The 230,686-nt window shown below is 60.2% G+C and carries 202 protein-coding genes, 1 tRNA gene, 9 pseudogenes and 1 other annotated feature (2 of these 213 only partly in view); of the genes and pseudogenes, 77 read left to right on the plus strand and 135 right to left on the minus strand.

The window, feature by feature from the left end:
- Both D3879_RS10105 and D3879_RS10110 read right to left on the minus strand, forming a co-directional pair.
- Positions 1-237 carry the beginning of a hypothetical protein gene (locus D3879_RS10105; protein ID WP_119954117.1) on the minus strand. Its footprint begins 1,485 nt before the window's first position, so only the first 237 of its 1,722 coding nucleotides appear in the window; its start codon is at positions 235-237; its stop codon lies off the left edge, out of view.
- 190 nt (positions 238-427) lie between these two features.
- A complete protein-coding gene (locus D3879_RS10110; protein ID WP_119954118.1) occupies positions 428-1,330 on the minus strand; it encodes a LysR family transcriptional regulator in 903 nt (300 codons plus the stop codon).
- Positions 1,331-1,423: 93 nt separating this feature from the next.
- Between D3879_RS10110 and D3879_RS10115 the strand changes: the two are divergent.
- The 5 genes and pseudogenes from D3879_RS10115 (at position 1,424) to D3879_RS10135 (ending at position 7,221) form a co-directional block, all read left to right on the plus strand.
- Positions 1,424-2,865: pseudogene (locus D3879_RS10115) on the plus strand (aldehyde dehydrogenase family protein).
- A 13-nt stretch (positions 2,866-2,878) separates the two neighbouring features.
- Positions 2,879-3,865 carry a dipeptidase gene (locus tag D3879_RS10120; protein WP_119954119.1) on the plus strand — a complete coding sequence of 329 codons (987 nt, stop codon included), beginning with the start codon at positions 2,879-2,881 and terminating at the stop codon, positions 3,863-3,865.
- Between the two features lie 259 nt (positions 3,866-4,124).
- Positions 4,125-5,675, plus strand: a complete 1,551-nt coding sequence (locus D3879_RS10125) for a BCCT family transporter (protein WP_119954120.1) — start codon at positions 4,125-4,127, stop codon at positions 5,673-5,675.
- Between the two features lie 61 nt (positions 5,676-5,736).
- Positions 5,737-6,108, plus strand: a complete 372-nt coding sequence (locus D3879_RS10130) for a RidA family protein (RefSeq protein ID WP_119954121.1) — start codon at positions 5,737-5,739, stop codon at positions 6,106-6,108.
- A gap of 414 nt (positions 6,109-6,522) precedes the next feature.
- Complete coding sequence (locus tag D3879_RS10135) at positions 6,523-7,221, plus strand: glutathione S-transferase family protein (RefSeq protein WP_119954122.1); 699 nt, start codon at positions 6,523-6,525, stop codon at positions 7,219-7,221.
- Between the two features lie 27 nt (positions 7,222-7,248).
- On the opposite strand, the pseudogene D3879_RS26975 reads toward D3879_RS10135, so the two are convergent.
- From D3879_RS26975 to D3879_RS10160, 4 genes and pseudogenes are all read right to left on the minus strand, one after another.
- Positions 7,249-7,661: pseudogene (locus tag D3879_RS26975) on the minus strand (catalase family protein); the annotation flags it as partial.
- A 214-nt stretch (positions 7,662-7,875) separates the two neighbouring features.
- The gene (locus tag D3879_RS10145; RefSeq protein WP_119954123.1) at positions 7,876-8,238 is read right to left on the minus strand and encodes a histone-like nucleoid-structuring protein, MvaT/MvaU family; all 363 of its coding nucleotides are present in this window, start codon (positions 8,236-8,238) and stop codon (positions 7,876-7,878) included.
- Positions 8,239-8,370: 132 nt separating this feature from the next.
- On the minus strand, positions 8,371-8,706 hold the full coding sequence (locus D3879_RS10150; RefSeq protein WP_119954124.1) for a transcriptional regulator: 336 nt from the start codon (positions 8,704-8,706) through the stop codon (positions 8,371-8,373).
- 682 nt (positions 8,707-9,388) lie between these two features.
- Positions 9,389-10,873 (minus strand): aldehyde dehydrogenase family protein, encoded by a 1,485-nt coding sequence (locus D3879_RS10160; protein WP_119954125.1) that lies wholly within the window; start codon positions 10,871-10,873, stop codon positions 9,389-9,391.
- Positions 10,874-11,125: 252 nt separating this feature from the next.
- On the opposite strand from D3879_RS10160, the gene D3879_RS10165 reads away from it, so the two are divergent.
- Positions 11,126-11,893, plus strand: coding sequence for a class II aldolase and adducin N-terminal domain-containing protein (locus tag D3879_RS10165; RefSeq protein WP_119954942.1), 768 nt, complete (start codon positions 11,126-11,128; stop codon positions 11,891-11,893).
- A 46-nt stretch (positions 11,894-11,939) separates the two neighbouring features.
- Here the strand turns inward: D3879_RS10165 and D3879_RS10170 are convergent, their stop codons facing one another.
- From D3879_RS10170 to D3879_RS10185, 4 genes are all read right to left on the minus strand, one after another.
- The gene (locus tag D3879_RS10170; protein WP_119954126.1) at positions 11,940-13,016 is read right to left on the minus strand and encodes a GlxA family transcriptional regulator; all 1,077 of its coding nucleotides are present in this window, start codon (positions 13,014-13,016) and stop codon (positions 11,940-11,942) included.
- 44 nt (positions 13,017-13,060) lie between these two features.
- Complete coding sequence (locus tag D3879_RS10175; protein WP_119954127.1) at positions 13,061-14,722, minus strand: choline dehydrogenase; 1,662 nt, start codon at positions 14,720-14,722, stop codon at positions 13,061-13,063.
- A 63-nt stretch (positions 14,723-14,785) separates the two neighbouring features.
- Positions 14,786-15,955, minus strand: a complete 1,170-nt coding sequence (locus tag D3879_RS10180) for an aromatic ring-hydroxylating oxygenase subunit alpha (RefSeq protein WP_119954128.1) — start codon at positions 15,953-15,955, stop codon at positions 14,786-14,788.
- A gap of 245 nt (positions 15,956-16,200) precedes the next feature.
- Positions 16,201-17,643: an aminotransferase-like domain-containing protein gene (locus D3879_RS10185; protein WP_119954129.1), complete on the minus strand. Its 1,443-nt coding sequence runs from the start codon at positions 17,641-17,643 to the stop codon at positions 16,201-16,203.
- 176 nt (positions 17,644-17,819) lie between these two features.
- Here D3879_RS10185 and D3879_RS10190 point away from each other — a divergent pair, with 176 nt between their 5' ends.
- On the plus strand, positions 17,820-18,593 hold the full coding sequence (locus tag D3879_RS10190) for a class II aldolase/adducin family protein (RefSeq protein ID WP_119954130.1): 774 nt from the start codon (positions 17,820-17,822) through the stop codon (positions 18,591-18,593).
- 176 nt (positions 18,594-18,769) lie between these two features.
- The gene (locus tag D3879_RS10195; protein WP_119954131.1) at positions 18,770-19,798 is read left to right on the plus strand and encodes an ABC transporter substrate-binding protein; all 1,029 of its coding nucleotides are present in this window, start codon (positions 18,770-18,772) and stop codon (positions 19,796-19,798) included.
- A gap of 684 nt (positions 19,799-20,482) precedes the next feature.
- Here the strand turns inward: D3879_RS10195 and D3879_RS10200 are convergent.
- Both D3879_RS10200 and D3879_RS10205 read right to left on the minus strand, forming a co-directional pair.
- Complete coding sequence (locus D3879_RS10200) at positions 20,483-21,844, minus strand: purine-cytosine permease family protein (protein ID WP_119954132.1); 1,362 nt, start codon at positions 21,842-21,844, stop codon at positions 20,483-20,485.
- 31 nt (positions 21,845-21,875) lie between these two features.
- Positions 21,876-22,544: a cysteine hydrolase family protein gene (locus D3879_RS10205; protein WP_119954133.1), complete on the minus strand. Its 669-nt coding sequence runs from the start codon at positions 22,542-22,544 to the stop codon at positions 21,876-21,878.
- Positions 22,545-22,920: 376 nt separating this feature from the next.
- Here D3879_RS10205 and D3879_RS10210 point away from each other — a divergent pair, with 376 nt between their 5' ends.
- From D3879_RS10210 to D3879_RS10245, 8 genes are all read left to right on the plus strand, one after another.
- Complete coding sequence (locus D3879_RS10210) at positions 22,921-23,511, plus strand: amino acid synthesis family protein (RefSeq protein ID WP_119954134.1); 591 nt, start codon at positions 22,921-22,923, stop codon at positions 23,509-23,511.
- Positions 23,512-23,537: 26 nt separating this feature from the next.
- A complete protein-coding gene (locus D3879_RS10215) occupies positions 23,538-24,371 on the plus strand; it encodes an alpha/beta fold hydrolase (RefSeq protein WP_119954135.1) in 834 nt (277 codons plus the stop codon).
- Positions 24,368-25,849, plus strand: coding sequence for an aldehyde dehydrogenase (locus D3879_RS10220; RefSeq protein WP_119954136.1), 1,482 nt, complete (start codon positions 24,368-24,370; stop codon positions 25,847-25,849). The genes D3879_RS10215 and D3879_RS10220 overlap by 4 nt, the downstream gene beginning before the upstream one ends.
- Positions 25,850-25,883: 34 nt before the next feature.
- Complete coding sequence (locus D3879_RS10225) at positions 25,884-26,369, plus strand: flavin reductase family protein (protein WP_119954137.1); 486 nt, start codon at positions 25,884-25,886, stop codon at positions 26,367-26,369.
- Between the two features lie 62 nt (positions 26,370-26,431).
- Positions 26,432-27,883 carry an NAD-dependent succinate-semialdehyde dehydrogenase gene (locus tag D3879_RS10230; protein ID WP_119954138.1) on the plus strand — a complete coding sequence of 484 codons (1,452 nt, stop codon included), beginning with the start codon at positions 26,432-26,434 and terminating at the stop codon, positions 27,881-27,883.
- A 63-nt stretch (positions 27,884-27,946) separates the two neighbouring features.
- The gene (locus D3879_RS10235; RefSeq protein WP_119954139.1) at positions 27,947-28,336 is read left to right on the plus strand and encodes a carboxymuconolactone decarboxylase family protein; all 390 of its coding nucleotides are present in this window, start codon (positions 27,947-27,949) and stop codon (positions 28,334-28,336) included.
- Positions 28,337-28,432: 96 nt separating this feature from the next.
- Positions 28,433-29,185 (plus strand): GntR family transcriptional regulator, encoded by a 753-nt coding sequence (locus D3879_RS10240; protein ID WP_119954140.1) that lies wholly within the window; start codon positions 28,433-28,435, stop codon positions 29,183-29,185.
- A gap of 4 nt (positions 29,186-29,189) precedes the next feature.
- A complete protein-coding gene (locus D3879_RS10245) occupies positions 29,190-29,753 on the plus strand; it encodes an NUDIX hydrolase (RefSeq protein WP_119954141.1) in 564 nt (187 codons plus the stop codon).
- A 13-nt stretch (positions 29,754-29,766) separates the two neighbouring features.
- Here the strand turns inward: D3879_RS10245 and D3879_RS10250 are convergent, their stop codons facing one another.
- Positions 29,767-30,066: a DUF1330 domain-containing protein gene (locus D3879_RS10250; RefSeq protein ID WP_119954142.1), complete on the minus strand. Its 300-nt coding sequence runs from the start codon at positions 30,064-30,066 to the stop codon at positions 29,767-29,769.
- A 92-nt stretch (positions 30,067-30,158) separates the two neighbouring features.
- Between D3879_RS10250 and ribBA the strand changes: the two genes are divergently transcribed.
- The 5 genes from ribBA to D3879_RS10275 all read left to right on the plus strand — a co-directional run bounded on the left by ribBA (position 30,159) and on the right by D3879_RS10275 (position 35,731).
- On the plus strand, positions 30,159-31,268 hold the full coding sequence (ribBA, locus tag D3879_RS10255; protein ID WP_119954143.1) for a bifunctional 3,4-dihydroxy-2-butanone-4-phosphate synthase/GTP cyclohydrolase II: 1,110 nt from the start codon (positions 30,159-30,161) through the stop codon (positions 31,266-31,268).
- A 498-nt stretch (positions 31,269-31,766) separates the two neighbouring features.
- Positions 31,767-32,792: a polyamine ABC transporter substrate-binding protein gene (locus tag D3879_RS10260; RefSeq protein ID WP_119954144.1), complete on the plus strand. Its 1,026-nt coding sequence runs from the start codon at positions 31,767-31,769 to the stop codon at positions 32,790-32,792.
- Entirely contained in the window at positions 32,777-33,739 is a 963-nt protein-coding gene (locus tag D3879_RS10265) for an ABC transporter permease (RefSeq protein ID WP_119954145.1), read from the plus strand. The genes D3879_RS10260 and D3879_RS10265 overlap by 16 nt, the downstream gene beginning before the upstream one ends.
- Before the next feature lie 5 nt (positions 33,740-33,744).
- Positions 33,745-34,554: an ABC transporter permease gene (locus D3879_RS10270; protein WP_119954146.1), complete on the plus strand. Its 810-nt coding sequence runs from the start codon at positions 33,745-33,747 to the stop codon at positions 34,552-34,554.
- 19 nt (positions 34,555-34,573) lie between these two features.
- Positions 34,574-35,731 carry an ABC transporter ATP-binding protein gene (locus D3879_RS10275; protein ID WP_119954147.1) on the plus strand — a complete coding sequence of 386 codons (1,158 nt, stop codon included), beginning with the start codon at positions 34,574-34,576 and terminating at the stop codon, positions 35,729-35,731.
- A 128-nt stretch (positions 35,732-35,859) separates the two neighbouring features.
- On the opposite strand, the pseudogene D3879_RS26520 reads toward D3879_RS10275, so the two are convergent.
- Together D3879_RS26520 and D3879_RS10285 are read right to left on the minus strand one after the other, a co-directional pair.
- A pseudogene (locus D3879_RS26520) lies at positions 35,860-36,480 on the minus strand (methyl-accepting chemotaxis protein); the annotation flags it as partial.
- Between the two features lie 250 nt (positions 36,481-36,730).
- Complete coding sequence (locus D3879_RS10285; RefSeq protein WP_119954149.1) at positions 36,731-37,768, minus strand: LLM class flavin-dependent oxidoreductase; 1,038 nt, start codon at positions 37,766-37,768, stop codon at positions 36,731-36,733.
- A gap of 235 nt (positions 37,769-38,003) precedes the next feature.
- Here D3879_RS10285 and D3879_RS10290 point away from each other — a divergent pair.
- Positions 38,004-38,855 (plus strand): annotated as a pseudogene (locus D3879_RS10290) (LysR family transcriptional regulator).
- Positions 38,856-38,868: 13 nt separating this feature from the next.
- On the opposite strand, the gene D3879_RS10295 reads toward D3879_RS10290, so the two are convergent.
- The 13 genes and pseudogenes from D3879_RS10295 to D3879_RS10350 form a co-directional block, all read right to left on the minus strand.
- Complete coding sequence (locus D3879_RS10295) at positions 38,869-39,048, minus strand: CBS domain-containing protein (protein WP_420800908.1); 180 nt, start codon at positions 39,046-39,048, stop codon at positions 38,869-38,871.
- Positions 39,049-39,323: 275 nt separating this feature from the next.
- Positions 39,324-40,412, minus strand: a pseudogene (locus tag D3879_RS10300) (methyl-accepting chemotaxis protein); the annotation flags it as partial.
- Positions 40,340-41,071 (minus strand): TorF family putative porin, encoded by a 732-nt coding sequence (locus D3879_RS10305; protein WP_119954152.1) that lies wholly within the window; start codon positions 41,069-41,071, stop codon positions 40,340-40,342. The gene D3879_RS10305 and the pseudogene D3879_RS10300, both read right to left, overlap by 73 nt.
- 224 nt (positions 41,072-41,295) lie before the next feature.
- Complete coding sequence (locus D3879_RS10310; protein WP_119954153.1) at positions 41,296-42,192, minus strand: cation diffusion facilitator family transporter; 897 nt, start codon at positions 42,190-42,192, stop codon at positions 41,296-41,298.
- Between the two features lie 46 nt (positions 42,193-42,238).
- Entirely contained in the window at positions 42,239-43,201 is a 963-nt protein-coding gene (locus D3879_RS10315; protein ID WP_119954154.1) for a PDR/VanB family oxidoreductase, read from the minus strand.
- The gene (locus D3879_RS10320; RefSeq protein WP_119954155.1) at positions 43,198-44,229 is read right to left on the minus strand and encodes a Rieske 2Fe-2S domain-containing protein; all 1,032 of its coding nucleotides are present in this window, start codon (positions 44,227-44,229) and stop codon (positions 43,198-43,200) included. Before D3879_RS10320 ends, D3879_RS10315 begins: the two co-directional genes overlap by 4 nt.
- A 29-nt stretch (positions 44,230-44,258) precedes the next feature.
- Positions 44,259-45,071: an SDR family NAD(P)-dependent oxidoreductase gene (locus D3879_RS10325; RefSeq protein WP_119954156.1), complete on the minus strand. Its 813-nt coding sequence runs from the start codon at positions 45,069-45,071 to the stop codon at positions 44,259-44,261.
- A 15-nt stretch (positions 45,072-45,086) separates the two neighbouring features.
- Positions 45,087-45,503 (minus strand): VOC family protein, encoded by a 417-nt coding sequence (locus tag D3879_RS26830; protein WP_218567820.1) that lies wholly within the window; start codon positions 45,501-45,503, stop codon positions 45,087-45,089.
- A 30-nt stretch (positions 45,504-45,533) separates the two neighbouring features.
- Entirely contained in the window at positions 45,534-46,586 is a 1,053-nt protein-coding gene (locus tag D3879_RS10330; protein WP_218567821.1) for a C45 family autoproteolytic acyltransferase/hydrolase, read from the minus strand.
- Positions 46,583-47,422, minus strand: coding sequence for a polysaccharide deacetylase family protein (locus D3879_RS10335; protein ID WP_119954157.1), 840 nt, complete (start codon positions 47,420-47,422; stop codon positions 46,583-46,585). The genes D3879_RS10330 and D3879_RS10335 overlap by 4 nt, the downstream gene beginning before the upstream one ends.
- A 32-nt stretch (positions 47,423-47,454) precedes the next feature.
- Positions 47,455-48,888, minus strand: coding sequence for an APC family permease (locus D3879_RS10340; protein WP_119954158.1), 1,434 nt, complete (start codon positions 48,886-48,888; stop codon positions 47,455-47,457).
- 399 nt (positions 48,889-49,287) lie between these two features.
- Positions 49,288-49,755, minus strand: a complete 468-nt coding sequence (locus D3879_RS10345; RefSeq protein ID WP_119954943.1) for an Lrp/AsnC family transcriptional regulator — start codon at positions 49,753-49,755, stop codon at positions 49,288-49,290.
- A 270-nt stretch (positions 49,756-50,025) separates the two neighbouring features.
- Positions 50,026-50,454 carry a YybH family protein gene (locus D3879_RS10350; RefSeq protein WP_119954159.1) on the minus strand — a complete coding sequence of 143 codons (429 nt, stop codon included), beginning with the start codon at positions 50,452-50,454 and terminating at the stop codon, positions 50,026-50,028.
- 256 nt (positions 50,455-50,710) lie between these two features.
- Here D3879_RS10350 and D3879_RS10355 point away from each other — a divergent pair, with 256 nt between their 5' ends.
- Positions 50,711-51,172, plus strand: coding sequence for an IclR family transcriptional regulator domain-containing protein (locus D3879_RS10355; protein ID WP_119954160.1), 462 nt, complete (start codon positions 50,711-50,713; stop codon positions 51,170-51,172).
- 10 nt (positions 51,173-51,182) lie between these two features.
- Positions 51,183-51,389 (plus strand): BPSL0761 family protein, encoded by a 207-nt coding sequence (locus D3879_RS27605; RefSeq protein WP_338014879.1) that lies wholly within the window; start codon positions 51,183-51,185, stop codon positions 51,387-51,389.
- 234 nt (positions 51,390-51,623) lie between these two features.
- Here the strand turns inward: D3879_RS27605 and D3879_RS10365 are convergent, their stop codons facing one another.
- Together D3879_RS10365 and D3879_RS10370 are read right to left on the minus strand one after the other, a co-directional pair.
- Positions 51,624-52,241 (minus strand): site-specific integrase, encoded by a 618-nt coding sequence (locus tag D3879_RS10365; RefSeq protein ID WP_119954162.1) that lies wholly within the window; start codon positions 52,239-52,241, stop codon positions 51,624-51,626.
- A gap of 382 nt (positions 52,242-52,623) precedes the next feature.
- Positions 52,624-52,860 carry a hypothetical protein gene (locus D3879_RS10370; protein ID WP_119954163.1) on the minus strand — a complete coding sequence of 79 codons (237 nt, stop codon included), beginning with the start codon at positions 52,858-52,860 and terminating at the stop codon, positions 52,624-52,626.
- Positions 52,861-52,902: 42 nt separating this feature from the next.
- Here D3879_RS10370 and D3879_RS10375 point away from each other — a divergent pair, with 42 nt between their 5' ends.
- Positions 52,903-53,181 (plus strand): DUF2790 domain-containing protein, encoded by a 279-nt coding sequence (locus tag D3879_RS10375; RefSeq protein WP_119954164.1) that lies wholly within the window; start codon positions 52,903-52,905, stop codon positions 53,179-53,181.
- Here D3879_RS10375 and D3879_RS26990 read toward each other — a convergent pair.
- A pseudogene (locus D3879_RS26990) lies at positions 53,182-53,430 on the minus strand (peptidogalycan biosysnthesis protein); the annotation flags it as partial.
- Positions 53,431-53,794: 364 nt separating this feature from the next.
- Between D3879_RS26990 and D3879_RS26995 the strand changes: the two are divergent.
- Positions 53,795-53,981: pseudogene (locus D3879_RS26995) on the plus strand (IS4 family transposase); the annotation flags it as partial.
- 282 nt (positions 53,982-54,263) lie between these two features.
- Here the strand turns inward: D3879_RS26995 and D3879_RS27465 are convergent.
- From D3879_RS27465 to D3879_RS10420, 7 genes are all read right to left on the minus strand, one after another.
- Positions 54,264-54,707, minus strand: coding sequence for an extracellular solute-binding protein (locus tag D3879_RS27465; protein ID WP_119954166.1), 444 nt, complete (start codon positions 54,705-54,707; stop codon positions 54,264-54,266).
- The gene (locus D3879_RS27470; protein WP_119954167.1) at positions 54,704-55,339 is read right to left on the minus strand and encodes an extracellular solute-binding protein; all 636 of its coding nucleotides are present in this window, start codon (positions 55,337-55,339) and stop codon (positions 54,704-54,706) included. Before D3879_RS27470 ends, D3879_RS27465 begins: the two co-directional genes overlap by 4 nt.
- A gap of 105 nt (positions 55,340-55,444) precedes the next feature.
- The gene (locus D3879_RS10400; protein ID WP_158592076.1) at positions 55,445-56,617 is read right to left on the minus strand and encodes a GGDEF domain-containing protein; all 1,173 of its coding nucleotides are present in this window, start codon (positions 56,615-56,617) and stop codon (positions 55,445-55,447) included.
- Between the two features lie 221 nt (positions 56,618-56,838).
- A complete protein-coding gene (locus D3879_RS10405; protein WP_119954169.1) occupies positions 56,839-57,222 on the minus strand; it encodes a VOC family protein in 384 nt (127 codons plus the stop codon).
- 93 nt (positions 57,223-57,315) lie between these two features.
- Complete coding sequence (locus D3879_RS10410; protein WP_119954170.1) at positions 57,316-58,434, minus strand: S-(hydroxymethyl)glutathione dehydrogenase/class III alcohol dehydrogenase; 1,119 nt, start codon at positions 58,432-58,434, stop codon at positions 57,316-57,318.
- A 127-nt stretch (positions 58,435-58,561) separates the two neighbouring features.
- Positions 58,562-59,887 carry a zinc-binding metallopeptidase family protein gene (locus D3879_RS10415; protein WP_119954171.1) on the minus strand — a complete coding sequence of 442 codons (1,326 nt, stop codon included), beginning with the start codon at positions 59,885-59,887 and terminating at the stop codon, positions 58,562-58,564.
- Between the two features lie 10 nt (positions 59,888-59,897).
- Positions 59,898-60,926, minus strand: a complete 1,029-nt coding sequence (locus D3879_RS10420; RefSeq protein WP_119954172.1) for a ring-hydroxylating dioxygenase ferredoxin reductase family protein — start codon at positions 60,924-60,926, stop codon at positions 59,898-59,900.
- Between the two features lie 703 nt (positions 60,927-61,629).
- On the opposite strand from D3879_RS10420, the gene D3879_RS10425 reads away from it, so the two are divergent.
- From D3879_RS10425 to D3879_RS10455, 7 genes are all read left to right on the plus strand, one after another.
- Positions 61,630-61,821, plus strand: a complete 192-nt coding sequence (locus D3879_RS10425) for a hypothetical protein (RefSeq protein WP_119954173.1) — start codon at positions 61,630-61,632, stop codon at positions 61,819-61,821.
- A gap of 42 nt (positions 61,822-61,863) precedes the next feature.
- Positions 61,864-62,967, plus strand: coding sequence for an aromatic ring-hydroxylating dioxygenase subunit alpha (locus tag D3879_RS10430; protein ID WP_119954174.1), 1,104 nt, complete (start codon positions 61,864-61,866; stop codon positions 62,965-62,967).
- 2 nt (positions 62,968-62,969) lie between these two features.
- Entirely contained in the window at positions 62,970-63,365 is a 396-nt protein-coding gene (locus D3879_RS10435) for a hypothetical protein (RefSeq protein ID WP_119954175.1), read from the plus strand.
- Between the two features lie 238 nt (positions 63,366-63,603).
- Positions 63,604-64,554 (plus strand): PDR/VanB family oxidoreductase, encoded by a 951-nt coding sequence (locus D3879_RS10440; RefSeq protein WP_119954176.1) that lies wholly within the window; start codon positions 63,604-63,606, stop codon positions 64,552-64,554.
- Positions 64,555-64,717: 163 nt separating this feature from the next.
- Positions 64,718-65,191, plus strand: coding sequence for a (2Fe-2S)-binding protein (locus D3879_RS10445; protein WP_119954177.1), 474 nt, complete (start codon positions 64,718-64,720; stop codon positions 65,189-65,191).
- Positions 65,188-67,365 carry a xanthine dehydrogenase family protein molybdopterin-binding subunit gene (locus D3879_RS10450; protein ID WP_119954178.1) on the plus strand — a complete coding sequence of 726 codons (2,178 nt, stop codon included), beginning with the start codon at positions 65,188-65,190 and terminating at the stop codon, positions 67,363-67,365. The genes D3879_RS10445 and D3879_RS10450 overlap by 4 nt, the downstream gene beginning before the upstream one ends.
- Before the next feature lie 528 nt (positions 67,366-67,893).
- Positions 67,894-69,116, plus strand: a protein-coding gene (locus D3879_RS10455; protein ID WP_119953679.1) for an IS3 family transposase whose coding sequence is annotated in 2 segments (ribosomal slippage) — positions 67,894-68,179 and positions 68,179-69,116 — 1,224 coding nt in all. Because the reading frame shifts where the segments join, the coding sequence is not laid out codon by codon here.
- Positions 68,172-68,288, plus strand: a sequence feature (AL1L pseudoknot). (Overlaps the previous gene by 117 nt.)
- Positions 69,117-69,260: 144 nt before the next feature.
- Here D3879_RS10455 and D3879_RS10460 read toward each other — a convergent pair.
- The 22 genes and pseudogenes from D3879_RS10460 to mhpB all read right to left on the minus strand — a co-directional run bounded on the left by D3879_RS10460 (position 69,261) and on the right by mhpB (position 94,655).
- On the minus strand, positions 69,261-69,836 hold the full coding sequence (locus D3879_RS10460) for a nucleotidyltransferase family protein (RefSeq protein ID WP_119954179.1): 576 nt from the start codon (positions 69,834-69,836) through the stop codon (positions 69,261-69,263).
- Positions 69,837-69,867: 31 nt separating this feature from the next.
- Positions 69,868-70,839 carry an XdhC family protein gene (locus D3879_RS10465; protein ID WP_119954180.1) on the minus strand — a complete coding sequence of 324 codons (972 nt, stop codon included), beginning with the start codon at positions 70,837-70,839 and terminating at the stop codon, positions 69,868-69,870.
- A gap of 96 nt (positions 70,840-70,935) precedes the next feature.
- Positions 70,936-72,027, minus strand: a complete 1,092-nt coding sequence (locus D3879_RS10470; protein ID WP_158592077.1) for an alginate export family protein — start codon at positions 72,025-72,027, stop codon at positions 70,936-70,938.
- A 540-nt stretch (positions 72,028-72,567) separates the two neighbouring features.
- A complete protein-coding gene (locus D3879_RS10475; RefSeq protein WP_218567822.1) occupies positions 72,568-72,951 on the minus strand; it encodes a c-type cytochrome in 384 nt (127 codons plus the stop codon).
- Between the two features lie 403 nt (positions 72,952-73,354).
- Positions 73,355-74,752, minus strand: a complete 1,398-nt coding sequence (locus tag D3879_RS10480; RefSeq protein WP_119954182.1) for an amidase — start codon at positions 74,750-74,752, stop codon at positions 73,355-73,357.
- A complete protein-coding gene (locus D3879_RS10485; RefSeq protein WP_119954183.1) occupies positions 74,749-75,612 on the minus strand; it encodes an alpha/beta fold hydrolase in 864 nt (287 codons plus the stop codon). Before D3879_RS10485 ends, D3879_RS10480 begins: the two co-directional genes overlap by 4 nt.
- Positions 75,613-75,667: 55 nt before the next feature.
- Positions 75,668-77,005, minus strand: a complete 1,338-nt coding sequence (locus D3879_RS10490; RefSeq protein WP_119954184.1) for an aromatic ring-hydroxylating dioxygenase subunit alpha — start codon at positions 77,003-77,005, stop codon at positions 75,668-75,670.
- A gap of 157 nt (positions 77,006-77,162) precedes the next feature.
- Positions 77,163-78,122 carry an AraC family transcriptional regulator gene (locus tag D3879_RS10495; RefSeq protein ID WP_238474221.1) on the minus strand — a complete coding sequence of 320 codons (960 nt, stop codon included), beginning with the start codon at positions 78,120-78,122 and terminating at the stop codon, positions 77,163-77,165.
- A gap of 449 nt (positions 78,123-78,571) precedes the next feature.
- The gene (locus D3879_RS10500; RefSeq protein WP_119954186.1) at positions 78,572-79,123 is read right to left on the minus strand and encodes a cupin domain-containing protein; all 552 of its coding nucleotides are present in this window, start codon (positions 79,121-79,123) and stop codon (positions 78,572-78,574) included.
- Positions 79,124-79,194: 71 nt separating this feature from the next.
- Positions 79,195-80,301 (minus strand): alcohol dehydrogenase catalytic domain-containing protein, encoded by a 1,107-nt coding sequence (locus D3879_RS10505; protein WP_119954187.1) that lies wholly within the window; start codon positions 80,299-80,301, stop codon positions 79,195-79,197.
- 111 nt (positions 80,302-80,412) lie between these two features.
- Positions 80,413-81,681: a DUF1329 domain-containing protein gene (locus D3879_RS10510; RefSeq protein ID WP_119954188.1), complete on the minus strand. Its 1,269-nt coding sequence runs from the start codon at positions 81,679-81,681 to the stop codon at positions 80,413-80,415.
- A 20-nt stretch (positions 81,682-81,701) separates the two neighbouring features.
- Complete coding sequence (locus tag D3879_RS10515) at positions 81,702-83,309, minus strand: DUF1302 family protein (RefSeq protein WP_119954189.1); 1,608 nt, start codon at positions 83,307-83,309, stop codon at positions 81,702-81,704.
- 61 nt (positions 83,310-83,370) lie between these two features.
- The gene (locus D3879_RS10520; RefSeq protein ID WP_119954945.1) at positions 83,371-85,743 is read right to left on the minus strand and encodes an efflux RND transporter permease subunit; all 2,373 of its coding nucleotides are present in this window, start codon (positions 85,741-85,743) and stop codon (positions 83,371-83,373) included.
- Between the two features lie 35 nt (positions 85,744-85,778).
- Complete coding sequence (locus D3879_RS10525) at positions 85,779-86,828, minus strand: YCF48-related protein (RefSeq protein ID WP_119954190.1); 1,050 nt, start codon at positions 86,826-86,828, stop codon at positions 85,779-85,781.
- A gap of 256 nt (positions 86,829-87,084) precedes the next feature.
- The gene (locus tag D3879_RS27825) at positions 87,085-87,936 is read right to left on the minus strand and encodes a methyl-accepting chemotaxis protein (RefSeq protein WP_420800925.1); all 852 of its coding nucleotides are present in this window, start codon (positions 87,934-87,936) and stop codon (positions 87,085-87,087) included.
- A gap of 12 nt (positions 87,937-87,948) precedes the next feature.
- A pseudogene (locus D3879_RS27830) lies at positions 87,949-89,064 on the minus strand (HAMP domain-containing protein); the annotation flags it as partial.
- A gap of 214 nt (positions 89,065-89,278) precedes the next feature.
- Positions 89,279-89,887, minus strand: coding sequence for an FMN-dependent NADH-azoreductase (locus tag D3879_RS10535; RefSeq protein ID WP_119954192.1), 609 nt, complete (start codon positions 89,885-89,887; stop codon positions 89,279-89,281).
- A gap of 100 nt (positions 89,888-89,987) precedes the next feature.
- Entirely contained in the window at positions 89,988-91,025 is a 1,038-nt protein-coding gene (gene dmpG, locus D3879_RS10540; protein WP_119954193.1) for a 4-hydroxy-2-oxovalerate aldolase, read from the minus strand.
- 10 nt (positions 91,026-91,035) lie between these two features.
- A complete protein-coding gene (locus D3879_RS10545) occupies positions 91,036-91,974 on the minus strand; it encodes an acetaldehyde dehydrogenase (acetylating) (RefSeq protein WP_119954194.1) in 939 nt (312 codons plus the stop codon).
- A 17-nt stretch (positions 91,975-91,991) separates the two neighbouring features.
- On the minus strand, positions 91,992-92,786 hold the full coding sequence (mhpD, locus tag D3879_RS10550) for a 2-keto-4-pentenoate hydratase (protein ID WP_119954195.1): 795 nt from the start codon (positions 92,784-92,786) through the stop codon (positions 91,992-91,994).
- 45 nt (positions 92,787-92,831) lie between these two features.
- Positions 92,832-93,692 (minus strand): alpha/beta fold hydrolase, encoded by an 861-nt coding sequence (locus D3879_RS10555; protein WP_119954196.1) that lies wholly within the window; start codon positions 93,690-93,692, stop codon positions 92,832-92,834.
- A 12-nt stretch (positions 93,693-93,704) separates the two neighbouring features.
- A complete protein-coding gene (gene mhpB / locus D3879_RS10560) occupies positions 93,705-94,655 on the minus strand; it encodes a 3-carboxyethylcatechol 2,3-dioxygenase (protein WP_119954197.1) in 951 nt (316 codons plus the stop codon).
- Positions 94,656-95,264: 609 nt separating this feature from the next.
- Here mhpB and D3879_RS26530 point away from each other — a divergent pair.
- Positions 95,265-95,420 carry a hypothetical protein gene (locus D3879_RS26530; RefSeq protein WP_158592078.1) on the plus strand — a complete coding sequence of 52 codons (156 nt, stop codon included), beginning with the start codon at positions 95,265-95,267 and terminating at the stop codon, positions 95,418-95,420.
- Between the two features lie 24 nt (positions 95,421-95,444).
- Here the strand turns inward: D3879_RS26530 and D3879_RS10570 are convergent, their stop codons facing one another.
- Positions 95,445-97,313 carry a putative bifunctional diguanylate cyclase/phosphodiesterase gene (locus tag D3879_RS10570; RefSeq protein WP_119954199.1) on the minus strand — a complete coding sequence of 623 codons (1,869 nt, stop codon included), beginning with the start codon at positions 97,311-97,313 and terminating at the stop codon, positions 95,445-95,447.
- Positions 97,314-97,447: 134 nt separating this feature from the next.
- Here D3879_RS10570 and D3879_RS10575 point away from each other — a divergent pair, with 134 nt between their 5' ends.
- Positions 97,448-97,756, plus strand: a complete 309-nt coding sequence (locus D3879_RS10575; RefSeq protein ID WP_119954200.1) for a hypothetical protein — start codon at positions 97,448-97,450, stop codon at positions 97,754-97,756.
- A 107-nt stretch (positions 97,757-97,863) separates the two neighbouring features.
- Here the strand turns inward: D3879_RS10575 and moaA are convergent, their stop codons facing one another.
- Positions 97,864-98,856, minus strand: a complete 993-nt coding sequence (moaA, locus tag D3879_RS10580; protein ID WP_119954201.1) for a GTP 3',8-cyclase MoaA — start codon at positions 98,854-98,856, stop codon at positions 97,864-97,866.
- A gap of 401 nt (positions 98,857-99,257) precedes the next feature.
- On the opposite strand from moaA, the gene D3879_RS27010 reads away from it, so the two are divergent.
- Positions 99,258-99,482: a HipA domain-containing protein gene (locus D3879_RS27010; RefSeq protein ID WP_420800926.1), complete on the plus strand. Its 225-nt coding sequence runs from the start codon at positions 99,258-99,260 to the stop codon at positions 99,480-99,482.
- Between the two features lie 120 nt (positions 99,483-99,602).
- Here D3879_RS27010 and D3879_RS10590 read toward each other — a convergent pair whose 3' ends face one another.
- The 9 genes and pseudogenes from D3879_RS10590 to D3879_RS10630 form a co-directional block, all read right to left on the minus strand.
- Positions 99,603-99,773: an FMN-binding negative transcriptional regulator gene (locus D3879_RS10590; protein WP_119954203.1), complete on the minus strand. Its 171-nt coding sequence runs from the start codon at positions 99,771-99,773 to the stop codon at positions 99,603-99,605.
- Entirely contained in the window at positions 99,758-99,979 is a 222-nt protein-coding gene (locus D3879_RS10595) for a DinB/UmuC family translesion DNA polymerase (protein ID WP_119954204.1), read from the minus strand. The genes D3879_RS10590 and D3879_RS10595 overlap by 16 nt, the downstream gene beginning before the upstream one ends.
- Entirely contained in the window at positions 99,976-100,092 is a 117-nt protein-coding gene (locus D3879_RS27835) for a hypothetical protein (protein ID WP_158592079.1), read from the minus strand. The genes D3879_RS10595 and D3879_RS27835 overlap by 4 nt, the downstream gene beginning before the upstream one ends.
- A 185-nt stretch (positions 100,093-100,277) precedes the next feature.
- On the minus strand, positions 100,278-100,910 hold the full coding sequence (gmtX, locus tag D3879_RS10605; RefSeq protein WP_119954206.1) for a gamma-mobile-trio protein GmtX: 633 nt from the start codon (positions 100,908-100,910) through the stop codon (positions 100,278-100,280).
- On the minus strand, positions 100,903-104,724 hold the full coding sequence (locus D3879_RS10610; protein ID WP_119954207.1) for a VPA1269 family protein: 3,822 nt from the start codon (positions 104,722-104,724) through the stop codon (positions 100,903-100,905). Before D3879_RS10610 ends, gmtX begins: the two co-directional genes overlap by 8 nt.
- 35 nt (positions 104,725-104,759) lie before the next feature.
- Positions 104,760-106,094 carry a gamma-mobile-trio recombinase GmtY gene (gene gmtY, locus D3879_RS10615; protein WP_119954208.1) on the minus strand — a complete coding sequence of 445 codons (1,335 nt, stop codon included), beginning with the start codon at positions 106,092-106,094 and terminating at the stop codon, positions 104,760-104,762.
- A 155-nt stretch (positions 106,095-106,249) separates the two neighbouring features.
- Positions 106,250-106,372: pseudogene (locus D3879_RS10620) on the minus strand (radical SAM protein); the annotation flags it as partial.
- An 84-nt stretch (positions 106,373-106,456) separates the two neighbouring features.
- A complete protein-coding gene (locus D3879_RS10625) occupies positions 106,457-107,425 on the minus strand; it encodes a GTP 3',8-cyclase MoaA (RefSeq protein WP_119954209.1) in 969 nt (322 codons plus the stop codon).
- A 91-nt stretch (positions 107,426-107,516) separates the two neighbouring features.
- Positions 107,517-108,155: a TetR/AcrR family transcriptional regulator gene (locus D3879_RS10630; RefSeq protein WP_119954210.1), complete on the minus strand. Its 639-nt coding sequence runs from the start codon at positions 108,153-108,155 to the stop codon at positions 107,517-107,519.
- Positions 108,156-108,230: 75 nt separating this feature from the next.
- On the opposite strand from D3879_RS10630, the gene D3879_RS10635 reads away from it, so the two are divergent.
- Entirely contained in the window at positions 108,231-109,364 is a 1,134-nt protein-coding gene (locus D3879_RS10635; RefSeq protein WP_119954211.1) for an aminotransferase class V-fold PLP-dependent enzyme, read from the plus strand.
- A gap of 374 nt (positions 109,365-109,738) precedes the next feature.
- Here the strand turns inward: D3879_RS10635 and D3879_RS10640 are convergent, their stop codons facing one another.
- The 13 genes from D3879_RS10640 to D3879_RS10700 all read right to left on the minus strand — a co-directional run bounded on the left by D3879_RS10640 (position 109,739) and on the right by D3879_RS10700 (position 119,747).
- Positions 109,739-110,518 (minus strand): TatD family hydrolase, encoded by a 780-nt coding sequence (locus D3879_RS10640; RefSeq protein WP_119954212.1) that lies wholly within the window; start codon positions 110,516-110,518, stop codon positions 109,739-109,741.
- 13 nt (positions 110,519-110,531) lie between these two features.
- Positions 110,532-110,888: a PilZ domain-containing protein gene (locus D3879_RS10645; protein WP_119954213.1), complete on the minus strand. Its 357-nt coding sequence runs from the start codon at positions 110,886-110,888 to the stop codon at positions 110,532-110,534.
- Between the two features lie 35 nt (positions 110,889-110,923).
- A complete protein-coding gene (locus D3879_RS10650) occupies positions 110,924-111,910 on the minus strand; it encodes a DNA polymerase III subunit delta' (RefSeq protein ID WP_119954214.1) in 987 nt (328 codons plus the stop codon).
- Positions 111,903-112,535: a dTMP kinase gene (tmk, locus tag D3879_RS10655; protein ID WP_119954215.1), complete on the minus strand. Its 633-nt coding sequence runs from the start codon at positions 112,533-112,535 to the stop codon at positions 111,903-111,905. Before tmk ends, D3879_RS10650 begins: the two co-directional genes overlap by 8 nt.
- 20 nt (positions 112,536-112,555) lie before the next feature.
- Entirely contained in the window at positions 112,556-113,605 is a 1,050-nt protein-coding gene (gene mltG, locus D3879_RS10660; RefSeq protein WP_119954216.1) for an endolytic transglycosylase MltG, read from the minus strand.
- Between the two features lie 3 nt (positions 113,606-113,608).
- On the minus strand, positions 113,609-114,424 hold the full coding sequence (pabC, locus tag D3879_RS10665) for an aminodeoxychorismate lyase (protein WP_119954217.1): 816 nt from the start codon (positions 114,422-114,424) through the stop codon (positions 113,609-113,611).
- The gene (gene fabF / locus D3879_RS10670) at positions 114,424-115,668 is read right to left on the minus strand and encodes a beta-ketoacyl-ACP synthase II (protein ID WP_119954218.1); all 1,245 of its coding nucleotides are present in this window, start codon (positions 115,666-115,668) and stop codon (positions 114,424-114,426) included. Before fabF ends, pabC begins: the two co-directional genes overlap by 1 nt.
- A 111-nt stretch (positions 115,669-115,779) precedes the next feature.
- Positions 115,780-116,013: an acyl carrier protein gene (gene acpP, locus D3879_RS10675; protein WP_058066290.1), complete on the minus strand. Its 234-nt coding sequence runs from the start codon at positions 116,011-116,013 to the stop codon at positions 115,780-115,782.
- Between the two features lie 195 nt (positions 116,014-116,208).
- On the minus strand, positions 116,209-116,952 hold the full coding sequence (gene fabG / locus D3879_RS10680) for a 3-oxoacyl-ACP reductase FabG (protein WP_119954219.1): 744 nt from the start codon (positions 116,950-116,952) through the stop codon (positions 116,209-116,211).
- A 16-nt stretch (positions 116,953-116,968) separates the two neighbouring features.
- Entirely contained in the window at positions 116,969-117,907 is a 939-nt protein-coding gene (gene fabD, locus D3879_RS10685) for an ACP S-malonyltransferase (RefSeq protein ID WP_119954220.1), read from the minus strand.
- 103 nt (positions 117,908-118,010) lie between these two features.
- Positions 118,011-119,021: a phosphate acyltransferase PlsX gene (gene plsX, locus D3879_RS10690; RefSeq protein ID WP_119954221.1), complete on the minus strand. Its 1,011-nt coding sequence runs from the start codon at positions 119,019-119,021 to the stop codon at positions 118,011-118,013.
- Between the two features lie 3 nt (positions 119,022-119,024).
- Positions 119,025-119,207, minus strand: a complete 183-nt coding sequence (rpmF, locus tag D3879_RS10695) for a 50S ribosomal protein L32 (protein WP_119954222.1) — start codon at positions 119,205-119,207, stop codon at positions 119,025-119,027.
- A 12-nt stretch (positions 119,208-119,219) separates the two neighbouring features.
- Positions 119,220-119,747, minus strand: a complete 528-nt coding sequence (locus D3879_RS10700) for a YceD family protein (RefSeq protein ID WP_119954223.1) — start codon at positions 119,745-119,747, stop codon at positions 119,220-119,222.
- Positions 119,748-119,853: 106 nt separating this feature from the next.
- On the opposite strand from D3879_RS10700, the gene D3879_RS10705 reads away from it, so the two are divergent.
- Positions 119,854-120,432: a Maf family protein gene (locus tag D3879_RS10705; RefSeq protein ID WP_119954224.1), complete on the plus strand. Its 579-nt coding sequence runs from the start codon at positions 119,854-119,856 to the stop codon at positions 120,430-120,432.
- 75 nt (positions 120,433-120,507) lie between these two features.
- Here the strand turns inward: D3879_RS10705 and D3879_RS10710 are convergent, their stop codons facing one another.
- The 3 genes from D3879_RS10710 to rluC are packed head-to-tail and all read right to left on the minus strand — an operon-like array spanning position 120,508 to position 123,119.
- A complete protein-coding gene (locus tag D3879_RS10710; RefSeq protein WP_119954225.1) occupies positions 120,508-121,488 on the minus strand; it encodes a S49 family peptidase in 981 nt (326 codons plus the stop codon).
- Positions 121,478-122,173 (minus strand): HAD-IA family hydrolase, encoded by a 696-nt coding sequence (locus D3879_RS10715; protein WP_119954226.1) that lies wholly within the window; start codon positions 122,171-122,173, stop codon positions 121,478-121,480. Before D3879_RS10715 ends, D3879_RS10710 begins: the two co-directional genes overlap by 11 nt.
- Complete coding sequence (rluC, locus tag D3879_RS10720) at positions 122,166-123,119, minus strand: 23S rRNA pseudouridine(955/2504/2580) synthase RluC (protein WP_119954227.1); 954 nt, start codon at positions 123,117-123,119, stop codon at positions 122,166-122,168. Before rluC ends, D3879_RS10715 begins: the two co-directional genes overlap by 8 nt.
- Positions 123,120-123,682: 563 nt before the next feature.
- Here rluC and rne point away from each other — a divergent pair.
- Positions 123,683-126,727, plus strand: coding sequence for a ribonuclease E (gene rne / locus D3879_RS10725; protein ID WP_119954228.1), 3,045 nt, complete (start codon positions 123,683-123,685; stop codon positions 126,725-126,727).
- 476 nt (positions 126,728-127,203) lie between these two features.
- Here the strand turns inward: rne and murB are convergent, their stop codons facing one another.
- The 8 genes from murB to D3879_RS10765 all read right to left on the minus strand — a co-directional run bounded on the left by murB (position 127,204) and on the right by D3879_RS10765 (position 134,132).
- The gene (murB, locus tag D3879_RS10730; protein ID WP_119954229.1) at positions 127,204-128,223 is read right to left on the minus strand and encodes a UDP-N-acetylmuramate dehydrogenase; all 1,020 of its coding nucleotides are present in this window, start codon (positions 128,221-128,223) and stop codon (positions 127,204-127,206) included.
- Positions 128,220-128,684 (minus strand): low molecular weight protein-tyrosine-phosphatase, encoded by a 465-nt coding sequence (locus D3879_RS10735; protein ID WP_119954230.1) that lies wholly within the window; start codon positions 128,682-128,684, stop codon positions 128,220-128,222. The genes murB and D3879_RS10735 overlap by 4 nt, the downstream gene beginning before the upstream one ends.
- On the minus strand, positions 128,684-129,448 hold the full coding sequence (gene kdsB, locus D3879_RS10740; protein ID WP_119954231.1) for a 3-deoxy-manno-octulosonate cytidylyltransferase: 765 nt from the start codon (positions 129,446-129,448) through the stop codon (positions 128,684-128,686). The genes D3879_RS10735 and kdsB overlap by 1 nt, the downstream gene beginning before the upstream one ends.
- Positions 129,449-129,634: a Trm112 family protein gene (locus D3879_RS10745; RefSeq protein ID WP_119954232.1), complete on the minus strand. Its 186-nt coding sequence runs from the start codon at positions 129,632-129,634 to the stop codon at positions 129,449-129,451.
- Positions 129,635-129,726: 92 nt separating this feature from the next.
- The gene (gene lpxK, locus D3879_RS10750; protein WP_119954233.1) at positions 129,727-130,731 is read right to left on the minus strand and encodes a tetraacyldisaccharide 4'-kinase; all 1,005 of its coding nucleotides are present in this window, start codon (positions 130,729-130,731) and stop codon (positions 129,727-129,729) included.
- Between the two features lie 31 nt (positions 130,732-130,762).
- The gene (locus tag D3879_RS10755) at positions 130,763-131,203 is read right to left on the minus strand and encodes an ExbD/TolR family protein (RefSeq protein WP_119954234.1); all 441 of its coding nucleotides are present in this window, start codon (positions 131,201-131,203) and stop codon (positions 130,763-130,765) included.
- Positions 131,200-131,835 carry a MotA/TolQ/ExbB proton channel family protein gene (locus tag D3879_RS10760; RefSeq protein WP_119954235.1) on the minus strand — a complete coding sequence of 212 codons (636 nt, stop codon included), beginning with the start codon at positions 131,833-131,835 and terminating at the stop codon, positions 131,200-131,202. The genes D3879_RS10755 and D3879_RS10760 overlap by 4 nt, the downstream gene beginning before the upstream one ends.
- Positions 131,836-131,906: 71 nt before the next feature.
- Positions 131,907-134,132: a DNA internalization-related competence protein ComEC/Rec2 gene (locus tag D3879_RS10765; RefSeq protein ID WP_119954236.1), complete on the minus strand. Its 2,226-nt coding sequence runs from the start codon at positions 134,130-134,132 to the stop codon at positions 131,907-131,909.
- Between the two features lie 139 nt (positions 134,133-134,271).
- Between D3879_RS10765 and D3879_RS10770 the strand changes: the two genes are divergently transcribed.
- Together D3879_RS10770 and D3879_RS10775 are read left to right on the plus strand one after the other, a co-directional pair.
- Positions 134,272-134,832, plus strand: a complete 561-nt coding sequence (locus D3879_RS10770; RefSeq protein ID WP_119954237.1) for a DUF2062 domain-containing protein — start codon at positions 134,272-134,274, stop codon at positions 134,830-134,832.
- A gap of 113 nt (positions 134,833-134,945) precedes the next feature.
- On the plus strand, positions 134,946-136,370 hold the full coding sequence (locus D3879_RS10775; RefSeq protein ID WP_119952353.1) for an IS1182 family transposase: 1,425 nt from the start codon (positions 134,946-134,948) through the stop codon (positions 136,368-136,370).
- A gap of 129 nt (positions 136,371-136,499) precedes the next feature.
- Here the strand turns inward: D3879_RS10775 and D3879_RS10780 are convergent, their stop codons facing one another.
- From D3879_RS10780 to D3879_RS10790, 3 genes are read right to left on the minus strand one after another with little or no spacing between them, the layout of a single operon-like run.
- Positions 136,500-137,744, minus strand: coding sequence for a lipoprotein-releasing ABC transporter permease subunit (locus tag D3879_RS10780; protein WP_119954238.1), 1,245 nt, complete (start codon positions 137,742-137,744; stop codon positions 136,500-136,502).
- A 37-nt stretch (positions 137,745-137,781) separates the two neighbouring features.
- Positions 137,782-138,465 (minus strand): lipoprotein-releasing ABC transporter ATP-binding protein LolD, encoded by a 684-nt coding sequence (lolD, locus tag D3879_RS10785; protein ID WP_177412429.1) that lies wholly within the window; start codon positions 138,463-138,465, stop codon positions 137,782-137,784.
- A 7-nt stretch (positions 138,466-138,472) separates the two neighbouring features.
- Positions 138,473-139,723, minus strand: a complete 1,251-nt coding sequence (locus tag D3879_RS10790; protein ID WP_119954240.1) for a lipoprotein-releasing ABC transporter permease subunit — start codon at positions 139,721-139,723, stop codon at positions 138,473-138,475.
- 98 nt (positions 139,724-139,821) lie between these two features.
- Between D3879_RS10790 and D3879_RS10795 the strand changes: the two genes are divergently transcribed.
- From D3879_RS10795 to D3879_RS10805, 3 genes are read left to right on the plus strand one after another with little or no spacing between them, the layout of a single operon-like run.
- Positions 139,822-140,394, plus strand: a complete 573-nt coding sequence (locus tag D3879_RS10795; RefSeq protein WP_119954241.1) for a PilZ domain-containing protein — start codon at positions 139,822-139,824, stop codon at positions 140,392-140,394.
- A gap of 21 nt (positions 140,395-140,415) precedes the next feature.
- Complete coding sequence (locus tag D3879_RS10800) at positions 140,416-140,739, plus strand: phosphodiesterase (protein ID WP_119954242.1); 324 nt, start codon at positions 140,416-140,418, stop codon at positions 140,737-140,739.
- Complete coding sequence (locus D3879_RS10805) at positions 140,736-141,461, plus strand: glycerophosphodiester phosphodiesterase (protein WP_119954243.1); 726 nt, start codon at positions 140,736-140,738, stop codon at positions 141,459-141,461. The genes D3879_RS10800 and D3879_RS10805 overlap by 4 nt, the downstream gene beginning before the upstream one ends.
- A gap of 53 nt (positions 141,462-141,514) precedes the next feature.
- Here D3879_RS10805 and sthA read toward each other — a convergent pair whose 3' ends face one another.
- From sthA to D3879_RS10820, 3 genes are all read right to left on the minus strand, one after another.
- Complete coding sequence (gene sthA, locus D3879_RS10810; RefSeq protein ID WP_119954244.1) at positions 141,515-142,909, minus strand: Si-specific NAD(P)(+) transhydrogenase; 1,395 nt, start codon at positions 142,907-142,909, stop codon at positions 141,515-141,517.
- A gap of 270 nt (positions 142,910-143,179) precedes the next feature.
- A complete protein-coding gene (locus D3879_RS10815) occupies positions 143,180-144,166 on the minus strand; it encodes an FAD:protein FMN transferase (RefSeq protein ID WP_119954946.1) in 987 nt (328 codons plus the stop codon).
- Between the two features lie 242 nt (positions 144,167-144,408).
- The gene (locus D3879_RS10820) at positions 144,409-145,875 is read right to left on the minus strand and encodes a glyceraldehyde-3-phosphate dehydrogenase (protein ID WP_119954245.1); all 1,467 of its coding nucleotides are present in this window, start codon (positions 145,873-145,875) and stop codon (positions 144,409-144,411) included.
- Between the two features lie 139 nt (positions 145,876-146,014).
- Between D3879_RS10820 and mfd the strand changes: the two genes are divergently transcribed.
- The 3 genes from mfd (at position 146,015) to D3879_RS10835 (ending at position 153,379) form a co-directional block, all read left to right on the plus strand.
- Positions 146,015-149,461, plus strand: a complete 3,447-nt coding sequence (mfd, locus tag D3879_RS10825) for a transcription-repair coupling factor (protein ID WP_119954246.1) — start codon at positions 146,015-146,017, stop codon at positions 149,459-149,461.
- 62 nt (positions 149,462-149,523) lie between these two features.
- On the plus strand, positions 149,524-150,048 hold the full coding sequence (locus D3879_RS10830) for a CsiV family protein (RefSeq protein WP_119954247.1): 525 nt from the start codon (positions 149,524-149,526) through the stop codon (positions 150,046-150,048).
- Positions 150,049-150,058: 10 nt separating this feature from the next.
- Positions 150,059-153,379: a DEAD/DEAH box helicase gene (locus tag D3879_RS10835; protein WP_119954248.1), complete on the plus strand. Its 3,321-nt coding sequence runs from the start codon at positions 150,059-150,061 to the stop codon at positions 153,377-153,379.
- Between the two features lie 92 nt (positions 153,380-153,471).
- On the opposite strand, the gene D3879_RS10840 is transcribed toward D3879_RS10835, so the two are convergent.
- The 4 genes from D3879_RS10840 to D3879_RS10855 are packed head-to-tail and all read right to left on the minus strand — an operon-like array spanning position 153,472 to position 156,535.
- The gene (locus D3879_RS10840) at positions 153,472-154,209 is read right to left on the minus strand and encodes an S-methyl-5'-thioinosine phosphorylase (RefSeq protein ID WP_119954249.1); all 738 of its coding nucleotides are present in this window, start codon (positions 154,207-154,209) and stop codon (positions 153,472-153,474) included.
- An 11-nt stretch (positions 154,210-154,220) separates the two neighbouring features.
- On the minus strand, positions 154,221-155,219 hold the full coding sequence (gene nagZ / locus D3879_RS10845) for a beta-N-acetylhexosaminidase (RefSeq protein WP_177412430.1): 999 nt from the start codon (positions 155,217-155,219) through the stop codon (positions 154,221-154,223).
- Positions 155,220-155,252: 33 nt separating this feature from the next.
- Positions 155,253-155,780 (minus strand): L,D-transpeptidase, encoded by a 528-nt coding sequence (locus D3879_RS10850; protein WP_119954251.1) that lies wholly within the window; start codon positions 155,778-155,780, stop codon positions 155,253-155,255.
- Between the two features lie 47 nt (positions 155,781-155,827).
- Positions 155,828-156,535: a TetR/AcrR family transcriptional regulator gene (locus tag D3879_RS10855; RefSeq protein ID WP_119954252.1), complete on the minus strand. Its 708-nt coding sequence runs from the start codon at positions 156,533-156,535 to the stop codon at positions 155,828-155,830.
- 264 nt (positions 156,536-156,799) lie between these two features.
- Here D3879_RS10855 and lexA point away from each other — a divergent pair, with 264 nt between their 5' ends.
- Together lexA and sulA are read left to right on the plus strand one after the other, a co-directional pair.
- A complete protein-coding gene (lexA, locus tag D3879_RS10860; protein ID WP_119954253.1) occupies positions 156,800-157,411 on the plus strand; it encodes a transcriptional repressor LexA in 612 nt (203 codons plus the stop codon).
- Positions 157,412-157,421: 10 nt separating this feature from the next.
- Entirely contained in the window at positions 157,422-157,895 is a 474-nt protein-coding gene (sulA, locus tag D3879_RS10865) for an SOS-induced cell division inhibitor SulA (RefSeq protein WP_119954254.1), read from the plus strand.
- A gap of 176 nt (positions 157,896-158,071) precedes the next feature.
- Here sulA and D3879_RS10870 read toward each other — a convergent pair whose 3' ends face one another.
- The 6 genes from D3879_RS10870 to fadB all read right to left on the minus strand — a co-directional run bounded on the left by D3879_RS10870 (position 158,072) and on the right by fadB (position 165,374).
- Positions 158,072-158,305: a hypothetical protein gene (locus tag D3879_RS10870; RefSeq protein WP_119954255.1), complete on the minus strand. Its 234-nt coding sequence runs from the start codon at positions 158,303-158,305 to the stop codon at positions 158,072-158,074.
- A 76-nt stretch (positions 158,306-158,381) separates the two neighbouring features.
- Positions 158,382-158,900: a DUF6586 family protein gene (locus tag D3879_RS10875; RefSeq protein WP_119954256.1), complete on the minus strand. Its 519-nt coding sequence runs from the start codon at positions 158,898-158,900 to the stop codon at positions 158,382-158,384.
- A 76-nt stretch (positions 158,901-158,976) separates the two neighbouring features.
- Positions 158,977-161,583 (minus strand): type I DNA topoisomerase, encoded by a 2,607-nt coding sequence (gene topA, locus D3879_RS10880; RefSeq protein WP_119954257.1) that lies wholly within the window; start codon positions 161,581-161,583, stop codon positions 158,977-158,979.
- 114 nt (positions 161,584-161,697) lie between these two features.
- A complete protein-coding gene (locus D3879_RS10885) occupies positions 161,698-161,934 on the minus strand; it encodes a DUF1653 domain-containing protein (protein ID WP_119954258.1) in 237 nt (78 codons plus the stop codon).
- A gap of 87 nt (positions 161,935-162,021) precedes the next feature.
- The gene (gene fadA / locus D3879_RS10890) at positions 162,022-163,197 is read right to left on the minus strand and encodes an acetyl-CoA C-acyltransferase FadA (protein ID WP_119954259.1); all 1,176 of its coding nucleotides are present in this window, start codon (positions 163,195-163,197) and stop codon (positions 162,022-162,024) included.
- A 29-nt stretch (positions 163,198-163,226) separates the two neighbouring features.
- Positions 163,227-165,374 carry a fatty acid oxidation complex subunit alpha FadB gene (fadB, locus tag D3879_RS10895; RefSeq protein ID WP_119954260.1) on the minus strand — a complete coding sequence of 716 codons (2,148 nt, stop codon included), beginning with the start codon at positions 165,372-165,374 and terminating at the stop codon, positions 163,227-163,229.
- 472 nt (positions 165,375-165,846) lie between these two features.
- Between fadB and D3879_RS10900 the strand changes: the two genes are divergently transcribed.
- Entirely contained in the window at positions 165,847-166,662 is an 816-nt protein-coding gene (locus D3879_RS10900; protein ID WP_119954261.1) for a hypothetical protein, read from the plus strand.
- Between the two features lie 98 nt (positions 166,663-166,760).
- Here the strand turns inward: D3879_RS10900 and D3879_RS10905 are convergent, their stop codons facing one another.
- Positions 166,761-167,198 carry a hypothetical protein gene (locus D3879_RS10905; RefSeq protein ID WP_119954262.1) on the minus strand — a complete coding sequence of 146 codons (438 nt, stop codon included), beginning with the start codon at positions 167,196-167,198 and terminating at the stop codon, positions 166,761-166,763.
- 87 nt (positions 167,199-167,285) lie between these two features.
- Between D3879_RS10905 and D3879_RS10910 the strand changes: the two genes are divergently transcribed.
- Positions 167,286-167,726: a universal stress protein gene (locus tag D3879_RS10910; protein WP_119954263.1), complete on the plus strand. Its 441-nt coding sequence runs from the start codon at positions 167,286-167,288 to the stop codon at positions 167,724-167,726.
- A gap of 60 nt (positions 167,727-167,786) precedes the next feature.
- Here D3879_RS10910 and D3879_RS10915 read toward each other — a convergent pair whose 3' ends face one another.
- A complete protein-coding gene (locus D3879_RS10915; RefSeq protein ID WP_119954264.1) occupies positions 167,787-168,473 on the minus strand; it encodes a DUF6901 family protein in 687 nt (228 codons plus the stop codon).
- A gap of 20 nt (positions 168,474-168,493) precedes the next feature.
- Positions 168,494-170,401 carry an ATP-binding cassette domain-containing protein gene (locus tag D3879_RS10920; protein WP_119954265.1) on the minus strand — a complete coding sequence of 636 codons (1,908 nt, stop codon included), beginning with the start codon at positions 170,399-170,401 and terminating at the stop codon, positions 168,494-168,496.
- A gap of 321 nt (positions 170,402-170,722) precedes the next feature.
- Here D3879_RS10920 and D3879_RS10925 point away from each other — a divergent pair, with 321 nt between their 5' ends.
- Positions 170,723-172,651 carry a transglycosylase SLT domain-containing protein gene (locus D3879_RS10925; protein WP_119954266.1) on the plus strand — a complete coding sequence of 643 codons (1,929 nt, stop codon included), beginning with the start codon at positions 170,723-170,725 and terminating at the stop codon, positions 172,649-172,651.
- Between the two features lie 91 nt (positions 172,652-172,742).
- Here the strand turns inward: D3879_RS10925 and D3879_RS10930 are convergent, their stop codons facing one another.
- The 5 genes from D3879_RS10930 to D3879_RS10950 all read right to left on the minus strand — a co-directional run bounded on the left by D3879_RS10930 (position 172,743) and on the right by D3879_RS10950 (position 179,652).
- Positions 172,743-173,546: an MOSC domain-containing protein gene (locus tag D3879_RS10930; protein ID WP_119954267.1), complete on the minus strand. Its 804-nt coding sequence runs from the start codon at positions 173,544-173,546 to the stop codon at positions 172,743-172,745.
- 89 nt (positions 173,547-173,635) lie between these two features.
- Positions 173,636-174,562: a chemotaxis protein CheV gene (locus D3879_RS10935; protein ID WP_119954268.1), complete on the minus strand. Its 927-nt coding sequence runs from the start codon at positions 174,560-174,562 to the stop codon at positions 173,636-173,638.
- Between the two features lie 248 nt (positions 174,563-174,810).
- Positions 174,811-176,370: an FGGY-family carbohydrate kinase gene (locus D3879_RS10940; RefSeq protein ID WP_119954269.1), complete on the minus strand. Its 1,560-nt coding sequence runs from the start codon at positions 176,368-176,370 to the stop codon at positions 174,811-174,813.
- 112 nt (positions 176,371-176,482) lie between these two features.
- Positions 176,483-178,060, minus strand: coding sequence for a glycerol-3-phosphate dehydrogenase/oxidase (locus D3879_RS10945; protein ID WP_119954270.1), 1,578 nt, complete (start codon positions 178,058-178,060; stop codon positions 176,483-176,485).
- On the minus strand, positions 178,057-179,652 hold the full coding sequence (locus D3879_RS10950; RefSeq protein WP_119954271.1) for an FAD-binding oxidoreductase: 1,596 nt from the start codon (positions 179,650-179,652) through the stop codon (positions 178,057-178,059). The genes D3879_RS10945 and D3879_RS10950 overlap by 4 nt, the downstream gene beginning before the upstream one ends.
- Before the next feature lie 139 nt (positions 179,653-179,791).
- Between D3879_RS10950 and gliR the strand changes: the two genes are divergently transcribed.
- The gene (gene gliR, locus D3879_RS10955) at positions 179,792-180,823 is read left to right on the plus strand and encodes an AraC family transcriptional regulator GliR (protein WP_119954272.1); all 1,032 of its coding nucleotides are present in this window, start codon (positions 179,792-179,794) and stop codon (positions 180,821-180,823) included.
- Between the two features lie 27 nt (positions 180,824-180,850).
- Here gliR and D3879_RS10960 read toward each other — a convergent pair whose 3' ends face one another.
- The gene (locus D3879_RS10960) at positions 180,851-182,065 is read right to left on the minus strand and encodes a molybdopterin molybdotransferase MoeA (protein WP_119954273.1); all 1,215 of its coding nucleotides are present in this window, start codon (positions 182,063-182,065) and stop codon (positions 180,851-180,853) included.
- Positions 182,062-182,601: a molybdenum cofactor biosynthesis protein B gene (gene moaB / locus D3879_RS10965; protein ID WP_119954274.1), complete on the minus strand. Its 540-nt coding sequence runs from the start codon at positions 182,599-182,601 to the stop codon at positions 182,062-182,064. The genes D3879_RS10960 and moaB overlap by 4 nt, the downstream gene beginning before the upstream one ends.
- 241 nt (positions 182,602-182,842) lie before the next feature.
- Here moaB and mobA point away from each other — a divergent pair, with 241 nt between their 5' ends.
- The 3 genes from mobA (at position 182,843) to D3879_RS10980 (ending at position 183,998) form a co-directional block, all read left to right on the plus strand.
- Complete coding sequence (mobA, locus tag D3879_RS10970) at positions 182,843-183,445, plus strand: molybdenum cofactor guanylyltransferase MobA (protein WP_119954275.1); 603 nt, start codon at positions 182,843-182,845, stop codon at positions 183,443-183,445.
- Positions 183,446-183,520: 75 nt separating this feature from the next.
- Positions 183,521-183,742: a YgdI/YgdR family lipoprotein gene (locus tag D3879_RS10975; protein WP_119954276.1), complete on the plus strand. Its 222-nt coding sequence runs from the start codon at positions 183,521-183,523 to the stop codon at positions 183,740-183,742.
- 179 nt (positions 183,743-183,921) lie between these two features.
- Positions 183,922-183,998: transfer RNA gene (locus D3879_RS10980), tRNA-Pro, on the plus strand.
- Positions 183,999-184,442: 444 nt separating this feature from the next.
- Here D3879_RS10980 and D3879_RS10985 read toward each other — a convergent pair.
- Both D3879_RS10985 and D3879_RS10990 read right to left on the minus strand, forming a co-directional pair.
- On the minus strand, positions 184,443-184,679 hold the full coding sequence (locus D3879_RS10985) for a glutaredoxin family protein (protein WP_119954277.1): 237 nt from the start codon (positions 184,677-184,679) through the stop codon (positions 184,443-184,445).
- Between the two features lie 256 nt (positions 184,680-184,935).
- The gene (locus D3879_RS10990) at positions 184,936-185,493 is read right to left on the minus strand and encodes a TetR/AcrR family transcriptional regulator (RefSeq protein ID WP_119954278.1); all 558 of its coding nucleotides are present in this window, start codon (positions 185,491-185,493) and stop codon (positions 184,936-184,938) included.
- A gap of 142 nt (positions 185,494-185,635) precedes the next feature.
- Between D3879_RS10990 and D3879_RS10995 the strand changes: the two genes are divergently transcribed.
- The 4 genes from D3879_RS10995 to D3879_RS11010 all read left to right on the plus strand — a co-directional run bounded on the left by D3879_RS10995 (position 185,636) and on the right by D3879_RS11010 (position 189,476).
- Positions 185,636-186,232 (plus strand): glutathione S-transferase family protein, encoded by a 597-nt coding sequence (locus D3879_RS10995; RefSeq protein WP_119954279.1) that lies wholly within the window; start codon positions 185,636-185,638, stop codon positions 186,230-186,232.
- Between the two features lie 27 nt (positions 186,233-186,259).
- Complete coding sequence (locus tag D3879_RS11000) at positions 186,260-187,189, plus strand: pyridoxamine 5'-phosphate oxidase family protein (RefSeq protein WP_119954280.1); 930 nt, start codon at positions 186,260-186,262, stop codon at positions 187,187-187,189.
- 3 nt (positions 187,190-187,192) lie between these two features.
- Positions 187,193-188,056 (plus strand): MBL fold metallo-hydrolase, encoded by an 864-nt coding sequence (locus D3879_RS11005; protein ID WP_119954281.1) that lies wholly within the window; start codon positions 187,193-187,195, stop codon positions 188,054-188,056.
- A gap of 139 nt (positions 188,057-188,195) precedes the next feature.
- Complete coding sequence (locus tag D3879_RS11010) at positions 188,196-189,476, plus strand: OprD family porin (RefSeq protein ID WP_119954282.1); 1,281 nt, start codon at positions 188,196-188,198, stop codon at positions 189,474-189,476.
- A 140-nt stretch (positions 189,477-189,616) separates the two neighbouring features.
- Here D3879_RS11010 and D3879_RS11015 read toward each other — a convergent pair whose 3' ends face one another.
- On the minus strand, positions 189,617-190,825 hold the full coding sequence (locus D3879_RS11015) for an ammonium transporter (RefSeq protein WP_119954283.1): 1,209 nt from the start codon (positions 190,823-190,825) through the stop codon (positions 189,617-189,619).
- 357 nt (positions 190,826-191,182) lie between these two features.
- Between D3879_RS11015 and D3879_RS11020 the strand changes: the two genes are divergently transcribed.
- The 4 genes from D3879_RS11020 (at position 191,183) to D3879_RS11035 (ending at position 193,509) form a co-directional block, all read left to right on the plus strand.
- A complete protein-coding gene (locus D3879_RS11020) occupies positions 191,183-191,497 on the plus strand; it encodes an ElaB/YgaM/YqjD family protein (RefSeq protein WP_119954284.1) in 315 nt (104 codons plus the stop codon).
- 2 nt (positions 191,498-191,499) lie between these two features.
- The gene (locus D3879_RS11025; protein ID WP_119954285.1) at positions 191,500-191,892 is read left to right on the plus strand and encodes a phage holin family protein; all 393 of its coding nucleotides are present in this window, start codon (positions 191,500-191,502) and stop codon (positions 191,890-191,892) included.
- Positions 191,889-192,227 carry a hypothetical protein gene (locus tag D3879_RS11030; protein ID WP_119954286.1) on the plus strand — a complete coding sequence of 113 codons (339 nt, stop codon included), beginning with the start codon at positions 191,889-191,891 and terminating at the stop codon, positions 192,225-192,227. The genes D3879_RS11025 and D3879_RS11030 overlap by 4 nt, the downstream gene beginning before the upstream one ends.
- Positions 192,228-192,345: 118 nt before the next feature.
- Complete coding sequence (locus D3879_RS11035) at positions 192,346-193,509, plus strand: EAL domain-containing protein (RefSeq protein ID WP_119954287.1); 1,164 nt, start codon at positions 192,346-192,348, stop codon at positions 193,507-193,509.
- Between the two features lie 199 nt (positions 193,510-193,708).
- Here the strand turns inward: D3879_RS11035 and D3879_RS11040 are convergent, their stop codons facing one another.
- The gene (locus D3879_RS11040) at positions 193,709-194,089 is read right to left on the minus strand and encodes a DoxX family protein (RefSeq protein ID WP_119954288.1); all 381 of its coding nucleotides are present in this window, start codon (positions 194,087-194,089) and stop codon (positions 193,709-193,711) included.
- Between the two features lie 331 nt (positions 194,090-194,420).
- Here D3879_RS11040 and D3879_RS11045 point away from each other — a divergent pair, with 331 nt between their 5' ends.
- The 4 genes from D3879_RS11045 (at position 194,421) to D3879_RS11060 (ending at position 201,535) form a co-directional block, all read left to right on the plus strand.
- Positions 194,421-195,752, plus strand: coding sequence for a deoxyguanosinetriphosphate triphosphohydrolase (locus tag D3879_RS11045; protein WP_119954289.1), 1,332 nt, complete (start codon positions 194,421-194,423; stop codon positions 195,750-195,752).
- Positions 195,753-195,871: 119 nt separating this feature from the next.
- Positions 195,872-196,933 carry an FUSC family protein gene (locus D3879_RS11050; RefSeq protein ID WP_119954947.1) on the plus strand — a complete coding sequence of 354 codons (1,062 nt, stop codon included), beginning with the start codon at positions 195,872-195,874 and terminating at the stop codon, positions 196,931-196,933.
- Between the two features lie 93 nt (positions 196,934-197,026).
- On the plus strand, positions 197,027-199,984 hold the full coding sequence (locus D3879_RS11055) for an HD domain-containing phosphohydrolase (RefSeq protein WP_119954290.1): 2,958 nt from the start codon (positions 197,027-197,029) through the stop codon (positions 199,982-199,984).
- Positions 199,985-200,041: 57 nt separating this feature from the next.
- Entirely contained in the window at positions 200,042-201,535 is a 1,494-nt protein-coding gene (locus tag D3879_RS11060) for an MltF family protein (protein WP_119954291.1), read from the plus strand.
- Positions 201,536-201,591: 56 nt separating this feature from the next.
- Here D3879_RS11060 and D3879_RS11065 read toward each other — a convergent pair whose 3' ends face one another.
- Positions 201,592-201,939, minus strand: a complete 348-nt coding sequence (locus D3879_RS11065) for a YggL family protein (RefSeq protein ID WP_119954292.1) — start codon at positions 201,937-201,939, stop codon at positions 201,592-201,594.
- A 252-nt stretch (positions 201,940-202,191) separates the two neighbouring features.
- On the opposite strand from D3879_RS11065, the gene dacB reads away from it, so the two are divergent.
- Positions 202,192-203,649 (plus strand): D-alanyl-D-alanine carboxypeptidase/D-alanyl-D-alanine endopeptidase, encoded by a 1,458-nt coding sequence (gene dacB / locus D3879_RS11070; protein WP_119954293.1) that lies wholly within the window; start codon positions 202,192-202,194, stop codon positions 203,647-203,649.
- 227 nt (positions 203,650-203,876) lie between these two features.
- Here the strand turns inward: dacB and rlmKL are convergent, their stop codons facing one another.
- Complete coding sequence (rlmKL, locus tag D3879_RS11075) at positions 203,877-206,123, minus strand: bifunctional 23S rRNA (guanine(2069)-N(7))-methyltransferase RlmK/23S rRNA (guanine(2445)-N(2))-methyltransferase RlmL (protein WP_119954294.1); 2,247 nt, start codon at positions 206,121-206,123, stop codon at positions 203,877-203,879.
- Positions 206,124-206,772: 649 nt separating this feature from the next.
- Between rlmKL and rmf the strand changes: the two genes are divergently transcribed.
- Complete coding sequence (gene rmf / locus D3879_RS11080; protein ID WP_119954295.1) at positions 206,773-206,988, plus strand: ribosome modulation factor; 216 nt, start codon at positions 206,773-206,775, stop codon at positions 206,986-206,988.
- Between the two features lie 306 nt (positions 206,989-207,294).
- Here rmf and D3879_RS11085 read toward each other — a convergent pair whose 3' ends face one another.
- Entirely contained in the window at positions 207,295-208,320 is a 1,026-nt protein-coding gene (locus D3879_RS11085; RefSeq protein ID WP_119954296.1) for a quinone-dependent dihydroorotate dehydrogenase, read from the minus strand.
- Positions 208,321-208,407: 87 nt separating this feature from the next.
- Positions 208,408-208,629 carry a DUF2835 domain-containing protein gene (locus D3879_RS11090; protein ID WP_119954297.1) on the minus strand — a complete coding sequence of 74 codons (222 nt, stop codon included), beginning with the start codon at positions 208,627-208,629 and terminating at the stop codon, positions 208,408-208,410.
- 150 nt (positions 208,630-208,779) lie between these two features.
- On the opposite strand from D3879_RS11090, the gene D3879_RS11095 reads away from it, so the two are divergent.
- Positions 208,780-209,658: a DUF6685 family protein gene (locus tag D3879_RS11095; protein WP_119954298.1), complete on the plus strand. Its 879-nt coding sequence runs from the start codon at positions 208,780-208,782 to the stop codon at positions 209,656-209,658.
- Positions 209,659-209,792: 134 nt separating this feature from the next.
- Here D3879_RS11095 and D3879_RS11100 read toward each other — a convergent pair whose 3' ends face one another.
- Entirely contained in the window at positions 209,793-214,670 is a 4,878-nt protein-coding gene (locus D3879_RS11100; protein WP_119954299.1) for an NAD-glutamate dehydrogenase, read from the minus strand.
- A gap of 176 nt (positions 214,671-214,846) precedes the next feature.
- Here D3879_RS11100 and D3879_RS11105 point away from each other — a divergent pair, with 176 nt between their 5' ends.
- Genes D3879_RS11105 through D3879_RS11130 form a run of 6 tightly spaced genes read left to right on the plus strand, consistent with a single transcriptional unit; the run spans position 214,847 to position 221,692 of the window.
- Complete coding sequence (locus D3879_RS11105) at positions 214,847-215,806, plus strand: AAA family ATPase (RefSeq protein ID WP_119954300.1); 960 nt, start codon at positions 214,847-214,849, stop codon at positions 215,804-215,806.
- 14 nt (positions 215,807-215,820) lie between these two features.
- The gene (locus D3879_RS11110) at positions 215,821-216,765 is read left to right on the plus strand and encodes a DUF58 domain-containing protein (protein ID WP_119954301.1); all 945 of its coding nucleotides are present in this window, start codon (positions 215,821-215,823) and stop codon (positions 216,763-216,765) included.
- Positions 216,762-217,256 (plus strand): DUF4381 domain-containing protein, encoded by a 495-nt coding sequence (locus D3879_RS11115; RefSeq protein WP_119954302.1) that lies wholly within the window; start codon positions 216,762-216,764, stop codon positions 217,254-217,256. Before D3879_RS11110 ends, D3879_RS11115 begins: the two co-directional genes overlap by 4 nt.
- A complete protein-coding gene (locus D3879_RS11120) occupies positions 217,249-218,325 on the plus strand; it encodes a vWA domain-containing protein (protein ID WP_119954303.1) in 1,077 nt (358 codons plus the stop codon). Before D3879_RS11115 ends, D3879_RS11120 begins: the two co-directional genes overlap by 8 nt.
- The gene (locus D3879_RS11125) at positions 218,322-220,046 is read left to right on the plus strand and encodes a VWA domain-containing protein (RefSeq protein ID WP_119954304.1); all 1,725 of its coding nucleotides are present in this window, start codon (positions 218,322-218,324) and stop codon (positions 220,044-220,046) included. Before D3879_RS11120 ends, D3879_RS11125 begins: the two co-directional genes overlap by 4 nt.
- A gap of 5 nt (positions 220,047-220,051) precedes the next feature.
- Entirely contained in the window at positions 220,052-221,692 is a 1,641-nt protein-coding gene (locus tag D3879_RS11130; protein ID WP_119954305.1) for a BatD family protein, read from the plus strand.
- Positions 221,693-222,171: 479 nt separating this feature from the next.
- Here the strand turns inward: D3879_RS11130 and D3879_RS11135 are convergent, their stop codons facing one another.
- From D3879_RS11135 to pepN, 5 genes are all read right to left on the minus strand, one after another.
- Positions 222,172-224,556, minus strand: coding sequence for an efflux RND transporter permease subunit (locus D3879_RS11135; protein WP_177412394.1), 2,385 nt, complete (start codon positions 224,554-224,556; stop codon positions 222,172-222,174).
- Between the two features lie 20 nt (positions 224,557-224,576).
- Positions 224,577-225,686 carry a WD40/YVTN/BNR-like repeat-containing protein gene (locus D3879_RS11140; RefSeq protein WP_420800909.1) on the minus strand — a complete coding sequence of 370 codons (1,110 nt, stop codon included), beginning with the start codon at positions 225,684-225,686 and terminating at the stop codon, positions 224,577-224,579.
- Positions 225,687-226,130: 444 nt separating this feature from the next.
- Positions 226,131-227,501, minus strand: a complete 1,371-nt coding sequence (locus tag D3879_RS11145; protein WP_119954308.1) for a DUF1329 domain-containing protein — start codon at positions 227,499-227,501, stop codon at positions 226,131-226,133.
- A 65-nt stretch (positions 227,502-227,566) separates the two neighbouring features.
- Positions 227,567-229,579 (minus strand): DUF1302 domain-containing protein, encoded by a 2,013-nt coding sequence (locus tag D3879_RS11150; protein WP_119954309.1) that lies wholly within the window; start codon positions 229,577-229,579, stop codon positions 227,567-227,569.
- Positions 229,580-230,084: 505 nt separating this feature from the next.
- On the minus strand, positions 230,085-230,686 hold the 3' portion of the coding sequence (gene pepN / locus D3879_RS11155; RefSeq protein ID WP_119954310.1) for an aminopeptidase N. 2,056 nt of this gene lie beyond the right edge of the window; 602 of the gene's 2,658 nt are visible here — the last part of the coding sequence; the start codon falls outside the window, past its right edge — the gene reads right to left on this strand; it ends in the stop codon at positions 230,085-230,087.

The raw sequence follows: 230,686 nt of genomic DNA on the forward strand, positions 1-230,686 counted from the left end.
GCCGGTCGTTTGAACGCGGTAGACCACCGTGCCGTAGCCCTCGGCATCCAGCTCGAAACGCCGCGCCTTGATCTGCCAACCCTCGCGCATGATCTTGCGCACCAGGCTGCGCATGAAGCTTAGGCGGCTCTGATGCAGACTGCCGAGGCGTTCCAGGTCCATGACTACATGGGCCGGACGCATGCGGATCGCCTGTGCCCCGCGCATGCCGGGATCGATGCTTGAAGGGGTGTTCATACGCTGGCCCTCAACTGGCGGACACCGCAACCGGCAATACGGCCTGTTAAGGGCCAAGAGGGATGCGGAGGATTGTTGTTGTCTGCCGCCGATGGTGGTCCACGGGCGCCTGCGGGGCAATTCAGATCGCCCTATCAGCTGATAAGTGAAACTTATCTATATGGTCTTCTTAATCAGATAATGGCTGTTTTCACCAATCGTCCGGCTCTAGTTCATTGTCGCGCAGGATGAACTCGAACAAGGCCTGCGCCGCCACGGGTAACGAGCGGTTGGCCTGACGCACGATGCCGATGTCGCGGGTCACCAGCGGGTCGCTCAGCGGAATGAAGCGCAGCTGGCCGTGTTCCGGCGGAAAGGCGAAACGCGGCAGGGTGGTGATGCCCATCCCGGCCTCGAGCATGGCCAGCAGGGAGATCATGTTGGACATATAGAATTGCGAGTCGGCCACCAATTCCTCTGCCTCGCTGCCGGCCAGCAGGCGCGAGGTGCCATTGGCGATCAGCCGCTCGCCACGCAGCTGGCGCCAGCCCAATTGCGGCTCCTCAGCCAATGGGTGGTCGCACCGGCAGACCACGCCGACGCTGTCTTCCCAGATCGGGATGAACTGGATGTCGCTTCCCGCCTCCCAGAGGCTGGCGATACCGAAGTCCACCTGCTGGCTCTCCACCATCGCCAGCACCGCTTCGGAGTTGTCGTCGAACAGGCTCACATGCAGGTCCGTCGCATCGCCGATGAAGCGGGTGAGGATGTCCGGCAGCAGGCGGCTGGCGATCGAGGGCACCGAGGCGATACGCAGGTGCCCGGACTTGTGCTGGGCGATCAGGTTCATATCCTTGACCACTCGATCGTGGTGCGCGATCAGTTCCTTGGCGTAGCCTAGGAACTGCACCCCGAAAGGCGTCAACTCCGGCCTGGCCACGCGTGCGTTGCGCTTCTCGAACAAGGATTGCCCGAGCTTGTTCTCCAGGTCGCGGATCGACAGGGAAATCGCCGGCTGGGTTCGGTGCGCTCTTTCCGCGGCCGCATGGAAACCATGCAGTTCGGCGACCCAGACGAAATGCCGTAGTTGCACGATCTTGAGGTCAGGCAGCATGGTAAGTTTTCCTTATCAAACAATATTTACTATTAATTTTAGTTTATTCGGAGCGCCGCCTACCATGCGATCACAGCATGAGAGGAGGTGCATATGCCCAGCGATATCTTCCGTAACTATATTAATGGCGAGTGGCTAACTGGCTCTGCCACCGTTGCTAACGTCAGCCCCGCCAACATCGCGGACGTACTCGGCCATTTCGCCCAGGCCGATGCCGCGCAGGTCGAGCAGGCCATCGAGGCGGCCATCGCGGCTCAGGCGGTTTGGGAGTGCAGTGGGCTCGAACAGCGCTACCAGGTGTTGATGGCCATCGGCGATGAGCTGATTGCGCGCAAGGCCGAACTGGGTGAGCAACTCGCCCGCGAGGAAGGCAAGACCCTGGCCGAGGGCATCGGCGAGGTTTATCGCTCCGGCCAGTTCTTCCATTACTACGCTGCCGAAGTGCTGCGCCAGATGGGCGAGACCGCCGATTCGGTGCGCCCGGGTGTGGAGATCGAAATCCGCCGCGAGCCGGTGGGTGTGGTCGCCATCATCACCCCCTGGAACTTCCCCATGGCTACCGCAGCCTGGAAGATCGCCCCGGCACTGGCGTTCGGCAATGCGGTGGTGTTCAAACCGGCCAACGCAGTGCCGGCCAGCGCCTGGGCACTGACTGAAATCATCTCCCGCCAGGGGCTGCCGGCCGGTACGTTCAACCTGGTGATGGGTAGCGGCGCCATCGTTGGCGACCGCCTGATCCACTCGCCGAAGATCAACGCCTTGAGTTTCACCGGATCGGTCGACACCGGGCGCAAGGTCGCGGCCGCCACGGCCGTCAATTTTGTTCGCTGCCAGCTAGAAATGGGCAGCAAGAACGCCCTGGTGGTGCTCGACGATGCCGACCTGGAGCTGGCCGTGGACTGCGCGCTGAACGGTGCCTTCTTCGGCACCGGGCAGAAGTGCACCGCCTCCTCGCGGCTGATCGTCACCGCCGGGGTGCATGACCGCTTCGTCGCGGCGCTGATCGAGCGCATCGGCCAACTCAAGGTCGGCCACCCGCTGCGCGAAGGCGTGCAGATCGGCGCGGTGATCGACGAGAAGCAGCTCAACCAGAATCTGCGCTACATCCAGCAGGCCCAGGCCGATGGCGCCCGCCTGGCCTGCGGCGGCGAGCGTATTAGCGAGGAGCAGGAAGGCTTCTATATGCGCCCGGCGTTGTTCGTCGACACCCGCAACGACATGCAGATCAACCGCGACGAGGTGTTCGGCCCGATCGCCTGCGTGATCAAGGTCGCGGACTACGAGCAGCCCTGGCCACCCTCAACGACACCCGTTTCGGGCTGACCGCCGGGATCATCACCCAGTCGCTGAAGTACGCCAGCGACTTCAAGCGCCGCGCCAAGACCGGCTGCGTGATGGTCAACCTGCCAACCGCGGGAACCGATTACCACGTGCCGTTCGGCGGTCGCAAGGATTCCAGCTTCGGTCCGCGCGAACAGGGGCAATACGCCCGCGACTTCTACACGGTGGTCAAGACCACCTACGTGCGTCCCTGAACCGGAGATCGCCATGCACGAGCTTCTGATGATCGATGGCCTGCAATACTCCAACTGGAGCCCGGAAATTTTCCGCCAGATGCAGGCCGGTGGACTGAGCGCGGTGCACGCCACCATCGCTTACCACGAGAATGCCCGGGAAACCCTGTCGCGAATCGGCGAGTGGAACCGCCGTTTCGAGGCCTGGCCCGAGCTAATCCGCCCGGTGCACCACGCCGCGGATATCCGTCTCGCTCACGAGGAGGGACGGGTCGGAATCTTCTTCGGATTCCAAAATTGTTCGCCCATCGAAGATGACATCGATCTGGTGGAGATCTTCCGCCAGCTCGGCGTCTTCATCATGCAACTCACCTACAACAACCAGAGCCTGCTCGCCAGCGGCTGCTATGAGAACGAAGACAACGGCATCAGCCGCTTCGGCCGGCAGGTGATCCGCGAGATGAACCGCGTCGGCATGCTCATCGACATGTCCCACAGCGCCGAACGCAGCACCCTGGAAGCCATCGAGCTGTCGAGCCGGCCGGTGATCGTCTCCCATGCCAACCCGTCCAGCTTCCACGCCGCCAAGCGCAACAAGTCCGATGCGGTGCTGCGGGGCATCGCCGAATCCGGCGGGCTGCTCGGTTTCAGCACCTACCCCTTCCACCTCAAGGGCGCCTCCGCCTGCACGCTGGAGGAGTTCTGCGACATGGTCGCGCGTACCGCCGAGCTGATGGGCGTCGAGCACATCGGCATCGGCACCGACCTCTGCCAGCAACAACCGCTGCAAGTTCTGGAATGGATGCGCAACGGCCGCTGGAGCAAGGACAAGGACTACGGCGAAGGCTCGGCGGACAACGCCAACTGGCCAACGCCCCTGCAATGGTTCCGCGACAGCCGGGATTTCCCGACCATCGCCCAAGGACTGCGCACCCGCGGCTTCGCCGAAGACGAGGTGCGCAAGATCATGGGACTCAACTGGCTGCGCCTGCTGGAAAGCTCCACCGCGCCGCAAGCCTGACTCCCGATACCCACCGTGAGGACAGCATGAACAATAATAATTACGCCTCGTCCATCTCCTCGTCCGGAGACGGCCTGTGCCGGCAGCACTGCCACCAGCGATTTCACCCTCCCGCGCAACGAGCCGATCGCAGCGGCCCGACGGCGAACGCCGCACCGTTCTGACCAGGCGGGCCTGCCCCGCTTCGTATCCCGATCGTCAAACGCTCCGCAGCCCTGACGGGCAGTACGGAGCCCCGAGCGCATACCTTGGAGGCGTCATGAAACTCTCCACTACCCAACAAGTCGGCAGCGAGCCGCTGAGCTGTGCAGCCCTGAAAGGCATCGACTGGCCGCTGTTCATCATCAGCGGCGGTTTCCTGCTGGCATTCCTGGTGGCGGCCCTGGTCGACATCGACAGCGTGTCAGGTCTGGTGAACACGCTGTTCGCCTGGTCGACGAAGTTCTTCGGTCTGTACTGGCAGGTTCTAATGCTGCTCACCTTCCTGGTGAGCCTGGGAATCTGCTGTACGAAGTGCGGGCGCGTGCGCCTGGGCGGCGTCGACCAGAAGCCCGATACCAGTACGTTCAACTGGATCGCGGTCATCATGTGCGCCCTGCTCGCCGGTGGCGGCGCCTTCTGGGCTGCGGCCGAGCCGCTGATGCACTTCGCGAGCCCGCCACCGCTGTTCGCCGGGGTGCAACCGCACACCGAAGCGGCAGGGTATGCGGCGCTCGCCCAATCCTACGTGCACTGGGGATTCCTGGCCTGGGCGGTACTCGGCAGCCTGCTGGCGATCGTGCTGATGCATCTGCATTACGACAAGGGCCTGCCTCTGGCTCCGCGTACACTGCTCTACCCGCTACTCGGCCAGCGCGCACTGAAAGGGCCAATCGGCACGCTGGCAGATGCCACCTCGATCATCGCCGTGGTCGCCGGCACGATCGGTCCGATCGGATTCCTCGGCTTGCAGATCAGCAATGCGTTGCATGCCGTCTTGGGCATCCCGAACGACATCACCACCCAGGCCATCACCATCATCCTGGTGACCGTGATGTACACCACCTCGTGCCTGGTGGGGCTCAAGGGCATCCGCTTCGTCAGCGAAATCAACGTGTGGCTGATGATCGGCCTGGCCGTCTTCATGGTCGCGCTCGGGCCGACCGCCTTCATCCTGGGCGGTTTCCCGAAGGCTTTCGGCTTGCACCTCGAACACTTCATCCCGATGACGCTGTTCCGCGCCGATCCGAAATGGCTCGACTGGTGGACGGTGTTCTACTGGGGCTGGTTCATTGGCTACGCTCCAATGGTGGCGCTCTACGTTGCCAAGATCTCGCGCGGACGCACCATCCGCGAAATCATCCTGACACTGTCGATCATCGCCCCGATCGTGACCATGTTCTGGTTCACCGTGGTCGGCGGCACCGGCATCGGGCTGGAACTACAGACCCCAGGCATAGTCACCGCCAATGGCGCCGGGCCCGAGGCCCTGCTGCTGGGCGTGACCCAGAGCCTGCCACTCGGGGGCGTGATCTCCGCACTATTCCTGTTCCTGAGCTTCATCTCGGTCGCTACCAACGGCGACGCGATGGCTTTCACCGTGGCGATGGCGATGTCGGGCAACGACAAGCCGAAGAAGTGGCTGAGAGCGTTCTGGGCAATCGGCATGGGGCTGGCTGCGGTGGTGCTGATCACGATTGGTGCGGGCGGCGTGACGGCGCTGCAGTCTTTCATCGTCATCACCGCCGTGCCGGTTTCCCTGCTGATCCTGCCGTCGCTCTGGGATGCGCTAAGAATCGCCAGGCGCATGGCGGTGGAGCAGCAAATCTAGGTTTTGAGGGAGCGCGGTACCCGCCGCCTCCCTCTTTTTATTTCTAACTCCGGAGTAGTCGATGAAACAGGCAGTCAAAACCCAGTTGTTCCCGTCTAAAGCCCCACTGGAATGGGCAGTTATCGGCAACGGCACCCTGTACACCGCGCAGATCCCTATCGATGCGCAAGGCCAGGTGGTACCCGGCGGCATCGAGGCACAGACGCGCCAGACCCTGGACAACCTCAAACACACGCTGGAGGCGGCCGGCCTGGGCATGGACGCGGTGACCCAGGTGCTGATCTACGTGACCGACCGCTCCTACCTGGCCACGGTCAACGCGGTCTATGGCGAATACTTCGCTGCGCCTTACCCGAATCGCGCCGCCATGGTCATCGCCGGCCTGGCCCGCGAGGAGATGCTGGTGGAGTTGGTGGTATACGCCGCCGCCTGACCCTCTCGTATCCACTGCACGCTTGAACGGCAATCCCGGCTAGTGGCCTGTTTGCTTAGTCCGTTAACTTGAAAGCGAGCGAGGAAGCACTGGTTTCCCTTCTCCCGCCGGGAGACGACTGCATGGCTGCAGGAGGTAAGGCAGTGCAGGATGCCAAAGCCGAGGGACCGGGGTGAGGGAAACGGCGGGCGTAGGCTGGGTAGAGCCGTTTTTTGGTGAAACCCAGCGTGGTAACAGGGGCATCGCTGGGTTTCGCTTCGCTCTACGCCAGCCTACAGAGAGACCACGATAGGTAAACGAATTAACCAGAGGGACACTAGAATGTTATCCACCAAGCCCGTGAAAGCGTTATCACACCACTTGGTGTCTATTTATAGTTGGGCCCTCAACTAATTTTTTGGAAACAAGAAGACTGTGAAACCCAGATTAATAAGCTTCAAGCTGTGCCCATTCGTGCAAAGAGCGGCAATCGCGCTGCAATATAAGACTGTTGAATACGACATCGAATATATAGATTTGGCCAACCCTCCGGAATGGTTTCTAAAAATATCTCCCCTCAAGAAGGTCCCGCTGCTTCTAGTGGAGGATCATGTCATATTCGAATCGACAGTCATCAACGAATATATTGACGAGGCATATCCCAACAAGCTTCATCCGAGCGATCTCATCTTGCGTGCACACAATCGGAGCTGGATAGAGTTCGGTAACGGCTGCACGTGGAGTGCTTTTCATTTGAGCGTTAAAGAAAAAGAAGAGGACTTTAACAACGTCCTGGACGACTTATTGAATAAGTTCGATCAAATAGAAAAGGCAATTGGTGGCGCCCCCTTTTTTAATGGTAGTAAATTCTCGTTAGTTGATTCCAGCTACGCGCCCCTATTTCAGCGATTGGAGTACCTCGATGAATTAAGGCCCGGAATATTGGATAAGAAGAGGCACCCACGAATAAATGCTTGGAAAGAGAGCCTCCTGACGCTCAATGCGGTTCAGCGGTCGGCTGTTCCAGAAATTAAGGAGCTTTACCATGAATTGCTGTGGAAGAGACAGGGATACATATCTCAGTTCTTGGATGAGGAGAAATACGGGAAAAATAGCGAAAAAAGGATTTACTAATTTAAAAATGACCCAACAACTCAATCCAGCGGACGTGCTAATGGGTATGTAGTGCGGTGGGTTTTGCCGTTGTACTTGCAAGGCAAAACAGGCCGGAACACGGTCAATGGAGAGTTGTTGATAGAGAGCGCTGCGTAGGAAGTTGGGTAAGTCCTGGTTTTGTCTGGGTAACTCGTAGTTCGGGCAATTTTCCGGGGCCGGGATGACGCGGTATTTGATGTTGCTTTGCCCGAGCTTGAATGGGGCGATAGAGTTGTAAGTCGTCGCCACCGGGCCTTCCGGCGCGGGGCCAGCGTTTTCAGGGCGATGATCAGGTGGCGCAACTCCCAGGTGCGTGGGTCCCAGCAGGGAAAGAAGGCCAAGACTTTTTTGCCGCTGGCTTGGGCGGCGGAGTTCCTTTTGTACTCGGCCACGTCGCGGACGAAGAACGATGGGTGGCTGTTCTTGCACGGGTTAGGCAGTCGGCTCCTTAAATCATCGACGGTAGGAGGACATGTACGCCTGATGACCAAGCCGGGTGGGTCGCACAGGCTTCCATCGACACTCCCGACTGACCTATATTGGGTCGTTCTGAGCCGGTCGTGGCCCGGCTCAGCTCGGGCATAATTTGCTCTACCAGAAAACCTGTAAAGGGGCTTTGAGGCCCAGTTTGGATCAAGCCTGAAGCCAGGACTCCACGGCCAGAGCCCCGTACTGCTCTTTCCAAGCCTTAAGAACCCGGTGATTGCCACCTTTGGTTTCGACCACTTCACCGGTTTGAGGATTCTTATAAACCTTGACCACACGTGGACGGCGTTGCGGTGCACTGATGGACTTTGACTGGTAAGAAGACCGCTTGGGATCAAGAATGGCGATAATGTCCCGTAAGCTCTTGCCATAAGAGCCCATGAGGGCTCGCAGTTTTCCTTCAAACTCAATTTCTTTCTTCAGTGCCCCGTCATTTTTTAACGCGTCAAGCTGGGCCAACTGCTCCTGCAAGGCCTTTTCGATAGCACGGAACTCAGCGAGTTTTGACAAGGTAATGCTCCTTTTGGAAATAGCTGGGGGACTGTAGATTTAACCAATCCTAGCAAACTAGATTGAAGGTAGCAGCTTGACTATTCGCTTTTCACCAGAGGTAGTGCGACGCATACGATGCTCTCCTCGTGACTAGCGAAGCGAAGAGACATCCGCGCGGAGCGCTCGGGAATTTACCTCTTCCGTGTACTCCTTCAGCCACCTCAGCACTTGTACTGCCTCCCAGCGGCTCGGGTCATACAGGGCATATATCAAACCCTGGTAACCCACCACATCTAGCGGGCGGTGATAACCGGCGCGTCGAAACAATGCCTCGATTTCTGCAAAGCACGTATTGAAGTGCAAACGGGTAAACGGCGTCCTGCCTTCGGTTACCAAACCGTCGAGACTCAGCTCACTGGCCGCCGCGCGCACTTTCTCGATCGGCATACGACTTACCGAGTATTTCAATTGCTCGACATTGACCATGAGTTCCCATCATCATTCAATAGCGCTGTGAAACTGTTGTTACCTCGCGCACCGCTTCCCAGACAGCCGACCTGTACGCTCGCCTCCATTCCGGTCCGCGGTGAAGAGCGCCCCTGTGTCTTGTCTTCGCTAGTCGACCCGAACCTCGTTATGTGCAGCTCGTTTACAGACACCCAATGCCGTAGCCGCTCGCTGCTGCCGAGGATGGTGAGTGGTATGGTGGACCACCCAAACAATACTGTACACCCATACAGGTTACAGCGCGCTGCCTGCTTGGCAATACACCATGGATAAAAGGTCATCGTGGAGCGATGGCCGTTACACACCAGGACTCTTACGAATGCATCGATTGCTCGCCCTGATCTGCCTCTTGCTCGTCACCGCCATCCAAGCGGAGCCCCATCCACCGCGTACCTTCAACGAAGCCAAAAAGATCGCTTGGGACCTCTACGCACAGCAGTCCGTCAAGTTCTATTGCGACTGTCGCTACCAGGGCAACAGGGGCGACTTGGCCAGCTGTGGTTGGCCAGCAGCGGTCAACAGCAATGATGTGCAAGCTTTCATGGGACGGACTCCTTCGGATTGTCGTCGGCAGCGTGCTACTAAGTGCAAGTTGGCGGTTTTTTGTTCTTTATATTTTTGTGCGGATTGAGCCTGTAAGGATGCGCCTGTCCCCTCCCAATCAGCTTGCTTGCTCTATGCCAAACCAATGCAACGCGGCTGGCGTGGTATTGAGGTAGATGTGCTTGAGTTCGGTGAACTCATCCAGCCCCGCACGCGACAGCTCCCGACCAATGCCGCTGGACTTGTAACCGCCCCACGGCGCCTGGGGGAAGGCCGCGTTGTAGTCGTTGATCCATAAGGTTCCCACCCGCAGACGCCGTGCCATGCGATAGGCCTTGCCGAGATCCTGGGTCCAGACCCCAGCTGCCAGCCCGTAGGGGGTGTCATTGGCCAACTGCAGCGCCTGCTCCTCGCCGCTGAAGCGTTCGACGGTGATAACCGGGCCGAAGATTTCCTCCTGAGCAATACGCATAGCGGCGGTGACATTGCCCAGCAGGGTCGGTTCGAGCCAGAAGCCGCGCTGGAAGCCTGGGCCGGTGGGCGACTTGCCGCCGGCCAAAAGCCGGGCGCCTTCGCCCACCGCGCCAGCAATCATTGCCAGCACTTGCTCGCCCTGGCCGGCCGAAATCAACGGGCCCATCTGGGTCGCGGGATCCAGCCCATCGCCCAGGCGGATCTTGACGATCCGCTGCTGCAACGCTTCGACAAAACGATCATGGATGGCGTCTTCCACCAGCAGACGCGAGCCTGCCGAGCAGATTTGCCCAGCATTGAAAAACACCGCATTGAGCGCCTGATCCAGCGCCACTTCAAAGTCGGCATCGGCGAACACGATATTGGGGTTTTTTCCACCTAGCTCCAGCGCCACCCTTTTGAAATTGCCGCTGGCCGCGCGCATCACCTTGCCTCCCGCGCCAGCGCCGCCGGTCAGCGATACCAGATCCACCGCCGGGCTGGCCGCCAGTAGTTCACCGACCTCACCTGGGCCGCACAACAGGTTGAACACGCCAGCGGGCAAGCCCACTTGCGCCAATAGCTCAGCCAGGCGGTGGGCGGTCAGCGGGGTCAGGCTGCTGGGTTTGAACACCAGGGTGTTGCCGGCCGCCAACGCCGGTGCGATCTTCCACACCGCTTGCAGCAGGGGATAGTTCCAGGGCGCGATCAAGGCGCAGACACCGACCGGCTCGCGCTGGTTAAGGCTGATGACGTGCGCCGGCGCGTGGGAATTGACGCTGCCCGTTTCGATTTCCAGCAAGGCGGCGTAATAACGAAAGGTCGCCACCACATTGCCCATGTCCGCCAGACTTTCGCTCAGTGTCTTGCCCGCATTGAGGGTTTCCAGACGGGCCAGATGCTCGCCATCCGCCTCGATCGCCGTGGCGATCTTCTGCAGGATCGCGGCGCGCTCGGTCACCGCCATCGATGGCCACGCCCCCTGATCGAAGGCCCGTCGCGCGGCGTGGATCGCGCGCTCGGCGTCGGCTCGACCGGCGACCGCCACGCGGCCCAGCACCTCCTCGGTAGCCGGGTTGATCACGTCTCGGTAAAGAGGCTCTTGCGGCGCTTGCCATTGGCCCCCGATAAATAGCGGTATGTCCGACATCTGCGTCTCCTGGCTAGGTCACTGGATGCAGTCACTATCAGCCAGGCGCGCTTTGCGCTATTGATCAAAAACGGCAAATCCCTGCCGCTTTGCCACGACTTGCGAGCGGACACTGGGCGCGCGCGCATCGGCAACGATAGCGTCAGCGAAAGTCGCTTCGCATCAAGTGCAGCGGGCCCGGCTATCTACACTCGCAAGGTACTCCAGGGCAGCAATCGCTCTGGCAACTGCCAGTCTGACAAGGGGGAAACGATGAACAAGCTCGCCGAGCGCTCCGACCTGGATCCACACCTTAACTTGAGCCATTGGCAGCAGCGAACCGAGTTGGCCTGCGCCTTCCGCTGGGCCGCTAGGCTGGGGATGCATGAGTCGATCGCCAACCATTTCAGTGTGGCGGTTTCGGCTGATGGCCGGGAATTTCTGATCAACCCTTACGGGACGCACTTCTCCCGCATCAAGGCCAGCGACCTGCTGTTGGTAAATGCCGACGACCCCACCAGCCTTGATCGGCCCGATGCCCCGGACATCACGGCTTGGGCCTTGCACAGCGCGCTGCATCGCAACCAGCCGCAGGCGCGCTGCATTCTGCACACGCATTCCAAGTATGCGACGGCGCTGGCCTGCCTGGCCGACTCGCGATTGCCTCCCATAGAGCAGAATTCGATGCGCTTTTTCGAACGCGTCGCCATCGACGAGGGATTCGACGGCATGGGCTTGGGCGACGAGGCGGAACGGGTCAGCCGCTTGCTGGGCGATAAGCCGATTCTGCTGATGGGCAATCATGGGCTGCTGGTGGCAGCGTCGAGCATCGCCCAGGCTTTTGACGATCTGTACTATTTCGAGCGCGCCTGCGAAACCTATATCACCGCGCTGTCGACCGGCCTGCCGCTGCGGATTACTAGCGATGAGATCGCGCGCAAGACCGCGCAGCAGTGGCTGGATTACCCAGGGTTTGCCGATAAGCACTTTGCCGCGCTGCTCAAGATTCTGGATCAGGACGAGCCTGACTATTGTCATTGAAGACGGCAGCCACTAAATACGGCGTGCAGGATGAGTGCGCCGTTGCTCAGTCCTTCGGCGTTGGCTGCCTGGGTTCCCGGCTCAGGGGTTGGCGCATCACCGGCGCGCTCCAGATCTGGCTACGGTCTTGGCTCGGTGGGCAGCCGAACTTGGCCCGGTAGGCACGGGAGAAATGTTCCAGGGAGCCGAAACCGGAACTGGCGGCGACTTGCGCCACGCTGAGTTTGGTCTGCTGCAACAAGCTGTGGGCCTTGGCCAGACGCAGGGTGATGTAGTACTTGAGCGGCGAAAGCCCGGTGTGTTGCTTGAACTGACGCTCCAACTGCCGCTGGGAAAGCCCGACCCGACTGGCGATCGCCTCGCAGTCCAGTGGCTCCTCCAGCGCCTGCTCCATCAGCAGCACGGCCCGGCGCATCTTGCCGCCATAGACTCTGGTGTTGGGCTGATCGCCATCCAGCTGATTGTCCGTGGGCTGGCGCACCCGCCCGATCAACAGGTGCATAGCGATTTCCCGGGCCAGGTCGCTGTCGATGCTTTGCCCGAGCCAGCTCAGCACCATGTCCAAGGTGGTGGTAGCACCGGCACAGGTCAGGCGCTGCCGATCCAGAGTGTAGAGCTGAGCCTTGGCATGCACCCGTGGATAACTTTCCTGAAAGCCCTGCAGATTGTCCCAATGCACCGCCGCCTCATAACCATCCAGCACACCGGCGGCGGCCAGCAGTTCGGTGCCGGTTTCCACGCCCATCAGGACGGCGCCAAACAGCGCCTGTTTGCGCAGCCAGATTTTCAGCGCATGGTTGTGGCTGTGCTTGTGCACATCGAAGCTGGCGATAACCAGGCAGACGTTAAAACCCTGCTCGGGCCGGATGCTATCTGCCACCAAGCTGCACAGCCCATTGCTGGCTTGCACCGGCTGGCCGTCGAGCGAGAGCAGGGTCCACTCAAACAGTTGCCGCTGAGTCAGCCAGTTGGCGATCGCCAAGGGCTCGATGACAGCCGCCAGGCCCAGATTGGAAAACGACGGCAGTAGCAACACCGCAATACGCAACGGCGCTATCTCGCCCCGCCGCCAATCCAGCAGTGTCTCGACCTGTGCACCGGCCTCGCCGGATTCGCTGTTCATGCTCCGCCTCTCTGTGCAAAAAGTTGGGGCCCTTCCTGGGATTATTAACGCTGCTGGGTGCGCCATTGCGGATGAATCCAGACGGCTGCCTGGGCCTGGGGCAAAGACCGCAGACCGCGAATCATATCGCTGGCTTTTTCCGCGATCATAACCGTCGGCGCGTTGGTGTTGCCGCTGACGATGATTGGCATGATCGAGGCATCCACCACCCGTAGTCCCTGCACACCGTGCACGCGCAACTGCGGGTCGACCACCGCCTCGGGGTCGTCGCTCGGCCCCATCTTGCAGGTGCCACTGGCATGGTAGCCGGTCTCGGTTACGCGCCGGGCCCAAGCATCGAGTTCCTCATCACTGCGCGCCGCCGGCCCGGGAACCAGTTCTTCGCCCTTGAGAGCGGCCATGGCCGGTTGCTCGATGATCTCCCGGACCAGTCGGGCAGCGGCACGCATGTCGGCACGATCCTGTTCGGTCTTCAGGTAATTGAACAGAATGCGCGGCGCTTGTCGTGGGTCGGTGCTTTTCAGGGTGACGCTGCCCAAGCTAGTGGGACGCATCAGGTCGATATGAATCTGGAAGGCATGCGCCGGTACCAGATCGACGCTACCCGGCTGCACCGCCAGCGGCATGAAGGTCAGTTGCAGATCGGGATGTTCGACCCCCGCCCGCGACCGGATAAAGGCGCCTGCTTCGAAATGGTTGCTCGCCGCCAGGCCATCGTGGGTCACGAACCAGCGTGCACCTATCCACCATTTGCCCGGTGCCGTGGTCCAGGGATAGAGGGAAACTGGCTTTTTGCACAAATACTGCACGACGGCATCCGGGTGATCGTTGAGCCGCCGCCCGACGCCGGGCAAATCCTGCTGCAGCGGCAGACCCAGGCTGTGGATATCATCCGCCGGGCCGATACCGGACAGCAGTAACAGCTGTGGCGAGTTGATCGCCCCTGCAGTGAGTAGCACTTCCCGCGCCGCATGGGCCTGCTGGACCCGACCATTCTGCTCGTATTCGATACCGCAGGCGCGGCGTCCCTCGAACAGAATCCGCAAGGCCAAGGCCCCGGTCGCCACACTGACATTGCCGCGCTCCAAGGCTTGTGCCAGATAACCGCGAGCGGTGCTCCAGCGCCGACCTGCCCGTGTGGTGCGATCCACCGGGCCGAAACCCTCCTGGCGATAACCGTTCAGATCGCTACTCAAGGCGTAGCCTGCTTGCGCCCCTGCTTGAATGAAGGCCGCGCACAGCGGTGTGTGGATGTCGCCGGGGGTGACATGCAAATGCCCGGCGTCGCCACGGTATGGGTCCGCACCCTCGGCATGGGTCTGTGAGCGGATGAAATATGGCAGCACTTCTTGATAGCTCCAGCCCGTGCAGCCTTGTGCCGCCCAGCCGTCGTAATCACGGGCATGCCCGCGGATATAGACCATACCGTTGATCGAGGATGAGCCGCCCAGGGTACGCCCGCGGGGCGTGCCGATTCGCCGACCATCCAGGTAGGGCTCGGGTTCGGAGCTGTAATTCCAGTTATAGCGAGTTCCGCCTACGACAATGCCCACCGCCGAGGGCATATCGATGGTCCAGCTTTTGTCTACCGGCCCGGCCTCCAACACGAGGATTTTCACCAAGGGGTCTTCCCCCAGTCGGTTGGCCAGCACGCAGCCGGCCGAACCGGCTCCTACAATCACATAGTCAAACTGATGCTCGGACATTCCCAGGCTTGCTCCGTCAGGTGGTGAAAGCGCGATCAGCGGCGCTGATCCCGTGCAGTTCTTTCAGCTCGCGGACTGGCCGTGAATGCCCTGAAAGACCAGACGGTGGAAGTGGTGAACCAGATGCTCGCTTTCATTACTGCGCTGAGCGTCGATCATGTAACGGCCCTGGTCGTAGCCAAGCGAATGCAGGCCTTTTTGCACCGAGATATTCAGCGCGATGTCTTCCGGCCCCAGGTCCTCGTTCATCCATTGCATGCAGGCCTTGCTGACTTCGGCAGTCTGGTCGTTCGCCGTGTAATAGCCAAAGCGCAGCAGCGAGCGTTCGGCATCTAGCGGGATCATCATGAAGGTGCCGAGGAACTCGGAGAACGGAAAGGTGTAGAAGGTGTTATTCGGCCACAGACCGATATTGAAGAAACATTCCTGAGGGTTTCGTTCGCCTTTCAGCCCCACCCCATAGGCGGTTTCCGCCTCCAGGTTGGCCGGCGCGATATAGGTCCACCAATTATCGCGCTTGGTCAGCTGGTACCCCTTGAAGTCGATCAATTTGGCCAGGTCGATGTGACAGGGCCCGGACAGCTTGAAATGGTAACCCTCGATGGAGTTATCCATGATCACCTTCCAGTTGGCCGGGACTATCACATCCTGCTCCTCAATCAGACGCATCTTGCCCATATCCGGAAAGACCCGGTGCATCTCCTCGTCGGCGCCGGGGAACAGTTCCGCGAGGGAGGGCGCGCGCGGGTCCAGGTTGAAATAAATAAAGCCGCCCAGCTCTTCGATACGCACCTTGGGGATGTTGAATTGTTGCGGTTCGAAGTTCTTCATGCGCTCGCAACGCGGAGCGCTGCGCAGGCTGCCATCCATCTCGTAACACCAGGAGTGGTAGGCACAGCGCACGACGCCGCCGGTAGTACCGCGACGCTGCTCGAGCAACCGATTGCCGCGATGCTGGCAGACGTTATGAAAGGCGTGGATCTGCCCCTGCATGTTCTTGGCGACCACGATGCTCTGGTCGAACAGGTCGCAAACCACATATTGCCCCGGCTCGGCGAACTCGCTCTTGTGCCCGGCCACGTGCCAGGCACGCATAAAGATATTGTCGCGCTCGGCTTTGAACAGGGTCTCATCGAAGAAGTAGCGTGAAGGCAGGGTAAAGGCCTCTTCGGGGTCTTGGCGGTCCCAGCCGTCTACCGGGGTTTGCTGGTTCAGAGTCTCGACAGATTGCATCAGCTGGTCTCCTCAAGAGTGGCTGTCCGCACGGTGCGGCAGCCTGCTTTGGGAGCTAATCTAGGGCTCGTGCAAGAGCGGGTATTGACGGAAAGCGACCAGTTTTCCGTTTAAAATATCAAAACCGGTTTGGGCGAAGTCCCCATGCTGCTCGCCACAATCAGAGATTTGAGAGTGGCTACAGAAACCGGGGCGATTCACACAGCCGTGATTTCTCCCGGTCACCCGTGGGCAGAATTAACAGCTTAGGTTCCCCTGGTGACAGCGGCGCACTCCATCACTGCCTGCTGCCCTTCTAAGAATGCATAGAGCCGATCATCGAGCGAGTGTGCGACATTGAAGCGTATCCACGGTACTGCCCGAGCGTCGGGCATGAACAGTTGACCGGGTGCCAGCAGAATTTTCTTGCCCTTTGCTCTAATAGCTAGCGCGGCGGCGTCATCGGTCAACAGGTGGCGGGCCCAAAGAAAGAGGCCCGCACGCGGCTCGACGAAGATACTCATCCCGGCGCTCGCCAATCGGCGGGCGACGACCTCATGCGCTACCGCCAGGGTTTCCCGCAGCTGTTTCACGTGCTTGCGATGCCGGCCCTGAAGCAGAACATCAAACACGAGCGCCTCGGTAATCTCCGAACTGGTCAGGCCGCTGATCATCTTCAGCGGCGCCAGCTCGTCAATCAGATCGCGGTGGGCGGCTATGAAGCCGACCCGCAATGCCGGGGCAATCACTTTGGAAAAGCTGCCGATATAAATCACCCGAGCCAACTGGTCCATACCGGCCAGTACCTGCTGTTCGTTCGGGTCCAGGTCCGCGTAAATGTCGTTTTCGACGATCAGGAAATCGTATTTCTCCGCCAGTTGCAGAAGTCGATGGACGACAGCCAGAGGCAGGCTGGTCCCGGTCGGGCTCTGCAGACGAGTATTGGTGAAGAAGACCTTGGGGCGATGCGTGCGCACGGCACTTTCCAGCGCAGTGACGTCGAGCCCAGCCACTGTACGCGGCACGCCGACCAGTTTGGCGCCTTGCAGACGCAGATTGAGGAAAAGGTTGTGGTAGCCGGGCTCATCGACCAGAACCGTGTCGCCCCGTTGCACCAAGTAGCGCGACACCAGATCCAGCGCTTGGCTTGCGCCATTGGTTAGCAATATTTGTTCGGGACACGAGGTGATGTTGTAGTCGGTCAGCTTGTCGGCCAGCTTGCCCCGCAACCTCACATCCCCCTTGGTGTGACCGTAGCTGGAGAAACTGCTTGGCTCCACTCTGGCGAGTGCGCGCAAGCTACGCTGCAGCCCCTCTTGGTTGGTCCATTCCAGGGGTAGCAGGCCCACTCCTGGTCTGATTTCGACATCCAGCGGCTGGAAGACTTTCTGCAGCAACAGATACGCGTCGAAATCGAACTCGCTATCGCCCTGCTCGGTTGCGGTAGAGGGCTCATCGGTGTGTGTGTCGCCGGCCTGCCCGCGTACATAGAAACCAGCGTTGCGCACTGGCACCAGATAGCCGAGCGCCACCAGGCGGTCGTATGCCTCAACCACCGTGAAGTGGCTGACATGATGGGTCTGGGCAAATTTCCGGATCGACGGCAGCTTCGCACCGGGGCGAAGCCTTTGCTCGTCAATCGCCTGCTGGATGCTGTTGACGATTTGGCTAACCAGGGGAGCGTCGGAGCAAGGATCAAGAAACAACATACGAAACGACCGCCGGGGCAAGGGTTATATCAGCGGGTGTATTGGTAAAAGTACCGTAACAGCAATGCCCGCTAGCGACTTGTACTGTTCATGGCGTCCGCGGGATTCGATCCGCACTATCCATCTATTGCCACGCATTCCCGCAGCCAGAAACACTCCATAAGTAAGGACGTGCCATGCACGAGACAGGTTATATCATCGACCGCGAGGAAATCGCACCGGAAGAATGGGCCGTGCGCTGTGAGTTAGCGGCACTGTATCGGCTCGTGGCCCATTTCCGTATGACCGATCTGATCGATACCCATATCTCCGCCCGCGTTCCGGGCGACGATGGGCATTTCCTGATCAATAGATACGGCGTGTTGTTCCATGAAATGCGCGCATCCGACCTCATCAAGGTCGACCAGGAGGGCAACGTCGTCGACAGTCGCCTGGGTCCGGACAGCGTCAATCGGGCCGGCTTCAATATTCACTCAGCGATTCACGGGGCGCGACACGATGTCGCCTGCGTGATCCATACCCACACCTCGGCGGGTATTGCGGTCTCCGCGCAGGAGGAAGGTCTGCTGCCGATCAGCCAGCATGCGCTCAAGTTCTACAAGCGGCTGGGTTATCACGACTATGAAGGGATCGCTCTGAACCCGAACGAACGCGTGCGTCTCGTGCGTGACCTCGGCTCGCACATGGCGATGATCCTGCGCAATCACGGCTTGCTCGCCGTGGGCCGCTCAATCCCCGAAGCCTTCAACCAGATCTATTTCCTTGAGCGGGCATGCCAGGCGCAAGTCCAGGCGCTTTCCGGAGGCTGGCAACTGCGCTATCCGCCGGAGGATGTCTGCCTGCTGACGGCGCAACAATCGGCCGACGAGTTTGACCAGCAACTGCACATACTGGCCTGGAACTCAGCCTTGCGCCTGATCAGGGACAGCGAACGCGACTACCGGAGCTAAGCGGCGCGAGCCGCCATCGACGACCGGCTGGCCCGTCCGCGTCAGCGCCATGGGCAGGCCATCGACTCTTCACCTGACCGGGAAGTCCAGGTGGACTGGCGCGAGAGCGCCATAAAATTATCGCATGATGCGTGCTTTAACATCCGTGAAAAATATAATCCTAATAAGAGGTGGTCATGAAGAAAACAGCGATTGGGGCAATGCTCATTGCAGCCCTGGCTTCGAACGCAATGGCGAGCGAACTCACCGTCATCTCATTCGGTGGCACCAGCAAGAAGGTGCAGACCGACGCCTTTTATCGGCCTTTCGAGAAAGCCACCGGCAACAAGGTGCTAGCTGGCGAGTACAACGGCGAGATGGGCATGATCAAGGCCATGGTCGACACCAAAAGCGTCAACTGGGACGTGGTCCAGGTCGAAGGCCCTGAACTGCTGCGCGGATGCGACGAGGGGATGTTCGAACAACTGGCCCCAGCGCTGATTGGCAACCCTGAGAGTTTCGTTCCCGGCACCCTCTCCGACTGCGGCGCGGGTCTCCTCGTCTGGTCGATGGCAATGGCCTATAATGCAGACAAACTCAAGGTCGCACCGACCGGATGGAAGGACTTCTGGGACACCAACAAGTATCCGGGCAAGCGAGGCCTGCGTAAGGGCGCGAAATACACCTTGGAAATCGCGCTAATAGCCGATGGTGTGCCCCACGAGGATATTTACAAGGTGCTTTCGACCAGGGAAGGCGTTGACCGCGCCTTCAGGAAACTAGATGAGCTGAAGCCACATCTCCAGTGGTGGGAAGCGGGCGCACAACCGATGCAGTTTCTCGCCAGCGGTGACGTCGTCATGAGCACGGCCTTCAACGGCCGCGTCTTCAGTGCCCAGCAGGAAGGCGCCAACATGCAGGTCGTCTGGAACGGCAGTATCTACGCTATAGATTCCTGGGCGATTCCCAAGGGGAGCAAGAACAAGGAAATTGCCGAACAGTTCATCGAGTTCGCCTTGCGTCCTGAGAACCAGAAAATCCACACCGAGCGACTCTCCTACGGCTCAACCAACCTGAAGACTGTATCCCTTCTTGATCCGAAGCTGGCAGCCCAACTGAACACCGCACCGCAAAACCTCAACAGCGCGGTCCCGATGGACAACGTGTTCTGGGTGGACAACGGCGAGGAGCTCGAGCAGCGCTTCAACTCGTGGGTAGCGAAATGACGCTAACATGAACCGAGGAAATTGCTTAGCGGCCGAATGACTGAACACAATATCCTGCCATATGCGGCAGGTGCTACGTTCAGTTTTGCGGCTGCTAGGAGTTACCGCCTGCTATCGAACTCTCATCAGAAATAATGTAACCAATTGATTTAAAAGTACTGACCCCTGGACTTGATGCAGCAGAATCAGCCCCAGGCATTTACTTTTTGTGGGAGCGACTTTAGTCGCGATACCGACCACGCACGCCCCATCGTGGCTAAGGCCGCTCCCACAAAAGCCCGTCCGCACACTCTAGCCTTCTATCCCAGTTTGCCGCGCGACAGCACGCCGTCGAAGACGGGGCGCAAACTCCTACAGCCCCTTCCCCTCTGTACGTCGCATCGTTCTGTGCAAGTACCGGGCTTTGGCCTTTTTTGCTGCCTTACCCCGATGCGTCGCCTCGTATCCGCTTCCTGTTCGTCAGGCCAGCGCTTTGCCTCGGGCCTCCTTCAGATTCGCAGTCACCCGCGACACCCTTGCCGCCGGCTAACACTTCCCCTTGCCGGGTGTGTAGAGGACTTTCACCTCCGAGTTAGTGCGCCCTGCCGGGCGCACAAAAAAAAACCGCACTGTCATAGACGAGTGCAGCCAAATATTAATAGCGCTGGTAAGTCAGGGAGAAGAACTCACCTCAACTTACAACCCTCACACCAATGAACGCTGAACAACCCCATTCTCGCGCTTACGCATAAGCAGGTAATAAGAAGCTGCCGGGAAGATCAAGCCAACCAACCAAGCAAGATCAATACCATCCAGTGCGGTCGCGACCGGGCCAACATAGAGTGTGGTATTCATAAATGGCACTTCAATCAACACTGCCAATACGAAGGTGATACAGGCAATCCAGTTAACCCGCCCATACCTGCCGTTCAGGTCAAAAATATCAGGAATGCTGTACTCGCCCTTACGCAAGCAGTAGAAGTCAATCAGATTGATGGCCGTCCACGGAATCAAGAAGTAACTCATAAAGAAGATAAAGTTCAGAAAGAACGCAATGAAGTCGCCCTGACTAATCGTACACAGCACAGTCGCAATCACGCTGATCACCAGCATGAAGCCGCCGCGCACCATGGGGGTAACCCGAAGTTTGGCAAAGGGTTCAATCACCGTCACCGTGGACATGAATGCGCCATACAAGTTGAATACGTTGATTGCCACCTGCCCATATACGATAAACACGAAAAGCAAAACCGCCAGCCCGCCAAAAATGCCTGCCAGGTTAAGCCCAACATTATTGGCGAAATCCGGTATGGCCACACTCAGAATAGCGCCAAGAATCATCATCCAGGCACCACCGATCACCGTGCCGGCATAGCTAAACCAGAACACTTGCGGTGCCGACGTTTTGGTCGGCAGATAGCGTGAGTAGTCGGCAACATAGGGCGCGTATGAAAGCTGCCAAGTGACGGCAAGGCTAACCGCAGCGAGGAACTTGGCCAGTGAAAAACCACTCGTGGTCCATTGGCTTTCGGCTATCGGTAACAACAGCGCCAGGATCGTTGCGACCAGGAAGACTGCCACGGAGAGAATCGACAGCCACTTCTGGAGTTTGTGAATCAAGCGGTAGCCATATAAAGCCACGACAAAACACAGCGCCCCCACCAAATAAATATTGGCATTGCTGCCGAGCGGACTTACGGTCTCTACCGCCTGGGCCGCCAGCAAGGTATTACTGACGAAAAATCCCAGGTAAATCATCATCACAAACAGCAGGGGTAACACGGCACCAATCACCCCGAACTGGGCGCGGCTCTGAATCATCTGCGGAATGCCCAGCTTAGGTCCCTGCGCGGAATGGGAGGCCATAAAGATGGCGCCAATCAGCGAGCCCAGGATGATGGCCATGGCGCTCCAGAACAAATTCAAACCCAGCACCACAGGCAATACACCCGCAGCAATGGTAGTGATGTTCATATTCGCCCCAAACCAGATAAAGAACAGCGAACCTGGTTTTCCGTAACGTTCCCCTTCGGGAATAAAATCAATACTTCTTTGTTCGACTTTCATTGTTTTTATCCTCGCCTAAACAACGCCAACATCATTTGTTTATTTTTGCACGTAATTTACTGACCGCCTCAACCAGCCCTTCTGGCGCATGTGCAAACTCGTCAGGAACTGTCGCCTTGAACGCAACAAACTCTTGCCCTTGCAAGAAACGCAGGTACTCCTCGACCGTGAAAATCTCAAGGTCGTAAACCCAGTTAGCCATAATCAACAGCGATGAGTAGTGCGCCGCGCCAGTAGTCGCACCACATAGATCTTCAAGCAGGGTGACTTGATAGTCCCGGAAATAGGCATCAAACACCGTGGTCATTACGCAGACATCGGTCAGCACGCCACCGATCAATAGGTGCTTGACCCCCATCTGCTTCAAAAGCGCATCGAGTTCCGATTGGAAAAAGCTGCTGTAGCGATTTTTCTCAATAACGATCTCACCCGCCTGCGGTGCGAGTGCATCGATAATCTCGACACTTTCAGTAGTGGAACAATAGGCGTCCGGTTTTCCAGACGCGTCTCGTGGTTCGCCATTCGGCAGCCCGACGCCATCGATCCGATTGACATGCTTTGAATAAATGACCGGGATGCCTTGTTCACGCAAGGCCGCCAAGAGCGATGCCGCCTTATCGATTACGGCGTCGAATCCCTCTACCGCAAAACCATCTTCCTTTTGCATATCGATAAGCAAGAACGCTGTATCTGACTTCATTGCTGCCTTTCCTCTGCCTAGCGGGTGCCTTGGCTATCGATTTCACATGTAAGGAGATGAATGCCGCAGTCGGCATACCGACGCCTGAATACCCAACGCCCATGTTTTCGGCTTTGCCTCTCACCTGGCCCGCGGCCACTTGGTGCCATGGATAAGCGCGAATCTGTCGGTTCATGAAGCCGCCCAAACATTGCGTAATATGGTATACCATACACCGAAATCCCATCGCAACCCCGTATGTCGCCTTAGGCGTCAGGCCGATAGACCGCTCGACCTTTCGTCGCCGACGTCAGATGAGGCCCGGCAGTGGGGGCTTGCACATTTAGTCTTATGGTATACCATCATACCAAGAACGATTCACACCCAGGAGAGCAGCATGAGCTTCGAGATTCGCAAAATCGTCACCTATATCGAAGAAACCCTTATTGAAGGCGGCAAGGCCACTGACAAGCCAGTGACCATGGTCGGGGTTGCTGCGGTGATCAAGAACCCTTGGCACGGCCGTGGCTTTGTCGAAGACCTCAAGCCGGAAATCAAGGCGCATTGCTCTGAACTGGGCGCGCTGATCGTCGAGCGCCTGGCCGCCACCATCGGCGGCGCCGATAAGATCGAAGCGTACGGCAAGGCCGCAGTGGTCGGCGCCGATGGCGAGATCGAGCACGCGTCGGCAGTGATCCACACCCTGCGCTTCGGCAACCACTATCGCGAAGCGGTACAGGCCAAGAGTTACCTGAGCTTTACCAACAAGCGCGGCGGCCCGGGCACTTCGATTCAGATTCCGATGATGCACAAGGATGACGAGGGTTTCCGCTCGCACTACATCACCCTGGAAATGCAGATCGAAGACGCACCGCGCGCCGACGAAATCGTCATCGTCCTGGGCGCCGCCAACGGCGGCCGTGTCCATCCACGTATTGGCAGCCGCTACATCGACCTGGAAGAACTGGCAGCCGAGAAGGCGCAGTAATTGAAAGGCACGTGCAGGAGCATTTCATGATTCGGCTCACCGCTGAACGTACTCCGGCCGGCACCAGCTACCTGGCGACCGGCCAAGGCCAGCCCGTGGTATTGATCCACGGCGTCGGCCTGAACAAGGAAATGTGGGGCGGCCAGATCGTTGGCCTGGCGCCGCATTTCCGTGTGATCGCCTATGACATGCTTGGCCACGGCGCCAGCCCGCGCCCGGCGCAAGGCACTGAGCTGATCGGCTATGCCGAGCAGTTGCTCGAACTGCTCGATCATCTCGGCCTGACGCAGGCCGTAGTGGTCGGTTTCTCCATGGGCGGCTTGGTGGCGCGGGCGTTTGCCCTGCACTACCCCGCCCGGTTGAACGGCCTGGCGATCCTCAATAGCGTGTTCAATCGCAGCCCGGAACAGCGCGCCGGCGTGATCGAGCGCACCAGTCAGGCCGCTGAACACGGCCCGGATGCCAACGCCGAAGCTGCCTTGTCGCGCTGGTTCAGTCGTGAATACCAGGCCGCCAACCCGGCCCAGATCGCCGCCATCCGGCAAACGCTGGCGAGCAACGATCCGCTGGGCTACCTGACCACCTATGAGCTGTTTGCCACCCAGGACATGTACCGCGTCGACGACCTCGGCAGTATCCAGGTCGCCACGCTGGTCGCCACCGGCGAACTGGATCCCGGCTCTACGCCGGAAATGGCCCGGCAACTGGCCGAGCGGATTCCCGGTGCGCAAGCGGTCGTGCTCGAAGAGCAGCGGCATATGATGCCGGTAGAGTCGCCGCGTCTTATCAACCAGATGCTGCTGAACTTCCTCAACCGTGCCCTGGCGGCTACGCCTAACGTGAAGGAGATCGTTGCATGACCCTCGAACGCTTTCGCATGTGCATCGACGGCCAGTGGCTCGATGCCCTTTCCGGCAAGACCTTCCAAAGCCTCAACCCGGCACTCGCCGAGCCTTGGGCAGAACTGCCCGATGCCGATGAAGCGGATGTCGAGCGGGCCGTACAGTCCGCGCAAAAGGCTTTCGAAAGCCCAGCCTGGCGCGGCTTGACTGCCACCGCGCGGGGCAAACTGCTGCGCCGCCTCGGCGATCTGATTGCCGAGAACAGAGAACACCTGGCCCAGCTGGAAAGCCGCGACAACGGCAAACTGATCCGCGAAACCCGCGGTCAGGTCGGCTACCTGCCGGAGTTTTTCCACTACACCGCAGGCCTGGCCGACAAGCTCGAAGGCGGCACCCTGCCGCTGGATAAGCCGGATCTGTTCGCCTACACCGTGCATGAGCCGATGGGCGTGGTGGCCGGGATCATTCCCTGGAACAGCCCGCTGTACTTGACCGCGATCAAGCTGGCGCCGGCACTGGCGGCCGGTAACACCATCGTCCTCAAGCCATCCGAGCACGCTTCGGCGACCATCCTCGAACTGGCTCGACTGGCGCTGGAAGCGGGAATCCCGCCGGGCGTGGTCAATGTAGTCACCGGTTACGGCCCGAGCACCGGCGCGGCACTAACCCGCCATCCGTTGGTGCGCAAAATCGCCTTCACCGGTGGCGCGGCTACCGCTCGCCATGTGGTGCGCAGCAGCGCGGAGAACTTCGCCAAGTTGTCGCTGGAACTTGGCGGCAAGTCGCCGAACATCATCTTCGCCGATGCCGATCTCGACAGCGCCGTCAACGGTGCCGTTGCCGGTATCTACGCCGCCGCCGGGCAAAGCTGCGTCGCCGGCTCGCGCCTGCTGGTGCAGGACGAAATCTACGACGAGTTCATCGAACGCCTGGTCGCGCGGGCCCAACGCATCCGCATCGGCAACCCGCAGGATGAGAGCAGCGAGATGGGCCCGCTGGCCACCGCCCAGCAACTCGCGGTGGTCGAAGGCCTAGTCGCCGACGCCCTCGCCGAAGGCGCCACACTGCGCCTGGGCGGCAAGCGTGCGCAGCTCGACAGCAACGGCTGGTACTACGAACCGACCCTGTTCGAATGCGACCAGAACTCGATGAAGATCATGCAGGAAGAAGTCTTCGGCCCCGTCGCCGCGGTGATCCGCTTCAAAGACGAAGCCGAAGCCTTGGCCATCGCCAACGACTCGCAGTTCGGTCTCGCCGCCGGCATCTGGACCCGCGACCTCGGCCGCGCCCACCGCCTGGCCCGCGACATCCGCTCCGGAATCATCTGGGTCAATACCTATCGCGCCGTGTCGGCCATGGCGCCAATCGGTGGTTTCAAGAACAGCGGCTACGGTCGCGAGAGCGGCATCGACTCGGTGCTCGCCTACACCGAGTTGAAAACGGTGTGGATCAACCTCTCGCAAGCGCCGATGCCCGACCCCTTTGTCATGCGTTAACCGCCACCACCGCCCAGAACACAAGGTATAGAAAATGATCGAACCAGGCATCTACAAGCAGGTAATGGGCTCCTTCCCATCCGGCGTCACCGTGGTCACCGCACTGGATGAAAACGGCGACATCGTCGGCATCACCGCCAGCGCCTTCAGCGCCCTGTCGATAGACCCGGCATTGGTGCTGTTTTGCCCCAACTACGCCTCGGACTCCTACCCGGTGCTGTGCCACAGCAAGCAGTTCGCCATTCACGTGCTCAGCGCCGACCAGCAGGCCGTGGCCTACGCCTTTGCGCGCAAGGGCAAGGACAAGGCCGAGGGCATCGATTGGCACCTCAGCGCCTTGGGCAACCCGATCCTGAGTCATGCCACCGCGATCATCGAGTGCGAGTTGTGGCGCGAGTACGAAGGTGGGGACCACGCGATCCTGGTCGGCAAGGTGAAGAACCTGATCCTGCCCGAAGAAGAGCTGACGCCGATGATCTACTGCCACGGCAAGCTCGGCGCCCTGCCCGCCGTTGCCTGACTTTTCCGAAGGGCCGCGCGCACGTCCCACTCGCGCCCTTCCTTTTCCTCTATGGAGCCGGCATGACCCCAGCAGCCTTACACCTGTTCCGCCAGCAGGCCTATCTCAACGGCCAATGGCGCGATGCCCTAAACGGCGAAAGTCGTGCGATCCACAACCCGGCCACTGGCGAAGTGCTCGGCCGGGTGCCGCATATGGGCGCGACAGAAACCCAGGACGTCATCAGCGCGGCGACTGCCGCCTGGCCGGCCTGGCGCGCGCGCACGGCCAAGGAACGCAGCGCCATCCTCAAACGCTGGCATGCGCTGATGCTGGAACATGCCGACGCCCTGGCGCAGATCCTCACCCTCGAACAGGGCAAGCCGCTAGCCGAGGCCAAAGGCGAAATCCTCTACGCCGCCAGCTTCATCGAGTGGTTCGCCGAAGAGGCCAAGCGCATCTACGGCGACACCATCCCCAGCCACAAGGGCGATGCGCGGATAGTCGTCAGCAAGGAGCCGATCGGCGTAGTGGCGGCCATCACCCCGTGGAACTTCCCCACCGCGATGATCACCCGCAAGGCCGGCCCCGCCTTAGCCGCCGGCTGCCCGTGCATCGTCAAACCGGCACCGGAAACGCCCTTCTCCGCCCTAGCCATGGCCGCGCTGGCGGAAGAGGCTGGCATCCCACCAGGGATCTTTAACGTGATCACCGGCGATGCAGTGGCCATCGGCGCCGAACTGACCAGCAGCGCCGACGTGCGCAAGCTGTCTTTCACCGGCTCCACGGCCATCGGCAAGCTGTTGATGGCGCAATGCGCCGATACGCTGAAAAAAGTCTCCCTGGAACTGGGTGGCAACGCACCCTTTATCGTCTTCGATGACGCCGACCTGGAACGCGCGGTCGAAGGCGCGCTGATCGCCAAGTTCCGCAATGCCGGGCAGACCTGCGTGTGCGTCAACCGCTTCCTGGTGCAGGACGGCATCCATGACGCCTTCGTCGCGCGGCTGACCGAGCGGGTGCTCGAATTCAAGGTCGGCAATGGCCTGGATACTGGGGTGACCCAAGGGCCGCTGATCAACGAACGCGCGGTGGCCAAGGTCGATGACCATGTACAGGATGCCCTAGAGCATGGCGCGCAGCTGCTCTGCGGCGGCGAACGCCACGCGCTCGGCCATGGTTTCTACCAGCCGACAGTGCTCGCCGACGTGACCACCGAGATGAAAGTGGCCCGCGAAGAAACCTTTGGCCCGCTGGCGGCGGTGTTCCGCTTCAGCAGCGAAGCCGAAGCCGTGCAGCTGGCCAACGACACCGAATACGGCCTCGCCGCTTACTGCTACACCCGTGACTTGGGCCGCGCCTGGCGCATGAGCGAGGCACTGGAGTACGGCATGGTCGGTATCAACGAAGGGCTGATCTCCACCGAAGTGGCACCCTTCGGCGGGATCAAATCCTCGGGCCTGGGCCGCGAAGGCTCTAAATACGGCATCGAGGACTACCTGGAAATCAAATACACGCTGATGGGCGGGCTTTAACCCGCTCACGGTCGCCGCGCCTGGCGCGGCGCTTAACACAGCTTCACTGCGCAGGAGATCGACATGAGCAACGACAAATACCAGCAAGGCCTGGCAATCCGCACCCAGGTGCTCGGCGAGGCCTACGTGAACAAGTCGATCGAGAATGCCGACGACTTCAGCCGGCCGCTGCAGGAACTGGTCACCGAGTACTGCTGGGGCCACGTCTGGGGCCGGGAGGGTTTGTCGCTGCAACAACGCAGCATGATAAACTTGGCCATGATTTCGGCACTCAACCGCCCGCACGAACTCAAGCTGCATGTGCGCGGCGCCCTGCGTAACGGCCTCAGCCGTGAGCAGATTCGCGAGATTTTGCTACAGGTCGGCATCTACTGCGGCGTCCCGGCGGCGGTCGACAGCTTCCGCATTGCCCGCGAAGCTTTCGCCGAAGCCGAAGCCGAGAGCGCCACTTAACTTCAGGTTTTCCGAAACGCGCCGAGCCCCTATGATCGAGCGACTATTAGGTGCTCCGGCACTTTCCTACGGACAGCCATAACCAGAGCGGACCCCATGAAACGCCTGCCTCTCGATGACAGCTTCAAGGTCAATCACAACCCCATCACTCTGCGCGAAATCGTGTTGGAAAAGTTGCGCAGCGCGATCATGAATTTCCAGTTGATGCCCGGCGATCGCCTGGTCGAGCGCGATCTCTGTGATCGTCTCGGCGTCAGTCGCACCTCGGTGCGTGAAGCGCTTCGGCACTTGGAGTCCGAAGGACTGGTGGAGTTCGCCGATGCCAAGGGCCCACGGGTGGCGATCATCACCCTGGAAGATGCCCGCGACATCTACGAGTTGCGCTGCGTACTCGAGGGGCTGATCGTTCAACTGTTCACCTTGAACGCCAAACCCAAGAATATCCGCGCGCTGGAACGAGCCCTCGCGGTAAACCGCGAGGCCCTCAAGGAAGGCGAATTGCAGCAGGTGATCGACTCGGTGCAGGGTTTCTACGACGTGCTATTAGAGGGCTCCGGCAACCATATAGCCGCGACCCAGTTGCGCCAGTTGCAGGCGCGCATCAGCTACCTGCGCGCGACCTCGGTGTCGCAGGCAAACCGCCGTGGCGCGAGCAACCAGGAAATGGAACTGATCGTCGAGGCCATCAAGAGTGGCGACCCGCTGGCCGCGCACCAAGCCTCGGTCAATCATGTTCGCGCGGCCGCCAAAGTGGCGCTTGATTACCTGCGTACCAAGCAGGAGGAAGCTGCCAAGTTGCGTGAGATCGCCACCCCAATCGCCCTCAAAGAGCCACGTATAGGACGCTGATAGCATGCCCAGCCCGCGCTTTTGTCCGCACTGTGGTGCCGCCGGCCTGAGCCGCCAGCTCCCCGCCGGCGACACCCATGAGCGCTTGGTCTGCGCAGGCTGCGGCTATATCCACTACGAGAACCCCAAAGTCATCGCTGGCTGCATCATCGAGCAGGACGGCAAATACCTGCTCTGCCAACGCGCCATCCCCCCTCGCCCAGGCTCCTGGACGCTGCCGGCCGGCTTTATGGAGAACGGCGAAACCACCGAGCAGGCGGCGTTGCGCGAGGTCTGGGAAGAAAGCGGCGTGCGCGCCGAGATCCTCTCGCCCTACTCGATCTTCAGCGTGCCGCAGATCAGCGAGGTGTACATCATCTTCCGCGCCAGCGCGCTAGAGGTGACTGGCCAATACGGCCCGGAAACCCTCGACTACCGTTTCTTCGCCCCCGAGGAGATTCCTTGGGAGAGCATCTACTACCCGGCCATCCGGCAAATCCTCGAACGCTATATCGAGGAACGCCAGGCCGGGATCTACGGCATCTACATCGGCAACGATGACAGCGGCAAAGTGCACTTTATCCGCTAACTCTTCCCGAGCCTCAAGCCTGGGGCTCGAACCCTTCGACGATAATCACCTCGGCCTGCGCCACCCCCTGGCGATGCTTGCAAGCGTCCTGGTATTCGGCCGAGTGGTAGCAGGCCAGCGCCTGTTCGTAAGAGGGAAATTCGATCACCACACTACGCTGCGGCGTCGGCCGCCCCTCCAAGGCTTCGCTGCGGCCACCACGGGCCAGCAGTTTTCCGCCGAACAGCGCAAAAGCCGCCGGTGCGCGCGCGGTGTATTCACCATACTGAGTGGGCTCGGTCACATTCACATGAGCAATCCAGTAAGCCTTCATGGTGCCTCCTCTATTTCGATTTATTGGTATTATGGTATACCATAAACTATCAAATATTTTGTAGCCACCCGCCGATCCGCGAGACCGCCGCCATGTCGTTCAACAGCATCGAAGAAATCATCGAAGACTTCCGCCAGGGCAAGATGGTGCTTCTGGTCGACGACGAAGACCGCGAGAACGAAGGCGACCTGCTCCTCGCCGCCGAACGGGTCACGCCGGCCGCCATCAACTTCATGGCCCGTGAAGCGCGCGGCCTGATCTGCCTGACCCTGACCGACGAGCACTGTCAGCGCCTTGGCCTGGAACAAATGGTGCCGAGCAATGGCAGCGTCTTCGCCACCGCCTTTACCGTCTCCATCGAGGCGGCCGATGGGGTGACCACCGGCATCTCGGCGGCCGACCGCGCACGCACCGTGCAGGCAGCGGTCGCCGCCAACGCGAAAGCCGATGACTTGGTGCAGCCCGGGCATATCTTCCCGCTACGCGCCAAGGAAGGCGGCGTGCTGACCCGCGCCGGGCACACCGAGGCCGGCTGTGACCTGGCGCGCCTGGCCGGCTTCAGCCCGGCGGCGGTGATCGTCGAGGTGATGAACGATGACGGCAGCATGGCCCGTCGTCCGCAGCTGGAAGTGTTCGCCGAACAGCACGGGATCAAGATCGGCACCATCGCCGATCTGATCCACTACCGCCTGAACACTGAGCACACCGTCATCCGCATCGGCGAACGCGAGTTGCCCACGGTGCATGGCACCTTCCGCCTGATCACCTTCGAGGATCGCATCGAAGGCGGCGTGCACATGGCACTGGTAATGGGTGAGATCGCGACGGACACCCCGACGCTGGTGCGCGTCCACGTGATAGACTCGCTGCGCGACCTGGTCGGTGCCGAATACACCGGGCCAAAAAACTGGACTCTCTGGGCGGCCCTGCAAAAAATCGCCGAGCACGGCCATGGCGTAGTCGTGGTGCTGGCCAACAGCGAGTCGTCCCAGGCCCTGCTCGAGCGGGTGCCGCAACTGACCCAAGCACGCCGGCAGTTCAGCCGTTCGCAGTCGCGGATCTACTCGGAAGTCGGAACCGGCGCGCAAATCCTGCAGGACCTCGGCGTGCGCAAACTGCGCCACCTCGGCCCGCCGCTGAAATATGCCGGGCTGACCGGTTACGACCTGGAAGTGGTGGAAAGCATTCCTTTCGAGGAGTGAGCAGACCCCAACCGATTTTCCCTCTATCTGAGTTCCCGCCTTCGCGGGAATGACGGTGGTGAGGCGTTCAGCGTCAGCGCATCCCCAAATACCCCGCAATCCCGGCCGTAGCGAAATGCAGAGTCGGGCTCCAGGGGCTGGCCCCTGCCTACCCTGGTCCAACCTTCGTGGGAATGGCGGTGGCTGCGCGCACGCCCTCTAAGCGGTCCTGAGCCGGCCCGGCAACCATCAGTCGGAAGGTAGTCCTCAGCAAGATCAAGGAAGTCGCTAAGGACTTGCACATATCTTGGAATACCATAATATGACATTCCATGGACCACGGATTTGAATCATAATCCGTCTACTGCGAAATGGAAGCAAATCGCCTCCTCAGCCCACGGAACACGGGCAGCACCGAGGCAAAACCGGGACAGATTGGCAGGCCCCGAGCCACACGTTCACCAGCTTCAGCTCCATGCGTTACGGCTCGAAAACAAATACAAAATCGAGGAATACAGCATGTTGGATAGAAAACGCGTGACCTCTACCCTCGCCGCTATGGCCCTGGTGGTGGGTAGCAACATGGCGATGGCCGCCGACAGCCTGAACTTCGTCAGCTGGGGCGGCTCCACCCAGGATGCGCAAAAGCAGGCTTGGGCTGAGCCCTTTGGCAAGTCCACCGGCATCCAAGTGGTACAGGACGGCCCAACCGACTATGGCAAACTCAAGGCCATGGTCGAAAGCGGCAACGTGCAGTGGGATGTGGTCGATGTCGAAGCCGACTTCGCCTTGCGCGCCGCCAGCGAAGGCCTGATCGAGCCGCTGGACTTCACGCAGATCCAGCGCGACAAGATCGACCCGCGCTTCGTCTCCGACCACGGCGTCGGCTCGTTCTTCTTCTCCTTCGTGCTTGGCTACAACCAAGGCAAGCTGGGCGGCAAAGAACCGCAAGACTGGAGCGCCCTGTTTGACACCAAGACCTACCCAGGCAAACGCGCCCTGTACAAATGGCCGAGCCCCGGCGTGCTCGAACTGGCCTTGCTGGCCGACGGCGTAGCGCCAGACAAGCTCTACCCCCTGGATCTGGACCGCGCCTTCAAGAAACTCGACACCATCAAGCCGGACATCGTCTGGTGGGGCGGCGGTGCACAGTCGCAGCAACTACTGGCCTCGGGTGAAGCCTCCCTCGGGCAATTCTGGAACGGTCGCGTCTATGCCCTGCAACAAGACGGCGCACCGGTAGGCGTGAGCTGGAAGCAGAACCTGGTCATGGCCGATTTCCTGGTCATCCCCAAGGGTGCGAAGAACAAAGCCGCGGCCATGAAGTTCCTCGCCAATGCCAGCAGCGCCAAGGGCCAGGCCGAGTTCGCCAATCTGACCGCCTACGCCCCGGTCAACCTCGACAGCGTCAGCCAGCTCAAACCTGAGCTCGCCCCCAATCTGCCGACCGCCTACGCTAAAGACCAGATAACGCTTGACTTCGCTTACTGGGCCAAGAATGGCCCGGCAATCGCGACCCGGTGGAACGAATGGCTAGTCAAATAAAGATGGCCGGCGTCCAGTCCGAGCAATTAGCCCAGCCTGCCGGTGGCGCAGCCCGCGCCGCCAGCACGCGAAAAAGCACCCAGACCGTGCCGATGAAACAAAGCAACGAAGCCTCTCTGCGCTGGCGCGGCGCGCAAAACCTGTTGCCGGCGCTGATTTTCCTCGGCCTGTTCTTCCTGCTGCCGCTGATCGCCCTGCTACTGCGCGGCGTGCTCGAGCCCACGCCGGGGCTGGGCAACTACGAACAGTTGTTCGCCAACTCGGCTTACGCACGGGTGCTGTTCAACACCTTCGCCGTCGCCGGCCTGGTTACCCTGATCAGCCTGCTGCTGGGCTTCCCGCTGGCCTGGGCTGTTACCCTCGCCCCGCGTGGCTGGGGCCGCTGGCTGCTGAGCATCGTGCTGTTGTCGATGTGGACCAGCCTGCTGGCACGTAGCTACTCCTGGCTGGTGCTGCTGCAATCGACCGGGGTGATCAACAAGCTGCTGATCGCGCTAGGCATCATCGATCAACCGCTGGAGCTGGTGCATAACCTCAGCGGCGTGGTGATCGGCATGAGCTACATCATGATCCCGTTCATCGTCCTGCCGCTGCAGGCGACCATGTCGGCGATCGACCCGATGGTGCTGCAAGCCGGCTCTATCTGCGGCGCCAGCCAGTGGACCAACTTCTACCGGGTGTTCCTGCCGCTGTGCCGACCGGGGCTGTTTTCCGGCGGGCTGATGGTCTTCGTCATGTCGCTGGGTTACTACGTGACGCCCTCCTTGCTGGGCGGGGCGCAGAACATGATGCTGCCCGAGTTCATCGTCCAGCAGGTGCAGTCCTTCCTCAACTGGGGATTGGCCAGCGCCGCAGCCGCACTGCTGATCGTGCTCACCCTGGCGCTGTTCTACCTCTACTTGAAGCTGCAACCGGAATCCCCGGTCGGCTCCAGCAACTCGAGGTAACCGCAATGTTACTGACCCCCAATGCACTCGGCCCGAACCTGCGCCGCAGCCTGTACCTGACTACCGGCCTGATCGCGCTGTTCCTGCTGCTACCGATCGTGTTCATCGTGCTGCTCTCGTTCGGCTCCTCACAGTGGCTGGTATTCCCGCCGCCGGGCTACACCCTGAAGTGGTACGAGCAGTTCTTCGCCAACCCGGAATGGATCGGCGCCGCACTGACCAGCCTTAGGGTCGCGGTACTGACCACGATCTGCGCGGTGGCTCTCGGCCTGCCGTGCGCCTTCGCCCTGGTCCGCGGTCGCTTCCCCGGGCGTGACTTGCTGTACGCGTTCTTCACCCTACCGATGATCGTGCCGCTGGTGATCATCGCCGTGGCGGTCTACGCGCTGTTCCTCAAGCTCGGCTACACCGGCACGCTGTTCTCCTTCGTGGTCAGCCACGTGATAGTCGCGCTGCCGTTCACCATCATCTCGATCATCAACTCGCTGAAGCTGTTCGACCAGTCGATCGAGGATGCCGCGGTGATCTGCGGTGCCTCGCGGCTGCAGGCGGTGTTCAAGGTCACCTTCCCGGCGATCCGCCCCGGCCTGGTTGCCGGCGCCCTGTTCGCCTTCCTGGTGTCGTGGGACGAGGTGGTGCTGAGCGTGATGATGGCCAGCCCGAACCTGCAGACCCTACCCGTGAAAATGTGGACCACCTTGCGCCAGGACCTGACCCCGGTGATCGCCGTCGCCTCGACGCTGCTGATCGCCCTATCGGTACTGGTCATGGGCATTGCCGCCGGCCTCAAGCGCCGCAACGAAACTCGCGCCTGAGGCGCAGGAGACTCGACAAATGAGTGCAGTGATTCAAAAAGCCGCCGAAGGCGCAACCAACACCCTGGTCAGCCTGCGCAACCTGAGCAAGCACTACGGCAGCTTCAAGGCCGTGGACGATGTCTCGCTGGAAATCCAGGACGGCGAATTCCTGACCTTTCTCGGCTCCAGCGGCTCGGGCAAGACCACCACCCTGTCGATGCTGGCCGGCTTCGAAACGCCTACCTCTGGCGAGATTCTGGTCGAAGGCCAGTCGCTGGTACGGGTGCCGCCGCACAAACGCAATATCGGCATGGTTTTCCAGCGCTACTCGTTGTTCCCGCACCTCTCCGTGCGCGACAACATTGGCTTCCCGCTGTCGATCCGCAAACGCGATGCCGGCGAGCGCGCACGCAGGGTCGAGGACATGCTCAAACTGGTGCAGCTGGAACAGTTCGCCGAACGCCGCCCCACCCAGCTGTCCGGAGGCCAGCAACAACGCGTGGCAATCGCCCGCGCGCTGGTCTACGAACCGCGCATCCTGCTGATGGACGAACCGCTCGGGGCACTGGACAAGAAGCTGCGTGAGGACCTGCAGGACGAACTGCGGCATCTGCACCGGCGCCTGGGCATCACCATCGTCTACGTGACTCACGACCAGGAAGAAGCCATGCGTCTGTCCCAGCGCATCGCCATCTTCAGCCACGGCAAGATCGTCGGTCTGGGCAACGGCTATGACCTCTACCAGAACCCGCCGAACGCCTTTGTGGCAGCCTTCCTCGGCAACTCGAACTTCCTCAAGGTGAAGGCCCTGGGCAACGCCGCTGCACAGTTCGAAGGCCAGCCACTGGCACTGCGACCGACCGCTGGCGTACGACCTGAGCAAGAGTTGCTGCTGATGGTGCGCCCGGAAAAAGCCGAGGTGCTGACGCTGGAGCAGTCCGCAGGCACGCGCCTCGCTGCGGGTTGGAACGAGATCCGGGCCAACGTCACCGAGGTGGTATTCCTCGGCGAGAGCCTGACCTACAGCGTGCGCACCGCCGGCGGGACTTCGCTGACGGTGAAAGCGCTCTCCGGTGGCGTGCTACCGCTGCAACCGGGTCACGAAGTGCGCGTGCGCTGGGCCGCGGCGGATGCCTGCGTCTACAGCGAATGGAATGATGCCGACCTCGGCAGCAAATTGACCGGCGGCGCCTGACCGGCGCCACGGCCTCCCAAACAAGGTTCACTGTGCACACCACCTGTGTCGGCACCTCGGGCGTGCACGGTGAACCTTGTCCTACCTAGTCCTATCTAGCTACCGCCTCGCGGGCTTTTCGCCCAAACCATACGCTTGAGACTGCGTGCTCTCGGGGTTATCGAACCTTCCACATAAGCCTGGCTGCTCTCCATCACCAGGACCACGTCGCGCGTGCCAAGTTACAACTGCTGGATGATTCGATGCACCTCTTCGGTGGCCTGCTGGGTCTTCTGCGCCAAGTTGCGCACTTCGTCGGCCACCACGGCAAAGCCGCGGCCCTGCTCGCCGGCGCGCGCCGCCTCAATCGCCGCGTTGAGCGCCAGCAGGTTGGTTTGCTCGGCGATGCTGCGGATGGTCACCAGGATGGTATTGATGCTTTCGCCGTCCCTGGCCAGGTTCTGCACGGCGCTGACGGCACAGCCGATATCGCAGGTTAGACGGGTAATCGCCGCGGCGGTGTTCACCGCCAGGCAGTGGCCCTGATTCGCCGCCTGATCGGCGTTGCGCGCCGCGTCTGCGGCCTGGCTGGCATTGCGCGCGACGTCCTGCGCAGTGGCCGCCATCTCATGCACGGCGGTGGCCACCTGTTCGATTTCGGCCAGCTGCTTGTGGATGCCCTGATCCGTGCGAATGGCGATGCTGGCGGTATGGCTCGAGGCGGCGTTGAGCTCCCGCACCGAACTCACCACCTGGCTGATCAAGCTACGGAAAACTGAATGGACCTGAACTGCATAAAGACTCCGAGTGTTACAGGCGGCGGTGTTCGGTGGCGCCGCCACCCAGCGGCAGGCTCACATAGCGCGGCAGACTGTTATCTTGGCTACCGTCTGCAGCGCCTTGGTACTTCCTCTCGCACCGAGCCAGGCAGCCCGCGCTGCACTCAGCCTGTTTGAGCGGCGCCAAAAAACCCGGCCCGCGCAAGGCGGGCCGGGTTCGGGTTACAAAGCGCTGAGCGAATCAGGCGAAGGCAGGGACGACGTGCTTGATAAACAGCTCCAGGGATTTCTTCTTCTCGGCATGCGACAGGCTGTTGTCGCTCCAGAAGCTGAACTCATCGACACCGAGTTCCTGGTAATGCTTGATCCGCGCGATGACTTGCTCGGGCGTGCCGATCATGACGTTCTTGCGCAGGTTGTTCAGGTCGTACTCGGGACGGTCTTTGACCGCCTCCTCGCTGGTCGGCTCGACAAAGCCATTCACCGGAGTCTGCTTGTTGTGGAACCAGCCTTCGAAGGTCCGGTAGAAACGCGAGATGCCCCGCGCCCCGACTTCCCAATCGCCGCCCTCTTCGTGGACGAAGGTATGCCGCAATACCATCAGTTGCGGGCGTGCCACTTCCGGGTTGTTGGCCAGGGCGCCGTTGAACTTGTTGACCAGGTCGAGCACTTCCTCGTCGCCCTTCATCAACGGAGTCACCATCACATTGCAGCCGTTCTTCACCGCGAAGTTGTGCGAGTCTGGATCGCGCGCGGCAATCCACATCGGCGGCGTGGGTTGCTGCAGCGGCTTCGGCACGCTGGTCGAGGTGGGGAATTTCCACACGTCGCCGTCGTGGGCGTAGTCGCCCTGCCAGAGCTTCTTCACCACCGGTACCATCTCACGCAGGTGCTGGCCACCGCTCGACGCGGGCATACCGCCGGCCATGCGGTCGAACTCGAACTGGTAGGCACCGCGGGCCAGCCCGACTTCCATCCGCCCGTTGCTGATCACATCGAGCAAGGCACACTCCCCCGCCACGCGGATCGGATGCCAGAACGGCGCGATGATGGTGCCAGCCCCCAGGCGAATGGTCGTGGTCCGCGCCGCCAGGTAAGACAGGATCGGCATCGGGCTCGGCGAGATGGTGTATTCCATCGCGTGGTGCTCACCGACCCACACGGTACGGAAGCCGCCGGCTTCTGCCATCTGGGTCAGCTCGACCAGATCCGCGAACACTTGCTGATGGCTTACCTGCTCGTCGTAGCGCTCCATGTGCACGAACAAAGAGAATTTCATGACGCTTACCTCGACCTTTGTTGTATTCGGTGATGCCCCTGAGGCAGACCGGAAGATGCCGTGCATACGTCCGGCATCGGCTTGGATTTCGCTACATCGGCAGACGCCCTCTGCGGGTGAGCGAACACCAAGTGATGGTATACCATAATACGGAATATCTCAAAACCATCTTGATCACCCGACCTATCTCACGCAAAAGGGTAAACTGACGCGCTCTTTCTAGCTGGGATGGCACATGGATATCGAGCTCGCCCGCACCTTTCTCGAAATCGTTCGTTGTGGCAGTTTCATTGCTGCAGCCGGGCTGCTTGCGCGTCACTCAGACAGCCATCACGGCGCGCGTCCAGAACCTCGAGAGCCAGCACAACTGCAAGCTATTCGTGCGTAATCGTGCTGGGGCCAAACTCACGGCCAACGGCGAGGCCTTCGTCGTTTATGCCAACCAGATGGTGCAGACTTGGGAAGCCGCTCAGCGTGATCTGCCGCTACTGGATGGCTACCGCAACCTGTTGCACGTCGGCGGTGAAGTCAGCCTGTGCAACCCGCTGATGCTCAGCTGGGTGCGCACATTACGCGAGCACATTCCAACCCACGCGATACGCGCGGAAATTGCTGACGGTCAAAGCCTGCTGCGCCAACTCGAGCTCGGGGTGCTGGATGCCGCACTGGTTTACCAGCCGGCCTACTAGCCAGGTCTACAGGTCGAGCAACTGCTGGAGGAGAAACTGATCCAGATCCGCTTGCCGGCGGAGCCTATATCGACTGGGGCGAAGGCTTTCGCCGTCAGCATGACGCCGCGCTGCCGGATAAAGCCAAAGCCGCCCTCAGCTTCAACCTGGGGCCGATGGCCCTGCAGTACATCCTCGAAAGTGGCGGCTCCGGCTATTTCCGCACCCGGGTGGTCCAGAGCTACCTCGACCGCGGGATTCTGGAACGGGAGCCCAAGGCGCCGGAGTTCAGCTATCTCACCGACCTGGTCTATTCCCGCGAACGGGACTCGGCGGTTCTGCAGCAGGCCTTCACGCTGTTGCGTGAGGCGGTCAAAGGCGACAGTGACTGGTCGCAACGCCGGGACCCGCTGATATAGACAGTATTGGGATTCAGCCCAAGTGCATGATCAGATCCCGATGCAGGGCTGCAATCAAGTCGGTCTGGGTGACGATCCCCACCAGTTCACCCTGCTCAAGCACGGGCAGGCAATGCAGGCCCTGGTCGGACAACAGGGGGATTAGCTCGACCACGTGGGTGCGGCTGTCCACGCAGGTGACCGGTCTGCTCATCACCTGCTCCAGCTGCACCTCGCCACGCAGCCCCAGACGGCCGAGCAGGTTGCAGCGACCTGAGCGGCGAGTATGGCTGATCAGGTCGATCAGGCTGACGATGCCGAATCGCCTTCAGAAAGATGTTCCGACGACCTGAAAAATCGGTATTCACTCGGAGCAAAGTGGCATCGGGCTGAGCAGCGATCTTTCAACAGGCGAGTTTTTCAACGGAATAGGTCTAAGTCAGCCTCTCGTAACGGTTAGTAGTTCGTATACCAGCCAAACGACTATCGTCGCTTAAGCATCTCCTGAATCTCTTGAGTAGCATCGCGGGTACGCCTGGCGAGGTTCTTCACTTCGTCGGCGACCACCGAGAAGCCACGACCCACCTCCCCCGCACGGGCGGCTTCGATGGCAGCATTGAGGGCAAGAAGGTTCGTCTGCTCGGCAATACTCTTGATCACTCCAACTACTCGGGCGATCTGCCCGTAGGTGGCCTGAATGGCCGCCTGCTCGCGCTCACGCGCTGCTTCGGCCTGTTTCTCGTCACTGATATCACGTACTGCACCGATCACCCGCCGCAGCACGCCCTGCTCGTTGCGCAGGCATCGCCCACGCTCACGGAACCAGATGTCACCACGGTTCTTGTGCCGCATGCGGTACTCGACAACGTAGGACGAGTGGCTATCGTGGCTGCGCATCAGCTCATCGAAATTGCCCATGACCTGCTTGAGATCATCCGGATGGGCAATGCGGTTGTAGCTGTCCCAACCATCCGGAAGCTCCTGGCGGCTGTAGCCGACCAAGGCGAGGAACTGGTCAGTCCAACGTATTTGACTCTGCGGGTGCTCGGGGTCGCCATTGACTACCAACAGTTCCCAGCAGCCTTCGGTAAGGTTCTGTCGGGTCAGCGCCCAGACTTGCTCCTCCTGCTCCCACTCGACTAGACGCGCCTGTTGTTGCGCCAACAATTGCTGAGCATGCTCCAGCAATTGGTGCAGGCGTAACTGCTCGCGATTGCTGTCGTCCAACTGGCATCCCAACGCAGTCACTTGCTCGGCGTTGCAGCGCTCAACCTGAGCGGCCTGCTCTGCCTCGCGCCGCGTTAAATGCTGCCCCAGTTGCTCGAATGCCTGACGCAATTGCGGCTGTTTGGACAGGATGGTGACGGAGCCCAGATCCACTGGCTGTCCGCCCAGCAGCGCGCCAATCAACGCTGACAGTTCAGTCGCCAGTTTCGTGTTTGCATTGGAAAACCACATGGCGCTCACTCCTGGGTGCGCTACCCGCCGGCAGCGCACCGAGACACTTAGAAGGATTTGCTGACGCCAGCCACCACGGTGGCCGAGCAGACATCGTCGAAGCCCATGTAGTTGGCGCATTCGGCCTGGGACAGGTCGGTGTCGATATAACTCAGCGACCAGTTCAGGGCGAAGACCTCCTTGCTCAGCTTGACCTCCCATTCGTGGTAGCTGTCGCGACTGCTGCCGCTGCTGGAAATCCACACCGGGTCCTTGTAGTCAGCCAGGCCGTAGCGCAGGTCCAGGCCGACCGCGTAGGGCAGCACGGTGCCGTAGCCGACATAGCTGTAGAGCATGCTCTGGTCGCCAGCGATATCGTCGGAGTAGTAGCCGCCCAGGCGTGCGCCGTAGAGGTTGAGCTCGGCGAAGTACTCGCTGTAGTTGAGATCGCTCTGCTTGGGATAGGTGTACTTGTAGTAGGCGACATCCAGGGCGATATCGTCGGTCGCCTGCCAGTAGTAGCCGGCGTAGTAGTCCAGCTCCTGACGGGTCTTGCTGTCGAAGCCGAAGTCGACGTTGGAACTCCACGCCCCGGCATACAGGCCGCTGGAATGCAGCAGCGTCGCCGAGCCCTGCACGGCCGGATCGCCCTGGGTCTGCGAAATGCCGCGCGAACGGTAGTCGCTGAGCAGGCCGGCCTCCAGCGCCAGACTGAAATCATCGTTGAGGGTGATGGCCTGGGTCAGTGTCCAGGGGGCCAGAACGATGCTGGCCAAGCCGAGCGTCATCATGCGTTTCATCGGTGTCTCCGTTGTTGTTGTAGTGGATTGCTTGCGCCCGGCGCGGCGTCGTATCCCCCGTGCCGCGCCAGGTTTTCTCCCTCTGGGGAACGGTGGCCGCCGGCAAGCGCGCGGCCGCGGGTAGCGACCCGCGATGTGGGTCGGGCCGAAATTGCTTGGACTGACAGCGGGCGGCTGAGCCGCCGGGATTCAGTGCGACGCGAGTGGGGGCGTGGCGGGCGAGTTCATAGCCAGCGGCTGTCGCGGGTGAAGCCGATCGCCAGCCAGCGGTTGGGCCCCTCGCTACCGATGGCGCTGGCGATCTCGGCGCGAACGCCGTCCAGTTCGTTGACCGGCCAGTGGTTCATCGCCGCCGGCAGGAGGATATGGATCTCGACGAACAGGCCGCGGCCGACCTGGCTGACGCATTGGGAAAAGTCCTCGAAGCCGTAGCGCTGGCTCATCCGCGCCATCAGCCCGGCGATCTCGCCATCCAGTGCGGGCGGGGTGATGCGCAGGATCTGTTGGACCGCCTTGCACACTGTGCGGCAGGGCGCCGGAATCAGTACCAGGGTCAGCAGTGCCAGGATCAGCGGATCGATATAGGGCGTCAGCGCCGCATATTCGCTGCCCTGCAGCAGGTAGCCGATGCTGAAGGCGAGCAGCAGTGCCAGGCTGATGACGGTAGACATCAGCCAGCTGTGCAGATCCATCTGGATCAGGGCGGAGCGCAGGCGGCGATTGCAACGGCGCAGGTAGCCGTACATCAGCCCGGCGCCGAGCGCAGTCAGCAGCGCATAGACAATCGCATCGTCAAAGGCCAGCTCCTGTCCGCCCCGGATCAGGCCGTCGATCGAGTTGACCAGGGCGTAGACACAGAGGATCACCAGCACGCTGCCATAGAGTGCCAGCACCATCGGCTCGATATGCCAGTAACCCTGCTGGAAGCGCCGCCCGGGCTGTTTTACCAGCAGGCGGGACACCAGCAGGGCAAGCCCTGCCATGCACGAGTCGATGGCGTTGAACAGGCCGTCGAAGACGATAGATTGCGAACCGGCGTAGAGGCCGAAGGCGATACCGGTGCTGGCCAGCAGCACGGTGGCCACGATCGTCACCTGCAAGGCCCGCTGTTCAGTGGCCATTTTCTACTTGCTCCTGTTGCGGGTTGTGCACACGGCCGCAGGCCGGTTACAGGTCGAGGGTCAGGGTCGGGGTCAGGGCGCGGGAAACGCAGAGCATCATCACGTTGCCGCGCGCCCGCTCGCCTTCGGTCAACAGCGAGTCGCGGTGATCCGGTATGCCGTCCAGCACCCGCGTCTCGCACATGCCGCAGATACCCTGCTCGCAGGATGAGGCGACCTCGTGCCCGGCGGCGCGCAGGGCGGCCATGATCGAGCAGTCGTTGGGCACCTCTACTTCCCTGCCGCTGCGCGCCAGGATCACCTTCAGGGTTTCCCCCGTCGCCGCTCCGGGCGCCGGTGCCTCCGGGGCGAAACGCTCCAGGTGCAGACGCTCGCTCAGGCCGGCTTCGGCGAAGCGCGCGCTCAAGGCATCGAGCAGCGGCGCCGGGCCGCAACTGTAGACCTGCTGCCCCGCGGCAGCGGCGGCCAACACCGCGTCAAGATCGAGCAGGCCGACCTCGTCGGCCGGGAGGATTTCCACCCGGCCACCGCCCAGTGCTTGTAGCTCCTCGATAAAGGCCATGGAGCGCCGCGAGCGGCCGCCGTACAGCAGCTGCCAGTCGGCGCCGGCACGCTGTGCCGCCCGGGCCATGGCCAGGATCGGAGTGATGCCGATGCCGCCGGCGACGAACAGGTAAGGCCCGTCGGCCTGCAGGCTGAAGGCATTGCGCGGGCCGCGGATGGCCAGCTTCTGGCCGACGCGCAGGCTGCCATGCACTTCCTGCGAGCCGCCACGGCCCTTGCTTTCCAGCAGCACGCCGATGCTCAGGCGCTGGCGATCCAACGGATCGCCACACAGCGAGTACTGGCGCACCAGGCCGGAGGGCAGCAGCAGGTCGATATGCGCGCCCGGCGTCCATTCCGGCAGCGACGCGCGGTCGGTGGCCTGCAGCTCGAGGGAGATCACGCCTTCGGCTTCCAGCCGCTTGCTAGTGATCTGTACCTCGAACTGCGCAGTTAAGGCGCTCACGACGACGCCCTCTGCTCGTCAACCAGGCGTACCGGCAGCTGGTGGGCGCGCTCGATGAACTCGCGGAAGGCACGGCGGTAGTTGAGGGTGTAGAGGTCGGAAGGCACCGAGTGCTCGACGACCGTCGCGTCCCAGTCGATCTCGCGCGGGGTGATGGTGGCGGCCACCGGCAGATCCTCGAGATAGAGCAGTTCTTCGACACGCAGGCATTCCTGCAGGTCGCCGCCCTTGTAGTCGCGGTCGTTGGCCACGGCCCAGAAGATCTTCACGTGGTCGTAGGCTTCCGGGCAGGGGAAGCCGGCCACCACGCGCTTGCCCAGGCGCTCGTAGTCGTAGGTGATGGCGACCAGGCCCGGCGCGACTATGTGGTAGCCCATCATGCAGTCGCCGTCGCTGGCCCACTCGCCCCCGCAGGACTGCAGCGGCCGGTCCATCCAGATGTCCAGGCCCTCGCGGCGCACGTTCAACGGTTCAACGACCGGGTTCACATGGCCCATCATGCCGCGATGGATGTAAGCGAAGTGCGCCACGTCACCGAAGTTTTCGATGGCCACCGCCACGCCCGTGGGGGAATCCAGCGGCTCGGCGGCCAGCCACTTCAGGTTCAGCTCGCGCCATTCGGCCAGGTCATACAGCTCGAACAGCGGCTCTTCCAGGGCCGTCCAGACATGCCCGTAACGCTCCTTGCAGGCGTAGGTGCGGATGGCTGCGCCTGGGGGGATCTTGCATTGATCTTCAAGCGACGGCACGCGGCTACACTTGCCGGTCTGCGCGGAGAACTGCCAGGCATGGTAGGGACAGGCGATGTTTTCGCCGTGTACTTCACCCAGGGACAGGTCGGCGCCCCGGTGCGGGCAGCGCGCCGCCTGCACCACGGCCTGACCGGACTCGGTGCGGTACACCACCAGCTTCTCGCCGAGCAGGGTGGCGGACTGCGGCTTGTCCAGGTCCATCGAGCGGGCGACCGGGAACCATTGGCGGCGCATGGCCTGTTCAGCGCGCTGGCGCTGGGTAACTTGAGTAGTCATGGCATTTCCTCACAGGTTTTCTTGTTGTCTTAGATGCCGACCAGCAGCGCGCCGCCATTGACGGGGATGGCCTGGCCGGCGATGAACGCGGCCTCGTCGGAGGCGAGGAAGGCGACGGCCGCGGCGATCTCCTCCGGGTGCACCAGGCGGCCCAGGGGGATGTTGGCTTTCTCGGGCTCGATGTACTCGTCCGGCACCATGCGGGTGAGGATGGCGCCGGGGGTGATGGCGTTGACCAGGATGCCCTCGCCGACGAACTCCTTGGCCAGGGTCTTCATCAGGCCGAGCTGCGCCGCCTTGCTGACCATGTAGCCGTAGGAATGGCCGTCCGGCACCTGGCCCCACTGCGAGTTGATGAAGATCACCCGCGGCGCGCGGCTCTGGCGCAGGTGCGGCAGGGCCGCGCGGGTCAGGTACAGCGGCGCGTGCACGTTGATCGCCAGCAGGCGGTCGAAGTTGGCGTCGTCGGTCTGCTCCAGGCCGGTCATCGAATAGATCAGCCCGGCGTTGTGCACCAGGATGTCGAGGCCGCCCAGCTGCTCGGCGACGTGCGCCACGCAGCGCTCGGCCAGCGTGCGGTCGGTGATGTCGGCGGCCAGGGCGATGGCGCGGCCACCGGCCTCGGCGATTTCCGCGGCGGTGGCGCGGGCGACGTCCTCATCGATATCGACGATCGCCACCGCCGCGCCACGGGCCGCCAGCAGGCGTGCATGGGCACGGCCGGCGCCGCGGCCGGCACCGGTGATCAGGGCGACCCGGCCGCTCAGCTTCTGCGCCTCGGGCGACAGGCTCAGCACCGACTCGGGAGCCTGGCAGGCCAGGCTCTTCTGGGAATTGGGCATGGTTGTGCTCCTGACTCAGACGGTCTTGTGCGGCTCGGTGACGTAGAACATGTTGCCGTCCGGGTCGAACATCGGGCGGTAGCGGTAGTGGGTGCCGTTGGGGTGCTGCCACTCGATGGGTTCGGCGGTGACCCACTCGACCTTGCCGTCGAGGTAGGCGATGGCTTCGTCGAGGTTCTCCACCTCGAAGGCGAAGGAGTCGAAGCCCGGCTTGTCTTCCAGGTTCACCGCGGTGCGCCGCGCCACCGGGGAGTCGTTCTCGGTGTGGAACAGGTACAGGGTGACGTTGCCCATTTCGATGGCGGCCCAGCGCTCCTCGGCCTCGTAGGGCAGGAAGAAGCCCAGGCCGAGGGTGCCGTGGTAGAAGTCCACCAGGCGCTGCACGTTGTGGGTGAGGATATCCATGTTGTCGAGGCGTTTGAGTTTGAGCATGGGAATGGCTCCGCTTTTGTTGTCGTTGAGTTAGAGGTGGCGGCAGGAGCCGCCCGCCAGGGCCTGCAGGGTGCCGCCGAGCACGTCGAGGGTGATGCTGGCCAGGGTGGCGTATTGACCGGTCTCGGGCTGACCGGGAGCCGGGTGACAGCAGACCGCGCCGGTGCTGCCCAGGTGGCTGTTCAGCGCCGTGAGCAGGTCCAGCGCGCTGAGGTCAGGCTGGTTGCTCAGGCGGCGCACCAGCAGGTCATGCCGGATCAAGGTGTCCGGGTAGGCGCGCGGCTCGGTGTCGAAGGCACTGGCCGGGGCCGAGAGGAAATGGTTGGTGTGCACCAGCAGGCCGTCGGCCGCCGGGAACACCAGGCCCGGACCGCCCGGATGGATCTCCACCGACACCGCGCAGCTGGAATGGTCCACGGCGGCGATCAGGGTCAGCGAACTGGAGGCGGAAACCTCGGTGCTGTTGCACAGTTGCAGGGCCTGGTTGATGTCCGAGCAGCTGTCGAGGATCCAGCGCGACAGCACATGCACCGGCACGCCGATATCGCCGCCGTCGCGTTCGTGGTGAAGGATGTTGAAGTGCACACCCAGGCCACGGTTGTTGACCCCGGGCTTGCCGACGATGCCGTACTCGGTGACGGTGGTGGTCAGACGGCCGTCGGCGTGGGGAATCTCCCACACCAGCCACTGCTCGGCGAACTCGCTGTACCAGTCCCAGGTCTGCGCCGTCACCGGCGCGCCCCAGGGGTCGACCTTGACCACGGTGGAGCACTCGCCGCGCAGCGGTGCACCGAGGGCGGCGAGGATCTCGGTGCGCGCATTGATGGCACCGATGTAGTCGGCCTCGACGCCCGCGCCCTCGGCCATGCCAAGGATTTCCTGGTGCAGCGATGGCGCAAAGGCCTCGATGCGGGCTAGGGCCTGGGCGCCCATGGCGCGCAGATCGAAAGGCCTTGAGGCAACGCGGTCGAACAGCCCCTGGTAAGCCGCCACCGTGGCGCGGATCTTGGTGGCGAAGGTCTCGCCGAATTCGCGACCGCGGGCGGTCGGCTCGCAGACCGTGGAACGGAATACCTGGCTCATTTGCTCACCTGCTGCAGTTGCGGGGCCACTTGCTTGGCCACCTCGTCAAGGCGGGCGAACCACACATCGCCATCGCTGGCCATGCGCTCGACCAGGCGCTCCAGTTGCTCGAAGCGCGCGGCGCGGCCGATCACTTCCGGGTGCATGGTGAAGCTGGTGTGGCGGCCATCGCGGCGCGCCGACTCGTACTCCGCCAGCCAGCTGTCGAACAGCACGCGCGGTGCGGTGAAGTTGCCGCCGTTGTCGATGCTCCAGCCGAACATCGGCCAGTCATCCTGCGACCAGTGCACCGGGATTTCCAGGATCGAGGCGCCGTTCCACTGCTCGTAGTAGGGACGGTCGTCGCCCATGCAACTGGAGTCGTAGGCGAAGCCGTTGGCCAGCACCAGCTCGAAGGTCTCCGGGGTCAGCTCCCAGGACGAGGAACGGTAGCCGGCCGGCTTCGGCGCCCCGGCCTTGGCCAGGGCCTCCAGGCCCAGCTGCATCTCCTCGGTCTGCTGCTCGGCGCTGACCTTGTCGCTGCGCAAGTGCATATGGCCGTGGTGACCGATCTCGTGGCCTTCCTTGAGCAGCATCTCCACCAGGTGCGGGTGCTGTTCGGCGGTGTAGCCGGGCACGAAGAAGGTCGCCGGGATCTTGTGCCGGCGCAGCAGTTCGAGAATCCGCGGCACGCCGCGGGTCACGCCGAAGCGGCCCTCGGACAGGCTGGTCAGGCGGCGCGCGAAGGTCGGGCTGTCGCCCAGTAGGCCGGCCTCGGCATCCACATCGAAGGTCAGGGAAACGGCGACCGGTCTCTTGTTCGGCCACTGCAGCCGGGGGTTGTTGTCTGCACGCATCAGGCGCACTCCTGTTCGGGGTTTTCTAGCGGTTACGGGGCTTTGTGCGCGGCGCCGGACTCGGAGTCCTCGCGGTCCTGCAGGCGTCTGAGCCAATAGAGCGCCTGGGAGATGGTCAGCACGGCCACGGCGATCAGCACCTCCTTGAGGCCGCCATAACCGGTGATGGCGGCGCCGGTCATGCCGACCACCAGGATCAGCGCATCGAACAACGCCAGGGCGATGGCGATGCCGGTCCAGGAGCGCGACAGGCAGATCGGCCGCGGCGCGTCAGGACGATCCCAGCGCAGCATCACGTAGCCGGACACCGCCAGCAGGTGGGCAAGGATGTAGCCGACGTTGCCGGCGACGATGACCGCCAGCGGGTTGCCGACCAGCAGCACCATCAGGATGTTGATCAGCAGCTGCACGGTCACCGCCCGGGCCGGCACGCCGGCGCGGTTGAGGGTGCCGAACTGGCGGATGGTCAGGCCATCACGCGAACTCTGGTACAACGCCCGACCGGCATCGGCCGTGCCCATCACCGACAGCACCAAGATGCCGGCGATCAGCACCAGGGTGATCGGCGCCGCGCCACCGCCCATCAGCACTTCGGCGCCCGCCTGCAGGAAGCCGTAGGGCTTATCCGTAAGCACCTGCTCGCCGAGCAGGCCGGCCAGGCCCAGCGGGGTCAGGGTGAACACCAGCAACAGGATCAGCGCGGAGATACGCAGCGCCTTGCGGGTATCCGCCACCGTGTCGCGGAACTCGGGGATAAAGGAGGCCGCGGCCTCCACCGCGTAAGCCGACCAGGCCATGATGAACAGCCAGGCGAGGATGGTGCGCAGGCCCTCGACACCCTCGCCGGTGCGCCAGGTGAAGCTGCTGGTGTTCCAGACGTCGGCGGTGAGGAAGCTGGTGCCGAAGATCAGCACCGGGATCATCAGCAGCACGCCGGCCACGGTGAGGATCACCATGGTGAAGCGCAACTGGATCATGCTCAGGGCCCAGGAAATCAGCGCCACGCCGAGGGCGATGAACTGCGGCAGCCCCAACTGGATCGGCCCCAGGTTGTAGCTGAAGGTGACGTCCGGCCAGAACTGCTCGGAAAGGATCTGCGCCACCGCCAGGCCCCAGATCGCCGGGGCGGTGGCCCAGGCGAACCAGTAGGCGTAAGTGGCCAGCGGCCCCAGGCTGGGAAAACGCCGGCTCCAGGCCTCGTTGGCGTAGAGCGCGATGCCGCCGGACTTCTCACCAAACATGGCGCCCATTTCCGAATACAGCCAGTTGTGCAGCACGGCGACGGCCGCAATCACGGCCCACAGGGCGATGGCCGCCCAGGCCCCGATCGCGCCAATCGAATAGCCGAGGCCGACGAACAGGGCCGCGGGCAGGCTGAGGGTGATCGCCACCCCGTCCCACCAGCGAATGGTTTTAGCGAGTACCGCGGTCGGCTCGGTGCCGGGATTGGCCTGGTGCATCTGCATCGCCCTCATCTTGTGGTTTTGTCATGGGTGTCGATGAGCAGATCCTAAGACAGTTTTTTGCGCATGTGTATATTTTTATTTTCTATTGATACGCATTGCGCAACTTAAAACGACAATAATTACGCAAATATCAATTTCAGCGCATGACCGCAACAAGGCCGTGCCCAGCCGCTACGCGACGATCTGGCACGGCACTCGGGGGCATTTCAGGCGGAAAAAAAGGGGGGATGAATGGAGGACATCTGCCTCACAACAGCGCGCATTGCGCAGAGATTCAATTACTGAGCTGCGCATTGCGCAAATGGGGACGCATGCCACTGCAGGAGGCGCAGTGGCTCAGCGGGGAAGGCGGGGCGGGAAGGTATTAGCGGAGCGAAGGCCTGCTGGTCAGGAGGAGGATCAGCTCTCGGGCTCGATCGGCGGAATGGTGAAGCGGATCTTGTGCACCTTCACTTCCTGCAGCATCCTCACGTCGCGGATGCCCGGCAGGCTGCGCACCCGCTGCTGCAAGGCCCACAGGCTATCATCATCGCGGCACAGCACCTGCACGCAGATATCCGCAGTGCCCATGGTGGTCGACAGGTAGCTGACTTCCGGCCAGCGCCCCAGCGTATCGACGGCCCGTTCGTGATCTTGCGGCGCCACGTTGACGAACAACAGCGCCAGCTTGGCATGCCCCAGCTTGGATGGGTTAGTGAACGCCAGGATCTGCACGATGCCCTGGTCTTGCAGGCGCTTGACCCGCGTGCGGATGGTGGCCTCGGGAACCGAGAGGTTGCGCGCAACTTCGCGAAAAGCGCGGCGGCCGTCTTCCTGCAGTTCACGGACGATTTCGAAGTCCAGTGGATCGAGGGACGAAATAGACATGTTCAAGGCTTCCATGGGTTGACGCAGGGTTGCCCCACTCGCTAGGCGGCAGACAACCCCTGGGTTAAAAGCGGCTCAAAGGCTAGCAGATTCAGGAGTGGGTTATCAGGGGCTGGTCGCGAATCCCTGCGAGGCGGAGCCGGCAGGGACTACACATAAGCACAACGCATAACGCGCATCAGCGCCAGATAAATTACTAACTATGCGCAAAGTATAGTGTCTTTATTTGTTTATTGCGCAACAAATATCCCGTACATTCCACGCAAACCACTACGACTTAAGATCAATAGCAGCGCGATAGCTCCCATCCATGTGGAAGGGCACGGACGAGTGATCGTGGACGATGCGCCATCGCCCGTTCGTCTTCCGAAGACACATCGTAGTGCGGTACCAAAGATCCTGGTCTTCACCGCTCTGTCGCCCGCGCATTCGGTTTAGCGCTGATGCGAACGCCACGTCGCCGTCGACGGTGAGATCGACGTCGCGCGCACCGATCTGGATTGGCCCGTCCCAGCCTGCAAGCCATGTCGCGACGCTGTCGCGTTTCATTCCGCGGCGCCCTAGCGGCGGCGCCAGGTCGTAAATCACAGCGTCCGGCGCATAGGCCTCGACGATGGCGTCTGCGTCGCGGTCAGCATGCGCTCTTACCAATCGTTGGAAGAGCGCTTCTATCTCGGCTCTATCTGCTGTCGAATTCATCCCATTACACCATTTCGAGTGGTAGTGGCACCTAATGGTCGAACGACGCGATAGTAAATCGACAGGTATCATGAAGATATCTCGCATGGAGTGTCATTCCAGCGCCTAACGCCTGAGTTAAGGGGCAGCAAAAAGCGTAGCTTTTGGATGTTCCATTGAGCGAAGCGAACGACTTGAACCATGTGTTAGGTGCTTTACCTAGTGGCTGTAATTCGCTCATACACGACACCGCGCAAGGCAAGCGAGGGGTACGGCCGTGGTTATTCAGCAAATCACGGCGGCTCATCGCCTCCAGGCGGTGTCGGCAGCTGGTGAGCGCGTTCCGTTGCATTGCTCCGCCAGCGGCAAAGCCCTTTTGGCAACGCTCAATGCACATCAGCTTGCGCGCCATTTGAAGCTTGCGCTCACTCACCGGCTCTTCGACAACGCACAGTTGGCGACGGAGCTTGAGCAAGTCAGGCAGGAGCAGGTTGCATGGGACTTTGAGGAACATCAGATCGGGGTGTGCGCCTTGGCTACTGCGTTTCTCGATCTGCAAGGGAATGTATACGCACTTTCCGACAGCGCGCTTCACGGAGAAGATGCCGGAGCTGACACCTCCATTACTAGCTGCGCGCGAGAGTCTACAGCGCTTGGTAAGCGGTCGCGCACGCACATAGTCATTTCGGCTTTCATATCTGCGGGGAAGGCGGTCTCGCGTGTCGCCGCAGAAGGATGAATGCATGACGATGCCCGATGAGCGTACTAGATCCGTTATCCAGACACGGGAGTTCCTGGTGGACCTGAGCCGGGATTCGACTCTGCCCGAATCTGTGCGGGGCGAGGCACGGAGGCTTCTGCGTCACTTTCCTTCAAAGGATGATTTAATTTTGGCAGCTAGGCTCGAAGAGCAACACCCACTTGGGCCGGTGTTCAGCTCAACGATCGACGGGTGACAGATGCCTGCAAATCAGTTGCCTGAGCTTTTGTGGGCTGCCTTCTCCATTGGCCCTGTTAGGGGCGACCGTCTCCATTTCACGACCTTTCTCGGCCGCGCCCTCGAAGAAGATTATTTGAATCGCCCCTAGTTTCGTAGACACCTCCAAGCCTTAAACTCGGTCATCGACAGTCCGCAGCCGCTGCTGCTGGTCGACTTCCTCGCCAAAAACCTCGATGACTGACCCCGCCGGTCAGCCCACCTCATCTGGCAGAGGGATAGCCGAAAACTCCCGCACTGCGGGCGCTTGCAAGGCGCCGGCGAAGAACCTCGCGGCCTCGACATAGCGCAACGCCGACTTCGCGTCCTTCCAGCCGACGTAGCTCATCAAGGACTTCTGGTCCCAGCCGTTGCACGTCGCCCAGGTGGCAAAGCCGCGGCGTAGCGAGTGACAGCTGTATTGCTCACCGTCCAGCCCCGCGCGCTGCAGCGTCTGCCGCAGCAGCGGAATCACGCTGTTGGGGTGCAACGGCGTGACCTGCAGCTGCCCCCAGCGGTTGATCCCACGAAACACGGGGCCGAGGGCAAGCCCCGCCACCGCGATCCACTCCAGGTAAGCCTGCACCGGACACAGGCGCTGCAAGGCCGGCGCCGAGTAGCTGGTGCCGAGGTTGTCGCGATCACCCTTGCTCCGCGGCAGGAAGAGGGTCATGCCCTCCCCGGCTCGCGCCTGGATGTGCTCGACCTGCAGACGGCACAGCTCGTCACTGCGAAAGGCGCGCCAGAAGCCGAGCAGGATTAGCGCGCGGTCGCGCCAGCAGCGCAGCACCCGAACTGATGCGACACGTACCTTCTTCGAAAGACCAAGCATCCTGACCTCGATCGCCCGTCGAGCCGGAATACCACCTTGACTGGCTTGGTGATGACTCGTTTCACAGCCTGCTCCTTCTGCGCTCGGCTGAATGTTCGCTCCTTAACTGGCACTACCAAAGCCGTCTCCAGAGGCAAAGCGTCGGCAGCATTCAGCGGCAGTAATGCGCTTTCACCACCTTGGTGAGCTGGGTCGAAGATACTTTCCCGCTTTGTATTCGCCGAGCAATCTCACCATCAGGGCACTGGGCACCTGGCCCGAGATACGGGTGGTGGCCAGGGCATGGGCAACATGCGCACGCCTGGCATCTCGGGACTGGTCAACGATTATCTCCACTCCTCGCTCCCGCTGTTCTCAGTAAGGCCTGCCGATAGGTTTATGGTCAATTATGCTCGCGAACATAATTTATACCCTTAAGCATAATTGCCAATAATTGCTGCTTTGGGAAAGCATCGACCGCCTGGGAGACCACCTTGTGGTGCTGGATAAAGGACGAGTGGTCGAGAGCCGCAACCACGGGGGATTGCTGTGACTTGGTGGCCTTTACGCGCGGCCCTGGCAACACCAAACAGGGGGCGTTCGTCGGGGTGGAGTGAACTTCACCTTCATCGACGGTCACATGAAGTCCTTGTTAAGCGAACTCCAGCAGAGGAACAGCCTTATGAAATTGGCCTCAGTTGTCAGCGCCGTGATTTCCAGTCTCGCGCCCAGTGTATTCGCCCAGGATGGCCTGCAAGAACCCGGCGCGAGTATCTCCGCCGTGGACTACCACTATGGAATGGAAATCGATGTGCAGAAGGTGCTGCAACGCACCGACACGTCCCAGAAGACGGGCGTGGTACCGGTGACCCTGGTCTACGAGGACAGCGAGGGCGAGGTGCACAAGATCCGTTTCCTCGAGTGGGGCGGGAGCACCGCCAGCACCACCAGCATTGCCTGATCAGGCCTGTCGATAGGGGTGTAGGGCACGAGCCTCCCCGGCGTACGCCTGCACCCCTCGCCCCTGTCGCACGAACTCTCCCACCGCCGAGCGCAGGCCGGGGTGGGCCAACCAAGGCCCGGAGAGGGTGATCACCGACTTGAAGCCACGGATCAGCTTGTGCTCGCCCTGGGCACCGGCGTCGAAGCACCGCAGGCCATCGCCGATAGCATGCTCGGTCCCCTGGTAGAAGCAGGTCGCGAAATGCAATCCGTACTTGGTGGGGACCTTATCGGTATCCTCGGAATGACGGGTATGCCGATCAGCTCTGATGACCGCGATACCGACTCTGCCCCCAGCGATAATTTTATAGCCCGCCACCTGATCGCGGATTTTGAGCACCGTGGTGGAGGAGTTCGCGTGCCGTGCGGCGGCTCGAATGCCCATGTTGGCGCCCAGCAGTTCCCGAACGCACTTGTGCAGATCCTCGTCCATCGGCCTGCCCGTGTAATCCCGCTGAGATGAGGTGCATTTCGGCACAAGGACTGAGCCAAAAAACCCATACAAACAATCTTTAAAATCAAATAATTACAGAACGAATGTCCTAATTTCCCCCTTATCTCGGCACGCCCCCTACTACGTCGGGCGTGTGCGTAATCGCGATCTGTATCGGGTCGGCGCGCAGCCGTGCGCAGTCCGTGAAAACCCTGTATGCACAGGCGACGACTTCACCCAAGCCGCTGGGCTGCGTGGAAATGACCCGCAACGCGCCCTACCTCACCCGACTTTACTGCGTGAAGCATCCGGCACAGGGGCGTAAACCCCTCGGCCTCAGACCAACGTACGCCAGTGGCTAGGCAAATCAGAGTGATGAGCTCAACGTGCGGGTTATCGCACCCTGCCCTAATGGCCTCAAGCAGAATGCCTATCTGATCATCGGTCAGCCAAGACAACTCCCTTTCGTCGATCTTAAAGGGCTTCACCAGCTCCAACGGATTGGCGTAATCCAGCTGCCCCAGCCAGCGTAACTCTCTGCCACAGTCACCTGGGCGGCATCAGCCCCGAGGCGTTTGAACGCGCCTCAATATGAGGCTGGAAAATGTCTATGGTGGCGGGGGTAGTCCACGGGCTTGCTTCACGCCCCGCCAAATGCTGTCGACAGCTTGCTTTTGCTCTGCAGAAAGCTTTTCCAGGAAATATAGGCGGCGTCGCTCCGCTTGATTAGGTACCAGCATTGGCTGCTCCCTGGCCAGCTGTACCATTTCCGGAGACTTGCTCGACAACGGCGAATAGAACTGAGTTGCAAGCGAGTTGCTCACAGAGTTTTTAGGCTGCATCAGATAGTCGATAAAGCGATATGCGAGCTCGGGATGCGGTGCATTGGCTGGGATGGCCAGGCTGTCGATAAACACCAAAGCCCCCTCTTGAGGAATATAGTAATGCAACGAAGGATTGGCCTTGGCGGCAGTCAAAGCATGCCCCACCCACGCCATGGCCACGCACAACCGCCCAGAGGAAAGGTCCTCGATATAACGTTCATTATTCAGCGAGCTTGTCCGCCCCCTAACTCCAACAGCGGCTTGCCTGCATGTGCAATCTGTCGCTCACTGCTGCGACTCAGGTTCTTACCCCGGTAGTTCAACCACAGCGATACCGTCTCTTCAGGAGCATCAAGCCAACCAATCCCACACCCCTCAAGGCGGGCACTTTGGCTTTGATCGAACAACACCCCCCAGCTGTTAGGCAAGGGGCCACCAAACGCAGGCTCGGCAAGTTTTTGGTTAACTGCCAGACCAACAGTTCCCCACAGATAGGGCGCCGCATAGCGATTAGCCGAGTTGAGTCCGGCCAGCAATGCCAACAAATTCGGGTCGACGTTAGCGTGTTGTGGTAACTGACGAAAATCCAACGCTTGTAGGCGTTTATTGGTAATCAGACCAGCAAGCTGAAAGTGCGACGGCACCACTACATCGATAAGGTCGCCGCGCGCCAGGGCCTGATTGAGTTCTTCCGCGGTAGTAAACGTCTGGTAATCAACCCGTACACCTGTCTCGCGCTGGAAGTTCTCTAGTACTGTGGGGTCGATATAGTTCTTCCAGGTTTTGAACCGCAACACTTCTTGCGCCTGAGCCTGAAACACAACTGCACTCAACACAATCAGCCAAGCCAAACGTGCCATCGACGCTCTCCAAGAATCGTAGATTGAAAGGTACCCGTAGCCCTGGAAACAGTTGGCCAACCGCTCACATTGTGTAGCGAAGCCCCGTGCCGGAGCCACGCTCCATCAGCCCAGTGTCACGCGATTACGCCCAGCTTGCTTGGCTTGGTAAAGCAACGCATCAGAGCGCTGATACAGCGATTCATTACTATCATCAGGCATAGCCATGATGGCACCGATACTAGCTGTCAGATGGCTCGCTGTAGGCGAGGTCGCGTGGGGGATGTGCAGTGCCGCCAGCGCTGCCTGCAATTGCTTGGTCAACTCGCTCACCTGTACCTTCTCGGTTGCATAAAGCAGTAAGGCGAACTCCTCGCCACCGACTCGTACGGCCATGTCCATAGGTCTGCGGGCAAAGCCTTGCAGCGCCTGGCCCACACGTTGCAACGCCTGATCGCCGGCCGGATGACCGTAGGTGTCGTTGAACAGCTTGAAGTGATCGATATCGATCATGACCAATGCCAACCCGACGCCTTCGCGCCGGGTCTGGCGCAGCACCGTTTCCAGATGCAGGCTAAAGCTGCGCCGATTGTTCAGCCCCGTCAGTGGATCGTGGTTTGCTTGCCAACTGAGCAGGTGCCGTAGAAGAAACTGCTCGCGCTGCACATGTTCGCGTATATATCCACCGACAGCGCCCACCAGCACGGCTAAGAGAAGCATGCATGTCAGGCGAATGTGGTCTTCATGCATCTCGCCCTGCAACATCATCAACCCTATCAGGATGGTGATCAGGCTGACGGATAGCGCCACCAGGATGCTGCCGTAGAAAGATAGCCCAAGAGGGAAAAAGATCGCGATGATCAGAAGCAGCTGCACGCTGTCCGAAAGCGCTACCCCTTCGAGCCTATAGAGCACAACCAGTAACGCCGTGCCGACGCCAATGCTGAAGAGTGTAAAGGCTGCGGCCTTTGCTGCGTACTTGGTCATACGCCCGGCAAACATCTGAATCGCGAGCATGGCGAGGGCCAGCATGATCGACCAACGAATCAGTACAACCATCCAGATGTTGCTGTTGTAGTTGGGAAAACCCTGCAGCAGTTGCAACCGTGTGATATCCACAACCGCAAACAAAATCCAGATCGCCAAGGCCAGGAGTATTGCGAGTTTTTGATAGCGCGCCTGTGTTTCGCTCATATGCTGGCGGTACTCGCGCTCCAACGGAGGACTAAAGCGTAACCAGTGGAAGCCTTGGAACAATTGCCTGGAATAGACGTTGTCAGGAATGCTCTGAATCTCCACAGGGTCTAAAAGCATGGAATTCCTCCCTGACCCTTGAGCAGATACCACTTCGTTATCTCAAATCGGCTCATGAGGGATTACCCTCGGCCTCTGCGCAACCGTTGAGAGATTATCTTCTTGAAGTAGGTCGGTTTCATTGGACCACTACATTGGCTTCTTTGCTGGTATGAAAAGTAAATCTAGGATTAGCGAGGCCAGTTGGGGCTGGCCTCACGTCAGGCTTAGGCTGGTTTGAAGCAGTAGGCGGCCAGCTTGTTGCCGTCGAGATCACGGGCATAGGCGGCATAGGCGTGCGGTGCCCAATCGCGTGGACCGGGTTGGCCTTCGTCCTTACCTCCGGCAGCCAGTGCAGCGGCATGGAAAGCATCGATCGCGGCACGATCTGGCGCCTCGAAGCTGACGGTGACGCCGTTACCGACGCTGGCGGGCGCACCGTTGGCCGGTTTCAGGACGAAGAAAGACGGTGCGTTCTCGCCCCAGATCGAGCCGTTCTCGCCCAGATCTGCGATACGTTTGTGGCCCAGCTTGCCCAGTACATTGTCGTAAAAGCTGCGGGCTTTGTGCAGGTCGTTGGTGCCGACTGTAACGTGAGTAAAGACGCTCATTTGATAGTTCTCCTTGATAAGAACGAGGTGGGTTGGCGTTGCTGATCCGCCAGGGCAGGATGCGTCCTGACAGCCATCACTGGGTCTACTGACTTAGCGATTGAAATGAATGACAGTACGAATGCTCTTGCCTTCGTGCATCAACTCGAAGGCCTGGTTGATGTCTTCCAGCGGCATGTTATGGGTGATGAAGGTATCCAGCGGGATTTCGCCCTTCTGCGCCTTTTCCACGTAGCTCGGCAGCTCGGTGCGGCCTTTCACCCCGCCGAAGGCCGAGCCGCGCCAGACGCGACCGGTGACCAACTGGAACGGGCGAGTGGAGATTTCCTGGCCGGCACCGGCCACGCCGATGATGATCGACTCCCCCCAGCCCTTGTGACAGCACTCCAGCGCCGCGCGCATCAGTTGCACGTTGCCGACGCACTCAAAGGAGTAGTCCACACCACCGTCGGTCAACTCGACTATGACCTCCTGAATCGGCTTGGAATGCTCCTTCGGATTGACGAAATCGGTAGCACCCAGCTCTCGGGCGATGTCGAACTTGGCTGGATTGATATCGACGACGATGATCCGCGAGGCCTTGGCCATGGTCGCGCCGATGATTGCCGCCAGACCGATGCCGCCGAGGCCGAAGATCGCCACAGTGGAGCCCTCCTCCACCTTGGCGGTATTCAGCACCGCGCCGATGCCGGTGGTGACGCCGCAACCGAGCAGGCACACCTTATCCAGCGGCGCGTCCTTGGGGATTTTCGCCAGGGAGATTTCCGGCAGCACGGTGTACTCGGAGAAGGTCGAGCACCCCATATAGTGGTAGATCGGCTGACCTTGGTAGGAGAAACGGCTGGTGCCATCCGGCATCAAGCCCTTGCCCTGGGTAGCGCGTACTGCCTGGCACAGGTTGGTCTTGCCCGAAGTACAGAATTTGCACTGGCGGCATTCGGCGGTGTACAGCGGAATCACATGGTCGCCCACGGCCAGCGAGGTCACGCCCTCACCTATCGCCTCGACGATGCCACCCCCCTCGTGCCCAAGGATGCATGGAAAGACGCCCTCCGAATCCTTACCGGAGAGGGTGTAGGCATCGGTATGACAGACACCGGTGGCGATGATGCGCACTAGAACCTCACCGGCCTTTGGCGGCTCAACATCCACTTCGACGATTTGCAGCGGTTGGTTGGCTGCGAAGGCTACGGCGGCACGCGATTTGATCATTCTCTGGATTCCTCATTGCAATGGAAATTCTTTCCGCTAGCCCATCGGCGCCGAGCACCTGGGCGTACAAGCATTGCTACTCGTGCGTCATGGGCCGGGCCTGTTCATCGGGGGTCTCAGCCAGGGCTTAGAGCCCAAGCTCGTGGCGCGGCCGGGTCAGAGTGTCGATCAGCGCGTACATGATCTTTTTCGCGCAGGGGATCAGATCTGGAATGTAGGTCGCGCCCATCCCGCCCAGGCCCTCGGTGACCGGTAGCGGTGCCCCCTCGGCCGGCCACGGCCAGCCGATCCTCGCGGTGGGGATGCCAAAGCGGCGCAAGGCGGCGCCGTCGGTCTGCCCACCGAGCAGATCAGGCTCACCATGCGGGCGCCGCTCGATATGTTCCCAGCCGCGTTGGCACGACTGGACGATCCAGTTCTGCGCATCTGTTGTGCCGCCGGGCACCGAGCCGTACATCTCCCAGTCAAGTACCAGCTCTGGGCGCTGCGCCTCCAGCTCGCGGACGAACGCGGCGAATTGCGCTTTGACCGCTCCCGGGCTGGTGCGTGGGTTGATCCGCACGTCGAAGAAAATCTCGGTGACAGCCGACGGAAAGGCCGGGCGCTCCGGATCGCCGCCGCGCACCCCGGCGATCCAGCCGTGTGGCTTGACCTGCCCAGAGGTGTTGCGCTCGGCATATTCGATGATCCATTGCTCAAGATCCTGGATCACCGTCGCCGCCGGCACAACCGAGCTGCGAAACCCGGGAGTGCCGCGCGGAACCCCGGCATAGCCAAGGGTGCCGTGGACGCGCAGCTTGAACCAGCCCATGCCAGGCTCTTCGTGGTAAACCCAGTTCCATGGCTTCATTACCACTGCGAAGTCGGGCGCAGCACCACGGCTCAGCAGATGAATCACACCGTTGGACATCCCGGAATGCTGGCGCGCAGAGAGGTCGACTGGCATGCCCCCGTCTGCCATGCCGACGAGAAGGTCGCCGATCAGCGGCACCTCGGCCTCGATCAGCGCGGTGGCGACTTCAGTCAGGGTGGCGACCATAGCTTTCGGGTTGGAGGAACCAAGGCCGAAAACCCAGTCGTCGACCATCTGCGCGGACGGCTGCATGTCCACCTCAGAGGCGTCACCGGTGAGGAGCTTCTCGGTCTTGTCGCACTCCAGGTGGGTGTCGATCGGTGCATAGAGCAGCACGCTGGCACCGCCACCACTCCCCCGCATCTCGGCCAGCACATTGCCGCTGGTGAAGCTCATCGGCTGATAGCGCGCCGCCATGCCGATCTTCTCGAGGTAGCCCACCATGTGCTCACTGGCCGCACGCGCCGCGCCAGTCGGGCTGTGAATGTCGGTGATCGCAAGCAGCAGGTTTTGCAGGCGTTCCGGGTCGATCTTGGCGCAAGCCTGTTCGTACCATTTCATTTGTTCGGCGGAAAAGGCGATGGGCGTGGTCGGTTGCATGACGGACTCCTCAGTTACTGGCCACAAACTGTTCGGCAAAGATGTTGGCGGGGTCGACACCCAACTCGATCAGGCGCGCGGTAGCGGCGTCGATCATCGGTTGCGGGCCGCACAGGTAGGCAACGGTCTCGGGACTGGTGACGTCCTCGGCACGCAGGGCGCTGACCGGGCTGCCGTGATGCAACCCCGGGCCTGGCTCGCGGTCGACGCAGATGCGCGCCTCAAGGGTCGGCAGCCACTGCTGGCGCAGCTCGATGTCGTCGAGGCAAAACAGCGCGTCCGGGATGGCGCAGCCGAAGCTCAACAGCATCGGCGGCTTGCGCCCGCTGCCTTGGTGCAGGGCATCGATCATCGACAGGATCGGCGCGAGACCAGTGCCGCCGGCGACGAAAATATGCGGCGCGCGCCTCTTCTCCTCGCGCAGGAAGAAGGCTCCGTAGGGACCGCTTAGAGTTAGCACATCCTCACTGTTAGCCTTCTCTTCCAAGTATCCAGACATGGCACCGCCCGGCAGTAGCCGGACCAAGAACTCCAGCTTGGGAAGAACAACTGCCGTACTCGACGGCGAGTAGCTGCGGACCGCGCCATATCCAGGCACTTCGATCTGCATGAACTGGCCAGGACGGAATTCCAACCAATCGCCTTCCGCCAGCTCCAAGGTCAGGCGCATTACGTTGCTAGCGATGCGCTCGATAGAGTCGACGAAGGCATGTGCCTCGCGGGCCGCGCTAGAGCCGACCTCGCTACCGTAGTCCAGCTCGAAGGTGCAGTCCGACTGCGCCTGACACAAGCACAGCAGGCGCTGACCGGCGGCATATTCGCTGGCTAGCAAGGTGGAGCTGGCTCCAGGTCGGGTGACCGCGTCACCTTCGGACAAATGCGCGATGCAACTGGAACAACTGCCCGACTGGCACTGGTACAGCAGAGGAACTTCCGCCGCGAGCGCGGCATCGAGAATGCTGTTTTTGGCGGCGACGCTGAAACTGCGGCTGACGCCATCAGCGAAGTTCAGGGTGACCTGATGAATCTGCTCTTTCATATCCTGACGACTCCAAATCGGGCATCGGTTGTCAGCGTCCGTAGCTGGCTTGGTTCGAATCGACGGGAGGCACTCACCCGGCGATTACGCTCATGGCCCAATCATAGAAAGCACTCCTGGGAGCGGCACTCCCATGGACTACGGCCTTATCCCGGCAGCGCAAAATCCTGATCTGGAACAAGCTTCCGCGAAACGCGGAGCAGGCACCGAGAGCGGCAGCCTGCAACCCAGTCGCCGTGACAAGAGACAAGCGAGGCTTATATGGAGCAGTCAGCGGAAACGTTCAGGCTGGGGCATGTAGCCTTTCTCGAGCCTGCCGTCGAGAGACCGACTCCATAGGCATGACGAACACCGTTTCGCTAGTCGACCCAGGTAATTAGATGACGGAATGCATCGGCGCCGGCGTAGTTCAAAGTGACACCGCTCGATCTGGCTACCCAGTGCAGCTCTCTCGCCAACAGGTGATGGATCTTTTCTGCGCCTCGCGCATACATCGACGGCGCTGACGGGCCTCCCGTGCACTGATCTCCGCCGATTCTCGCAAGGCATTACCCAAACCAGAATTTTGCACTATCGGGATAAGGACGTAGTCCATGGGAGTGCCACCCCTAGGGTGTGCTTTCTATGATCGGACCACGAACGTAATCATGGATGGAGGCGTCCTGCCGGATCGAGCCGAGCCTGTTACGGAAGCCACCAGCATATGAAAGAGCAGTTACACCGGATCACCTTGAACTTTTCCGATGGCGTCAGCCGCTGTTTCAGCACTGCTGCCATAAGCAGCATTCTCGATGCTGCGCTGGTGACGGGAGTCTGCCCTTTCGACAACTATCGCGCTACGAAATATGTGGTCGAAGTGCCTTGTTATACGAAGAAATTGATTGCCAGGCGATGAATGACTTGGGCTTTGGTTTTAAATAAAAAGAGGAGAGCCAACATGTATGTAAATAACTCGTGGTATGTTGCCGCCACGCCAAATGAGTTGGCCAATGGAAATATACTGGCTCGTACGATACTGGGCCATAAAATTGCACTATTCAAAACCGAGAACGGCCAGTATGCCGCGGTACGAGATGCATGCATCCACCGTCAGGCGCCGTTGTCGCTCGGGCATATTGTCGGAGAAACCATACAATGTGGTTATCACGGCGCCCGCTTCGGGACCGATGGGCGATGCACGCATGTGCCGGGCCAGGATGTGATCTCGCCGAAAGCGCTGGTGCGTAGTTTCCCAGTTTGCGAACGGCATGGATTCATTTGGATCTGGATGGGTGATCCGGAACTTGCGGTAGATGAAAGCACCATCCCCAAGAACCTTGCCTTGCTCGACGCTAAGCCTGAAATGCGCAGCTGTAGTGGTTTGTTCGAGTCGATGCGGGCAAATTATCGACTGCTGAACGACAATCTTTTCGACATTACTCACGCCGAGTTCGTTCACCCGGAATCCTTTGGCGGCGAGGAAGTCCGTTTCTATCGTAACGCCCATCAGGGAAGCGAACCGATCGACCGGGGTCTTACTTATGAGATCAAGGAACGTTCGATTCACTTTCGAACCCACGCGGATAGTTTGGGCGACGAAGGTGCGCCGCTATGGCGCATCATGATGGCGCAGGCCCGAAACATAGAGTCTTGGACGGGGCCTCTGGATTTTACAATGGAAGTTAGCTGGCATGCGCCGTGCTACACCTCGTTCCATATATATTTGCGGCCAGCAGGGCAGCCAGATGCAACACCAGTGGAGTTTCACGACTTTCATGCGGCCATCCCAGAAACCGCAAATTCGTCTCACTACTTCTATACTGTTGGAATAAATTATGGCGACGAAAATACGCTATCTCATTTAGCAGAAGAAACTAGAAACGTATTTAAACAAGACATCATTTTATTAGAGGCGCAGCAAGTCTCAGTTGGCGATCTCGACGTGCTCTCGGTCCCCCATGCATCATTCAGTGGTGATCGCCTTCAACTTGAGGGGCGCAAGATACTGGACAAACTCTTAAATAAAGAAAGGCAAGAGAAATCGATTGCCCAGGAGATTTGAGCATGTTTGTACTTTCTTTTCTATATCCGCGACCGAAAAACAGAGCATTCGATTACACCTATCATCGCAATGTTCATCTGCCATTAGGGATCGGACTAGCTGCGCGCGACCTTAAGTTACAGCCAAAAATGGTCTGGATCGAAAGAATCGGCGAGGACGGTACTGCACCGCTGGAGAAATACGCGGCCATCGCGCATGTTCTATTCGAGACTCGCACTGAGCGGGATCTTTTCTCGACACTCTTTGAGCATGCCGATGCTGCCCGCAGGCTGAGCGTGGATTGGGAGTGCTATACAGAGGATCCACCGGAAGTCCGGTTGAGTGAGTGGACACTGGATGATGACATGCCAGGGTTAGTTAAGCGCTTCGAAAAAGAATTCATAGATTTACACATCTAAGTGCCCCACACGGTTCATTGGTTAATGGAGTTGCTCTCGCAGGGCAGGCCACCGATGTGCCGTCTGGTAATAATAATTTCCTGTTATCACGCTGGATTTTGATTCCGATCCGCAGTACGACAGTGTAATTCGCTGAAGTTGAACATCGACGCCGATTGCTGGTGTAAGTGCGTTACAACCTCGAATGACTAATCGTCAACGAGCAGCAAGCCGGCCCGAGTATGTTGTGAGGTGCCGTATGCAAGTCCAAATTGTCCGTAAATTCGAAGCAGCGACCGATATCTTCGCGTTCGAACTCGCACGTCCTGATGGTATCGATCTGTCGGCCTTTTCTGCCGGCGCACATATCGATGTCCACCTCCAAGACGGCATCGTTCGCCAGTATTCACTGTGTAACGACTCTTCCGAAAGACATCGCTATTTGATCGCGGTCTTACGCGATCCAAATTCGCGCGGTGGCTCGATTGCGATGCATGCTCTCAAAGAGGGCGAGTTGTTGGAGATTGGCGAACCAAAAAATCATTTTTCTCTTGCTAGCGACGCCGAGCATTCACTGCTACTGGCTGGAGGCATCGGGGTTACGCCGATTCTGTGCATGGCCGAGACGCTCGCTGCTAAGGGGGTGTCGTTCGAGATGCATTACTGCGCGCGCGATGCATCGCGCATGGCGTTCCGTGAACGCCTCACCCATGGGGATCTTGCCAGATTCTCCAACCTGTACTTTGACGATGCCGGTGCCGCGTCCCGCATCGACCTTGCCGCTCTACTTGCGAGCCCGATTCCTGGCAAGCATCTGTATGTGTGTGGTCCTGGGGGCTTCATCATGGCTGTCCTGGAGGCGGCGAAAGCAGCCGGTTGGGACGACCACTGCATCCATCGCGAATTCTTCGCGGCGGCGAGCCCGCCGCAGGCAAGCGACTCGCATACGTTTCAGGTCAAGTTGTCGAGCGATGGTCGAGTCATTGATGTACCGCGCGACAAGACTGTGGTCGAGGTATTGCTGGCGGCTGGCGTCGAGGTCCCGACTTCGTGCAGAGAGGGTGTGTGCGGGATGTGCCTCACACGTGTCCTTGCAGGCGAACCGGATCATAACGATTTTTATCTGAGCGATGACGAAAAGGCCTTGAACGACCAATTCTTGCCGTGTTGTTCACGTTCGAAGTCGCCGCTCCTTGTGCTGGATCTTTAACCCCCGACACAGACAACCAGACAGCAGCCGACGATCCAATAAACTGATTTAGTAGTGGCTGTTCATAGGAACGGTGGCGGTGAGGCTGGAGACGAAGATATATACCGATTAATAACAGACTATCAGTATTAATAACACAATAAGATATATTGATGAGGGTCGTATTATGAAGGCTACGCTGAACGGTCGAACGGTCGAACTAACACCTGTAGATGACCAGACTCCACTATTGTGGGTTCTACGTGACGCATTGAACATGCGGGGTACGAAATTCGGGTGCGGCGCAGGCTTATGCGGCGCGTGCACCGTCCACGTAGATGGAATCGCGGTGCGAGCGTGCATCACCCCCATCGCAGCAGTTGCAGATACCAAGATCACCACCATTGAAGGCCTGTCTGGCAAGCAACGAGAAGCACTCGAAAAGGCATGGCTCGAACATCAAGTAGCCCAATGCGGATATTGCCAACCTGGACAGATCATGTCGGCAGCGGTCCTGATCTCCGAGACTCCCGATCCATCCGATGAGGATATCGACTCCGCGATGTCGGGGAACCTTTGTCGATGCGGTACGTATCCGCGTATAAGACAAGCGATTAAATCTGCCGCAGCGGAATTACGGACTGGAGCAAAGTCATGAACAACCCCCGTCTCCTGACTCGCCGCACTTTCATCGTATCCGCCGGCACCATAGCCGCCGGATTGGCCATCGTCGTGCACTCTCCCAATGCGATTTCTGGCCTATTAGGTGACAACGCTGGCAAGGCCTTCAAACCGAACGCATTTGTCGAAATTTCCTCCGATGGCCAGATCGTCGTGCTCGTCGGGCAATCCGAGATCGGCCAGGGCATCCATACCTGCCTGGCCCAAGCGTTGGCCGAAGAACTGGATGCCGACTGGTCCATGGTAACCGCCAGGCATTCGCCTGCTGGCGATGAATACCAGTTGGCGCCCGACGTCTTCGGCCCCGGGATCCAGATGATCGCGCAAAGCTCCAGCACGCGATATCTCTTCGAACCGATGCGAATGGCGGGAGCCGTTGCGCGCCTCTTGATCGTGCGGGCGGCTGCAAAGGCGTGGGGGCTGAGCGAAGACAAATGCACCACCGCCAACGGGTATGTCCTGGCTGCAGATGGCCGCAAAGCCCCCTACGGCGAGTTCGTCGTGGATGCGGCGAAACTGCCCATGCCGGCTGCTGGGGATGTCCGCTTGAAATCCCCGGAGACCTTCAAACTGATTGGCAAATCGATGCCACGCATCGAAGGCAAGGACAAGATCACGGGGCAGCCGATCTTCGGAATCGATGTTCGTTTGCCCGGCATGTTAACCGCGGTGGTTGCACGCTCTCCCATCCTCGGCGGAAAAGCTATCCGGGTCGACGACTCCGCGAGTAAGAAGGTTCCTGGCGTTAAGGCGTGCCTGCAAATTGCCGACGGAGTTGCGGTTATCGCCGAGAACTTCTGGGCGGCAAAAACGGCACGGGCGCTGCTGAAAATCGAGTGGGATTCTGGCCCCCGCGGCACTATGTCCTCCGAGGTGATGGAGGCTGAATATCGCCAGGCGCTAGGAAAACCTGGACTCGTCGTCCTTGAACGCGGACGTACGGATGCACTGATGAGCGACTCGGGGGGCGGCCACCTTGCGGATTACACCATGCCGTATATGGCGCACGCCCCGATGGAGCCACTGAATTGCACGATGCAATGGCAGGGAGACGCTTGCGAAATCTGGGTCGGCACCATGTACCAGAGCATGGACCACAAGGTCGCATCCGAAATCCTTGGTATTCCCAAAGAGAAGGTCAAGCTGAACACAATGCATTGCGGCGGTGGATTCGGAAGGCGCGCCAGCCCCAAGAGTGACTTCGTGGCGGAAACCGCCCGCATCATGAAAGCGGCGCGGCACCTTGGCGCCCCCATCCAGAACATCTGGACCCGCGAGGACGATATTCAGGGGGGAGAATACCGGCCGATGGCGTTCAATCGGCTGTCGGCCACCCTGTCGCCTTCGGGCAAGATCGAGTCGTGGGGGCACCGGATCGTAAGCCAGTCCATCCTCGACGATACCGAGTTCGCATCCTGGAACGCAGGCGGTTACGACGCGCTGTCGGTTGGCGGCGCGATCACCCTGCCATACGAAATCGAGAACTTCAGGCTGGATATCCACACACCGAAGACTGGACCGACGGTTTCATGGATGCGTGCGCCAGGTGAAGTGAGCAACTGCTTCGCCGTCGAATGCTTCATCGATGAATTGGCACACCGCGCGAAGATAGATCCCGTGACCTTCCGCCTGAACATGCTCGGGAAAGACCCTCGACTTGCACATGTCCTGAATGTAGCTGCCAAGACGGGAGGTCTACTCGAGCGTTCGCCAGCCGGAATGGGACGCGGTGTTGCGGTGCACAGCTATGTCGATACGAGAGTTGCCGCAGTTGCCGAGGTAACGATCGCGGACGGCCACCTTCGTGTCAGTAGAATCACCGTGGTGCTCGATTGCGGTCGGGTGGTCAACCCAGATGGCGTCAAAGCGCAGGTAGAGGGTGGTGTCATCTTTGCCCTGAGCAACGCATTGTATGGACGAATCAGCTTCGATCAGGGCCGCGCCCAACAGAGCAATTTCGACAGCTACCCGGTGCTGCGCATGGACGCCGCGCCGGAAGTGCTGGTGCATCTCGTCAGCAGCGAGGAGGGACCGTTCGGTGTAGGTGAAGTTGCCTGCCCGCCTGTGGCTCCTGCTTTGTGCAACGCCATTTATGCGGCAACGGGAAAGCGCTTCAGGGACACTCCGGTAAGTGCAGCCATCGATGTGTGATGATCCCGGCGGAGTTGGGTCGGATTAGAGCAGCATCCGCTTCGCCTGCCACCTCCAGCCCCATTCCGTGGATCGCCCCAAACCGCTAGCCGAATCCCGATCTGCCCGATGTCGAAGCCGGAACAGCGAGCTTCGATATCAGGCAGATCGGGGCGCGTCATTACAGTACGTCGACCGAAGGGAAACGCCCGACAGAACATCACCGAATGCACGAGATCAGATGATTTCGACGGCCCATCCATACCACCAGATAACTGACCAAACTACTCGTAGTGACCGGATAGATGATATGGAACGAGGTGGTAAATACAAACTGGATTTGGGCTAGATCGAGAGACTTCAATCCAAATATGGCGTTTCCTCAGACAGCTAGATAATCACGCCTACGGCCATAGACTCTGGGGTTAGTGGGTAGCGTTATTGTTCTAAAGTGGACATCAATCACGACAGGGTCAAAAGCCCCTCACAAACCCCGCGCTGAATCGCCCCGGGTTTCGTGGAGGCCTCAACTCTTGAGAAGATGAGGCCATGAGAAAGACCACGACCTACTCCCCCGAAGTCCGTGAACGTGCTGTACGCATGGTTCTGGAGCACCTGAACGACTATCCGTCCGAGTGGGCGGCCATCGAGTCCATCGCCCCCAAGATTGGCTGTGCAGCGCAAACCCTACATGGCTGGGTGCGTCGTTATCAGACCAACACCGGGCAGCGGCCCGGTCAAACCACGGAAGAGCATGAGCGCATCAAGACGCTGGAGCGAGAAGTGCGAGAGCTGCGCAAGGCCAACGAGATCCTGCGCCTGGCCAGTGCGTATTTTGCCCAGGCGGAGCTCGACCGCCGCACCAAGTCCTGAGGGCGTTTGTTGACCAGCATCGTGACCGTCTTGGGGTCGAGTCGATCTGCCGCGTCTTGCGGATCGCCCCATCCGGTTACCGGAAGCATGCAGCCCGGCTTCGTAACCCCGCACTGCGCTCCTGTCGTGCTCGGCGTGACGAGGTGTTGATCGCGGAAATCCAGCGAGTGTGGAATGCCAACATGCAGTGCTATGGCGCGATGAAGGTCTGGAAGCAACTCAGGCGAGAGCGCGTCGATGTGGCCAGGTGCACCGTGGAGCGTTTGATGCGTCAGGTCGGATTACAGGGCATACGGCGTGGTCAGGTCGTGCGGACAACGGTATCGGGCGACCAAACCGTATGCCCGCTGGATCGTGTCCAGCGTCAGTTCCATGCCGACCGGCCTAACCAGCTGTGGGTGTCGGACTTCACCTACATTTCGACCTGGCAGGGATGGTTGTATGTGGCCTTCGTGATCGACGTATTTGCACGCCGTATCGTCGGCTGGCGAGTCAGTACCAGCATGAAGACCGACTTCGTACTGGATGCCTTGGACCAGGCCCTGTATGACCGCCAGTCCAGTCGTACGGGCGGCCTGATCCATCACAGCGACCGCGGCAGCCAGTACGTCTCGATTCGCTACACCGAACGCCTGGCCGAGGCCGGCATCGAGCCCTCGGTCGGCAGCAAAGGCGATAGCTATGACAATGCCCTGGCCGAAACCATCAACGGGCTGTACAAGGCAGAGCTGATTCACCGGCAATCATGGAAGAGCCGCGAGGCTGTCGAGCTGGCCACCCTGAAGTGGGTGCACTGGTACAACCACCAGCGTCTGCTGGGCTCAATCGGCTATATCCCGCCGGCGGAGGCTGAGACAAACTTCTACCGGCAACAAGCCAGTCAGGCCATTGCGGCCTGACTTAAACGAAACGGCCTCCACAATAGCCGGGGCGATTCACGCAGGGTTCTCGCGCGAATCAATACACGGCTAATGAGTAGCGTCTGGCTGGGCAAGTACTGCAGTGATCGATTGTCACGCGACGAGCTTCCACCGGGCTGAAACTTAATGCTGCGATAACAACGCCTCTGGCCGGTCGACATCGAGCAACACGCCAGGGTCGTCCAGATCGATGCCGTGACAGGCCTCCGTACTAGCCTGGAGCAGCGCACGCGCGCCTTCATCGCCCTGTACCGCCTGCAAGGGCGGCCAGAACATCCGGCCAAACAGCACCGGATGACCACGCAGGCCTTGATGTACGGGATAAACGATGCTTTCGGCTGCCACCCGGGTGCAGAGCTGCTGCAGGCTGTCTGTGGCAATCCAGGGCATATCGCCGAGCAGGACGGCGATGGCCTCGGCATCCAGGGCGGACAAAGCCCGAATGCCAGCAGCCAGGCTGTGCCCCATTCCCTGATCGGCCTCGACACAATGAATAACTCGGCAATTCTCTGGCAGCCCCAGCGCGCGTACATCATCCTCTGGACGAAGCAGCAAGTAGACCTCGTCGAACACTTGTTGCGCCCGTTCGAAGCTCGCGGCCAGTAGGGTGCGTCCGTCCGCCAGACAGGCAATACGCTTGTCGCTGCCGAAACGTTTGCCACGACCGGCGGCGAGAATCAGGGCGATAACCTTGGGCATAGTGAACCTAACTCAAGAAGGCGGACGCGTTCTAGATCGCTTCGCGGGCCAGGCCGTTACGCACTCGCAGGATATCGGCCAGCACTGCTAGGGCGATCTCTGCCGGGGTCTTGCTACCCAGGTTGAGACCGATAGGCGCAATGATGCGCGACAGCTCAACATCAGTCAGGCCACCTACCCGGCACAAGCGCTCGAAACGCTTGGAACTGGTTACCTTGGACCCCATGACCCCGATATAGAAGGCTTCAGTGCGCACCGCCTCGATCATCGCCAGATCGTCGATGCGCGGATCGTGAGTCAATGCCACCACCGCAGTATCTGCATGGCAACCGCCCAAGCGGATCACTTCCGAAGGTAACTCGCGGCGGATCTCCACGCCTGGCAACTCGACGCCTTGCATTACTTCGTCACGCGGGTCACAGAGCACCACTTCGAAACCCAGGCTCTGGGCGAACTGCGCGCACACCTGCGCCACCGAGGAGTAACCCGCCAGCAACAGGCGCTGGGCCGCTCCCACACGCAAACGCAGCAGGTCGCCTTGGCGTTCCACCCGCGGGCCCTGCGCACTATCCGCCTGCAAACGGCGTTCGCCACTCGGCAGGCGGATCTCGCGGATCAGCCGGCGCTGGCCGGCCAGTGAACCCTCCAGTTCTCGCAGGTGCGCCTGAACCTCGCAGTCGGCCGGCAGGTTTTCCACCAACACTTCCAGCACGCCGCCACAGGGCAGGCGGATCTGCGAGTGAGGATCACTGCCGTCACCATAGCGCACCAGGCTGCAGGGCTCTGGGAAGGCTCCGGCGGCCAGGCGCTCGAGAAACTCATCCTCGACACAGCCACCGGAGAGCGAGCCAATCCATTCACCACCCGCAGTGGCCGCCAGCAGCGAACCTGGCGCGCGCGGCGCCGATCCATAGGTGGCAAGCACCGTGCATAGCCACACACGCTGACCGGCCCTGGACCACTCCAGGGCTTTGCGCAGCACCAACAGATCAAGGTATTGCATCAACGCTTTCCTCCATCGATGGCCATTCTCGCTGCGCAATCTGGACGTTTCACTCTGAAGAGTGAAACGTCCAGTTTCGTTGCGATCCTACGCAATTCAGAACTTGACGTTGATATAGGTCTCGAAGAGATGCGAGGTCTCATCGTCACCGAAGGTCTGCTTCGCACCATCATCGGGGCGAGCGACGCCATACAGAGCACCGACCGTGACATTGGATGTCATAAACCAATCAACATGCAGGTTCAGCTCTTTCGCGAAGTCCTTGCTGGTAACACCTTCCGGTGCCTTGTCATAGCTGAAGTCGTAGCCAATCACCCCAACTGCGAGGGTCTCAGTTGGATATGCCGTTAGCTTCAGCATGTCGACCTTCTGGTTGACGTTGAACAGCATCGACTCGCCGACGATTTCGCCCTGGAACCAGGTGCCCCAGTCGCCGCCGTAGCCATACAGCAGGGAGTCGTAGTCGTCGGAGAAGACTGAGTGCCGATAAGTCAGCACAGGTGTCCACGGCGCGTCCTGGAAGGTGTAACTGCCCTGCACGTACCAGGCTTCACTCTTCTTGTCCGCATCGCCACCGCGTTGCCAGACATACTCCGCCGCCAGCGCGACTTGGGGCAGCGACTGGATCGGGCTGCCCGAGGCGCGTACATCGTAGACGTTCATCCCATCGCGTAGCGGATTGTCGGCATCCAGGGTATGAAATCCGGTGATCCCAATGGTGCCGTAGGTCTCGTCGCGCCATTCGAAGTTGCCGCCCCGGACACGGACTTTCTCTTTGTAGTCGATGACATCAAGATCCATCCGCGCGGAGAGGTCGAAGAGGTCGACGTGCACCTTGCCGGCGTCCAACTGGGCCAGGATGGTGTTGTCGAAGGCTTTGTAGGGGGCCAGCCAGTAGCCGGCGTCGTTACCCTGATCATAATGGCCGTCGCCGATCAGGAAACCATTGCCGATCATGAAGGCTTGGCGCCCGAAACTGAGCTTGATGGCGTCTGCGCCCAGTTCGGAGAACACCGTGCCGCTCTTCCAGCCGAGGTAGGCATCGTCGATATCGCTCGACTCGGGATCATCGGGGGTGAAGCCTGCACCATCGCTGTCGCCACGTGTAAAACTAGCCACGGCGCTGACGCCCCCGTAGAAGGAGCCCAAGCCGCCTAAGGGGCCATTGAACTCCAAGCTTGGCTTCACGAAGTACTCGAAGCGACTGCCATCACGTTCAACCGGTAGGCCAGAGAAACTAACGTCAGAGCCGAAAGCCTGATCCGTGTTATTGATATATGCAGCGCCAAACTCCAGCTTCGGGGTGAGTTGGAGACTTCCGAATTCGACACTTTCGAATGCCAAGGCACTACCAAGTGGCATGATCGAAAGAAAACAAGTGCCGATTGCATTCCTGGAAACTAGATACATCATTGCCTCGCTATTATTTTATTTGTTACGAAGAGTTGTAGGCACACCTGTCACAATGTGCAGGCGTGTGTTTTGTCGTTATTTCAGCACTTATCGATGGCCATGCCTGGAAAAAGGCATAACCAAATTAAAAACAGTATGCAGAAAGCGTTAATTTCTTTAACGTCTGAATTACTTCAATCACCGTTATCTGCCACTCATAGAAAGACATCTACTTGCTTGTAGAGGCCGAGTGACTTACACCGACACATAAAAATAAAATCTAATTTTTACAAAAACTTATGACGCACTGTATATCTGCATCGGTCTCGCCACGTGTCACTTGAGCGTTTCCAGATAGGTGATCAGATTGGCGCGCACCCTGGCGTCTGAAATACCTGGCGCGAACATCTTGGTGCCCTTAACAAACTTTTGAGGACTTTTGATAAATATGTCCAAGTCCGCCGAACTCCAAACTATTTCGCTATTTCGAATGGCATTGGAATAAGCAAAGCCCGGCACGGTTCCGGCCTTACGGCCTAAGATTCCCGCAAGATTCGGCCCCATCGTGGAAGGCTTGTCCGGGTTAATGGAGTGACATGTCGCACAGCGTTGCTTGAATACTCCGCCGCCGGATACGGCGTCTTGTGCCGTACTTGGTCCGATGTGCAGATTGGTGGTCGCAATGAACATGCACAGCCACAAATATGCTCTTCTTCTCATCCTAGCTCTCCTTTAAAAGGCACCAGACATTGCAATTCGCCGTGAGGTGGGAGTTCGAACCGGGCGCCTTGATAATCTGCGATACGCTTGTGAGCCATCCTAGGAAGTAGTGTTCGGGCTGACGCTCCCGAGACCGAGCGGCTTATCCCACCAGCGCAGGAAATGCGCCTTGACGGCCATCCCCGTCTACCGCCCCTGGCGCACGAGGGTTTCCGCCGCAACGGCGCCTGTAGTCGGAGGTGAAGTGGCCGAGATGGCTGAAAGCGAAAGGTGGCGACAATCACTGTGATGGGGCCGGGACACTGCCATTGCAGCTCATCCCGGACTTGGCGCTGCCGGACCGCCTGGGGGTACGGCATCCAGAACGACAATGGGCCACCTCTTCAGCAGCGTGATCCGAGACCTATAGGGGATGGGTCTTGTGCCAGTTAGTGACCTTCTGCAACGCCATGCCGGCTCGGCAGAGGATCGCCTCGGCCCTTTTGCCGGAAATGAACTGGCAACCTATCGGCAACCCGGCCTCGGTGAAGCCGCACGGCAAGCTCAGGCAAGGGTGGCCGCTGACGTTGAACGGCGCGGTGAACTGGATCAGACGGCGGTTCGCCTCCGCGTCCATGGCGAGGCTGGCGAGCTGTTCGTGGGTCGGCGCGGCGAACGGCTGGACCGGAGCCAGTAGCAAGTCGACCTGACCCAGCACCGCTTCCAGCTCGCCGTTGAAGCGTTGCGCGTCGAGCAGCACGCGCTGGTAGTCCATGCCGCTAAGGGCCCTGCCGCCATCAATCAAGCGACTCAGCGCCGGGCCATATTCTTGCGCACGGCGAGGATAGGTTGCGGCGTGCGCAACCGCAGTCTGAACGCCGCAGTGCAGCTCCCAATTGCTACTCACCGCACGGGTATCAGGCATCTGCACCCGATGCAGCGTCCCGCCGCCGTCACGAATGATCGTCAGCACGCGCTGCAGTGCGTGCTGGATAACCGGATCCACACCGTCGCTGAGCCATGCTTCATCAACTCCGACGCGCAGACCGCGGAATCTATCCTCGATCTCTGGGATTTCCAGGCAGACGCTGGGCAACGAAGTCGGATCCTTGGGATCATGACCTGCAATAGTCGATAACAGGAACAGTACATCCCGTGCGCTGCGCGCCATGGGACCGACATGATCGAGGCTTGCTGCGAGTTCGAAGCAACCATACCGACTGACCCGCCCCCAAGTCGGCTTGAGGCCGGTCAGGCCGTTGGCCGCACAGGGAAAACGGATCGATCCCCCCGTGTCAGTACCGAGCGCGGCGTAACACAGGCCTGCGGCAGTCGCCACAGCGCTACCGCTGGAGGAGGCGCCAGCCCAATGCCCCGCACTCCATGGATTGTTCGGCGTCGGCAGATCCGGGTGATGGATGGCAAAAGCACCCTCTGTCATACGCAGCTTACCGAGCAGCACGCTGCCGGCTTCGCGCAGACGAGCCACTACTGTGGCGTCCTCCTGCGGGATGAAATCACGATGAATCGGCATACCCGCCGTAGTCGGAACATCGGCGGTGTAAAACAAATCCTTCACCGCAATCGGAATACCGTGCAGCGGGCTACGACACTCTCCGCGCATCAGTTCCCGCTCAGCTTCGCGGGCCTGCTCCATAGCCAGCTCCGGAGTTACCCGGGCATAGCTATGAAGCTCGCCATCAAGCTTGTCGATCCGCGCCAACTGAGCTTCGGTGACCTCTACCGGGGAGACCTTTCCTGAGCGTATGAGCAAGGACAGCTCATACATCTCCAGATAGTGGAGCTCGCTACTGCTGGTCATTCATAGCCCCCGAGGAAAGTCAGGGCGAGCGCATTGAATTCGGCCGGACATTCGCTTTGCAGATGGTGAGCGGCGTTACCCATGACGTGCAGGCGCGCGTCGGCGAACTGGTTGAGCATCAACATCGGCACGTCGATGCCGCCAAACCAGTCGTGCAGACCCCAGAGGATCAAGGTCGGCGCCTGGACCCGCGCAAAAATCGGCACAAGGTTTTCCCATTCACCAAAGGCCCCAGGACGCCGCAGCAACTCAATGAAATCAGGGTTGTTGCTGGCCTCATAGCGCAGGCCCAGGCTTTCCTCGTCGATCTTGCTGTCGTCATGCAACTCATAACGGCAGATCAACTCGCGCAGCTTTTCCAGGCTAGGCCCGCCGTCCGCCAAGTAGTAGTCAGACATCAGCGTTGCCGCATGCTTACTGAACAACGGAAGCGGCTGCATGATCCCCCGCTCTACCGGCTGCGAGCCGATCAGCACCAGGCGGCTGACCCGTTCGGGATGATCTGCTGCAAAACGGATGGCTACGCAGCCCCCAAACGACTGGTTGACCAGGTGTGCTTGGCGGATGCCCAGGGCATCCATGAAGCCGAGCAGCTTGCGTGCGTGCCAGCTGAACACCGGGCCGTCGACAGGCACCATGTCGGACCCGCCGAACTGCGGAAAATCCAGAAAGTAACAAGGGTGCTGCGCGGCGAAGGCGCCGGCGCTCTGCCGGAAGTTGCTCCAGGCGTTACTGCCGGGGCCACCGCCGTGGGTGAAGATCACCGGCAAGCTGTCATCGAGCCCATCGATAATGCGGTAGTGCAGACGCACACCGTCGACCGTGACGAAGCGGCTGGTGGAATTGAACTGCTTGTTCATCAGGAATGTCCTTGTCGAAGGCTGTCCGGCGCTCAGCACCGGACAGGTGCCAGGATCAATGATCTTCGATCTGGCGGACTTTGTAGCCCGGACGGTGGCCGTCGGCGGTTTCCTTGAAGATCAGGCTGGTGTCCTTCACCGCGCCCGCCACGCCGCGACCGGGCTTGGCGATACCGCGGTTCCAGCGCGAGGCCAGCTTGCGCCAGGTGATCGGTGAGATGTCGGTGGACACCAGTTGCTCGTCGTCCCAACCGGTGCCGTCGAGATAGAAGTTCTGCATGGCTTCGCGGGCATAGACGTCGCAGTCGTTGAAGCCGTGCAGGCACAGCGGCTTGTACACGTGGTCGTAGCGATACTGGTGCTTCTGCCGCTCTTCCGGGGTGTCGCAGACGCGGACGATGATTTCCCAGTACTCGTGAGTGTCGTCGGTGATTGGCACGTACCACTCGTACTGGGTCATGTGCTCGCCCGGCCAGTTCTCCACCATCAGCACCCCTGGCAGCACCACCGAGGTGCGGTAGGCACGGCCGTTGACGCCTTCTACCTTGAGGCCCAGCTCGGCGTTCTCCAGCACCGCTTCCCACTTGTCGGTGAACAGCCACTGCATCATGCCTTTCGGGCCGTTCTCCTCCTCGACCACTGTGATGCAGTCGTCGCTGGTCGGTACCAGGCCGAGCGGCAGCACCCAGTCCATGGCGTGGACGATGGTGTTGTCCTTGTGTACCAGGATGTGCGCGTTGTCGAAGCCGTTCTCGCAGGCGATCCGCCAGTCGCCGAAGCCGGTGCGGTGCATGCCCAGCACCACCGCGTTGTCGTCGAGCACGCCCGGCGAGGCCGGCCACAGCGGATGCGGGAACTGCTCACTGCTCTCCGGAAAGCGGAACGGCAGGTCATGGGCCAGCGGCGGCACATCTTCGTCGGGGAAGCCGTCTTCACGGGCGAAGACGAAGATCATGCCGTTGACTTCATGCACCGGGTAGGTGGTGATCCCGGTGGTGCCGATCAGCTTGTCGTCCGGGTTGGCGACGATGGTCGCCAGCTTGCCGCTGGCGAGGTCGTAGGTGAAGCCGTGGTACCAGCAGGAGATGGTGCTCTTGTTGAAGCAGGTGGGTTTTTCCGAGAGGCGCACGCCGCGGTGCAGGCACTGGTCCTTGAGGGCGAAGACCTGGCCGTTGACCCGGCGCAGAACGATCGGGATGCCGCAGATCTGGATGCCCTGGACTTGATCTTCGACCAGTTCGTGACTGAATAGCGCCGGATACCAGTGGTTGATGAAGCCCCAGGCAGCATCCTTGTACGGCTGATACTGGCTCTGGGTCTTGGCGTTGTTGGTACGGGCATCGCTGATGCCGCTCTTGACCACGCGACGGCGGATGATGGGTTGCTCGGACATTAGGGGCTCCCGATAGGCTGACGGACAACAGCGCCATATGAAACAGCGCGCGTGTGGTCATCCTAGGAAGCTAGCTCGCGGTTGACGCTCCTTTGACTGAGCGATTTATCCCGGTAGCGCAGAAATACGTAGGAGCGGACATCCTTGCCCGCAAGGATCAGCGCGCCAGGGTTTCCGACGGGCTTTCACCGAAACGACGCTTGTAGTCGGTGGTGAAGTGACCGAGGTGGCTGAACCCCCAGTGGAAGGCAACGGCGGTCACCGTGGTGGCGCCGAAACTCTGCCGCTGCAGCTCCTCTTGTACGTAGCGCAGGCGCACTTCCTTGAGGTAGAGCATTGGCGAGGTGTTGCGGAAACGCCGGAAACCGGTGAACAGCGAACGGCTGCTGACCCCGGCATGCTCGGCCATGTCGACGATGGAAATCGGCTCATGGGCGTGCTCCTCGATGTAGCGCTCGACGCGCTTGACGAATGACGGGGCGATCGAGGGCCCGTCCGCGCACAATTCCGCACTGTAATTATGTGGCTGGCAGGTCAGCAGCATGGTTACCACAGTCTGCTCGAACTGCGCATAGAGCAGTGGAGGCAGGTGCTCGTCATTGGCGGACAGGCTGTCGTAGAGCCAGCCGACCATGCGCATCCAGAGGCGGCCTTGCTCAGTATCCAGCGGCATGCCCGCCTGGAACTCGATGCCCTTGCGTAGCGTGCGCCCCAGATGCTGCTGGCAATGGCGCTCGAGCAAACTGCGGTCGACCCGCATTATCAATTTTTCCGTGCCGTTGGAATGGTTGATCCGGAATGGGACGTGGGCATTGAGTATCGAGCCCATGTTCGAAGTAGAAAGTACTCGCTGATCGCCGCACTCGATCCGCTCCTGCCCGCGAATCGGCATTTGAATCAGGTAGAAGGAATCAAGTACGGTGCCGGGCTCAATGGTTACATCGCCACCAAAGCCCAGGCGACCGACACCGATACCTTCCAGTCCTCGGTAATAGAAACGGGCATTGATCGCGCCTTTGGTATCCAGGTTGCGTAGGCGGTTTTCGCAGAAAATCCGTTCCCCACATCTGCGCGCCTCCTCAAGGTCGTGTGTATGACAAACCTCGAAACGCGACAAAACGACCTCTGGCGGTGTTATCGCAGAAAAAACCAAGCTTTCCATATTCGTTTACCTCTCCGTCCTGCTCGATACAACTGGAGCAGGACGGTTAATCATGCACGTCACGGCTATAGGCACAGGATTGCAAGCATCCCGTGCTTTTATTTTTTATAGCAAACACAGCTTCCGCCACATTGCCTGCCACCACCGCGCACATCGTGAACTCCACACCACTGATAGGCAGCGGTGAGTCGGACGTGCGAATGCAAGTAACAACCGGCCATTCGATGTGCTTCAAATGTAGCAGGCAGAGGGATTAGGTAACACCAAATCAAGGAAACTTGGCTGCATGTTGAGCAAGGCAAAAAACATGCCCCAAGCAGCTCCTGACAGGCATTCAGCAGATAGATGGTAGGACGTACCACCGACGCTCTAGCGGACTGGCCTGCGCCCTGATTTCATCACCGTTACGCCAGCGGCTCCGGGCGCTTCGCGCCGACCAGGACAAACAGCAGACGCGCCGGTATGTTGCCTGTGTTACGCCAGGCATGACGGGTCCCCATCTGGACCACCAGATCGCCCTGCTTCAGCCTGCTGGTACGGCCGTCGTCGAGTTCGAGGGTAATCTCACCTTCGAGCACCACGCCGTAGTCTATGGTGTCGGTGCGATGAAAACCGGGGTGCTCTGCTTCGAAACGCTCACCCAAGCCTGGTAGGCGTTCGCACAGCTCTTCGGTGGCGGCGACCGGATCGAAGTCGGCACCACCGGCGAGAGCGTCCGGCGGGAAGGTAACCAGCAGGGCACTGGTGCCGCCCGGCGCGGGTACTACCGAAGACATCTGCAGTGCCGGGTCGATGGGCTGGTCGACAAGCGCTGGGACGGCCGGGGTCTGCCAGACCAGCGCGGCAGAGAAGCCGCGGGAATGGGTGAACTCTTCGCTGCCGGGCAGCGGACCGCAGCTGATGACCTGTGAGTGGCCGAATTCATCATGGCCGGTAACGATACGGGTTGTTGTCATTGTGCATGCTTCCGAATCAGCGGGCGGACGCGCCGCGGCCGTCAGGGTGGGTCGCGGCGCGAGCAGGGACGTCAGTCGTGGACGATATGGAAGTTGGTGAAGCCATTTGCCTGCGTCTGGATGTCGTCGAGTGCTTCGTTCAGGCGTTCGAGCGGATACGCTCTCTCCTCCAGGGACGACAGATCAAGCGTGCCAGAGCCGATCATGCTCGCCATTTCGTCGCCCTCGGAGGTGGTGAACCACAACGAGCCGATGTATTGCAGTTGCGCGCACATGAAGGGATGCGGATCGATCGGGATCGGCCCGGCCACACCGCCGATCTGAATGATGCGGCCGCCGCGACCGACCGCCCGCATAGCGTCCACCGACAACTCCGCCGGAGCTTTCGCTCCTAGCGTATCGAGCATCGCGTCGACACCGCCGGGCACCTTCCTGAGCACCTGCTCATGGATGGCCTCGGCACCAATCTGTATCGTTTCGATGCGCTCTGGTGCCAGTTCCTTGAGCCGCTCCAGTGCCGCGCGGTCACGGGCAACGACCACCACTTGCGCCGCGCCGAAGGCCAGCGCGAGCAGGGTTGCGCCGACCCCAAGGGTACCGCTGGCACCGAGGATGAGGATGCTCTGCCCCGGACGCAGCGCAGATTTCCGAATCGCCGAATAGGCCGTGCCGAGATAGCCGAAGCGAGACGCCTGGGCAGAACTCAGACGCTGCGGCAGACGCACCAGGCTGGTTGCAGGCGCAGTCATGTACTGGCCGTAACCGGCATAGGGGTATTTCTCGAAGATCGCCTGCGAGCCGGGGCCGAAACCGAAATAGCCCATGAAGGTATAAGAGTCGCAGCGTGGCGCTTCGCCCTGCTTACAATGACGGCATTCGCCGCAACCGACACCGGGATTCACATAGACCCGCTCACCGGGCTTGAACGAGGTGACCGCGGAGCCAACCGCGGCGATGGTGCCGACGGAGTCCAGGCCGAAGATCGCCGGCAGTGCCGGCAGCGGCAGGAAGGGATACCACTCGGGGAAATGCGTGGTGACGTTTTTCAGGTTCGGGATCAAGCCGCTGGTCTCGACCTTGACCAGTACATCGTGCGCCCCGGGCTCCGGGCGGGACACCTCGTCGATGGTGAATTTCCCACCGATTTCGTGCAGCCGGGCCGCTTTCATCGTCGTCATATTATTGTCCTCTGGTTAACACTGGCTACATTCGAGTGACGCAGGGCTGGCGTTTGGCACCGCGCCGGTACGGCCCAGTGCAACACTGGCAGCCATACCGGCGCTCGGCTTCTAACGTCCTGCCTTCTGCAAGGTTTGCAGGGAGAAATCGCTGGCCTTGGAGGGGAAGTTGGTTTTCCAGGTCGCACTATCGATCAAGGAAAGGGTGGCGTGATTGCGCTGGAAATCGATGACCGCGACGCCCGCACTGCGCAGATCGCCGTCGGCGTTGTTGGGATAGGAGTGGATCTCCATGAATTTCCAGAACTCGCCTTTTCGGTCGTAGGCCTCGGCGTAGTAGAAACGCGGGAACTTGACGTCCATGTACATCACTTTCTTGCTGTACGGATGGGCGGACGGAGTGATGGCCTCGATCACATAGACTTCGCGCGGCTCGAAGTCGTTGTTGTTCATGTTCCAGTACGGCGGCGTCTCCTCCAGGATCGGGTACTTTTCCACGAACGTCTTGCCATCGGGATTCCACAACCCGGTCTTGCTGTTGGCCACGGCGAGGACCCAGCGCTTGCCGAGCAGCTTGAATTCCGGATACCAACAAGGCCGCGCGTTGAAGATATCCAGATCGTCCTGCAGCTGATCGGATGAGCCGACCGGATCCATCCAAGCCCCCCCGGAAAGCCGGCGCACCCGGCGTACGGCCGGGATATAGGCCCAAACATCATTGACTTTTTCAGAGTCGTGCATGGCGGTGTAAGTGCCGACCCCCTTCATGTCCGAAGGCGACTTGAAATACAGAAGTTGGCGGCCACGCTCGCTTCCATCGCCTTCGACCGTGCTATCGCCGGTCAGGCGACCATTCATTCTGTAGCGGGTGAACTCCGCGACCGGACTGGCATGAATGCCATTCTTGCCATCGATCAGCAGTTGGGTGAACAGCGGCACTTGCGAAACGTCACCGAGCAGTTGCCCGAGATGCCAGTTCCACACGAGCTTCTCCGCGGCTTGCGGATCTTTCATATCGATGTCAGGGAAAGGCTCGCCGGCCCCCCAGCCATCCACCCGACATGTCTGCTTGTTGATCGTTGTCTTGCCCGCATTTGCCTGTGAAGCTTTCAGCCAACGGGGATCGAGCGTTATTTCCTGCGACTTGGCCAGCGGCAGTTTCCAGCCGCTGTTACGAATGCGCCATTCCATCTTCTCAGTCAGCAGACTGGCGATGCTGTGCCCTTCGAATGTGTCGTTCTTGATCTGGTCGATATTGGCGGCGGAAATCACCGTACCGGCCGGCAGTTCGGCGGCACTGGCGAGGCACGGCAGGCTGCCGGCCACCGCGATGAAGCCCGCGGCCAGGGTGTGGCGCAAGGCGAAACGGAATGCGGTCATGGCTAAGTCTCCGATGGGGGTCAGAACAGGTAGGTCAGGCTGGTGTACAGCTGATCACGGTTGTGGAAGTAGCCGAACAGGGTGGTGCTGTCGCAGTTGTTCATCTGTCCGGGGACACACTTCGAGCTGTCGCGGTGGCCATCGTCCCAGAAGGCGTCGTACTCGACCTTCCAGCGCCATTTGCTGGAAAGCTCCACGGTGACCGATGGCACGGCGAAGCCGCCGCCGTTGCTCAGGTCGCCGCCGACCACCAGCTCCGGACGGATTCGTCCGTTGTCGTAGCTGAGGCCGAAGATGGTGGTCGCCAGCACCGAGTGCTCCTTGACCTTGCCGCCAAAGCCCACGTTGTAGAGGAGCTGGTCGTCCTCGTCGAAGTTCTGCACCCATTTGTCGAACAGCTGAACGGAGAAGAACATCGGTTTCTCGGTGCCCAGCCAGGTCTGGGTGGCGGCGATGTTCTTGTCCATGCGCAGCATCATCGCCACTACATCCTTGGTGGTGAAGCCATCGAATCCCGGGGCGATGAACTGGCTGAGGAGGGTCGGGGTCGGTAGTTCGATCTGGTACGGCGCGTCCTTGATGTAGGCGATCTCGGTGCTGAACACCGCGTCGGTCCAGTCGGAGTAGCGGCTGGCGGTGACGCCAAAGATGTCGACGATCGGGTAGATGACCTCGCCGGCGAGGCCGCGGGTCTGGTCGGTGCCTTGGGTCTCCGCGCCGGACGGCACATTCGGCAGGCCGAACAGCGCGAGGTTGTTCGAGGCATTGAGGATCGGCGAGTTGTAGAAGGTCTTCAGGTATGACAGCGAGTAGTTGGTGTCGCCATACAGGCCGCTCCAGCGGATGCCGCCGGTGACATCGCGGTAGTCGCCCTCATCGTTCTCGAAGTTGTACGGGTCGATATTGCGGAAGTCGACGCCGGCGTACGGCTGGCTCGACCAGCGACCGCCATAGATGTCGATTTCCGTGCCGATGTCTTCCTTTTGATCCCAACCCGGCCGCACGAACATCTCGATGCCGCCCTCCAGCTCCGGCACGTCGATGTTGACCTTGGCCATGATGTTGGTCTTGCGCAGTTCTTCGTTGGCCGGCTCGAGGAAGCTACGCCAGGTGAAGTCGAAACCGTGCACCAGGTCGTTGGCGGCGAAGAAGTCGGTCTCGCCCCAGGCGATCTGCTGCTTGCCGAGGCGGAACCAGGTGCGGTCGCCGACTGGAAAGTCAACATACAGCTCGCGAATCTCCTCGTCGTTGTAGAGATCCATGATGTCGCCGCGACCGTCGTCCTCACGGAAGTTGTTGGCGCCCATTTTCTCCAGATGGTTGAGGAAACCGGTCTTGACCTCGCGCGAAGCGCGCAGCTTGGCGACCACCGAGATGCTGTCGGTGGCCTTCCAGTCGAGGTTGAGAAGGGCGGTGCTGCGCGCCATCGACAGCTTGCCCTTGTCGTCGTAGTCCGGCGTGTCTTCCCAGTTCTTCGTGTTCCAGGACAGCTCTTCGCGCAGGTAGCCGTCGATCTTGAGGCTGTCGTCGGCCAGTAGCGGCGTGGCGAGCGTGCCCATGGCAATCGCCAGTACGAGTTTGTCGAGCGGGGCGCGGAATCGCGCGTCTTGGATGCGGCGCTTGTTCATGTTGTCTCCCTGGTGGTTGCAGCAAAGAACCATTGGTTATTGTTTTTGTTGTGAGCTCGTCTCAGCCCAGCTGAAGCGAGGGAGTTGGCGCCCCGGCCAGCGCAGGTTGCCGCTCGCCGAAGATGAAACGCGGGCGGAACACGTAGATCAGCGATGGCATTACGAACAGAGCGGAGAACGCCGATACGCTCAGCCAGATGGCCATCAGCAGGCCCATCTCGGCCTGGAAGCGCAGCGACGACACCCACCACAGCAGGGTGCTGAGGATTAGCACGCTGGCGGTGACGATCACGCCCATGCCAGCCGAGTGCAGCGCCTGGCGGATGGCGTGCTCGGGGCTGCTGCCGGCGGCGATCTCTTCCTTGACCCGGTCGACGATGTAGAAGGCGTAGTCCACCCCCAGGCCGATGCCGAGCGCCGCCACCGGCACGGTGTTGATGTTCATGCCGATGTCCTTCCAGGTCATGAAGGCGAAGGTCAGCAAGTTGGAGATGATCACCGGGACCATGAACAGCATGCCGGCGACAGTGGAGCGGTAGACCAGGGTACAGAGCACGGCGAGCACCAGCAGGGCCAGGGCGATCGCCTCGATCTGGCTGGACAGGATGATCTCGTTGACCGCGGCCATTACCCCGACCAGGCCGCCGGCCAGCTGCCAGTGCCCTTCGCTCAGCGGATGCTCGGCAATGAATTCCTTGATGCGCGCCACGGCGGTACGGATGGTCTCGCCCTGGCGATCACGGAACATCAGCGTCACCGAGCCGTTGGCGTACTGGTCGTCGGCAAAGCGCGAGATGTCACCCGGTTCGGAGACCGAGTCGAGCATCGCCATCAGGCTGCCGTTGATCCCCTCGCTGTCGGCCAACTCCAGGTAGCGCGGACTGCCCTCACGCAGACTGCTGTTGACCAGCGGCAGGACGTCGGCGATGGAGAGCGAGCCGCCGACTTCCGGTTGCGCCTCGATGAAACGCTGGAAGCTACTCATCGCCTGCAAGGCTTCGTTGCCCTTGATCAGCCCCGGGTGGTTGTCGTCGCCGAGCACCACGAACATCCGGTCGACACCCTCGAAGCGCGCGTTGATCGCCGCGGAGTCGCGGTTGTACGGCGATTCCGGCCAGAGTATCGGCGAGCCCGGATTGGCATCACCGATCTTCAGGTTCAGCGAGTACAGGCCGGCGGCGACCACCACCAGCAGGCTGCCACCGAGCACCACGTAGCGTGCCCTTGAGAGGCTGATCCAGACACTCAGGTCAAGCACCTTGCGCAGCATCGGCAGGCAGTTAATCGGATGCGCGGTGCCATGCGGCTTGCGGATGAAGGAGAGCAGCACCGGGGTGAGGATCACCGCGCTGACGGTCAGCGTGGACACCCAGACCACCGACAGTACGGTCAGCTTCTGCAGCATCGGAATCGGGCTCAGGGCGACCACCGCCATGCACGCGGCATCGGCGATCACCCCCAGCATGCCAGGGCGGAACAGATCGGCCAGTGCGACCCGAGCAGCGATACGCGACGTGTCAGTGTCGGCCGGCAGCAGTTCGAGTTCGTCGTCGAAGCGGTTGACGATCTGCACCGAGTGCGACACCGCCCGCGAGGTGATCAGCATGGCCACCACGATGACCAGCGGCTCGAAATGAATGTTCAGCAGCCGGCAGATGCCCAGCGCCCACATCGCGCTGACCGCGCCGGCCAGCAGTGGCAGGCTCAGCCCGCGCCAGGTGCGCAGCAGGACGAACAGCATCACCAGGGTCACCGCCAGGGCGGCGAACACTAGTTGCAGGGTCTCCGGCAGGTAATGGCTGACCCAGCCGTAGAGGATCGGATCGCCGACCACGCGGATCTTCACGCTGCCGTCGTCTACCTTGGCGATCTGGCTACGGATTTCCGTGAACACCTTGGCGTAGTCGACTTGCTGGTCGATGAAGTCGACGGTGATCAGCGTCGCCTGCAAGTCCTTGGAAACGTAAGGGCCATAGACCAGCGGATTGCGCAGCACCGCCTGCTTGAGTTCAGTCATCGCCTCGGCATTCGCCGGCAGGTCGGGCCACATCAGCGGGCGGCTTTCAATCCCTTCAGTGGAGGCGCGTACTTCCTTGAGCTTCTTGGAGGCCAGCGAAGTGATCTGGTACTGGTTGACCGCCGAGACTTCGCGCAACCCCAGGGTCACAGTGCGCACCTTATCCAGCACAGAGGTCTGGAAGATGTCGCCCTGCTCCACCTCGAACATGATGGTGACCATGTTCGAGCCGCCGAAGGTGTCCTTGAATTTTTCGTGGGTCTGCACGTACTCGTGATGCGACGGCAGCATGTCCTCGAATACCGTACGGACTTCGATGTGCAGGGCGAACCAACCCAGGATCAGGGTCAGCGTGAGCAGTCCGCCGGCCACCCAGGCGCGCCGACGGATGCAGAGTTCAGCTATGCGCTCGATCATGTTGTGCTCTCGAATGAAATGGGCCATGGCAGGTTTCAAGGCTTCAGCGGCGACCATTGCCGGCCGTCCCAGCGACCGATGTCAGCGCCGGACAACCAGATATCGCCGCCGACCGACAGGGCGCGGGTGTGCCAGGACAGGTTGCGGTCATCCAGCGTGCCGCTCTTCCAGCTACCGGCGTCGCCGTTGCCGCCGACCCAACGGCCCAGCGCGCCACTGGCAAACCATTGGCTCTGCCCAGGAATCCAGAGGATGTCGAACAGGTGGTCACTGATACCCAGCTCAACCACCTCCCACTGCTGACCTCCATCTCGGGTGACCAGCAGCACGCCTTCCAGGCCGACAGCCACTCCGTTTTGGGCGTCACGGAATTGCACCGACATCAACGAACTGGGCACCGGTGCAGCGATTTCCGCCCAGCTCCGGCCGAGGTCGTCGCTGAGCAGGATGCTACCGAACTCGCCGACCACCACCAGGCGGCCGCCGTCGAGGATGGCCACGTCATTCCAGGCCACGTCTTCTTCTTCGCGCAGGCGCTGCCAGCTCTGCCCATAATCACGGCTGACCAGCAGCGCCCCCATCTCGCCGGTGGCGATCGCCAGACCGCCCTGGCCGATACGCACGCGATTGAGCTTGTTGGCGATTTCCGAACGCGGTACTTCCGACGATTCGCGCCAGTGTCGGCCGGCGTCCTGGCTGAAGAGGATGACGCCGTCATTGCCGACCGCCACGGCGTGGCTGGCGTCCCAGACGGCTATGTCCTGCAGGGTGCGTCCGGTCGGAGTGGGCAGGCGGCGCATCTGACCATCCGCGGCGATAGCGAGAATCTTGCCGTTCGAGCCACTGGCCCATACCTCTCCACTCGGTGCCAGGGCCAGTCCGTAGAAATGATCACGGCGTTCCAACATCGGCGGCGTCACGGTGGTGCCGACCGGCTGTGGTTTGATGAATAGCCCGGCCCCGAGCAGGCTGGCGATGATCGTCCACGGCAGCACCGCCATCAGCATCCGCAGAACACGCTGTCCGGCGCCCACACGGGCCACCGGCAGCAAAAAGGAATTATCAATTTGGATGAGCTTTGACATGGGTCGAGTCCACACGTTGACGTCGTCTTCGGGCTGGCGACAAAGGCAACTCAACTCTAGGTACGCCTCCAAGAGCGGACTATCCCGACACTGCTCGGCCTGTCCAACAGGCGCACAATATTGATGATTGGACCTACTTTTAGGGGATAGCCAGGCAAACCGGCGTCAACCGCTACCCACCGTACTCATGCCGCCAGCGCAGATGACGGCCGCTGGCGATGGCGGTTGGTTCGACGGGCTCACCCCTCGACAAGCCTTACAGTTTGAAGCGGCCAACCAAGGCATTCAGCCGCCCCGCCGACGACTGCAGGTCATGGCTACGCTGGTGTACCTGACCCGCACTCCGCGAAGCGCTTTCGGCGGAATCAGCGATGGTTACCAGGCTGCGCGAAAGTTCCTCGCTGGTGGCGGCCTGTTGCTCAGTCGCAGTGGCGATCTGCTGACTCATCTCGCGCACCTGGCCGATCATCCGGGTGATACGGTGCAGCGCCTCGCTGGCCTCACGGGCGCTTGCGACATTGACCTGAGAAGTGTCGCGACTCTTCTCCACCATCCTCACCACGGTGCGCGTGCGTTCCTGGATCATCGAAATGCTCTTGCAGACATCCTCGGTCGAACTGTGGGTGCGCCGCGCCAGGGCCCGCACTTCGTCGGCCACCACCGCAAAGCCACGCCCCTGCTCACCGGCCCGCGCCGACTCGATCGCGGCATTGAGCGCAAGGAGGTTGGTCTGGTCTGCAATTTCCCGGATCACCGCCACCACAGAACCTATGGCCTGGCTGGCCTCATCCAGCTGCTCGGTCAGCGCGGTGACCTGCTCGAGCAGCTTCGCGTCTTCGGCGATGGCCGCGCTCAGATTGGCCACAGTCGCCTGCCCTTGCGCTACGGCCAGATCCCCCTCGCGGGTGGCCTGGGCGGCCTGTTCCGCATTGCCGGCCACCTCCTCCACCGTGGCGACCATCTGCTGCATCGCGGCAGCCAGCTGGCCGACCTCGTCGCGCTGGGCGTCCACAACCACCCCGGAGGCCCGACTTTCCTGCTGCAGCTCCTCGGAGGTGCTCTGCAGACTCTGGCTGGTGCTCTTGATCTCCAGCACCAGGTCGGCCATGGCGCCGAGGAAGCCATTGAACTCGTTGGCCAGGGTCGCCAGCTCGTCGTTGCCCCTGACCGGCAGGCGCGAACAGAGGTCCGCCTCGCCCACCGCCAATTGCCGAATGGCCTGCACCACAGCGTTCAAGGGACGCGCCAGCGCCTGGCCAAGCAGCAAGATCATGCCGCCCAGTAGCAGCATCGAGAAACTGCCCAGCAACAGCAGCTTCAGCGCTAGCGTCTTGACCCCACCCAGCAGGGCCGCACTGGGCAGCGCGATACCGAATGACCAGGGCGTGGCGGTGTCGCCTATGACGACGGGCACCGCAAGCATAAAGACCTCCTCGCCCATCGCCGGTGAGACGAAGCGCAGGGTTAACACCTCGCCGTTGCGTACGGCATCGATCATGGTTTGCAGGTGCTCGCCGAGGAAATCCGCCTCGGTCTCGGCCTCAAGACGCCCCACCCGTGCGGGATCGGGATGGGCCGCCAACCTGGTGTCGTGGGCGGTCAACGCAGCCAGGCCCACACCCAGAGGACGCAATTGCGCCACCCGCTGCTGCAACTGATCCGCGTCGAGGCCAAGCCCTAAGCTGCCCACCACCCGGCCATTCAGTCGTACCGGAACTCGAAGCACAATCACCAGCCTCGATGAACTGATGCTGGGTAGTAACCGCGGCGACGAGATGCTCTCACGCTCTGGCACGTCCAGCCCAACAGCCCCCAAGAGGGCTCCACGCTGCTCCACCCTTGCTGGCTGCACACTTGTTCCGTCGCGCAGCCAGAGCACCGCCCCACTGTCAACGGAGTGCTGCGGCAGCCACCAGACCGCACTCACCTGCGGATTTTTGTGTAGAAGGGATTCGAGCATTTGGTCTGCGCGCCGGCTGTCCAGCAGTTGTCCATCAACCAGTTCGCTAGCGAGCAAATCCGTGGTCATCCGAGCGGCATGCAAGGCACCGTCGAAGTACGCCGTGATCTCGCTCGCCTGCTGATGGACGATCGCTTCGACGGCCACTTCCGCCAATGCCTCGGTAGAGGTTTTGCTCGACCGGTAAACCATCAGCACGGTGCTCAAGTAGACCAGCAGCGTCAGGGGCAGGATGGTCAGCAGCAGCTTGTTCTTCATGGACAGGTTGGCCAGCATGGGGGTTCCTGGATAGAGGGTGGCCGGCCGCTCACCTGCGCGCCTGAACGGCAGATCTTGTCGATGCCTGCTACGGGTTGCGCTTGTCGATGCCAAGCGATAAAGCACCTGGGGATGGCACCTCGGATCGATGGCCACGACCCTGTGCCAGAACACTCCCGGGGAAACCACTGGAGACCTTGAGGGTCCCGCGGGCCAGAATTGCCCTTATGCGCTATAGCGCGTTGATGAAGGTGTCGATCGCCTTGTGAGCGCTCGCCCTGGACTCATCGTGGTTGATATCGCTGTGTACCATGCCCTCGAGCATGACGTGCTCCACATCTGTGATGCCCATAAAGCCCAAGACCACGTCTATATAGGGACACAGATGGTCCATGCGACTACCGGAGAACAGCCCGCCGCTGCTACTCAGCACAACGACCGTTTTGCCACGGCACATGCCCTCGAGTGTGCCGTCGGCCACCTTGCGGTAGGTCTTGCCGCTGCGTACCACCAGGTCTATCCAGACCTTTAGCAGCGACGAGACCGAGAAGTTGTACATCGGGCTGGCCAGGCAGATGACATCCGCCTGCATCACCTCTTCGATCAGTTCATCGGACTTGCTGACGCCGGGCGTTCGCTCCTTGCCCGGCTCGGCCAGGCCGTAGAAGGCCTTGATGGTGTTGTCGTCGAGGTGCGGCAGTTCGCTCTCGGCCAGGTCACGGGAGATCACCCGCGAGTCGGGGAACGTCTGGGTCCAGCGATCCTTGAAATAGCGACTCAGGGACCGGCTGTGCGAGCCGGTCTGGCGAGCACTGGAGTCGATCAGCAGCAGGGTTGTCATGGCTTTGTTCCTTTAGCGGCGATTGCTCCGGGATGAATCGGGTTGGTGCGGCCTGCCCAGCCGGCCGCAGCCCGCTGGATAGTCCGACCGATTGCCCGCCTCAGGTCGGCAGCACGTTCGGCCCGTTCAACAGGTCGAGGGCAACGTCGACGATCATGTCTTCCTGGCCGCCGACCATGCGCCGTTTGCCCAGTTCGACGAGGATGTCCAAGGTCTTCAGGCCGTATTTCGCTGCCGCTACTTCGGCATGCCGCAGAAAGCTGGAGTAGACGCCGGCATACCCCAGGGCCAGGGTTTCGCGGTCGACCCGCACCGGGCGGTCCTGCAACGGACGGACGATGTCGTCGGCGGCATCCATCAGGGTGTAAAGGTCGGTGCCGTGGTTCCAACCCAGGCGTTCGGCGGCGGCGATGAATACTTCCAGTGGCGCGTTACCGGCACCCGCGCCCATTCCGGCGAGGCTGGCATCGATGCGGTCGCACCCCTCTTCCACCGCGGTGATGGAGTTGGCCACGCCGAGCGAGAGGTTGTGGTGGGCGTGCATGCCGGTCTGGGTTTCCGGTTTGAGCACGGCCTTGAATGCACGGAAACGCTCGCGGATGTCCTGCATGTTCATGGCACCGCCGGAGTCGGCCATGTACACGCAGGTCGCGCCGTAGCTCTCCATCAGCTTGGCCTGTTTGGCCAGATGCTCAGGGGCGATCATGTGGCTCATCATCAGAAAGCCGACGGTGTCCATGCCCAGTTCACGGGCGTATTCGATGTGCTGCTTGGACACATCCGCCTCGGTGCAGTGGGTGGCCACGCGCACGATACGCGCGCCGGCGTTATAGGCGGCCTTGAGGTCGTGCACCGTACCGATGCCGGGCAGCAGCAGAGTGGCGATCTTTGCGTGGGTCAGCACATCCGCCGCCGCCTCGATCCACTCCAGATCGGTATGGGCGGCGAAGCCGTAGTTGAAGCTGGAGCCTTGCAGGCCGTCGCCGTGGGCCACTTCGATGCTGTCGACCTTGGCCTTGTCCAGGGCGCGGGCAATGTTCCGCACATTCTGAATCGAGTACTGGTGACGAATCGCGTGGCTGCCGTCACGCAGCGTCACATCGGAGATGTAGAGTTTTTTGCCGGGATTGAAAGTCATGTCGGTCTCCTCAGGCGTTCTGCATCGACTGCGCCATGCGCTCGGCAGTAGCCAAGGCAGCGGAGGTCATGATGTCGAGGTTACCGGCGTAGGCCGGCAGGTAATGGGCGGCACCTTCGACTTCGAGGAACACCGAGGTCTTCAGCCCGCTGAATTTGCCCAGGCCGGGGATGTTCAGCGGCGTGGACTCAGGAATTACATCGAACTGCACTCGCTGCTTCAGTCGGTAGCCCGGCACATAGGCCTGCACGGCGGCGGCCATTTCCTCGATGGAGGCTTCCACATGCTCCTGGTCGACGGCTTCGGACAGCACGAACACTGTGTCGCGCATGATCAGCGGCGGTTCTGCCGGGTTCATGATGATGATCGCCTTGCCTTTGGCGGCGCCGCCAATCACCTCGATAGCTTTCGAGGTGGTTTCGGTGAATTCGTCGATGTTGGCGCGGGTGCCGGGGCCGGCAGATTTGCTGGCGATCGAGGCGATGATCTCGGCGTAGTGCACCTTGGCCACACGGGACACAGCTGCAACCATCGGAATGGTGGCCTGGCCGCCGCAAGTAACCATGTTGACGTTGAGTTGGCCGAGGTTCTGCCCCAGGTTGACCACCGGCACGCAGTAAGGGCCGATGGCCGCCGGGGTCAGGTCGATCAGACGGATGCCAGCCTTGGCTTTGCGCAGCAGCGCATCGTTCTGCACATGGGCGCTAGCCGAGGTGGCGTCGAAGACGAAATCGATGTCGGCGAATTCCGCCATCTCGATCAGCCCCGCCACCCCTTCGTGGGTGGTCGCCACGCCCATGCGCTGGGCACGGGCCAGGCCGTCCGAGTTCGGGTCGATGCCTACCATGACGCCCATTTCCAGGTGCTTGGCGTTGCGCAGTATCTTGATCATCAGGTCGGTACCGATGTTGCCGGAACCTACGATGGCGACTTTGAGTTTCTTGCTCATGGAGAATGCTCCTGTAGTTACTCGGCGCCGAAGTCGACACCGACTTCGCCAATACCGTCGATTACCGCCTCAAAGCGGTCGCCGGCGGCGACGGGCGCCATCGGCCCGAGGGCTCCGGTGAGGATGATGTCGCCGGCCTTCAGCGGATCGCCCAGGCGGGCCACGGTGCGCGCCAGCCAAACAGCGGCATTGAGCGGGTGACCGAGGCATTCGGTGCCGCTGCCGGAGGACACCAGCTCGCCGTTGCGAGTCATGCGCATGGCCGCGTTGCGCAGGTCGAGGCCGTCCATCCGGCGGGCCGGGCCGCCGAGCACGAAGCAACCGCTGGAGGCGTTGTCGGCGACGGTGTCGACAAAGCGGATGTTCCAATCGGAGATTCGACTGCCGACAATTTCCAGGGCCGGCAGCACCCAGCCAGTGGCAGCCAGCAACTCAGCGAGGGTGGTGTCCTCGCGCGGCAAGTCGCGTTCGAGGATCAGGGCTATCTCGGCCTCGATCTTCGGTTGCAGCACAGAGGACAGCGGCACTACCTGGCCATCGCCGTAGGCCATGTCGGCGAACAGGGTGCCGAAGTCCGGCTGGTCGACACCCAGTTGGGCCTGAACCTTGGGATTGGTCAGGCCGATCTTGCGGCCGACCACTCGACGTCCTGCGGCAACAGCGTGGACCACATTGATGCGCTGGATAGCATAGGCGGCCTCAGCGTTGTCTTCGCCGATCCACTCGCGCAGCGGCCCCATGGGCGTACTGTCGGCTTCAGCCCGCCGCAGCGCGGCAGCCAGTTGTTCCAGGGTTTGTTGGGTAACACTCATGAATCACCTCGGGTTGGCGCTGCCGCCGGAGCGGCTGCGGCTCGATCAGTGGCTGAGGAAATCCAGCACCATGCGGTTGAACTTGTCGGCGTGCTCCCACTGGGCCCAGTGGCCGCAGCTGTTGAACACGTGCAGTTCTGAGTTGGGAATGCCGCCGAGCAGGCGCAGGCCCGTGTCCATCGGCACGAAACGGTCGTTGCGGCCCCAGATGACCAGGGTCGAGGCACTGATTTCGCCGAGACGTGGGCTGAAGTCGGGGAACTGTTTGGGGTTGGCGGCCAGGCTCTTGACGAAGTTTTCCAGGTGGTCGCGGCGCGACAGCATGTTGTCGAGGCGGGTCTGGAACAGTTCCTCGGTCAGGTCGCTGGCGTCGAAGACGAAGACGCTCATCATCTTCTTCAGATTGTCGATGGTCGGCTCGCGGTACAGGCCCTGCAGCAGCTTGATGCCTTCGGTCGGCATCGGTACGAACGGGCTGGGGCCGCCGGTACCGCCACCCATCAGCACCAGCTTGCCGACGCGGTGCGGGTAAGCCAGGGCGAAGGCGACGGCACTATGGCCGCCCATGGAGTTGCCTAGGATGTGCACGCGCTCCTGCCCGAGTACATCGAGCAGGCCCTTGAGCACGCGGGCATTGAGATCCGAGCGCGAGCCGGTGCAGACGATGGAGTCGCTTTTGCTCCAGCCTGGGCAGTCCATCAGGATCACGCGGTAACCGGCCTCGACCAAGGGGGCGATGTTGCGATTGAAATTGGCCCAGCCGCTGGCGCCCGGACCGGAACCATGCAGCATCACCACAGTCTCAGGGCCTTGGCCGCAGTCGTTGTAATGGATCTGCAGGTCGAGGTCGCCCTCTCGGATGCGGGCGAAGTGGCTTGTGGCGGCTTCGGTGAATGCAGTAGTCATCTTATGGCTCCTTCAATTCGGGGTACGGGGCTGGGCACTGAGCGAGCCGAAGCCAGCGATCCACTCGGGGATCGGCCGGTAGTAGCGATCGCTGGCTCGATAGGGGCCGAAGGCGGATAGTGCGGCGAAGGCGGCCACCCAGGTTTTCACTTCGTGGGTGGACTTACCGGCGAGGGCGGACAGCTCGGCATTGCCCAGCCCGTCCAATTCGGTGAGGCGTCCTTCGCCGAGGATGTCGAGGAACTGCTGATCCCACTCCGGGTTGAGCGGGTGCAGCGAGTTCTGGTCTTCGATGAAGCGCTGGGCAGCGAGGATCACCCGCTGCTGGCGCGCTTCGCGTTCATCGGCCGGCAAGTTGCGGCCGCTGCCCATCAGCCGGTCGGCCATGCGGGCATCTACTTTGGCCAGTTCCGGCACCGGCGGCTGGTGCGACAGGCCGCCAGAGGCAAGAAACAGAACCCTTTTATTCAGCGTCCGGGCAAAAGTCCCGATGGCCTCGCCGAGCAGGCGGGCACGCTGGAAACCCGGTAGCGGAATGGCCACCGAGTTGACGAAGACCGGGATCACCGGGCAACGATCGAGGCCGCCGAGCAGCAGCTCGAGCGGTTGGGCAAAGCCATGATCCACCTGCATGCGATAAGACACCGCGACATCCACGCCTGCGTCCAGCACTGCAGTAGCGCAGGCTTCGGCCAGCTCTCTGGGGACGCTGAGCGGACCGGCAGCGGTGCCGAAGTCGCCGATAGCATGAGCGGCCATGCCGATGCAGAACGACGGCATCACGTCATAGAAAAAGCCGTTGTAGTGGTCTGGCGCAAACAGGACCACCAACTCCGGCGCAAAGCGGGCAATGCGCTCGCGGGCGCCCGCCACCACCGCATCGACCCCGGCGAGCACTGCAGGTGCCGGATCCACATGACCGACCAGCGGGGTGTGCGACAGGCATTGCAGGTAGGCACTCATCTCAGGCCACCTTGCTCACACGAAAGGGGGTGACCGCCGAAGGCGTCCCCGCCAGGATCCGGCTCGGCGAACTTCAGGGTGACTCGGTACGTCGCATCATTCATGAGCGATTAGCTCCGTAGCAGACTTCAGTTACCAACCTTCATTGGCAGGCAGACCTCGTCGGTTGGCATCTCAGGCGTAAAACTTCGTCTGGCAAGGCATCTGGTCGCCGATTGTCGTTTGCAACGGCGCACTCAGTGCGTTGCCACTGACCCGACCCGACCCGATCATAGGAAGCCCGCCCAGGACCGGCGATCCAATGGGTTACGCCGTTATCCCGGCAGCGAAAAAAACCGCGCGCCTTAACGCAATCAGTGACATGAGGTCGTCCGAAGCCTCACGCGTCTCCCGGCCAAGCAATGGGCCGGAGCGGCGGTGTGCTTGTCCTAATCCTCGACGAGCCAGAACTGGCGAGTAATTCTGAGATGAGCCAACGACCTGGTGGGGTGACCGGGTGACGAGCAGGACGCTCTGCTCGATAGGCTTCAGGAGCAAGTGGTCATCGGTCTTGAGCACCGCGACAAAAGCGGGTTCGGTCGGCACTACCAGAGTGGGCGGAAACAGTCAGTGCTCCAATTCAGCATCAGACAACGCCGCCGGCAACAGCCAAGTGAGACCGCCTCCGCCGCCTTCGTCAGCCTGCTGACCGGCGCCCATGAAGAGGCCGCCAAAGTATCGGCAACCTACAACGACTTCGACGGCAACGGCGCCAGCGCCGATTGAACTGATGAGCCGGTGACGCCTGCCTCAATGCCAGGTCGAGTGAGCTTCCCAATCGCGGAATTGCTCCGCGGGGATTGGCCGGCTGATGGTGTAACCCTGGGCGATGTCGCAACCGAGCCGCCCAAGCTGGGTCAAGGTGGCCTGATCCTCGACCCCTTCGGCAACTACAGTGAGATCCAGGTTGTGCGCGAGTTCGATGATGGAGTGCACTATCTTCGCCGAGCCGTCGTCGCAGGTCATACGAGTGACGAAGGATTGGTCGATCTTCAGCGAGTCCACCGGCAACTGCTGCAGGTAGGCCAACGATGAGTAACCGGTGCCGAAGTCGTCGATAGCAAGCTGTGCGTCGAGGTTCTTGAGCCGCACCAGCGTCTCCATCGCCGTCACGGGGTCTTCCATCAGGGCGCTTTCGGTCAGCTCGAACTCGATCCAGTCCGACTGCGCACCCCAGGTGGCGAAGGAGCCGTTGATCCGCTCGAGCAGCTTGGGATCGCGCAGGTCCCGCGCCGAGAGATTGACCGACACCGGCCGCTCGATGCCTTCTTCATGCCAGGCATAGCGCTGAGCCAGCGCCGCGTCCAGCACCCAGTAGGTGAGCGGCGTGATCAGCCCGGTACTCTCGGCGAGCTTGATGAATTGGTCGGGGGCGATCAGGCCGTGCTGAGGATGCTGCCAACGCACCAGCGCTTCTGAGCCGCACACCTTGTTCGTGGCGATCTGTAGCTTTGGCTGATAATGCAGCAGGAGCTCGTTGTGCTCGATCGCCCGCCGCAGGTCGCCCATCAGCGCCATGCGTTGGGCGCATTCCAGGTCCAGGCCACCCTTGAACAGCGCATAACCGGTGCTGGAGCGTTTGGCCTGCTCCAGGGCGATACTGCCCCGGCGGATCAACGCCTCGGGATCGGTGCCGTGACCGGGGTACAGGGCAATCCCGATGCTCGCCCGGGCATCGAGGAATAGCCCGGAAAGCTCGATCGGTTCATCGAGCGCCACCAGGATCCGCTGCGCCAACTGCGACGCCTGCTCGGCGCCGCCGCTGGGCATCAGCACGGCGAACTCGCACTCGCCGACCCGGGCAACCGGGTTCGCCGCGCCCGCCGTTTGCACCAGCCGATTGGCGATTTCCTGCTGGAGTCGGTCGGCCTCATGGTAACCCAGGACCTCATTGATCTCCCGGCTGCGCCCGACTTCCAGCTGCAGTAAGCCGAGTGGTCGCCGCTCCTGTTTGGCTGCAACTATCGCTTCCTCCAGCAACTCCCGCAGGCGGACCCGGTTCGGTAGCCCAGTGAGGGCGTCAGAGTAAGCCATGCGCTTGATGGTGGCCTCAGCCTCCGCGGCGCGGGTGCGGGTGCGCAGCGTGGCGATGCCAAAGCCCAGATCCTCGGCGGCCTGACTGAGTAACTCCACCTCCTGCGCACCGAAGGCATTGGGCTCGAGGGCGCCGATGTCGAAGGAGCCGAAGATCTCCTCCTCGACCCACAGCGGCAGCGACAGCAAAGAGGCGATCCCGCGCTCCAGCGCACCTTCGCGCCAGGGGCCGAGCGCTGGGTCACTCTGCACGTCATGGCTGATGCAAATCTTGCCGGTGCGGATTGCGGTCCCCGCGGGGCCCCTTCCCAGCTCGGCATTGGCCCAAGTCAACCTGAGCGAGCTGGCGTAGTCCAGGTCGAGTCCGGTCTGGGCCAGGTGGGTGATGCTCTTGCCCGGATCGTGCTCGGCGCGGCCGACCCAGGCGAAGCGGTAACCGGCCTGCTCTACCACCACCCGGCAAATCTCCTGGTACAGCGCGGTTTCATCCGTGGCACGCAACAGCGCCCGGTTGCAGCCACTCAGGGTACGCAGCGCCCGGTTGAGGAACCCCGGTTCTTGCTCGACGGACGCCTGCACTGGCATAGCCGACCTCCAATTGCTATAACGTTTCCGCTCAGTATAGTTCTGCCGCCATGACACTATGGGTCAGCAGTCGGCCCTGCCATTTTGCGGAACAATCAGGGCCGGAGTGATGACGGATCTTCGGAGATGGGTTGATGCCTGAGCCATCCAATGACGAATTCGGCGCCTATGTGGCGGCTTTGGAGCGCGGTAGCATCATTGCCGCGGCTGACTGCGGTAAGACTGAGCAGATAAGCCCCTGCGGTGGCATGCTCTACCGGACGCAGGCTTATACTCATGCGGGCGTAGATGCAATTTCTACCAAGCTCAAGAAGCTGGATATCCCGCCTGAAAAGTTTCGCGTTGCGACTATCGTCGGTTGGTGTCTTCGATTCGTGGCATCGTTTCCACTGCGGTCCAAAACCAGGGCAGAGCAACCCAATATCTCGGCCGAATGGAATTGATCACCCCTAGCTTCGTAGACACCTCCCAGCCTTAAACTGAGGCAGAATAAAAGACCGCCTTGCGGCGGCCAAAGGGAAGTGGGCTTTAGACACATTTCGTACAGCCCCTAACCACCACTGGCATTCATGAAGCGCAGCACCTGTACTTCTCCGTCCAAACTGAATTCATGGCGCATGGGCTTGTGCAGCAGTCCTACCTGAATGGCGCTGAGCAATGGTTGGTTGGTTTCCGGGTAACGACGCAGCAAGGTGCGCAGGTCGATGGAATGCTCATGCCCCAGGCACAGCAGCAGACGCCCTTCCACCGTCAGGCGCAAGCGGTTGCAGCTGGCGCAGAAGTTGTGGCTGTGCGGCGAGATAAAGCCGATGCGGCTCTCGGGGAAATCCTTGAGGCGCACATAGCTGGCCGGACCGCCGCTCTGCTCAGTGCTGTCGAGCAGGCTGTAGCGCTCGGCGATGCGCTCGCGTACCCAGTCACTGGAGCAATAGCTCTCCCCACGCGAACGACCGACGTCCCCCAACGGCATTTCCTCGATGAAGCTGATGTCCAGGCCACGGTTGACCGCATAGTCGACTAGGTCGAGCACCTCGGCGGCATTGCGCCCCTGCATCACCACGGTATTCAACTTGATACGGGCGAAGCCGGCCGCAACCGCCGCATCGATTCCAGCCAGTACCTGAGCCAGGTCGCCGGTGCGAGTAATGGCGCGGAAGCGCGCTGGATCGAGGCTATCGAGGCTAATGTTGAGCCGCTTGACCCCGGCATCGGCCAGGGGCTGCGCCATCCTCACCAGTTGCGAACCGTTGCTGGTCATCACCAGCTCACGCAGTCCCGGCAGGACAGCGATCTTTTCACACAGGCCGACGATGCCCTGGCGCACCAGCGGCTCTCCGCCGGTGAGGCGAATTTTCTTTACCCCATTACCGACAAACAGCGCCGCCAGCCGGTACAACTCCTCCAGCTCGAGCACCTGCTGGCGGGGCAGAAAAGTCATGTCCTCGGCCATGCAGTACACACAACGAAAATCGCAGCGATCGGTCACCGACATACGCAGGTAATCGATACTGCGGCCGAAGCCATCCTGCAGAATGCTGTCCATTACGCGCTCCCGGCTCCTAGGGCGGCACGCCGCCCTGCCATTTGATTACTGCAGCAGTGGTGAATCCGCATCCTCCAGGGCGATGCCCTGGATATCTGCTGCGCCGATCAGGCCTTGGATGTATTACACCACCGCTACCTGTCAGACGCGCCGCTCCAGCTTGGCGCATATGCAGCTCTCCATCGCTTCGAAGGGCAGCAATTCACCCCCCATGCGTTGATCGCCCCAGACCCGGTGGAAGCCATAGCCGCTTTCCACCGGCTGAGGCGCCAGGCCGACCGGCATCCAAATTTGAAGTCCGGCTCGACCGCCCCTTCTTCCAGGCTTGGAATGGACGGTGGAGCGCCCTCTGCATGGAGTCCGATCATAGGAAGCCGACCCGGCCATAGCGCTCCAATGGGATACAGCGCTATCCCGATAGCGCCATGAATGTGCTGGCTGAGTCAATGCGCCAGCACCTAGACCATCGATACCTTCCCGAGGACCAAAAGGAGTTGTTCAGTCGAATGGTTTTCAACATCCTGGTGAACAACGATGACAACCACTCTCGTAATCACAGTTTCGTGCTTGGGGGGACCCAGAACAGAGTCCAGTGCCTGGATCACAGGGGCCTGATTCTCGAGTAAACCTGGCCTGGCGAATCAGCCCACTCTACGACGTGGTGCCAAGAGCGAGCGCGTCGATGGAGCGGAGGCTGCACCTCTTCTGCTCGACCTGAGCCAGCGTGGAGAGGTCACACAAGACCTCTATGCCCCTCTACCTCGCCTAGGAAGTGAACGACTTATGCAGGTCCGCACCGCGAAAACGACGAGTACTTCATCACCGCTTTGGACGTCCTTCCAGACGGGATTATTGCGTGCCACACGAGCATGAAGCGTCCCTTGCTCTCCTTGATTTGGTGCTAGTTCAAAAGGCAGATGGTTGTGGGCAGTGCGATGGTCAGAGCGTTGGCGTAGCGCGGCTTATGCGGGTTCTGCATCTGGGTTTGGATGCCCACCTGCAGGGCACCGCATAGCGAGGCCTGACAGCGCAGCTTTTCGGCTGCGCGCGTCATGTAAGTGGCTAGCGCCTCGCGTATCGGCGTCAAGTCCTTCAGCTTGGTACCAAACATCCGGTCGATCACAAATCAGCGAGCCACCTACCAGGCTTATGCATGCAGAGCACATATCGCAGAATCCGCATCTGGAGGGGCGCCTCAATGCCGAGGCGCGCCTGGTGGGCCTCGGCCTGGGTCACATGAATGGTGATGCCGTCGCGCAGCAGGTGCCGCAGTAACTTTTCCGTGTCGACACAGGGATCAATGGTGAGGCGGATCTGTTCGACTCATGGCGAGTGAGGCTAAGAAAGCCCATGTCGAATCCTTTCGTGAAGCCACAAAGCAGTGGGGATGAAAATTTAACCTAAAACCAAAAAGTATCCTCTCACACGACCTTCAAGGAGAGGACTTTCTCAATAGCGTCACGAAATCCAGGCTTGTGCACCGTCCTTCCTTTTGAATCTATAACCTCTCCCCTGCTACCGATCGATAGGCCCAAAGGCGCAAGAGTCTCAGGATCAATTGCAGCCTTCAGAGCCATCAACTCCATTTCGTTGTACTGAGGCGGAGACGGTGCTTCGTGCCCTGCTTGTCCCCCCAAATAAATCGGGGCACTATGGTAGGACTGTCGGGCGGCTTTTGCCTTCAGTGCCCGCAACTCCTTGGCCAGAAGTTGGACGCTCATACGAACTACGGGATCCTCAATCTTATCAATCCAATTGCTCTGGCTTGGCTTAGAACTGATAACGCCCTGGATTGAAATATGCTTCCACGCTTGGATTAGCTCTCGGTAGTGCTCTCCCGTTGAATTAACAATAGATTTTTCACCAGGCACAGGCAAACCACGATCCTTGCCGAGAGTGACTATTGTCTTGTATGAGAAGTCTGGCGAGCCACGTTGGTGGAGTAATTCGCACACCTCATTCAAAGCTTCGAGACTACGTTTACGGCGAATATCGCTCGCATCATTGATCAGCCTAGCAAAAGTCTCCTGCGGGGAAATCAATTGCTCACTCATAAATAAGATCCTCGGCCAAAGCAGTTTTAACAGTGCCACCGCTCGATAAAAGAAGCTGGATCTCAGGTGAAATCCTTTTAAGCTCCGGCTGGTGCGCATCAATATCAAGTAGCATTAAGTCACCTGCAAACAGATCATCAATACGCTCCCACGAACCAAGTCTCTGGAGCAGTAGTCTGTTGAGCTCATTGCAAACAACTAGTTTCTTCTGATCAGTGAGACGAAACATAGCTGGCTTAAGTCCGTTATTTTCAGCCATACGATCAATAGCTTGAGCGATAAGAGGGATAGCTCGAGACGGATTTGAAGATTGATAAATGGTGGCGTTCTGACATATTTCAGCCAACAAATGATAATTAGTTTTCGACTCTTCGATAGCCACACCGACCTCGTACAGATCCCCACCCGCTATCAACCTGATACCATCCTTGATCTCCGCGCTCTCTTTTATTAATTCTTCACACCCCAACATAAATCGGTAGGCAAAAACTGCATCATTCAAAAGAGCATCAAGCTTGGATGCACTTTGCTGCTGATTGGCTATTGCGCGTTTCCGATCCGACTCGTACAGGAAGGCCCGACCTTCTTTAAGAGCGTCATATTGATCTCTCTCGAGCCTATCCACTTCGGCAGTGAAACTATTGTAACGCTCAACCTCCGTATGAGACTCCAAACTTATCTCATTCCAGAGCGCGGTCAACCCACCATAAAATGGAACGCCTGTAATGAAGAATCGACACCGAAGGCAGTTCTTCTGGCCCAGGTAGCCCGCTTCAACTGGCGCGTAAATACTCTCAGCCTTCCTTTCAGTCAAGCACTCACCTCCTAGGTGACAGGAAGCTGCTGACATAGGACAAATTCCCCAGTCAAAGATCACACATGCAGTATTCGGAACATTCGACTCAATTAGAGATCTATTTCCATCAGTAGCAATTAGCTGACTACTGAGAGAATGCAACCCATGGGTCTTGAGCATCTCAATTTCGCGATCAGCTGCCAAGAGTGCAATCCGCTTCTCCACCTCACCCATTGGGCGCCGCATTTGCTCATTGTTTAGCTTGGTATAGTAAATTGTCATGACTAGTGAAGAATGGCCAACCAACTTAGCGATCAAGTGAATCGGTGCATTACCATCGGCAATGTATGCTGTAATCAAACTGACACGTAAGCTATGAGGCGTATAAGGACTAATAAATCTTCCTTTGTTAATTTCTGAAGGATACGCAAGGTCCTCACCAGGGCGTTGGATCGCATGAAGCAGCGCAGGTAACAAGTGTGAAAATGCTGTCGTGGTATGCAAAGGTTGTCCAGACGAATCAGTCCGAAATAGGAAGCACTGAGTCCCGCGCGACTTAAGAATCTTACTATTTGTTTCAGCACGAACCTTAATTTCGTCCCAAGGTGTAGGCTCACTCAGCGGAAGATATTTTGCCTGCCAATCTCTTAATAACAGAAACCAATACACTAAATCATCAGGAATCCACTCGACATCATAACCACCTTCTCTGCGACCAGTTTTATTTGTAGTCACGAAGAGCTTGGGAGCGTCCGATGCCCCTCTTTGTACAGCAGCTTGTGCTCTTCGCTTCTTAGTTCCTCTACCAACCAATGGGCCCGCATTTTCCACCCACCGAATCTGACCATCTGCATCTCGAACAGCGATTTCTTTATCTGCTTCACCACCATCCAACCAGAGAATTTGCTGACCTCTGAGTGGATATCTCAATAGAGTATATAGCGCAACGAAACGAACTGGCGTCCAGATCTGGAAGGTATTTACTCTCTCACGCCGCCCATCAATTCGACGCTCAGCGTTCTCTAGATAGCGCCAAACACAGTTAGGATCATTCTTATCAAGCTTAGACTCATCAATATCAATCCAGTCAGTGTAAGAATTAAAGAACTCTTGCAAATGGGGCATATCCCCAAGAGTCTGAAAGCCATTGGGTACCAAAAAATTGCGCGCACGCAAGATAAATTCATAGCCTAAAGGTGGCTTGGTCGACTGACTAGGACGGTAAGAAGGAAGGCCATCTAAGAACCCACTCAGAATGCTTGAAAATGGATTTCTATACTCTGGAAGAACAATCTTTTCGGAGCCATCAACATCAGTGCAATGTTCATCCAGAACCCACTGATAGAAAGCTTGCACGTTAGAATGCAATGGCCTCCTCATAGACTCTGCCTGGCTCTCAACCAAGCATATATATACGTTAACATCAAATTTGTTTGAGCGGAGCAACAAGTATCTGGGATCATCAGGATATTTCTGAGATTCAATAAAACTCAAAAAAATCTTAATGGATTTTCTCTTAGCAGCGATACCAACCTGAGTTGCTAACCATTTTTCCGCTTCCTCCAGCATCTTTGGGTAGCCGGCCGGAAAATAGACTGGCTTCTCCTTGCCCAAAAAAGCATATCCCCCCGACCAACCATTGAAGAGATAGAGCACGTGTGGCTGAGGAGACAAACGAGGATCTTCTCTATAGCGATCCCTGTACTCGTCCATACTCTGAATCCCCAACGCTTTAACTGCCGCTTGGGCTTCTTCATAAGTCTGATAATAGTCTGGCCGTTCCCTACCCAAAAAGTCATAGACGTCAGTCCAACCTACTCCTGCATAGTAAGAATTCGGACTAGAAGGCAATTTCGGATCTTCTCTATAACGCCTCTTATATTCGTGGGACGTCTGAATGCCTAGCTTCTGAGCAGCCGTTTGCGCCTCAGCATAGGTAAAGTAAATATTTCGCCCTATGCCTAGAAATTCATTCCAGCTAACCCATCCCTTACCCTCATAATGATAATTTGGATTACATGGTAATCTAGGATCCTCCTGATATCGCTTAAGATAATCCTTATAGCTCAATATCGTCAGCTTTTGCACAGCCAACTTTGCATCGAAATATTCGTAATAAAGAGTCGACCGTTCTTTATTCAAAAAATCATACCAATCAACCCACTCATCTGAATACACTAAATCAGGCTGACAGGGCAATTTCGAATCTTGAGAATAGTGCTTTTTGTATTCTTTAATGTTATTAATCTGAAGTTTCTGTACTGCAGATCGTGCTTCAGTATAGGTACGATAAAAGTCAGGTGACTCATTCCCCAAAAAAACGTACCAGTTAACCCAACCCTTACGGGCGTATACATTACTGGGGGACCTAGGCAACCTTGGATCTTCCGACCGTCTCAAAAAATACTCGGTACTATTCTTAACTCCTAGTGCTAGCGCAGCCGCTCGCGCCTCTAAATAAGTAGAATAGGGTTTACCCTTGCCAAAAAAATCATACCAATCAACCCAACCGCAATCCCGGTAATAGCTATCTGGCTTATGTGGCAATAATGGGTCTTCTCCGTAACGGAGCAGATATTGTTGAACGCTTCTTATTTTAAGCACCCTAACCGCGGCGCGAGCCTCTTCATATGTCGGATAAATAAGTCGATTTGGTCTATCAAAAAAATCTAAGAAAGCCACCCAGCCTTTGTTTTTGTATGCAACATGAGGATTGGAGGGCAGCCTCCGGTCTTCTTTGAAGCGCCGCTTATATTCGACAGAATCCTTTAAGCCAAGCCGTTTTATAGCGAGCTTTGCCTCTGCATAGGTATAAAGCTCAATTTTCTCAACACCTAAGAACTTGTACCAATCCTCCCATCCAATACCAGCGTAGACTACATGGGGATGACTGGGCAATCTAGGGTCCTGCTTATAATGTCTCTTGTAATCGGTAGATGATTGAATACCAAGGGCGCGCACAGCGGCTTGAGCTTCGATATAAGTGCTATATTTTTTTAATTTATTTTTTACAACCACAACAAATCCTTAATTTTGTACCAATACATTGATCGCTACATACTCAGCCGATCTTCCAATTCTCGTATCTGCTGACGGAGGTACTCAGCCGTAGGCTGAGTATAAGTTTCACTAGATTGTAGTAAGACGTGATGCAGAGCATTTTTGATGATGAGACGACTCGCCCCATTCCGCTGCAAGCGCTGTCCAAAGGCGTGTCGATGACCATGAGGAGTTGTACCGAAATTTTTTCCGTAACTCATTCCTATCCGTCGGACTGCAAGTTCGTGAGCCTTGCGAAAAGCACGATGCGTATAGGGCTTTCCATCTTGATTTGTGAAGGCATAAGGATGATCTAAACCAGATCCAGGTTTACTACGTTGTGTTAAATGGTAGTTACGCCAAAGCTCTGCAAAGACAAATGCGGTCTTATAGGGGTGAAAAAATACTTCGAAACATCGCTTTTCAGGATCAGTAATCAGCGGTTCTTTCCAACCGATAAATAGCGGGTCAATTGCTTTGACGAGCGTATTACGTGGTTGTAAGCCATATTTCTTTTGTAAGTACACACTGCGCAGCGATTTATTATCAGGAGCCATCCCATTTTGTGGATGGTAAACTCGGACTATAACCTCTCCCTTCTCAACAGTAACGTCACCTGACCACAAGGAAAGTGCCTCCGAAAGCCTCAGCCCGCCGTAATGCATTAAGTACGTAATTAATACATTCCGGATATCAATATGCCCTAGCGAATCACGCTTACGCCGCCTAAACCCTTCAGTAATCAATGATTCAAAATTATCATCTGGAAAATGTTTGACTGAAGATTGACGTTCGCCAGGCGAGTGTTTTGCGCGAAAGCTTCTAGACTTATCTGTTTCGGGATTTGCCCAAAGATGGGAAAGGAAAGCGTTATCGCGACGATGTGAATAGGCTGCCCAGTTCAATCGTTGCTCATGATCAGTAGCCTGCCTCCAGGGATTGAGTTGCAGGCTTGAATTTTCTGAAACGGCAGACAGCCAATCCGAAAAACGCGTGACGTGGGCTATTAGTTTTCCTGCTTCGGCTGGGTCTCTCGGCTGCCAATACAATCCGGACGGATCGTCGTAATTATCAACTGTCCCGGTGTATAGCGAGTCCGCGAATGAAACGAATAGCTCTTGTGGAGTTTCGAAATAGCCGTGGTTTGCCTCCATGTACTCCAGCAGCAATTGAACGGCGAATGTAGCTGAGTCCTGCCAAGACCTGCTTTTACGACGACTCCGGTACATGTAGCGAAGAAATTGATCCAGAACCCCATGATCAGTGATGACAACTGGCAATTTCTCATGCAATCCGGTGGCATTGGCAACAATGGTTCTGTACTCACGGTGCGATGACTCAAATGCCATGACAGCCTCGACTTCTGGGATTTTAGTACATTAATTGGGTAACTCTAGTTTTTTGGCTACAAACAAGCAACCCATGACTGGTCGAGAACGAGCCATTTTCAGGTTCAGACGAAGGGGATAACGGGCAGATTTAGGAGTACAGCAGGGGGTAACTAATCGCAAAAACTGCACTGATTCCAGGAGCAACCATTAGTCACCGGCAGAATCAGCGAGTGCGCCTCACTCGGCGGGCGGAACACCGGCTCGATATAATTGATGGGAAATTGTTCGGCACTCATGTGCAAGCAGATCCTTGATGGCGTTGTAGACGCAGCGGACAACGTCGAGGTCGCGGGAAGCTAGCGGCGAGGCTGGTTCGAGAATCAGCCGCCAATAATTTTCATCACAGTCACGCCGCCAGAGAACGCCATATCCTGCTTGTCACCCAGCGCCTTGACCAATAACCGCTGCAAGGCTGGCAAGGCCTGATGGCGTGGTTTGTCGAGCAGGTCACCGACATAGTGGCGATTACTCGATGACAGGCAGCCGTGCAGCCAACCCGTAGAGGACAATCGCAGCCGCGAGCAGGTGCGACAGAACGGCACGCTTTCGTTGGCGATCACGCCAAAGAAGCCCTGCCCGGTGATCTGGTAACGCAATGCCGTGGCATCCAATGGCGCATCGGCCTGCTGATACTCGTAACGCCCACCGATCATTGCCAGCAGTTCGGGCATGCCGACGAACTGCTGTAAAAAGCTATTCGGATCGCGGGCCAGGTGGCCCATGCGCATCAGCTCGATAAAGCGCAGCTCGAAGCCACGCTCCAGGCAGTAATCCAGCAACGGCAAGACCTGATCCAGGTTCTGCCCGCGCAGCGGCACCATGTTCAGCTTGATCTTCAACCCAGCCGACCGCGCCTGCTCCAGACCATTCAGTACGGTGGCCAGATCACCGCCACGGGCAATCCGACGGAAGGCTTCCGGGTCGAGGGTATCGAGAGAAATGTTTAAACGGCGGATACTCGTTTCGAGTAACAGCGGCAGTTTGCGCGTCAGCAACTGACCATTACTGGTCAAGCTGATGTCGCTCAAACCCAGTTGGCTGACCCCGCGCAACAGCACATCCAGCTTAGGGCTGACCAGTGGCTCGCCACCGGTAATACGCAGCTTCTCAATCCCAGCCGCCTCAATCAGATAAGCCACCCCTCGGACCATGGCCTCGGCCGACAACTCATCCTGCGCCGCGACCAGACGCTTGCCGTCGGGCACGCAATAAGTGCAAGCGTAATTGCAGGCGGCGGTCAGGCTGATCCGCAAGTTGCGAAAACGCCTGCCCTGGCGGTCGACGATCATGGGCAACTCCGACGGGTTATACGCCGCAGTATATCCCCGCAGCCAGTCCACCCGCATGCTTGGCATGCTGAAATAGACCGGCTGAATGGCATCAAATGGGAGGCGTCTCGCCGTCGCGCTTGCGCTTGTTGCCCATGCGCACACCGATATCCATGAGGAACTGGAAGAAGCCTTCCTGATCTTCCAACACGTTGCTCCAGAACGGCGAGTGGTATAGCGCCACGGCGCCATGCACCAACGCCCAGGCAGCGCAATAGTGGAAGTATGGCGGCACGTCTTCCAGCTTGCCTTCGGCGATCCGGCCTTTAATTAGTAGCGTCAGGCGCTCGAAATTGGATGCGCGGATCTTATGCAACTGCTCGACCATCTCCGGCACTTGGTTGCCTTTGACGACTTTCTCCTCCAAGCGGTCGAACAATCGATAACGTTGCGGATCACGCATGCGGAACTCGAAATAAGCACGCGACAAGGCCTCCTTGTCACGATCCACGTCGGCCGAGTGCAGCAACTCGTTCAAATCACGCTCGTAGTCGAGCATCAGGCGCAGGTAGATCTCCGCCTTGGATTTGAAATGCTTGTAGATGGTGCCTTTGCCAATCCCTACGGCGTCAGCGATCATCTCGACAGTCACGCTATCCTCACCCTGTTCGAGGAAGAGTTTGAGCGCGACATCGAGAATTTCCTGCTCGCGGCGGCGAAATTCACGGATCTTACGGGGTTCTTTCTGCATAAAGAGACTGCGGGGTCAAAAATCGAAGGCGCGTATTATGCCTATTTAGGGCCAAATTGCACGGATCATCAGACCATGTACGCCTTTCATGATGAGTTTACGCAAGACCCAGGCCTGCGCTATCTGAACCACGCGGCCGTAGCACCCTGGCCACGCCGGGCGGCGCTGGCTGTCAGCCGTTTCGCCGAACAGAATGTGCTGCTCGGCGCCCGTGACTATCCAGATTGGCTACTAGTTGAGCAGCGCTTACGCGAACGCCTGATGCGGCTGCTGAATGCGCCATCCACAGCCGACATTGCGTTAGTAAAGAACACTTCGGAAGCCTTGTCCTTCGTCGCGTTCGGCCTCGACTGGCAAGCGGGCGAGCAAATAGTGATCAGCGATGAGGAGTTCCCGTCCAATCGTATCGTCTGGGAAGCGCTGAAACCGCTAGGCGTTGAGGTGATTCAAGTCAACCTGACTGGCTCCAACCCCGAGCAAACACTGCTTGCTGCCTGCGGGCCGCGTACGCGATTGATGTCGATCAGTGCCGTGCAATATGCCAGTGGCCTGCGCCTCGATCTTGAGCGCCTGGGGCATGGCTGCCGCCAGCGCGGCGTGTTGTTCTGCGTGGATGCCATCCAGCAGCTCGGCGCCCTGCCCTTCGACGCCCAAGCCTGCGACTGCGCCTTCGCCATGGCCGACGGGCACAAATGGCTGCTCGGCCCAGAGGGGCTGGGCGTGTTCTATTGCCGTAGCGATCTGCGCGAGCAGCTCAAACTGCACGAATACGGCTGGCACATGCTCGAACACGCCGGCGATTACAACCGCACGGACTGGCAGCCGGCACGCACCGCCCGGCGCTTCGAGTGCGGCAGCCCGAATATGCTCGGGGCCATGGCCTTAGAGGCTAGCCTGTCGCTGCTGGAGGAAGTCGGCATGGTCGAGGTCGGCAAGGCCCTGGAAGAGCGCGTGCAGTGGCTGCAAGACGGCCTGAGCGCGCTGCCTGGCGCCAGCCTGCATAGCCCGTTGAATCCGGCACGCCGCGCCGGCATCCTGACCTTCAGCTTGGCTGGCCGGGAGAATCAAGCGCTATTCGAGCAGCTTAAACGCGAGCAGGTAATTTGTGCGCAGCGCGGCGCGGGTATCCGCCTGTCACCACATTTCTATACCGAACCGAGGGTGATCGACGAGACTTTGGCACTGCTACGCCAGTTGGCTGCTGGGTGAGGACTCAGCAGCTGCGCCAGTATTCCAAATCTGTTTAAAAAATGAACGGAATTGGCCTGGACGATCGGCCATCTTCACCAATACTCATAGAGCTGGTGTGCGGCATCTCCCCCAAGTGCCCCACCAGTCGAGGTACCGTGGATTGTGTACCTTGTTTTACTCCTAATGGTCTTAACCCGGATTCATCCCCCAGAGTCCGGGTTTTTTTTTGGAATCCACTTTATGCCGGCTACGCTTGGTTATGCTGCGTTGAAAGCAGGCTCGGGCTGCTCATTTACGACCTGTACACTCCGCGCCCTCGCCTGCTTTCGCCTTGCCTAACCCGCGCTTGCTTCGGCCTAAAGACGGATTCTTGTGTTTCTAGATTAAGGCCTTTAGAGATGTGCCAACGGGAATAGGCGTTTGAAGTTTGCCGTGATCTGCTCGGCAAAGCTGTCGTAGTCGACGCCGCGTAACTCGGCGAGAAATTCCGCCACCTCACGCACATACTGCGGCAGATTGGGTTTGCCACGATAGGGGATCGGCGCCAGATAAGGCGAGTCGGTTTCCACCAGCAGGCGATCTACCGGAACTTGCCGGGCCACTTCACGCAAGGCCTCAGCATTGCGAAAGGTGACGATACCGGACAACGAGATGTAAAAACCGATATCCAGCGCGGCCTTGGCCATCTCCCAGTCTTCGGTAAAGCAGTGCAACACCCCGCCCTGCGGCAAGGCTGCGTCGCGCAGCAATGCCAAGGTGTCGGCGCGCGCTTCGCGGGTATGCACGATAACCGGCTTACCGGTGAGCTTTGCCGCCTCAAGGTGTAGACGGAAAGCCTCTTGCTGCAACTCGGCGGCTTCCGGCTCGTAGTGGTAATCCAGCCCGGTTTCACCGATCGCCACGACCCGCGGGTGATTCAACTCGGCCAGCAGCCAATCCAGTGCAGGTGCGACACCCGGCTGCAGATCGAGCGGATGCACGCCCACCGAGCAATCGACATCAACGTATTGCTCGGCCAGCCCTTTGACTGCGGCCGCGTTATCCGCGCTAACGCCGATACAGAGAAAATGCCCAACGCCACGCGCACGAGCAGCATCCAGCGCGGCATCCAGGGAGCCGCCATGGGCAGCCAGGTCGAGACGATCGAGGTGACAGTGGGAATCGACAAGCATGGGAAAATAACGCTTACATCGTGTGAGTTGGGCGGTCGGACGTCAGTGCCCCGGCCAGGTAGGTTTCGATCTTGTTGCGGGCAGTGTTGTCGCCATCATTGAACTGCACACCAACACCAGCAGCGCGGTTGCCCTGGGCACCTTTCGGGGTAATCCAGACCACCTTCCCTGCGACCGGAATCTTCTCCTGTTCGTCCATCAAATTGAGCAACATGAAGACTTCGTCGCCCAACTTGTAGCTTTTGTTGGTCGGAATGAACAAACCGCCGTTCTTGATGAACGGCATGTACGCGGCATAGAGCACGGATTTGTCCTTGATCGTCAGGGACAAGATTCCGTTACGCGGGCCAAGATTCGGTGGCAGGCTCATGCGGCATTCCTAGCTTACTGATTCAAGGGCCGATTCTAGCCTTGTCCGGGCAGGCTTGCCCACTGCACGAGCAGGGCTTCGAGAAGCAAGACACGGTTCAAGTTGGCTTTGCTGAGCACTTTCTGCCGCTGCGCGAGCAACCAATCCTGCAAAGCCAGGACCTTGGATTGCGACGACTTGTCGGCAAGGTATTGCACGACCTTACGCATATCGCTGAGGCCGAGCCCCTCCTCATCCTTGGTCAATTGATAGCGCAACATCAGCTGCGACCAGTCGCAAAACCAATCGAACAGCAGCAGCAGCGGTATGCTATTCCAGCCCTCTGCCAGTTGGCTCGGAGCTTGTTGCTGCTTGAGGAGTTTCTTCACCCCCTCTACCACCTGCGCCCGCTGCTCACGCACTCCCTGGCCTTGCAAGCTAACGGCGGCGAGGGGCGAACCCGCAGCCAAGCTCAGCAACTCACGACACTCCTCTGCGCTGCTCTCGGGTAGCGCCTGCGCCAACCAGGCCAAGCTATCCGCCTCACTAGGCAACGGACAGGCCTGTTGCACGCAGCGGCTTTTCACGGTGGGTAACAGTCGACTGGGCTGGTGGCTGACCAACAACAAAACCGTATCGCCAGACGGCTCTTCCAGGCTTTTCAGCAGGGCATTGGCGGCATTCAGGTTCATCGCCTCGGCCGGCTCGACCAGCACCACCTTGCGCCCGCCGAGCTGCGCAGTCTGCACGACGAAACTCACCAGCTCACGCACCTGGTCAACCTTGATCGCCTTGTCGGCTTCTTCCGGCTCCAGGATGAAGTTATCCGGGTGCGTGCCGGCCGCCAGCAGCAGGCAGGCCTTGCACTGACCACAGGCATCCAGGCCTACGGGGCTACGGCATAGCAGCCGCGCCATCAGCCGCTCAGCCAGGGCACGCTTACCAATTCCAATCGGACCATGTAGCAGATAGGCATGTGCATGCTGCGTGCGCCCCGCCAATGTCTGCCAGAGCGCCGCCTGCCAGGGATAGGCCTCAGCCACGGGCCAGCTCCAGCAATTCTGGCAACAAGGCATCCAGCGACTGCTGCACTCCGGCCAGCGGCTGTGCGGCATCCACTACACGATAACGCGCAGGTTCGGCAGTGGCGCGGCGCAGATAAGCCTGGCGGACAGACTCAAAGAAGTCGCGACCTTCCTGCTCGAAACGGTCCAGCCGCCCACGCGCCGCGGCACGGGCCAAACCCACCTCGACTGGCAGATCGAAAACCAGCGTCAAATCGGGGCGCAATTCGCCCTGTACAAAGTTTTCCAGAACTGCGATGCGCGCTTCCGACAAGCCACGACCGCCGCCCTGGTAGGCATAGGTCGCATCGGTAAAACGATCACACAGCACCACCGTCCCCCGCGCCAGCGCTGGCCGGATCACCTCGGCCAGATGTTGCGCGCGGGCGGCGAACACTAAGAGCAGCTCAGTATCCGCTGCCATCGACTCATCGCTGGGGGCTAGCAAGAGTTCGCGAATCCGCTCGGCCAACGGCGTGCCACCAGGCTCGCGACTCAGCAGCACATCAATGCCTCGCGCACGCAGACGCTCGGCCAGGTATTCACGGTTAGTGCTTTTACCGGCGCCTTCCGGGCCTTCCAGGGTAATAAACAGGCCGGTCACAGGCAGTCCTTATTCATGATTCATGGCGTGCCCGAGTCCGGGCTCGGACTGGAACGGTAATCTGCACGGCGCTTGAGTTGGTACTCGCGCACCGCACGATTGTGCGCATCGAGGTCGTCGGAGAATACATGGCTGCCATCGCCACGGGCGACAAAATACAGGCTCTGGCCGTCCGCCGGATGGAGTGCCGCATGGATCGCTTCACGCCCGACCAAGGCAATCGGCGTAGGCGGCATACCGGCAATCACGTAGGTGTTATAGGGTGTCGGCTCGCGCAAATGGGCACGGGTCAGCTTACCGGTATAGCGCTCCCCCAGGCCGTAGATCACCGTGGGGTCAGTCTGCAGCTGCATGCCGACCTGCAGACGACGGACGAATACCCCGGCAATTTGCCCGCGCTCCTGCGGCACACCGGTTTCCTTCTCAATCATCGAGGCCATGATCAAGGCTTGATAAGGTTCGCGGTATGGCAGATTTTCCGCACGCTTTTGCCACTCATCGGCCAGCACCTCATCCAGACGGACGTAAGCCTGCTTGAGCAACTCCAGATCACTCATGCCACGGACAAAACGATAGGTATCCGGAAAAAAACGCCCTTCGGGGTAAACACCTGGATGACCGAGCCGCGCCATCAACTCCGCATCGCTGAGCCCCGCCAGAGCTTGTTCGAGCTTGGGTTCGCGCGCCAGTGCCGTACGGACTTGCCGGAAGTTCCAACCTTCGACCAAGGTCAGGCTGTACTGCACCACCTCGCCGCGCTGCCACAGAGCGAGCAGATCGCGCGCGCGCAGCCCCGGCGTCAGTCGATACTCGCCGCTGTGCAGCGACTGTCCAGCCAAGTTGAAACGCCAATACAGACGCAACCACAAGGCATCGTGCAGCACCCCCTCGTCTTCCAGGCGATTAAGCACTCCGCCCGGAGTGGCACCAGCTGGGACATCCAGCAAGTATTCATTAGGCAGATTCAGTGGCTGCTCGAGTGCATCGTGCTGTTGCCAGGCGGTGAACGCCAGCAACAGACCGGCAAGCAGCAGTCCGCCTTCCAATAGCAACAATAATTTGCGTATCACGAATCAGCAGTCCAGTAGATCGCGGGCGATGGTCTGCAGTTTACGGGTGAGCGGGCCGACCGACCAGTCGTGCCCTTGCAGCGCACGTACCGGCCAAACACCATAAAGACTGTTGCAGAGGAAAACTTCGTCAGCCTCGAGCAATTCGACGGAGCTGATATCGCGCACCGACACGGGAATCGCCAGACGCTCGGCCTGGGACAACAACTCAGCCCGCATCACACCGGCGACACCCGAACGGGACAGGTCAGGCGTAAGTAACAGGCCATCGCTAACCAGAAACAGGTTGCTGTAAACGCCCTCAATCACGCGCCCAGAGACATCCAACATCAAGCCTTCAGCATGCTCGACATCCTGCCACTCAGCCCGAGCCAACACCTGCTCCAAGCGATTGAGATGCTTGAGGCCGGCGAGCAGCGGCTGCTCGGCTAAACGCGTTGCACAGGGGAACAGGCGCACGCCCTGCTCGGCGTTGACCGTCGGATAAGCCGGAACAGAACTGCCTTGCAGAATGCGGCGAGAGTGAGCCGATTGTGGCGGCGCATAGCCACGCAAGCCATCGCCACGGGTGAGGATCAACTTAGCTACACCCTCACCCAGCGCAGCAGAAAAAGCCAAAAGCTCCGTGCGGATCAGCCCTTCATCACTTGGCATGGCCAGACGCGCACAGCCCTCAGCCAAGCGCGCCAAATGCCGCTCAAGCAACTGTGGCCGCCCGTGCTTGACGCCAATGGTTTCGAACAACCCATCGCCGTAAGCCAAGCCCCTGTCCTTGACGGACAAGGTCCCAGCCGGGTGACCATCAATCCAGCTCGACATCAGTCAACGAACCGGCGGAACACCAGTGAACCGTTGGTCCCGCCAAACCCGAAAGAGTTAGACAGCACCACATCGATGGGCATGCTCCTGGCCTGGTGTGGCACGAAGTCGAGGTCACAACCCTCGTCCGGCTCGTCCAGGTTGATGGTCGGCGGCGCCACTTGGTCGCGAATCGCCAGCACACTGAAGATCGCCTCTACCGCGCCGGCAGCGCCCAGCAAATGACCGGTCATCGACTTGGTCGAGCTGATTGCCAGGTTATACGCATGCTCGGCAAATACCGACTTGATCGCCGCCACCTCAGCCTTGTCGCCAGCCGGTGTCGAAGTGCCGTGAGCGTTGACGTACTGCACCTGCTCAGGGCTCAGGCCGGCATCGCGCAGAGCATTGCGCATACAGCGCGCAGCACCGGCACCATCTTCCGGCGGCGAAGTCATGTGGTATGCATCACCGCTCATACCGAAACCGATCAGCTCGGCATAGATATGCGCACCGCGTGCCTTGGCATGCTCCAACTCTTCCAGCACCAGGGCACCAGCACCATCGGACAGCACGAAACCGTCTCGGCCTTTGTCCCACGGACGGCTAGCGCGGCTCGGCTCATCATTTCGGGTGGACAGCGCACGAGCAGCCGCAAAGCCGCCAATACCCAGACCACAGGCAGCCATTTCGGCCCCTCCGGCCACCATGACATCCGCTTCGCCATAAGCAATATTGCGTGCCGCCATGCCAATGCAATGCGTGCCCGTGGTACAGGCTGTGGCAATCGCATAGTTCGGCCCCTGTAAACCCAGATGGATCGACAAGAAACCGGAAATCATGTTGATGATCGAGCCCGGAACAAAGAACGGCGAAATTCGTCGCGGCCCTTGCTCGTGCAAAGACTTGCAGTTGTTCTCGATATTGGTCAGACCGCCGATACCCGAACCCATGGCCACGCCAATACGCTCACGGTTGGCATCAGTGACCTCCAAGCCAGAATCACGCACGGCCTGGAAGCTGGCGGCCAGACCATATTGAATAAACAGGTCAATCTTGCGTGCCTCTTTGGCCGACAAGTATTCCTCGACATTGAAGTTCTTTACCGAGCCACCAAAGCGAGTGGTGTAGGCGGAAAGATCCATATGCTCGATCAGGCCGATACCACTACGACCGGCCAGAATACCCTGCCAACTGCTCGGAACATCGGTACCCAGGGGCGACAACATACCCATACCGGTGACCACGACGCGTCTACGCGACACAGCAATCTCCTCTTATTCAGTTTTGCAGCGCATGGAGTGCGCTTAAAGAAAAACCGCACGCCTTTTGGGCAGTGCGGCTTTTCCAAGTCGGGAATCGACGATTACAGGTTATTACGCGTGCGCAGTAACGTAATCGATAGCTTCCTGAACGGTGGTGATTTTTTCGGCTTGCTCGTCCGGGATTTCGGTCTCGAATTCCTCTTCCAGAGCCATCACCAGCTCAACGGTGTCAAGAGAGTCGGCACCCAGGTCTTCGACGAAGGAAGCGCTGTTGGTTACTTCCTCTTCTTTGACGCCAAGTTGCTCAGCAACGATTTTCTTGACGCGTTCTTCGATGGTGCTCATACCTTGTTTTCACTCCTAATGAACAAATCCAGGCAGCTGGTCTGTGGGTAAGTGTATAGAAAGGGTTTTCCGCATTTCAAGCTGAATGCCGAGGACCTTCTCGATCACCCCAACGATCTGTCTATAAACCAGTTGCAGCTTTATAACGGATTTTAGACAGCTCGTATGACAGTTTTCTGAAGGCTCCCGTCACATTCAGCTCATATACATTCCGCCATTCACGGGAATAGTAGCCCCGGTAACATAGGCTGCGCCATCGGAAGCAAGGAAAGAAACCACTTTAGCGATCTCTTCCGCCTGCCCCAAACGACCCAGCGGAATCTGCGCCTGCAGCGCTTCACGCTGTGCTTCCGGCAGTTCACGGGTCATATCAGTATCGATAAAGCCCGGCGCTACCGCGTTCACAGTAATAGCTCGCGAGCCGACTTCACGAGCCAGAGCACGACTAAAACCCTCAAGACCCGCTTTGGCCGCAGCGTAGTTTACCTGCCCAGCGTTGCCCATGGCGCCAACTACTGAGCCGATATTGATAATTCGCCCCCAGCGCGCCTTGGTCATGCCACGCAGCACCGCTTTGGACAAGCGGTACAGGCTGTTGAGGTTGGTATTGATCACGTCATGCCATTCATCATCTTTCATCCGCAACATCAGGTTGTCACGGGTGATGCCAGCATTGTTGACCAGGATCAAAGGCTGACCAAGGTGCTGCAGGATGTGCTCAAGAGTACTGGCTACCGACTGATCATTGCTGACGTCGAGCACCAGACCGGCACCTTCGATGCCATTTGCTTTCAGGGTCTCCGCGATACGCTCAGCACCTGATGCCGAGGTAGCCGTGCCGATCACTACGGCGCCTTGGCGCCCCAACTCCAGAGCGATAGCCTGGCCAATACCGCGGCTAGCGCCGGTGACCAATGCAATTTTACCTTGCAGGCTCATGAAAGCTTCTCCTAATTCAGGCCAGCGCCGCGCGCGTCGCGGTGAAGGCATCCGGGGTATCGAGGTTGTAGGTATTGACGCCTTTAACGCAACGCTTGTTCAAGCCCGAGAGCACTTTGCCTGGGCCACACTCGACTAAGCTGGTCACACCAAGCCCAGAAAGACGAACCATCGACTCAACCCAACGCACCGGGTTATACAGCTGCGCCAGCAGATCCCGCTTGAGGGCATCGAGATCAGCCACGACTGCCGCACTGACGTTTTGCACCAGCGGAATCTGCGGGGCCTGCCAGGCGATCCCTGAGACCGCCTCAGCAAACCGCTCAGCCGCCGGACGCATCAAATCGCAATGCGACGGCACGCTGACTGGCAGCGCCATCGCACGCTTGGCGCCACGCGCCTTACAAGCCTCGATAGCGCGCTCGACCGCAGCCGCCGCCCCCGCGATCACCACTTGGCCAGGAGCATTGAAATTCACCGCGCTGACCACCTCACCCTGCGCGGCTTCAGCACAGGCGGCGAGTACGTCAGCGTCTTCCAAACCGAGAATCGCGGCCATGCCGCCCTGCCCGGCCGGCACGGCCTGCTGCATCAACTGACCACGACGCTCCACCAACCTCACCGCATCGGTGAAGCCCAGGCTGCCCGCAGCCACCAGCGCGGAATATTCGCCGAGGCTATGACCGGCAACGAATGCCGGGCGCGCACCGACTTCAGCCAGCCACAGACGCCACAATGCGACGGACGCAGCCAGGATAGCCGGCTGGGTTTTGTCAGTCTGATTGAGTTGCTCTTCCGGGCCCTGCTGAGTCAAGGCCCAAAGGTCGTAACCGAGCGCTTCGGAAGCTTCGGCAAAGGTATCCAGCACCAGCTTCTGCTGCGCGCCATGCTCAGCAAGCATGCCCAAGGACTGCGAACCTTGGCCTGGAAAGACGAATGCGAGGGATACAGACATTTATACGGTCCCTAATGGTCTTATCGTCGGGAGGATTACGCCTGGCCTAGCCAAGCGCAACAAACTGACAGTTGGATGACAGGCCGCCAAGTGCGGTCACATCCTATAACAACAGATGTTCAAGACGGCTATGCAGACGCTGCGGCAGGTCTTCGTGAATTTCAATCAAGGCGCGGCGAATGGCGCTCTGAAATCCCTCAGAGCCGGCAGCGCCATGACTTTTCACCACAATACCCTGCAAACCAAGAAAACTAGCGCCATTATGCCGCGCCGGTGCCAGATCGGCCTGCAAACGACGCAATAGCGGCAAGGCAAGAGAACCCACTAGTCGCGAACCTAAGTTTTGCTTGAACAAAGCCTCCATCCGCGCAGAAATCATGGCCGCCAGGCCTTCGCTGGACTTCAACAGAATGTTGCCGACAAACCCGTCACACACCACCACATCAGCTTCGCCGCGGTAGAGGCCGTCACCCTCGATATAACCGATGTAATTCAGCTCTTCGGCCTGCTGCAGCAAACTGGCCGCCAACTTGACCTGCTGATTGCCTTTGATGTCTTCGGTGCCAACATTCAACAGTGCGATGCGCGGACGAGCGACACCCAGCGCCTCGGCCGCTACCGCCCCCATCACCGCGAACTGATACAGATGCTCCGCACTGCAATCGACATTGGCACCCAGATCAAGCAGATGACAATGCCCGCGCTCTGTCGGAATGGCCGTGACCATCGCCGGCCGATCAATACCGGGCAGGGTTTTCAGCACATAGCGCGAAAGCGCCATCAGTGCACCGGTATTACCGGCACTGACACAGGCTTGAGCACGCCCATCACGCAGCAACTCCAGCGCCACACGCATGGAAGAGTCAGGCTTGCCACGCAAGGCCTGGGCTGGACGATCGTCCATACCGATCACTTCGCTGGCATGTTCAACATGCAGGCGAGCACGATCGACACCCGGATGGCGTGCAATCAATTCATTCAGAAAGGAGGCTTGGCCAACGAGGACCAGGTGTAGCGAGGGGAACTCAGCCAAACAGGCAATGCTGGCTGGAACAATGCTGTGGGGACCGAAGTCCCCACCCATTGCATCAATCGCGATGATCGGAGCGGACAAGGATTACTCGTCAGCGCCCTTATCGATCACTTTGCGACCACGGTAGAAGCCGTCCGGAGACACGTGGTGGCGCAGGTGAACTTCACCAGTGCTCTTCTCAACGGACAGAGTGCTAGCCTCGAGAGCGTCGTGCGAACGACGCATGTCGCGGGCGGAGCGGGATTTTTTGTTCTGCTGAACAGCCATAATTAATAACTCCTAAACGTTTGGGTCACGCTTTAACTGTGCCAATACACTGAACGGGTTGGACCGCGATACCTCGTCCTCGCTCGGCTCTGGCTCTTCAAGGCCCGCCGGCTGCTGGCAATCTTCAGGATCATGAGCCGGAACAATGGGCAAGGCGAGTAACAACTCCTCCTCAACCAACGCCAGCAGATCCAATGGATCCTCACCCAATTCCAGCACGTCATAGCCTTTCGGCACAGACTGGGTATTCGCACCTTCTTTCACCACGGCGTAACTGCATTCGCTATGGATCGGCAGAGCGACCAGTTCCAGACAACGCTGGCAAACCATCTTGACCTCAACGTCGATCGAACTGTGGATTACCACAGCTTTGCGCTCGTCGCGCTCGAAAAAAAACTTCGCACGGACAACACCGACATTATCGGCAAGCGGATCGCAGAGTCGCTGCAATTCAGCCAGCGGCACCTCACCCTCTAGGGTGGCGCCACGATCAGCTAGTTTGCGCGGATCAACGTGAGGAGGAATCGGGCCATTCAACATAGGCGCAGCATTTTAGGGATGCACCCCGTACCTGTCAAAGGAAATTCAGCCTGTCCGTCAACTGACACGCTCGCTAGAATCACACCTCACCCCCAAGGAAAACGCCATGCTGCCCCTGGTGCTCGCATCCAGCTCCCCTTACCGCCGCGAACTCCTCGCTCGCCTACGGCTGCCCTTCACCTGGAGCGCGCCCGCCATAGACGAAACCCGCCATCCACATGAGGATGCACCAAACCTGGTGCGCCGCCTGGCCGAAGAGAAAGCCCGCGCCCTTGCCGAGAGCCACCGACAACATCTAATCATCGGCTCCGATCAGGTCGCCGTACTCAACGGGCAGATTCTCGGCAAACCGCACAACCTTGCCCGCGCCCAAGCTCAACTCCAGACTGCCAGTGGCAACAGCGTAACCTTCCTGACCGGAGTGGCACTGCTAAATACCGCCACCGACACTTGCCAGGTCGACTGCATACCTTTCACCGTCCACTTTCGCAAACTGGATGAAGCGCGCATCAAGCGCTACCTGGAAGCCGAACAACCCTTCGACTGCGCCGGCAGCTTCAAGGCTGAGGGCCTAGGCGTCAGCCTATTTCGCGCCACCGAAGGCACGGACGCCACCAGCCTGGTCGGCCTCCCCCTTATCCGCCTCGTAGACATGTTGCTGGTCGAAAGCATCGACATCCCCTGACATCTATATAAATGAAAGAAAACCGACAAATAAAAGCCCGGCAGCTGCCGGGCTTTTATTCAAGAAAAATCGAATCTAGCGCAAAGCCGGACCCTGAAACCCAGCCCAGATTGCAATGTGCTCGGCAACGCTAGAACCAAGCTTCTTCGCGAAACGATCGAACGGCGTTTCTTTTACGGTGTAATCGACCAATTCTTTTTCGCCAATCACATCCCGCGCCACTGAACTGGTATTGCCCAGCGCATCAATCAAGCCCAGCTTTAACGCCTGCTCACCCGACCAAATCAACCCCGAGAACAACTCGGGATGCTCTGTATCCTTCAAGCGCTCACCACGCCCCTGCTTAACACTGGCAATAAACTGGCGATGAGTGGTATCCAGAACGCTCTGCCAGAAACGCGTTTCCTCATCCTTTTGCGGCTGGAACGGATCCAGGAAAGCCTTGTGCTCGCCCGAGGTGTAGACCCGGCGATCCACCCCCAACTTCTCCATCACGCCAACAAAACCAAAGCTGGCCGCCGTCACGCCGATAGAACCAACCAAACTAGCCTTATCCGCATAGATCGCATCGGCGGCGCTGGCAATGTAGTAAGCACCAGACGCACCAAGATCGGTGATCACTGCATACAGCTTGATATCCGGATGCTCTGCACGCAGCCGACGAATTTCATCGTAGATATAACCGGACTGGACAGGGCTACCACCCGGACTGTTGATGCGCAGAATTACACCTTTAGTCTTCGTATCTTCGAAGGCCGCACGCAGGCTTCCAACGACGTTGTCAGCACTGGCAGCTTCCTGATCCGCAATCATCCCGCGCACTTCGATCAGCGCCGTATGATTAGCACTACGCGCGGCGCTCTTCTGTAAGTTCAGTGCCGGCGAAAACAGCGCGATCGCACCAAACAGATAGATAAACGTCAGCGCCTTGAAGAAAATCCCCCAGCGCCGCGCACGGCGCTGCTCTTGTACACCAGCGAGCAGAGTCTTCTCCAACAGCTTCCAGCTCTTGTCGTCACCATTACTGGCGGTCGACGCATTCCATTCATCCGACATAATCACTCACCCCAAGTAATGACTCACTTGCACGCAACTCAAGCCAGGCGCGCAACTCAGTAAAATGTTCAATCGCCAGCCGCGGCCCGTACGCCCGCAGAGAGTCCAGCGACTGTGCACCATAGCCGACCGCAACCGAATCCACGCCCGCCCGCCGCGCCATCTCCAGATCGAATGACGAATCGCCGATCATCAGCGCACGCTCTGGCGCAACCTGACAATCCGCAAGAATTTCCCGCAGCATCATCGGATCAGGCTTGCTGGCCGTTTCGTCAGCACAGCGGGTGATATCGAAATAATCCAGCCAACCCTGCCCCGCCAGCACTCGCTCCAACCCATGCCGCCCCTTACCGGTCGCGACAGCCAGGCGATAGCCTGCAGTGCGGAACTCCTCCAGCGACTCAGCCACCCCCGCGAACAACGCAGACGGCTCAGCCTCCAGCGCCAGATAATGCTCACTATAAAGCCGACGAAAGCGTTCGACGCGCACCGACTCGACGAGCTCTGGATAGAGAGCACGAATAGCCTCGGGCAGGCCAAGGCCAATAATGCCTTTGATTGCAGCATCACCCAGCGACGGCAACTCACATTCAGCAGCCGCCAACCGCATGGCATCGACAATACGCCCAATCGAATCGACCAGCGTGCCATCCCAATCAAAGATCAGCAGCTGATAATCAGGCACTCAACCGCTCCAGAGTCTTGAGCCACATATCATCCACCGGGGCCTCCAACTTCAACTCACCACCCTCAGGCAAGGGCACGGTCAAAGCATAGGCGTGCAGAAACAGGCGTTTACCGCCCAGTTCGCGAATCTCGCGGGAGAAGTCATCATCGCCATACTTGGAGTCACCCGCGATGCAGTGGCCAGCATGCTTGGCATGCACACGGATCTGATGGGTGCGCCCGGTAACCGGCTTCGCCTCGACAAGCGTGGCAAAATCGCCAAAGCGGCGCAAAACGCGAAACATCGTCATAGCCTCCTTGCCATCTTCACTAACCTCCACCATGCGCTCGCCGGAGCGCAGATTGCTCTTCTGCAACGGCGCCCGCACTTGCTTCTTGGCAGTCGCCCAATGGCCACGCACCAAGGCCATGTAGCGTTTGTCCACGCCATCCTTACGCAAGGCTTCATGGAGATGGCGCAGCATGCTGCGCTTCTTGGCGATCATCAAAAGACCCGAGGTATCGCGATCCAGGCGATGCACCAACTCCAGATCCTTGGCATCCGGACGCAACTGACGAAAGGCCTCGATCACCCCATAATTCAGGCCACTGCCGCCATGTACGGCAATCCCGGCCGGCTTATTAAGGACGATCAGCGCCTTATCTTCATAAACAATCGCCGCTTCAAGACGCTCAAGCAGCCCTTGCGCCAAAGGCATAGGCTCATCGCGCTCAGCAAGGCGCAAAGGAGGAACCCGCACAACATCCCCCGCCTGGAGTTTGTACTCAGGCTTGATCCGCCCCTTATTCACGCGAACTTCGCCTTTACGCAAAATCCGGTAAATCAAAGTCTTGGGCACACCTTTGAGACGAGTGCGGAGGAAGTTATCGATTCGTTGGCCGGCAAGTTCCGGTTCAACCTCGAGCAGCTGGACGCCGGAGGTCGGAGAGGCAGGTTCTGTCATGCGCCAATGATAACAATTTTTTATTGAATTGAAGCACTTAATCATTGCTGCTATAGTCCCGAACGCCGCCAAAAGCGGCCCGGTTTGCGGATGATCGCTAGAACTGCCATCCCCAACCGTTTGCAACTTCATTCAGGACGTAAGGCCGTCCGACGGGACTTTCGCCGCATAAGGCCGCGAATAACTCGGAAATAAAGCCTTGAGCCATGACGCGTTATCTACCCCTGAGGGAGATAGCGGTAAATGCCAACCCGCTGCAGATTCTGCGAGCGGCACCCGATTTTCAGCGATACGTGTAGGGTGGAGATGCACAACCGTCGGACTGCGTAGCTTTATTGAAGACGCTTTATCTCGTCCGCTACCGATGGTTGATTCCTCCTCCTGACTGAGTGCTTCTGTCACCACAGCAAGCAGGAGACGTCCGTCGCGACCCCGGCCCTATTGGCCGACGTCGCTAGACATTGGAACGACTTACAACCGTTTCTGACGCGCACCTGACACCGACCCTGAGAGTCGTGTGTGCCGAACGCCGTTTCCGGCAGCCCGGAAACCGACGGTACTACATGAAAAGAATGCTAATTAACGCAACTCAGCCCGAAGAGTTGCGTGTTGCCCTGGTAGACGGCCAACGCCTGTACGACCTGGACATTGAATCGGGTGCACGCGAGCAGAAAAAGGCCAACATCTATAAAGGCCGCATCACTCGTATCGAGCCCAGCCTTGAAGCCGCCTTCGTCGATTTCGGCTCCGAGCGCCACGGCTTTTTGCCCCTCAAAGAAATCTCCCGCGAATATTTCAAGAAAGCGCCTGAAGGCCGCGTCAACATCAAAGATGTGTTGAGCGAAGGCCAGGAAGTTATCGTTCAGGTCGAAAAAGAAGAGCGTGGCAACAAGGGCGCAGCCCTGACCACCTTCATCAGCCTGGCCGGTCGCTATCTGGTACTGATGCCGAACAACCCTCGCGCTGGTGGCATCTCCCGTCGTATCGAAGGCGAAGAGCGCAACGAGTTGCGCGAAGCGCTGAATGGCCTGATCGCCCCCAGCGACATGGGCCTGATCGTGCGCACTGCCGGCCTTGGCCGTAGCAGCGAAGAAATGCAGTGGGACCTCGACTACCTGCTGCAACTGTGGACCGCCATCAAGGAAGCTTCCCTCGATCGCTCCGCTCCGTTCCTGATTTACCAGGAAAGCAACGTCATCATCCGCGCCATCCGCGACTACCTGCGCCAGGATATCGGCGAGGTATTGGTCGACAGCGTCGAAGCCCAGGAAGAAGCACTGAGCTTCATCCGCCAGGTGATGCCGCAGTACGCCAGCAAGATCAAGCTGTATGAAGACAGCGTCCCGCTGTTCAATCGCTTCCAGATCGAAAGCCAGATCGAAACCGCCTTCCAGCGCGAAGTGAAGCTGCCGTCCGGCGGCTCCATTGTGATCGACCCGACCGAGGCCCTGGTGTCCATCGACATCAACTCGGCGCGTGCGACCAAAGGCAGCGACATCGAAGAAACCGCACTGCAGACCAACCTGGAAGCGGCTGAAGAAATCGCCCGCCAACTGCGCCTGCGTGATATCGGCGGCCTGATCGTGATCGACTTCATCGACATGACGCCGGCCAAGAACCAACGCGCCGTGGAAGAGAAAGTCCGCGAAAGCCTGGAAGCCGACCGTGCCCGCGTCCAAGTCGGACGCATCTCGCGCTTCGGCCTGCTGGAAATGTCCCGTCAACGTCTGCGTCCGTCCCTCGGCGAAAGCAGCGGTATCGTCTGCCCACGCTGCAACGGTCAAGGCATCATCCGTGACGTCGAATCGCTATCGCTAGCGATCCTGCGCCTGATCGAGGAAGAAGCCCTGAAGGACCGTACTGCCGAAGTACGTGCCCAGGTACCGATCCCGGTTGCCGCCTTCCTGCTCAACGAGAAGCGCAACTCGATCACCAAGATCGAACTGCGCAGCCGTGCACGCATCGTGATTCTGCCGAACGATCACCTGGAAACGCCGCACTTCGAAGTACAGCGCCTGCGTGACGACAGCCCGGAAGCACAGACTTCGCAGTCCAGCTACGAGATGGCACCAGTCGAAGTCGAAGAAGTTCAGCCAGTCAGCGCTACCCGCACCCTGGTTCGCCAGGAGGCCGCGCTCAAGGCTGTGCCACAGCGCCCTGCTCCGGCCCCGGCCGCCCAAGCAATCGAGCCGCAGCCAGTAGCCGAGCCAAGCCTATTCAAGGGCCTGGTGAAGTCGCTGGTCAGCTTGTTCGCTGGCAAAGAAGAAGAAAAGCCGGTCGTTATCGAGAAGAAGCCCGCCGCAGAACGCCAACCGCGTAGCGACGAGCGCCGTAGCGGTCGCCAACAAAGCCGCAATCGTGGTGGTCGTCGCGACGAAGAACGCAAACCACGCGAAGAACGCGCGCCACGCGAGGAGCGTGCAGCTCGCGAACCACGTGAGGAACGTCAACCACGTGAAGTTCGTGAACCTCGCGAAGTTCGTGAAGTTCGTGAAGTTCGTGAGCCACGCGAAGACAGCCAGCAGCCCCGTGAAGAGCGTCAGCCTCGCGCCCCCCGCGAAGAGCGCAAACCCCGCGAGCCGCGTGAAGAGCGCAAACCGCGTGAAGAGCGCCAACCGCGCGAACTGCGTGAGCCGCTAGACGCCCAAGGCCAGGAAAGCCCAATCGAGGAGCGCGCCGAGCGTAAGCCTCGTGAAGAGCGTCAGCCCCGTGCGCCGCGTGAAGAACGCCAACCACGAGTAGCTGCTGAACAAGCCGTGAGCGAAGAAGAACTGCTGCCGAACGAAGAGCAGCTGCAGGACGAAGATCAAGACGGCGCCGAAGGCGATCGTCCACGTCGCCGTTCGCGTGGCCAGCGTCGTCGCAGCAACCGTCGTGAACGTCAGCGTGATGCCAACGGCAACCTCATCGAAGGTAGCGAAGAGAGCGCCGAAGAAGGTAGCACTGCCGTAGTGGCCGCCACTGCTGTCGCCAGCAGCCTGGTAAGCGAAGCAGTTGAAGCCAGTGCAGCCGTTAGCGAGCCCGTTGCCGCAGTTGAAACCGCCGTTGAAGTCGAAGCTGCCGCACCTGCTGAAACCTTCGAGGCACCGGTCGCCGAAGCCAAGCCTGTAGAAGCTGCCGCTGTCGCGGATAGCCCTGCCGAGCAGGCTGTTGAGATTGCCGCACTAACTGCAGTCGAAGCTACACCAGCTGTAGCCGAAGAAGCTGCGCCGCAGCCGGCCAGCCCAGTAGCGGAAGTCGTTGAAGTGACTGTTGAGGCTCCAGCCGCACCGGTCAGCACCAGTGGGCGCGCACCGAACGACCCACGTGAAGTGCGTCGTCGTCAGCGCGAAGCTGAGCGCCTGGCCAAGGAAGCTGAAGCTGAAGCTGAGCAAGCAGCCGCAGCCCAAGCAGTAGTTGCTGCCGAACCTGTCTCGGATGCCGCCCATGCAGCTACTGATATCGAGCATAAAGCCGAGCCCGCTCAGCCTGCCGAAGAAGTAGCCGAAAGCCATCCTCAGCAGCCAGCTGAAGTCGCTGCCGAGCAGAACGCCGACGCGAGCAACGAAACAGAGCAACACGAAGAAGCGCCGAAAGAAACAGAAAACGAGTCAAAACCACTCGTGTAACGTTTCAGTAATAAAAAAGGGGATGCCACGGCATCCCCTTTTTTTATCGTTTGTGTCTCGTCCTGAATAAGGTTTACACCTTCTGACCTATTTTCAGGACTAGACAGCTCTTCACGCCCCCCGGTAATTCGTGAAAAACCAACAAACCGGCCTAGACCTGATGCCAATCAGCCAACCAGTAGGGTGGGCTTCAGCCCACCACACTCTTTGTATCGGTGGGCTAAAGCCCACCCTACCCGTCGGATGTATCAAATCCATCAGGCGGCAAAGGCATCGCTGAGTGTAGGAGCGAATTTATTCGCGATGGGGCCGCACCGAGTCGCTCTTGTTCGCGAATGAATTCGCTCCTACACACACCGCAGGCGTTAACCGCGCCGCGAACAAGCCGCACGTAAACGCTGGGATAAGCCAAAGAGGTCAGGAGCAATACAAAGCCTGTTCAGCGATCAACCCAGAACGAATTAATCGCCGAACGGTTAAAGCACGTTAGGTTCGATTTCCAGGCTGACGCCGTAGCGAGCCAGCACGTCCGCCTGAATGCGCTGCGCCAGTCCGAGCAACTGCTGACCCGTGGCCCTGCCATAGTTGACCAGCACCAAGGCCTGCAAGCGATGCACGCCAGCATCGCCATCACGAAACCCCTTCCAGCCGGCACGCTCGATCAGCCAGCCAGCCGCCAGCTTTACCTGGCCATCGGCCTGCGAATAAGCCACCAAGCCCGCCTGCTCACCCCGCAAACGCTCAGCCAACTCAGGAGCAACCAAGGGATTCTTGAAGAAACTGCCGGCATTCCCCAGCTCTGCCGGATCCGGCAACTTTTCACTGCGTATGGCGCAAATAGCCTGGCTGACATCCGTCGCGGTCGGCGCGCTAATGCCCTGCTCCGCCAGGCGCTGGCGCACCGGGCCATAGTCCAGGTGCAGTTCGCTCGCTCGACTCAGGGCGAAACGCACGCGCAGGATCAGCCAACGCCCCGCTTCACGCTTGAACAGGCTATCGCGATAGGCGAAAGCACACTCCACTAGCGAGAACTCTCGCAACTCTCCCGTCTGGCGATCCAGCGCAGTCAGGCCAACAAAGACATCTTTCAGCTCGACGCCATAGGCGCCGATATTCTGCATCGGCGCGGCACCGACAGTGCCCGGGATCAGGCTTAGGTTCTCCAGCCCAGCCAGCCCCTGCTGCAGACTCCACAGCACGAAAGGATGCCAGGGCTCACCCGCCTCAGCCTCGACGATTACCCGCTGTCCGTCCTCGCCGAGGATACGAATGCCGCGACTGGCCATGCGCAACACCAGGGCCTCGACATCGCGAGTCAGCAGCAGATTACTGCCACCACCGATCACCAACAGCGGCAATTCACGCTGGGCTGCCGCGACTAACGCTGCGCGCACATCCTGCTCGTTATGCGCATCGGCAAATAGCTGAGCGCGCACATCCACACCGAAGGTATTGAAGGTTTTGAGAGACACCCACTCCTGCAATTGCAGACTCATAGACGCCCCTTCACTTCATTGAGCAGCCCATCGCTCGCCTGCTCAATCAAATCCAGCACCTGCTCAAAACCGTCTTCGCCACCGTAATAGGGGTCAGGCACTTCATCCAAAGCCAACTCGTAACGGCGCAGGAATAGATCCAGCTCAGCCTTGGCATTAGCCGGCTGCATGCCCTTAAGATGCTGCAAGTTGCTTTGATCCATGGCCAGGATCAGATCAAAGGCCTGGAAGTCCGCCGCACTGACTTGCCGCCCACGCAATTGCGAAAGGTCATAGCCACGTAACTGGGCGGCGCGACGGGTACGCGTATCCGCCGCTTTACCGACGTGCCAGTCGCCGGTACCCGCCGAGTCGACCTCGACTCGACATTCCAGCCCCGCCGCCCGCAGCTTATGGCGGAACACCCCTTCAGCGGTCGGCGAGCGGCAGATATTGCCCAGACAGACAAACAGAACGCGCATCAAGCCCCCAGCAAGCGCCGTACGCGCTCAAGGTCTTGCGGCGTATCAACCCCCGCAGGCGGCGCTTCCAAGGCATCCGCGACATGGATACGCACGCCATGCCAGAGTGCACGCAGCTGCTCCAAGCACTCAGTATCCTCCAGCCAGCACGGCCCCCAGGCCACGAAGTCATGGAGAAACTGCGCGCGGTAGGCGTAGATACCAATATGCCGGCGGTATGGCACGTCCGCCGGCAACTGTTCACGACTGACTGCAAAAGCATCACGTGCCCAAGGCAATGGCGCACGGCTAAAGGTCAACGCCAGACCGTTCAGGTCAGTCGCCACCTTCACCACATTCGGATTGAACAGCGCAGCAACATCTTCAATCGGCTCGGCCAGGGTAGCTATCGCCGCCTCAGGATGGGCCGCCAGATTGGCCGCGACCTGATCGATGATCGCAGGCGGAATCAGCGGCTCGTCACCTTGCACATTGACCACAATCGCATCGCCGGCCAAACCCAGCTGGCTCGCCACCTCGGCTAAACGATCGGTGCCCGAGTTGTGATCCTCACGAGTCAGCAGCACCTCGGCGCCAAAGCCGCGACAGACTTCGACGATGCGCGCATCGTCAGTGGCTATCACCACGCGCTGGGCGCTGCTTTTCCGAGCCTGCTCCCAGACGTGCTGGACCATTGGCTTGCCGGCAATCTCCTGCAGCGGCTTGCCAGGCAGGCGGCTGGATGCGAACCGCGCGGGAATAACAACGGTAAAAGCGTTGCTCATTTACTTGTCCAGACGCTCGTCGACATTGAGGCTGCGCGCTTCGTTTTCCAGCATCACCGGAATTCCATCACGCACGGGAAAAGCCAGCGCATCAGCCTTGCAGATCAGCTCGGATTTATCGTCAGCAAGCTTGAGCGGGCCTTTGCATAGGGGGCAGGCGAGGATATCGAGTAGTTTCGGGTCCATGGGGGAATCCTTGAAAGCTGATTAACGGCTTAGCTGTTTCACCGAGACGGACGGCGCCTGGCAATCCTGCGCTCGTGATGCACTCAACAGCTTTATGAATGGCCAGGTAGCAAGCGAGCCAGTTGCGCATCGAACCAGGCCAGGAAAGCTGGCGAAGGCACGGCATCCACTGCCAGATACCACCAATCAGCGGTGGCGAAGGCGCGGCACTTCACCGCGTCCTTCTCGGTCATCACGACAGGCTGCGCCGGGCTGAAATTCAGCTGCTCGGCGCCAAACTGCGCGTGATCGGCAAAGGCATGCGGAGTCGGCCGCCAGTGTAACGCCTCGAGCGTATTGAAGAAACGCTGCGGGTTGCCAATGCCGGCAACCGCGTGCAGTGCCTGCCCGGCCGGGAAATGCGTGAGTGGGTAGCGCTCACCGCTGACTAGATTAACCAGTGCCGTCGGTTGCAGTTGAAAGGCGTAGCCGCCATCAACATCCGTCGGCGCGCCGTTATACAGCAGCGCGTCCACGCTCTGCAGACGCTCGATCGGTTCGCGCAAGGGCCCGGCCGGCAAGCAGCGACGATTACCGAGGCCGCGCGCTGCATCGATCAGCACCAACTCAAGATCACGCGCCAGCCGGTAATGCTGTAACCCATCGTCACAGAGGATCAGATCCAACGGCTCGGCTTCGAGTAAGGCGCGCACCGCCCGCGAACGATCTGGATCGATCATCAACGGCACGCCACTGCGCTGGACGATCAGCAAAGGCTCATCGCCCGCCTCACTGGCGTTTTGTTCGGCACTGACTCGCCAGGGCAACTGCGCAGGCTTTGCGCCATAGCCACGGCTGACCACGCCAACCTTGAGGCCACGGGCACGGCAATGCTCGATCAAGCAGAGAATCAGCGGGGTTTTGCCAGTACCACCAACGGTGATATTGCCCACCACCACGACCGGCACCGGCGCTTGGTAAACCTCACCCGCGCCCGCCAGGAACCGACTGCGCTTGTGCTGAACCACCGCGCGGTAAAGCCATTCCAGCGGTCGCAGCAGGGTCAGCGCCGGATGGCCGCGATACCAGGCATCAAGCAGGCGCTCGGAGATTGCCATCAGAACTGGGTGACCAAAGACTGGGCCGCCATCAGGGAGCCGCCTGGGCCTCAACGGTGGTGATGCGCAAATGGCTGAAGCCGAGCTTGCCGGCCGCATCCATGGCCGTAATCACTGCCTGATGGGTGGTTTTGCCGTCGGCACTGATGGTCAACGGTAAGCTGTTGTCACCCTCAGACTCCTTCTGCAAAGCCGACATCAGGGTGTTCAGGTCACTCTTCAATAGCGCCTGGCCATTCAGCGTATAGCTGCCGTCGAAACTGATGGCCACCTCCAGCTGCTTCAGCTCGCTCGGTTGCGGCGGTGTGCCGCTGACGGCTTCGGGCAGCTCGATTTTCAGCTGGGTTGGTCGACTGAAACTGGTGGTCACCACAAAGAACAGCAGCAAGACGAAGATCACGTCGATCAACGACGTCAGATTGAGAAAAACCTCATCGCGGGCCGCGCCGCCCGCTCTACGGCGGAACTTCACGGTTTAGCGTCCTCGGCGAAGTCGACTTCCCGATCGCCCTGCACCACCTCCACCAACTTGATCGCTTCCTGCTCCATCGCGACCACTATTTCGTCGATCCGACGCAGCAGATAACGATGAAAGAACACCGCCGGAATCGCCACGATCAGGCCCGCAGCGGTGGTAACCAGCGCCTTGGCGATACCACCAGCGAGTACCGGGGCATTGGCCATGCCGTTATCCATAAAGCCGCTGAAAATCTCGATCATGCCGAACACGGTGCCAAGCAGCCCCAGCAACGGCGCCATGGCAGCAATGGTGCCGAGGGCATTCAGGTAGCGCTCCAGCTCATGAATAACCCTGCTGGCTGACTCCTCGATGCACTCTTTCATGATCTCGCGACCATGCTTGGAGTTGGCCAGACCGGCGGCCAGGATCTGGCCCAGCGGAGAGTGGAAACGCAACTCTTTGAGCCTCTCCTTGCTGAGCTGTTTGTCCTTGATCCAACGCCAAACCTGCCCAAGCAGATGCGGCGGAGCAATCCGGCTGACTTGCAGAGTCCACAGGCGCTCGGCAATGATGGCCATGGCAGCGATGGAACATAGAATAATCGGCAGCATCATCCAGCCGCCTGCTTTGACTAGTTCCCACACGGTGTTGGTTCTCCTCGGAAAAGTGGCGCCACTCTAGCATAGGGTCGCAATGTCGCCGACCGCCGCCGTTCTCATTTTTCCCGCCAAAATCTCGCCTGTTCGCGCAAGCCTTGCGCCGACGCATGGGCACCTAATTCAAAACGCAGAGCGCCGCTTTTTACGCTGTCGAAAACCTCCAGCGACAAAGCCCGGTAGCGCGCCATTACCTGCGGATGAGGATGACCGAAGGCATTGTTCTGACCACGGGAGATCAGCACTGCACGCGGCGTTACTGCCTGCAAGAAGGCCTGCGACGATGAACTGCGGCTGCCATGGTGTGGTGCCTGCAACCAGTCGGCACGCAGGTCGCGACCACTGTCGAGCAAAGCTCGCTCCGCACGACTGTCGATATCACCGGTTAGCAGCAGGCGCTCACCATTCGCCTCGACCATCAGCACGCAGGAGGATTGGTTGCCATCCTCGGCTTGCTGCCAGCGCCAGGTCGAAAAGCGTACGGAGTCCCATTCCCAGCTGACACCATCGGTACAGGGTTGCGCCCCCAGTTCCGCTGGCAAAGCCTGCGCCTCGCCACTCAGTACCTGTGCGACCGGCATACCACGCTGCACAGCCAGCGCCCCACCGGAGTGATCGCTATCGGCGTGGCTAAGCAGTAGCAAGTCCAGCTGACTAACGCCTAACTTGCGCATGGACGGCAGCACTACTCGCTCGCCCAGATCGAAATCGCCATAACGCGGGCCGGCGTCGTACAACAACGCATGCTCATGGGTACGCAGGAGAAAGGAGAGACCCTGTCCGACATCCAACTGCCAGACCTCGACCCGCCCTGCCGGCGGCTTATGTAACGGCGGGAAGAACAGTGGCAACAGTAACGCCAGCCCCAAACCGCGTAGCGGTACACCACCAGGCAGCAGCAACAGCAAGACCCCCAGACTGCCAAGCAGCCAGGCCCACAGTGGCAATGCCGGCGAGAACCACGCCGGCAGCCAGGTGGCGATCTGTGCCAGCACAAGGAATAACAATTCCAGCAGACCACCGGCAAGCCAGAGCAGCATCTCGCCCAGCCAAGGAACCGGCAATAACAAGGTGCCCAGCAACGCCAGCGGCACCACCGCCAAGCTCACCCAAGGCACGGCCAACAAATTCGCCAGCGGGCCACTGGCGCTGATCGGTAAGCCCAACGCCAGCAACAGCGGCAACAGGCCAATAGCCATCGTCCATTGCGCGCGCGCCAAGGTGCGCCACCAGGACCAGGCACCCAGCCGCCCGCTAAAGACCCAGGCCAGAATCGCCACCGCACCAAATGACAGCCAAAAACCTGCCTGCAAGCTGGCCAGCGGCTCAGCCAACAACACCGCATTCAGCGCCAGTAACAAGGGCATCCATACACCTAAATGCCGAAAACGCAGCCGCCACAGCAACACCACAGCCACCATCACGCAGGCACGCTGGACTGGCACATCGAAGCCGGCCAGCAGGCCATAACCGAGAGCACCCGCAAAGGCCAGGCCACAGGCCCAGGGCAACCACGGCAAAATGCGTGGCCACCAGCCAAAGCGCGCCAAACCGGCGATCAAGCCATAAATCAACGCCGCCAGCAGCGCGATATGTTGGCCCGAGATAACCAACAGGTGCACCGTGCCGGTGTCCTGCAGCAGGCGCCAATCCGCCATGGTCAAGCCAGAGTCATCACCCAGCACCAAGGCGGCCAAGGCGCCTTGCCGCCCGTGAGCATCGGCACTGAGCAAACGTCTACGCAAATCATCCCGCCAAGCCGACGGCCCCTGGGCCGGACTCAGCAGTTCGCCGCGCTTAACCGTGCCGCCAGCGCCGATCCGTTGCGCCAGCAGCCAAGCCTCGTAATCGAAGGTTTGCGGGTTGACCAGCCCATGTGGCTGTTTCAGCTTTACCGCCAGGCGCCAATGCTCACCGGCATGCAGTTCAGGGCCGTCGTACCAGGCTAGGCGCAGAAGATCTGGCAGCCGTGCGCGGCGCGACTCGGCACCGTGCAGCTGAAAGCGCACCACGCCGTCACGGATTTCCGGTAAACCAACCACCTGCCCTTCCAGCCACAGCGTCTGACCATCCAGCCTGGCGGCCAGACGATCCTCCAGCGCCCAGTGCGCCGAAGTGCAGGCCCAGGTAAAACCGAACAGGAAGAACGCCACGGGATAACTGCGAAATGGCAGCAGTATCAGCCCCACTATAGGCAAAACCCACAACACCCAAACGGGCGGCAACGCGGGAAGAAACCGCAAGAGCAAAAGCCCAGTGGCAAGCGCCAACATCCCTGTGCGCATCTGATCGAACTCCTGAGAACTTCATCCTTGAATCAGCCTGCGCTAACCCGGCCCTGCTTATTTGTTGTCACAAAGTGAGAAAGTAGAACTCCTACAATCTAGGCATAATCGACGCTTTATGCCCTGCCAGAGAGCTCTTATGCCGCGCCGCCTGTTCAAGCGCTACATGCCCAATCCGCAAAGCATCAGGGAGCACAACTCTCTGCGCTTTCTTGGCAGTCTGATGCATGACCCCAATCTCTGGCACCTCAACCGCCATTCCGTGGCCCGCGCCATGGCCGTGGGCCTCTTCGCTGCGTTTATCCCCCTGCCGTTGCAAATGCTGCTTGCAGCGGGCCTCGCGGTGATGGCGCGAGGCAATCTGCCCATCTCGGTCGGACTGGTGTGGTTGACCAACCCCATCACTATGCCGCCGGTTTTTTACTGTACCTACAAGATGGGCGCCTGGATCTTACAAGTTCCAGCGGATGAGATCAGCGCGCAGGTCTGGCCGCGAATCAGTCACTTTTTCGACGAGCCGTCCTGGGCGCTGATCCAACTGCTGTGGAAACCCATTCTGCAACCCTTCCTGCTCGGCTCGGTGGTCTGTGGCGTGCTCGCGGGAATCTGTGGCTATGTGCTGACCATGCTCTATTGGCGCTGGTGGGTAGGGCACCACTGGCAAAAACGCCAGGCCGCTCGGCGTCAGCGTAGTGCGTGAAATGCAGCAGGCCGGAAATGAAAAACGCCGCTATCCAGATTGTGTGAAAACCTAGCGTTCTGATTGGTAGTTGAAGAAAATGCCCGCATCGAAAGATACGGGCATTTTTCGTTATGGCGTACATCCAAGGAGAGGCGCGAGACCAGACCAGTCTGTTTCCGGTTTCGCTGGAAGAGTTGATTCCCGACGACCATCTGGTCCGTGTGATCGATGCCTACGTGGCTCGACTGGACCTCAAGCTACTCGGGTTTGCCAAAGCCACTCCCAAGAGTACGGGGCGTCCTGCCTACGATCCGGCGGACCTGCTCAAGCTGTACCTGTATGGCTATTTCCAACGCATCCGCTCCTCCCGACGCCTCGAAGCTGAATGCCTGCGCAACGTCGAAGTCATGTGGTTGCTCAATCGGCTCAAGCCGGACTTCAAGACCATCGCCGATTACCGCAAGGACAACGGACAAGCGTTCAGCGCGACCTGTCGGGCCTTCGTGCAGTTTTGCCGTCAAGCCGGGCTGATCGCCGGAGAGTTGGTGGCCATCGATGGCAGCAAATTCAAGGCCGTGGCCTCAGCGCGTCGGCATGTGGATCTGAAGAAGCTCAAGCGTCAGCAAGAGAAGCTGGATAAGCGTATCGCCCAGTACCTGGCGGAGCTGGATGAGGCGGACAAGTCCGAAGCCAATGAGGCCGTTGACCGTAGCGCGGTAAAAACGGCGCTGGAGCGACTGCAAGCCAAACAGGCCGACAACCTGACTTGCCAAGCACTGATGCAGGCCCTGGAGCTTGAGCAATTCATCACCACCGAGAGCGATGCCCGGATGATGCGTACCCCTCGGGGTGGGCGCGTCGCTTACAACGTGCAAACAGCTGTGGACGCCGAGCATTGCCTGATCCTGCATCACGAGGTCACACAGGACGGCAACGATACCCAGCAGCTCGAGCCGATGGCTAAAGCCGCCCAGTCCGAGTTGCAGCAGGACGTGCTGACGGTCACTGCCGATGCCGGTTACTCCAACGGCGAGCAGTTCCAGGCATGCGAAGATGCCGGCATTACCGCCTATGTGCCGCCCAACCGGGCAGTTAACAACCGGGGTGGTGATACGCAGCTGTTCGAGCGAAGTGATTTCACTTACGACGCAGAGAGCGACCAGTACCGCTGTCCGGCAGGCAAGTTGCTGACGCTCAAGCAACTGAATCGCGGGGAGCGTATCTACCACGCGGCGATCAGCGACTGCAGCGCTTGCCCGCTCAAGGCACAGTGCACCAACGCCCAGCGTCGCTACCTGAGACGCCATGCCCACGAGGCGGCCTTTGAGCGAATGGAGCAGCGGCTGCAGGCGCAGCCCGAGATGATGGCGAGTAGGCGATCCATCGTCGAGCATCCATTTGGCAACCTCAAACAATGGCTATTTGGTAATGGTCGCTTCCTGCTTCGCCAATTGAAGGGAGCACGAACCGAAATGGCCTTAGCGGTACAGGCCTATAACCTCAAAAGAGCGATCAACGTGCTCGGCGCACGCCACCTCATCGGATTGATGGGCTGATACAGCCTTTTTCTCCCCTGGGTCCGCACACAGCAAAACGCCCCGAACCAGTCGGGGCGTTTGCTTGGTCAACCATTAGTACGTTTTCGCACAGCCTGTATCGAGCGGCGCTTTTCATTTCCGTACCGGTCACTCGTAGCGCAAGGCTTCCGCCGGCTGAATCTGCGCGGCACGCCAGGACGGATAGAGCGTCGCCAAAAAGCTCAGGGTAAACGCCGCAGCACAAATCAGCACGACATCGAAGCTCTGAAGATCGGAAGGCAGGTTGCTGACGAAGTAGACGTCCGAACTGAAAATCTGCTGGCCACTGACTTTCTCCAACCAACCGACCACGGCACTGACATTCAAGGCAGCGATCACCCCTAACACACCGCCGATCAACGTCCCAATCGTCCCGATCACCGTGCCCTGGACCATGAACACCCGCATGATCTGCCCTGGCGTGGCGCCGAGGGTACGCAGGATTGCGATATCCCCGCCTTTATCGGCCACCACCATGATCAGCGTGGCGATGATATTGAACGCCGCTACTGCCACAATCAGCAGCAGCAACAAACCGATCATGGTTTTTTCCATCTTCATCGCACTGAACAGACTGCCCTGGGTGCGCGTCCAGTCGCTGGCGCGGTAGTCCGTGCCCAACTCATTGGCGATCGCCGCGGAGACCTGCGGCGCCTGGTACAGATCCTTCAGCGCCAGCCGCACACTCTGCACCTGCCCCGACTGCATACGCTGCATCTGCGCGGCATCGGCCACATGGATCAGCGCCAGCGAGCTGTCCAGCTCTGCGCCAACCTTAAATACCCCGACCACGTTGAGACGCTGCATCCGCGGGGTAATCCCGCCGGGTGCCGAGCTGACTTCCGGGATGATCACGGTCAACTTATCGCCGACATTCAGGCGAAAACGCCGGGCAGTGATTTCCCCGATGACGATACCAAACTCGCCAGGCTTCAGATCATCCAAACGACCTTGAACGATGTGCTGGCCGATAATCGAAACCTTGGCCTCTTCCTGCGGATCGACGCCATTGATCTGAATCGGCTGCATTGCGCCCTTGTACGAGAGCATGCCCTCCAACTCGCTAAACGGCACCGCTGCGATCACCTGGGGATTCTTCATCGCCGCAGCGGCGACCGAATGCCAATCCTCCAGCGGCTGCACTCCGGCGATAGTCGCGTGCGGCACCATGCCGAGAATCCGCGAGCTCATTTCCTTCTGAAAGCCGTTCATCACCGACAGCACCACGATCATCGCCAGCACGCCCAAGGCGAGACCGATCATCGAGGTCAACGAGATAAAGGAGATGAAATGATTACGGCGCTTGGCGCGGGTATAGCGCATGCCGATGAAGATGGGGAGCGGTCTGAACATTCGCGAAAGCACCGTGAAAAGTGGAAGAAACTCGCCGTCAAGCGGCGACCAGCCGGCCGTCTTCCAAGCGCAGCACGCGATCCATCTGCCGCGCGAGATCCATATCGTGAGTCACCACCAAAAATGCCGTTTTCGATGCAGTGCTCAGCTCGCGCATCAAATCCTGGATACCTTGCGCCGTATGGTGATCGAGGTTACCGGTCGGCTCATCGAGCAACACCAGGCCAGGCTGGTTGACCAGGGCACGAGCGATGGCCACCCGCTGGCGTTCGCCACCGGACAATTCTGCTGGTTTGTGCGCCAGACGATGGCCCAAGCCAACCCTCTCAAGCAACGCCGTCGCCCGCTGACGCGCTTCGAGAATCGCGACGCGACCGATCAACAACGGCATGCAGACGTTTTCCAGCGCGGTGAATTCCGGTAGCAAGTGGTGGAATTGGTAGACGAACCCAAGCGCGCGATTACGCAGCAGCCCACGGGCCTTCTCATTCAAGGCCGAGAGCTCTTCACCGGCCAACCAGACGCTGCCGCTGCTGGGCGTATCCAAACCACCGAGCATGTTCAGCAGCGTGCTCTTACCTGAGCCCGAACTGCCGACAATCGCCACCCGCTCGCCCGGATGCAGCTCCAGCTCAAGACTGGAGAGCACCACCACCGACTGCGGGCCCTCCTCGTAGTTCTTGCCCAGGTTGCGACAACTCAGAACGGCCCGATGCTGCATAGCTAAATCACTCATAACGTAGCGCCTCCGCGGGCTGGGTGCGTGCCGCACGCCAGGCCGGATAAAGAGTGGCGAGGAAGCTCAGCAGCAACGCGGCGGCACAGACCAGCAGCACGTCTTCGCTCATCAGCTTCGAAGGTAGATAGTCGATGAAGTACACATCGGCATTGAGGAATTTGATGCCCAGCAGGCGCTCTAGCGCAGCGATCCAGCTGCTCACGTTAAGCGCGGAGAAAATGCCGAGCACAGCGCCGATCAAGGTGCCGACGACACCGATCACCGTACCTTGCACCATGAAAATCAGCATGATCTGCCGCGGAGTGGCGCCCAAAGTGCGCAAAATGGCGATGTCTCCCTTTTTGTCGGTGACCACCATGACCAGCGTGGAGATGATGTTGAATGCCGCCACCGCAACGATCAGCAGCAACAGCAAACCGATCATGGCCTTCTCCATCCGGATCGCCTGATACAGGTTGCCGTGGGTGCGGGTCCAATCCCGCGCGTAGTAATCCTTGTCGCCCAGTTGCCCGGCAATCTCCCAGGCCGTACGCGGCGCCTGGAACAGATCGGCGAACTTGAGACGCAGCCCCTGCACCTGATCGGCCTTCCAGCGATGCAGCCGGGCAATGTCATTCAGGTTGGTCAGCGCCAGATAACCATCGATCTCACCAGCCCCCACGTGGAAAATACCGACCACCGTGAAGCGTTTCAGCCGCGGAAACATACCGGCCGGCGTTACCGTGACCTCTGGTGCCACGAAGGTAATTTTGTCGCCAACAACCACACCCAGCTTGGCGGCCGCCTTATCGCCGATAACGATGCCGAAGGCTCCAGCCTTGAGGTCATCGAGACTGCCCTGCAGGAAGAATTTGTCGATGATCGACACTTTACGTTCTTCCTGCGGATCAACCGCATTGATCAGCACCTTCTGCACCTTGCCATCGTGGGTCAGCAGACCCTGCATCTGGGTGAATGGTGCGACCGCCAGCACTTGCGGATGTTTCAGCACCTTGGCGGCCATGCGGCGCCAGTCGCCTATCGGCTCAGCCGACTCGACAGTAGCGTGCGGCACCATGCCGAGCACCCGCGTACGCATCTCGTAATCGAAGCCATTCATCACCGACAACACCACGATCATCACCAGCACGCCCAAGGCGAGACCGATCATCGAAGTAAGAGAGATGAACGAAACGAAATGGTTGCGGCGTTTTGCGCGCGTATAACGTGCGCCGATAAATACGGACAGCGGTCTGAACATAGAAGGAGTTGATTCGCTGGCGAAAGAAGAGACGTCCTTGTGGCGAGGCTTGGCGAGCGGCCTTACACTCAGACCACCACTGCTGCCATGGGTTCGCCATGACGTCACAAGATGAAGATGATCGCCGCGAATACTATCGTATCGAGGACACGATCGCACTGGAATTCAGCCAACTGTCCGGCTCCGACGCGCTCGCCAGCGAGGTGCTGCATGACGCCTCGCCACTGTTCAATCTACTCAGCGATCTACATCTCACCGATTTCGAATCGCAGCATCTGCTGCGGCATATCAGCGAACGCGATCGCACCCTGGCCAACTACCTGAAGGTCATCAACAAGCGCATCGACCTGCTCGGCCAGGCCCTTGCGCAGAGCCTGCTACGCGACATCGGCACACCCAAGCAGGTGACCCTCTCCGAAGGCGGCATCAGTTTTGACACCCCACAGGCGGTTGCCGTCGGCACCCATCTGGCAATCAAGATGGTGCTCATGCCGCAAGCCCTGGGGCTACTGCTACGCGCACAGGTGCTTCACTGCCAGCAACGCGAGAACGGCCTCTACGAAATTGGCACGGCGTTCGAAGCGTTGACCGACGCACAGCGCCAGCTGCTCGCTCGACATATTCTGCAGAAGCAGGCGCTGGAACGCCGCCAGGCCCGCGAAAACCCCTAACCACCCGCCAAAGAGATGTCGATGTCGCGCTTTCTTCTGCTATTGGTCCTGCTGCTGCCGCTCCCCGGCTTCGCTGAAACCCTTGAGATCCCCCTTGGCCAGCAAGGAGCGACGAATATCGCCCTACCCACTCGCGGTCAATCGCAGCATGCGGTGCTTGAGCGCTTCGGCCTGCCCGATGAGGAACATCCTGCCGTCGGCAAACCACCCATCAACCGCTGGGACTATCGCGAGTTCAGCATCTACTTTGAAAGTGGCCGGGTGATCGATAGCGTGCGCCACCACCAGTCGCGCCATTTAAATGAGCCCAAAGTGCAGGAACAGCCAATTAAGGAGCAACCGTGACCCAGATCTACGGCCACCGCGGCGCCAAGGGCGAAGCACCCGAAAACACCCTGACCAGTTTCCAGAAATGCCTGGCGCACGGCGTCCGCCGTTGCGAGCTGGATCTGCACCTGTCGCGCGACAGCGAGTTGATGGTAATTCACGACCCGACCTTGAAGCGTACTACTGGTCACCGCGGCAAGGTGGTGGAGCACGAGGCCGCCGAACTGGTTACCTACGACGCGCGCAAAGGCGGCCCAGGCTGGGTGCAGCCCTGCCCGATCCCACGACTGGCGGAACTGTTCGAGAAGTGCGACTTCGAGCACTGGCAGCTGGAGGTGAAAAGCGCCTCACGGGTTCGCGCGGCACACACCGTGCTCGCGATTCAGGAGTTAACGCGGCGTTTTGGTCTGGTCGACAAGGTCACCGTCACCTCCAGCTCGCGGGAAGTGTTGCGCGCACTGACACGCCTGACCCCTGAGCTATCCCGCGGCTTGGTCGCGGAATACGCCTGGCTCGACCCGCTCAAGATCGCGCAGAACTACGACTGTAAATTGCTGGCACTGAACTGGACGCTATGCACCCCGGAACGCCTGCTGAAAGCCCAAAAGCAGGGGCTGCATGTGTCGGTGTGGACGGTCAACGAACCGGCGCTGATGCGCCGGCTCGCCGACTTCGGCGTGGACAGCCTGATTACAGACTTTCCCGGTTTGGCCAGCGCCACCCTCGGGAATCGCTGCTGACCCCTAAATAGAAGTCATCCCCCCGACCGGCTCAGGCCACCGGTCGGAGCCGCTCAAAAAAGCCGGTTGAGACCGTCGAACGCTGCCACCCGATAGGCTTCGGCCATGGTCGGGTAGTTGAAGGTGGTGTTGACGAAGTACTTGATGCTATTCGCCTCGCCCTTCTGGTTCATGATCGCCTGGCCGATATGGACGATCTCCGAAGCTTGATAACCGAAGCAGTGCACGCCGAGCACTTCCAGGGTTTCGCGGTGAAACAGCAGCTTCAACATGCCCACTGGCTCGCCGGCAATCTGTGCACGCGCCATGCCTTTGAAGAACGCCTTGCCCACCTCGTAAGGAATCTTCGCCTGAGTCAGCTCATGCTCGGTCTTGCCGATCGAGCTGATCTCCGGAATCGTGTAGATACCCGTCGGCACGTCGTCGACAAAACGCCAGCTACCGTCCTCGATAATGCTCCCGGCGGCCGAGCGGCCCTGGTCGAAAGCCGCACTGGCCAAGCTCGGCCAGCCGATCACGTCACCCGCAGCATAGATATTGGAGACACTGGTGCGATAGTGCCCATCGACCTCGATCTGGCCACGGGTATTGACCTTGATGCCTATGTTTTCCAAGCCCAACTTGTCAGTGTTGCCGGTACGCCCGTTACACCAGAGCAGTGCGTCGGCCTTGATCTTCTTGCCCGATTTCAGATGCAGCACCACACCGTTATCCACGCCCTCGATACGCTCGTAATCCTCGTTGTGGCGGATCAGCACATTGTTGTTGCGCAGGTGGTAACTGAGCGCATCGGAGATTTCGTCATCGAGGAAGCTCAGCAGCTGCTCACGGTTGTCGATCAGGTCGACCAGAACACCCAGACCGCTGAAGATCGAAGCGTACTCACAACCGATCACCCCGGCGCCGTAGATGATCAGCCGGCGTGGTGTGTGGCTGAGGTTAAGAATGGTGTCGCTGTCATAGACCCGCGGGTGGCCAAAATCGATGTCGGCCGGGCGATACGGGCGCGAGCCGGTAGCCACCACGATTTGCGTGGCGACCAGTTTCTCCACCACGCCGTTCGGGCACACCACTTCAACGGTCTGCTCATCGGCAAAACTGCCGGTACCGAAGAACACGTCGATGCGATTGCGCGCGTAGAAACCGGTGCGCGAGGTGACCTGCTTGGCGATCACCCGTTCGGCACTCTTCAGCACGTCGGGGAAGGAGAACCAACGCGGCTCACCAATCTGCCGGAACAGCGGGTTGGTGTTGTACTGCATAATCTGCCGCACCGAGTGACGCAGCGCCTTGGACGGAATGGTGCCGAGGTGCGTGCAGTTGCCGCCGACTTCGCGACGACTGTCCACCACCGCCACTTTTTTCCCGGCTTTGGCGGCGTTCATCGCCGCCCCCTCGCCCGCCGGCCCCGAACCCAGCACCACTACGTCGTAGTTGTAGACCGCCATGTTTACTCCTCTGGAACAGACCAGGACGCTCGCTTGCGCCCCTGGCAAGGCCGCGACAACCTGTGCCACGGCTGATCGAATCGCTAATGCAGCTTAACCGCGCCGCTTGGCGCAGCACATTAGCGCTTGGTCGCGCGGTAGGCGAGCTTTGCCGCCACTACATCGCGCTCGCAACGCACTTTTTCAGACTTATACGGGCCAGCCGCGCAGATCGAACAAAGGTTCTCGCACCCGGCTGACGATTTCGCCAAAGGCCCGACAATCGGCGCATTATTCCTCCGCCGCAAATAACCGCTCGAAGGCTGGCGTGCCGTGTGTGACGAAGCCCTCGCCTTCGCGGGTCACGAAAAAGGCGGCAATACCGGCACGCTCGGCGAAAGCCATACCACGCTCCGGACCCAGCACCATCAGTAAAGTCGACAGCCCATCTGCTTGCAGGGCCGACGGATCGGCCACGGTGACCGCCGCCAGTCTGTGCGTGACCGGCGCACCGGTGTGCGGGTCGAGGGTGTGGGAATAGCGCTTGCCGTTCTCCTCGAAGTAGTTGCGGTAGTCGCCTGAGGTGGAAATGCCGTAGCCATCCAGCTGCAACACCCTCTGCGCAACCTGCCGATCGTCTCGCGGCGCTTCAATCGCCACGCGCCAGGGCGAACCATCGGCTTTCCTGCCCCGCGCTTTCAGCTCGCCTGTGACTTCAACCAAGTAACTGCCGATGCCCAGTTCGCCCAGCCGACGCGCAATCCGATCCACCGTATAACCGGCGGCAATGCTATTGAGATCCAGCTGGACTGCCAGGTCTTTACACAACTGCTGACCGTCAATCCGTAAATGCTGATGCCCAACCAGCTTGCGCACCTGCGCCACTTGCTCAGCGCTCGGCACCCGCACGCTGCGTGACTGCGGGCCAAAGCCCCACAGGTCGAGCAAGGGTTCTACCGTCAAGTCGAAAGCCCCAGCGCTTGCCTGCGACAGGCTTTCACCGACTCGCACGAGCTCTAGCACCGGCGCAGGCATCGCCTGACAACTGTTGGCAGGCAAGCCATTGAAGCGCTCGATATCAGAGTTACCGCGGTAGGTAGACATCTGCCGATCGACTTCAGCCAGGATCGCCTCGACCTCAGCCTTGACTCTATCCGGCGCTGGCGCGCTTTGCGCACTCACGTACTTCACCGAATAGCTGCTGCCCATTGTCGGACCACTAACCTCTTCGATCCGCTCGGATAAACCGCACCCCACTAGCAGGACTGCCAGCACCATGGCTAGCAAGGACTGGAATAGCGTGGACGCCACCCTAACCTCCAAAACCGATAAGCATCATGATCGTCACCCAGCACCTAAACGCAAAGAAGCACACTCATCGCCACGAGGCTCGCCCCGAACTCAGCAGCGTAGCGTTCATTGTCCCATCCGCAGACCTATGAGCAGCGAGCCTGACCAAATCCTGAAATGCAGAACGGGAGCCAAAGCTCCCGTTCTGTTGTTTACCTGACCTCGAGCGCTTAGTGCGGGAAGGCTGGCGGGTTGACCCCGGCCATGTCTTCCATCACGCGCACGACCTGGCAGCTGTAACCGAACTCGTTGTCGTACCACACGTACAACACAACGCGATTGTCATTGCAGATAGTCGCTTCAGCATCGACCACACCGGCGTGACGCGAGCCAACGAAGTCAGAGGAAACCACTTCCTGCGAATTAACGAAGTCGATCTGCTTGTGCAGATCCGAGTGCAACGCCATGTAGCGCAGGTACTCGTTCATTTCTTCGCGGGTGGTCGCCTTCTCCAGGTTCAGGTTGAGAATGGCCATCGACACGTTCGGCGTCGGCACGCGAATCGCGTTACCGGTGAGCTTGCCCGCCAGTTCCGGCAGCGCCTTGGCCGCCGCTGTGGCTGCGCCGGTCTCGGTGATCACCATGTTCAGCGGAGCACTACGGCCGCGACGATCGCCCTTGTGGAAGTTGTCGATCAGGTTCTGGTCATTGGTGTACGAGTGAACGGTTTCGACGTGCCCATTAACGATGCCGAACTTGTCATTCACCGCTTTCAGCACCGGCACGATGGCGTTGGTGGTGCAGGAAGCCGCGGAAATGATCTTGTCGTCCGCAGTGATCTCGCCATGGTTGATGCCATGCACGATGTTCTTCAGCTTGCCTTTGCCTGGCGCAGTCAGCACCACGCGGCCAATACCCGGGCAGGCCAGGTGTTGACCCAGACCCTCGGCATCGCGCCAGACACCGGTGTTATCGACCAGCAGGGCGTTCTCGATGCCGTACTGGGTGTAATCCACTTCTTTCGGGTCTTTGGCGTAAATAACCTGAATCAGGTTGCCGTTGGCCGTAAGGGTGTTGTTTTCTTCATCGACGGTGATGGTGCCATCGAACGGACCATGCACCGAGTCACGCCGCAGCAGGCTGGCGCGCTTGACCAAGTCGTTGGGCGCGCCCTTACGGACGACGATGGCACGCAGGCGCAGGCCGTCGCCACCACCGGTTTTCTCGATCAGGATGCGCGCCAGCAGGCGGCCGATCCGACCAAAACCGTACAACACCACATCGGTGCCTTTGCGCGGGGTACCATTTTGCTTGCCAACTACATCGGCCAACTCGTCACGGACGAACTGCTCGATGCTGCGGCCATTGGCCTCGGCTTTGTACTTGACGACCATCTTGCCCAGGTCGATGGAAGCGGCGCCCAGCCTGAGCCCGCTCATCTCTTTGAGAATGGTGAAAGTCTCATGCACGGACAATTCGCTTTCGTCAGCTTGGCGGTGCCGAGCAAAACGGTGCGCTTTGAGGATCGCAATCACCGAACGGTTGATCAGGCTGCGGCCATAGATCGAACTCACCACATGGTTATTGCGGTAGAGCTGACCGATCAGCGGAATCATCGCCTCGGCGAGCGCTTCACGATCAATCCATTCACCAAGACACTGGTCAGGCTTCTGAGTCACGGGCAGTACCTTCGACATATGTAGGGGCTGAAAAAAGGGGCTACATTATGACGGCCCCCGCAACCGGGGGCAATCTGCAGCGGACGAAACACTGACAGCAGATCGCTCTGATAGTTACAATCCGCCGGTCAATCCTCGACCGGAGCCACGACCACTCGTGTCCGTATTGCATCTACCCACTCTACCTGCCGCTTCGGGCAAACAACACTGGGGCAACTTGCCCGGCGCCGCGCTCAGCTTAGCTATTGCTGAGGCCGCCAGCGCGGCCAAGCGCTTCACCCTGCTGCTGACCGCCGACAGCCAGAGCGCCGAACGCCTGGAGCAGGAGTTGCGCTTCTTCGCGCCCGAGTTGCCGGTACTGCACTTCCCGGACTGGGAAACTCTGCCTTACGACTTGTTCTCGCCGCACCAGGACATCATTTCGCAGCGCATCGCCAGCCTGTACCGCCTGCCGGAGCTGACCCACGGCATATTAGTAGTGCCGATCACCACCGCCCTGCACCGCCTGGCGCCGACGCGCTTTCTGCTCGGCAGCAGCCTGGTGCTGGATGTTGGCCAGAAACTCGATGTCGAGCAGATGCGCACCCGCCTGGAGGCCACCGGCTATCGCTGTGTGGACACAGTCTATGAGCATGGCGAGTTTGCCGTGCGCGGCGCGCTGATCGACCTGTTCCCGATGGGCAATCCGCTGCCGTATCGCATCGACCTGTTCGATGATGAGATCGAAACGCTGCGTACTTTTGATCCAGAAACTCAGCGCTCGATAGACAAGGTCGACTCCATTCGTCTGCTGCCAGCACGCGAGTTCCCACTTAACAAAGAAGCCGTAACTGGCTTTCGCGCACGTTTCCGCGAACGCTTCGACGTCGATTTCCGCCGTTGCACTATCTATCAGGATCTCAACAGCGGTATCACCCCAGCGGGCATCGAGTACTACCTGCCACTGTTCTTCGAAGAAAGCGCCACCCTCTTCGACTACTTGCCGACGGACACCCAGGTGTTCTCCCTGCCGGGTATCGAGCAAGCCAGCGAACACTTCTGGAACGACGTCCGTAATCGCTACGAAGAGCGCCGCGTTGACCCCGAGCGCCCGCTGCTGCCACCCGCTGAACTGTTCCTGCCGGTCGAAGACTGCTTCGCTCGCCTGAAGAACTGGCCACGCGTGGTCGTCAGCCAACAGGATGTCGACGCCGGCGTCGGCCGCGAGCGCTTCCCCGCCCGCGACCTGCCGGAGCTGGCGATCCAGGCCAAAGCCAACCAGCCATTGGCGGCGCTGGAGCGCTTCCTCGACGAATTCCCCGGCCGTGTGCTGTTCACCGCCGAGTCCGCCGGGCGCCGTGAAGTCTTGCTGGAGCTACTGGCGCGCCTGCACTTACGGCCACAGGCGGTCGACGGCTGGCTGGACTTCATCAGCAGCTCCGAACGCTTGGCGATCACCATCGCCCCGCTGGATGACGGCCTGCTGCTCGATCAACCCGCCGTAGCGCTGATCGCCGAAAGTCCACTATTCGGCCAACGCGTGATGCAACGCCGACGCCGCGAAAAACGCAGCGATAACGGCGACGCGGTGATCAAGAACCTCACCGAGCTGCGCGAAGGTGCGCCGGTGGTGCATATCGACCATGGCGTCGGCCGCTACCTCGGCCTGGCCACCCTGGAAGTCGACAACCAGACCGCTGAATTCCTCATGCTGGCCTACGCCGACGAGGCCAAGCTGTATGTGCCAGTGGCCAGCCTGCACCTGATCGCCCGCTACACCGGCAGCGATGACGCCCTGGCGCCCTTGCACCGCCTCGGTTCGGAAACCTGGCAGAAGGCCAAGCGCAAGGCCGCCGAACAAGTTCGCGATGTGGCTGCCGAGCTGCTGGATATCTATGCCCGCCGCGCCGCCCGAGAAGGCTATGCCTTCAAAGACCCGCTGGCCGACTACGCCACCTTCAGCGCCGGCTTCCCCTTCGAGGAAACTCCGGACCAGCAGACCACCATCGACGCGGTGATGGCGGACATGCTGGCGGCAAAACCGATGGATCGCCTGGTCTGCGGCGATGTCGGATTCGGCAAGACCGAAGTGGCCATGCGTGCCGCCTTTATTGCCGTGCACAGCGGCAAGCAGGTGGCGATCCTGGTGCCGACCACTCTGCTCGCTCAGCAGCACTACAATAGTTTCCTTGACCGCTTCGCCGACTGGCCGGTAACGGTCGAGGTGATGAGCCGCTTCAAGTCGAACAAGGAAGTCGATGCGGCGGTACAGCAACTGGCCGAAGGCAAGATCGACATCGTCATCGGCACCCACAAGCTGCTGCAGGACGATGTGAAGATCAAAAACCTCGGCCTGGTCATCATCGACGAAGAACACCGTTTCGGCGTACGCCAAAAGGAGCAGCTCAAAGCCCTGCGCAGCGAAGTCGACATCCTCACCCTGACCGCCACGCCGATTCCGCGCACGCTGAACATGGCCGTATCGGGCATGCGCGACCTGTCGATCATCGCCACCCCGCCCGCGCGGCGGCTGTCGGTGCGCACCTTCGTCATGGAACAGCAGAAGCCGGTGATCAAGGAAGCCCTGCTGCGTGAGCTGCTGCGCGGCGGCCAGGTCTACTACCTGCACAACGATGTGAAAACCATAGAGAAGTGCGCCGCCGACCTCGCCGAGCTGGTGCCCGAGGCTCGCATCGGTATCGGCCATGGGCAGATGCACGAGCGCGATCTGGAACGGGTGATGAGCGACTTCTACCACAAGCGCTTCAACGTGCTGATCGCCTCGACCATCATCGAGACCGGTATCGACGTGCCAAGCGCCAACACCATCATCATCGAGCGCGCCGACAAGTTCGGCCTGGCGCAGCTGCACCAGCTACGTGGCCGGGTTGGCCGCAGCCACCACCAGGCCTACGCCTACCTGCTGACGCCACCGCGCAAGCAGATGACCGCGGATGCGGAAAAACGCCTGGAAGCCATCACCAATACCCAGGATCTCGGCGCCGGCTTCGTGCTGGCGACCAACGATCTGGAAATCCGCGGTGCCGGCGAACTGCTCGGCGACGGCCAGAGCGGACAGATTCAAGCGGTCGGCTTCACCCTGTATATGGAAATGCTCGAACGTGCGGTGAAAGCCATTCGCAAAGGCGAGCAACCCAATCTGGATCAACCGCTCGGCGGCGGGCCGGAAATCAACCTGCGCGTGCCGGCGCTGATTCCCGACGCCTATCTGCCCGATGTGCATACCCGCCTGATCCTCTACAAACGCATCGCCTCGGCTGCCGACGAGGACAGTTTGAAGGAGCTGCAAGTCGAGATGATCGACCGTTTCGGCCTGCTGCCGGAGCCGACCAAGAACCTGGTGCGCCTGACCCTGCTGAAGTTGCAGGCCGAGCAGCTCGGAATCAAAAAACTCGATGCCGGCCCGCAGGGTGGACGCATAGAATTTGCCGCCGACACCAAGGTCGATCCATTGGTACTGATCAAACTGATCCAGGGCCAGCCGAAGCGTTACAAGTTCGAAGGCGCCACGCAGTTTAAATTCCAGGTGCCGATGGAGCGCCCGGAAGAGCGATTCAATACACTGGAGGCTCTCTTCGAGCGCCTGACCCCGCAATCCACCTAGAAGCTGCTGCGCCCGCTCACGGCACTTCTAGGCGAACCGCCATACATAAAAAGGACTAATTCATGCGTGCCTTCCGTTGCCTCGCCCTGTTGCTGACCCTCCTCGCCCCGGCGGCTTTCGCCGATAGCCTGTATCAGGTCGAAGTAATCCTTTTCCGCCAGGCTGGCGAGCCGATTCCGGCCAGCCAGACCGCTCCGGACAACTGGGCCGACGGCGCCCAAGCACTAGCCGCGGATAGCGAGCGCGGCACGGCATTGAACGCCGAGGCGGCCAAGCTCACCCCCGCCAACGGCTATCAGGTATTACTGCATCAGGCCTGGCAGCAGAGCGTCGGCGAAGCCCCGACGAAAATCGCCCTGTCGAGCGGCAAGCAGCAGTTCGGCCACTTCCCGGTGGAGGGCACGCTAAGCCTGAAACAAGAGCGCTTTGTCGACCTGGAAAGCGATTTCTGGATCAATCAATTCGACGCCGACGGCCTGCTCACCGGCAGCGAACGCCTGAAACAGGCCAACCGTCTGAAGAACGGCGAGCTGACATTCCTCGACCACGGTAGTCTCGGCCTGCTGATCAAAGTATCCCCCCTGTAAGGTTTGGCCGGTGCTCTCTACCCTCGAACAGCTAAGGCGCCAAGCCTGGACCGGCGAGTTCGACCGCGGCGCGCTGAGCCGTGGCCAGGAGTATGCGCGAGAGAACCGGGTGAGCATTCACTCCTACACGGACAACCTGATCCAGGCCAGCTGTCGCGGCTCGGGCGCTCAGCTTTACGAGCAGCAGATACTCCTCGGTACCCCGGGCGCGCCTTTGATCGGCCGCTGCAGCTGCCCGGTCGGCTACAACTGCAAGCACTGCGTCGCAGTGTTGCTGCATCTGCAGCAACAGTTGCCGAGCGCTACACCGCCCGCGCCCACCACGCTCAGGCTGTCCAACTCACTGCTGAGCTGGCTGCAACAGCTGCCCAAGGCCGACTGCCCTGACGCCAACAGCTACCCGCAGGGCGAACTGTCACGCCTGTATTACCAGCTGGTTCCCGACCTGCTGATCGAGCTGTACAAGGTGCGCCTGCGCAAGGATGGCAGCCTGGCAGAGGCCAAGCCGTATTTCTCGTTACGCGAGGCGATCGCCCGCGAACCACGCTTCCTGCTGCCGCTGGATCTGCGCATCGCCCGCCTGGCCTACAGCAGCAGGGACAACAGCTACCGCCATGACAACCGACTCGACCTGAAAGGCGCCAGCGGCGGTGAAATCCTCGCCCTGCTGCTGGAAACTGGCCGGCTGTTCCTCGATATTGAAAACGACCAGCCCCTGCGCAGCGGCGAACCGCGCCAGGCACACTTCACCTGGCAAAGCATGGGGAACGGCGACTATCGCCCCGCCTGGCAAGTCGATGGGGGAACCAACCTGGAGGTGCTCACGGCGGTCGAGCCGCTGCACTATCTGGATATCGAAACCGGCCAGATCGGCCCGCTGCAGCATGACCTGCCAGCGCGTCTGGCCAGCCATCTAAGCCAGGCACCGAGCGTCAGCGCCACTGAGGCCGAACTGTTCAGCCTGTCGCTGCGCGAACTGGCGCCCAAGGTGCCGCCCCCCTGCGCGCCGGTAGAGCAGCGAATCGACGACCTGCCGCCGACGCCGCACCTGAGCCTCGGCAGCCATCTGCTCACCCGCTATCAGTCGAGCACCGGGCGCATGGGCAGCGAACACCAGCATCGTGCCGGCCTGAGCTTTCTCTACGCAGACACCCGCGTTCACGGCAAGAAAGTTGCCGCTGGCGAGCGGATCCGCAGCGTAGGCCGCGCGGAAATCCTCAGCATCGCCCGCCAGCCCAAGACGGAACGCGCGCTGCGCCAGCAGCTGGAACAGCTCGGCTTGCGCCCCGCCCTGCGGCAAAGCCAGGCCCTGCCCAAAGACTCGGCGGAAATGTTCGACCTGGCCAGTGAAGAAGACTGGCTCGACTTCGTCCAACAGGGGCTGCCGGAACTGCGCAAGCAGGGTTGGCAAATCGACATCAGGCCCGGTTTTCTCTTCGACCTGACGCCGGTGGACGCCTGGTATGCCGAGCTGGACGAAGCACCGGAACGCGAATGGTTCGACCTCGCCCTGGGCATAGTGGTCGATGGCCAGCGCATCAGCCTGCTTCCGGTGTTGCTGAAACTGATTCGGCAAAATCCGCAACTGCTCAGCGCGACTAACTTGGCACTGCGGACCGACGATGAGTTGCTACGCCTGAAGCTCGACAGCATACGCCGGGAAGACGGCCGAGCACTGCAGGTAGTGCTGCCCTTTGGCCGCCTCAAGCCGATCCTCGCCACCCTCGGCGAGCTGTACCTGCGCGACCAGGAGCCAAGCACGGCATTGCGCCTGAGCCGGGCCGACGCCGCCCGCTTGAGCGAACTGGAGGGGCTGGCGCTGGAATGGCAAGGCGGCGAACGCCTGCGTGAATTCGCCCGCCGCCTGCGCGACTGCCAGAGCGTGCCGGCGCTCGCCCCGCCCGGCCTGCAGGCCGAACTGCGCCCCTATCAGCTCGAGGGTCTCGGCTGGATGCAGACCCTGCGCGAGCTGGAAGCCGGCGGCGTGCTGGGCGATGACATGGGTCTGGGCAAGACCCTGCAGACCCTGGCCCACCTGCTCACGGAAAAACACGCCGGGCGCCTCGACCGCCCGGCCCTGGCGGTGATGCCGACCAGCCTGATCCCCAACTGGCAGGACGAAGCCGCGCGCTTCGCCCCCGAGCTGCGCGTCCTTGCCCTGCACGGCCCGGGGCGACAGAAGGACTTCGCCAAACTGGCCGACTTCGACCTGCTGCTGACCACCTATGCTCTGCTGCCTCGCGACCTCGAACAGCTGAAAGCGCAGCCCCTGCACCTGCTGATCCTCGACGAAGCGCAATACATCAAGAACCCCGCCAGCAAAGCCGCCCAGGCCGCGCGCCAGCTCGACGCCCGGCAACGCCTGTGCCTTTCCGGTACGCCCCTGGAAAACCACCTGGGCGAACTCTGGTCGCTGTTCCACTTCCTAATGCCCGGCTGGCTCGGCGACAGTAAACGCTTCACCCGCGACTACCGCACGCCTATCGAAAAGCACGGCGACAGTGCCCGCCTGGCCCACCTCAATGCACGGATCAAACCCTTCCTGCTGCGGCGCAAGAAGGACCAGGTGGCCAAGGAGCTGCCCGCCAAGAGCGAAATCGTGCACTGGGTCGAACTCAGCGAAGCGCAACGCGACCTCTACGAAACCGTGCGCCTTGCGATGGACCGGAAGGTCCGCGAGGAAATCGACCGCAAGGGCCTGGCGCGCAGCCAGATCGTCATTCTCGAAGCCCTACTGAAATTGCGCCAGGTCTGCTGCGACCTGCGCCTGGTGACAAGCGCCGTCAACTCGCATAAGCCCCGCGGTGGCAACTCCGGCAAGCTCGACAGCCTGCTGGAAATGCTCGAGGAGCTGCTCGCCGAGGGCCGCCGCGTACTGCTGTTCTCGCAGTTCACCTCGATGCTGGCGCTGATCGAAACGGAACTTACGCGGCGCGGCATTCCCTACGCCCAGCTCACCGGGAAGACCACGGACCGCCGCACCCCCGTACAGCAGTTCCAGAGCGGCGCGGTGCCGCTGTTCCTGATCAGCCTGAAAGCCGGCGGCACCGGTCTCAACCTGACCGCCGCCGACACCGTGATCCACTACGACCCCTGGTGGAACCCGGCCGCGGAAAACCAGGCCACCGACCGCGCCTACCGCATCGGCCAGGACAAGCCGGTGTTCGTCTACAAGCTGATCGCCCGTGGCACCGTCGAGGAAAAAATCCAGCAACTGCAACAGAAAAAAGCCGCCCTCGCCGCCGGCGTACTGGACAGCGACGGCCAAGGTGACTGGCAACTGCAGCAAAGCGACATCGACGCGCTCTTCGCACCGCTGCCGGTGAGATAGCTGCAAGCTAGCCTGATCACGACGGTGGGGTGGGTTACGCCGCTGCGCGGCTAACCCACCCTACGAACCTTTCGCTCGAGGCTTGAAGCTTCTTATTCCGCCAACACCCTGGCCAATACCGCCTTGACCTTGTCGATGCCTTCGGCCAGTGCCTGTTCGATCTCGGCCATGGTGATGATCCCAGTCGACTTGCCGGCCGCCGGATTCACCACGAGCGCCAAGCAGGCGTAAGGCAGCTCAAGCTCACGCGCCAAGACGGCCTCCGGCATACCGGTCATACCGACGATATCGCAACCATCACGCTCCAGCCGGGCAATCTCGGCCACCGTCTCCAGACGCGGGCCCTGGGTGCAGGCATACACGCCTTCTCCGCTGAACGCGCAGCCGCCCGTCGCCAGTGCTGCCGTCAACTGCTCGCGCAGCGCGGCATCATAGGGATAGCTGAAATCCACGTGAGTCACGTGCTCCAGCTCACCCTCGAAGAAGGTGTGCTCACGCCCCGAGGTGTAATCGATGATCTGGTGTGGCACACAGAAGTGCCCAGTGCCCATGGCCGGGTGAATACCACCGACGGCATTCACCGCCACAATCGCCTGTGCTCCCGCATGTTTGAGCGCCCACAGGTTGGCCCGGTAATTCACCTGATGCGGCGCAATTCGATGCGGGTGACCGTGGCGAGCGAGGAACAGCACTTCACGCCCGGCGTAGTTGCCACGCAGCACGGGCGCAGAAGGCGCGCCATAAGGCGTATCCAGATTAAGCACCGCACTGATAGTCAGGCCGTCCAACTCAGTAAGGCCGGTACCACCAATAATGGCGTAGACAGTCATGCTCGTTATCCTTAGTCAATCAACTGGGCGGCTTGCAAGGCACCCACGGCCTGGAGCCAGCGCGGGCTCTGACGATATTCGGTGGTTGGGAAGGCCTTGCCGCGCATCCGCGCCAGGCGTGCTGACGGTTGCACCTTCAGCCGCTGCAAAGCGCTCAAAGCCAACTCTGCGGCAGCGCGATCATTGCACACCAGGCCCATGTCGCAGCCAGCGCCAAGTGCAGCCTCAATCCGGTTCGCCGCATCCCCCACCACATGGGCACCAGCCATGGACAGGTCATCACTGAAGATCACCCCATCGAACTGCAACTCACCCCGCAGAATCTCCTGCAGCCAACGACGGGAGAAACCGGCCGGCTGTTCGTCCACCTGCGGGTAGATGACATGGGCCGGCATCACCGCAGCCAACTGCTGGCTTAACGCCGCGAAAGGCCGTAGATCACCGGCGCGAATCTGTTCCAGACTGCGCTCGTCAATCGGAATAGCTACGTGAGAGTCCGCCTCAGCCCAGCCGTGACCAGGGAAATGCTTGCCCGTTGCCGCCATGCCGGCTGCGTTCATGCCGCGAATGAAGGCGCCGGCCAGCAGCGTCGCTCGCTGCGGGTCGCCCTCGAAGGAGCGACTACCGACCACCGCGCTGCGCTGATAATCCAGATCGAGCACTGGCGCAAAGCTCAGATCCAGCCCCACTGCCAACACTTCGGTAGCCATCAGCCAGCCGCACTGCTCGGCCAGCCACTCGGCATTAGCGTTATCGGCAATTGCCCGCATCGCCGGCAACCGCACGAAACCTTGGCGCAGGCGCTGTACTCGCCCACCTTCTTGATCCACTGCCAATAGCAGATCCGGACGCACGGCACGAATCGCCGCAGACAGCTCCCGCACCTGCCGCGGATGCTCGATATTGCGCGCGAACAAGATCAGACCGCCCACTTCCGGCTGGCGCAGTATTTGGCGGTCTTCGGCGGTCAGCCAAGTGCCGCTGATATCCAGCATCAATGAGCCTTGCAGGCCAGAGGTCATAGCAAAATCCTTATAGAGGCCCTAGAGCCTAAGTTCGGCCGCCGCCCACGCCGGGCACGGCGCTTCATCTATGTGTACAGCGCAGTGGACGGGCACGCGGGGAAAGAGTTCCAGCACATCGAGATTGCGCAGGCGAATGCAGCCGTGGGAGAGCGGCACACCCATAGGTTCAGTGTCCGGGGTGCCATGCAGATAAACATAGCGGCGGAAGGTATCCACAGCACCGAGACGATTGCGTCCCGGCTCGCAGCCGCTTAGCCAGAGAATGCGTGTGAGAATCCAATCGCGCTTGGGAAACTGCTCGCTCAGCGCCTCAGACCAGACCTCGCCCGTCCAACGCCGCCCACGCAGCACTGCGCCCACAGGTAGCCCTTCACCAATCTTTGCGCGCACCTGGTGCAGGCCACGCGGCGTGCAGCCGGAGCCATTTTGCTCACCCGGCCCATTCAGCGCAGTGGAAACCACCAGACGCAACACCAGCTGCCCATTGGCAAAGCCGTACAGGCATTGGTCGGCGAGAGAAATGTGTAGAAGATCGAGGGCTTGCATAGGTGGCTAGCTTAGCCGATCAGATCGGCTGCGCCCACCGCTCGACGTCAAACCTTGGCGGTGGCGACCGTGGTTTTGCTGCGCGGACGAAGCTGCGCGCTGGCCAGGGCTTCATCGGTCACCCCGGTTTCAGAACGCATACCCGCAGCAAGGAAAGGCACCATCAGGCGCATGACCTGTTCAATGGAGGTACTGACACCAAATTCTGTCTCGGCAATAGCGCGTAGCGCCTTGATCCCGGACATGCTGAACGCAGCAGCACCCAGCATGAAGTGCACTCGCCAGAACAGCTCGATGGGTGGAATCCGTGGCGCGGCCTCATGCACCAACTGCATATAGCGGCGAAAAACCTTTCCGTACGTATCTTCCAGGTAACGCCGCAGGTGACCCTGGCTCTGACTGAATGCCAGCCCTAGCAGGCGCATGAAAATTGACAGATCGTTGCCACTACGCGGCTTCACCGCCAAGGCTTGTTCGACCAAGATCTCCAGCAAATCTTCCAGGCTGGCTTTGTGATCGGCTTTAGCCTGACGGCGATCCAACTCCCGCTCGAGACTGACACAGAAAGGCCCGAGGAAGCGCGAGAACACCGCCTGGATTAGCGCTTTCTTCGATCCGAAATGATAGTTCACCGCAGCCAGGTTGACTCCAGCCTTGCTGGTGATCAAACGCAACGACGTCTCAGCGAAACCTTTCTCCGCAAACAACTGTTCAGCGGCATCAAGGATGCGTTCGACGGTTTCTGACTGGGCCATTGATTATCACCTAACAAACACTTGTTTGAAACATACGTTTCAAGCAGCGATCTTGTCAAGCCGCGCAAGCCGCCTTTCGGCTGACCAGTCACAGACATTTATAACAGAAAGACTTATTGCAAGACGCCCGCCAGTCGTCTGAGGTAACAGTCCTTACCCGCCAGCAATCAAAAGAAAATTTTCAACGCTGCACAAAGGAGGATTGCCAAGCTTCTTTCACTGTATATAATCACAGTCACTGTATAAAAAGACAGAGCCTAGAAAATGCTAAAACTGACGCCACGCCAAGCTGAGATTCTCGCCTTTATCAAGCGCTGTCTTGAAGACAACGGGTACCCGCCAACCCGTGCGGAGATTGCCTTGGAGCTTGGTTTCAAATCACCCAACGCAGCCGAAGAACACCTTAAAGCGCTTGCCCGCAAAGGCGCCATTGAAATGACCCCTGGCGCCTCACGCGGCATTCGAATTCCCGGCTTTGAGCCGAGCAACAGCGAAGAAGACGGCCTACCCATCATCGGTCGCGTCGCTGCTGGCGCACCGATTCTCGCACAACAACATATCGAAGAGTCCTGCCGGATCAACCCGGCATTCTTCCATCCGCGTGCTGACTACTTATTGCGTGTACGCGGCATGAGCATGAAAGACGTTGGCATCTTCGATGGCGACCTGCTCGCCGTGCACACCACCCGAGAAGCACGCAACGGCCAAATCGTTGTGGCACGCCTTGGTGACGAAGTGACAGTAAAACGCTTTAAGCGCGAAGGCGACAAGGTCTGGTTGATTGCCGAGAACCCTGAGTTCGCGCCCATCGAAGTAGACCTGGAAGCACAGGATCTGGTGATCGAAGGTTTGAGTGTCGGCGTTATTCGTCGTTAGAGGAGACTTTATGCAGTTCCCACAATCGCTGAACCGTACACAGCTTCCACTGTTCGAAGCCTTTCTGGCTCAACCGGTGACACCGCTGCTAAACGAAGCTGGGGAATCGGCTTGGTTTGACGAGCCGGAAACCTTTAGCGAATTGTCGCTGCGCGGCGCTGCTGGGAATTGCCTACATCTGCTCGCGCCCATCCTGCGCGAACTGAGCCAGGAACAAGATGCCCGCTGGCTGACGCTGATCGCCCCGCCAGCAACCTTGACCCAAGCCTGGTTACGCGACGCAGGGCTAAACCGCGAACGCATTCTGCTCCTCCAGCCGCGTGGCGAGCAGAGCGCCTTAGACCTTGCTTGCGAAGCTCTGCGTCTAGGCCGCAGCCATACAGTCGTGAGCTGGCTGCACCCTCTGCATCGTCCGGTGCGTGAGCAACTTGCCGACGCCGCTCGCCAGGGCAAAGCGCAAAGTCTGAATATCAGTCTGGGTTAAAGGATCCCTGATCGATTTCAGCACCTGTTCGGCACATGGATGTGCCACTCGCAACACAAAGACATTTGCCTTGCTTCAAGAAATGCTGAGACAGGATAGATCTGGCTTGCTGCACAGAAAGAGAAATTCTGAAGGAACCACTCAATTAACTATTGGTTGGAAAGTGGTGCACACATCTAGTGCAGCACTCGCGGCCCATCTTCTCGCTCAAAATCACCCTCAGCCAATCGACCCGCCATTTGCACGCCAACATTCAACATGGCTTTAGCGACTTCAACATGGTGACCTTGCAGAAAGGCCTTGGCATCGGCAGAAAAATCTAGAACCACCAACGCCTCCTCATCCTCTGCACGACGCAGGGCAATACGCCCGTCGGGCAACTCGACAATTTCAAGAAAGGATGTAGGCATAAAATCTAATCTCCACGAAAGGCCGTTAGTGTACCAGTCAGCTTGGCCTCCCCCCTAGCCCACCTATCCACCCAACTCAGCACTCGCTAAGCGACTCACGAAAACGCAGGGCCAGCACTTTGAGTTGCTGACGCCAGTCTTCCAGCAGTAGACGCGCTAGTGGTGGCTCGTCCTCATCCAAGCTGAGCGACTCGATCAAGGGTAGCGTCGGATCAACTTTCGCCTTTTTAGGCGCTTGTGGCGGCTGAAAGAGTGCCGCGTAGGCTGCCACCAGCTGGGCAAGCCAGGTTTCCGGCTGCTGTGCCAGTTCAACCAGCTCAGCCAGCTCAGGGCTCGGCGCTGCATCCAATACCGCTTTCGTCAGCACTAGCTCCACGCGTGGAACATTGATCTCCGCCAGCCGGTAATAGCCGGCGATTTCGTGGCACAGGCCCAACAATCCACCGTACAGGTGAAACAATGCAGCCTCGCGCTCGGCCTGAATCAGCGCCTGGGCGTTCATCGCACGCCCCTCTTCTGCTTGGCGCCAGGCTTCTAGGGCCAACCCAGCAAAATAGAGTTTTTGGTTGGTACGGGTATAAAGCTCATGGGCCATTGCGGTGCCCTCCACAGCAGATACGGTCAATATACGCGCGCTAGCGGAGGCCGGCGCGCGTTCTATCTGATTCCGCTCAGCGTTTGTCTTCGACCTTCCAGGCCCCGCCACCGTAGAATGCACGCCAGCCGGTAGGCTTACCGTCCACCTCGGTCTGTACATACTGTTCGCGAGTTTTCCGGCTGTAGCGAATCACCGCAGGACGCCCTTCCGGGTCTTTCTTCGGCGCCTCGATCAGGAAGTGATACTTCGGATCGATTTCGTCCTTGTGCGGAATCAGCTCCATTACCAGAGGCGCACGGGTCTCGCGGTTCTTCGGAAACTGGCTGGCGGCGAGAAACAGACCGGAAGCGCCATCCCGCAGGACGTAGGTGTCGTTAACCTTCTCGCACTTCAGCTCCGGCATCTTCACCGCATCCATCTTCGGCGGTGCCGGCTCGCCACTTTTCAGCAGCTTGCGGGTGTTCTTGCACTCAGCATTGGTACAACCGAAGAACTTGCCGAATCGACCGGTTTTCAGCTGCATCTGACTGCCGCACTTATCGCACTCAAGACTAGGCCCTTCATAGCCCTTGATGCGGTATTGGCCCTGCTCGATCTCATAGCCCGAGCAATCCGGGTTATTACCGCAGATATGCAGCTTGCGTGTCTCATCCAGCAGATAGGCGTCCATCGCAGTGCCGCACTTCTGACAGCGATGCTTGCCCAGCAGCACACGGGATTCGGATTCGCCTTCATCATCCGCAGCGATCTCATCGCCGGGGATCAGGTTGATGGTCGACTTGCAGCGCTCTTTCGGCGGCAGGCTGTAGCCCGAGCAGCCGAGGAATACGCCGGTCGAGGCGGTACGAATCATCATCGGCCGACCACATTCGCGGCAGGCGATATCGGTCGGCGTCGGCTGATTGGCACGCATGCCGTTGTCAGTTTCGGCAGCCACTTCGAGCTTTTTCTTGAAGTCGCCGTAGAACTCATCCAGTACGTGCTTCCAATCGCGCTCGCCCTGGGCCACATCGTCCAGATGCTCTTCCATGCCGGCAGTGAAGCCGTAGTCCATCAGATTGGAGAAGCTCTCGGACAGACGCTCGGTAACGATATCGCCCATTTTTTCCGAGTAAAAACGACGGTTGTGCAGCGCTACATACCCGCGCTCCTGAATCGTCGAGATGATCGCAGCGTAAGTGGATGGGCGGCCAATACCACGCTTCTCCATCTCCTTGACCAGGCTGGCTTCCGAGTAACGCGCTGGCGGCTTGGTAAAGTGCTGGCTCGGATCGAGCTTGAGCAACTTCAGCACTTCGCCTTCGCTCATGTCCGGCAGCACATCGTCATCACCGGGTTTGCTCAACTGCGGCAGCGCACGGGTATAGCCATCGAACTTGAGAATGCGGCCCTTGGCGCGCAATTCGAACTTGCTGGCAGCCACGCTGACGGTGGTCGACAGGTATTCCGCCGGCGGCATCTGGCAGGCGACGAACTGACGCCAGATCAGCTCATACAAACGCTCGGCATCACGCTCCATGCCGGACAACTGGGTCGGCTTGAGGTTGACGTCGGATGGGCGAATCGCCTCGTGCGCTTCCTGCGCACCTTCCTTGCTGCTGTATACATTCGGCTTGGCGGGCAGGTATTTCTTGCCGAACTCGCCTTCGATAAAGTCACGAACCATGCTCACGGCATCGGCCGAGAGGTTGGTTGAGTCGGTACGCATATAGGTGATGTAGCCAGCCTCATACAGACGCTGGGCCATCATCATCGTCTTCTTCACGCCAAAGCCGAGACGATTGCTCGCCGCCTGCTGCAAGGTGGAGGTGATGAAAGGTGCCGACGGCTTGCTGCTGGTCGGCTTATCTTCACGCTTGACGATGCTGTAGCTGGAGGCCTTGAGTTTCTCCAGCGCCGCCATAGCCTGCTGTTCATTAAGCGGCTTGAACGCCTCGCCATTCTCGCGCGCTACTTCAAAGCGGACATTGGCGCCTTTGGCGGTGCCGAGACTGGCGTGGATCTCCCAGTATTCTTCCGGGATGAAGGCACGAATTTCCCGCTCACGGTCGACTACCAGCTTCACCGCTACCGACTGCACACGGCCGGCGGACAGGCCGCGGGCGATTTTCGCCCACAGCAGCGGCGAGACCATGTAACCAACCACTCGGTCGAGGAAACGTCGCGCTTGTTGCGCGTTGACCCGGTTGATATCCAGCTCGCCCGGCTTGGAGAAGGCTTCCTGAATCGCCTTCTTGGTGATCTCGTTGAACACCACGCGCTTGTAACGGCTGTCGTCACCGCCGATAGCCTCGCGCAGGTGCCAGGCAATAGCCTCCCCTTCGCGGTCCAAGTCGGTTGCGAGATAGATGGTGTCGGCATCCTTGGCCAAGCGGCGCAGTTCTTCGACGACCTTTTCCTTGCCTGGAAGGATCTCGTACTTGGCTTTCCAGCCATGTTCGGGATCGACTCCCATGCGCGCGACCAACTGGCGCTTGGCTTTTTCCTTAGGTGACAGCACCGGCGCTTCAGCAGCAGTCTTGCCGCGCTTGACCGGTTCTTTGCTGGCACTAGCCGAACCGCTGGTAGGCAGGTCACGGATATGGCCGATGCTCGACTTCACCACGTACTGGTTACCCAAGTACTTGTTGATGGTCTTGGCCTTGGCCGGGGATTCCACGATGACCAGCGATTTGCCCATGGATCGGAAAGTTCCTGAATTCGAGTAGTGAAAGACGGGAGGCGCCTTTCGCGGCACCGCTATATATAGTGGTGACCGAGGTGAGGTCAAGCGCGCGGCAAGTTCGATGTCAACTCAAGGCTGTACGAAGAGGCTCGGTTCAGCCTGAATCAAAGCAAAGCGCAGCACGGCCTGCCCGTCCACCTCGACGGTTTCAAGGAACATGCTCAGCGGCCGCACCCACAGGCCGTAATCGCCGTAAAGGGCCTGATAAACCACGACCTGCTCTTCTGTCTCGGAATGACGAGCAACACCGAACACGCGGTACTCAGGGCCTTTGTAGTGACGATAGAGACCAGGTTGTAGCTGCATCATGTGGCTCCTGCTACTGCAAAATAAAAATACCGAACCAAAAACAAAAACCGGGGCACAAGGCCCCGGTTGCACATCGTCAAACGCTTAGATGCGTTCGAAGACAGTGGTGATGCCTTGGCCGAGCCCGACACACATAGTGGACACGCCGAAAGTACCACCATTCTGCTTCATCACATTCAGCAAGGTACCGGAGATACGCGCACCGGAGCAGCCGAACGGGTGACCCAGGGCGATCGCGCCGCCGTGCAGGTTAACCTTCTCGTTCATCTTGTCGAGCACTTTCAAATCCTTCAGCACTGGCAGGGCCTGTGCGGCGAAGGCTTCGTTCAGCTCGATGAAGTCGATGTCAGCCATGGTCAGACCAGCACGCTTCAGTGCTTTCTGCGTCGATGGTACTGGACCGTAACCCATGATTGCCGGGTCAACGCCCGCTACCGACATGGCACGGATCACGGCCATCGGCTGGATGCCGAGGTCCTGAGCGCGCTGTGCCGACATGACGATCATGCAGGAAGCACCGTCAGTGATCTGCGAGGAAGTACCTGCAGTCACGGTGCCGCCTTTGGGATTGAACGCAGGCTTCAGTGCAGCCAGGCTTTCCAGGGTGGTTTCCGGACGAATGGTTTCGTCGTAGTCGAACACTTTCAGGAAACCATTCTCGTCGTAGCCTTGCATCGGGATGATTTCATCCTTGAACTTGCCTTCGACGGTGGCCTTGTGCGCCAGGCGGTGCGAACGCTCACCGAACGCATCCTGCTGCTCACGGCTGATGCCATGCATCTTCCCGAGCATTTCAGCGGTCAGGCCCATCATGCCCGACGCCTTGGCGGCGTACAGGGACAGATGCGGGTTCGGATCGACACCGTGCATCATGCCGACGTGACCCATGTGCTCCACGCCACCGATGACGAACACGTCACCGTTGCCGGTCATGATTGCCTGCGCAGCAGTGTGCAGGGCGCTCATGGAGGAACCACACAGACGGCTGACGGTTTGGCCGGCACTGGTATGCGGGATCGGGGTCATCAGCGACGCCATGCGCGCAATGTTCCAACCTTGTTCCAGGGTCTGGTTAACGCAGCCCCAGATCACATCTTCCACTTCGGCCGGATCGACCTTGGGGTTGCGTGCCAGCACGCCAGTGATCAGTTGCGCTGACATGCTGTCGGCGCGGGTGTTGCGGTGCATGCCACCCTTGGAACGACCCATCGGGGTGCGACCGAAGTCGACAATCACCACGTCTCTTGGATTCAGGCTCATAAATTCACTCTCGCTCTATCGTTCCGCGCTTAACCGAAGAAGCTCTGGCCTTTAGCGGCCATCTCACGCAGCTTCGCGGTGGGGTGGTACAGCGCGCCCAGGTCGGCATACTTGTCGGCCAGGGCGACGAACTCGGCTACACCGATGGAATCGATGTAACGCAGCGCACCACCACGGAAGGGTGGGAAGCCGATGCCATAGATCAAGCCCATATCGGCTTCAGCTGCGGTTTCGACGATACCGTCTTCCAGGCAACGTACGGTTTCCAGGCACAGCGGGATCATCATGAAGTTGATGATGTCTTCATCAGTCACTTCACGCTGTTCGGTGATCACTGGCTTGAGCACTTCGTAGGCAACCGGGTCGGCCACTTTCTTCGGCTTGCCGCGCTTGTCCATCTCGTACGCATAGAAACCTTTGCCGTTCTTCTGGCCCAGACGGTTGGCTTCGTACATCACGTCAACGGCAGTACGACCTTCAACGGCCATACGATCCGGGAAACCTTCAGCCATCACGTCACGACCATGGTGGCCCGTGTCGATGCCAACCACGTCAGAGAGATAAGCCGGGCCCATCGGCCAGCCGAACTTCTCCATGACTTTGTCGATACGCACGAAGTCGACGCCAGCGCTGATCAGCTTGGAGAAGCCACCGAAGTACGGGAACAGTACGCGGTTGACCAAAAAGCCTGGGCAATCGTTGACCACGATCGGGCTCTTGCCCATTTTCTTGGCGTAAGCAACGGTGGTGGCAACCGCCACTTCGCTGGACTTCTCACCACGGATCACTTCCACCAACGGCATCATGTGCACCGGGTTGAAGAAGTGCATGCCGCAGAAGTTTTCCGGGCGTTTCAGCGCTTTGGCCAACAGGCTGATGGAGATGGTCGAGGTGTTGGAAGTCAGGATCGTATCTTCCTTCACCAAGCCTTCTACCTCGGCCAGGACGGCTTGCTTGACCTTCGGGTTCTCGACCACGGCTTCGACGACGATATCGACATTGCCGAAATCACCGTAGGACATGGTCGGACGGATAGCGTTGAGGGCTTCAGCCATCTTCGCAGGCGTCAGGCGGCCTTTGGCGACGCGGTTACCCAATAGCTTGGAGGCTTCGTTCAACCCCATCTGGATGCCGTCTTCACGGATATCCTTCATCAGGATCGGCGTACCCTTCACTGCGGACTGGTAGGCAATACCGCCGCCCATGATGCCAGCGCCGAGCACGGCCGCCAGTTTCACTTCTTTGGCGACTTCATCGTAACCCTTGGCCTTCTTTTTCAGTTCCTGATCGTTCAGGAACAGACCAACCAGGCTCTGCGAAGCGGACGTTTTCGCCAGTTTTACAAAACCAGTCGCTTCGGCTTCCAGGGCCTTTTCGCGGCCAAAGTTGGCAGCTTTCTGGATGGTCTTGATCGCCTCCACCGGAGCCGGATAGTTCGGGCCGGCCTGGCCTGCGACAAAACCTTTAGCGGTTTCGAAAGCCATCATTTGTTCGATGGCGTTGAGCTTGATTTTTTCCAGCTTCGGCTGACGCTTGGCTTTGAAATCCAGCTCGCCGGAGATGGCGCGCTTGACCAGATCCAGAGCAGCAGCTTGCAGCTTGCCAGCCGCAACCACCGCATCGACAGCACCTACTTTCAGAGCGTCAGCAGCATTGTTTTCTTTGCCGGAAGCGATCCACTCGATGGCGTTATCGGTACCGATAACACGCGGCAGACGCACGGTGCCGCCAAAGCCCGGGTAAATACCCAGTTTGACTTCTGGCAGGCCGATTTTGGCGCTGTCAGCGATGACGCGGTAATCCGCAGCCAGGCACATTTCAAAACCACCGCCCAGCGCGATGCCATTGATCGCTACAACGGTTGGCACGCCGAGGTCTTCAAAATCACTGAAGATCTTGTTGGCTTCGAGGTTACCGGCCACCAACTCTTCATCGGGCAACTTGAAGTTGTCGACGAACTCGGTGATATCGGCGCCGACGATAAACACGTCTTTGCCACTGGTGACGATCACGCCTTTGATCGAACCATCTGCCTTGATGGCGTCCACCGCCTGGCGCAGATCGGCCAGTGTGAGACGGTTGAACTTGTTGACGGACTCACCCTTGAGGTCGAAATTCAATTCGACGATGCCGCTCTCAAGAGCCTTAACCGTGATGGCTTTACCTTCGTAAATCATCAACTGATCTCCACGGTATGGAAGCTGAACAGTACACGTCGGACGCCAAGCAGCGGGCTCACCCGCAGCAGAACTGTCGAGGATAGCCTCAATCAGCCTGACACACCCGCCGACGCGATATTCGGGCTCTTATGAACAGTGCCGCACAAGGCAAACACTCGATTCATACGCCCGTTTGATTTGGGTGCGCACACCTTCGGGGAAAAGCGCTCGCTTGTCAATTGCGATGCTGCGCCCTGCCGCCCCACGATTAATCTCCGATCTCTGGGTTCAAAAGTGCCTCCGCAGGCGTTATAAACAGCGCCAATAACGCCCTATTCAGCAGACATTCAGCAGCGAATAAGGGTGATCCAGCGCACACCTAGCCAAATCTGCAAGCTCCGGGTACAGTCGTCTCAATACGGCGGATTAGACCGACCGTGACAAAAACAACAACAAATTAAAGCCCTCAACGGGCACCACGGAGTAACCCATGTCGAGCCGTTTGCTTGCCATTTCGCTTAGTGCCTTGCTCGCTGCCGCCCTTCCCGCTTCCACTGTCAATGCCGCCGCCCCGACTGACAACCTGCTGAAACTGCACCAATTGCGCCTGGCCGCACAAAAAAGCCTGGGCGACTTTTATATGTACAACAGCATGGAGGGCGATCAGCGCTATGCGCGGATGATTGAAGAGTCGTTGCAAGGCGCCAGTAGCCGCCTGAATGAGATCACGGAGATGCCGGGCGAAGCCTCAAAAGCCCTACGCGCGCAGCTCGGCCAGCAATGGAGCGATTATGCCGGCGAACTCAAAAGCCTCAGCAGCGCCCTGAAAACCCAGGGTTTCACCGACTTGCAGCCGGTTGCCGACCTGGCCACGCGCAACCAGCAGCTGATCGCATTGAGTAGCGAGCTGTACAGCAAGATTCAGCAGGAAAGCGGCCTCAATGTCCCACCGCTGACCCAGCAAAGTCGCGAACAGAGCCTGCTGATGCAGACCATCGCGGTGGACTACGCTTCACGTAGCGCCTCAGTCGGCGGGACTTTCTTCGGCGGTGGCGGTGAAAGTCAATCCATCGACCAACTGGTTAACGAGTTTGCCGGCAAACTGACTGGCATGGAGAGCGCACCGCAGAACACTCCGCAGATCCGCCAGTCGTTGAGCGGGATCAACACCAAGTGGCGCTATATCGAAAAATCGCTGAAGAATTACAACGAGAACTCAGTACCTTTCGTGATCAGCAAGTACTCGGACAGCATCATCGACGGCCTGGAAGGGGTTTCCGCACAATACGCGGCAGCCAAACTCTAAAACGGCTCCAAACAGCTCGCGGCCTCCCCGAATTGCTCTTTTCCGGCCTGCCTGGCCAATACCTAGCCCGGTGTCACTACCGGGCTTTTCTTTGTCTCTCAGGCCAGCGCCGTCAGCAACGCAGCAATCCGCTGCAAGGTTTCCGGTTCTCCGCGCTCGCCCCAGCACAAAGCAATCATCTGCTTACCCGCCTCAACCTTGAACACATCGGCCGGCAGGCTCGCCAAGTGTTCAGCCAATGCCGCATCGGCACAGGGTTCACGCCACTGATTGACCCATTGCCCGGGCGCCATCTGCCAATAACACCAACTGTCCATGTGCCCGGCCCGGCGTGCGCGGTGGTACTGCGGACACGGGCTGGGCGGCTCCTGCGGCAACCAATGTGGCCACTCCTGGCGCGACAACTGCATCGCCAAGCCCATGCGACGGGCAGCCATGCGCATGGCCATCTGCCCTTGCTGACGCCGCGAAGGCCGCAGCCAGGCCAGGGGGCTGAGCACAATCGCCATGAGCACTACCACGATCCACAACGTCATATGTTCTATCCCGTAGGCAAAAGTCTGCCGTCAGCGGCTAATGGCAGCCATACTTATGTTCATACGCCAATCTCAGGAGGAGTCACCATGTCCTACCAGCACATTCTGGTCGCCCTTGATCTGTCCGAAGAATGCGACCCGGTGATGCAGCGCGCCTATGCGTTGGCCACCAGTAGCCAAGCCAAGCTGTCCCTGGTGCATATCGTCGAGCCCATGGCCATGGCCTTTGGCGGCGACGTGCCGATGGACCTATCGACCCTCCAACAGCAGCAATTCGAACAGGCCCGTGAACGCCTGGATGGTTTTGCCAGGAAATACCCGGATCTGAGTACCGACCGCCGCCATCTGGTCTACGGCCAACCGCGCCAAGAGATTCACCGCCTCGCCGCGGAACAGGGCTGCGACTTGATCGTGGTCGGCAGTCACGGCCGCCACGGCCTGGCACTGCTGCTCGGTTCCACCGCCAACGATGTACTGCACGGCGCGCCCTGCGACGTCCTGGCCGTACGCCTGAAAAAACCGGAATAAGAAGAATCGAGACGAGGTCCACCGTGAGTAGATCCGTGAGTAGATCCTCTCTCGGTGGGCTTACTCCAGCATTTCACCGGTGCTCATCAGCAAGGGTCGAATTTTCTGCAGTTGCGTCTCCAACGAATAGGTCATGCTCGAGGACATGGAGAAGAAGGAGAGGAAGGCCTTGAGGTTCGAGTCGCCTTCACAGGTGTCGTGAATTCGTTGCCAAAAGGCCTGATTCACCAGTTGCAGCTGCTGGAACAGGCGCACCAAACCCTTCAACTCCCAGTCCGCATGCCGCCCTTCGCGGAAGTTGAAGTACTGCCGAGCCAAGTACAACGACACGGCCCGCAGGATAAACTCCTGGTTATTGGCGAATGGCAGATGGTTCTGCGCCATTGGCTTGAGCCTGCCCAACACCGGGCAGGCGCTGGTGGCCATGATCACCCCGAGCAGCGCGCGCAGCCCTTCTTCCAGCCCGGCCTGCTTGGTGTATTCCCGCTCGGGAGTTCGCACCCAGAACTGCGCCTTTTTAAAGGCTGGCAGACCATGAAAATCTTCGATCACCCGATGTAAATCCACCGCCGCCGGGCAATGGCTGAAATCTTCGCGCTTGAGCGGGCAGTTGCTGCACTGCTGATGCTCCAGGCGCGTCCAACTCGGCGCCGCGAGCGCCCGCTCACGGTCATAGTCACGATCCAGCTCGATCCGATAGCTGAACTCATGACTATCGTCGAGGGTAATGCGGTACTCGATAGCCATTCAGGTCTCCGACAGGCTAATTAGGCTTCCAGCTCGGCCCAGCGTTCCAGCAACTTATCCAACTCCTGCTGCAGGCCTTCCAGGCGCGCCAGGGCAGCATTCGCCTCGTCCTGCGGGCGTTGATAGAACGCTGGAGCGGCGATCTCGGCATTCAGGGCGGCGATTTTCACTTCCTGGGCATCGATCAGCGCAGGCAGACCTTCCAACTCGCGCTGCAGTTTGTAGCTGAGCTTCTTCTTGGCGGCCGGCGCTGCTTGCACCGGCACTTCGGCGGCCACCGGCGCAGCCGCAGCCTCTGCCTTGCTGGCTTTGTTCTCGCCGACGCCAAGCAGACGCGGCGAGCCGCCCTGACGCAGCCAATCCTGATAGCCGCCGACGTATTCGCGCACGCGCCCTTCGCCTTCAAAAACCAGGGTGCTGGTGACAACGTTGTCGAGGAACGCCCGGTCGTGGCTGACCATCAACACAGTGCCCTGGAAGGTCAACAGCACTTCTTCAAGCAACTCGAGGGTTTCCACGTCGAGGTCGTTGGTCGGTTCATCCAGCACCAGCAGGTTGGCCGGCTTGCTGAACAACTTGGCGAGCAGCAGACGCGCACGCTCGCCACCAGACAAAGCCTTGACTGGGGTACGCGCGCGCTGCGGGCTGAATAGGAAGTCGCCGAGATAGCTCAGGACATGCCGACTCTGGCCATCGATATCGATGAAGTCGCGGCCTTCGGCGACGTTGTCGATCACGGTTTTCTCCAGATCCAACTGATGGCGCAGTTGGTCGAAATAGGCAACATCCAGACGCGTGCCTACTTCGATGGTGCCGCTAGTCGGCTGCAAGTTTTCAAGCATCAATTTGAGCAAAGTGGTTTTGCCGGTACCGTTTGCACCGAGCAGGCCGATGCGATCCTGGCGCTGCAGGACCATCGAGAAATCCTTGATCAGCAATGGGCCGCCAGGATGGGCGAAGCTGACGTTCTCGAGCACCATGACTTGCTTACCGGATTTATCGGCAGTATCGAGCTGGATATTTGCCTTGCCCTGACGCTCGCGGCGCTGGCTGCGCTCGACGCGAAGCTCCTTAAGTGCGCGCACACGGCCTTCGTTACGCGTGCGGCGAGCCTTGATACCTTGGCGAATCCACACTTCTTCCTGCGCCAGACGCTTGTCGAACAGCGCGTTGGCGGTTTCTTCGGCGGCCAGTTGCTGCTCTTTGTGCACCAGGAAACTGGCGTAATCGCCGTTCCAGTCAATCAAGCCGCCGCGATCCAGTTCGAGGATGCGGGTGGCCAGGTTCTGCAGGAAGGAACGGTCGTGGGTGATGAATAGAACCGCACCCTGGAAGCCCAACAGTGCCTCTTCCAGCCAGGCAATCGCGCCGATATCCAGGTGGTTGGTCGGCTCGTCGAGCAGCAGCAGATCCGGTTCGGAAACCAGTGCCTGCGCCAGCAATACTCGGCGACGCCAGCCACCGGAGAGTTCGGCCAGGGTTTTGTCCGCCGGCAGCTGCAAGCGGCTCAGGGTGCTGTCGACCAACTGCTGCAAGCACCAGCCATCACGTGCCTCCAGGTCATGCTGCACGTGCATGAGCTTTTCGAGATCGGCATCGGTATGAATGTTCTGGCTGAGGTGATGGTATTGCGCAAGCAAGGCGCCGACACCGTCCAGGCCTTCGGCCACCACGTCGAATACCGTGCGCTCATCGGCGAGCGGCAGTTCCTGCGGCAACTCTCCGATTTTCAAACCCGGAGCGCGCCAGACCGAACCGTCGTCAGACTGTCGATCACCCTTGACCAGACGCAGCAGGCTGGATTTGCCCGTGCCGTTGCGGCCAATGATGCAAACCCTCTCGCCACGGGCAATTTGCCAGGACACCTTGTCCAAAAGCGGCATGGCGCCGTAGGCCAAGGAAACATCGGTGAACTTGAGCAGGGTCATGGGCGCCTCTAAGAATTACTGCGCGGGATCAGACGGTATGGTTATCAGGCTCGAACAGCTTATTCAGCGTGCGTGAACTGCGCTATGACGCCCGATTTCGCCGAGCTTGATCGTCGCTCGAAACATGTTTGGAGACACCCGTAGACATCTCCAAAACTGGGCGCGCATTCTACCGACTTGCACCAGAGCCTTGCTGGCCTTTTTTAATCAGACCAGCCAAACGGCGCGGCGCTTTCACCAGCACCGAGCAAAAGGCTAAGCTAGGCGCATTTGGCGTCGCTCAAACCCTCGCCCCTTTAGAATTTTCTGCTCGGAAGTGTCATGCGCGGTCGTCTGCTTAGCCTATTTTCCTGCCTAATTCTCTCTGCTGCCACCCTCAATGCAGCTGAGGCCGCCAGTCTCGCCCAGCAGCGTCAATATTATGATGAGGCAAAGCGCGCCCTGGCCAAGGGCGATACTGGCCCCTACCGGATGTATGCCAAAGCCCTCAGCGATTACCCGCTTGAACCCTATTTGGCCTATGACGAACTGACCGCTCGGCTGAAAACCGCCAGCAACGCGGAAATCGAGAAATTCCTCGCCGAGCACGGCGACTTGCCACAAGCCAATTGGATGAAGCTGCGCTGGCTGCGCTGGCTGGCTGAGCGCGGCGACTGGCAACCGTTTATCAATCACTATGATCCGAAGATGAATTTCACCGAGCTGGACTGCCTCTATGGCCAGTACCAACTCGGCCATGGCATGACTGCCGAAGGCTATGCCACCGCCGAAAAACTCTGGCTGGTAGGCAAATCACAGCCGGAGGCCTGCGAGCCGCTGTTCGACCGCTGGGCCGCAGCCGGCCAGTTGACTGAGACCAAGCGCTGGAAACGCGCGAAACTGGCCGCCGAGGCCCGCAACTATGGTTTGGCCAGTCATCTGGTGAAAACCCTGCCGACCCTCGCCAACCAAGGCCAGCTGCTGATTGACGTGGCACAGAAGCCACAGCTGCTGAAGCAGACCGCACGCTTCGTTCCCGCCAGCCAAACCATGGCTGACGTGGTCGGTCTGGGCCTGCGTCGCCTGGCCCGCCAAGACCCCGAAAAGGCCATCGCGCTGCTGGAGATCTACTCCAAACGCCTACCGTTCTCGGTCGAAGAGAAAGTCGCCATCGCCCGCGAAATTGGTCTGACCCTGGCCAAGCGCTTCGACAATCGCGCCTTGCCGATCATGACCCAGTACGACCCGGAGTTGCGCGACAACACGGTTTCCGAATGGCGGATGCGCCTGCTGCTGCGCCTCGGCCGCTGGGATGAGGCGTACCAGTTGACCCGCCGCCTGCCGCCGGAACTGGCCAACACCAACCGTTGGCGCTATTGGCAGGCGCGCAGCCTGCAACTGGCCCAACCCAACAGCCAGGAGCCGATCGGTCTCTACCAGCCGGTTTCCCGTGAGCGCGACTTTTATGGCTTTATGGCCGCCGACCAGATCAAGGCGCCCTATCAACTGAACAACAAGCCGCTGCTGCTGGACCCGAAACTCATCCAGAAGGTCCGCAACACCGCCGGTATTCGCCGCGCCCTGGAGTTCCATGCACGCGGGCAGATCGTCGACGGCCGTCGTGAGTGGTACTACGTTAGCCGCCTGTTCAGCCGCGATGAACTGGTGGCTCAGGCACGCCTGGCTTACGACATGGAATGGTATTTCCCGGCCATCCGCACCATCAGCCTGGCGCAGTACTGGGATGACTTGGATGTGCGCTTCCCGATGGCCCACCGCTCCACCCTGGTGCGCGAGGCCAAGGTCCGTGGCCTGCACTCCAGCTGGGTATTTGCCATTACCCGGCAGGAAAGTGCTTTTATGGCCGACGCCCGCTCTGGCGTTGGAGCCACCGGACTGATGCAACTGATGCCGGCAACTGCCAAGGAAACCGCGCGTAAATTCGGTATCCCACTCGCCTCTCCGCAGCAGGTGCTGAACCCAGATAAGAACATCCAGCTCGGCGCGGCCTACCTGAGCCAAGTGCATGGCCAGTTCAACGGCAACCGAGTGCTCGCCTCCGCGGCCTATAACGCCGGCCCCAGCCGCGTCCGGCAATGGCTGAAGGGCTCCGATCACCTGGCTTATGACGTTTGGGTTGAGACCATCCCGTTCGACGAAACCCGCCAATATGTGCAGAACGTGCTGTCCTACTCGGTGATCTACGGGCAGAAGCTCAACGCCCCGCAGCCGCTGGTGGACTGGCACGAACGCTTTTTCGACGATCAATAAGTAGGGTGGGTTAGGCCACTGGCCGTAACCCACCCTCCGGGTTGTCAGATGGCTTGCCAGGTGGGTTACGCCGCGTTACGGCTAACCCACCCTACTCCAGCACTTCGACTGCCATCCCAACCTTCAGCTCGCCTTCACCTTCATTGATCAGGTTCTGCCCGAAATACACCTCACCCTCACGCTCGCGATAGGTTTTGAGGGTGGTCAGCGGCTCACGATCGGCACTGCGCTCGCCCGTCAGCGGGTCCAGGGTGGGCATGATGCAGCGGGAGCATCCCTTGGCCACGCGAAACTCTACGCTGCCAATGCGGATGCGCTTCCAGCTGTCCTCGGCGTAGGGCTCGCTACCCTCGATCACCAGATTCGGCCGGAAACGCAGCATCTCCAACGGCCGCCCGACCCGCGCGGAGAGGTCATCCAGCGAGGCCTGGCCTATCAGCAGCAGCGGAAAACCATCGGCAAACCCCACCTTTTCATTCGCATTCAGACTGCCCTCGACCCAGCGGGCACGCTCGGCAGGAACCTGCACCAGGCGACAAGGTTTGCCGATAAAGCGACTCAGCCAGTCGGCCGCTTCATCGCCGGCATCCGGGACATACATGCTGTCACTCCAGATGAACGCACCGCGCAGCGTGGCATCCGCACCCGGCAAGGGCACCTCCAGGGAGGGAAAGCCCGCAGCGTTTAGCGTCAGGCCACCGGCCGCATTCCAGCGCGCAGACAGCTGAGTCATGTGCGGCAGCGCACGCTGGGTGAGGAAACGGCCGTTCGCCGCATCCACCAACATCCAACGGCGGTCGCCCTGCATCCCCAAGGCATCCAGCTGCGCCTGCGGCAGGCTTTCGCCAATGGCCGATTTGAGAGGGAAACGGTAGAGCGTGGAGAGTCGCAACATGGGCCGGCGTCCTGTTCAGCAGATCAACAAGGCACCGTTATACGGAATTGCCCGGCAGGCACTCAAGCCCGCCGTGTCTTTCGCCCACCTCAGTTGTCGAGCAGCAGGCGCTCGCGGATCACATCGACCAGCTTGTCCGGCTGAAACTTGGAGAGGAAATTGTCGCAGCCGACCTTCTTCACCATCGCCTCGTTGAAGCTGCCGGACAGCGAGGTGTGCAGCACCACGTAGAGGTCTTTCAGGCGTGGATCGTTACGGATTTCAGTGGTCAGGCGGTAGCCGTCCATCTCCGGCATTTCCGCGTCGGTGAAGACCATCAACAGCTTATCGGTCATCACCACGCCGGAATCGGCCCACTGCTTCAGTTGGTTCAGACCTTTCAGGCCATCGCTGGCCACGTGCATCTTCAATCCTAACTGGGACAAGGTGTCGCGCAGCTGCGCCAGTGCCACGCTGGAATCGTCGACCAGCAACACTTCGCGGCCGCGGGCGCGCTCCAGCAGCGGGTCGGCCAGACGGTCACTGGAGATCTTGGCGTTGTACGGCACGATCTCGGCCAGAACCTTTTCCACGTCGATAATTTCCACCAACTGCTCCTCAACCTTGGTAATCGCGGTCAAGTAGTGCTGACGACCGGCGCCACCCGGTGGCGGCAGGATGGACTCCCAATTGAGGTTGAGGATGCGCTCGACCCCGCTGACCAGGAAGGCCTGCACCGAGCGGTTGTACTCGGTGACGATGATGGTGCTGCGCTCGTCCGGCACAATCGGGCGCATGCCGATGGCCTGGGACAGGTCGATCACCGGCAGCGTTTGCCCGCGCAGGCTGACCACTCCGCAGACAAACGGGTGACGATGCGGCATCAAGGTCAACTTGGGCATCTGCAGGACTTCCTGCACTTTGAACACGTTGATCGCAAACAACTGCCGCCCGGCCAGACGGAACATCAGGATTTCCAGGCGATTCTCGCCCACCAGTTGGGTACGTTGGTCTACTGAATCGAGAATGCTGGCCATCGCGTGCTCCTGTCGTATCGGTTCTAGTCCTGCTGCAGCGACGTTATCGGCCAAAAATGGCCGAGCTGAAGTCATCATGGCGGGAGGCCATCATGCCTGAGCCGCGGTAGCGGCACCAGCCTGACGCCAAATAGCTGGCGCGCCCTACTCAATCAATAGCGACAAGTCTGCGAGCAAGTGCATATGCAGTGCAGCGGGGCGCCGGTGTTTTCCAGCGGCTCGCCATCGAGGCACAGCCCTTCGAGGCATCAGGCCGGATAACCAGTGATCTCGCGAATGCTCTGATACAGCGGCTTGAGCTGCTTGTACATGCGCTGATAGACCTCTTTATAGAGGCGCTCATAGGTGTGTTGCGCCTGGGGATTGGGCTGGAACACCTGACCGACGCGGGTCATCGCCGCAATCGCCGTGGGGAAATCCGCATGCAGGCCGAGCCCCACCGCACAGTCGATTGCCGCACCCAGGCCGGAAGTCTCGTAGGTATGTGGTCGCTCGGCTGGCAGGCCGAAGATATCCGCCGTCAATTGCATCGCCGCATCGCTCTGCGAACCGCCGCCGGAAACCCGCAGTCGGGTGATCTTGCTGCCCGAGCGCTTTTCGATCTGCTCCTTGCCCTGACGCAGCGCGTAAGCCAGGCCTTCGAGAATCGCGCGATAGAGGTGCGCGCGGGTGTGCACATCGCCAAAGCCAATGATCGAACCCTTGGCCTCCAGCCCTGGCTCACGAATGCCCGGCGACCAGTACGGCTGCAACAGCAGGCCCATGGAGCCGGCCGGCACGCTGTTGACCAGTTCGTCGAACAACGCCTCCGGCTCGACGCCCAGCTGTTTGGCACGCTGCATCTCGCGTAGACCGAACTCTTTTTTAAACCAGCTGACCATCCAGAAGCCGCGATAGATCATCACTTCGGTGTTGTAGTGATCAGGAATCGCCGCCGGATAAGGCGGAATCAGCGGAATGGTTTCCAGGTACTTGCTGCGCGTGGTGTTGATCGTCGCGGTGGTGCCGTAGGACAGGCAGGCCGTGCTCGGCTCCACGCCGCCAGCGCCCAACACTTCACAGGCTTTGTCCGCCCCCGCAGCAATCAGCGGCAAGCCCTGGGGAATCCCAGTGTGTCGGCTGGCTTGGGCACTGATCACACCCAGCTGCTCACCGGGCTTGACCAGTTCCGGCAACTGCTCGCGGCGCACCGGCATGGCTTGCCACTTCCAGTCACTCGGTGCGGCCCATTTCAGGCGTTTGTAATCAAACGGCAGGTAAGCCACGCAGCAGGCCACCGAGTCTACGAAGCGGCCGGTCAAACGATGGGTGAGAAAACCCGAGAGCAGCAGCAACTTGTGGGTCTCGGCCCAGACTTCCGGCTGCTGCTGGGCGACCCAGTTGACCTCGGCCTGGGCGCGGAAGTAATCCACCGTCGCATCGATGCCGATCAGTTTGAACAGCCAACCCCAGGGCCCCTTGATCTTGCCTTCGACTTGAGCCCGACGCTGATCCAGCCAGAGCATCGCCGGGCGTAGCGGCTGCCCCTGTTCATCGACATTGATCACCGTGCCGCGCTGGGTGGTCAGCGCCACGCCCTTGATCAGGCTCTTGTCTATCGGCACCTGCTCCCACAACTGCTGGCAGGCTTCGCCGAGGCTCTGCCAGTAATACTCCGGGTCCTGCTCGGCCCAGCCGGGTTGTGTGGAGTAATACGCCTCCAGCTCCACTTTGCCCTTGCCGAGTAGGTTGCCCTGCAGGTCGAACAGCAGAGCACGGACGCTTTGGGTGCCGTTGTCGATGGCCAGCAGGTAGCTTTGTTCGCTCACGCGTCGGTCCTTTCTTGTTATGGCTTGCTTAGGGGGCCTTGATGCGATGGCATCTTTTTGTAGGAGCGAACTCTGCTCGCAATGCTTTTCGCGAGCAGAGCTCGCTCCTACCTCATATAGGCAAGCTGTAGCACTGCTTCCACAGCGCTTTATAGGCCTGCTCCTCGACCTCCCAGCGCGCGTCATCCCAACCCAGGCGCGCCTGGCACAGCTGACGAACACGCGGCAGTTCGTTTGCGCCGCCAGCGGCCAGCAGCAGGCCTAAGCGAGTACGCCGCAGCAGCAGGTCATCCAGGTGCAGCACCAGCTCGTGTTCCGCGGCAAACACCAGCTCGGCCCAGTGCGTATCGGTGGCGCCGACCTTGTCGCTGCCCAGCTCGTCCAGCAAACGCGCCAGCGTTGGCAGCTCGCGGCCATAACGTCCGGCCAAGCGCTGTTGCTGGCTGGGCGATAGCTGCGGCAGTGGCATGGGTTCCATCTGGCGGAACACTTCGCTGCCATGATCCTCCAGGGTTTTCCCGAGCATCGGCGCGCAGGCCTGCAACACTTCCAGGGCCAACAGCCGAAAGGTGGTCAGTTTGCCGCCGGCCAGGGTTACGCAACCGGGTTCGAGCCACAGCGCATGCTCGCGCTTTTCATCCGAAGGGCTCTTACCCGCCACCCCGCTGCTGACCACCGGCCGCACGCCAGCCCAGGTCGAGAGCACATCGCTGCGGCTGATCTGCGCCGCCGGGAACTGCTGGACACAGGCGCTCAACAGATAGTCGACTTCGACATTACTGATGCGCGCCTCGAGACTGAGGTCATCGTCATGATCGAGATCGGTGGTGCCGATCACGGTTGCGCCCTCCCAAGGGAAGACGAACACCGGCCGACCATCTTCGGCGTGCATAAAACTGAACGCATGGGCCAGCGGCAAACGCCAGGCTGGCAGCAACAGATGGCTGCCGCGCAGCGGGCGGATCTGTTCGTTGCCAGTTTTCAGGCGCAGTTGATCGGCCCAGGCACCGGTAGCCTGGGCCACTACTCGGGCCTTGAAGGTGTGGCGCTGGCCACCTTCTATGTCGTCTGCCACAAGCCCGGTAACGCGGCCATCGGCCCGGCACAATTCAAGCACTTTCAGGCCATTCAGCGCCTCGCCCCCTTCGGCCCGGGCCTCGCCGAGCACGCGCATGACCAAGCGCGCATCGTCGGTCACCGCATCGAAGAAGCGCGTGCCGCCGAGCAGCTTGTCCTCTTTCAGACCGGGCGCCAGGTAGCGCAACTGTGGCAGCGGGTAATAGCGATGGTTGCGCTTACCCGCCAAGGCGTCATACAGCGCCAGCAAGCCGCCAAACACTTTCGGCCCAGGAAACTGCCCTTGATAGTGCGGCATCACGAAACTCAGGGGGTCGACCAGGCCCGGCGCCTCGCTCAGCAGGCGCTGGCGCTCATGCACCGAGTCACGGGTCAGCTTGAACTGCCCCATGGCGATATAACGCAGCCCACCGTGAACCATCTTCGACGAGCGGCTGGAGGTGCCCCAGGCGAAGTCGCGCTGCTCGATCAGCAGGCATTTCCAACCGCGCCGGGCGGCTTCGCGCAGAATCCCGGCGCCACTGATGCCACCGCCGACCACGATCAGATCCCACTCGCGCGCGGCCAGTTCGGGTAACGCCTGCTCACGCCAGACGGCGTTCCAGGTACTCATTCGTGGATCAGCACGCCTGGGTTGAGGCGCACCTCGGGATCGAAATGCCTGGCCAACGCCCGCAACGCCGCCATCCCCAGCTCGCCCTTCTCGACCGGCAGGTACGGCGCATGATCGCGACCTACACCATGCTGATGGCTGATGGTGCCGCGGTTGTTGACGATGGTTTCGCTGGCTAGCTGCTTGAGCTTTTTCCAGCGTTCCAGGGTGCCGGCGTAGCTGCCTGCCGGGCGGAACACATAAGTGGTGTAGAGGCTCGAACCTTCGCCGTAAACGTGCGAAAGATGGGTGAAAACATGCACCTGCTCGCCCTCGGCCGCCAAGCCCCCACGCAGGCTGGCCTCGATCTTGTTCAGCAGGTTGTCGACGTTCGACCAGTCGGTGGCGGTTTCCAGGGTGTCCACCGCATAACCGGCTTGCCACAAGCCCTCGCGCAAATATGGAAAGCGGAACCGGCCCTCGGCCCACTTCTTCCCCAGCAAGGTGCCGGTAAAGACGCCGCCAAAGCTTTTCAGCAGCTTCTTCGCCTGCTTCAGCGACAGCGCGTTCTGCGCGCGATTTCCGGTAACACCGAAGGTCAGCATGCACTTGCCGATGCGCGCGCCACGCAAAGCCAGGTATTTCTCCAGCAGGGCAATTTGCTCGGGATGGCCGGCCAGCGCCAGCTGGGTTTCGGTTTCGATGGCATTCGACAGGCGCAGCATCGACAACGGCACCCGCGCCTGGCCCAGGGTGCGAATCGCTTGCAACGCCTGCGGCCAGGACGGCAGAAACACCGCGTAGAACTTTTCTTGCTCAGCCAGTTTGCTCACGCGCACTTTCACTTCGGAAATGATCCCGAATCGCCCTTCCGAACCCAGCACCACTTCGCGTAGATCAGGGCCAGCGGACGAGGCGGGGAAAGTCGGGATCTGCAGCGGGCCGGCGAAGGTTTCCAGGCTGCCACCAGCGAACAGCTGTTCGATCCGCCCATAACGCAGCGACTGCTGACCACTGGAACGACTGGCCACCCAACCACCCAAGGTGGAGAGCTCCCAGGACTGCGGAAAATGCCCGAGGGTGTAACCACGGGCGCGCAGCTGGCTTTCCACCTGCGGGCCATTCGCACCGGGGCCAAAGCTGGCGATCAGACTTTGCTCATCCAACTCCAGCAGACGGCTCATGCGCTCCAGCGACAGCGTCAGCACCGGCTTGCTGCTGGCCTGTGGGTTGATATGCCCGGCCACCGAAGTGCCACCGCCGTAAGGGATGACCAGCACATCCTGCTCGGCAGCCCAGGCCAGCAACTGACGAATCTGCGCGGCGGTTTCCGGGTAGGCCACGCCATCTGGGAATGCCCCGAAATTGCCTTCGCGCATCGCCAGCCAATCCGCCAGGCTCTGACCACGGGCGTGGCGCACACGGTGTTCGGCGTCGGTAACGATCAGCGCATGGGGCACCAGGCGCGAGGCCGGAACCTGGGCGATGACGCTGGGTAAACTGGCGTCCGCCAACACCTGGCCGGGACCAATACGCGCGGCGAGGAAGGCTCCACCATGGGCCGGCAGCTCGACTACCGTCGTCTCATCGCCCCAACCGTTCCAGCGCCGCATGCGCGTCTCCTTATTCTGCCGATAACCAGTTTCGAACACTCTTCTTGGCTGCCTATACTAGCCGGCCGCTGTCTGCCGTCACTGTCGGATCAAGACAGCCCCAGTCGCCAATAAAGACACTCAGAATAAGAACGACACCATGCACACTCTGGGCTACACCTCGGTTCCCGCACTGCTTAAGTACCTGCGCCATGCCGAACAGCTGGGCCTCGACCAGGCGGCCGCGCTCGCGGCGGCCGGCCTGACCCGGGCGGACTTGGATGACAACGGCCGGCGCCTGCCCAGCGAAGCCCACGAGAAACTCCTCGCCCATCTGCTGCAAACCTCAGGCGACCCGCTGTTCGGCCTGCATTCCGGGCATTTCGTGCAACCGGGTTCGTGGAGCGTGCTCGGCTACATCACCATGAACTGCGCCACCCTCGGCGAGGCCATGAGCCGCATCGTGCCGTACGAGAAACTGGTCGGGGACATGGGGGTCAGTCGCCTGGAGCCGGCCGACGATCACCTACGGCTGATCTGGACCTGCCGCCACCAGCCTGCGGAGATCCGTCGGCACATGGTCGAGAACGTGTTGACCTCCTGGCTGCTCTATGCCCGCTGGATCGCCGATATGAACCACTCACCGCGTGAAGTCTGGTTCGAGCACGCCCAACCGGCAGGCACCACGCTCAGCGAATACGAAACGGTGTTCGGCTGCCCGGTGCGGTTCGAACAGAGCGTGAATGCCCTGTTGGTGCCGCTGGAATACCTCAGCGTGCCATTGCGCCAGGCCGACGCCAACCTGCTGCGCACGCTGGAGGAACACGCCCTGACGCTGATTGCCGGGCTGGATGAAGGCGAACCGCTGCCGCTGCGGGTGAAGAACGCCCTGCGACTGCTACTCAAGGATGGTTTACCGCGTAAGGAGCGGGTGGCGGAAAAGTTCGAGATGACCGTACGCACGCTGCAGCGCCACTTGCAGCAAGCCGGCACCAGCTATCAGGAAATCCTCGACCAGTTGCGCCAGGAACTGGCCGAACACTACCTGACCCGCAGCGAACTGCCGGTGCAGGACATCGCCCATTACTTGGGTTTTACCGAGTCGCGCTCGTTCCACCGCAGCTTCAAGAGTTGGACCGGCATGACCCCAGGCGAGTACCGCGAGGCCAATCGCAAACCAGTAGCGCTGTAAGGCAGGTAGATTCCCGCGCGGCCCGCCCTAGGTCAGCAACTCGCTAAGCGGAAAGAAGTTAACGCTATCGCCCTCCGCCAGCGTCGTGCCCTCACGTACTTCCACCAGGCCCTCAGCCCAGGCGGCGCTACGCAGCACCCCGGAACTCTGGTTCGGATACAACACCGCGCGGCCCCGCTCGAAGCGCGCCCGCAGGTATTCACGGCGGTTACCGGGCTTGCGCCAGGCGAAACCCGCCGGCACCGGGAAGTGCAACGGCGTCACCTCGACAACCCCCAGGCGACGCAGCAGATAAGGCCGCGCCAGCAAGGCGAAGGTCACCAAGGTCGAGGCCGGATTACCCGGCAGACCAATCACCGGCACACCACGAAAGTGGCCGAAGGTCAGCGGCTTGCCCGGTTTGATCGCCAGCTTCCACAGCGCCAGTTCACCGTCCTCGCGCAGCGCATGGCCGAGGAAATCCGCCTCGCCGACCGACACGCCGCCGGTCGACAGAATCAGATCGACATCCGCCAACTCGCCCAACTTGGTGCGGGTCTTGTGCAGATCGTCCGGCAAAATACCGGCATCCAGTACCGCGCAGCCCAGTTGCTGCAACCAGCTGCAGAGTAGCGTGCGATTGCTGTTGTAGATCTGCCCGGGGCCGAGCGGTTGGCCCGGTTCGATCAGCTCATCGCCGGTCGACAGCACCGCCACCCGCGGCCGCCGCACCACCGTCAATTCGGCGGCTCCCAGCGCGGCGGACAACCCCAGCTCTATTGCCCGCAAGCGAGTACCCGCGACCAGCACCGTCTCGCCCTTACGGGTTTCCTGCCCCTGCGGACGCACATGCTGGCCGGGCTTGATCGGCTCGCTAAAACGCACTCGACCATCGGCCAGGACCTCGGCGTTTTCCTGCATCTCCACGCTGTCCGCACCGTCTGGCAACGGCGCACCGGTGAAGATTCGTGCACAGGTGCCGGGTTCCAGCGGCGCCGGCGCCTGGCCGGCGAAGATACGTTGGCTGACCAGCAGCGGCTCGCCGCGCCAGTCGGCCTGACGCAAGGCATAACCGTCCATGGCGCTGTTCGGCCACGGCGGCAGATCGAGGCTGGCGATCAAAGGCTCGGCCAGCACTCGGCCTTGCGCCGCAGCCAGCGCTACACGTTCGCTCTGGGTGATCGGCGTTGCCTCAGCCAGCGCCAGCAAACGCTCCAGCGCCGCTTCGACCGGCAACAGGCCGGGGTGGTCGCAGGCACTCATCCACGCGACTCGCAGGCGGCTGCTTGCTTGAGATGGGTGACGAAATTGCACGGGCGATGGCGGGCATCCAACTGCTCGGCCAGGATGCCATCCCACCCCGTGCGGCAAGCGTTGGTCGAGCCCGGCAGGCAGCAAACCAGCGTGCCATTGGCCAAGCCGGCCAGTGCCCGGGATTGAATCGTCGAGGTGCCGATATCGGCTACCGAGATCTGTCGAAACAGCTCGCCAAAACCATCGACCTGCTTGTCCAACAGGCAGGCTATGGCTTCCGGGGTGCTATCGCGGCCGGTAAAGCCAGTGCCGCCGGTAATCAGCACCACCTGCACACTGTCTTCGGCGATCCAGGTCGCGACTTGTGCACGAATCTTGTACAGATCGTCCTTGAGCAAGACGCGCGCAGCGAGGTTATGGCCGGCAGCCGTGAGGCGATCAACGAAGAGTTGACCAGAGGTATCGGTTTCCAGGGAACGGGTGTCACTGACGGTCAAAACAGCAATATTCAGCGGCACAAAGGACGCTTCAGCCTTGTGGTTCATAGGCTCAATCCGGTTGTGAGGGGGGCAAGCCGGTGTTATATCACAGGCTCAGGAGCCTGTCGGGCTTAGAACTGTCCTACTGCGAAAGCCTGGATATTGGCCCGTTTTCCCACTCAACCTCGTTAAAGAGAATGACTATTCGCCTCGGCTGAGTGAAAAAACGGTCTCAATCCCAGTCTTTCTCGCTACGGACGCCTAAGCCCGACAGGCTCCAAGCTATTACCGCGCCAGGAGCGCCGCCATGACCGACTCTATCGCCCTGCCCGCCTGCTCCATACTGCTGCTTGCCGGCGGGCGCGGGCAACGCATGGGCGGGCGCGACAAAGGTCTGCTGGACTGGCGCGGCAAGCCGCTGATCGCCCACCTGCATGCGCTGACCCGGCCGCTGACGGATGATTTGATCATCTCCTGCAACCGCAACAGCGAGCGCTACGCAGCCTATGCCGACCGCCTGGTGCAGGACGACAGTGTGGACTTTCCCGGCCCGCTGGCTGGCATCCGCGCAGGTCTGGCGGTTGCGCGCCAGCCTTTCCTTTTGGTGCTGCCCTGCGATGCGCCGTTGCTTGATCGCGCCCTGCTCCAGGCCATGCGCGAAGCCGCTGCAGCCCAACCGGAAAAGCCGCTGATGCTACGTCAGGGCGGCCAGTGGGAGCCGCTGTTTTGCCTGCTGCCGAAAGCCTTGGCCCCAGCCGTGGAAAGCGCCTGGCAATCTGGTGATCGCGGCCCTCGCCATGTCTTGCTGGCACTCGGTGCAGTAGCCTTGGATTGCCCTGCGCAGGACCCACGGCTGGCCAACCTGAACACGCCGGAACTCCTTGCGCAGACTGCAAATTACAGCGGATGAATAGCGGTCACTGAACTTGGCCCCACACTCCTCGTCAGATATCCCGGACCTATCTGCAAACCAAGGAGACAAACGATGACTCAACGAATCATTCCCGCATTCCTGCTAGCCCTGGGGCTCATCACTCTAGCCGGCTGCTCTTCGCCCTCGGTGATCACCCTGAACGATGGCCGCGAGATTCAATCCGTGGATCAGCCAGAGTTCGACGAACAGGATGGCTTCTACGAATTCGAACAACTGGATGGTAAACGCGTCAAGGTCAACAAGGACCAAGTCCGTAGCGTCAAAGAACTCTAAGCAAGACCCGCTCGCCATGAGTCACCCGACCTTGCATCGAGAGACTCATGGCGAGCGGCGCATCCCGCATGAATACTGGCGTTCTCCCCCAGCGCAGCGCCACAAACGTCTGCGCTGACAAAAAAAATCTAGCTAACCCCTTGTGCAACAAAACTTTTTCAGTAGAATTATTGCCACTTCGGAGTGTAGCGCAGCTCGGTAGCGCGTCTCGTTCGGGACGAGAAGGTCGCAGGTTCGAATCCTGTCTCTCCGACCAAATCCCTAAAAAACCCGCCTTCACGGCGGGTTTTTTATTGGCTGCGATTCGCCTTTACTGACACCAGCGACCTGCCACACTTTCTGCCTAAGAAAGCCATCGGCCAACGCAGTGCAATAGAGGCATCAACGACTGTTCTGTCGTCACTCTGCAAAGTCTTATCAACCTTTAGAATCAATGCGCGAGACACATCGATGACAGTAGGAAAAACCGTAAACGGCTATCTCATCAGCCAAGCCAGTGACGGCAATTGGTGGGTATGCACAGCCAATGAAGAACAGATAGCCGGCCCCTTCCCTACCGAGAAGCAAGCCGCAGAAGTCGCCGAGGTTCTTCAGGATCAGCCGCCACCGCCACGTCGCCGCTCGGGCCCGCGGGCGTAACTGGCTGGCCGCGCAGATAGCCCTGTCAATCAGAGGGGCCCATGCTTTTCAGCACAGACTTTCAGCGTAAAAAGACCACCACCTGTTCCGCATCAAACGGCCAGTTGAGTTCGGCCCCGGTATCGCAACGGCGCAATACGGGGATGCGCAAGGCATAGAGCTCGACCCACTCTTCATGCTCGACGATATCAACCAGCTCGACCAGCAGACCGTGCTCGACAAAGGGCATCAGCAACGTTTCAGCGACTTCACAGAGATGACAGCCAAGGGTGCCGAACAGTTGGCATTCGGGAAGCATTATCGCGTCTCGCAGAGAAGTTAGATGCGCAGTTTAGCATTTGCCTCAGGCGGCTGAAGCTGGCCCCTCGGCACTGAGCTTGAGCAAGTTTTACAGACCATCCAGCCCGCGACAGTTGAGCCGCTCAGCCTTTTCCAGACAGGGCTGATCGATATCCAGCTGATCGCCGACCTGACGATGCCGTGGTGCTGTCCGGCCCGCTGGAAGCGCTGGAAGACTGTAAAGCGCGCCTGCTCGGCGACCTTGAGTTGAACAGTTAAACGCCAGCGGCCTTGAGCAGTTGCTCCGCCGCCGCCTTGGCCTCCAGCGCCTGATCGGCCGGGCCATGCAGATGGGCCATGCTTAAGGCGCCCTCAAAGAGAAACTGCAACTGCCGCGCCAAGCGCTCCGGCTCAGTAGCGCCCAGACGTTGCAACGCCGCGAGGAAGTAACCGCAGACAAAACGCTTGTGCAGCGCCGCCTGCTGGTGAATCGGGTGCTCCCGGTTGGAAAACTCGGCGGCGGCATGGGCAAACAGACAACCGCAAAAACCCTTCTCGCTCAACCACAGGTGCAAACCGTCATACGTACGCAGGATCGCCTCGCGTGGCGGCAGACTCTCCTGCGCGAGCTGCATGCGTTGGCTGAGCTGCTGATGCTGTGAGTCCAAGACCGCGAGGATCAGTTCATCTTTCGACTTGAAGTGCTTGTACAGGGTCATTTTCGCCACCCCCGACTCGGCCAGGATGCGGTCGATGCCAGTGGCGTGATAACCCTCGCGATAGAACAACTCTAGCGCGGTACTGACCAACTGATCGCGTTTATTTGATGCCATGTAAGGCCTCCTAAGGCTCTGTTGGCGCAAGCTGCGCAATCAGCTTAAAGCCGCTTGCTGTGCAGTCGAGCAAAATTGTCATTGAAATATACAGACCTGTCTGTCTAATATCCAGTTCACCGCCCACACATGGAGAATTGCGATGCGCCTTCACGACTTTGACCTGTCCGGCAACTGCTACAAAGTGCAGCTCTTTCTGAGCCTGATCGGCCAACACGCCGAGCGGGTGAGCGTCGATCTACGCGGCGGCGAACACAAACGCCCGGCATTCCTCGCCATCAACCCACGCGGCCAGGTGCCCACGCTGGAAGATGGCTCGCTGAGCCTTGGCGACTCCCAGGCCATTCTGGTTTACCTGGCGCGGCGCTATGCCGATGAACACTGGTACCCGCTCGATCCCGCGAGCCAAGGCCGCGTCGCTGGCTGGCTAAGTTTTGCCGCCAACGAAGTGCAACACGGCCCGGGACTGGCACGCCTGGGCAAACTGTTCGGCGCACCGATCGATGAACTGGCGGTAACCGCCAAAGCCACGAAAACGCTGGAACTGCTCAACACCCACCTGGCTGAACACCAGTGGCTGGCGCAGGCCGCAGAGCCGAGCATCGCCGATGTGGCGGTCTACCCCTACGTAGCGCTGGCGGGTGATGGCGGTCTTGATCTGACGCCCTACGCTCATCTGCATAGCTGGTTCGCCCGCCTGCGCGAGCTACCGGGTTATATCGGCATGCCGGGCCTGTAACACGCCCACTCCAGGAGCAGTTGCACGATGAACAGTCCCTTCCATCCCGGCGAGCAGGCAATCCAGGCCCGGGCCGGCGTGCGCGAAAAGGTCGAGGAAATCGGCAGGCGAGTCATCCGCAGCTTTATGCCGGAACAACACCGCGAGTTCTTCGCCCAGCAGCCCTGGCTGCTAGTCGGCAGCCTGGCGAGCGATGGCCAGCCGCAGGCCTCACTACTGTGGGGCGCCCCCGGCTTTATCCATTCGCCCGAGCCGACCCGCTTGCAGATCAAAGCCCTAGCGCAAAGCGATGACCCACTGGCCACTAATCTGGCCCCGGGCGCGCGCCTGGGTCTGCTCGGTCTGGAGCTGCCAACCCGACGGCGTAACCGGATGAATGGGACTGTCATCGCGGCTGATGCCGAGGGCTTTAGCGTCGAGGTCGCCCAGTCCTTCGGCAACTGTCCGAAGTACATCCAGGCCCGTGGCTGGCAAGCGGCACCCCGCGAACCCGGCCCGCTGGAACAGGGCGAAGGCCTGGATCAACGCTGGCTCGCCCTGGTGACCCAGGCCGACACCTTGTTTATCGCCAGCCAGAACAGCGATCCACAGGCCGGCGGGGTCGATGTATCGCACCGTGGCGGCGCACCGGGCTTCGTCAGCCTGGGCGCGGATGGTCGTTTATGGCTGCCGGACTACAGCGGTAACTTCCTTTTCAACACCCTCGGCAATCTGCTGCTGGAGCCTCGCTGCGGCCTGCTGTTCATCGACTTCCACAGCGGCGACCTGCTGCAACTGGAAGCCCGCGCCGAGCTGTATTGGCCACAGCAGTTGGCGGCACTGGGGCAGACGCTGCCCGCCGGTGCCGAACGCCTGTTGGCGCTTACCCCTGGTCGTTGGCGCTTGCGCCGAACGCGTTTGCCACTGGCCTTCGGCGCTCCCAGCGCCTCGCCGTTTCTTCCCGCTCAAGGAGTCTGAACCATGCGTCTATTGAGCCTTGCACTAGTCACCCTGCTGAGCCTGACTAGCTTGCCCGGTGCCGCCGCTGGCCTGCGTTTCAGCCTGGTGAAAACCGCCGAAACCGAAACCCTCGACGCCTTCACGGTTGAAGGTGGCAAGTGGACCGAGAAAGTCACCCTCAACCATGTCGCGGTGCTGATCGAGCACCACGCCGCCACCCTGCTGTTCGACACCGGTCTTGGGCGTCAGATCGACAGTCAGTTCGCCGAGATGCCACTGTGGGACAAGCCGCTGCTTCAGTACGGCCCCGTCGTGCCGGCGCGTGATCAGTTGGACAAGGACGGCATTCGGATTGACCGCATCCTGCTGTCCCACGCCCACTGGGATCACGCCTCGGGCCTCGCCGATTTTCCGGAAGTGCCGGTGTGGGCGCCCTACGAGGAAATCGAGTTCAGCCAGATCTCGACACCGCCGGCGGTCCTCCCCAGCCAGTTCAAGCACCCAGTGAAATGGCTGCCCTTCACCTTCCAGTCGGCAGCTTTTATGGGCTTCCCCGCTAGCCTGGATATGTTCGGTGATGGCAGCGTGGTGTTGGTGCCGCTAACCGGCCATACGCCGGGATCGGTGGGGCTATTTCTGACCCTGGAAGACGGCCGCCGCTTCTTCTTTACGGGCGATACCAGTTGGCGCCTGGAAGGTTTTACCGGCCCCCATGAAAAGTTCTGGATCAGCCGCAATATGGTCGATAACGACCGCAAAGCCACGCGCAAAGTGTTGGAGCAGGTGCATCAACTGATGGCGAAGGAACCAAACCTCACGGTAGTGCCGGCCCATGACGCCAAGGTGCAGCAAAAGCTGGGTTTCTATCCGCACTGGATCGAATGATTAATCGCGCTAACGCCCTGAATCCAAGGCCTGCCGACTAAGGTCTAAAGGCCGCTGCGTCTCTCTCGTGGTTTATTCCGCGTGCCGTAACAGTTCGGTCACAAACCCTCTGTCCGCACCCCACGAGAAGACAACAATAATGAGCCCCCTCAATAATAAGCCCCCCCTCGCCCATGCCGTGGCGCTTGCCACCCTGGGCGCCAGCCTCACCCTGCCGAACCTGGCACACGCTGAATTTATCAAAGACAGCAAAGCCAGCCTGGAGCTGCGCAACTTCTACATGAACCGCGATTTCCGCCAGGAAGGCGGCAACAAGGGCCAAGCCAAAGCAGAAGAATGGGCCCAGGGTTTCCTGCTGCGCATGGAGTCCGGCTACACCGAGGGCACCATCGGCGTGGGCGTCGATGCCCAAGGGCTGGCCGGTTTTAAACTCGACTCGGGGGGCGGTACCGCCGGTACTGGCCTGCTGGAACCCGACCGTTCCGGCGGCTCGCAAGACAACTATTCAGAACTTGGCCTGACCGCCAAACTACGCGCCTCGAAAAGCACCCTGAAAGTCGGCACCTTGATGCCCAAGTTGCCGGTACTGCAAGCCAACGACTCACGCCTGCTGCCGCAAACCTTCCAGGGCGGCCAGCTGAACTCGCTGGAAATCGACGGCCTGACCCTCGATGCCGGCCAGCTGCAACAGGTCAACTATCGTGACTCCTCGGACTACGAGGACATGACCATCAACGGTGGTGGCCGCCGCAACATCGTCTTCCAAAAAGGCCTGACCAGCGACGAGTTCAACTTCGCCAGCGCCAGCTACAAGTGGACTGACAAGCTGACCACCGCTTACAGCTATGGCAACCTGGATCAGTTCTACAAACAGCACATCGTCAACCTGGTGCATGTGCTGCCGATTGCCGACAAGCAATCGCTGAAGAGCGACCTGCGTTACGCCCGCTCCACCGATGACGGCAGCAGCAACGTCGACAACAAGGCCTTCGGCGCCATGTTCACCTACGGCCTCGGTGGCCATGCCTTCGGCTTGGGCTATCAGTCGATGAGCGGCGACACCGGCTACGCCTATGTCAACGCGACCGATCCCTTCCTGGTCAACTATGTGCAGATCGGCGACTTCGCCAACAAGGACGAGAAGTCCTGGCAGCTTCGCTACGACTACAACTTCGCCGCCATCGGTATTCCAGGCCTGACCTTTATGACCCGCTATCTGTCCGGCGACGACGTCGACCGCGGCGCCGCCCTCTCCGACGGTAAGGAGTGGGAACGCAACATGGACATCGCTTACGTCTTCCAGGATGGCCCGCTGAAGAACCTCGGGGTGAAATGGCGTAACGCGACCACCCGTGCCAACTTCGGCAACGACCTGGATGAGAACCGCTTGATCGTCAGCTACAGCCTGCCGCTCTGGTAGGCACCAAGAGGTAGGCTGGGTAGAGGCGCTAGGCGCCGAAACCCAGCGCGAGGAAAATGCTGGGTTTCGCTGCACTCTACCCAGCCTACGAACGTAAAAAAGCCCGCTCTTTTGAGCGGGCTTTTTCTTGCACGACTCAATCAGTCCTGGCTGACCGCACCGATCTTGTGGATCGACAAGTCGGCGCCGTAGTACTCCTCCTCCTGGCTTAAACGGATGCCGGTCAGCGCCTTGAGCACGCCGTACACCAGAAAACCGCCGGCCAGTGCCACCAAGACCCCGAGCCCGGTACCGATCAGTTGGCTGAGCAAACTAACGCCACCCAGACCGCCCAGTACTTCCTGGCCAAACACACCGCAGGCAATGCCACCCCAGACGCCGCACAGACCATGCAGCGGCCAGACCCCGAGCACATCGTCGATTCGCCACTTCACCTGAGTCGCCGTAAACGCCCAGACGAACAAGCCGCCGGCGATCAACCCGGTCATCAGCGCACCAACCGGGTGCATAAGATCGGAACCGGCACAGATCGCCACCAGACCAGCCAAAGGACCGTTATGCAGAAAGCCCGGGTCATTGCGCCCCACAAACAGCGCCGCCACGGTGCCACCGACCATCGCCATCAGCGAGTTGACCGCCACCAGACCACTGACACCCGTCAGGGTTTGCGCACTCATCACGTTGAAGCCGAACCAGCCGACAATCAGAATCCACGAACCCAGCGCCAGGAATGGAATGCTCGACGGCGCGAAAGCCACCAGGCGGCCATCACGGTAACGACCATCCCGGCGGCCGAGCAGCGTCACCGCGCCGAAGGCCAGCCAACCACCCATCGCATGCACCACCACGGAACCTGCGAAGTCATGGAAGCTCGCGCCAAAGCGCGCGGCCAGCCAGGCTTGCAGGCCAAAATTACCGTTCCACACCAGGCCCTCGAAGAAGGGATAGATGAAAGCCACGATCAGCACCGTCGCGCACAATTGCGGGCCGAACTTGGCGCGCTCGGCAATGCCCCCGGAGATGATCGCCGGAATCGCCGCAGCAAAGGTCAGCAGGAAGAAGAACTTCACCAACGCATAGCCGTGGTCCGCAGTCAGCGCCGTCGCCGGTACCAGGAAAGTCACCCCGTAAGCCACCCAATAGCCTATAAAGAAGTAGGCCAAGGTCGACACGGCAAAGTCGGAGATGATCTTCGACAGCGCGTTGACTTGGTTTTTCTGGCGTACCGTACCGACCTCAAGAAAGGCGAAGCCGGCGTGCATGGCCAATACCATCACGGCGCCGAGCAAGATGAACAGAGTATTGGAGCCGTGAATCAGGGTTTCCACGGCACTATTGAGGTTTTCCATCGGCGAAGATGACTCCGGCGGTTAGGGAAAAGCACCAAAGCAGCTCAGGCCCAGCCAATCACGCACCATCCTGATGCTCACTTGCACCAGAGCCGCCCATAAAAGCGAACCGATTTGGTACAAGCATTACTGGCAGGAAACTTGAACTTTCAGTTCTTTTCTTTATTTTTCATAGAATTGAAGCAAGGTTACCGGACTGATCCAATCAACCGAAATGCCCAAATAAAGGGCGCCTCGCTTCCGTTACGCACCAACGCAATGCAAGCGCTATACCAAGCAGCACCAACACAGTCCACAGGAACCATCCTCTTTGCAGAGGACTCGAACCCTAACGAAGCCACTAACGGAGACATCGACATGGCCCGCAATAGCACCACGCCGGTACAGGACGATCTACTGGCTGATTTCCAAGCACTGGTCAGTGATACCGAAAAACTGCTGCAGCACACAGCCAGCCTGGCTGGCGACGAAGCCGATCAGCTGCGCCTACACATCCAAGACAGCCTCAAACGCGCTCGGGAGACCCTGAATCTCACTGAAGAATCCGTGCGCGAGCGAGGCAAAGCCGCCGTGGCAGCCACCGAGACCTACGTGCAAGACCACCCCTGGCAATCCGTTGGCCTCTGCGCAGGAATTGGCTTTCTCCTCGGCCTGCTTGCCGCGCGCCGCTAAGCATGGCAGCCGGAATGGAATCCGGCCCGCCACCGGCGGGCCATAGCCCCTCACCCAAACGCCTGGGTGCCGCGTTTCTCGGCCTGCTGCACAGCCATGTCGAGCTATTCGGCATAGAGCTGCAGGAACAGAAAGGCCGCAGCCTGCGCATGCTGCTGTTTGCTGGCTTCGCCCTGGTGTTTGGCTTACTGCTGCTGCTTGGGCTTTCCGCCCTGCTGTTGGTCCTGTTGTGGGACAGCTACCGGCTCCAGGGAATCATCGGTCTGTGCCTCTTCTACAGCGCCGCCACCCTGTTTTGCGCCCAGCGTCTGAAGGCCGCAATTACCGATGAGTCTTCCCCCTTCAGCGCCACCCTTGAAGAGTTGGCGCGCGACCGTGAGCGTCTGCTGCCATGAGCCTGCCTCTAGTACCGCCCAACGCCTCGCGGCGCGAACTGCGTAAAGCCTTGATCCGTATGCGGCTGGAAATGCACCGCCAGGAGCTGAGGCATGAGTCACTGCTGATCATGCAGCCACTGCAACACGTGCACGGTATGACGCAAAACCTGCGGCAAACCCTAGGTTTCAAGCACGCCCCGCTCTGGGGCATGGCCGGCATCGCGCTGTTGGGCTTCTTTGGTGCCAAGCGTGGCCACCTGAGCCGCTGGTTGCGCCTGGGCATTACCCTCTACCCGTTGCTAGCGGTAGCCTTACGCCGCCCGCCCAACCCGCCCAACGACACGCCCAGCTGACTCGCCGACAACTGGCCACCTTCTTGCTAACCTACTGAGCAGCCGGTGTTTTTTCATCGCTGCTCACGCCTGCTGCAACAGCGCAGGCTGCCTTCGGACTGCAACCAAGGATGTCACCGTGATCGACGGGCAACCGCTTGCCTGCTTTCAACCGTTCATTGATACCGCCACCGGCCGTATCGCCGGGGTCGAGGCCCTTGGCCGTCTACGCCAGCCTGACGGTCGGTTGCTCTCGGTTGGCCCCCTGTTCGCCGCCCCCAAAGCGCCGATGAGTGCCTTGCGCCGTCTTGATCGACTGATCCGCACGGATGCCCTGCGGCGTCTGCACGAAGCGCCCGCTGACTGGTTCCTCAGCCTGAACATCTCCCCACGTTGGATCGGCCGCCTACGCCCCAACCAGCCCCTGCCCAGTCTCAAACAACTTGAGCAGCAGGGCGTGCCGCCCGAACGTGTAGTGTTCGAAATCACCGAGCTTGGCGGCGGCAGCCTGCGCCTGCCGGAGGTGGTGGCGCGCTACCGTGACGCCGGCGCCCGCATCGCCATCGACGACTTCGGTGCCGGCTACTCACAGCTCGACCGTGTGCTGGCACTGCAGCCGGACATTCTCAAGCTGGATATGCGCCTGTTCCAGGCAGCCGCCCGCGGCGGCCTGAGCGGCGAAGTGGTGAAAGCCCTGGCGCAGATGGCCGAAAAAACCGGTTGCTGGATCATCGCCGAAGGAGTGGAAACCGAAGCCCAACTGGACTTTGCCCTCGAATGCGGCTCGCGCTATGTCCAGGGTTACCTGTTCGCCAAAGCCGAACTGGAGTTCTTTCCCGCCGACGCCTTCGTCGAGCGCTTCGCCCGACTACGCGACCGCTACGTGCAGCACAAGCTGGCCGAACACGCGCGCCTGATGACCCTGCGCCAGCAAGTGGCTGAGCTGATGAACAGCCTGAAAACCTGGGCCGAAGCCGGGGCACCACTCTGCAGCCTGCCGGCACCGACCGCCTACCCGTGGCTGCTGCGTATGTACCAATGTGATCGCAACGGCACTCAGCTCACCCCAAACCTGGAGTGGAGCGGCAACGCCTGGCGCGAAGACCACCGCTACCTCGGCCACAACTGGTCCTGGCGTCCCTACTTCTATCAACTACTCGCCGAAGGCTGGGACGCACGCCGACTGATCCTCTCCACGACCTACCGCGACGCGACCAGCAACCAGTACTGCCTGACGGCCGGGCAATTTATCGACAATGGGCGACGGTTGTTGCTGCTGGATATTGATGCGGCGGGATTGTAGCGATGGCGCCGCAAACGAGCGCGTGGAAGAGCGGCTCCTGACTTAGAGCGTAGGCTGGGTAAAGCGTAGCGAAACCCCGCATTGGCCCGCTGGGTTTCGCCAAGAACGGCTCTACCCAGCCTACAGATGCCGCGCTTTGTTAACGTCCAAACCCAATCGACGCCAAACGCCCCAGGCGCTCAGCGTCGGCTCGAAACCCTTACTTGCCGCGCCAAGCATCGACGCTGAAGGCGCCGCCCCCCTGCACGTAGAGCAGAAGAAAACCGCCAGCCATGGCGAAGTTTTTCATAAATATGATCATCTGGATTTGATCGCTCCAGTTGCGATGGAAGATCAACGCCGCCGCGAGACAGAATCCCGCCAGCGCTAGAGCGGCCCAGCGGGTAAAAAAGCCGAGGATCACAGCAAGGCTACCGCCGATTTCCAGCATGATCACCAACGGCAACAGCGCACCGGGTACGCCCATGCTCTCCATGTACCCCTGCGTGCCTGCGTAACCGGCACCGAGCTTGCCCAAGCCAGCGAGCAGGAAAATATGGGCGAGGAACAGCCGTGCGATCAAGACGATTGCATTATTCATACACCCTCCTTTTGAGAGAAAACCGCTTCATCTAGCGCCTACCATCGAGCTCACCGGCCTGCTTTAGTGGCTCCGCTCATGTAGGGGGGTGCATATGGGGGAGCAACACAACTTAGTGATACAAGCCCTAGTGCTGGCGGGATGCCTCCATTCGCACCTTTGATTGACCTTAGCAACGCTAAACGCCGCTCGCCACCCGCGGCTAGATTGAGCGTCGACCAGACAGTGCCTGCAAACCAGACCGACTAGCACGGCGAAGCCTGGAGACTTGCAGCCAAACGCCGGAACCCCGAAGCTAGAGCCATCAGCCACTGAACGGCGAGGACTGGCTTTGGATTGGCAAACACTGCTTAACCGTGAACGTCTCGGCAAACCAGCGCATAGCGCTAATGAACTGGGCCGCAGCCCTTTTCACAAAGATCACGATCGGATCATTTTCTCCGGTGCGTTTCGCCGCCTGGGCCGTAAGACCCAGGTGCATCCGGTCTCCAGTAACGACCATATCCACACCCGCCTGACCCACTCGCTGGAGGTCAGTTGCGTCGGCCGCTCGCTGGGGATGCGTGTCGGCGAAATGATCCGTGATGCCCTGCCCGAGTGGTGCGAGCCGAGTGATCTGGGCATGGTCGTGCAGTCCGCCTGCCTGGCCCACGACATCGGCAATCCGCCCTTTGGCCACTCCGGCGAAGATGCCATCCGCCACTGGTTTCAACAGGCCGCCGGGCGCGGCTGGCTGGAGGCGATGAGCGAGGCCGAGCAGCGCGACTTCCTCAACTTCGAGGGTAATGCCCAAGGTTTTCGCGTACTCACCCAACTGGAGTACCACCAGTTCGATGGTGGCACGCGGCTGACCTACGCGACCCTCGGCACTTATTTGAAATACCCCTGGACCGCTCGCCACGCCGAGGCGCTCGGCTATAAGAAGCACAAATTCGGCTGTTACCAGAGCGAACTGCCGCTGCTCGAACAGATCGCCCACAAACTCGGACTGCCGCAGCTCGAGGACGAGCGTTGGGCGCGCCATCCGCTGGTGTACCTGATGGAGGCGGCGGATGACATTTGCTACGGCCTGATCGACCTGGAAGACGGCCTGGAGATGGAGCTGCTCGACTACGCCGAGGTGGAGTCCATATTGCTCGGCCTGGTCGGCGACGATCTGCCGGAAACTTACCGCCAACTGGGCCCGCAGGACTCGCGCCGTCGCAAACTGGCGATCCTCCGCGGCAAGGCTATCGAACACCTGACCAACGCCGCCGCCCGAGCCTTTGTCGAGCAGCAGGATGCATTGCTCGCCGGCACCTTGCCAGGCGATCTGGTCGAGCATATGCACGGTCCGGCCAAGCGCTGCGTACTCGGTGCAAAAAATATGGCGCGGGAGAAAATCTTCCAGGACAAACGCAAGACCTTGCATGAGATCGGCGCCTACACCACCCTGGAGATTCTGCTGAATGCCTTCTGCGGCGCGGCGCTGGAGCAACATGGCGGGCGCACGCCGTCGTTCAAGCATCGGCGCATTCTCGATCTGCTCGGCAATAACGCCCCGGACCCAGCATGGCCGCTGCATAAGTCCTTCCTGCGGATGATCGACTTTATCGCCGGGATGACTGACAGCTACGCCACGGAAATGGCGCGAGAGATGACTGGGCGCTCCAGCCCGGTGTGATGCGGCGTGCCGCGGTGTTGGAGGGTGACAGCGTCGAGCAACACCTATGCTAGGTAGTGGGGCAAGCCGACAGGGGAATCACCCGAGTGGCTTTTTGCAACTTTTAGAGACTGCTGATGATGCGCAAGGTCTTGCAGCAAGCCTTCAACTGGCATTCCGGGCCGCCGACCTGGGGCCCGGCCATGGTCGCCGGTCTTGGCTGCGCCCTGCCCTTGTTACTGGGCCTGTTCAGCGCCCACCCGGGCTTTCTCTGGGCCTCGGCGGGGGCCTTTCAAGCGGCTCAGGCTAATCCCCTGCACCGCTTCGGCATGTTGCGCATGTTGCTGTTGACCGGGCTCGGCGCCTGGAGTGCCGGGCTGGGGTTCTGGGGGGCGGAGCAACCCTTGATCAGCTTGGCGCTGTTTGCCAGCTTCGGCTTCCTGCTGGCCTGGCTGCAACGCTTCGGTGCGGAAGCCGGCAAGTTCGGCATCGGCCTCGCGGTGTGCCTCTGCCTGGGGCAAGGTCAACATGGCATTGGCAGCCTGAATAATCCTTATGCGGTGGGCATGCTGTTCATCCTCGGCGGGCTCTGGGTCACTCTGCTCGCCTTTGGCCTACGCGGTCTGCACGGGTTACGCATGTGGCCGCGCATGCCGCGGCTGTTAGGTCTGTTGAAAGTGCTGCGCCGGCATGCCCGGCGCTTACCGCAACAACAGTGGCGGTTGCACGCACTGGGCTGCACCTTGGCCTTCGCCCTGGCCGGCCTGACAGTCGAGCTGGCTGAGCTGTCACGCGGTTATTGGTTGACCCTGGCGGTGATCACCACCCTGCAGCTGGAATTCCAGGGCAGCCTGGTGCGCGCCCTACAATCCAGTCTCGCCAGCCTGTGCGCGGCAGCCCTGCTGATTTACCTCGGCCACAGCCTGCAAAGCCCGGCGCTGATGGTGGCCACCATGTTGCCGCTGATTACACTGAGCCGCGCCTTCCAATCCCATCACTACGGCCTGTTCGTACTCCAGAGCACGCTGTGTTTCGTACTCCTGGCCGAAAGCTTGTCGCAGGATTGGCACCTGGCGCAGGTGCGGCTGTTTAACTCGTTGATCGGCGTCACGATAGCCTTGTCGGTTGCCCTGTTGATGTACGGCCTGCGGCAGTATCTGGCAAAGCACCCCACGCCGGCGCCAGACGCGCCCTCCCAGTAACGCGCTCGGTGGATCACTCTGTGCGCCGGCAACTTAAGCCGACCTTCACTATGCTTGCGGGGCACTGCTGCGCCATCCATGGAGTGAAGCGTGATGCCCAGAACCGCCCGAGCAGTTGAACGCCGCTTTCCCTTGCACGTGCATATCAGCGCACTCTTTACCTTTCTCCTGCTGTTCACTGGCGTAGTGCTTGGGCTGTTCAACTATCGGCAGACCAGCCGGATCATCCTCTCCAGCAGTGAGCAGCTGTTTGCTCGGATCAGCCAGGATGTGGAAACCGATCTGCGCCACACCTACCAACCGATCGATCATCTGCTCAGCCTGCTGGCGCTGAACGAGGACAATCAGGCCACCGACAGCTATCAGCGCGAGGCGCTGGTGCGCCCCTTCGTCCAGGCCCTGAACGACAACCCCAAGCTGGCCTCGCTCTACCTGGGCTATGACGACGGCGACTTCTTTATGGTGCGGCCCTTGCGCAGCGCCGAACTGAAGCAGCAGTTCTTTGCCCCCGACAACGCCGCTTATCAGGTCTGGATGATCGACCGCAGCGGATATGGCCGCCCCCAGTCCGAGACGCTCTACCTGGATGACACGCTCAACCTGATCAGTCGCCGCCAGGAACTCAACGAACGCTACGATCCGCGTAGCCGCCCCTGGTTCAAGGCTGTCCGCGAGAATGCCGAGCAGATCACCACCGCACCCTACGTATTCTTCTCCACTGGCGCGGTCGGCACCACCCTGGCGCGGAGCAGCGGAGCGACGGCGGTGCTGGCCGCCGACCTGACCCTGGCCGACCTCTCAGCCACCCTGGCCCAGCATAAGGTCACGCCCTCCACCGAGTTGGTGCTGTTCCAGCCGAATGGCCAGGCGGTGGCCTACCCGGACACCCGCAAGTTGACCGTGCAGAACGGCACCCAGGCCCAGCTGGCCATGGCGCGCGATTTCAGCCCGGCCTTGGCGGCGCTGATCGACGCAGGCCTGGACGATCACCAGCAAGGCACCCTGACGCTGGCCAAGCGGCGCTGGGTGATGGCGCAACGTCATCTGCAGGCAGGCGGCCCACAAGGGCTACACCTGGCGCTGCTGGCGCCGGAGGACGAGCTGTTGGCCGAGGCCTACCGCATCCGCTGGCAAGGCGCCATAGTCACGCTGGGCATTCTGTTGCTGTGCTTGCCGCTGGGCTGGCTGAGCTCGCGGATCATCGTCAAACCACTACGCGCCCTGGTCGGCGAGGCCGAGGCGATCCGCAGTTTCGACTTCGTCTACCCGGCCAGCGGACGCTCGTCGGTGCTGGAAATCGACCAGTTGGCCGTCTCCATGGCACACATGAAAGAAACCATCTCCAGCTTCCTCGAGATCACCGCCAGCCTGTCCGCCGAAACGCGCTTCGAGGCGCTGCTCGAACGGGTATTGCAGGAGACGGTGGACATCAGCGAGGCCCAGGGTGGACTGATCTATCTGCTCGACACCGACAGCGGTCGCCTGGAGCCGCACGCCCTGTTTCTCTCCGGCAGTCAGCACAGCCTCGAGCAGCACGGCATCCCCGGCTATGCCAAGGGCGACGGCGCCATGCCGTTCTGGCTGCAACAGCCCGCTGACGGCGGAGAAACCGCGGTGCTGTCGCTCGGTTTCGACCAGGCCGACGCCTTCCAGAGCCTGCTGCGCACCCTCGACAGCCCGCGCATCCATTTGGTCAGCTGCGGCCTGCACAACCGCCAAGGCGAGACGGTCGGCGTGCTGGTGCTGCTGCAGCGTGACACCGGCCAGGAGTCCGAACTCGCCCTGTTGCGCCCGGAACGCATCGCCTTTGTCGAGGCGGTTGCCGGGGTCGCCGCATTGTGCATCGAGAGCCAGCGCCTGCTGGAGAAACAGAAGCAACTGCTGGCGGCCTTTATCCAGCTGATCGCCGGCGCCATCGACGCCAAGAGTCCCTACACCGGCGGCCACTGCCAGCGCGTGCCGGAGCTTACCCTGATGCTCGCCCGTGCCGCCGCCGCCAGCGACGAACCGCTGTTCCGCGACTACCGGCCGAGTGCGGAGGAATGGGAGGCGCTGCATATCGCCGCCTGGCTGCACGACTGCGGCAAGGTCACCACCCCGGAATACGTGGTGGACAAGGCGACCAAGCTGGAAACCCTGTATGACCGCATCCACGAGGTGCGCACACGCTTCGAGGTGCTCAAGCGCGATGCCTGGATCGCTTACTGGCAGGGCATCGCCCAGGGCGGCGCGGAGCCCCGCCTGGCGGCGCTGCGCGACGCGGCGCTGAGTGCGCTGGATGAGGAATTCGCCTTCGTCGCCCGCTGCAACCTCGGCGGCGAGGCGATGGCCGAGGCCGATCTCGAACGCTTGCAACAAATCGCCGCACGGCCCTGGACGCGCACCCTAGACGACCGCCTCGGCGTGTCCTGGGAAGAGGCCAAGCGCCAGCAACGCAACCCGGCGCCGACGCTGCCAGTGCAGGAGGCACTGCTGGCGGACAAGCCGGAGCACCTGATCGAGCGCCCGGCCAACGAACAGATGCCGGCCGATAACCCCTGGGGCTTCAAACTGGACGTGCCGCAGCACAAGTTCAACCGCGGCGAGCTGTACAACCTCGGCATCGGCCGCGGCACGCTGACGACGGAGGAGCGCTATATCATCAACCACCACATCGTGCAGACCATCCTGATGCTCAGCCACCTGCCCTTCCCGGCGCACCTGAAGAATGTGGCGGAGCTCGCCGGCGGCCACCACGAGAAGATGGACGGCAGCGGCTACCCGAAACGCCTGAAGCGCGAACAGATGAGCCTGCCGGCGCGGATGATGGCGATCGCCGATATCTTCGAGGCCCTGACTGCGGTGGACCGACCCTACAAGAAGGGCAAGCTGCTCTCCGAGGCGCTGGGCATCATGGCCGGCATGTGCCAGGGCGCCCACGTCGACCCGGACCTGTTCGGCCTGTTCGTCCGCAGTGGCGTCTATCGACAATATGCCCAGCGTTTCCTCAAGCCAGAGCAGATAGATGCGGTGGATCCGGCCAACATCCTCGCCAAGGCCGGGCTAAGCTAAAAGGTATTCACTCTGCCTCGGCCATTCGGCCTGAATCACCAGCGCAGGAACATCTCCATGCGTGGGTTTCGTAACCGGCATGACTCCCTGTGGCGCTCGCTGGCCGCCCTGCTCTTACTGTCCCTCGGCCTCAGCGCCCAGGCCGCGCTGTCCGACCTGCCCAGCGCGGAATTGACCCCCGCCGAAGAAGCGGAAGTCGACGCCATGGTGCTGCCGGTGCCGGACGCCTGGACCGGCGACTTCGATGGCATGCGCGAACGCCGCCTGGTGCGCGTGCTGGTGCCTTACAGCAAGACCTTCTATCACGTCGACCGCGGCCGCCAGGGCGGGACCGCCTACGAGTCGGGCAAGGCGCTGGAGGACTGGCTGAACAAGAAGCAGCCGCTCCAGGACAAATCCCTGCGTTGGCGGGTGATGTTTATCCCGGTCGCCCGCGACAAGCTGATGCCCAGCCTGCTGGAGGGGGCCGGCGATATCGCCGTCGGCGGCCTGACCATCACCACGGGCCGGCTGCAGACGGTGGACTTCGCCGCCCCCTTCGCCAGCGGCATCCGCGAAACCCTGGTCAGCGGCCCCCACAGCAAGCCGATCGGTAAGCTGGAAGAGCTGGCCGGCGAGGAGGTGATGGTGCGCGCCTCCAGCAGCTACTTCGAGCACCTGAGCGACCTCAACCAGCAGTTCAAGGAACAGGGCCTCGAGGCGATCAAGGTCATCCCCGCGGACGAAAACCTGGAGTCCGAAGACCTGCTGGAGATGGTCAACGCCGGCCTGATCAACGCCACCGTGGTCGATCGCTACCTCGCCACTATCTGGCAGCCGCTGTACAAGGACATGGTCGTCCACGACGAGTTCTACCTGCGCCAGGACAGCGAATTAGCCTGGGCCATCCGCAAGAACAGTCCGCAGCTGAAAGCAATGCTCGCCGGCTTCGTCAAGCAGCACAAAGTCGGCACCGCTTTCGGCAACACCCTGATCAATCACTACGTCAACAATCCCAATCGAGTGCTCAACGCCACCAACGAGGCCGAACTGCAGAAATTCAACGAGCTGGTCGGGCTGTTTCGCAAGCACGCCGGCAGCTACGACTTCGACTACCTGATGCTGATGGCCCAGGGCTTTCAGGAGTCCCAGCTCGATCAGGGCGCGCGCAGCCAACGTGGCGCGGTGGGTGTGATGCAACTGCTGCCGAGCACCGCGGCGGACTCGACCGTGGCCATTCAAGGCATCGACAAGAGTGCGGACAAGAATATCGAGGCCGGCAGCAAGTACATGCGCCTGCTCGCCGACAAGTACCTGAACGACCCCGAACTGACCCCGGTGAACAAGACCCTGATGACCTTCGCCGCCTATAACGCCGGCCCGGGCAATCTGCGTAAGTTCCGCCGGCTGGCGGAGAAGTCCGGGCTCGACCCGAACATCTGGTTCCAGAACGTCGAGCACGCCGCCGCCCGCGTAGTGGGCCGCGAGACAGTGGATTACGTCGGCAATATCTACAAGTACTACGTCGCCTACAAACTGGCGCAGGGCCGGCAAAAGAAGACGCAGCGCTGAGTTTGACGGTCGGGGATTAGCGGATAAACCAAGGGGGCCATATGGCCCCCTTGGTTTTACGCGTCTTGCGGATTGATCGAGTTGTCCGGATACCAGACGTCGATCAACGGGCTAGCGGTGAAGTCAGTCACTTCGCTACGACCCTTCAGCCAAGTTTCGACCGCGACACGCTGCTCTTCGCTGACCGAGCCACGCTTGGCCAGGCAAACCAGGCCATAATCATCGCCGCCGACATAACCCAGACCATTGCCGGTCATGGCTTCACGCAGGAACTGGTCGAGGAAAGCGTCAACGGCTTCATCAGCCAGATCTTCTTTAAAGTTCAGGTTCAGCTCAAAACCCAGCTCCTGGAATTCATCCACGCAGAGTTTTTTGCGCAGACGGCGGGAACGGTTAGTAGCCATGGAACAATCCTCAAGAGTGATAACGCGCGGCACTTTAGCAGTTTAGCCACCGACTTGCCCGACTCTCTGCCCCAGGCGACATCATCTACCCGCAAAAAATAGGTTCTTACGCTAGTCGCAGAGCGGCGCAAGCATGTTGAGCTTCGGGCATAATGCTCAGCACTTTCCCAAACTGCTGTGGGAACCCGCGACCATGTCATCTTTTCTTATGTCATTTTTCTTTTTTGGCCCTTGCCTGAAGGGTTTCTGCCAATGATCAAAACACTTCGTCACCTGGCATTCGCCAGCTTGCTTCTGCCAATCGCCTTGCCTGTCACTGCGGCTCCGATCAACAGCACCCTGCCGCCCTTGGTCGAGAAGGCGCTTAAAGCCGGCAAAATTAGCAACGATTCCCTTTCCCTGGTACTGCTGCCGCTCAACGGCCCCGGCACGCCGACGTTGATCAATGCCGACGTGTCGGTCAACCCAGCGTCGACCATGAAGCTGATCACCACCTATGCCGCGCTCGAATTGCTCGGCCCGACCCACCAGTGGAAGACTGAGTTCTACAGCGACGGCCCACTGAAACAGGGAGTGCTGCACGGCAACCTGTACCTCAAGGGCGGCGGCGATCCCAAGCTGAACATGGAGAAACTCTGGCTGTTGATGCGCGACCTGCGCGCCAATGGTGTACAGCAGGTCACCGGCGATCTGGTGCTCGACCGCAGCCACTTCATGCAACCGCAGTTGCCGGCCTTCAATGACGATGGCGGCGACGAGAACAAGCCGTTCCTGGTCGGCCCGGACTCATTGTTGATCAACCTCAAGGCCGTGCGCATGATCAGCCGCGCCGAAGGCGGCAAAGTCAGCGTAGCCATGGAGCCACCACTGACCAACGTGCGTATCGACAACCGCGTGAAGGCCCTGGGCAAAGGCAAGTGCACGGGGAATGTCCGCTTCAACCCGGTCAGCCAGTTCGACGGCACTACGCTGGTCGTAACCGGGCAGCTGGCTGAAGGCTGTAGTGCACAGTCCTATCTCTCGTTACTCGATCACGCGGGCTACGCCGCAGGCGCCGTGCGCGCCATCTGGCAAGAGCTGGGCGGCAGCATCCTCGGCAAAGACCGTGTTGACGTCGTACCGAAGAACGCCACCCTCCTCGCGCGGGCCTTCTCTCCCGATCTGGTTGAGATCATCCGCGACATCAACAAATACAGTAACAACACCATGGCCCGACAGCTGTTCCTCAGCCTCGGCGCACAATTCCGTAACGCAGAGGATGGCGACGACGCCAAGGCCGCGCAGCGAGTGATCCGGCAGTGGCTGGCCCGCAAGGGCATTACTGCGCCACACCTGGTCATGGAGAACGGCTCTGGCCTGTCGCGCGCGGAACGTGTCAGCGCACGGGAACTGGCCACCCTGCTGGAAGCCGCCTGGAAGGGCCCCTACGCCGCCGAGTACATCAGCTCCCTACCCTTGGTGGCGATGGACGGAACCATGCGTAAACGCCTGAAACGCACGCCTATGGCGGGCGAGGCGCATATCAAAACCGGCACCTTGAACACTGTGCGCGCCATTGCTGGTTACAGTCGCGATATCAATGGCAATAGCTGGGCCGTCGTTGCCATTCTCAACGACCCACGGCCGTGGGGCGCCTCGGCGATCCTCGATCAGGTACTGGTCGATCTGTACCGCCAACCGAAAGCCAGCGCTAACACCGCACAGCGCTGAGAACCTATTCCAAAACCGTTGGCGCGTAGGTTGGCGCTGAGCCAAAGGCGATACCCAACAAGGAGTCGCTTCGCGACTCCCGTACTCGGATTTGAATGTGATAGCCCGGCCTTGCAGGCCGGTTGTTGGGCATCACTGCGTTCAGCGCCAACCTACGTTCAGCACCTACGTTCAGCACTAACCTACGTCCTCCATCGTCATCCCCGAAGGCGGGGACCCAATAAAGGTCAGCGTGCAGTCAAGCGCCAAGCCCGGTGGATCTTCGAATTACGCGCGAAGTCCGGGTCCAGGGTCGTCGCACTGATCTCCTCCACCACATAGCGCGCCGCCAAGCCTTCATCGAGCTGGAATTTGCGGAAGTTGTTGGAGAAATACAGCACCCCGCCGGCCGCCAAGCGCGCCATGGCCAGGTCAAGCAACTCGACATGGTCTCGCTGGACGTCGAACACCCCCTCCATTCGCTTGGAGTTGGAGAAAGTCGGCGGGTCGATAAAGATCAGGTCGTACTCCTCCCGATCCGCCGCCAACCAGGTCATCACATCCCCCTGCTCCAAACGGTTCTTGTCGGAGAAACCATTCAGCGACAAGTTTCGCCGCGCCCAGTCGAGGTAGGTCTTCGACAAGTCGACGCTGGTGGTGCTGCGCGCCCCGCCCTTGGCCGCATGCACGGTGGCCGTGGCGGTGTAGCAATACAGGTTGAGGAAACGCTTACCAGCAGCTTCACGCTGGATGCGCAGGCGCAGCGGGCGATGGTCAAGGAACAAACCGGTGTCGAGGTAATCCGTGAGGTTGACCAACAACTTCACCCCGCCTTCGCTGACCTCGGTAAAACGCCCTTGAGTCGCTTGACGCTCGTATTGCTTGGTGCCGCTCTGGCGCTCACGGCGCTTGATGATGACTTTCGCCTTGTCGACATTGAGCGCCTGGGGAATCGCCGCCAACGCATCGAACAGACGAGCCTGGGCCTTCTCCGGGTCGATCGAGCGCGGCGGTGCGTACTCCTGCACGTGCACCCAGTCGTGATAGAGATCGATCGCCAGGGCATACTCCGGCATATCGGCGTCATACACGCGATAGCAGTTGACACCTTCACGACGAGCCCATTTACCCAGCAGCTTGAGGTTTTTTTGCAGACGATTGGCGAACATCTGCCCGCCTTCGCTCAAGCGCGCCTGCTCGATTTGGGCTGGCGCCTGGTTGCTTTCGACCTTTTTGTTGTCAACCTCTGGCTCCGACTGGCCTAACGCGGCCTGTTCACGCTCACGTTCGCGTTGCTCAGGGGTACGACGCTCGCCGGTGACGAACTGCTCGGGCTGCACTTTGATCAGAAGCAGCTTGCAGGGCAGCGCGCCGTTCCAGAAGGCGTACTGCTTGTGGCTACGAATGCCCATGCGCTTGCCCAGATCAGGCGCGCCAGTAAACACCGCCGCCTCCCAATTCATGCAGGCCTGGCGCAGACGCTCGCCTAGGTTTTGGTAGAGGTACAGCAGGCTCGCTTCATCACCCAAGCGTTCGCCATAGGGTGGGTTACAAACCACCAGCCCAGTCTGATTCTGATCCGGGCGTGGCTCGAAGGTCGCCACTTCACCCTGGTAAACCTTGATCCAGTTCGACAGCCCGGCGCGCTCGATATTGTTTCGCCCCGGCTGGATCAGTCGTGGGTCGGCCTCATAACCACGAATCCACAGCGGCGGCTTCGCCAACCCGGCTTCGGCACGGGCCAGGGCTTCGGCATGGAGTTTTTTCCACAACGCCGGCACATGCCCCAGCCAGGCCGAGAAGCCCCAGCGCTCGCGCTTGAGGTTCGGGGCGATATCCGCCGCGATCATCGCCGCTTCCACTAGGAAAGTGCCGACACCGCACATCGGGTCCGCCAGCGCACCGCCCGCCGCGGCAATTCGCGGCCAGCCAGCACGGATCAGAATCGCTGCGGCGAGGTTTTCCTTGAGCGGCGCCGCGCCCTGCTGCAGGCGATAGCCACGCTGGTGCAGGCTGTGACCGGAGAGGTCGAGCGAGAGAATCGCTTCGCCGCGATCCAGGCGCAAATGGATGCGCAAGTCCGGGTTCATCTTGTCGATTGAGGGCCGATCGCCCGTAGCAGTACGCAGCTTGTCGACGATCGCGTCCTTGACCTTCAGCGCACCGAAGTGGGTGTTGTCGATGCCGGAACCATTACCGCTGAACTCCACCGCCAGGCTGCCCGTCGGCTCCAGGTGCTCGGCCCAGTCGACCTCCAGTACGCCCTGGTAGAGATCGTCCGCGTTACTCATGGGGAAACGCTTGAGTACCAGCAACACGCGGTTGGCCAGGCGCGACCAGAGGCACAGGCGGTAAGCCGTTTCCAACTCGGCGAAGCCGCGGATTGCCGAGGTGTGCTCGCGGGTTTCCTCCAACCCCAGACCGGTTGCTTCTTCAGCGAGCAGCCCTTCCAAGCCCTTGGGGCAGGTGAGAAAGAGTTCATAACGATCCGACATGTATATATCCAGTGCCTAAGCAATGTGCGGCGAGCAGTTTGCGCTGCGGCGCCAAGGTTAAAAACCGTGGTTCTACCCAACGGTTCCGCGACACCAGGGTGGGTCGCTCATCGAACCCGGCCTGGAGGGCCTGGGCTCGACATCAGCCAAATCTGGTCGCGTTGCAACTTGCAGGGAGCCTCGTAGCTAGCCCCACGCCGCGCCTGCTGCCACCAGACTTAGTGTGTTCGATTCAAACACGCGCTGCTCTGTATAATTTTCGAACAGCTGGGCAAAGCTTAATAAGGGACAAAGAGTGACAACGCGACCCTTCGTCGGAATAAATACAGGGTGCAGCCGCGAAATATTCGCGATGGCAGATCGACCTCATAGCCGCCTGCGCCCCCCATGCCGCCTGAGTTTAGGCAAAAAGCTCAGGAGCGGCGGCTCAAGCCTTATGGCCTCACTCCTAAAAACGTTACGTGCTTATGACAAAACGATCATTCCCACGGCCGGTGTCATTCGATAGAAATCAACTCAGGCCAACGCCGCAATGGTGACGGCAGGAGACCCGCGACGCCGGCAGCGGGCTCTACTGGTAGAAGCTTTCTACCAGGCCCCGACACGGGGCTAATAGGACATAACAGTCAACAAGTGAGGGCAACACCCTATGAGAAGACTTAAGCGTGATCCTTTAGAAAGAGCGTTTTTGCGCGGTTATCAATATGGCATCCATGGCAAATCTCGCGAACTGTGTCCATTCACCCTTCCGTCCGTACGCCAAGCCTGGATTAACGGCTGGCGCGAGGGTCGCGGCGACCAATGGGACGGCATGACCGGTACAGCCGGTATCCATCGACTCAACGAACTTCACGCTGTCGGCTGATCAGGATCACACCGACTCCGCTTTACCATGCACGCCCCATCCGGGCGGCGGGCGAGAGCCCAAGGGCTCCTTAAGGGAGCCCTTTTTATTGCCTGTCGTTTTAGAACCTATTCAACATCTGCTGCGCTTGGCCATGCTACGTTGAAAACAGGCTCGGAATGCTCATTTACCACTCGTAAACTCCGCTTCCTCGCCTGTTTGACTCGCTACGCTCGCCCTGCGGGCCAGCCTTCGGCTGTTACTCCACTTCGCTGCGTTGCGCCTTGCCTGACCTGCGCTCGCGACGATCTTGAACAGGTTCTTAGGTTACTGACGCGGCAGCGCCGCGATGGCATCCACCGCTTCGCGAATCAGCGCCGGGCCCTTGTAGATAAAGCCGGAATAAATCTGCACCAAGCTGGCTCCGGCGGCGATCTTCTCAGCCGCGTGTTTACCTTCTGTGATACCGCCAACGGCAATAATCGGCAGACGCCCCGCCAACTCAGCCGCCAGCACTTGTACCGTATGCGTACTCTTGTCGCGCACCGGTGCGCCAGACAGGCCTCCGGCCTCATCGCCAAACGGCAAACCTTCGACACCCTCGCGCCCGAGGGTGGTGTTAGTCGCAATCACCGCATCCATACCCGAGTCCAGCAACGCTGCAGCGACCTCGACAATCTCTGCATCAGTCATATCCGGAGCAATCTTGATCGCCAGCGGGACCCGCTTGCCGTGCTGCAGAGCGAGGTCCTCCTGACGTTTGCGCAGGGCTTCGAGCAACTGTTTCAGCGAGTCGCCAAACTGCAAGCTGCGCAAGCCGGGGGTGTTCGGCGAACTGACGTTGACAGTGACGTAGCTGGCGTGGGCATAGACCTTGTCCAGGCACAGCAAGTAATCGTCCACCGCGCGCTCGACCGGCGTATCGAAATTCTTGCCGATATTGATACCGAGCACGCCGGTGAACTTAGCGGCTTTGACCCGCGCCAACAGATGATCGACACCATGGTTGTTGAAGCCCATGCGGTTGATGATCGCTTCGGCTTGCGGCAAACGGAATAACCGTGGCTTGGGGTTACCCGGCTGCGGACGTGGAGTGACGGTTCCGATTTCGACGAAACCAAAACCCAGTTGCGCAAAGCCGTCGATGGCATCGCCGTTCTTATCCAGGCCAGCAGCCAAACCCACCGGATTCGGGAAGTCCAACCCCATCACGCGCACCGGCAGGCTGGCCGGCGCCTTGCTCAACAGACCATTCAAACCCAGACGGCCACCGGCGCCGATCAGGTCAATAGACAGCTCGTGAGAGGTTTCCGGGGACAGGTTGAACAGCAGCTCGCGGGCCAGGGTATACATGGGCAGGCTTAGCTCGTTAATGGCTGGAAAGGTAGGCCGGCGATTATAGCCGCCCGCAGCCCCTACAGGCGAGGCAACCTCAACCGATCAGCCCACGCGACGCAAGCTCAACAGCTCACCGGCGACACTGAAGTCCAGCTCAAAGGAGCCGTAAACGCCTTCATGGGTTAGAAAAGGCCGCAAATGACGAGCTGGCAAACTGACGCGCCGACCGTCACGACTGTGTAACAAGACGCGATTGGCATGGCCCAGATAGACCGCACGCAAACGTTCAGCGGATAAGGCAATATCCAGCTCCAGGCTGGGCATGGAGGCTTCCTCGTAAATGACCGCGGCAATATTGCCACACGTGGCACCCAGGACAGGCGGCCGCAACCGTCACTTGGCCAGCAAAGGCTGTGCAACGGGCGTTTTCGTCTGCCACACTGGCAACGGTGACCCTGGAATTCGCATCTGGCCATGAGTCTGACCGAGCAACCCACAACGCTGACCGCCCGCCTGACGGCACTCGCCCAACGCCTGGGCCTGACCAGCCGTGCGCCACGCCAGGTACTGGAACGTGCCAGCGTCTTACGGTTGCCGTTCCAACCGTTACCGCAACCCCACGAACAAATCTGGTGGCACACCGGCCCACCGCTGCAGCGCTTGGTCGACTTACCGCGTAACGCCCTCTCCGGCCCGGTTCAAGAGGACAAGGCGCAAGCCCACTCCATGTTGATCCGCGTGATAGAGCAGGAACAGCAACAGCTGAATTCCTTCGACCTGCGCCTGATCGACGGCCTTTGTGGCAGTGACCCGGATGCGCAACCCTACGCCAGCTTCGAGGACTACAGCGCAACGCCAGCCTGTCGCGGCATACGCATCATCAGCTACAAGGATTTCGTCAAAACCATCAGCCAAGCCTTACCGCGCTTCCTCGGCGGCGAGCGGATCAGCCTGCGTCAGGCCAGCTGGTACGGCAAACGCATGTTCTGGGCTGGCGAGCACCATGTTGAAGCGTTCGCCTGCGCCATCGCCTACGCCCGCCGGCGTGGCCTGGAGGTAACCCTACCAGCCGAGCTGACCTACTATCGCTTGCGCCCCAGCGGGCTCGACGAACTGCAAGAGCGCTATCACGTGCTGGCCATGCCAGTGCAAGCCTGGAGCGATCCAGCCTTTATGGGGCTGCTGCTGGATAACGGCCTGCCCTATGCGCGCCTCTCACTGCTGCGCAATCCTGGCGCCCCGGAGTTCCTACTGCTGCCGAAACACAACCCGGAGGCCACCGCCCTCGGCGAAGGTTTGCGCCTGGCTGGCGCACCGGATGTGGTGGCTTACCTGCGCCAGCTGAAAGCCTGAAATCTGCGACGGGCTGATCCACAGCAACCCATCTGCGCCTGCGCCTCAATCCACCCGCAATAAAAAACCCCGCACTAGGCGGGGCTCCGGGTGTTTCAACGTGGTTTATTCAACCAAGTCTGCGAGCTAGCCCATCAAGGAATACAGGTTCCATGCTGGCTGCTCTGCGCTAGGTCGAGTAGCTCACGGTTAGCCACCGCATACATCGCGTAGTCGGTAGCGCTCGTCGCACGCAGTTCGGTGAGCATGGCACGCCAGCGCTCGACCAGCGGACGATGCTGCTCCAGCCAAAGCGCTGCACGCGCCTCGATATCCGCCGGGCCATCGGCCATTTGCAGGACCGAGACGGTGATTGCCCGTTGCTGCCAGTCCAGATCGTCGCGGAAGGCTTCCCGCGCCAGCGCCTGCCAGTTGTTTTCCACCGGCAAGCTGGTGATCTGCTGCAGATACCAGGACAGATCCAGCGCACCGCCGACCGCGAAGTACGCCGCCGCCACTTGAGCAGGTTCCTGCCCGGTGACATCCGCGGCTTCGATGATCGGCAGCAGCGTGTACAGATGACTGGTTCCCGCCACTACTCGCGCCAGTTCCTCCGGTGCACCGGCTTCGACGTAGCCCTGGAAGCGCGCCAGCCACTGCTCACGCGCAGGGCCTTCGAGCAACTCATCAAGACGCCCGGCCAGCGCCTCAATGCGTGGAGCGAAGTGAGCGACATCACGCGCGGCATCCAGCTCATTGCGACGGCTACGCAGGAACCAGCGGGTGGCACGGCGACCGAGGCGCATCAACTCGTCCATCAACTGCAATTGCAGCTCGGCCGGTACTTGGTAGTCCAGCGCCTCGATCTGCTTCCACCAGTGCGGCAGGCGGAACACATCGCGGACGATGACATAAGCCCCGGCGACGTTCGCCGCACTCATGCCGGTGGACTCCTTCAAGCGCTGCACGAAGGTGATACCCATATGGTTGACCAGATCGTTGGCGATCTGGGTGCTGACGATCTCGCGCTTCAGACGGTGACGACGCATGGGCTCAGCGAATTTCTTCGTCAACAACGGCGGGAAGGCGGTTTCCATCTCACAGGCCAGATAATCATCGTCCGGCACCAGGGACTTCAGCAGCGACTCCTTGAGGTCGATTTTGCTATAGGAAATCAGTACCGACAGCTCCGGCCGAGTCAGGCCCTGGCCGTTGGCGATGCGCTCGGCAAGCAATTCGTCAGATGGCAGGAACTCCATCGCCCGGTCCAATTTGCCGTCGTTCTCCAGCGCCACGATCAGGCGCTTGTATTCGCCGATCCGCTCACGGGCCCGACGCTGGGCCAGCGACAGCGCCTGGGTCTGCTTGTAGTTGTTGCCCAATACCAGATTGCCGACGGCGTCAGTCATCTCGGCCAGCAGCTTGTTGCGCTGCTTACCGGTCATATCACCAGCGGCAACGATTTCGTTGAGCAGGATCTTGATATTCACTTCATGGTCGGAGCAGTCCACGCCGCCGGCGTTGTCGATAAAGTCGGTGTTGCTCGCGCCACCGTTGAGGCCGAACTCGACACGCCCAAGTTGGGTCATGCCGAGGTTACCGCCCTCACCCACCACCCTGGCGCGCAACTCGCAACCATCGACCCGCAGGGCGTCGTTAGCCTTATCGCCGACGTCGACGTGGCTTTCATTGCTGGACTTGACGTAAGTACCGATACCACCGTTCCACAGCAGATCAACCGGTGCCTTCAGCAGCGCATTGAGCAACTCCGTCGGCGGCAGCTTGTCGGCGCTAATGTCGAAACGTTCCTTCATCTCATCGCTGATCGCGATGCTCTTCGCGGCGCGCAGGAAGATGCCACCACCGGCGGAAATCAGCGTGGCGTCGTAATCTGCCCAGCTCGAGCGCGGCAGATCGAACAGACGCTGGCGCTCGACGAAGCTCTTGGCCGCATCCGGATTGGGGTCGATGAAGATGTGCTGGTGGTTGAAGGCCGCGACCATCTGCAACTTGTCCGACAGCAGCAGACCGTTACCGAACACGTCACCGGCCATGTCGCCGATGCCGATCACCGTGGTGTGATCCTTTTGCACGTCGATCCCACGCTCACGGAAGTGCCGCTGCACCGAGACCCAGCCGCCTTTGGCGGTGATCCCCATGCCTTTGTGGTCGTAACCGGCAGAGCCCCCCGAGGCGAACGCATCGCCGAGCCAGAAGCCATATTCCGCGGCGATACCGTTGGCGATATCGGAGAAGGTCGCCGTGCCCTTGTCTGCCGCGACGACCAAGTACGGATCGTCTGCGTCATGCCGCACCACGTTGAGCGGCGGCACCACTGCACCCTCTTTCAGATTGTCGGTGATATCCAGCAGGCCGGAGATGAAGATGCGGTAGCAGGCGATGCCTTCGGCCTGAATCTCGTCGCGCGAGCCGCCGATCGGCAGGCGGCGCGGAATGAAACCGCCCTTGGCGCCGACCGGCACGATCACCGCGTTCTTCACCTGCTGGGCTTTGACCAGGCCGAGCACTTCGGTACGGAAGTCTTCTTCCCGGTCGGACCAGCGCAGCCCGCCGCGGGCGACCTTGCCGCCACGCAGATGCACGCCCTCGACCCGCGGCGAATAGACGAAGATCTCGAACATCGGCACCGGTTTCGGCAGTTCTGGAATCGCCCGCGGGTTGAATTTGAAGCTGAAGTAGGACTTGTTCTGACCGTGGGCATCGGTTTGGTAGAAGTTGGTCCGCAGCGTGGCTTTGATCAGATCCAGGTAACGCCGCAGGATGCGGTCTTCGTTGAGCACCGCCACATCATCCAGCGCACTCAGAATCGCTTGCTCAAGACGCTGCTGCTTGTCCGCCAGATCGTCCGCGGTCAGCTTGCGCGCCAGGTAGAAACGGGTTTTGAACAGCCGCACCAGCTCCTTGGCGATATCGACATGGTTGAGCAAGGTGTTGGCGATATAGCTGAGGTCAAAGCCCAGGCGGATCTGTTTCAGGTAACGCGCGTAGGCCCGCAGCAGCGCCACGTCACGCCAAGGCATCGCGGCGGTCAGGACCAGGCGGTTGAAGGCATCGTTCTCTGCGGCGCCACCGACGATCTGCACGAAGGCATCCTGCAGTGTGTCATTGAGCTGCTGGATATCTACCTCCAACACTTCACCCTGCCGTTCAACGTGGGGGGTGAAGGCGAAGTCGTGAATCCAGAACTCGCGGCCACTCTGGTGCAGCAAGCGGTAAGGGAATTCGCCGAGGACGCGCAGGCCGAGATTTTCCAGAATCGGCAGAACATCCGACAGCGCCAGCGGCGTGTCGGCGTGATAGAGCTTGCAGTGCAACTGCTGCTCGCCGGCAGTCAGCGGCTGGTAGAAACTCATCACCAGCGGGCGTTCATCCGACAGGCTGAGCAGGTGCTGCATGTCGACGACCGCCGAATGCGGCGCGAAGCGCTCGCGATAGCCGGCCGGAAAGCTTTTCGGGATGTCGGCCAGCACCTTGGTGCCTTTCGCCTCGCCGAAGCTCTCCACCACTAACCCGGCATAATCGTCCTTCCAGGAACGGCAGGCCTGAATGACCTCGCGCTCGATCTGTTGCGGGTCGATCTGCAGCTTGGTCTTCGGGTCGATGCGCAGAATGAACTGCACCCGCGCCAGTACCGACTCGGAGAAGTAGGTCCAGAACTCGCAATCGGTCGCCTGCAGGCGGTCGACCAGCACCTGTTGGATGCGCATGCGGGTTTCGGTGGAGTAGACATCACGCGGCACATAAGCCAAGGCGTAAACGAAACGACCGTACGGATCCGCGCGCAGGAACAGGCGGATCTTGTTGCGCTCCTGAATCTGCACGATCGCCAGGGAGGTGCTGTACAACTCGTCCACCGGGGTCTGGAACAAGTCATCGCGGGGCAGCACTTCCAGCACCTTGACCAATTCTTTGCCCAGGTGCCCCTGCGCGGTGAAACCGGAGCGCTGCTCGACCTCGGCGACTTTGCGGCGGATGTACGGAATCTCGCGCACGCTTTCGCTATAAGAGATGGAGGTGTAGATGCCCAGGAAGCGGCATTCCTTGATCACCTTGCCCTTGGCATCCAATTCGCGGATAGAGACGAAATCCGGGTAAGCCGGGCGGTGTACACGGCTCGGCTGTGCAGCCTTGGCAAAGGACAGCAGCACCGGCTCACGCAGGTACTTCACCGCGTAAGACTCAATGTGCAGATCTTCTTTCGTCAGCCCGGCGCGCAGACGCTTGGACAGACCCAGCAACGACGCCTCGTCGTAGACAATGTGCCCACCATCAGTCTCATCGGCCACGGTGAACTCCTCGTAGCCGAGGAAGGTGAAGTGATTGTCCAGCAGCCACTCCAGAAACACCTTGATTTCAGCCAACTCGGCGACATCTACCTTCAATTTGGCCTTGCCCAGCCAGGCCAGCAGCTCCTCAGCCTTGGCGCGCATCGGCAGGAAGTCGGCAACCGTCACCCGCACTTCTTCCAGCACTTCCAGCAGGGCGTGCTCCAGCGTCCGCAACTCATTGGCATTGGCGCTGCGGTCGATCTCCAGGAAAATCAAGGATTCCTGCAGCACATCCTTGCCCAGGGTACCTTTGGGCAGGACTTCCAGCAGCTCGCCTTTCTTGTTGCGGCGCACGCTGAGCACACTGTTTTGTAAGGTATGAATGCTGTAGCCGCGGCGGTTCAGCTCCATACGTACCGAATCGACCAGGAACGGAATATCCGGATGCAGCACTTCCACCGCGGTGTGGGTGGATTGCCAGCCGTGCTTCTCGTAATCGGGGTTGAACACCCGCGCCTCGGGCTTGGCGTGATCGAAGCGCTCTAACAGCCGCCATGCCGACAAGGTGCAGCCAACCAGGTCGGAAAGCCGACGCTGGGTCAGCTCATCGAGGGCGATGATGCCGAAGAATTGCTCGGCGAAAAGGGCCACTTGTGGCAGCGCCTGCTCGCTAACGTGCTGCGCCAGTGCCGCTTGCAGTTGATGCTGGAAGTCGGCTTTGCTGGCCGCCGTAAAGAACGCCATGGTTGTGCTCCGCTGGGCTTGTTATTCAACTAGAAATGACCGTCCACACCGTGCCGTGGTTCAAGAATGCTGTAGTTCAACGTTAGTCTAGGCAGCCCGTCTTGCATTAAAGTGGCAACCTTAGACTAAGGCGGCACTCTCGACTCGCCAGTCATATTTCCCGGAAGAGCTTAACGATGGAACACCGTGAAGCGCTTGTCGCGCTGCGACATTTTCTGTCAACACAGATCCTTGGCCAGGAAAAACTCATAGAAAGACTGCTGATTGCCCTGCTCGCCGACGGCCACATGCTGGTCGAGGGGGCTCCCGGTCTGGCCAAGACCAAGGCGATCAAGGAACTGGCCGAAGGTATCGAAGCCCAATTCCATCGCATTCAGTTCACCCCCGACTTGCTCCCGGCGGATATCACTGGCACGGAGATCTATCGCCCGGAAACCGGCAGCTTCGTCTTTCAACAAGGGCCGATTTTTCACAATCTGGTGCTGGCCGACGAGATCAACCGCGCACCGGCGAAGGTCCAGTCGGCGCTACTGGAAGCCATGGCCGAGCGCCAGGTCAGCGTCGGGCGCAGTACTTATGACCTGTCCCCGCTGTTCCTGGTGATGGCGACGCAGAACCCGATCGAGCAGGAAGGCACCTACCCGCTGCCGGAGGCCCAACTCGACCGCTTCCTGATGTATGTGAAAATCGGCTTCCCTGACGCCTCGGTGGAACGCAAGATCCTCCAGCAAGCCCGTGGCGAAGCACTCAACGGCGAAACCAAGCCCGAGCACAAAGTCAGCCAGCAGGCGATCTTCGCCGCGCGCAAAGAAGTGCTCGGTCTCTACATGGCTGACGCGGTGGAGGAATACCTGGTGCAGTTGGTGGTGGCCACCCGCAACCCAGGCAAATTCGACCCGGAAATGGCCGACTGGATTTCCTATGGCGCCAGCCCACGTGGCTCGATCGCGCTGGATCGCTGTGCTCGGGCGCATGCCTGGCTAGCGGGGCGCGACTTCGTCAGCCCGGAAGACATCCAGGCCGTGCTGTTCGATGTGTTGCGCCATCGCATCATTCTGTCGTTTGAAGCGGAAGCGGCAGGCATCGATCAGGACCGGGTGCTGCAACGCATTCTCGACGTGGTCGCCGTAGCCTGAGTAACCCTGCCCCTATGCAAGCGCCCATCGTCGCCGAACCCGGAATTCGCGTCAGCCTCGCCGAGCTGATCGAGATGCGCCATCGCGTCCGCGAAGTGCAGCTGTTTTCGACCCCCGCCCGACGTAGCCCGCTGATTGGCCTGCACCACTCCAAGCTGCGCGGGCGTGGCGTGGACTTCGATCAGGTGCGGGTGTATCAAGCCGGCGACGACGTGCGCACCATCGACTGGCGCGTCACCGCACGCACCCAGGAGCCGCACACCAAGCTGTTCCATGAAGAGCGCGAACGGCCAATTTTCATCCTGGTGGAACAGAGCCAGCGACTGTTCTTCGGCTCGGGGCTGGTGTTCAAATCGGTCCTCGCCGCGCAGGCTGCCGCCTTGATTGGCTGGGCCGCACTGGGCCATAACGACCGAGTCGGCGGTCTGGTATTCGGCGACAACGAACACCACGAAATCAAACCGCGGCGTAGCAAACACAGCTTGCTGCAATTGCTCAACCGTCTGGTACGTGTGAACCAGGCCTTGCATACCGAAGCCCAGCCGGGCCGCGACGCGTTCGGGCTGGCTCTGCGCAGAGCTCGCGAGGTACTTCGCCCCGGCAGCCTGGTAATCGTGCTCTGCGATGAGCGCGCACTTACCGAGAGCACTGAACAACAGCTATCCCTGCTCGCGCGCCACACTGACTTGCTGCTGCTACCGCTGTCCGACCCGCTCGACCACGCCCTTCCCGCCGCCGGCTTGCTGCAGTTCACCGAGCGCGGTGCACAGCTGGAGCTGGATACGCACTCCATTGAGCTGCGTCAGGCTTACCACGCCCAGGGCGAGGCGCGCCGCACCCACTGGCAACTACTGGCCCAGAAACTTGGGGTGCCGCTGTTGCCGCTGAGCACCCAAGGCGAAATGGTCGAGCAGTTGCTCGATCACCTGAACGCTCAGCGCCCCAGGAAGCAGCAATGAACCCCCTCGATCAGTTGGAGCCCCTGATCGCCCCGCCCGCGATCCCCTGGTGGCCACCTGCACCCGGTTGGTGGCTGCTTGCGCTGCTGCTGCCAGTGCTGCTTTGGGGCCTGTGGCGACTGCGCCGACGGCTACCTTGGCTGCGCAAAAAAGCCCAGCCGGAACTCCCCCTCGACCCGTTGCGCCAAGCCGCCCTGATCGAGCTGGCGCAACTGCGCAAACCTTACGACGGCGCTCCCGCCGGTGTTTGGCTGCAACAACTGAATGGACTGTTAAAGCGCCTGTGCCGCAGCCACTACCCGGCCAATCACAGCCACACCCTGAGCGGTCGCGCCTGGTTGGCCTTTCTCGACAACCGTTGCCCGGCCGCCGGCCTGACCCGCTGGATGGTGCTGGTGGAAGGCGCCTACCGCCCGGAGTGCAAGCTCGACGACAAGGCCGTGGATGGTCTCAACCAAGCGGTCGACACCTGGATTCGTAAGCATGTTTGAGTTCATCTGGCTGTGGATCTTCCTGCTCGCCCCCCTGCCCTGGCTGCTGCGGCTACTGCTGCCTGAAGCCGACAGCGGTGAGGCGGCGCTCAAGGTCAGCTTCCTCAATGAGCTTGAAGGCCTGGCTGGGCGGCGCGCGCGCGCCAATCTGCCGGCCTGGCGTCAGCAAGCCCCCTTCGCCCTGCTCTGGCTGCTGCTGCTCAGCGCAGCGGCGCGCCCAGCCTGGGTTGGTGAGGCGTTACCGCTTGCCGCCAGCGGGCGCGACTTGTTGCTCGCCGTGGATGTTTCCGGCTCGATGGATTACCCCGACATGCAATGGGACGGCGCCGAGGTCAGCCGCCTGACGCTGGTCAAGCACCTGCTCGGCGACTTTGTCGAGGGCCGCCAGGGCGATCGCGTCGGCTTGATCCTGTTCGGCAGCCAGGCCTACCTCCAGGCCCCGCTGACCTTCGACCGCCATACCGTACGCACCTGGCTGGACGAGGCGCTGATCGGCATCGCCGGCAAGAACACCGCCGTCGGCGATGCCATTGGTTTGGCGGTAAAACGTCTGCGCCAGCGCCCGGCAGAAAGCCGCGTACTGGTGCTGGTCACCGACGGCGCGAACAACGGTGGCGAGATCGACCCGCTGACTGCCGCCCGCTTGGCCGCCGAGGAAGGGGTGAAGATTTACCCGATTGGCATCGGTGCCGATCCTGAAGAAGGCGGCGCACTCGGCCTGCCCGGTCTTAATCCGGGACTGGATTTGGATGAGCCGACCTTGCAGGCGATTGCCAAGCAGACCGGCGGCCAGTACTTCCGCGCCCGCGACAGCGAAGAACTAAAAGCCATCGAAGCCAGCCTCGACCAACTTGAACCGGTAGCCCAGCAACCGACCCAGGCCCGCCCAACGCTGGCACTTTACTGCTGGCCGCTGGCCGGCGCGCTCTTGCTCAGCCTGCTACTAGTCGCCCACGCACTCTGGCCACAACTGCTGCAACAGCGCTTGCAGCAACGTTTACAACAACGCTTACAACACCGTTTACAACTGCAGGCCAACTGGCCACAGTGGCTGCGGAGGCGCAGATGATCGCCCTTTGGCCACATTGGTTGAGACCCTTCTGGCTACTCATCCTACCGCTGCTGGGCTGGCTACTCTGGCACCTCTGGCATCGTCAACGGCGCGTCGGACGCTGGCAGATGCTGCTGCCGGCCGCCTTTCATGGCGTACTCCTGAGTGGCGGCAACAACCGCGGCAGCCGTCTACCCTGGATTGCCCTCGGCCTCGCCTGGCTGCTGGCCCTGCTCGCCTTGCTTGGTCCCGGCTGGCAAAGAGTCGAACAGGCCAGCCAGAAACGCGCCGACCCGTTGGTGGTACTTCTGGAGTTGACCCCGGCGATGCTCGCCAGCGACGTCACACCGACTCGCCTGGAACACACCAAGCGCAAACTGCTGGACTTGCTGGAAGCGCGCCGCGATGCCCAGACCGCCATCGTCGTCTTTGCCGGCAGCGCGCATACTCTGGTGCCGCTTTCCGATGATCTGGCTACGACCCGCAACCTGCTCGAATCGCTCAAACCCTCGATCATGCCCGAACCGGGCCACCGCGCCGACTTGGCCGTCAGCAAGGCGCTGGCCCTCTTGGCGCAAGGTGCGCAAGGCCAGGGGCGGTTGCTCTTGATGGGGGCGAGCCTGGACGAGCAAGAACGCCAAGGCATCCGCCACGCCCTCGGCGACAAAGGCGAGCGCCTGCAAATTCTCGGCATTGGCACCGCCCAGGGCGCACCTATCGCCCAGGAGGACGGCGGTTTTCTTAAGGATGAGCAAGGGGCAATCCTGCTCCCACGCCTGGATAGCGCTGGCCTCAAGCGCTTCGCCAGCGACCTGGGTGGGCGCTATATGAGCACCCGCTTGGATGACAGCGATTTACGCAGCCTCGGCCTGCTCGACGGCGCCCAGAGCCTGCGCGATGCGGAACCTATGCGCCTGGCGACCTGGGCCGATCAAGGCCATTGGCTGCTCTTGCCACTGCTGCTACTCGCCGCCTGCGCTGGCCGCCGCGGTTGGCTGTTCTGCCTGCCGCTATTGCTGCTACTGAGCCCGCAGCCAAGCTATGCCTTTGAGTTCAGCGACCTCTGGTTACGCGCTGACCAGCAGGGCCAGCGTCTGCTCGAAGCCCAACGCCCGGCTGAGGCCGCGCAACACTTCCAGAACCCGCAATGGCAAGGACTGGCGCTGTACCAGGCGGGTGACTACGTCGGTGCTGCCTCGAACTTTGCCCTCGGAGATACGGCCGCCGAGCACTACAACCGCGGCAATGCCCTAGCCAAAGGCGGTGAGCTGGAAGCAGCGCTGGATGCCTACGAGCAAGCACTGGAGCGTCAACCCGATTTACAACCGGCACTAAAGAACAAAGCCTTGGTCGAACAACTATTGCGCCAACAACAGCAACCGGCAGAAGCAAAGCAGCAGGACTCTGCCAACGCGGCACAACAACAGCAGAATCAGCCCGGTCAGCCACAAGCTGGTGAATCGGATGAACCATCGGCAAGCCAGAGCCAGCCGAGCGAGGCCACCAGCGAAGACGGCGAGTCGAAGGCCACAGTCCAGCCTGAAAGCCAGACGGGCGACCCGCAGCCAGGCCAACCCAGCGACAAAAACATGACCAATCAGGCGCAAGCCAACTCACACCAAGCCCTCGGCAGCGAACGCCGTCAGGCCCTGGAGCAGTGGTTGCGGCAGATTCCGGATGACCCGGGCGAGCTGCTGCGACGTAAGTTTTGGTATGAACAGCAACAGCGTCAGGAATAGCCCCGATGACCCGTCTGCTTTGCGCTCTTCTTCTTAGCCTTATGGCGCTGCACGCCAGCGCTGTGGGTTTTTCCGCCAGCGTTGACCGCACACGTCTGAGCGAAGGTGAAACCATCGAGCTGACCCTCGAGTCCGATGACGTCACTCTGTTCGGCAAACCCGACCTGACTCCGCTGAGCGAGTTGTTCGAGGTTCTCGGCACCCGCCAGCTCAACCGCCTGACCACCCTTGACGGTGAGGCACGCGCCACCACCCGCTGGATGATCACGCTGCAGCCGAAACGCAGTGGCCCAGTGGTCATTCCGCCGTTGCGCCTGGGTGACGTGGAAACCAAGCCCATCACCCTGCAAGTACTAAAGACCGACGAACCCACTGACAGCAACCAAGTGGCGCCGGTCTTTATCGATGCCAGCCTGGATCAGGAAAGCGTCTACGTTCAGGCCCAGGCGGTGCTGACCCTGCGGATCTACCACTCGGTTTCGCTGTACGACGATAGCAGCCTGACCCCACTGCAAATCCCCGAGGCGCGCATCGAGCAACTGGGGGAGCCGCGCACCTACGAGAAGGAGATCAACGGTGTGCGTCACGGGGTGATTGAGTTGCGTTATGCGATCTATCCACAGCAAAGCGGCGAGCTGAAGATTCCCGCCCTGCTGTTTAGCGCCACCGCGGCAGACCGTACACGGAGTAACGACTATCAACCCTTCGGCCCGCGGCCCGGAAAATTGATGCGGGTGGAGTCCCCGGCTATTGCGCTGACGGTCAAAGCCAAGCCGAGCGACTACCCTGCCGACGCCCCCTGGCTACCGGCCCGCGCCCTGAGCCTCGCCGAGGCCTGGAGTCCAGAGCCAAACAACACACAGGTCGGCGACTCCCTGACACGCAACTTGATGCTCAAGGTCGAAGGCCTCTCCAGCGCGCAACTTCCGCCTCTACCGGCCACAGCGGTGAATGGTCTACGTCGTTATCCAGATCAGCCCCAGCTATCCAATCAAGCCAACGAACGCGGCCTGATCGGCAGTCGCGAAGAACGCGAGGCCCTAGTGCCTAACCGCAGCGGGCGTATCGAACTCCCTGCCGTGGAAGTGGTTTGGTGGAACACCCACGAAGACCACCTGGAACGCACCAGCCTGCCTGCGCGCACGCTAGAGGTGGCCAATAACCCGACACTGGATGTGGAAGCACCAGTGGGATCGGCGCCCTCAGCGGTGCCAGTCGATAGCCCATCGCTGTGGCCTTGGCGATTAGCCTGCGCACTGCTCAGCGGCACCACCCTGCTCGGCTTCGGCCTTTGGTGGCATGCTCGCCGACAACCTGCAGTATCCCGGGCAGCGCAGAATGGTCCCAGCCCGCGCAGCCTGCTCGACGACCTCAAGCGTGCCTGTCTGGCCAATGATTCGCAGGCCACCCGCCAGGCACTAGACGCCTGGGCCCGCCAGCAACCGGAAACCCTCGCCGATATGGCGGCACGCTTCGTCCCATTGTCGGAGACGCTCGATGGTCTGAACGGTGCGCTCTACAGCGAAAGCGGCCAATACTGGCAGGGTGAAGATCTCTGGAAAGCGATCCGTGCGCTACCCGCTGCGGAAGCCACGTTGGCTGGCACGCAGGAACCCAGCCCGCTGCCACCTCTGTATCCGCGCTGACATTATCTAGCGGCCAGCTTGGTGGATTACGCTGCTACGCGGCTAATCCACCCTACCGAACCACGCAAAACCGTTGCGTGCGTAGGTTGGCGCTGAGCCAACGGCGATGCCCAACAACCGGCCTGCGAGGCCGGGCTTCTAAGCATGAGACAGAGAAAAGGGAGTCGTGGGCGACTCCTTGTTGGGCATCGATGCGCTCAGCACCAACCTACAGGCTGTCTCATACTCAGCGGCATTATCATCTAGACCGTAGGTCGGGTAGAACCCAGCTCATACCCAGCTGGGTTTCATGAGGCGCACCCATGCACCTCGCCCTACGGGCAGCTAAAAAAGCTGTGCAAAACGGCTTTCCTGCCGTTTTGTCGCTTCGCACTACCCAGCCTACAGATACCGCGATAGGTCAACAAATCACCCAGCCATTCAGTCGAGCATAAAAAAACCGCGACCTAGGCCGCGGTTTTTTGCTCTTGCAGTAACGCTTAGTGCGCGAACAACGAGCCGCCTACTTTACCCGCCAGCTTCTCCGGTTTGATCAGGAAGCGAGCCAGGGCAGGGAGCAGCCACAACGCACCGAACATGTTCCAGAGCAACATGAAGGTCAGCATCAGCCCCATGTCGGCTTGGAACTTGATCGCCGAGAAGATCCAGGTAGCCACCCCGATCGCCAGGCACAGACCGGTGAACAGCACCGCCTTACCTGTCGACTTCAGCGTTTGGTAGTAAGCCTCTTGCAGCGGCAGACCGGCCCGCAGGAAACTCTCCAGACGGGTGTAGATGTAGATGCCGTAGTCGACTCCAATACCTACGCCCAGCGCGATCACCGGCAGGGTCGCTACCTTCACGCCGATGCCGAGGAAAGCCATCAACGCGTTGCCCAGCACCGACGTGAGGACTAGCGGCAGGACGATGCACAGGGTTGCGGCGATGGAGCGGAATGTGAGCATGCACATGCCCGCCACGCAGAGGTACACCAGAACCAGGATGGTCAGCTCGGACTTGGCGATCACCTCGTTGGTAGCCGCCTCGATACCGGCGTTACCCGCCGCAAGGAGGAACTCCAGACCGTCCTTGTTGTGCTCCTTGGCGAACGCTTGCACCGCACCTACAGCACGATCCAGGGTCTCCGCCTTGTGGTCATTGAGGAACACCAGGACCGGCGCCAACGAGCAATCGGTGTTAAACAGACCATCGGCACGGGCGATGGAATTGTTCAATACGTCTTTGTTGCGCGACAGGGTTTCCCACTTGAGGTTGCCCTCGTTCATCCCTTTGATCATCTGCTTCGATACAGTGACCAAGGAAATCGCCGATTGCACTCCCTCCGTGTTCGTCATCTTCCACATCAGCTCGTCGATCGGCTGCATGGTCTCATGGATCGAGCAACCTTCGGCAGCCGTCTTGACCATCACCACCAACACGTCCGAGCTGGTCGAGTAGTTGTTGATGATGAATTGGTTGTCCAGGTTGTAGCGCGAGTCTGGACGAAGCTCAGGTGCACCCTGATCCAGGTCACCAATCTTCAGGTTATGCCCGTACCACAGGCCGCCAGCAAAGGCTGCCAAGGCAATGACCACCGAGATCGGCGCCACCACCGGATGAGCGAAGTTGGACAGCAAACGCCAGAACGGGTGCTCGCGCACCGCATCTTTCTTGCTGCGCTCGATCGACTTCTTGCTGATGCCGGTATAGGAGATAGCCACCGGCAGCAGGATCAGGTTGGTGAAGACGATCACCAGCACGCCGATGGAAGCACTGATGGCCAGCTCACGAATCACCCCGATGTCGATGACCAACAGTGTGATGAAGCCCACGGCATCGGCCAGAATCGCAATCATCCCCGGCAGGAACAGCTGGCGGAAGGTGCGCCGCGCGGCGGTCAGCGCGTTATCCGCATCGCCCGACTGCAAGGCAATCCCGTTGATTTTCTGTACCCCGTGCGAGATACCAATCGCGAAGATCAGGAACGGCACCAGCATCGAGTACGGATCCAGACCGAAGCCGACGGTGTGCATCAGCCCCAGCTGCCAGAGCACCGCCACCAAGGTGGTAGAAAGCACGGCAATGGTGCTGCGTATGCACAAAGTGAACCAGTAGAGCAGGACCAGAGTGATCAGGAAGGCAACGCCGAAGAACGCCACCACCATGACCAGGCCATCGATCAAGTCGCCGACCTTCTTGGCGAAACCCACGATGTGGACTTTCACATTCGGGTTTTGCGCTTCGTACTTGTCGCGGATTTTCTCTTCCAGCTCGTGGGAGAACTGCCGGTAATCGAGCTTGAGCAGCGTGCCTTGGTCGTTCGGGTCCGGATAGGACTCAAGCAACGGCACATCGACAATGCTCGACTTGAAGTTGTTCGATACCAGACGGCCGATCTGCCCGGACTTGAGTACGTTGTTGCGCAGCTCTTCGAGACTGTCGGCGGAGCCATCGTACGTTTGTGGGATAACTTCGCCACCGGCGAAACCTTCCTCGGTCACTTCGGTCCAGCGCACGCTAGGACTCCACAGTGACTTCAGCCCCGAACGGTCAACGCCAGGAATATAGAACACCTCGTCATGCACCTGACGCAGGGTTTCCATGTACTCCTTGCTGAAGATGTCACCATCCACGGCTTCGACCGAGATACGTACGGTATTACCGAGGTTGGCCAAATCATTGCGGTGCTCGAGCATCTTCTGAATGAACGGATGCTTAAGCGGAATCATCTTCTCGAAGCTGGTGGACGGACGCACCTGCAACGCTTGGTAAAACAAGAAGATACTGACCAGCAGACAGATCAAAATCACTGTCGGCCGGTTGTTGAAGATCAGGCGCTCAAGAAATGTCGCCTTATCCTGGTGATGGTTACTCATCGTACTCATACCTCAAAAGCCCCGGCTTATTATTTTTGGCCTAGATCAGGTTGGCCTAACTCAGCGCCAGTCAGCGAGGAGACATGCACGCCGCCTTGCCCCACCAGGATCAGGTTGCCATTGTCGTCAGCGGTCACGCCGGCCAAAGACAAGCGATCTGGACGATTGATCAAACTGAAGGTGAGGCCGTTATCGGTACTCTTAAGTACGCTGCCACCATGCCCCACTACAACCAGAGAGCCGTCTTTCAGCAAGGCTCCACCGGACAGACCAAACTCCAGCGAACCACGCGCGGACTTCACCGTGATAGGTTGCCAGGTGCTACCGAAATCAGAGGAACGGAACAAATTGCCGCGCAGGCCATAAGCCAACAAGGTCCCGGGCTGATTGGTGCCGAGCACACCAAATAGTGAGCCCTCGTAAGGGCCTTTGATGGTTTCCCAGGTTTGCCCCCAGTCGGTGGAACGGAACATGCTGCCCATTTCACCCACGGCGAACAAGCCGGAATCCTTGACCTCGGCGATGGCATTCAGGTGGTAGCCGTCTGGGTTGTCCATGCGATCACTGACGTCTTCCCAGGTCTTGCCGCCGTCGGTCGTCGCGAACAACGCACCGTACGCGCCCACGACAAAACCTGTGTTTTGATCCTTGAACCAGACATCCAGAAAAGGCGCACCCTCTTCGCGCTCTAGATCACTGAACTGTTGAACCCAAGTGGCGCCGCCATCTTCGCTGGCTAGGATCTGAGCATCGTGACCAACAGCCCAGCCATGCTTGTCATCGACAAAGAAGACAGCAGTAAGCATCTGTCGAGTTGGCACCTTGGCCTGTGTCCAGACCTTGCCATTATCGTCGGAGTAAAGGATGTGGCCACGATCGCCCACTGCCACCAAGCGTTTGCCCGCATGAGCTATATCGAGCAGTAGTGCGCTCACGGCCTTTGGCGACTCAATGGAATAGTCGGTTGCTGAATCGGTGGCGCTTTGCGCCTGCAGCGGAGCTGCGGCAAAGCTCAGAACAGACAGCACACTACACAGCGAAAGCACTTTAGCCAGCGGCGAGTGGAAGCGGAACGCCGGTGCGCGAAGGAACTTCATAGCTTCACCGGACTGGGTGCGCCGCATGACGGGCTCACTCATACACCTTTCCCCTTTATTGTTATGGGTCGAACTGTCTTTTAGCAGACCGCCTATCCTATCCAGCTTTTGAAAGGCCTGACAATCAACATGACGTTATGTTTTGTTAAGGCAAACCCGCATGATTGACACCTTATTCGGTTTCCTGATGCAGAAAGGCCGCTACTACTGTAGCGGCCTTTCGCCAACACTACACAACTGAGTTGTGCTGTCTGTGATCAACGCGTACCACGGCATGCAGGCTGGGTTAGCGGCGCAAGCAAATCCGCAACAACCAACGCGATCGCAAAAGCCACGTAATTCGGCATTGCGATGGCATTGATACCGGTGTATCGCCGGGTTACGGCGCGCCACCGATTACCGCAGAAGCCACAACCCGTGGCGCGCCTAACCCAGCCTACGCGGCCTTTCTCCAACACTACACAACCGGGGCTGTGATAACTGCGATCAACGCGTTCCGCGGCGACGCAGCGCTGCCGGCTTGAAGTAGCCGTCGTCTGGAATCGGCTGGCTGAAGTCGATGGTGGTCGGCTCCTCGTTATCCAGGTTCTGCACGTGGTAACGACGCGCTTGCAGATCGTGGAACACGTCCAGTGCAGACCAGGTGGTCGGCAGTTCGTAGTAGTTCTTCAGATAAGCCAAGGACACACGCCACAGCTCGCCACGGCCATCGTACTGGTCCACTTCCGCCGCTTGCCAGCTGTCCTCGTCAAGGAACAGGGTGCGTTTGGAGTAGATGTGACGGGCGCCGGATTTCAACGTGCCTTCCACCACCCACACACGGTGCAGCTCGTTACGCGTCAGCGCCGGGTTCAAGTGACCCACCTGCAGCAGATCCGCGTACTTAACATCAGGGCTGGAGACTTTGTAGTTGTTATAAGGAATGTAGACTTCCTTTTTACCTACCAGCTTCCAGTCGTAACGATCCGGGGCACCGTTGAACATGTCGGTGTCATCGGCGGTACGCAGGCCGTCGGCCGCAGCAATCGGGGTGTCATAGGCCAGGTTCGGCGCGCGACGCACACGACGCTGACCAGCGTTATAGCCCCAAGCCTGACGCGGCTCTTTCACCTGATCCAGGGTCTCGTGTACCAGTACCGCACCACCAGCCAAGCGCGCCGGGCTCTTGGTGAAGGACAGGTAGTAGAACATGATGTTGTTCAGGTCAGCGTACGAATTCTTCGGGTTGTAGAACTTGAACATCGCCTCTTGTTGCGAGGTCACCAGCGTGAAGGCACCGTTACGCTGAACGGCCACTTCGGAAGCGCGACGGACGATGTAAGTACCACGGTAGCGAGCGATGTGGTTCCACACCGCCTCCACGCCATTTTGCGGAATTGGGAACGGGATGCCGCCGTAGGCGTCGGCAAAACCGTTGCCGCCGACCAGCAGCTTGGCGGTAGTGGCGTTCTTCACGCTGCTGTCATACACCCACTGCGGCGCGGAGCCGGAGCGGCGAGTCTGGTACACCGGCATCTGGTAGCTGTTCGGATAAGCATTGAACAGGGCGATCTGACCGGGAGTCAGGTTGGCCTTGTACTGATCCAGGTTGGCTTTGGTAATGGTGAACAGCGGTTTGTCACCGGCGAACGGGTCCGGGTGGTGCTGGCCTGGCGTCTTGTATTCAGCCGGCGCCTTGGTGATACCACCGGTCCAGGCCGGGATAGTGCCAGCGGCGTTGCCAGCCTTCTCGGCACCGAAGGGAGTCAGGCTAGTACCCAGCTTAGCCGCTTCTTGCGACGAGACCGCCGCCAGCGCGCTACCAACAGTCAGCGCCAGGGCAATCGCGGCGCCAATCAGCGTGTGCTTTTTCAGCATCATATTTCTCCGTGAGGATTCATCCACCGAGCACCTACCGGCGCCCGGCATTTTTCTAATAGTTTTTAGAAGGAGTACTTGACGTTAACGCCGACGTTGTCGCGGTCACGCACCGAGTTGTTCTGGCCGCCACCGAAGAACTCGGTGTACTGCAGCTCGGCTTCCAGGCTGTTCAGATAGCTGGCCTTCACACCCAGGGTGTAAGCCTTGCGCCCTTCGATGAAGTTACCGGTCTGGTAGGAGTTACCCTCGAAGTCGTCTTTGTAGACGGCATATGGAGAAACGTTCACGCCGGCGTACACGTCGTTCCAGGTGCCGCTGAGCAGCAGGGTATAACCGTAAGCGTTCTTGTTGACTTGATCGTCACGATCGCCGCCGCTGACGTAAGAGCTGTTACCGCGACCAGAGAAGTAACGAGTGCTGCCGTCAAATGCCCGGTATTGCAGATCGTCACCGCGCAGGTGCTCGGAAGCCAATTCAGCAACGCCGAACAGCGAGTCGAAGCTCAGGGCTGGACCGAAGTTATAGATAGTGCCCAGGGAGGCGTTGTAGGCCTCGACGCGCTCGGAGTTGTGGATCTCATCCCCCAGCTGAACCGTCTGGCCACCGATATTGACGCTGCGGCCGGGCGTAGCCAGAACCGGCGCCTGTTGCAGCAGGTCACCCAGTAGATCGTTGGTGGTCGCAACACCGATTGGCAAATTCGGGCGGTAGGACAACTCACCGAACACAGAAGCATCGCCAAGGGTGGTATTGAAGCTGAAACCGTACATACGGATATCTTCAGCATATTCGCGACGCGCATTGACCTGGTTAGCCACGTCAACGGTTGCGACACCGCCGACAGCGCTGGTCAGCGCACTGCGGTAGGCATTCGCCAGCGGGCTGGTCGGGGCAGCGGCGAGCACTCGTTGCAACTGCGCCACGCTGATACCTGCCTGAGCAGCAACCGATCGCTGAATTGCCGGAGCAGCAGCCGCCTGGATTTGCGCAAGATTAAGACCGGCATAGTCGCCCAGATCAGCAGCGATGGTCGGCTCTTTCGCATGATAGTTGACGAAATACGCGCCAAATTCGGTGGAGTTCAGCTCTTCGGCGATATAGCGGAAGGCGACACCGAACTGGCCGTCGTTCTTGGCATTGATGTCAGGGCCAATGGACGCAACCTTGATATTGCCATTCGAGTCGATCGCCCGACCGCCTTGCAGGCCGCCGACACCCGCAGCGCTCAACCCACTGTACAGACCGCTGAGCGGAGCCAGTTTTGGCTGAGTGGAATAGGCCGTGTTGCCGCCCTCGGCAAACAAGTCGGTTTCAGAGAAATAAGTGCCGACCGGGTCAATCGCGGTCTCCTTCCAGTTCCACTGGTAGAAGGTTTCCATCGACAGGTTGTCGGTCAGGCCAAGGTTGAAGCTCAGCGCCTCAACCGGCACCAGCACTTCTTTCAATTCGGAGCCAGGTAGGCGGAACTTGGCTGCATCCACCGGGTTGGTGGTGTTCACGCCACCACGGTAGAACAGACCCTCACCCCAGTTGAATACCTGCCTGCCAATACGACCGGTAACCGGCATATCGGCGACATCCCAGTTGCCATAAAGATAGGCATCGAGAATTTGTGCGTCAGTCCCGGCTTTATCACGAGTTTCGTCGGTGAAGCTGTTGTCTTTCGGGAAGTTCTGGCTCGGCTGAACTGGGCTGTTGTTGTCGTAGTAATCATTGCGCTTATCCATGATCTGAGTGTCATAGAAAGCGGTACCACGAACGAAAACGCCGTAATTCTTGTAGGTCGCTTCCAGGTCGGAAGTGATCTTGTAGACCTCGGAAACCAGGCCCGTATCGAAATTACGGTTGCCGTCGTTGGTGTTGATATCGTCGTTAGTTTTGTCGCGACCCTGCACACGCCAAAGCTGACCGTAGGACACCGTGGTATCGATAGAACCGCTGACTTCATTGTCGGCAAAGCTAAATTCCACCGCCTGGGCGTGAGCGGCAACCAGCAGCGGCAGGATACCGGCAAAGGCAAAACCAGCCTTGGACGGCGCGAAACGCAACATAGGATTACGGGGTTTGAATTCCATCGAGACTTTACTCCGTGGACAGATCATTCTTCTTATCGAGCCCCAAACTAAAGGGGCGCAGCACAACCGCACTCGTGGCGGTCTTTTAGTTGATCGGAAGAAAAATCCCCCAACGCGCTTGACGCGCACCCCTGGGCTGGAAATGCACCATTTCAGGGCCAAATCCTTGGCTCTATTGCAACCATGGTGCCAAACAGTCGTTTTAATTCAATAAAACGGCGCCAACAAACCGTGAACATTCAGGCTTTTTGTGACTGATCATTCACTGACCGATTCACTCATCACTCAGTAGATGACTGCATAATTTGTCCTACGATATGGCGCGTATTGTCACTCAAGGCCACACCGCAGAAAATTTCTTGCACACGCAAGCAATCAGCAGTCAAGGCAAAACCCCCAACCTAAAGCGGGTTAGCGAATAAGACGGAGGTTGGTTATTTCCAGAAGTAACAAGGGAGTGTTACCGGAGAATGGTCGGTAACACTCTTGAGAGGTGGGACTCGCCTTAGGCTAGGCTTTTGCTAACGACTTCGTAGACGTCGCTGGAGAGCTCACCTGAGGCAAGGATTCGCTCGAGCTCGGCCCTCATCAACGCCTGGCGCGCCGCGTCGTATTTGCTCCAGCGCGTCAACGGCGCCAACTGGCGAGAAGCAATCTGCGGGTTGAGGGCGTTGAGCGTAATGACCAGGTCGGCCAGGAAACGATAACCGGCACCGTCTGCGCGATGGAAGTTGACCAAATTCTGGCCGGCGAAAGCACCGATCAACGCCCGCACCTTGTTGGGGTTTTTCAGGGTAAACGCCGGATGCTGCATCAACTGCTGAACCCGCTCCAACCCACCCGGTAGCGTGCTCCCCGCCTGCACGCTGAACCACTGATCCATCACCAGCGGGTTGTCCTTGAAGTGCTCGGCGAAAGCCGCCAGCGCCTTGCTCTTTTCTTCCGCGAACGATGAGTTGACCAACACGGCCAAGGCCGCCAGGCGCTCGGTCATGTTGTCACAGGCTTCGTACTGTTCCAGGCAGGCGCCGAGTACTTCCGGCTTTTCACTCATCATTAAGTATGAGAGCGCAATATTTTGCAGGCTGCGACGCGCGAAATGCGCCG

Origin of the sequence: Pseudomonas cavernicola (genome assembly GCF_003596405.1) — a bacterium.
Lineage (GTDB): Bacteria > Pseudomonadota > Gammaproteobacteria > Pseudomonadales > Pseudomonadaceae > Aquipseudomonas > Aquipseudomonas cavernicola.

Excerpts from the sequence above, each read along its gene's own strand:
- D3879_RS10110 (WP_119954118.1), bottom strand. The coding sequence starts at position 1,330 with ATGCTGCCTGACCTCAAGATCGTGCAACTACGGCATTTCGTCTGGGTC.
- D3879_RS10120 (WP_119954119.1), top strand. The coding sequence starts at position 2,879 with ATGCACGAGCTTCTGATGATCGATGGCCTGCAATACTCCAACTGGAGC.
- D3879_RS10125 (WP_119954120.1), top strand. The coding sequence starts at position 4,125 with ATGAAACTCTCCACTACCCAACAAGTCGGCAGCGAGCCGCTGAGCTGT.
- D3879_RS10130 (WP_119954121.1), top strand. The coding sequence starts at position 5,737 with ATGAAACAGGCAGTCAAAACCCAGTTGTTCCCGTCTAAAGCCCCACTG.
- D3879_RS10150 (WP_119954124.1), bottom strand. The coding sequence starts at position 8,706 with ATGGTCAATGTCGAGCAATTGAAATACTCGGTAAGTCGTATGCCGATC.
- D3879_RS10160 (WP_119954125.1), bottom strand. The coding sequence starts at position 10,873 with ATGTCGGACATACCGCTATTTATCGGGGGCCAATGGCAAGCGCCGCAA.
- D3879_RS10165 (WP_119954942.1), top strand. The coding sequence starts at position 11,126 with ATGAACAAGCTCGCCGAGCGCTCCGACCTGGATCCACACCTTAACTTG.
- D3879_RS10170 (WP_119954126.1), bottom strand. The coding sequence starts at position 13,016 with ATGAACAGCGAATCCGGCGAGGCCGGTGCACAGGTCGAGACACTGCTG.
- D3879_RS10175 (WP_119954127.1), bottom strand. The coding sequence starts at position 14,722 with ATGTCCGAGCATCAGTTTGACTATGTGATTGTAGGAGCCGGTTCGGCC.
- D3879_RS10180 (WP_119954128.1), bottom strand. The coding sequence starts at position 15,955 with ATGCAATCTGTCGAGACTCTGAACCAGCAAACCCCGGTAGACGGCTGG.
- D3879_RS10185 (WP_119954129.1), bottom strand. The coding sequence starts at position 17,643 with ATGTTGTTTCTTGATCCTTGCTCCGACGCTCCCCTGGTTAGCCAAATC.
- D3879_RS10190 (WP_119954130.1), top strand. The coding sequence starts at position 17,820 with ATGCACGAGACAGGTTATATCATCGACCGCGAGGAAATCGCACCGGAA.
- D3879_RS10195 (WP_119954131.1), top strand. The coding sequence starts at position 18,770 with ATGAAGAAAACAGCGATTGGGGCAATGCTCATTGCAGCCCTGGCTTCG.
- D3879_RS10200 (WP_119954132.1), bottom strand. The coding sequence starts at position 21,844 with ATGAAAGTCGAACAAAGAAGTATTGATTTTATTCCCGAAGGGGAACGT.
- D3879_RS10205 (WP_119954133.1), bottom strand. The coding sequence starts at position 22,544 with ATGAAGTCAGATACAGCGTTCTTGCTTATCGATATGCAAAAGGAAGAT.
- D3879_RS10210 (WP_119954134.1), top strand. The coding sequence starts at position 22,921 with ATGAGCTTCGAGATTCGCAAAATCGTCACCTATATCGAAGAAACCCTT.
- D3879_RS10215 (WP_119954135.1), top strand. The coding sequence starts at position 23,538 with ATGATTCGGCTCACCGCTGAACGTACTCCGGCCGGCACCAGCTACCTG.
- D3879_RS10220 (WP_119954136.1), top strand. The coding sequence starts at position 24,368 with ATGACCCTCGAACGCTTTCGCATGTGCATCGACGGCCAGTGGCTCGAT.
- D3879_RS10225 (WP_119954137.1), top strand. The coding sequence starts at position 25,884 with ATGATCGAACCAGGCATCTACAAGCAGGTAATGGGCTCCTTCCCATCC.
- D3879_RS10230 (WP_119954138.1), top strand. The coding sequence starts at position 26,432 with ATGACCCCAGCAGCCTTACACCTGTTCCGCCAGCAGGCCTATCTCAAC.
- D3879_RS10235 (WP_119954139.1), top strand. The coding sequence starts at position 27,947 with ATGAGCAACGACAAATACCAGCAAGGCCTGGCAATCCGCACCCAGGTG.
- D3879_RS10240 (WP_119954140.1), top strand. The coding sequence starts at position 28,433 with ATGAAACGCCTGCCTCTCGATGACAGCTTCAAGGTCAATCACAACCCC.
- D3879_RS10245 (WP_119954141.1), top strand. The coding sequence starts at position 29,190 with ATGCCCAGCCCGCGCTTTTGTCCGCACTGTGGTGCCGCCGGCCTGAGC.
- D3879_RS10250 (WP_119954142.1), bottom strand. The coding sequence starts at position 30,066 with ATGAAGGCTTACTGGATTGCTCATGTGAATGTGACCGAGCCCACTCAG.
- ribBA (WP_119954143.1), top strand. The coding sequence starts at position 30,159 with ATGTCGTTCAACAGCATCGAAGAAATCATCGAAGACTTCCGCCAGGGC.
- D3879_RS10260 (WP_119954144.1), top strand. The coding sequence starts at position 31,767 with ATGTTGGATAGAAAACGCGTGACCTCTACCCTCGCCGCTATGGCCCTG.
- D3879_RS10265 (WP_119954145.1), top strand. The coding sequence starts at position 32,777 with ATGGCTAGTCAAATAAAGATGGCCGGCGTCCAGTCCGAGCAATTAGCC.
- D3879_RS10270 (WP_119954146.1), top strand. The coding sequence starts at position 33,745 with ATGTTACTGACCCCCAATGCACTCGGCCCGAACCTGCGCCGCAGCCTG.
- D3879_RS10275 (WP_119954147.1), top strand. The coding sequence starts at position 34,574 with ATGAGTGCAGTGATTCAAAAAGCCGCCGAAGGCGCAACCAACACCCTG.
- D3879_RS10285 (WP_119954149.1), bottom strand. The coding sequence starts at position 37,768 with ATGAAATTCTCTTTGTTCGTGCACATGGAGCGCTACGACGAGCAGGTA.
- D3879_RS10295 (WP_420800908.1), bottom strand. The coding sequence starts at position 39,048 with ATGAGCAGACCGGTCACCTGCGTGGACAGCCGCACCCACGTGGTCGAG.
- D3879_RS10305 (WP_119954152.1), bottom strand. The coding sequence starts at position 41,071 with ATGAAACGCATGATGACGCTCGGCTTGGCCAGCATCGTTCTGGCCCCC.
- D3879_RS10310 (WP_119954153.1), bottom strand. The coding sequence starts at position 42,192 with ATGGCCACTGAACAGCGGGCCTTGCAGGTGACGATCGTGGCCACCGTG.
- D3879_RS10320 (WP_119954155.1), bottom strand. The coding sequence starts at position 44,229 with ATGACTACTCAAGTTACCCAGCGCCAGCGCGCTGAACAGGCCATGCGC.
- D3879_RS10325 (WP_119954156.1), bottom strand. The coding sequence starts at position 45,071 with ATGCCCAATTCCCAGAAGAGCCTGGCCTGCCAGGCTCCCGAGTCGGTG.
- D3879_RS26830 (WP_218567820.1), bottom strand. The coding sequence starts at position 45,503 with ATGCTCAAACTCAAACGCCTCGACAACATGGATATCCTCACCCACAAC.
- D3879_RS10330 (WP_218567821.1), bottom strand. The coding sequence starts at position 46,586 with ATGAGCCAGGTATTCCGTTCCACGGTCTGCGAGCCGACCGCCCGCGGT.
- D3879_RS10335 (WP_119954157.1), bottom strand. The coding sequence starts at position 47,422 with ATGCGTGCAGACAACAACCCCCGGCTGCAGTGGCCGAACAAGAGACCG.
- D3879_RS10340 (WP_119954158.1), bottom strand. The coding sequence starts at position 48,888 with ATGCAGATGCACCAGGCCAATCCCGGCACCGAGCCGACCGCGGTACTC.
- D3879_RS10345 (WP_119954943.1), bottom strand. The coding sequence starts at position 49,755 with ATGTCTATTTCGTCCCTCGATCCACTGGACTTCGAAATCGTCCGTGAA.
- D3879_RS10350 (WP_119954159.1), bottom strand. The coding sequence starts at position 50,454 with ATGAATTCGACAGCAGATAGAGCCGAGATAGAAGCGCTCTTCCAACGA.
- D3879_RS27605 (WP_338014879.1), top strand. The coding sequence starts at position 51,183 with ATGCCCGATGAGCGTACTAGATCCGTTATCCAGACACGGGAGTTCCTG.
- D3879_RS10365 (WP_119954162.1), bottom strand. The coding sequence starts at position 52,241 with ATGCTTGGTCTTTCGAAGAAGGTACGTGTCGCATCAGTTCGGGTGCTG.
- D3879_RS10375 (WP_119954164.1), top strand. The coding sequence starts at position 52,903 with ATGAAATTGGCCTCAGTTGTCAGCGCCGTGATTTCCAGTCTCGCGCCC.
- D3879_RS27470 (WP_119954167.1), bottom strand. The coding sequence starts at position 55,339 with ATGGCACGTTTGGCTTGGCTGATTGTGTTGAGTGCAGTTGTGTTTCAG.
- D3879_RS10405 (WP_119954169.1), bottom strand. The coding sequence starts at position 57,222 with ATGAGCGTCTTTACTCACGTTACAGTCGGCACCAACGACCTGCACAAA.
- D3879_RS10410 (WP_119954170.1), bottom strand. The coding sequence starts at position 58,434 with ATGATCAAATCGCGTGCCGCCGTAGCCTTCGCAGCCAACCAACCGCTG.
- D3879_RS10415 (WP_119954171.1), bottom strand. The coding sequence starts at position 59,887 with ATGCAACCGACCACGCCCATCGCCTTTTCCGCCGAACAAATGAAATGG.
- D3879_RS10420 (WP_119954172.1), bottom strand. The coding sequence starts at position 60,926 with ATGAAAGAGCAGATTCATCAGGTCACCCTGAACTTCGCTGATGGCGTC.
- D3879_RS10425 (WP_119954173.1), top strand. The coding sequence starts at position 61,630 with ATGAAAGAGCAGTTACACCGGATCACCTTGAACTTTTCCGATGGCGTC.
- D3879_RS10430 (WP_119954174.1), top strand. The coding sequence starts at position 61,864 with ATGTATGTAAATAACTCGTGGTATGTTGCCGCCACGCCAAATGAGTTG.
- D3879_RS10435 (WP_119954175.1), top strand. The coding sequence starts at position 62,970 with ATGTTTGTACTTTCTTTTCTATATCCGCGACCGAAAAACAGAGCATTC.
- D3879_RS10440 (WP_119954176.1), top strand. The coding sequence starts at position 63,604 with ATGCAAGTCCAAATTGTCCGTAAATTCGAAGCAGCGACCGATATCTTC.
- D3879_RS10450 (WP_119954178.1), top strand. The coding sequence starts at position 65,188 with ATGAACAACCCCCGTCTCCTGACTCGCCGCACTTTCATCGTATCCGCC.
- D3879_RS10460 (WP_119954179.1), bottom strand. The coding sequence starts at position 69,836 with ATGCCCAAGGTTATCGCCCTGATTCTCGCCGCCGGTCGTGGCAAACGT.
- D3879_RS10465 (WP_119954180.1), bottom strand. The coding sequence starts at position 70,839 with ATGCAATACCTTGATCTGTTGGTGCTGCGCAAAGCCCTGGAGTGGTCC.
- D3879_RS10475 (WP_218567822.1), bottom strand. The coding sequence starts at position 72,951 with ATGAGAAGAAGAGCATATTTGTGGCTGTGCATGTTCATTGCGACCACC.
- D3879_RS10480 (WP_119954182.1), bottom strand. The coding sequence starts at position 74,752 with ATGACCAGCAGTAGCGAGCTCCACTATCTGGAGATGTATGAGCTGTCC.
- D3879_RS10485 (WP_119954183.1), bottom strand. The coding sequence starts at position 75,612 with ATGAACAAGCAGTTCAATTCCACCAGCCGCTTCGTCACGGTCGACGGT.
- D3879_RS10490 (WP_119954184.1), bottom strand. The coding sequence starts at position 77,005 with ATGTCCGAGCAACCCATCATCCGCCGTCGCGTGGTCAAGAGCGGCATC.
- D3879_RS10500 (WP_119954186.1), bottom strand. The coding sequence starts at position 79,123 with ATGACAACAACCCGTATCGTTACCGGCCATGATGAATTCGGCCACTCA.
- D3879_RS10505 (WP_119954187.1), bottom strand. The coding sequence starts at position 80,301 with ATGACGACGATGAAAGCGGCCCGGCTGCACGAAATCGGTGGGAAATTC.
- D3879_RS10510 (WP_119954188.1), bottom strand. The coding sequence starts at position 81,681 with ATGACCGCATTCCGTTTCGCCTTGCGCCACACCCTGGCCGCGGGCTTC.
- D3879_RS10515 (WP_119954189.1), bottom strand. The coding sequence starts at position 83,309 with ATGAACAAGCGCCGCATCCAAGACGCGCGATTCCGCGCCCCGCTCGAC.
- D3879_RS10520 (WP_119954945.1), bottom strand. The coding sequence starts at position 85,743 with ATGATCGAGCGCATAGCTGAACTCTGCATCCGTCGGCGCGCCTGGGTG.
- D3879_RS10525 (WP_119954190.1), bottom strand. The coding sequence starts at position 86,828 with ATGTCAAAGCTCATCCAAATTGATAATTCCTTTTTGCTGCCGGTGGCC.
- D3879_RS27825 (WP_420800925.1), bottom strand. The coding sequence starts at position 87,936 with ATGGCCGACCTGGTGCTGGAGATCAAGAGCACCAGCCAGAGTCTGCAG.
- D3879_RS10535 (WP_119954192.1), bottom strand. The coding sequence starts at position 89,887 with ATGACAACCCTGCTGCTGATCGACTCCAGTGCTCGCCAGACCGGCTCG.
- dmpG (WP_119954193.1), bottom strand. The coding sequence starts at position 91,025 with ATGACTTTCAATCCCGGCAAAAAACTCTACATCTCCGATGTGACGCTG.
- D3879_RS10545 (WP_119954194.1), bottom strand. The coding sequence starts at position 91,974 with ATGAGCAAGAAACTCAAAGTCGCCATCGTAGGTTCCGGCAACATCGGT.
- mhpD (WP_119954195.1), bottom strand. The coding sequence starts at position 92,786 with ATGAGTGTTACCCAACAAACCCTGGAACAACTGGCTGCCGCGCTGCGG.
- D3879_RS10555 (WP_119954196.1), bottom strand. The coding sequence starts at position 93,692 with ATGACTACTGCATTCACCGAAGCCGCCACAAGCCACTTCGCCCGCATC.
- mhpB (WP_119954197.1), bottom strand. The coding sequence starts at position 94,655 with ATGAGTGCCTACCTGCAATGCCTGTCGCACACCCCGCTGGTCGGTCAT.
- D3879_RS10570 (WP_119954199.1), bottom strand. The coding sequence starts at position 97,313 with ATGCCAGTGCAGGCGTCCGTCGAGCAAGAACCGGGGTTCCTCAACCGG.
- D3879_RS10575 (WP_119954200.1), top strand. The coding sequence starts at position 97,448 with ATGCCTGAGCCATCCAATGACGAATTCGGCGCCTATGTGGCGGCTTTG.
- moaA (WP_119954201.1), bottom strand. The coding sequence starts at position 98,856 with ATGGACAGCATTCTGCAGGATGGCTTCGGCCGCAGTATCGATTACCTG.
- gmtX (WP_119954206.1), bottom strand. The coding sequence starts at position 100,910 with ATGAGTGAGCAATTGATTTCCCCGCAGGAGACTTTTGCTAGGCTGATC.
- gmtY (WP_119954208.1), bottom strand. The coding sequence starts at position 106,094 with ATGGCATTTGAGTCATCGCACCGTGAGTACAGAACCATTGTTGCCAAT.
- D3879_RS10625 (WP_119954209.1), bottom strand. The coding sequence starts at position 107,425 with ATGATCGTCGACCGCCAGGGCAGGCGTTTTCGCAACTTGCGGATCAGC.
- D3879_RS10630 (WP_119954210.1), bottom strand. The coding sequence starts at position 108,155 with ATGCAGAAAGAACCCCGTAAGATCCGTGAATTTCGCCGCCGCGAGCAG.
- D3879_RS10635 (WP_119954211.1), top strand. The coding sequence starts at position 108,231 with ATGTACGCCTTTCATGATGAGTTTACGCAAGACCCAGGCCTGCGCTAT.
- D3879_RS10640 (WP_119954212.1), bottom strand. The coding sequence starts at position 110,518 with ATGCTTGTCGATTCCCACTGTCACCTCGATCGTCTCGACCTGGCTGCC.
- D3879_RS10645 (WP_119954213.1), bottom strand. The coding sequence starts at position 110,888 with ATGAGCCTGCCACCGAATCTTGGCCCGCGTAACGGAATCTTGTCCCTG.
- pabC (WP_119954217.1), bottom strand. The coding sequence starts at position 114,424 with ATGTCGAGCTGGATTGATGGTCACCCGGCTGGGACCTTGTCCGTCAAG.
- acpP (WP_058066290.1), bottom strand. The coding sequence starts at position 116,013 with ATGAGCACCATCGAAGAACGCGTCAAGAAAATCGTTGCTGAGCAACTT.
- fabG (WP_119954219.1), bottom strand. The coding sequence starts at position 116,952 with ATGAGCCTGCAAGGTAAAATTGCATTGGTCACCGGCGCTAGCCGCGGT.
- fabD (WP_119954220.1), bottom strand. The coding sequence starts at position 117,907 with ATGTCTGTATCCCTCGCATTCGTCTTTCCAGGCCAAGGTTCGCAGTCC.
- rpmF (WP_119954222.1), bottom strand. The coding sequence starts at position 119,207 with ATGGCTGTTCAGCAGAACAAAAAATCCCGCTCCGCCCGCGACATGCGT.
- D3879_RS10700 (WP_119954223.1), bottom strand. The coding sequence starts at position 119,747 with ATGTTGAATGGCCCGATTCCTCCTCACGTTGATCCGCGCAAACTAGCT.
- D3879_RS10705 (WP_119954224.1), top strand. The coding sequence starts at position 119,854 with ATGCTGCCCCTGGTGCTCGCATCCAGCTCCCCTTACCGCCGCGAACTC.
- D3879_RS10710 (WP_119954225.1), bottom strand. The coding sequence starts at position 121,488 with ATGTCGGATGAATGGAATGCGTCGACCGCCAGTAATGGTGACGACAAG.
- rluC (WP_119954227.1), bottom strand. The coding sequence starts at position 123,119 with ATGACAGAACCTGCCTCTCCGACCTCCGGCGTCCAGCTGCTCGAGGTT.
- rne (WP_119954228.1), top strand. The coding sequence starts at position 123,683 with ATGAAAAGAATGCTAATTAACGCAACTCAGCCCGAAGAGTTGCGTGTT.
- murB (WP_119954229.1), bottom strand. The coding sequence starts at position 128,223 with ATGAGTCTGCAATTGCAGGAGTGGGTGTCTCTCAAAACCTTCAATACC.
- D3879_RS10735 (WP_119954230.1), bottom strand. The coding sequence starts at position 128,684 with ATGCGCGTTCTGTTTGTCTGTCTGGGCAATATCTGCCGCTCGCCGACC.
- kdsB (WP_119954231.1), bottom strand. The coding sequence starts at position 129,448 with ATGAGCAACGCTTTTACCGTTGTTATTCCCGCGCGGTTCGCATCCAGC.
- D3879_RS10745 (WP_119954232.1), bottom strand. The coding sequence starts at position 129,634 with ATGGACCCGAAACTACTCGATATCCTCGCCTGCCCCCTATGCAAAGGC.
- lpxK (WP_119954233.1), bottom strand. The coding sequence starts at position 130,731 with ATGGCAATCTCCGAGCGCCTGCTTGATGCCTGGTATCGCGGCCATCCG.
- D3879_RS10765 (WP_119954236.1), bottom strand. The coding sequence starts at position 134,132 with ATGCGCACAGGGATGTTGGCGCTTGCCACTGGGCTTTTGCTCTTGCGG.
- D3879_RS10770 (WP_119954237.1), top strand. The coding sequence starts at position 134,272 with ATGCCGCGCCGCCTGTTCAAGCGCTACATGCCCAATCCGCAAAGCATC.
- D3879_RS10775 (WP_119952353.1), top strand. The coding sequence starts at position 134,946 with ATGGCGTACATCCAAGGAGAGGCGCGAGACCAGACCAGTCTGTTTCCG.
- D3879_RS10780 (WP_119954238.1), bottom strand. The coding sequence starts at position 137,744 with ATGTTCAGACCGCTCCCCATCTTCATCGGCATGCGCTATACCCGCGCC.
- lolD (WP_177412429.1), bottom strand. The coding sequence starts at position 138,465 with ATGCAGCATCGGGCCGTTCTGAGTTGTCGCAACCTGGGCAAGAACTAC.
- D3879_RS10790 (WP_119954240.1), bottom strand. The coding sequence starts at position 139,723 with ATGTTCAGACCGCTGTCCGTATTTATCGGCGCACGTTATACGCGCGCA.
- D3879_RS10795 (WP_119954241.1), top strand. The coding sequence starts at position 139,822 with ATGACGTCACAAGATGAAGATGATCGCCGCGAATACTATCGTATCGAG.
- D3879_RS10800 (WP_119954242.1), top strand. The coding sequence starts at position 140,416 with ATGTCGCGCTTTCTTCTGCTATTGGTCCTGCTGCTGCCGCTCCCCGGC.
- sthA (WP_119954244.1), bottom strand. The coding sequence starts at position 142,909 with ATGGCGGTCTACAACTACGACGTAGTGGTGCTGGGTTCGGGGCCGGCG.
- D3879_RS10815 (WP_119954946.1), bottom strand. The coding sequence starts at position 144,166 with ATGGTGCTGGCAGTCCTGCTAGTGGGGTGCGGTTTATCCGAGCGGATC.
- D3879_RS10820 (WP_119954245.1), bottom strand. The coding sequence starts at position 145,875 with ATGTCGAAGGTACTGCCCGTGACTCAGAAGCCTGACCAGTGTCTTGGT.
- D3879_RS10830 (WP_119954247.1), top strand. The coding sequence starts at position 149,524 with ATGCGTGCCTTCCGTTGCCTCGCCCTGTTGCTGACCCTCCTCGCCCCG.
- D3879_RS10840 (WP_119954249.1), bottom strand. The coding sequence starts at position 154,209 with ATGACTGTCTACGCCATTATTGGTGGTACCGGCCTTACTGAGTTGGAC.
- D3879_RS10850 (WP_119954251.1), bottom strand. The coding sequence starts at position 155,780 with ATGCAAGCCCTCGATCTTCTACACATTTCTCTCGCCGACCAATGCCTG.
- D3879_RS10855 (WP_119954252.1), bottom strand. The coding sequence starts at position 156,535 with ATGGCCCAGTCAGAAACCGTCGAACGCATCCTTGATGCCGCTGAACAG.
- lexA (WP_119954253.1), top strand. The coding sequence starts at position 156,800 with ATGCTAAAACTGACGCCACGCCAAGCTGAGATTCTCGCCTTTATCAAG.
- sulA (WP_119954254.1), top strand. The coding sequence starts at position 157,422 with ATGCAGTTCCCACAATCGCTGAACCGTACACAGCTTCCACTGTTCGAA.
- D3879_RS10870 (WP_119954255.1), bottom strand. The coding sequence starts at position 158,305 with ATGCCTACATCCTTTCTTGAAATTGTCGAGTTGCCCGACGGGCGTATT.
- D3879_RS10875 (WP_119954256.1), bottom strand. The coding sequence starts at position 158,900 with ATGGCCCATGAGCTTTATACCCGTACCAACCAAAAACTCTATTTTGCT.
- topA (WP_119954257.1), bottom strand. The coding sequence starts at position 161,583 with ATGGGCAAATCGCTGGTCATCGTGGAATCCCCGGCCAAGGCCAAGACC.
- D3879_RS10885 (WP_119954258.1), bottom strand. The coding sequence starts at position 161,934 with ATGCAGCTACAACCTGGTCTCTATCGTCACTACAAAGGCCCTGAGTAC.
- fadA (WP_119954259.1), bottom strand. The coding sequence starts at position 163,197 with ATGAGCCTGAATCCAAGAGACGTGGTGATTGTCGACTTCGGTCGCACC.
- fadB (WP_119954260.1), bottom strand. The coding sequence starts at position 165,374 with ATGATTTACGAAGGTAAAGCCATCACGGTTAAGGCTCTTGAGAGCGGC.
- D3879_RS10900 (WP_119954261.1), top strand. The coding sequence starts at position 165,847 with ATGTCGAGCCGTTTGCTTGCCATTTCGCTTAGTGCCTTGCTCGCTGCC.
- D3879_RS10905 (WP_119954262.1), bottom strand. The coding sequence starts at position 167,198 with ATGACGTTGTGGATCGTGGTAGTGCTCATGGCGATTGTGCTCAGCCCC.
- D3879_RS10910 (WP_119954263.1), top strand. The coding sequence starts at position 167,286 with ATGTCCTACCAGCACATTCTGGTCGCCCTTGATCTGTCCGAAGAATGC.
- D3879_RS10915 (WP_119954264.1), bottom strand. The coding sequence starts at position 168,473 with ATGGCTATCGAGTACCGCATTACCCTCGACGATAGTCATGAGTTCAGC.
- D3879_RS10920 (WP_119954265.1), bottom strand. The coding sequence starts at position 170,401 with ATGACCCTGCTCAAGTTCACCGATGTTTCCTTGGCCTACGGCGCCATG.
- D3879_RS10925 (WP_119954266.1), top strand. The coding sequence starts at position 170,723 with ATGCGCGGTCGTCTGCTTAGCCTATTTTCCTGCCTAATTCTCTCTGCT.
- D3879_RS10930 (WP_119954267.1), bottom strand. The coding sequence starts at position 173,546 with ATGTTGCGACTCTCCACGCTCTACCGTTTCCCTCTCAAATCGGCCATT.
- D3879_RS10935 (WP_119954268.1), bottom strand. The coding sequence starts at position 174,562 with ATGGCCAGCATTCTCGATTCAGTAGACCAACGTACCCAACTGGTGGGC.
- D3879_RS10945 (WP_119954270.1), bottom strand. The coding sequence starts at position 178,060 with ATGAGTACCTGGAACGCCGTCTGGCGTGAGCAGGCGTTACCCGAACTG.
- D3879_RS10950 (WP_119954271.1), bottom strand. The coding sequence starts at position 179,652 with ATGCGGCGCTGGAACGGTTGGGGCGATGAGACGACGGTAGTCGAGCTG.
- gliR (WP_119954272.1), top strand. The coding sequence starts at position 179,792 with ATGCACACTCTGGGCTACACCTCGGTTCCCGCACTGCTTAAGTACCTG.
- D3879_RS10960 (WP_119954273.1), bottom strand. The coding sequence starts at position 182,065 with ATGAGTGCCTGCGACCACCCCGGCCTGTTGCCGGTCGAAGCGGCGCTG.
- moaB (WP_119954274.1), bottom strand. The coding sequence starts at position 182,601 with ATGAACCACAAGGCTGAAGCGTCCTTTGTGCCGCTGAATATTGCTGTT.
- mobA (WP_119954275.1), top strand. The coding sequence starts at position 182,843 with ATGACCGACTCTATCGCCCTGCCCGCCTGCTCCATACTGCTGCTTGCC.
- D3879_RS10975 (WP_119954276.1), top strand. The coding sequence starts at position 183,521 with ATGACTCAACGAATCATTCCCGCATTCCTGCTAGCCCTGGGGCTCATC.
- D3879_RS10985 (WP_119954277.1), bottom strand. The coding sequence starts at position 184,679 with ATGCTTCCCGAATGCCAACTGTTCGGCACCCTTGGCTGTCATCTCTGT.
- D3879_RS10990 (WP_119954278.1), bottom strand. The coding sequence starts at position 185,493 with ATGGCATCAAATAAACGCGATCAGTTGGTCAGTACCGCGCTAGAGTTG.
- D3879_RS10995 (WP_119954279.1), top strand. The coding sequence starts at position 185,636 with ATGCGCCTTCACGACTTTGACCTGTCCGGCAACTGCTACAAAGTGCAG.
- D3879_RS11000 (WP_119954280.1), top strand. The coding sequence starts at position 186,260 with ATGAACAGTCCCTTCCATCCCGGCGAGCAGGCAATCCAGGCCCGGGCC.
- D3879_RS11005 (WP_119954281.1), top strand. The coding sequence starts at position 187,193 with ATGCGTCTATTGAGCCTTGCACTAGTCACCCTGCTGAGCCTGACTAGC.
- D3879_RS11010 (WP_119954282.1), top strand. The coding sequence starts at position 188,196 with ATGAGCCCCCTCAATAATAAGCCCCCCCTCGCCCATGCCGTGGCGCTT.
- D3879_RS11015 (WP_119954283.1), bottom strand. The coding sequence starts at position 190,825 with ATGGAAAACCTCAATAGTGCCGTGGAAACCCTGATTCACGGCTCCAAT.
- D3879_RS11020 (WP_119954284.1), top strand. The coding sequence starts at position 191,183 with ATGGCCCGCAATAGCACCACGCCGGTACAGGACGATCTACTGGCTGAT.
- D3879_RS11025 (WP_119954285.1), top strand. The coding sequence starts at position 191,500 with ATGGCAGCCGGAATGGAATCCGGCCCGCCACCGGCGGGCCATAGCCCC.
- D3879_RS11030 (WP_119954286.1), top strand. The coding sequence starts at position 191,889 with ATGAGCCTGCCTCTAGTACCGCCCAACGCCTCGCGGCGCGAACTGCGT.
- D3879_RS11040 (WP_119954288.1), bottom strand. The coding sequence starts at position 194,089 with ATGAATAATGCAATCGTCTTGATCGCACGGCTGTTCCTCGCCCATATT.
- D3879_RS11050 (WP_119954947.1), top strand. The coding sequence starts at position 195,872 with ATGCGCAAGGTCTTGCAGCAAGCCTTCAACTGGCATTCCGGGCCGCCG.
- D3879_RS11055 (WP_119954290.1), top strand. The coding sequence starts at position 197,027 with ATGCCCAGAACCGCCCGAGCAGTTGAACGCCGCTTTCCCTTGCACGTG.
- D3879_RS11060 (WP_119954291.1), top strand. The coding sequence starts at position 200,042 with ATGCGTGGGTTTCGTAACCGGCATGACTCCCTGTGGCGCTCGCTGGCC.
- D3879_RS11065 (WP_119954292.1), bottom strand. The coding sequence starts at position 201,939 with ATGGCTACTAACCGTTCCCGCCGTCTGCGCAAAAAACTCTGCGTGGAT.
- dacB (WP_119954293.1), top strand. The coding sequence starts at position 202,192 with ATGATCAAAACACTTCGTCACCTGGCATTCGCCAGCTTGCTTCTGCCA.
- rlmKL (WP_119954294.1), bottom strand. The coding sequence starts at position 206,123 with ATGTCGGATCGTTATGAACTCTTTCTCACCTGCCCCAAGGGCTTGGAA.
- rmf (WP_119954295.1), top strand. The coding sequence starts at position 206,773 with ATGAGAAGACTTAAGCGTGATCCTTTAGAAAGAGCGTTTTTGCGCGGT.
- D3879_RS11085 (WP_119954296.1), bottom strand. The coding sequence starts at position 208,320 with ATGTATACCCTGGCCCGCGAGCTGCTGTTCAACCTGTCCCCGGAAACC.
- D3879_RS11090 (WP_119954297.1), bottom strand. The coding sequence starts at position 208,629 with ATGCCCAGCCTGGAGCTGGATATTGCCTTATCCGCTGAACGTTTGCGT.
- D3879_RS11095 (WP_119954298.1), top strand. The coding sequence starts at position 208,780 with ATGAGTCTGACCGAGCAACCCACAACGCTGACCGCCCGCCTGACGGCA.
- D3879_RS11100 (WP_119954299.1), bottom strand. The coding sequence starts at position 214,670 with ATGGCGTTCTTTACGGCGGCCAGCAAAGCCGACTTCCAGCATCAACTG.
- D3879_RS11105 (WP_119954300.1), top strand. The coding sequence starts at position 214,847 with ATGGAACACCGTGAAGCGCTTGTCGCGCTGCGACATTTTCTGTCAACA.
- D3879_RS11110 (WP_119954301.1), top strand. The coding sequence starts at position 215,821 with ATGCAAGCGCCCATCGTCGCCGAACCCGGAATTCGCGTCAGCCTCGCC.
- D3879_RS11115 (WP_119954302.1), top strand. The coding sequence starts at position 216,762 with ATGAACCCCCTCGATCAGTTGGAGCCCCTGATCGCCCCGCCCGCGATC.
- D3879_RS11120 (WP_119954303.1), top strand. The coding sequence starts at position 217,249 with ATGTTTGAGTTCATCTGGCTGTGGATCTTCCTGCTCGCCCCCCTGCCC.
- D3879_RS11125 (WP_119954304.1), top strand. The coding sequence starts at position 218,322 with ATGATCGCCCTTTGGCCACATTGGTTGAGACCCTTCTGGCTACTCATC.
- D3879_RS11130 (WP_119954305.1), top strand. The coding sequence starts at position 220,052 with ATGACCCGTCTGCTTTGCGCTCTTCTTCTTAGCCTTATGGCGCTGCAC.
- D3879_RS11135 (WP_177412394.1), bottom strand. The coding sequence starts at position 224,556 with ATGAGTACGATGAGTAACCATCACCAGGATAAGGCGACATTTCTTGAG.
- D3879_RS11140 (WP_420800909.1), bottom strand. The coding sequence starts at position 225,686 with ATGAGTGAGCCCGTCATGCGGCGCACCCAGTCCGGTGAAGCTATGAAG.
- D3879_RS11145 (WP_119954308.1), bottom strand. The coding sequence starts at position 227,501 with ATGCTGAAAAAGCACACGCTGATTGGCGCCGCGATTGCCCTGGCGCTG.
- D3879_RS11150 (WP_119954309.1), bottom strand. The coding sequence starts at position 229,579 with ATGGAATTCAAACCCCGTAATCCTATGTTGCGTTTCGCGCCGTCCAAG.